Source organism: Rhodococcus sp. 05-2255-1e (assembly GCF_002259025.1).
Taxonomy (GTDB): Bacteria; Actinomycetota; Actinomycetes; order Mycobacteriales; family Mycobacteriaceae; genus Rhodococcoides; species Rhodococcoides fascians.
This window is the reverse complement of record NZ_NOZE01000023.1, coordinates 115,344-346,029: the sequence shown is the minus strand read 5'-3', so window position 1 is coordinate 346,029 and position 230,686 is coordinate 115,344. Positions and strand designations below refer to the sequence as shown.

Genomic DNA, 230,686 nt, shown 5'->3' with positions numbered 1-230,686 from the left:
ACGACGCGGTCCTCGCTGCGATGCGTCCCGGATCCAGGGTGATCAACGTCGGTCGCGGCGAGCTACTCGACACCGATGCCCTGCTCACCCATCTCGATTCGGGACACCTCGCCGGGGCTGCGCTCGACGTCTTCGAGACCGAGCCACTCCCGGCCGATCACCCGCTGTGGGCGGCCGAGAACGTGGTCGTCACTCCGCACATGAGCGGCGACGCGTCAGGGTGGAAGAGTCGTCTCGCCGACGTCTTCGTCGACAACGCGCAGCGATACTTCCGCGGCGAACAGCTGCGCAACGTCGTCGACAAGAAGCTCGGTTTCGTGGTGTGACCGGTCTCGTGATGTGACTGTCAGTAGGCCCGCTCGTACTGCGGTGCCACTGCCGGTGTCATCTCCACTCCGAATTCGCGGGCCGCGCGCCGTGGCCAGTACGGATCGCGCAGCAGCTCACGGGCGAGAAGCACCGCAGTTGCCTCGCCGAGCGAAACGATGTCCTCGGCCTGTTTCGGTTCGGTGATCATCCCCACCGCTGCGGCCGGCATCGTGGTCTCGTTCTGGATACGCCGTGCGAACGGCACCTGGTAACCGGGTTCGACCGGAATCTCGGCGCGTACGTTCCCGCCGGTGGACGTATCGACGAGATCCACGCCGTGCTCGGTAAGTATCTGCGCCAGCGCGACAGTCTGATCAGAGGTCCAACTCGGAGCCTCCAAGTCGGCTGCAGCATCGGACTTCTCGGGTTCGTCGAGCCAGTCCGTTGCCGACAGACGGACGAAAACCGGAAGCTCGGCAGGCCACACCTCACGGACCGCGTCGACCACCTCGATCAGCAGGCGAGTCCGTCCCGCGAAGTCGCCGCCGTAGGCGTCGGTGCGGGTATTGCTGGCAGGCGAGAGGAATTGGTGCAGGAGGTATCCGTGCGCGCCGTGTATCTCGGCCACCTGGAACCCGGCCTTCAGTGCGCGCCGCGCAGCGTTACGAAAATCGTCGACGATCTTCGCGATGTCGTCGGCTGTCGCCTCCCGTGGTGTCGCGTAGCGACCGAACGGTACGGCGCTCGGGCCCACGGTCTCCCAGCTCCGGGGATCCTCGGCGGGCAGTGATGTGCCACCGAGCCAGGGAGCCGCCGTCGAGCCCTTCCGGCCCGCATGCGCCAGCTGGATGCCCGGGACGGTACCGAAGGACGAGATCTCGGTGACGATCTCGGCCAGTGCGTCGGCCTGTGTGTCGTTCCAGATGCCCAGGTCCGACGGGCTGATTCGGCCCTCGGGGCTGACCGCTGTGGCCTCGGTGATGATCAGGCCGGCTCCGCCGATCGCGCGGCTCACCAGGTGGGTGCGATGCCAGTCGCCCGCGACGCCGACGTTCTCGCCCGTCTCGTCGGCCGAGTACTGGCACATCGGTGCCATCCATACCCGGTTGGGAAAGGTGAGCTCGCGCAATGTCAGGGGCTCGAACAGGGCACTCACAGGTGGTTCCTCCGGTCTGTCGGTCTCGACGTCGGTGACGTCGGCGATGTCCACGCTGTGCTGCAACGACGTGGAGATGCAGCTTCATTCCCCGGCCCTATTAGTGTGTAGTGCATGACTGCTTCCGTCTCGGCCGCTTCGGTGCCGTCCTCTGCCGACGAGCGCGAGAACGTGCACTCGGCTGCTCGCCGAGCCCGCGTCGCTTCACGTGCACTGGCGTTGCTGACCACTGCGGAAAAGGATTCGCTGCTGCATGCCGCGGCCGACGCCGTGCTGGCCGCAGCGGAGCCGGTACTCGCAGCCAACGCCGCCGACATCGAGATCGCCCGCGCTGCGGGAACGGACGAGGGTCTGCTCGATCGGCTGCGGTTGACGGCACCGCGCATCGACGGTATTGCCGCCGGGCTGCGGCAGGTGGCGGGCCTACCCGATCCGATCGGCGAGGTCATCCGCGGATCGACGCTCCCCAACGGGCTCGAGATCAGGCAGATGCGGGTACCGCTGGGCGTCGTGGGCATGGTCTACGAGGCGCGCCCCAACGTGACCGTCGACGCGTTCGGTCTGGCGTTCAAATCCGGGAACGCAGTGCTGCTGCGGGGATCCTCGTCCGCGGCGCAGTCGAACGCAGCCCTGGTCGAGGCGCTGCAGGGTGCGCTCACGAGCCACGGGCTGCCGGAATCGGCCGTACAACTGCTCGGCAGTGCTGATCGGTCGACGGTCACCCACCTCATTCAGGCCCGCGGGCTGGTCGATGTCGTGATCCCGCGTGGGGGAGCGGGTCTGATCGCCGCGGTCGTGCGTGATGCCACGGTTCCCACCATCGAGACCGGGGTGGGTAACTGCCACGTCTATCTGCATTCCTCCGCCGACGCGGAGACGGCCGAGAAGATCGTGCTCAACGCCAAGACCCGCCGTGTGAGCGTGTGCAATGCCGCCGAAACGGTGCTGGTCGATGCCGCGATCGCCGAGACCATGGTGCCGAGGTTGTTGCAGGCGTTCCAGATGCACAGCGTCACGGTGCACGGTGATCTGCCGGGGTTGGTTCCTGCAGGCGACGACGATTGGTCGCAGGAATACCTCTCGCTCGACATCGCGCTGAAGGTGGTCGACGGCATCGACGAGGCAATCGACCACATCGACCGATACGGCACCGGCCATACCGAGGCGATCGTCGCGTCGGACATCGGTGCTGCGCGCGAATTCACCCGACGAGTCGACGCGGCTGCCGTGATGGTCAACGCCTCCACCGCGTTCACCGACGGCGAGCAGTTCGGCTTCGGTGCCGAGATCGGCATCTCCACCCAGAAGCTGCACGCCCGCGGCCCCATGGGCCTGCCCGAGCTGACCTCGACCAAATGGACGGTGTGGGGCGACGGGCACGTCAGACCCGTCTGACCGGCCTGCAGCCACTCGACCCGCCAGACCCGATCTTCCAGGAGTTGTGACGTGGACCGTGCCCTACCGACGACACCACCGTTGTTCGCGAGCGTGAACGATGTTCAGGCCCGTCTGGCCGAGACGGGGTATCTGGCCGACAAGGCCACGGCCACATCGGTCTTTCTCGCCGATCGCCTCGGCAAGCCGCTGTTGATCGAGGGTCCCGCCGGAGTCGGCAAGACCGAATTGGCGCGCGCGGTCGCGCAGTCGACCGGAGCCGAACTGGTGCGACTGCAGTGCTACGAGGGCGTCGACGAGGCGAGGGCTCTGTACGAGTGGAACCACGCCAAACAGATCCTGCGTATCCAATCCGGCTCGAGTGCCGACTGGGACTCGACGAAGCTCGACGTGTTCTCCGAGGAGTTTCTGCTGGCTCGGCCACTGCTGCAGGCCATTCGCCGAACCGAGCCGACCGTGCTCCTGATCGACGAGACCGACAAGGCAGATGTCGAGATCGAGGGCTTGCTGCTCGAGGTGCTCAGCGACTTCGCGATCACCATTCCCGAGCTGGGCACGATCACGGCGGAGCGCACCCCGTTCGTCGTGTTGACCTCCAATGCCACGCGTGAACTGTCGGAAGCTCTCAAGCGCCGCTGCCTGTTCCTGCACCTCGACTTCCCCGACGCGGACCTCGAGCGTCGAATCCTGGCCAGCCGCGTTCCCGAACTGCCCGAGGCGATCGCGGAGCAGATGATCAAGACCGTCCGCGTGCTCCGCGGGATGCAGCTCAAGAAGTTGCCGTCGGTGGCCGAGACGATCGACTGGGGTCGCACACTCCTGGCCCTCGGCATGGACACCCTCGACGACGACGCGGTCCGGTCGACGCTCGGAGTCGTGCTCAAGCATCAGTCCGATCAGGTGCGCGCCGCCGCCGAACTGCGGCTGAACTGACATGCTCGCCCCACACGGAATTCCCGGGCATCTCGTCGGCTTCGTCGAGGCGTTGCGTAAGCGTGGGATCTCGGTGGGGCCGTCGGAGACCGTGGATGCCGGACGCGTCCTGTCGGTGTTGGATCTGTTGGACAGAGAAGCGGTCCGCGAAGGGCTGGCCTGCGCGCTGCTGAGACGTCCGACGCACCGCGGGGTGTTCGACGCGTTGTTCGACCTGTGGTTTCCGGTGGCATCGGGTACCAGGGATTCGGGGCAGATCGACACCGCGCTGCCTCGCACCGAGACAGGCGAGGTCGATATCGATGCGTTGCGTGAACTGATCGTCGAACTGCTCTCGGACGACTCGGCGGAGGCGGCCGAACTGACCCAGATGCTGGCGGCCCAGATGGTCGAAGAGCTCGGTCAGTACAAGTCATCGAACGGGCCGTCGTTCTCGGCCTATCAGGCGTTGCGTGATGTCGCTCCCGACACGCTGCTCCGCAAGATCCTCGACGGCCTGCTGGGCCGAAGTGACGATACGCCGGATCGGCCCACCGACGACTACGAGTCGGAGGTGGCCAAACGGACTGCAGCGCAACGCATTGCCGACCTACGCAAGATGGTCGAGAGCGAGACGAGGCGACGGTCGGCCGAGAAACTGGGCCGCGACCGGGTAGCGAGCTACGGCGTGCCGAAACTGGCGGAGGAAGTCGATTTCCTGCGTGCCTCGGACACGGAGATGGTTGCATTGCGGCGTAACGTCGCACCGCTGGCGCGGTTGCTGGCCTCGCGACTTGCGGTGCGCCGCAGTCGAAGCAGGCACGGCTCCATCGATCTGCGACGCACGCTGCGCAAATCCATGTCGACCGGCGGTATTCCCATCGACCTGGTGGAGCGTAAGCCGCGTCGGGCCCGGCCGGAACTGGTTGTGCTGTGCGATGTCTCGGGGTCGGTGGCCGGATTCAGCAACTTCACCCTGCTGCTGGTGCACGCTCTTCGTGAACAGTTCTCCCGGGTACGAATCTTTGCGTTCGTCGACTCCACCGACGAGGTGACTCGGTTCTTCGATTCCGGGGCAGACCTCGGGGCCGCCATGAGCCGGATCGTGCGTGAAGCGGACCTGGTGACCTACGACGGCCATTCCGATTACGGGCATGCCCTGACGACATTCGACGAGAAGTACGCGCAGGTCATCACCAGCCGCAGTTCGGTTCTCGTTCTGGGCGATGCCCGGACGAACTATCGAGAACCGAAGCTGCCGGCGTTAGCCCGAATCGTCTCGGTGGCCAAGCACGCCTACTGGCTCAACCCCGAGCCCAAATCTCAGTGGGGATCCGGTGATTCGGCGGCCAAGGTGTATGCGGACGTGATTGCGATGCACGAGTGTCGGTCGGCCCAACAGCTCGCGACGGTGGTCTCACGACTGTTGCCGGTATGAGGCGTGTAACCGGCGTCGCTGTCACGGACGTAGAATCGACGGTTGTGCAGCACGAATCCGGCCCCGGTGAGGACACGAACACCACGCCGACTCTCCGGTTGGGGGTCATGGGCGGCACTTTCGATCCCATTCACCACGGTCACCTCGTGGCTGCGAGCGAGGTGGCTGCCACGTTCGGTCTGGACGAGGTCATCTTCGTTCCCACCGGGACCCCGTGGCAGAAGGAGGGCCGGTCGGTCAGCCCGGCCGAGGATCGCTACTTGATGACGGTCATCGCCACCGCGTCGAATCCTCGGTTCTCGGTGAGCCGGGTCGACGTCGACCGGGAGAAGTCGACGTACACCGTCGACACCCTGAGGGATCTTCGAGCGCAGCACCCCGATGCCGAGTTGTATTTCATCACCGGTGCCGATGCGCTCGAGTCCATCCTGACGTGGCAGAACTGGGAGGAGCTCTTCGAGCTCGCGAAGTTCGTCGGAGTGACGCGGCCGGGGTTCGAGCTCGGCGTCGATCATCTGGCCAACCATCTACGATCGTTGCCCGCCGACACTCTCACATTGATGGAAATCCCGGCACTCGCGATATCGTCGACGGACTGCCGACGTCGTGCCGGTGAAAATCGGCCGGTCTGGTACCTCGTCCCGGACGGCGTCGTGCAATACATCTCGAAGAGGAACCTCTATCGACCACGGGGCGCGCAGCGCCTCGACGGATCCGTCACCATGTCGGAACCGGCGCCACAGAAGAAGCAACCGGCCGGGTCGGTCACCAGCGCAGTGACCGCGAACCCGAGCCATACGAGTGGGAGTACACCGAAGTGACTGCAACAGCCGAAGCCGCCGAGATGGCGCGTATCGCCGCGCTCGCAGCCGACGACAAACTGGCCAGCGACGTGGTGATCCTCGACGTCTCCGACCAGCTCTACATCACCGATTGCTTCGTGATCGCCTCCGCGCCCAACGAGCGTCAGGTCAACTCGATCGTCGAGAACATCGAGGACCAGCTTCGTGAGGCCGGACACAAGCCGGTGCGTCGCGAGGGCACCAGAGAGGGCCGCTGGGCGCTGCTGGACTACTCCGACATCGTGGTGCACGTCCAGCACAACGAGGAGCGCAACTTCTACGCGCTCGAGCGGCTGTGGAAGGACTGCCCGACGATCGAGGTTCCGGGCCTCGGTCAGCATCCGGCACCGGAACCGGAGCAATGATCCGGCGGCTCATCCTGCTTCGCCACGGTCAGACTGACTACAACGCCACCGACCGTATGCAGGGCCAGCTCGATACCGATCTGTCCGAGCTGGGCCGCAGTCAGGCGAAGACGGCTGCGGCCGAACTGGCTGTCCGCGCGCCCATCCGCATCGTCTCGTCCGATCTCAAGCGCGCTCTCGACACTGCGGAAGCTCTCGGGGATGCGGCTGGAGTCGCGGTGTCCACGGACGAGCGGCTGCGGGAGACACATCTCGGCGACTGGCAGGGACTCACCCACACCGAAGTGGACGACATCGCCCCCGGTGCGCGTCCGGCCTGGCGTGCCGACGCAACCGTCGCCCCGCCCGGTGGGGAAAGTCGCATCGACGTTGCGAACCGCAGCGTGCCGCTGGTGCGTGAGCTCCTCGGCGGCGTCCCCGAGTGGGGTGCCGACGGCGACCAGCGACCACTGGTGCTCGTGGCGCACGGCGGGTTGATCGCTGCCCTGACCGCAGCGTTGCTCGCACTGCCGACCGATCGCTGGCCAGTGCTCGGCGGCCTCGCCAACACCAGCTGGGTACAGCTCGGTGCGCACGGACCCGGTGACAACCCGTCCTGGCGGCTCGACGTCTGGAACGCCTCGGCGCGGGTGGCCAGTGACGTCCTCTGAGGAGGCCGCCGCGCGCCCCGTGCTGCTCGTGCTGGCGGACTCGCTGAGCTATTACGGACCCGAGGGCGGGCTGCCGGTCGACGATCCTCGACTATGGCCCAATATCGTTGCTGCAGAGCTGGATTGGGATGTCGAGCTGGTAGCCCGCATCGGCTGGACGAGCCGCGATGCGTGGTGGGCTCTGACCCAGGATCCGCGAGTGTGGGCGGTGATACCGCGGGCCGGTGCCGTCGTACTCGGAATCGGCGGCATGGACTCGTTGCCGTCGCCGCTACCGACCGCGTTGCGTGAGCAGATCCGCTACATCCGTCCGCCCGCACTTCGGCGGGTCGTTCGCGCGGGTTATCAAGCGGTGCAGCCGGTTCTGTCGCATCTCGGTTGGCCGGTGGCGCTTCCGCCGCGATTGAGTGTCGACTACCTCGAACAGACCCGCGCCGCATTGGCCTACGTGCGGCCGGAATTGCCCGTCGTCGGTACCTATCCGTCGGTGCATCGGTGCGACGCCTACGGGCAGGTGCATTCGGGGCGCGAGCCCGCGGTGCGAGCGCTGCGTGCCTGGAGCGACGAACGTAGTGTTCCCATGGTCGATCTCGCGGAGGCAGTTCGTCCGAACATCGACTCCGAGAACGCCAACCCCGACGGAATCCACTGGGGTTGGGACGCACACGTGGCTGTGGCCGACGCAATGCTGACGGTGTTGCGACCGGTGGCAGCGGCGGCAGCGATCCGGCACCCATGACCGTCGCCGTCGTCACCGATTCGTCGTCCTGCCTGCCCGTGTCCGTAGCCGCCGAGTGCGGTATCACGGTGGCACCGCTGCATGTGTTGGTGGACGGCGTCGACCATCGTGAGGGTATCGACGAGATTCCCGAACGATCGACCGACGGAAAGCCGGTGACGACCGCGGGGGCGTCTCCGGGCGAGCTGACCGAGGTCTATGCCGCAGCTCTCGAACGCAGTCGCGGGGCGGGCGTCGTCGCACTGCACATCTCCCGGGGCCTGTCGAGCACCTGGGAGGCTGCGCGGCAGGCCGCCGAGCAGATCGGATCGTTGGTGAAGGTTGTCGATTCCGGTTCTGCCGGAATGGGATTGGGCTACCCGGCGCTGGCAGCAGCGTATGCCGCAGCGGGTGGAGCCGGACTCGACGAGGTCTACGACGATGCTGTGCGCAGGTCTGCGTCGTCGAGATGTTTCATCGTCGTCGATCGATTGGATCACCTGCGCCGCGGCGGCCGTATCGGCACTGCCGCAGCCCTGCTCGGTACGGCCCTGGCGATGAAGCCGGTGCTGCACATCAGCGATGGTGCGCTGGTGTTGCGCGAGAAGACGCGAACCTCCTCGAAGGCACTGAGCAAGCTGGTGGACGCGGCAGCTGCCGCGGCGGCCGACATCGGTACGGATTCCGGGGTTGTCGTGGCGGTGCATCATATGCAGTGCGCCGAGCGAGCCGAGGACGTCTCTGCCCTGCTGATGGCGCGTATCCCGGGCCTGACCAGCGTCGACGTGCTGCCGTTCGGTGCGGTGCTCGGTGCACACGTCGGTCCCGGTGCCGTCGGCGTAGTCGTCGCTCCTGGTCATCGGTAGAGCGTATCGAGCCGCGTCATCCACAGACTCTCGGTTGTGCACAGGGCAGTTCGTGACCACCGTTCGCCCCGGTCGGGTCCGTCCGGAAGGCGCTAGCGTCCTGAGACATGGGCGGCGACGACGATCGGGCACACACGGTGGCACGATTGAATTCCGTGCGGAGGCAGAGTGATTCCGCGCGCGCCGAGCCGCGCCGAGTCGACGAATTCGATGGCCCCCAGGGCGAGGCGCCGATCGGGCAACCACAGGACGGCGTCGTGCGTCCCGATCCGGAGTGGCTGCTTCCTGCCGCGCAGCGTCCCGAATCACCATGGTCGTCGTTGTTACCGCAGCGGTGGCGATTCGCGCGGATGGATCCCGGCCGACCCGGTGTGAAGGCGTTGGCGGCGGCGGGTGTGTTCGTGGTCCTCGTCGCCGGCTTCGCGGTGTTTCGAGATGCGCCGACGCCTGCGCCCGCACCACCTCTGGCGGTGGTCTCCACCGACGCCGCCGATACCCGCGCGCCGGACTCGGCGATGTCCGAATCCGGGTCGGTGGGCCGGTCGCCGGACAAGACGGCCGGCACGGCACCGGTTGTCGAAACAGAACTTGTCGTCAGTGTCGTCGGACTCGTCGCGCATCCCGGTCTCGTTCGGCTGCAACCAGGCTCGCGCATCGCCGACGCCTTGGCCGCAGCGGGAGGGGCTGTGGAGGGTGCCGATCTGTTGGCGCTGAACTTGGCAGCTCGGGTGTCGGACGGCGATCAGATCGTCGTGGGGCTCGTGCCGGCCCCGGCGGCCCCTCCGGTCAGCGGCACCACGTCGGGTCAGGGCCCTGGACCCGACAGTGGTGCCGGTTCGACCACGGACCAGGCGGGCCCTGCCGCCGGCGGCGCGGTGGACCTCAATACGGCCACGGTCGCAGAATTGGATGCGCTGCCCGGTGTGGGACCGGTGACGGCAACGTCGATCGTGAGCTGGCGAGACACGAACGGCCGCTTCGTATCGGTCGATCAGCTCGCCGAGGTCGACGGTATCGGCCCGGGCCGGCTCACCAAGATTCGCGATCTGGTCCGAGTCTCGTGACCGGGGTGCCGTCGTCGACGGACTCGGAGGAACCAGTTCCTTTCGACATCCGCCTCATTCCGGCGGCGGCGGCATCCTGGTCGATCACTGCGGCCGGTATTCTCGCCGGTCCGAGCGCGGCGGTGAAGGCCACGGTGGTGACGTGCGCGATCATGGTGCTGGGAGCCGTTGTGCTGCAAAGGATCTCCGAGGGTCGAGTGGACGCCGTGAGGCACGTGTGGTCCGGGGCGGCCGCGGTGATCGTCGTGGCGCTGTGCTTCGGCGGTGCGATCTGGCTTCAGATGCGCTCGGTGGCGGAGCATCCAGTGGCTGCGGCCGCGCAGAATCGGGCATGGATCACGGCAGTGGTCGATCTCGAAGAAGATCCGCGACGCCTACCCGCGCCCGGGCCGCCGATGGTGATGTTGCAGGCGGAGATGACCCGCGTCGATGTCGGCGGCGAGGCGCTCTACGCCGGCGGCCGGGTATCGATCGTGGCGCCGGAGTCGACATGGTCGGCACTACTTCCGGGCCAGCAGATCACGGTCCGAGGCCGGCTCGGGGTGCCCACCAGGTCCGATATGACCGTGGCCGTCATCCGAACGACCGGTCCGCCGGTGGCAGTAGGTGAGCCCGGACCGGTCTCGTCGGCGGCGGGCTCGTTTCGCTCGAATCTGGCAGACGTGGCGCAGAATTCGCTCCCGTCGGACCGGGCAGGTCTACTGCCGGGCCTCGTCGTGGGCGATGTCTCACGATTGGACGAGCAGGTAGTCGAGAACTTCCGAGCCGCGGGCTTGACGCATCTGACGGCGGTGTCGGGTGCGAACTTCTCGATCCTGATCGGTGCCGTGCTGTTGGTGTTGCGCGGCATAGGGATAGGGCCTCGCGCCACCGTCACGATTGCCTTCGTCGTTCTGATCGCCTTCGTCGTCGTGGCCAGACCGTCCCCGAGCGTGTTGCGCGCCGCGGTGATGGGGTCGATCGGTTTGCTGGCCTTGGTGACCGGCAGACGGAAGCAAGCGGTCCCGGCCTTGTGCGGCGCGGTGTTGGCACTACTCGGGTGGTGGCCGCGGCTCGCCGTGGACGTCGGATTCGTGCTGTCGGTGTTCGCCACCGCGGGGCTGGTGCTGGTGGCGCCGATCTGGGTGGACTGGCTGCGGGCCCGAGGATGGCCCCGGGCAGCTGCGGAGGTGGTGGCGGTCGCCGCGGCGGCCCACGTGGTGACGGCGCCCGTCGTCGCGGCAATGGCGGGAACCTTCAGCGTGGTGGGTGTGATTGCGAACGTACTGGTCTCGCCGGTCGTCGCCCCCATCACCGTGGTAGGCACTGTGACTGCGGTGTTGGCTGTGGTCAGTACCTCGCTCGCCGACATGACGGTGCAACTGGCGTCGGCACCGTTGTGGTGGTTGATCACGGTGGCCGAGCGTGCCGCGTCGGTGCCGGCAGCATCGGTCGTCGTTCCGGAGGGTGTCCGAGGAATCGCGGCGGCGACCGTCGGCACAGTCGTGCTCCTGGGCGCGCTGCGATGGGCGTTGTTCCGCTGGGTGTCGGCCACGTTCGCGATTGCACTTCTGGCGCTGTGGACGGCCCACGTCGTGTGGTGAGTGACGGTCCGAAGCGGATGTCCGTGGTGTCGGCGGCGCATGGCACGATCATGGTCGTGACTTCGAGTGTGGCTCCTCTGCATCTGGTACTCGGCGACGAGGAACTACTGATGGATCGTGCGGTGGCCGCGATCGTGACGCAGGTGCGCGCGAATGCGGCGATCCCGGGGGAGGACCTGCCGGTGACCCGGCTGCGGACCGGTGACGCAAGTGCTCCCGAGCTCGCCGAACTGCTGAGTCCGTCGCTGTTCGCCGAAGACCGTGTCGTCGTACTCGAGGCGGCGGCCGAGGCCGGTAAGGATGCAGTCGCTCTGGTGCTCGACGCGGCTACCGATCCACCGGAGGGCGCCGTCGTGGTGGTCATGCATTCCGGCGGCGGCCGCGCCAAAGCGATGGTCGGTGCCCTCCAGAAATGCGGGGCTCAGGTCCACGAATGCGTCAAGCTCACCAAACCGGCCGAGCGGATCGATTTCGTTCGAGGCGAGTTTCGCGCGGCGGACGTCCGCGTCAGCGGCGAGGTGATCGAGGCTGTCGTCGAGTCCGTCGGTAACGAACTCCGCGAATTGGCCTCGGCGTGTTCACAGTTGGTCTCCGATACCGGAGGCAAAGTCGATCTGGCCGCCGTGCGTCGGTACTACTCGGGCAAAGCGGAGGTATCGGGATTCGACGTCGCGGACAAGGCCGTCATCGGTGATCGAGCCGGCGCTCTCGAAGCCTTGCGGTGGGCGATGCACCGGGGAGTGGCCCACGTTCTTCTCGCGGATGCGCTCGCCGATGCCGTGCGCACCATCGCGCTCGTCGGCTCGGCCGGTCGCGGTGACCCGTTCCGGATGGCAGGCGAACTGGGAATGCCACCCTGGAAGATCAAGAAGGCGCAGGGCCAAGCGCGCGGCTGGAACGGCCGCTCGATAGCGCAGGCCCTGCGTGTGGTGGCGCAGCTGAACGCCGACGTCAAAGGTCAAGCAGCGGACGCGGACTACGCGGTGGAGCGAGCTGTCGCCGAGGTCGCCTCGTTGGGTGACCGCTAGCGGCGTGCCCGGCGCACGGCAAAGCCCGCTGCGTCCTTGTCGGATGCAGCGGGCTCGGTCGAGCTCAGTACGAGATCAGAGCTTGTTGACTGCGAGAGCCAGTGCCGACTTCTTGTTCGCGGCCTGGTTCTTGTGGATGACGCCCTTGCTGGCAGCCTTGTCGAGCTTGCGGCCGGCATCGAGGAGAATCTCGGAAGCCTTGTCCTTGTCGCCCGCAGCCTGTGCCTCGCGGAACGAGCGGATGACGGTGCGAAGGGAGGACTTCACCGACTGGTTGCGCAGGCGTGCACGCTCGTTGGTGAGAATCCGCTTCTTCTGGGACTTGATATTGGCCACGCGTAAAATCCTTGTCGTCTTCGTCGGTATTCCGGTCAGGGCGATCCATGCTGGAATGCCCGAAGTCTGCTGCTGAGCGTTGAGCCCTGCGCCGAAGATCGAGAATACCAGCACAGGACGGCAGAACCCAATCCGGCGTCGCCCTCCACAGCCGTTTCAAGAATTTAACGCTTCTACCGCGCCTAACTCCTGTCTCTGTAGCAACATTGCCAGGATGAGTCCGCGATCGGCAACGCATGCCGCCTCCAAGGCCAAAGCGACCAGAACGAAGTCAGCGGATCGTGTCGAACCCGATGCAGACGGGGTGTTCGGGGGGTACTCCGACGTCGGAAAGTACAGCCTCGCCTTCGACGAGATGTTCGACTCGGACGGTCGTACTCGAACGCCGTACAAAGGAATCCACACGGCGCTCGCCCCGGCGAACGCCGTGGACCTGGACGCCAGATCGGATGCGCTCGGACGCGCGTTCGTCGACCAGGGCATCACGTTCTCGCTGTCCGGCCAAGAACGCCCGTTCCCGCTCGACCAGGTGCCCCGCGTCATCGCAGCAGGGGAGTGGTCGCGTCTGGAACGCGGCATCAAGCAACGCGTCAAGGCTCTCGAGATGTTTCTCGCCGACATCTACGGAGACCAGGAAATCCTGCGAGACGGCGTCGTTCCGAAACGGCTGATCACGTCGTGCGAGCACTTCCACCGTGAGGCCGTCGGCATCACCCCGCCCAACGGCGTACGTATCCACGTCGCCGGAATCGACCTCGTGCGCGACGCGCAGGGCACGTTCCGTGTCCTCGAAGACAACCTGCGTTCACCCTCGGGCGTCTCCTACGTCATGGAGAACCGCCGGACCATGGCCCGGGTGTTCCCGGACCTGTTCGCCAGTCACCGCGTGCGTGCCGTCGGCGACTACGCCTCGCACCTGCTGCGGGCACTGCGCGCATCGGCCGCCCTCAACGAGGCCGACCCGACCGTGGTGGTTCTCACTCCCGGCGTGGCGAACTCGGCGTACTTCGAGCACTCGCTGCTCGCTCGGCTGATGGGCGTCGAGCTCGTCGAAGGTCGAGACCTGTTCTGCCGAGACAACATCGTCTACATGCGCACCACCGAGGGTGAGCGTCAGGTCGACGTCATCTACCGACGCATCGACGACGACTATCTCGACCCCATGCAGTTCCGTCCCGACTCGGTGCTGGGAGTAGCAGGTCTGGTCAACGCCGCCCGCGCAGGCAACGTCGTCATCTCGAGTGCCGTCGGAAACGGCGTCGGCGACGACAAGCTCGTCTACACCTACGTTCCCACCATCATCGACTACTACATGGGCGAGAAGCCGCTGCTGGCCAACGTCGACACGTTCCGGTGCTGGCTCGACGACGAGTGCGAGGAAGTCCTCGACCGCATCGACGAACTGGTCATCAAGCCAGTGGAAGGTTCTGGCGGCTACGGCATCGTCTTCGGACCCGACGCCTCGCCGAAGGAACTCGCCACCATCAGCAAGAAGGTCCGCGCGGATCCGCGCGGCTGGATCGCCCAGCCCGTCGTACAGCTCTCGACGGTGCCGACGAAGATCGGCGATCGCTTGGTACCCCGCCACGTCGACCTGCGGCCGTTCGCGGTCAACGACGGCGACGACGTCTGGGTGTTGCCCGGCGGTCTGACCCGGGTGGCGTTGCCGGAGGGGTCCCTGGTGGTGAACTCCAGCCAGGGCGGTGGCAGCAAGGACACCTGGGTGCTCGCCACTCGGACCTCTCAGGAGGAGCAGGAACTTACCGGCGACGAGATCGTCAGCGTTCCGCCGGAGTCACCGATGGCCGAACAAGGCCCGGAGCTGACGATGGACCAACAAATGAATCAGCAGCAGCAACAGCAACAGCAGCAGGCAACGAACTCGGACTCGAACGGCGGTGGACAGTAAATGCTCGCGCGCAACGCAGAGTCGCTCTACTGGATCGGGCGGTATGTGGAGAGAGCGGACGACACGGCCCGCATTCTCGATGTCACCGTCCACCAGCTTCTCGAAGACGCCACAGTCGATCCCGACCACACTTCGCGAGTGTTGTTGCGAGTGCTCGGTTTCCAGCACGAGCCGGACGTCTCGCTCGACGTGTGGTCGCTTACCGAGGTCGTCGCCTTCAGCCGCGACGGATTGGGTTCGATCGTGGACTCACTGTCGAGTGCGCGCGAGAACGCCCGAGGTGCGCGTGAAGTCACGTCCAGTGAGATGTGGGAGTGCTTGAACACCACGTACAACGGATTGAACGAGCGCATCAGGGCGTCCAAGCGCACCGGCCCGGCCGAGTTCTTCAGCTACATCGAGGAGCGCGCCGCGATGTTCGCCGGTCTCGCGGACTCCACCCTCAGCCACGACGACGGCTATCGCTTTCTCCTGCTCGGTCGCTCGGTCGAGCGCATCGACATGATCGTTCGGTTGTTGCTCTCGCGAGCCGGTGACCGGCCGTCGTCGCCGGCGTGGGTCACTGTGCTTCGCTCGGCCGGTGCCCACGACACCTACCTGCGCACCTACCGCGGCGCGCTCGATGCCCAGCGAGTACTGGAATTCATGTTGTTGGACAGGCTCTTTCCGCGTTCGGTGTTCTACGCACTCAACGAGGCGGAACGATCACTCGATCAGCTCGACCATCAGCCCAACAGTCGAGTCGGTGCGCGCGCAGAGGCGCAGCGTCTACTCGGTCGCGCTCGCAGCGAACTCGAATTCCTGCGTCCCGGTGAAATTCTCGACGATCTGCAGGAGCGCCTGCTCTCCCTGCAGGAAACCTGCCGTGAGCTCGGTGATGCGATCTCCAAGCAGTATTTCCACGCCGCTCCGTGGGTGGCGTGGACGGACGCCGGCTCGGGAACATTCGAAGATCAATTGGAAGGTGAACTGTGAGCTGGCGTATGCGTGTCGTGCACACCACGGGCTATCAGTACGACGCACCGGTGACGTCGTCGTACAACGAGGCTCGACTGACGCCGCGAAGTGACAATCGGCAGAACGTGATTCTCAACCGAGTCGAGACCAACCCGGTGACGCGTTCCTACCGCTACACCGACTACTGGGGGACAGCGGTGACGGCGTTCGACCTGCACGCACCGCACACCGAGCTCGAGGTCACCGGATCGTCGGTGGTCGAGACCGATCCCTTCGTCTACCCGGATGAGAGTGCCTCCTGGGAGGAACTCGCGAGCGACCAGGTGATCGACCGCTTCAACGAGGTGCTCGACAACACCGAGTACGTGCCGAAGAACCGGCAACTCGCGTCGGTCGCGAAGAAGCTGTCCAAGGGTCTGCCGCCGCAGGAATCGGTCGTCGAGATCTCCAACTGGGTCAACCAGGAGATGTCGTACGTTCCCGGTACCACCGGTGTGCACACCTCGGCGGTGGAGGCCTGGTCGGAGAAGAAGGGTGTCTGTCAGGACTACGCCCACCTGACGCTGTTGATGCTGCGCAGCGTCGGCATCCCCAGTCGGTACGTCTCGGGCTACCTGCATCCGAAGAAGCAGGCCGCGATCGGTGCGACGGTCGAGGGCCAGAGCCACGCCTGGATCGAGGCCTGGACCGGTGCGTGGTGGGGCTACGACCCGACCAACGCCATCGCCGTCAACGAGCAGCACGTGTCGGTCGGACTCGGCCGTGATTACGCCGACGTCCCGCCGCTCAAGGGCATCTTCTCCGGCGGCGGTTCGACGGCTCTCGACGTGGTCGTGGAGATCACGCGACTGGCCTAGCGTCGTGCGCGTTTTGCGTACCCAGGGATACGCAAAACGCGCACGAGGTCAGTTCCAGCCGTAGTCCCGACGCAACCGATCTGCCACGGACTCGAACTGAGCTCTACCGAGGATTGCGCCTTCGCGACGAATGCCGTCCTCGGGCACATCGAGAACTCGGTCCAGACGAATCCAGCTCGGTCGCCCCTCGGCGTCCCACGCGCCGGATCCGATCGACTGCCAGTCGCGGTCGCCGTCGCGGCTGCTCTGGCTCGACAGCATCAGACCGAGCAGATCGTTGCCCTCGCGCCCGATGACCAGCACCGGGCGGTCCTTGCCCTGAGTGGCGTCTTCCTCGTAGGTGACCCAGGTCCAGACGATCTCACCCGGATCGGCCTTACCGTCCAGATCGGGGGAGTACTCGACGGTCCGCGCCCGTTGGGCGGTCGGCCTGGTCTGCGATGCCACCGGACGGCCGGGGCGAGGTGCAGGAGCCGGTGTGCGCGACGCGCTTCCGGAGATCGCGTCCTTGCCCTTCTGTAGCGCACCGGAGTTCTGTAGTTGACGCAGTAGCCGCGGGCCCTCGCGCATCGCGATCTTGCCCAGTTCCTTGCCGAATCTGCTCCAGTTGCCAGCCATGCGGCGAGTGTAGCCACGGCGGCAGCGCTACAAACCGCCCTGACTCACCGGGGGACCAGCCACGACGGACAGCCGGGGACGGCGCACCGTTCCGCTCGTGGGACGATAGGGAAACCCGTTCGCTCATTTCGAACACGCCAGCCGAAGGATACGAGTGCCCAGCTTCGCCGACACGACGTTCACCGATCCGTCCAGGATCAGGAACTTCTGCATCATCGCCCACATCGACCACGGAAAGTCGACGCTGGCAGACCGAATGTTGCAGCTCACCGGCGTCGTCGACGACCGGTCGATGCGTGCGCAGTATCTGGACCGGATGGACATCGAGCGCGAACGCGGCATCACCATCAAGGCGCAGAACGTGCGTCTGCCCTGGGTCGTCGACGGCGAAGAATTCGTTCTGCACCTCATCGACACACCCGGCCACGTCGACTTCACGTACGAGGTGTCCCGCGCGCTCGAAGCGTGTGAAGGTGCTGTCTTGCTCGTCGACGCTGCTCAAGGCATCGAGGCGCAGACGCTGGCGAACCTCTACCTGGCTCTCGACAAAGAGCTCACCATCATCCCCGTGCTCAACAAGATCGACCTGCCTGCTGCCGACCCGGATCGTTACGCCGCCGAAATCGCGCACATCATCGGATGCGAGGCCGACGACGTGCTGCGGGTGTCCGGCAAGACCGGAGTAGGCGTCGAGGAACTGCTCAACGAGGTCGTCAAGCTGGTGCCGGCTCCGGTCGGCAACCCGGACGGGCCTGCCCGCGCGATGATCTTCGACTCGGTCTACGACACCTACCGAGGCGTCGTCACCTACGTCCGAGTGGTCGACGGCGCACTCAACCCTCGTGAGAAGGTCACGATGATGTCGACCGGCTCGACGCACGAGTTGCTCGAAGTCGGCATCGTGTCGCCGGACCCGAAGGCCACGAAGGGCCTGGGCGTCGGCGAGGTGGGGTACCTGATCACCGGCGTCAAGGACGTCCGTCAGTCCAAGGTCGGCGATACCGTCACCACGTTCCGCAAGGGTGCTACCGAGCCGCTGACCGGTTACCGCGAGCCACGGCCGATGGTCTACTCGGGCCTTTACCCACTCGACGGCTCCGACTACCCGGACCTGCGCGACGCCCTCGAAAAGCTTCAGCTCAACGACGCGGCCCTGACCTACGAGCCGGAGACCTCCGTGGCTCTCGGATTCGGCTTCCGCTGCGGCTTCCTGGGGTTGCTGCACATGGAGATCACCCGCGAGCGGCTCGAGCGTGAATTCAACCTCGACTTGATCTCGACCTCGCCGAACGTCGTCTACCGCGTCGAGATGGAAGACGGTGCCGAGCACATCGTCACCAACCCGTCGTACTGGCCCGAGGGCAAAGCGCGGGAAGTGTTCGAGCCCATGGTCAAGTGCACCATCATTTCGCCGAGCGAGTTCATCGGTTCCATCATGGAGCTGTGTCAGGGACGACGAGGCGAGCTCGGCGGTATGGACTACCTGTCGGAGACTCGTGTCGAACTGCGCTACACGATTCCGATGGCCGAGATCATCTTCGACTTCTTCGACATCCTGAAGTCTCGTACTCGTGGATACGCCAGCCTCGACTACGAGGAGATCGGCGAGCAGAGCGGAGCGCTGGTGAAGGTCGACATCCTGCTGCAGGGCGAGGCCGTCGACGCCTTCAGCGCGATCGTCCACAAGGACGCCGCTGCGGCCTACGGCAACAAGATGACGACCAAGCTGAAGGAACTGATTCCGCGGCAGCAGTTCGAGGTGCCGATTCAGGCTGCTATCGGATCTCGCATCATTGCCCGCGAGAACATCCGCGCCATCCGTAAGGACGTGCTTGCCAAGTGCTACGGCGGCGACATCAGCCGTAAGCGCAAGCTGCTCGAGAAGCAGAAGGAGGGCAAGAAGCGAATGAAGACCATCGGACGGGTCGAAGTTCCGCAGGAAGCCTTCGTGGCGGCACTGTCCTCGGAGTCCTCGTCGGACAAGCCGAAGAAGTAGGGACGGGACTTCCGCTCTCCGAAATCGTTGTAACGCAACCTTTCCGGCCCCGCACCGTGTTCTCGGTGCGGGGCTGGTGTTTGCGCGGGGCTGGTGCGTTCGAGGGTCAGGCGATGTGGGGGCCTGCTCGGGCGTGGGATTGTCGGGGTTGTCGGTAGGGGTCGACGGTGGCCGGCGGTACGAACCAAGGGTGGTTGTCGGTGCCGATGAATACTTCCCAGTCGCTGTGGTGGACGAGGCGGTGGTGGAATCCGCACAGGAGGACGAGGTTGTCCATGTCGGTGGGGCCACCGTCGGTCCAGTGCCAGATGTGGTGACCTTCGGTCCAGGCGGCGGGTTTGCCGCAGCCGGGGAACGCACAGCCGTGATCGCGGGCAGTCAAGGCGCGTTTCTGTTTCGCGGTGACGGTACGGGCGGTGCGGGCGAGGTTGAGTGGGTTGCCGTTCTCGTCCATGACGATGGCGGTGAGGAGGCAATCGCAGGCGAGTTGGCGAGAGGTGTTGCGGGAGAGGGGTCCCATCCAGGGCAGCCACCCGACCGACGTGCCGTCACCGAACAAGTCGCGATACGCGCCGCGGTCGGCGGCGACTGGATCTGTGTCGGATTCTGTTGCTGCGCGTGAGGTTTCGTCGTCTGTTATGTCGTCGGCACTGTCGCGGAGGTCGGTAAGGTCCTGCAACCGGATGTGCAGGTTCAGGTGCGGGCGTTCACCGCCTTCGATGGGGCGGTCACTGGTGGCGAGGTATTGGTCGAGGATGTGCCCGAAGGCGTCGGCTCGTCTCTTGGCGGGGCTGCGGTCGTCTGGGGTGCCGTCGGCTGCGGGGTGGGGTTCGGTCAACGGGGAAAGTGCGGTGAGCAGCTTTTCTCCGGTGATCGCGTCGAAATCCATCTTCGCCACGAGACGTCCGTTGAGGGTTTTCGAGGCGAAGAGTTCGTTGCGGTCGGTGTCCTCGGCGGCCGGCTTCTTGCCGCCGAAGGTGTCCTGCAACTTGGTGATGGCTGCGCGGATGCGGTCGGTGCGGGCTTCGGGCCCGGTGGCGGCGGCGATCAGAGCTTTACGTGCGGCATCGCGGCCCTCTTGGGGGAGGTTCTTCGGGGGTGTTTCGGCGAAGGTGAGGATCAGGGCGGCGTGGTCGATGGTCATGACGCCGGTGTTGACGGCGTCGGCGATGTCGGGGAAGTTCTTCATGCCGCGGGCGAGGGCGACGATCTTGGTGGCTTTGGATGGTGAGAGCAGGGTGGTGGAGGTCAGCCAGCCGGCGGGTCCGGGGAACCCGAGCTTCTCTCGGCTCACGCGGGTGTCGATGTCGGCGACGAGAGCGATGCGCCGTGCTTCGAGCAGTTGGATCTTGTGGGAGACATCAGCAGCGTCGGCGAGGAGTTCTGTCTCGCTCAGTTGCCAGATCTCCGTTGCCATGGACCAAGTGTATCGAACAAGTGTTCGACTGGCAACCATAGTGCAATCGAAAACTATTGCTGTGCACAAGGTTTCGGGAAGAGGAAGGTGTCGGTGGTCCGTGATATCGCTCGGAGAGTACATTTCGAATCTGTGACGACACCGATCCTGAAGAAATTGCGTGTTCCCGTTGTCGGTGCGCCCATGGCGGGCGGTCCGAGTACTCCCGAGCTCGCCCGGGCTGTGTCCGAGGCCGGCGGACTCGGAATGATTGCCGGCGCGTTGCTGACGCCGGATGCCCTTGCTGCGCAGGTGGATTCGATGCGTGGCCTGGTGTTCGGCGTCAATCTTTTTCTACCCGAGGAGCCGTCGGGCGCGGATGTCGACTCCTACGCCCAGCATCTGGCATCGTGGTTCGAGCGATTCGACGCCGAACCCGGCGTGCTCAAACGCCGCGATGATTACTACCCGGAGAAATTCGCCTGGCTGCTTGCCCATCCGGTGCCGGTGGTGTCGAGTACTTTCGCCACCTTCGATGCCGACGAGGTTGCCCAGCTGCATTCGGTGGGAACCGAAGTGTGGGCAACGGTGGCAACCGCCTCCGACGCGTCCATCGCCACCGCGAACGGTGTGGACGCGCTGGTGGTGCAGGGGCCCGAGGCGGGCGGACACCGAGGCACGTTCGACGGGTCGGCTCCGGAAGAGCCGTTGACGGAGTTGCTGGTCGCAGTGCGCGAGATATCGGATCTGCCCCGAATCGCGGCCGGCGGGCTCATGGACGGCAACGACATTGCGCCGCTGCTGGATTCGAGTGCTGCGCATGCAGCCCAGCTGGGTACCGCGTTTCTGAACACTCCCGAGGCAGGAACGAAGCCCGTGCACCGCGAGCAGCTGGCCAGTGCGTCGGGTACCGCCGTGACGAAGGCGTTTTCGGGCCGTCCTGCGCGGGGCTTGGTGAACGAGTTCATGCGCGAGAACTCCGACGCCGCCCCGCTGGCGTATCCCGATCTGCACTATCTGACCGCGCCGTTGCGCGCGAAGGCCGCAGCTGCGGGTGACCCATCGGGACTGTCGATGTGGGCCGGGACCGGCTATCGCCGCGTTCAGGCGAAACCGGCGGCCGAGCTGGTCGCCGAATGGGCGAGACAACTCGGCCGCTGAACCGGACAGCTCAGGGGTTGGCGTGGGCGGGCTGGAAGTGTCCCGATGCCTGCGCTTCCTCTGCTCGGATGACGTGCACCACGGCGTTGATCAACGCCAAGTGCGTGAATGCTTGCGGAAAGTTGCCGAGGTGTCGGCCGGTGCGATGGTCGATCTCTTCGGCGTAGAGCTTGAGCGGGCTCGCGTAGGCAAGCAGTCGTTCGCACAGGTGCTTGGCGCGCGGGAGTTCGTCGATCTCCACCAGAGCGGACACGAGCCAGAAAGAGCAGATCGTGAACGTGCCTTCCTCGCCGGACAAACCGTCGTCGGTGGTGTCGGTTCGATAGCGCAGAACCAGGCCGTCCTCGGTCAACTCGTCGGCGATGGCGAGCACGGTTGCACGAATACGCTCGTCGTCGGCCGGCAGAAACCGCAGGAGCGGTGCGAGTAGCAACGACGCGTCCAGAGAGGGATCTCCGTACCGCTGCGTCAGCACGCCGCGCGAGTCCACGCCGTTGTCCAGGATGTCGGCCTTGATCTCGTCGGCGATTTCGTTCCACTTGGTCGAGTAGTCCTTCTCGCCGTGGATATCGGCGAGCTTCGCACCGCGATCGAGCGCAACCCAACACATCAGCTTCGAGGACGTGAAGTGCTGGGGCTCACCGCGTACCTCCCAGATGCCACGGTCGGGTTTGCGCCAGTTCGCGATCGCTTCCTCGACCTGCCGTTTGAGCAGAGGCCACAGGAACTCCGGGACGTGTTCACGCGACTTGACATGCAGGTACACAGAGTCGAGCATGGTGCCCCAGATGTCGTGCTGCTCTTGGTCGTAGGCACCATTGCCGATACGTACCGGCCGGGCGCCGTCGTACCCGGACAAGTGCGGCAGCTCGGCCTCGTCGAGGGTCTTCTCACCGCCGATGCCGTACATCACCTGAAGCGGGTTGACCTCGCCGTCTGCACTGGTGGCTACATCGGACATGAAGGCGAAGAAGTCGTTGGCCTCACGGTCGAGCCCGAGCGTGTACAGACCCCACAGAGCGAATGTCGAGTCGCGGACCCAGGTGTAGCGATAGTCCCAATTACGTTCCCCACCAGGTGTTTCGGGTAGCGACGTGGTCGACGCGGCGAGCAGTGCTCCCGTGGGTGCGTAGGTCAGTCCTTTGAGGGTCAGAGCGCTGCGCTGGAGGTAGCCGCGCCACGGATGATCGGGGAATCGGCCGATGGTGATCCACTGCCGCCAGCATTCGGAGGTCTGCCACATCTTGCTGGCCGCTTCCTCGAACGTCTGCGGTGCGGGAAGATCGGACCACGACAGCGCGACGAAGATGTTGTCGCCTTCCGTCATTCGGGTTCGCGCGCGTGCTTCGCGGCCCTCGATGCCGATCCGAAGATTGGTGGTCAATTTCAGGGTGGGCTGGTCGCCGTCGGCGCTCGCCTCGCAGGTCGCGGTGGTCTCCTCGTACACCTTGCCGGTGTACTCCCATGTCGCGGGTGCCCGATGGTAGTCGAAGGCGGGCTCGCAGCTCATCTCCAATTCGACTGTGCCGCTGACACATTTGATGGTCCGAAGCAAGATGTGCTCGGCATCCCAGTCGCTCGGTGCGCGCTTGTGAGTTCGAGAACGCTGGTCGGTGTTGTGCCAGGGGCCCATCACCAACGCGTCACGCACGATGAGCCACCCGGTCTCGGTCTGCCAGGTCGTCTCCACGATGAGGCCGCCGGGCAGGTATCGACGAGCGGCGGGTACCGACTGTCCGTACGGCCCGACGCGGAAGTGGCCCGCGCTTCGATCGAGGACGGCACCGAAAATACTGGGGGAGTCGGGCCGCGGTACACACATCCATTCGACGGAGCCGTTTCGGGCGATGAGGCACGTCGTCTCGCAGTCCGAGAGAAATGCGTAGTCGTCGATGGGCGGAAACGCGCTGCGGTAGGAGACCAACGTGGACACCGGCGCATCGGTGCTGCCCAACGCACCTTGGACTTCCGTTCCGCCCAGGCCTGGATGTCCTGAGCCCATGGCCGGCTCCTCGGCGACCGGGGGCACGGGCGAAACCTCATCGAATGCCGTCATGGCGTAATCATCGACCGATCCGTGGCAGCCGTCCACTGAGAGGCCGTACTCGGCGTGGCGCGGCTCAGGTGGAGCCCTGGTTTAAGCTGCGAGGATGGAATCGTTCGCGCGGTGGTGGGACGGCGTCGAGCTGTGGGTGACGGGCCTTCCGTTCGTTCCGCAGTCGGTGGTCGTCCTCGCAGTGCTCGTTCCGGTTGCGTTCGTCTCGGCTCGGGTGTTCGATCGCGTGCTGGCAGTGATCCTGCGCGTGTTGGGCCGTGACGCCAGCGCAGCACGCGAGGCCGAGCTCTCGGCCTCGACGTCTACGACGAAGGATGGACTGTAATGCCGCGGTCTCGGGTGACATGGGCTCTGATCGCGCTGCTGGCGTTGGTCGTCATCGCGTGGTTGATCACTCGCTGACACGCGCCCGTCGTGCACATGCACGACTCCTCTGATTAGAGTCGGTCCGGAACCTCTGCTAGATTCCTGACCGTGTCTTCTGCCGCCGAGTACCGCGTCCGCCACCAGTTGGCGTTGATTGCTGTCGGCATGCTGGCAGTCGCCGATATCGACTGTTGTTGATTCTTTCCTTCGCGAATCGGTTTCGTCGATCCACTGTCGCCGCGTAGCGCAGTGTGTCCGCACGACGGACCGGAGTCCGTGCCGCCAGTTCGCTGCTTCGCCGGCCGGGTCCTGACTGCTACGGCGCTCAGCGCGAATCTCCTTGCGTGTCTTGTGTTCTTTCCTCATCGTCACACCACCATGAAAGGCCTTTCGCAATGAGGCATCGTTCTCGTTATCTGCTCACCACGTTCGCAGCTGTGGGAACTCTTCTGGTCACCGCCTGCGGCGGCGGTTCCAGCGATGTCGTCGGGGGCGGGTCGGACACTGCCAGTGGCCCGGCTCTGACACTCGTCGGCTACGCAGTGCCGAAGAACGGCTGGGACGCAATCGGTCCGGCGTTCGCAGCCACCGAGGATGGAGAGGGTACGGCGATCAACGCCGACTACGGCGCATCCGGAAACCAGTCGCGCAAGGTCGCCGACGGCGCGCCTGCGGACATCGTCAACTTCTCCGTCGAGCCGGATGTCACTCGACTTGTCAAGGCGGGCAAGGTCGACGAGGACTGGAACCAGAACGCGTACGGCGGGGTGCCGTTCGGCTCGGTGGTGACCATCGTCGTCCGCGAGGGCAATCCGAAGAACATCCAGACGTGGGACGACCTGATCAAGCCCGACGTTCAGGTCATCAGCCCGAGCCCCCTCAGCTCCGGATCGGCGAAGTGGAACCTGCTCGCGCCGTACGCCGCCAAGAGCAACGGTGGCCAGGACAAGCAGGCCGGTCTCGACTTCGTTCGTACGCTCGTCGCCGATCACTTCCCTGTGCAGCCCGAATCCGGCCGCGCCGCAACCGAAGCGTTCCTGCAGGGGCAGGGCGACGCGTTACTGAGCTACGAGAACGAGGCACTGCTCATCGAAGAGCAGGGACAGAAGGTGGAGCACGTGGATGTTCCCGTCACCTTCCGCATCGACAACCCGGTGGCAGTGATCAACAGCAGTGCGAACCTCGAGCGTGCCAACGCACTCAACGATTTCGTCTACTCCGACGAAGGCCAGAAGATCTGGGCCGAGGCGGGTTTCCGGCCGACCAATCCGGAGATCGCCTCCGAATACTCGGACAAGTTCTTCACGCCCGAGAAGCTCTACACCATCGATGATCTCGGCGGCTGGACTCAGGTCGACGCCGACCTGTTCGGAGACAACGGCGCAATTGCGACGATCTACCAGGAAAGTACTCGGTAGATGTCGTCGCTGACCGGTGAACCCGCGGCCCCGGGTTCGATCGTCCCGCCCAGTGCGACACCTCGGTTTCGTGCTGGGCGGGAAGGTCGCAAGTTCCGGGGCCCCGGTTCGGTGGGTCCGCTGGGCCTCGGTGTCGCCGTTCTGTGGCTCAGTGTCATCGTGCTGCTGCCGTTGGCGGCGTTGACGGTTCAGTCGTTCGACGGCGGCCTCGGTGGTTTCTGGGATGCGGTCACCGAGACACGTGCCATCGCCACGTTCAAGGTGACTCTGCTGGTGTCCGTGGCTGCCGCCGTGATCAACCTCTTTCTCGGCACTCTGATCGCGTGGGTTCTGGTACGCGACGAGTTTCCCGGCAAGCGTTTCGTCAATACCCTGATCGACCTGCCGTTCGCACTACCGACCATCGTGGCGAGCTTGGTGTTGCTGTCGCTGTACGGACCGTCGAGTCCGATCGGCATCGTCTTCAACGCCACCAAGCCTGCGGTCATCGTGGCGCTGCTGTTCGTCACGCTCCCGTTCGTGGTGCGTGCGGTGCAGCCGGTGCTGATAGAACTCGACAAGGATGTCGAAGAGGCGGCCGCATCGCTGGGTGCGAACAACTGGACCATCTTTCGGCGCATCGTGTTGCCGGTACTGCTTCCGGCTGTGCTCTCGGGCGGTGGGCTCGCGTTCGCCCGTGCCATCGGCGAATTCGGGTCGGTGGTGTTGATCGGCGGCAACATCCCCAACGACACGCAGGTCGCTTCGCAGTACATCCGTGAACTCATCGAGTACGACCGGCCGATCGACGCAGCCGCAATCTCCGTGGTGCTGTTGGCAATCGCCTTCGCTGTGCTGTTCGTGCTCCGCATCATCGGCAACAGGTTGGCCAGACGAGAAGAGCAGATCTCGTGAAAATCGGTCTCCCGATCAAACTGTCCCTGCGTGCCGTCGCACTGATCTATCTCGCTGTGCTCGTGCTGTTCCCCCTCGGTGCCATCCTGTTTCGCACGTTCGAGGACGGGGTGGTGGCGTTCTGGGAGCAGATCACCACTCCCGCCGCGCAATCCGCTCTCCAACTGTCGCTGTTGATCGTGGCGATCGTCGTTCCCATCAACGTCGTGTTCGGAATCGTCACGGCGTTGGCTTTGGTACGCGGACGGTTCCGCGGCAAGGGGATACTCGAAGCGATCGTGGACCTGCCGTTCGCGGTGTCGCCGATCATCACCGGCGTCGCGCTCATCCTGCTGTGGGGTGCCAACGGATGGTTCGGTGGCATCGAAAGCCTCGGTTTCAAGGTCATCTTCGCGCTACCCGGCATGGTCATCGCGACGATATTCGTCACCTTGCCGTTCGTCGTTCGCGAAGTGGAACCGGTCCTGTACGAGATCGGTGAGGAGCAGGAAGAGGCTGCCTCGACCCTGGGTGCGAGCACCTGGCAGACGTTCTGGCGAATCACGTTGCCTGCCATCCGATGGGGACTGACCTACGGCGTGGTGCTCACCGTCGCACGTTCGCTCGGAGAATTCGGCGCGGTCATCATGGTCTCCACCAACCTGCCCGGCATTTCCCAGACGCTCACACTGCTGGTCAATTCACGGTACGAGGACTTCAATCAGCAGGGCGCATATGCGGCGTCCACGTTGCTCATGGCGATCGCCGTCATCGTGCTGCTGCTGATGACGGTTCTCGACAAGAAGAGGACGAAGTAATGACCGAGACATCTTCCGAGATCGAGATCTCCGTGGTCGGCGCGAACAAGCGCTACGGCGATTTCGCCGCCCTCGACGACGTCAGCATCGACATTCCGAAGGGCTCGTTGACGGCGCTGCTCGGACCCAGTGGCTCGGGCAAGTCCACGCTGCTTCGATCCATCGCAGGCCTCGAGCAGCTCGATACGGGCCGAGTGGTGCTGGCAGGCCAGGACGTCACCTGGGTGAGCCCGCAGCGTCGCGAGATCGGGTTCGTGTTTCAGCACTACGCCGCGTTCAAACACCTGACGGTGCGCGACAACGTGGCATTCGGCTTACAGATCCGCAAGCGGCCCAAGGCCGAAATTGCCAAGAAGGTCGACGAACTGCTCGAGATCGTCGGTCTGGCCGGTTTCCAAGGCCGCTACCCGGCGCAGCTCTCCGGAGGACAGCGTCAACGCATGGCGCTGGCACGTGCACTCGCCGTCGACCCGCAGGTTCTCCTCCTCGACGAGCCCTTCGGGGCCCTCGATGCCAAGGTGCGCGCAGATCTACGGACGTGGCTGCGCCGATTGCACGACGAGGTGCACGTCACCACCGTGTTGGTGACTCACGACCAGGAAGAAGCGCTCGACGTCGCCGATCGAATCGCGGTGCTGAACAAGGGCAGAATCGAACAGGTCGGCACCCCGGAGGATCTCTACGATCGCCCTGCCAACAACTTCGTGATGTCGTTCCTCGGTCAGGTGGCCAGGCTGAACGGACTTCTGGTGCGCCCGCACGACATTCGTGTCGGACGCGACCCGTCGTTGGCACAGGCGCAGGCGAGTGGCACGGCAGAATCTGCCGGGGTGACGCGGGCCGTCGTCGAACGGGTCGTACGCCTCGGCTTCGAGGTGAAGGTCGAGCTCAAGAACGCGGCCACCGGCGAGTTGTTCGCGGCGCAGATCACGCGCGGCGACAGCGAGGCGCTGGGGCTGCACGAGGGCGAAACCGTCTACGTCCGCGCGACTCGGGTTCCGACGATCACGGATACGACCGAATCGGCTCCGGTGCACTGATCGGACGAGCAGTACCGTTCGTGCTATGCGATCGAGCGATCGTGCGCGAGAGCTGCGTCGTACCGCCGGGAGGCGAGCTCGGCCACTGCCGGATGAGGGCCCAGGACATCGGCGTACGTCACGTTCGGGACGCCGTCCAGCACCTGTGAGATGCGGTCGGTGAGCCTCCCGGGTGCCAGGAACCAGGGAGCCACCACGATCCGGGTGGCTCCCAGCGCCTGCAACTGCGCGACCGCGTCCAGTGGAGACGGATCGACGGACGTGGCGAAACAGGTGACAACTCCCGCCCAGCCGGTGCCGGACACCACTTCGTTCGCAACTCGACGGCTACGGTCGTTCGCCGAGGAATCGCTCGATCCGACGGCAGCCAAGGCGACTCCGACGGTCGAATCGCCGAGCACCGCACCGGCGTCGACAACACGATCACGAACGGCGTCGACGAGAAGTGGGTCGTCGCCCAGCACCTCGGACTGACCGATCGATACGCGCGGACGCCGCACCCGTGCTGCAGCCAACAGCGCGGGCAGGTCCACCTTCGCGTGAAAAGCTTTGCCCAACAACAGCGGAACCGCGACGATGCGGGCATGCCCGGCATCGGCCAGCTCATCGAGTACCTGCTCGACGCTGGGCTCACTCAGGTCGAGAAACGCGACGCGCACATCGAGATCCGGACGCCGTCGACGCAGGACGTCGACGGCGCGGTGGATCGTCTCGCTCGAGCGGGGATCGCGGCTGCCGTGCGCTACCGCGAGCAGAGCCGTCACGCCGGAACTGCCGACCCCAGCTCGACGGCGGCCAGTGCGTTGCCCACCAGACCGGCTGCCAATGTGTTGCCACCGGCCGGATCGATCAGCAAGAAGCTGCCGGTGTGCCTGTTGACGGCGTAGTCGTCGGCCACGATCGGCTCGGCAACGCGAACAGAAATGCGTCCGATCTCGTTGAGCTCCAACGATTCCGGGCCCTCGTGTGCAGTGAGGTCCTGTTCGTCGAATCGCTCGACGAGCGCCCCGACGATGGCCTGGGTGGTACGAGTGCCGTGCTTGAGCAGCAGACGAGCGCCCGGGCGAAGCGGCTTCTCGGCCAGCCAGCACACCGTGGCCTCGAAGTCGCCGATCGGTTCCGGTGCGTCCTGCGGGGAGGCGATGGTGTCGCCGCGCGAGACGTCGACATCGTCGGCGAGGACGAGGGTGACGCTGCGGCCGGCATGCGCGGTACGCAGCTCGCCGTCCGCGGTGTCGATGCGCTCCACTGTTGTTCTGGTGCCCGAGGGCAGGATGACGACCTCGTCGCCGACGTCGACGGAGCCCGCTGCGACCTGGCCGGCATATCCGCGGTAGTCCGGGAATTCCGCTGTGCGCGGCCGGATCACGTACTGCACGGGGAATCGCAGACCGACCCGGTGAGGTTCGGCGTCCACCGGGACCGACTCGAGGTGCTCGATGAGGGTGGGCCCGTCGTAGTACGGGGTCTTGTCGGACTTCACTGCCACGTTGTCGCCGTGCAACGCCGAGACGGGGATTTCGATGACGTCCTCGCTGGACCATCCGAGCGAGGAGGTCAGGGAGTTGAATTCCGCCGAGATGTCGGCGAATACCGTCGCGGGGTCCTCGACCAGGTCGATCTTGTTGACGGCGAGCACCAGGCGCGGAACACCGAGCAGAGCCAGAACGGCGGCGTGCCTGCGGGTCTGGGTGATCACGCCTTTACGGGCATCGACGAGCAGGATGACGAGCTGAGCCGTCGACGCACCGGAGACGGTATTGCGGGTGTACTGCACGTGCCCGGGGGTATCGGCCAGCACGAACGAGCGGTGCGGTGTCGCGAAGTAGCGGTAGGCGACATCGATCGTGATGCCCTGTTCGCGCTCGGCGCGCAGGCCGTCGACGAGGAGGGACAGGTCCGGTGTGGCCAGACCCTTGTCCACGGACGCGCGCGTGACGGCGTCGATCTGGTCTGCGAGAACGGATTTGGTGTCGTACAACAGGCGTCCGACAAGAGTGGACTTGCCGTCGTCGACGCTGCCCGCGGTGGCGAGGCGAAGAAGCTGAGTTCCGCGAGTGGAGCCTGCGGAATGACCATTGGATATGCCCGTGCTGCTCATCAGAAGTATCCTTCTCGTTTGCGATCTTCCATGGCAGCCTCGGACACGCGGTCGTCGCCGCGAGTGGCTCCGCGTTCGGTCAGCCTGGACGCCGCGACCTCGGCGAGGATCGCTTGATTGTCGGCAGCCTCGGACAGGACGGCACCGGTGGTGGATCCGTCGCCGACAGTGCGGTAGCGCACCGACAGTGTCTGCAACTCTTCACCTTCGGCCGGTCCGCCCCAGACGCCCGGCGTCATCCACATGCCGTCGCGCTGATACACCGGGCGCTGGTGGGCGTAGTAGATGCTGGCCAACTCCACGTCGTCGCGAGCGATGTAGCGCCAGATGTCGAGTTCGGTGAAGTTGCTGAGCGGGAACACGCGCACCTGCTCGCCGGGGGAGTGCTTGCCGTTGTACAGGTTCCACAGTTCCGGACGCTGCTTCTTCGGCTCCCACTGCCCGAATGCGTTGCGCAGCGAGAAGATTCGCTCTTTGGCGCGGGCGCGTTCCTCGTCGCGTCGGGCACCGCCGAACACGGCGTCGAACCGGTTCTCGGAGATCGCGTCGAGGAGAGGAACGGTCTGCAGAGGGTTGCGGATGCCGTCGGGGCGCTCGGTGAGACGTCCGTCGGCGAGGTACTCCTCGACGCTGGCCACGTGCAGGCGCAGGTTGTACTTCGCAACCACGTGGTCGCGGAAATCCAGCACCTCCTGCAGGTTGTGCCCGGTGTCGACGTGCAGCAGTGCGAACGGCAGGGGAGCGGGCCAGAACGCCTTGATGGCCAGGTGCAGCAGAACGGTGGAGTCCTTGCCACCCGAGAACAGGATGACGGGGCGCTCGAATTCGCCGGCCACCTCTCGGAAGATGTGGATGGCTTCGGACTCGAGTGCGTCGAGGGTGTCGAACCGATCTGCATCGAGATGGGTGCGTCCGACGGTCGCCGTCGTGAGGTCGAGTGTCATGAGGCGTGCAACCCACATTCGGTCTTGGCCTTGCCGGCCCAACGACCGCTGCGCGGGTCGGCTCCGGGGGCAGGTTTGACGGTGCACGGTGCGCACCCGATGGACGGATATCCCTCGTCGACGAGAGGGTTGACCAGGATCGAATGTTCGTCGATGTAGGCCTGCATCTGCTCGTCCGACCACGGTGCGATCGGGTTGATCTTCACGAGGCCGAAGGCGTCGTCGAACGAGATCAACGGAGCGTTGGCGCGCGTCGGGGCCTCGACTCGCCGGATGCCGGTGACCCACGCGCTGTAGTTCGCCAGTTCCTTCTTCAGCGGCGCCACTTTGCGCATCGCGCAGCAGCGGTTCGGTTCGCGGGCGAACAGGTCCTTGCCGTCGATCGCATCCTGTTCTGCGACAGTCTTCTCGGCGCGGGCGTTGACGACGTGCACGCCGTAGACGGCCTCGACGGCATCGCGCGTTCCGATGGTCTCGGCAAAGTGGTAGCCGGTGTCGAGGAACAGGACGTCCACTCCGGGGTGAACCTGTGCGGCGAGGTGAACGAGAACCCCGTCCTGCATGTTGGAGGCGACGATGAAATCGCTACCGAAGGTGTCCTCGGTCCATTGCAACAACTCGAGCGGGCTTGCGCCGTCGAGTTCGCGGGCACCGCGCTCGGCGATGTCCTTCAGCTGGTCGACCGTCAAATTCAGTCTGGTACTCATCGCAAATCCGCCTCGTCTGCTCGCACGGCCCATTGAGCGAACCGTTCGCCGTCTTCGCGGTGCTTGTCGAAATTGCGCACCACTCTGTCGATGTAATCTCCCAGCTCGGAGCTGTTGACCTTGTGCTGACGCAACTTTCGGCCGAACGCACTGTCCAGGCCGAGGCTGCCTCCGAGGTGAACCTGGAAACCCTCGATCTGATTCCCGTCCCCGTCGTCGACCAACTGTCCCTTGAACCCGATGTCGGCGATCTGCGACCGCGCGCACGAGTTGGGGCAACCGTTGATGTTGATCGTGATCGGAACGTCGAGTCGACTGTTGATGTCGGACAAGCGCTCTTCGAGCTCGGGGACGAGAACCTGTGAGCGCTTGCGGGTTTCGGCGAACGAGAGCTTGCAGAACTCGATGCCACTGCACGCCATCAGATTCTTGCGCCAATGCGAGGGGCGAGCCGGTAGGCCCAGCGCATCGAGGTCCGAGATCAGCTGCTCGAGCGTCTCGTCCGGAACATCCAGCACGATCAGCTTCTGATACGGCGTGAATCGGACGCGATCCGACCCGGCTTTCTCGGCGGCGTCGGCGACGGCCGCGAGGATGGTGCCGGACACGCGACCCGCGATGGGCGCGACACCGACGGCGTTGAGCCCGTTCTTGAGCTTCTGGATCCCGACATGATCACGGGGCCGAGCGGGCTTCTCGGGAGCCGGGCCGTCGATGAGCTTGCGGTGCAGGTACTCGTCCTCGAGAACCTGGCGGAACTTCTCGATGCCCCAGTCCTTGATGAGGAACTTCAGGCGCGCCTTGGTGCGAAGCCGGCGGTAGCCGTAGTCACGGAAGATCGAGACGACGCCTTCCCACACATCGGGAACGTCCGCGAGCGGAACCCAGACTCCGACGCGCTGCGCGAGCATCGGGTTGGTGGACAGGCCGCCGCCGACCCACAGGTCGAGTCCTGGTCCGTGCTCGGGGTGGTTCACACCGATGAAGGCGACGTCGTTGATCTCGTGCACTACGTCCTGCAGACCCGAGATCGCGGTCTTGAACTTGCGTGGCAGGTTCGAGTACTCGGGCTTGCCGATGTAGCGCTCGACGATCTCGTCGATGGCCGACGTCGGGTCGAGAATCTCGTCGACCGCTTCACCTGCCAGCGGGGAACCGAGCACCACACGGGGGCAGTCTCCGCACGCCTCGGTCGTCTTCAGGCCGACTGCCTCGATCCGACGCCAGATCTCGGGGACGTTCTCGACCTCGATCCAGTGGAACTGGACGTTCTCGCGATCGGAGAGGTCTGCGGTGTCGCGACCGAACTCCTTCGAGATCTGAGCCAGAGTGCGCAGCTGCTCCAGATTCAATGCACCGGCATCGCACCGGATGCGCATCATGAAGTACTTCGCCTCGAGCAGGTCGATGTTGTCGTCACCGGTGAAGGTGCCGTCGTAGCCCTGTTCACGCTGGGTGTAGAGACCCCACCAGCGGAACCGGCCGCGCAGATCGCCCTTGTCGATGCTGTCGAAACCCTGCTTCGAGTAGATGTTCTCGATGCGGGCGCGCACGTTGAGCGGGTTGTCGTCCTTCTTGGACTGCTCGTTGGCGTTGAGCGGCTCTCGATAGCCCAGAGCCCACTGGCCTTCGGCGCGACGCTTGGTCGGCCGCGGCGCTCGCTCTCGCGGTGTGGCGGAGGCAGCGTCGGTGGTCGCGTCGCTGGTCGACGACATGCAATGCTCCTGCATCTTCGGTGCGGGCCGGCTCCGATCGTTGCGCAGAAGAGCGCTCACGAGATGGTGCGGAACCGGTGGATCGAATGGACGTGCTCCAAGGAGGGCTGGGTCAGCAGCCGGTCGTGTGTCGACACGACGCGCTGCAGACACGGCCGAGATCGACGTGGCGGCGCGCCACGAGTCGAATTCCTGAGTCGGTCACGGGTGCCATTGTGCCACGTCATCGACCGGGTGCCGACCGCGGCGGCCTATTTACCCCGAAATTCCGGTAAATAGGCTGGCAGGATGCGAGTCGTGCGTGGACAGCGCCCTGGGCGGCGCGTGGATCGGGCCGCCGGTGAACTCTGGGACACTGGAGTCCGTGAATACCGTCGTCGATACCTCCTCAGTCTTCGAGCTGCCGTCCGGCGCATTCGACGGAGTGGGGGAACGTGCGTTCGGGATCTACGTGCATGTGCCCTTCTGCGCCACGCGATGCGGGTACTGCGACTTCAATACGTATACGGCCGGGGAGCTGGGCACATCGGCGTCGCCGCAGTCCTGGTTGGAGGGTCTGCGCAGAGAACTCGACGCTGCGGCGAACCTGATCGGAACGGGCACGGGTCGAGTACCGACGGCCGACACAGTCTTCGTCGGAGGTGGGACGCCGTCGTTGCTCGGAGGCGACGGCCTCGCGGACGTATTGGGCGCGGTCCGGTCGAGCTTCGGGCTGTCCGACGGTGCGGAAGTGACCACGGAATCGAACCCGGAATCGACGTCGCCTGCATTCTTCGAGCGGCTGCGCGACGCCGGGTTCACGCGGGTGTCGTTGGGCATGCAGTCCGCGGCACCGCACGTTCTGGCGGTTCTGGATCGCACCCACACTCCGGGACGAGCGGTGGCCGCGGCGAAGGAAGCGTCCGCAGCCGGCTTCGAGCACGTGAACCTCGACCTCATCTACGGAACGCCGGGCGAGCGAGACAGCGATCTCGATCAGTCCCTCGCTGCGGTGCTCGACGCGGGTGTCGACCATGTCTCCGCGTACGCACTGATCGTCGAGGACGGCACCGCCATGGCGCGAAAGGTGCGCCGAGGTGAGTTGCCGGCACCCGACGACGACGTGTTGGCGAGCCGATACGAGCGCATCGACACGGCCATGAACGCGGCAGGCCTGTCCTGGTACGAGGTATCGAACTGGGCCGCCGATGCAGATGCGCGGTGCCGGCACAACATCGGCTACTGGGACGGCGGCGATTGGTGGGGTGCCGGGCCTGGAGCGCACAGCCACATCGGCGGCACGCGATTCTGGAACGTCAAACACCCGGCCACCTACGCCGATCGGCTCGCCGCGGGCGAGCTGCCGGTGCAGGGCAGTGAGCTGCTCACCGCGCAGGATCGTCATCTCGAAGAACTGATGCTGACCGTGCGTCTGCGCTCAGGAGTGCCGATGAGTCTGCTGGGGCCGACCGAGCTCGCAGCCGCCGAGCAGACCGTGGCGGACGGGTTGATGGTGCAGCGAGGCGATCACCTCGTGCTGACCGACCGCGGCCGGTTGCTCGCCGACGCCGTGGTGCGCACCATCGCCGCGGCCTGAGCGATCTGTTTCAGGCTGCAGTGTTCTCGGGCCCTCGAACCCTCAGGCTCCCAGGGCGTCGTAGTCGAACACTCTGGCGTGCAACACCGTTCGACTGCGCAGCGCCGCCCGGACAGCGCGGTGCAGGCCGTCCTCGAGGTAGATGACGCCTCGGAACTGCACAGCATGGGGGAACAGGTCGCCGTAGAAGGTGGAGTCCTCGGACAACAACCGGTCGAGTTCGAGCACCTTGGTGGTGGTGACGATCTCGTCCAAACGCAGTTGGCGTGGAGGAATTCTCGACCAGTCCCTGATGGACAGGCCGTGCTCCGGGTAGGGCTTTCCGTCTCGTACACCCTTGAAGATCATCGCGAGCCTCGAACCGCTGGACCGAATCGAAAGACAGTTTCCACTCGGACCACAGTAAGGCCTTGCACGAGCATGCGTTCCTCGGCTACTAGACTCGAGCGACGATTGGCAACGAGAACGGAGGTGGGCACCGATGTCGAGCACCGACGACAGGCGGTTCGAGGTTCTGCGAGCGATCGTGGCGGACTACGTGTCCACCCAGGAGCCCGTCGGATCGCGTGCTCTTGTCGAGCGTCACAACTTGGGTGTGTCGAGTGCGACCGTGCGCAACGACATGGCGGTCCTCGAGGCCGAGGGCTACATCGCCCAACCGCACACCAGCTCCGGGCGGGTGCCGACCGACAAGGGCTACCGCCAGTTCGTGGACCGGATCGCCGACGTCAAACCGTTGTCAGCGGCCGAGCGCCGCGCCATTCTGGAGTTTCTCGAGAACGGCGTCGACCTGGACGATGTGCTGCGCCGCGGTGTTCGACTGCTCGCTCAGCTGACCCGGCAGGTAGCCGTGGTTCAGTACCCGACGCTGTCGGCGTCCTCGGTTCGGCATCTGGAGGTCGTCGCTCTCACACCGGCTCGGCTGCTGTTGGTGCTCATCACCGACTCCGGCCGGGTCGATCAGCGCATCGTCGAACTCGGTGACGTCATCGACGACGAGAACTTGGCCCAGTTGCGGCGGTTGCTCGGCGGCGCACTGGAAGGCAAGCGGCTGGCGGCGGCGTCCGCAGCCGTGGCCGAGCTGGCCGAGAATGCACCTCCCGCCCTGCGTGACGCGATGATTCGTTCGGCCACGGTGCTGGTGGAATCGCTCGTCGAACATCCCGAGGAGCGGCTGGTTCTCGGCGGAACGGCCAACCTGACGCGCAACGCGGCGGACTTCGCGGGCGACGCAGGGTTTCCGGGATCGCTCCGAGCGGTACTCGAAGCGCTGGAAGAGCAAGTGGTGGTACTCAAGCTGCTCGCCGTGACGCAGGACACCCGCACCGTCACCGTGCGTATCGGCGAGGAAACGCAGGTCGAGGAGATGCGCGGAACATCGGTGATTTCCACCGGATACGGCTCTGCTGGCATGGTCCTGGGAGGGATGGGCGTTCTCGGCCCCACCCGAATGGACTATCCAGGAACAATCGCGTCGGTCGCGGCGGTTGCCAGGTACATCGGCGAGGTCCTGGCCGAGCGCTGACACGAGCCGACGACCCATCGTCGGCCGCGGGGGGCACAGCGACCGCGACACAGCATCAACGAACGAGATTCATCTTCTAGGACGAAAGAGACGACGTGGCACGGGATTATTACGGGACTTTGGGCGTCGGCCAGCAGGCGACGGACCAGGAGATCAAACGCGCTTACCGCAAATTGGCGCGAGAGTTGCACCCGGACGTGAACCCGGACGAGGCCGCACAGGCCAGGTTCAAGGACATTTCCACCGCATACGAGGTGCTCTCCGATCCGGAGAAGCGTCGGGTCGTCGACCTCGGCGGCGATCCTTTGCAGCAAGGCGGCGGCGGTGGTGGCGGCGGATTCGGTGGTGCCGGATTCGGCGGCGGCCTCGGCGACGTCTTCGAAGCGTTCTTCGGCGGTGGCGCAGGCGGTGGACAGCGCGGGCCCAAGGGACGCGTACAACCCGGAGCCGATTCGCTGCTGCGAACCAAACTCACCCTCGACGAATGCGCCACCGGCGTCACCAAGCACATCACCGTCGACACGGCGATCCTGTGCGACCTGTGCACCGGCTCGGGCACCAACGGCGATTCCAAGCCCGTTCGGTGCGAGACCTGTGGCGGTGCCGGCGAAGTGCAGTCGGTGCAGCGCTCGTTCCTCGGCCAGGTCATGACCAGCCGTCCGTGCCCCACCTGCCGCGGTGCAGGCGAGACCATCCCGGACCCCTGCCGCAAGTGCGGCGGCGACGGCCGGGTGCGTTCGCGTCGGGACATCTCGGTGAAGGTCCCGGTCGGCGTCAGCAACGGCATGCGCATCAGGTTGGCCTCGCAGGGCGAGGTCGGGCCGGGTGGCGGCCCCGCAGGCGATCTCTACGTGGAAATCGTGGAGCAGCAGCACGAGGTGTTCGTCCGTGACGGCGACGATCTGCACTGCACCGTTCGCGTCCCGATGGTCGACGCGGCACTCGGTACGTCGGTGACGGTCGACGCCATCATCGACGGCCCGACCGAGATCTCGATCGAGCAAGGGACACAACCGAACTCGACGACGGTGCTGCGCGGGCACGGGATGCCCAAGCTCCGTTCCGGTATCCGCGGTGACCTGCACGCCCACCTCGAGGTCATCGTGCCGACCAAGCTGGACAGCAAGCAGACCCACCTGCTCGAACAGCTCAAGACCATGCGCGACCGCGATTCGGCGGAGGTCGTCACCACCGGTTCGGCGCACAGCGGTGGCCTGTTCTCGCGGTTGCGGGAAGCCTTCAGCGGGCGCTGATTCATGGCCCCCACGGTCTTCTATCTCACGCCGCTGCCGGCCGTGGGAGAGCTCGCCGTGCTCGACGGCAAAGAAGGTCATCACGCCGCGACCGTGCGGCGGATCCGAGTCGGCGAGCGGCTGCTGCTCAGTGACGGTGCCGGCGGACTGGCCGACACGGTCGTCGTCGGTGCCGAGAAGAACCGACTCGAACTGACGGTGCAGTCGCGCACGGACATGCCGCGAGCCACTCCCACGGTGACGCTGGTTCAGGCACTGCCGAAGGCGGACCGCTCCGAACTGGCGATCGAGCTGGCCACCGAGGCCGGGATCGACGCAGTGGTGCCATGGCAGTCGGCGCGATGCGTCGCTCGCTGGGAAGGGCCCAAGGCGACCAAGGGGGTCGCGCGCTGGCGCAGCACCGCCGCCGAGGCGGCCAAGCAATCGCGTCGCGCATACATCCCCGAGGTCTCCGAGTTGCACGATTCACGCTCGGTGTACGCCTTCGTGCACCGGATCGTGGCGGGCGGCGGCATCGTCGCCGTGCTGCACGAAGCGGCCACCTCGGCATTTCGCGACCTGCCGTTCGATTCGGTGCCCGAGGTCGCGATCGTCGTGGGACCCGAGGGTGGCCTCGACGACAGAGAGATCGCGGCTCTGACCGAGGCAGGCGCGACCCCGGTGGTGCTGGGGCCGACGGTGCTGCGAACCTCGACGGCCGGAGCTGTTGCGTTGGGAGCTCTCGGCGTTCTGACGACGCGGTGGGCGCAACTTCCGCCCGATTTCCCGAACGCATGAGCGTTCGCATCAAGATCGCGTACGGCGAGCATCCGGAACAGTTCGGTCACCTCTATCTGCCGTCCACGCCGGTCACACCCGCGACACCGGTGGTCGTGATCGTGCACGGTGGCTTCTGGAGTGGGCAGTACGCGTCGAATCTGGGCACCCAGTTCGCCCGAGCTGTCGCCGGAGCCGGTGCGGTGGCCTGGAACATCGAGTACCGACGCGTCGGTGCGGGCGGGCACTGGCCGGAGATGCAAGCCGACGTGCGCGCCGCACTCGACGCTTTGGCCGGGGTGGTACAGCACCACGCCCCGGTCGGTGTCGACGATGTCCGCGTCATCGGGCACTCGGCGGGCGGCCACCTGGCAGTGTGGCTCGGCGGCGAAACCGACACGACGGTCCGGCCGTCGCGCATCGTCTCGCAGGCGGGTGTCCTCGATCTGGAGCCGCGCGGGGCGTCGGGACGTACCAATCCGGCGGTCGAGGCCCTGCTGCAGGCCCGCTACGAAGACGAGCCCCAGCTGTACCGGTCGGCCTCACCCCTGGCCCGACTACCCATCGGCATCCCGACGATCTGCCTGCACGGATCCGATGACCTTCAGGTCCCGGCTTCGCAGAGCTCGAGGTACGTCGAGGCCGCACGAGCCGCGGGCGACGACGCGGAGCCGGCGATCGTGCCGGGCGAGGACCACTTCGCCTTCCTGAACCCGGATTCGCGGTGCTGGGCGCTCTCGCTCGAGGCCGTCCTGGGCGAGCGCCGTGGGTAATAGGAATGCGCATCGATCCTGCGGCGTTAAACTTGGTTCGAGCACGACACTCCGGACGTGTTCTACAACATCAGCTTTACCGGTCGAAACAAGAGAGCAGGCCATAGCCACCACGTGAGTGAACACAGCGAATTTCCCGCCGAGCGCGACGTTCGGTCCACCTTGGAGCTCGCCCCCGAAGCAGTGATGCCGCTGCTGGGACAGTCCGACGAGAACCTCCGGGCGCTCGAGCAGATGCTGACGGCCGACATCCACGTACGAGGAAACGCCGTGACGCTCACCGGGAAGGTGCCCGATGTGGCGTTGGCCGAGCGGGTGATCACCGAATTGGCGGCATTGGCCAAACGTGCTCAGCCACTGACTCCCGACGCAGTGCGCCGGTCGATCGCCATGCTCACCGAGGGGGTGTCGGATTCTCCCGCCGAGGTGCTGAGCCTGGACATTCTGTCGCGTCGAGGCAAGACCATTCGGCCCAAGACGTTGAACCAGAAGCGCTACGTCGACGCGATCGATGCCAACACGATCGTGTTCGGAATCGGTCCTGCCGGAACGGGCAAGACCTACCTGGCCATGGCCAAGGCAGTGCAGGCATTGCAGACCAAGCAGGTCAGCCGCATCATCCTGACGCGGCCTGCGGTGGAGGCAGGTGAGCGTCTGGGCTTTCTGCCCGGAACCTTGCACGAGAAGATCGACCCGTATCTGCGTCCACTGCACGACGCCTTGCACGACATGATGGACGACGAGGCCATCCCCAAGCTGATGCAGGCCGGCGTCATCGAGGTCGCGCCGCTCGCCTACATGCGTGGCCGTACGCTCAACGACGCGTTCATCATTCTCGACGAGGCGCAGAACACCACGGCCGAACAGATGAAGATGTTCCTCACGCGTCTCGGATTCGGATCGAAGATCGTCGTCACCGGAGACGTGACGCAGGTCGACCTACCCGGAGGTGCCCGGTCGGGCCTTCGTGCGGCGTCTGAGATTCTCACCGACGTGGACGACATCCACTTCGCGCAACTGACCAGTAGTGACGTGGTGCGTCACCGGCTCGTCTCGGAAATCGTCGACGCCTACGAGCGCTTCGAGTCCGCATCGGAAGGCGTCATCGCGAACCGCGCGCAACGCCGTGCCGGTGGGCCGCGTTCGGCGAGAAGATGATTCAGGCGTACGGAAACGGTAATGCAGGCAACGAGAGCGTGGGTAGTGGCTAGATGAGTATCGAAGTGTCCAACGAGTCGGGGATGGACATCTCCGAGCCCGAACTGGTCTCGGTCGCACGGTTCGCGATCGCCGGCATGGACGTGCACCCCGCTGCGGAATTGTCCATGGTGCTGGTGGATTCGGCAACCATGGCAGATCTGCACATGCGCTGGATGGATCTGCCCGGCCCCACCGACGTGATGTCGTTTCCTATGGACGAGCTCGAACCGGGCGGTCGTCCCGATGCTCCCGAGCCCGGACCGGCGATGCTCGGAGACATCGTGCTGTGCCCGTCCTTCGCGGCGGATCAGGCCGCGGCAGCAGGACATTCGCTCGAACACGAGCTCGCGCTGCTCACCGTGCACGGCGTGCTGCACCTGCTCGGCTACGACCACGCCGAGCCGGACGAAGAGAAGGAAATGTTCGAGCTGCAGAACCGTCTGCTGGCCGAATGGTACGAGGACGCCAGGCGGGCGGAGCAGGCAGCCGAACAGGCCGTTCGAGACGCTCGGCTGCTCGGCAAGGCCGGCTTCGTCGACGGTCTCGACCGATGATGTGCGTGTTCGGACCAGCGGGAGTGCGGGGTCCTAGCGCGTGAGCAGTGCTGCCGCACTCATCGTCTTCGCCGTTCTGCTGGTTCCTCTCGGCGGCTTGTTCGCCGCAGTCGATTCGGCCCTGAACACCGTCTCGCGGGCGCGAATCGAAGACATGGTCAAGGACGAGCGACCGGGTGCCACCGGCCTCGTCGTCGTGGTTGCCGACCGCCCGCGGTACGTCAATCTCATGGTGCTGCTTCGTATTCTGTGCGAAATCGGCGGCACGGTGCTGCTCGCAGGCGGCCTGACCCAATTGATCGACTCGACCACCGCGCTCGTGATCACCGCTGTGGCAATGGTTTTGGTCAGTTACGTCGTGATCGGCGTCGGTCCGAGAACGCTGGGTAGGCAGAACGCGTACTCGATCGCGCTCGCCGCAGCGTTGCCGTTGCGCGCCCTCGGCTGGCTCCTCGGGCCGATCAGCAGGCTGCTCATCCTCATCGGTAACGCGATCACCCCGGGCAAGGGATTTCGCAACGGCCCGTTCGCATCCGAGATCGAGCTACGTGAGCTCGTCGACATGGCTCGCGAGCGCGGAGTCGTGGCCGACGACGAACGCCGAATGATTCAATCGGTGTTCGAGCTGGGCGATACCTCGGCCCGCGAGGTCATGGTGCCGCGGCCCGAGATGGTGTGGATCGAATCCGACAAGTCGGCGGGGCAGGCGACGTCGCTGGCCGTGCGCAGTGGGCACTCTCGCATCCCGGTGATCGGCGAGAACGTGGACGATATCGTCGGCGTGGTGTACCTCAAAGACCTTGTGCAGCAGACGTATTACTCCACCGACGGTGGGCGAGGCGTACAGGTCTCCGAACTGATGCGTCCGGCGGTGTTCGTGCCGGACTCCAAGCCGCTCGACAGTCTTCTCGCCGAGATGCAGCGAGACCGAAACCATATGGCGTTGTTGGTCGACGAGTACGGCGGCATCGCGGGCCTGGTGACCATCGAGGACGTCATCGAGGAGATCGTCGGCGAAATCGCCGACGAATACGACTCGGACGAGGTAGCACCCATCGAGCAACTCGAAGACGGACGGTTCCGGGTGTCCTCGCGGGTACCGCTCGAGGATCTGGGCGAAATCTTCGGTATCGACATCGAATCCGAGGAGGTCGATACCGTCGGCGGACTCCTCGGCTACGAGCTCGGCCGAGTGCCGCTGCCCGGTTCCGAAGTGACCACTCACGGATTGTTGCTGCGCGGCGAGGGCGGAGCCGACCCCAAGGGCCGCGTCCGCATCACCACCGTGCTGGTCGAAAAGCTCGAACCCGACGAAGAATCCACCGAGGACGACGACTCGTCGGACGTCACTCACCAACACTGAAATCTGGAGGTGCTCGATGTCCGAGCAACACACCGAAGAGTTCCGATCCGGATTCGTCTGTTTCGTAGGCCGGCCCAACACCGGCAAGTCGACCCTGACCAATGCACTGGTGGGGTCGAAGATCGCCATCACGTCCTCGCGGCCCCAGACCACGCGCCACACGATCCGCGGCATCGTGCACCGCGACCACGCGCAACTGATCCTTGTCGACACCCCGGGGCTGCACCGACCGAGAACGCTTCTGGGCCAACGCCTCAACGACCTGGTGCAGGACACCTACTCCGAGGTCGACGTCATCGGACTGTGCATCCCCGCCGACGAGAAGATCGGACCGGGCGACCGATGGATCCTCGAACAAGTGCGGCACATCGCGCCGAAGACCACCCTGATCGGCATCGTGACCAAGATCGACAAGGTCAAGAAGGAACGCGTCGTACAGCAGTTGATGTCGTTGTCGAAGCTGTTGGGCGAGAATTCGCACGTGATCCCGGTATCGGCCGAATCCGGTGAGCAGATCGAGAAGCTCGTCGACCTCCTGGCCTCCGAATTGCCGCCGGGTCCCGCCTTCTATCCCGACGGGGAACTGACGGACGAGCCGGAGGAAATCCTCATGGCCGAGCTGATCCGCGAGGCAGCGCTCGAAGGTGTCCGCGACGAGCTCCCGCACTCGCTGGCAGTGGTCATCGAGGAGGTCGTGCCGCGCGAGGGCCACGACAACATGCTCGATGTGCACGCGATCCTGTACGTCGAACGGTCCAGCCAGAAGGCCATCATCATCGGCAAGGGTGGTTCGCGACTCAAAGAGGTCGGCACCGCGTCGCGACTGCAGATCGAGAAACTGCTCGGTACCCGCATCTACCTGGATCTGCACGTCAAGATCGCCAAGGACTGGCAGACCGACCCCAAGCAGATGGGCAAGCTCGGTTTCTGACGTGCCCTGACGAGCAGGCTACGAGGTGCAGCTCACCTGGGTCCACCACGGCTCGGGGCGTCGGCGATGCCACTGCAGTACGTTCTCGAGTTGAGCGGCCACCGACACCAGCAGAGGTTCCGTGGATTCGTGGCCCATCAGCTGCAGACCGATCGGTAGACCGGCTTTCGTCAGTCCCGCGGGGACGTTGACGCTCGGCCAACCGAGGACGTTCCACGGCCACGTGTACGGGCAGTGTTCGGTGATCACACGGTCGGTGTCGGCGTTGGAGATGCCGTCGATGGCGTCGACCCGCGGAGGCGGCGTGGCCGTCGTCGGGGCGAGCACGATGTCGTAGTCGTCGAAGAACTGGCCGATGCGGCGGGCTATCCGTGGCTCTGCCGCGCGGGCCGCCCGCAGTGGTGCGCCGGCGAGGGCTCGTCCGCTCCGGGCGTTGGCTCGGGTGCGGGGGTCGGCCAGAGACGGGTCGGGCAGGCGGTCGAGCCAGGCCGCGACTCCGGCCAACGACCGCGGTAAGAAGTTGAGCCCCAACAACATTCCGTACGCAGGATCGTCGACGACCACGCGGTGACCGAGCAACCGCAGCACGGCAGCCATCTCGTACGCCGCAGCCGTGATCTCGGGATCCAGTGCCGCGGGTGTCGGAATGAACGGCTTGCGCAGACTCAACGCGATGCGCAGGGAACCGGGGTCGCGGCCGACAGCGTCCGAGACGGTCAGCGGAGTGGGCCGGTGCAGATCGCCGTCGTGCCCACCGGAGACCACGTCGAGAAGCAGGGCTGCGTCGGCCACCGTTCGGGCGAGCGGACCGATGACGGTGATGCCGTTGAACGCCTCGGCATCGGGCCAGGTGGAAATTCGGCCGCGCTGCGGCTTGATGCCGACGAGGTTGGTCCACGACGCCGGGATGCGCACTGAGCCGGCACCGTCGGAACCCAAAGCGGCGGAAACCAATTCGGCTGCTACCGCGGCAGAACTACCACCGGAGGAGCCGCCCGGAGTCCGGTCTCGATGCCACGGATTTCTCGTGTGGCCGAACGATCCGCCCGTGAACGGCCATTGCCCGAGTTCGGGACTGTTGGTCTTTCCCACGATGATCGCCCCTGCAGCACGCAGTCGGCGGACCACCTCGGAGTCCTCGGTGGCCAGCGGAAACCGGCCAGCGCAGCCGAATGCGGTCGGTTCGCCGACGATGTCGACGTCGTCCTTGACTGCGATCGGAACGCCGAGCAGGGGAGCGGACGAGCCCGCAGCGATCAGCCGATCGGCCTCGGCGGCTTCGGTGAGGGCGGCATCGCGTCGCACGATCCGGAACGCGTTGAGGGTGGGTTGACTGCGTTCTATGCGATCCAGTGCAGCGGTGACCACCTCGACCGAGGTGACGCGTCTCGACGCGAGTTCGGCAGCCTGAGCAACGAGTGTCGACCGATGGAAATCCACGTGTGCACAGTATCGACTCACCGTCAGCGCGGGAACGATCTTCGTCGACGCCCACGTGGGACACTGGAGTGCGTGAGGCCATACCGTGACAACGCAGTCGTCCTGCGCCAGCACAAGCTGGGTGAGGCCGATCGCATCGTCACGTTGCTGACCAGGGAGAACGGCATCGTCCGTGCGGTGGCCAAGGGGGTGCGCCGCACCAAGTCCAAGTTCGGCGCACGGCTGGAGCCGTTTGCGCACATCGACGTCCTGCTCTATCCGGGACGCAACCTCGACATCGTCACCCAGGTGCACACGGTGGACGCGTTCGGCGGGGACATCGTTGCCGATTACGGCCGCTACACCACCGGCTGCGCAGTCCTCGAAACCGCCGAGCGTCTGGCCGGCGAAGAACACGCCCCCGCGCAGCGCCTGCATCAGCTGACCGTCGGCGCGCTGCGTGCCCTCGCGCAGCACGTGCGGCCGCCCGAGTTGGTACTCGACGCGTATCTGCTGCGTGCGATGGGTTTCGCCGGATGGGCTCCCGCACTGACGGACTGCGCTCGATGCGCTGCGGTGGGGCCGCATCGTGCGTTCCACGTCGCCGCAGGTGGCGCTGTGTGCGTGCATTGCCGACCGCCGGGATCTGCGACGCCATCGAGCGGTGTTCTGGATTTGATGGTGGCCCTCGAACGAGGGGAGTGGGACTACACCGTCACCACCTCCGATGCGGTCCGAAAGCAGGCCAGTGGCCTGGTGGCGGCTCATCTGCAGTGGCATCTCGAACGCCAGCTCCGCACACTTCCGCTCATCGAGCGCTCGCACCCACACCAGGTGCCGCTGGCCCAACCTGACTCCGTGTTCGCCGACACCGTCGGGCAGGATGGGGACCGTGATTCGACGACGCGAGCCGCAACACCGGCCTGACGAACGGCCGGCGGTTCGCCCGCCGGACCCGCACCCCTCGGGTGCGCGGCCGCCGATCTTGCAGCCGGAGCTGATTCCTCGTCACGTCGCTCTGGTCATGGACGGTAACGGCCGGTGGGCTCAGGATCGTGGATTGCCGCGAACCGCAGGGCACGAGCAGGGTGAAGCAGTATTGATGGATGCCGTCTGTGGCTGCATCGAAATCGGCGTGCAGTGGTTGTCTGCGTACGCTTTCTCCACGGAGAACTGGAAGCGCAGTCCCGACGAGGTCAAGTTCTTGATGGGCTTCAATCGCGACGTGATCCGGCGTCGACGAGACGAGATGAACGAGATGGGTGTGCGGGTGCGCTGGGCAGGTCGGCGACCGCGACTGTGGGGCAGCGTCATCAAAGAACTCGAAGTGGCCGAGGAGCTGACGAAGCACAACACGGTGATGACGCTGACCATGTGCGTCAACTACGGCGGGCGAGCCGAGATTGCCGATGCCGCAAGGGAAATCGCGCGTCAGGTTGCCGCCGGAAAGATCAACCCGGAAAAGATCACCGAGGCGACCGTCGCGAAGTACCTCGACGAGGCGGACATGCCCGACGTCGACCTGTTCCTGCGTCCCTCGGGGGAGCAGAGAACCTCCAATTTTCTGCTGTGGCAGTCGGCCTACGCGGAGTTCGTGTTCCAGAAGAAACTGTTCCCCGATTTCGATCGTCGAGATCTGTGGGAGGCCTGCATCGAATTCGCGTCGCGGGACCGACGATTCGGTGGAGTGAAGTATGAGTGACGATGTACCGGGCCTGACCTTGCAGACGCGGGCTCAGTTGGCGCTGGCGCAGTTCGCCACTGTCACTGTGGGGGAGGAAGGCTCTCTGGGGTTCGACTATGCGGGTGCGCTGTGCTCACTACGCGCGGTGCAGCTCTCGCCGGAGCTCGAGGTGCTCTCGCTCACCGCGGTTTTGGCCTGGGATCGACCGCTCAAGCCCGCACTGCACAAGAAGGTAGCCGACCGCAACGCCGATTCGCAGTTCGGCGCGATTTCGGTCAACACCCACGACAAGCTCGCAGATGTGTTGTTGCGCTATACCTTTCCGGCCAACGGGTTGGACGACGAAGCGATGTTGACGATGTTGATTCTGGTGCTCGCCGGGGTCGAGAAGGCCCGCGAGGGTTTGCTGCCCTGAACGGTCGTCTAAGGTAAGCCTTACTTACTCACGTGAAGGCGGTTGCAATGGCGGTACGTGTATCCAGAATGCTGACGGCAGTGGTGGCGGTGATGGCCATCGGCGCGTCCGCAACTGCCTGCTCCACAGCAGAACCCGACAACAGCGCGGCCCAGTCTGCGGACGGTGTTTTCCCGGTGGTCATCGACCACATCTACGGCAGCACGACCATTCCGGAGAAGCCCACCCGCATAGTCACGCTCGGGGTGTCCGACGCCGATGCCGTCATCGCGCTCGGAACCGTCCCGGTCGGAAACACCGGATACACCTTCTACGAGACCGGACTCGGTCCGTGGACCGACGAGTTGGTGGGCGACGCACCACTGACGCTGCTGGGCTCGGAGTCCGAACCGAACTTCGAGCTGATCGCCTCTCTACAACCGGACCTGATCACCGGACTGAACGCCGGCTTCGACGAGGCCACCTACGCGCAACTCAGTGACATTGCCCCGACCGTCGCTCGACCGGCCGGATCGGCGGCATACGCCGTCGATCGCGAGGTGGCAACCGACACCATCGCCCGGGCGATGGGCGAATCCGATCGTGGCAAGGAGCTGAACGCCCAGACCACGGCTGCACTCGAACAGGTTCGAGCCGCACATCCGGAGTTCGCGGGTAAGACTGCCGCCGTGGTACTTCCGTACGACGGTCAGTTCGGCGCATATCTGCCGGGGGACGCGCGGGGGACGTTCGTCACGTCATTGGGCTTCGGGATTCCGGACCCGATCCTGGCCGAGGACAACGGCACCAACTTCTTCGTTCCGGTCTCGGCCGAGAACATTTCCACGCTCGACGCCGATGTGGTGCTCTATCTCGGCACCGGCGACGACATCGACGTCGTGGCCGAGAACCCGATCTTCGGAACACTGACAGCCGCCCGCAACGACGCGATCGTTCCGTTGTCCACCGATCAGCGTGGGGCGATCACGTACAACTCGGTGCTGTCCATTCCGTTCGCCATCGATTCGGTAGTGCCTCGCCTGGCGGGTGCGGTGGGGTGAGAGCTGGTCAGTGACCGGCCGTGCTGCACTGACTGCAGGTGCCGAATATTTCGATCGTGTGGCTCACGTCGCTGAAGCCGTTGGACTCGGCGACACTCTGTGACCACTTCTCGACGGTGGGACCCTCGACCTCGACGGTGAATCCGCATGCTCGGCACACCAGGTGGTGATGATGGCCCGAGGAGCAACGCCGGTAGACCGACTCGCCGTTGTCGGTACGCAGGACGTCGACCGTTCCTGCGTCGGCAAGCGTCTGCAGTGTGCGGTACACGGTGGTCAGGCCGATACCCTCGCCGCGCTTGCGAAGCTCGTCGTGCAGATCCTGCGCGGACTTGAACTCCTCGATGGTGTCGAGCAGATCCGAGATCGCACTGCGTTGTTTGGTGGCGCGCACTCCGACCACGACGGGTCGTCTCGGAGTGGCGGTATCGGTCGTCTTCTCGGTCACAGGTTTCGGCCTTCCTCGGCGTGAGCCACGGCGTCGACGACGATGTGGGAGAGATGGTCGTCGACCAGTCGGTACAGGACCTCGCGGCCGTTGCGTTCTCCGCGCACCACGCCGGCGGCCTTGAGGACCCGCAGATGCTGGCTGATCAAGGGCTGCGTCACACCGAGGGCGACGACGAGTTCGTGAACGCAGCGCTCGGATTCTCGGAGCTGCAGGACGATCGCAATCCGAACCGGTGCGGCCAGTGCACGCAGGATGTCGCCGGCCGCGGCCAAGGTCTCCTTCGGCGGAAGTAACGCCGGGGGAGTGGCGGCGAACGGGTCGTCGTGCACCGGGCGTTCCGGATCCTGCAGATGCGCCGCCGTCTCCATGGACGAGTCGGTTCTGTGGGTGTGCACCGTGGACATGGCTGCGGCTCCTTCGGTCACCGGTCGGTTGTCGAATTCTCCCTGCACGGTCGACGTCATGAACTCAGGCTAGTGCAGTCATCGTTATTGCAAATCATATTCATTGTGATATGCACAGGTGCGCATGTCAATTTCGGTGCCCGACCGCTGTTCGGAATCGACGACCGAGCCAGATAGTCTGATCAGGGCGAAAACCGCCCACGTCACCTCTTACACGATGTAACCGAAGATGGAGAGCTCCGCCAGTGGCACCCAAGTCCAAGGTCGAAACCGTCGCCAACCTCGCCAAGCGCAGAGGTCTCGTCTACCCCTGCGGCGAAATCTACGGCGGTACGAAGTCGGCCTGGGACTACGGTCCGCTCGGCGTCGAGCTCAAGGAGAACATCAAGAAGCAGTGGTGGCGCAACATGGTCACCAGCCGCGACGACACCGTCGGGCTCGACTCGTCGGTGATTCTGCCGCGCCAGGTGTGGGAGGCCTCCGGCCACGTCGAGACGTTCTCCGATCCGCTCGTCGAGTCGCTGCACACCCACAAGCGCTACCGTGCCGATCACCTCATCGAGGCCTACGAGGAGAAGCACGGCCACCCGCCCGAGAACGGACTCGCCGATATCCGCGACCCGGAGACCGGTGAGCCCGGTTCGTGGACCGAGCCACGCGCATTCTCCGGCCTGCTCAAGACCTTCCTCGGCCCGGTCGACAACGAAGAGGGGCTGCATTACCTTCGCCCCGAGACCGCCCAGGGCATCTTCGTCAACTTCGCCAACGTGCTGACGACCTCACGCAAGAAGCCGCCGTTCGGCATCGGCCAGATCGGCAAGAGCTTCCGCAACGAGATCACGCCGGGAAACTTCATCTTCCGCACTCGCGAGTTCGAGCAGATGGAGATGGAGTTCTTCGTCAAGCCCGGCGAGGACGACGAGTGGCATCAGTACTGGATCGACTACCGCATGAAGTGGTACACCGATCTCGGCATCGATCCGGAGAACCTGCGGCTGTACGAGCACGCCAAGGAAAAGCTGTCGCACTACTCCAAGCGCACCGTCGACATCGAGTACCGCTTCGGCTTCCAGGGCAGCGCCTGGGGTGAGCTCGAGGGCGTCGCGAACCGCACCGATTACGACCTGACGGTGCATTCGAAGGCGTCGGGCCAGGACCTGAGCTACTACGAGCAGGCCACCGACACCCGGTACACCCCGTACGTCATCGAGCCGGCGGCAGGTCTGACGCGCTCGCTGATGGCGTTCCTCGTCGACGCGTACACAGAGGACGAGGCACCCAACGCCAAGGGCGGCGTCGACAAGCGTGTCGTGCTCAAGCTCGATCGTCGTCTTGCCCCGGTGAAGGTCGCGGTGCTTCCGCTCTCGCGTAACGCCGACCTGACGCCGAAGGCGAAAGATCTTGCGCAGCAACTGCGTCAGTACTGGAACGTCGAATTCGACGACGCCGGAGCCATCGGCCGTCGCTACCGTCGCCAGGACGAGATCGGTACCCCGTTCTGCATCACCGTCGACTTCGACACCCTCGACGACCACGCCGTCACCATTCGTGAGCGCGACACGATGGCACAGGAGCGCGTGGCTCTCGATCAGGTCGAGGGCTACATCGCCGCCCGTCTGATCGGCGCGTAGGGCTGTAGGCAATACACAGGGCCCGATCTCTCGGTGAGAGATCGGGCCCTGTCGCATGTCTGGGTCGAATCAGAAGCGGCCGCCGCCGCCACCGAAGCCGCCGCCTCCGCCTCCACCGCCGCCGAAGCCCCCGCCGCCGCCGAATCCACCACCGAATCCGCCTCCGCCGCCGCGCAGCACGCTGTTGATCAGGATTCCGCCGAGCACGGCGCCTGCTACGTTGCCGCCGCTACTGCCGCCGCGTGGACCGTGCCGATTTTCCCAGTTCTGCACATCGGACTGGGCGATCTGCGATGCGCGCGAAGCCAATTGGCTGGCGGCATGCGCGTGCTTGAGAGCCTCGTCGGGATTGTCCGGCTCGAGCTGACGAGCTGCACCGAGATGCCGTTCGGCTTCGGACAAACGCGTTCGAGCATCGGCACCCACGCCGCCGCGGCGCGTCGAGATGTAGTCCGCAGCAGCAGTGATCTGCGCCTGAGCAGCCGCAATATCGCGTTCCAGACGCGCCCGCAGCTGATCCTCGGCGGCCTTCTCGGCCGATGCTTCGTCGACGATCTTCTCGAGTTCGGAATCTGCTGCGGCAAGGGCGGTGTAGCTACCGAGCGGATCGCTCGACTGTGCCGTCTCCGCATTCTTCAATGCCGTCTGTGCCGCGGCCATCGCCGCCTGCAGTTCGGTACCGCCGTGTTCGGTCAGTCCGCGAGCCTGCTCGATGTCCCGGCGGACGTCCGCGATGGCGTCGGGCAGGGTGGCTATTGCGTGCCGTATGTCGTCGCGGGCATGGTCGACTCCGTCGAGCAACGACTTCGCCTGATCGACAGCTCGCTCCGCGGTCCGAATCGCGGTCACGGCCGGGCCCTGCTTTCCGGGTGGAAGTGCTGCGGCCTTGCGGCCGGCTTCGATGTTCTCCTCGGCCAGGGAAACTCGATCCTTGGCCATCGTGACGTTGTCGGCAATCGATTTCAGTGCGGTCTCGGAGAATTCCGAATGCAGCTGAGCGAGTACGGCTTCGGACTGCGGAATGCGCACCGTCAAGCCGATGATGGCTTGGGTGAGCTCGTCGAGATGCGAGCCGGCGTTCATGACGAGGTCGCGGAATCCGTCGAATTCCTCGACCCGAGAGTCGAGTTCGCGATCTGCCTGGCCGCACGAGGAGATGATCTCGACGAGCATCGCCCGTCGCTGATCGGGGGTTTCGGGAATGGCGTCGTCGAGCCGCTGACGGATCTCGAAAGCAGAGGCCAGAGCTTTCTTTGCGTTGTCGTACGCAGTGATGAACGGAGCGGCTGCCGAATCGCCGAATTCGCCTCGGGCCAGGGTCAATTCCTCCTCGCTGGCTCGCACGGCGTTGTCGGTTTCGATCAGAATTTCCTTGGCGCGGGTGTCGAGAACGTCGATCGGGAATTGGGCCAATGCTGCTGGGTCACTCGGGTCGATCTTCGCCACCGCTTCCACCTCGGCGGCCACTCGAGCCTTCTTGCGCCGTGAGGAGTAGACAACAGCTCCGCCGCCTGCGACGGCCAACACCCCGACACCGATCAGCAGCGGTGCCGACGACCCACCTCCACCGCTCGACGCATAGGCCTCGCCGAGAGCGCCGGCCGCAGCTATGGCCGCTCCCGACCAATCCTCTTCGCCCAGTGCAGGTTCGACGTCGTTGACACGAATGTCGTCCTGCTCCGCCGTGGTGATCTGCGAGAGCCCGGTGTTGACGCCGAGGTAGTACGACCGATCGACGGTGGCTACTGCGAGCAGGACGTCACGCTGACCGAGATCGCTCCGTTGGTATGTCTGCTCGGCCCAGTTCGCCGCCGACATGTTGTCGAAATCCGCAACGTAGGTGACCCACAGCCTGACCTGGCTGCCGCCGTACAGGTCGTCGATGGCGGTCTGCACCTCGGCCAGCGAGTCCGGATCGAGTGCCTGCACGTTGTCGGTGATCTGGGTGGCGAGGCGCGACGGTGCCTCGGCGGAGGCGACGCCGGGGGCGAGGAGAACCGCAGCGAACAAGGTCAGAGCACCTGTTGCGGTGAGGCGACGGAATCGATGGACCGACCTACGGACTGTGGCGCTGGAATGCCGCCGGTGCTGGACTGCCATGCGCTGAAATCTACCGGCTCCAGCGTGTCCGAATCGAGCAGGTCGATCCATGACAGTTGTCATCGTGCAATCGTGACGCTCGGTCGAGGTGGTCAGGCTCGGATCGCAGCAGAGTAGCTGTCATGACCACAACGAAGGCAGTCGAACTGCGAGGCGTCACCAAGACATACGGATCGGTCCGTGCGGTGGACGGAATCGACCTGTCCATCGAGCCGGGCGAGGTAGTCGCTTTTCTCGGACCGAACGGTGCCGGCAAGACCACGACCATCGACATGATGCTCGGCCTGGCCACACCCACCACCGGGACGGTCTCGGTGTTCGGAGGAACGCCCGCCGACGCCATCGCTCAGGGGCGCATCTCGGCGGTGATGCAGACCGGCGGACTTCTTCGCGACCTGACCGTCCGCGAAACCGTCGAACTGACCGCGGCCCTGTTCGCCCGAACTCGGTCGGTGAAGGAAGTCCTGACTCGGGCCGGCATCGCCGACATCGGCGACCGGCGAGTGGCCAAGTGCTCCGGCGGCCAGCAACAGCGACTGCGATTCGCACTTGCACTGTTGCCCGACCCGGATCTGCTGGTGTTGGACGAGCCGACCACCGGCATGGACGTCGAGGGTCGACGTGACTTCTGGAACGCCATTCGCCAGGACGCGAGTACCGGCAGAACGGTGCTGTTCGCAACGCACTACCTCGACGAGGCCGATGCCTACGCCGACCGGATCGTCCTGGTGCGGCACGGCAAGATCGTCGCCGACGGCAGCGCCGCCGAGGTCAAGAATCTCGCGGCGGGACGCACGGTCACCGCCACCCTGCCCGGTGTCGACCGGTCCACGTTGCTCGCTCTTCCCGGAGTCGACCGGGTCGAGACGCGCGGCGACCGGGTGATCGTGCACGGACGCGACTCCGACTGCGTTGCCCGCTACCTGCTCAACGATGCACATGCGACCGATCTCGAAATCGTCTCGCGCAACCTCGAGGACGCCTTCCTCGCCCTGACCACCGATGCCGACACCGAACTCGCCGGGAGTATCCGATGACCACGACCTCGCCCCGCCCCACCGCTGCCAGAGCCGTTGCGTACGGCGGATTTTCGCCCACGTTCCTCGGACTCGAAATCCGTCGCCTGTTCCGGAACAAGCGCACGTTGGTCTTCACGTTGGTCATGCCCCCGGTGTTCTTCGTCATCTTCGGTACGCAGTCGGACTACCGGACCAACTACCCTTTCGCGCACGGCAACGTCACGGGCTACATCGCCATCAGCATGGCCGTCTACGGAGCGATGCTGGCCACCACGAGTGGGGGAGCGATGGTCTCCGTCGAACGCGCTCAGGGCTGGAGCAGGCAGCTGCGACTGACTCCGCTCAAACCTGTCGCTTACATCGTCACCAAGATGCTCGTCGCCATGACGATGGGTGCTGCAGCGATCGTCGTGGTGTTCGTCGTCGCGGCATTCTTCGGAGCCGACATGCCGATTTGGGTGTGGCTCGCCTGCGGAGTGATCGCGTGGCTCGGATCTGCGGTGTTCGCCGCATTCGGGTTGTTCATGGGGTACCTGCTGCCCTCGGAGAACGTCATGCAGATCCTCGGACCGGTACTGGCCTTCCTCGCCCTGGCCGGCGGATTGTTCGTCCCGCTCGGTGACAGCGGCTGGTTCCCGATGCTGGCGAAGTTCACCCCGTTGTACGGTCTGGCGACTGTGGCCCGGGCTCCGTTCACCTCGGCCGACGCAGGAATCCTCGCCGTCGCAGTGGTCAACCTGGTGGTGTGGGCGGTGGTGTTCATCGCAGGAGCGGCGCTGCTGTTCCGGAAAGACACCAAGCGTGCCTGACGCGGAAACCACCGATCGTGTCGCCCACGGAGATACCGTGGGCGACATGACCACGTTCACTGCCGACCTCCCCGAGGGCAGGGTCTGGCGGTACGGCTGGATGTTCGGAGCCATCTGGCTGATCTACCTGATCTATCCGTTGAACGAGATTCTGTCGTTGGAATCTGTGGCGGCACGGGTCCTCGGTATTGCCGCGATCGTCGGGTTCGGAGTCGTGTTCACAGCCACCTTCTGGCGCTTTCGCAACGGTCACCGCCGCGGACACCCGCTGCCGGTACGGCAGGCCTGGATCGCGCTCGCGGCAATGCTGGCCCTGACCGCGGCGATGAGCGCGCTGATCGGAACCACCGGATTCGGCGCAACGATCTACATTGCGGTCCTGGCGATGATGACGCTGCCGGTTCGGCAGGCGTGGACGTTGGTCGCGGTGATGATGGTGGCCATCGAAGTGGCACCGCGGGTCGTCCCGTCCTGGGAGCCCGACAACTTTTTCGCGTTTCAGTTGCTGATCAGCTCGGCCGCTGCGTGGGGTATCACTCAGGTCTTCCAGCGCAACCACGAATTGGCCGTGGCGAGGCAGCAATTGGCGGATCTGGCAATCGTCGCCGAACGTGAGCGGATGAGCCGAGACGTGCACGACATTCTCGGGCATTCCCTGACCGTCATCACTGTCAAGAGCGAACTGGCCGGCAGATTGCTCGAGATCGATGCTGCCCGAGCAGCTGTCGAGATCGCCGAGGTGGAAACCCTTGCAAGGCAAGCACTGGCCGACGTCCGCAGCACCGTCGGCGGCATGCGGCAAATCGACATCGGCACCGAACTGGCAAGCGCACGAACAGCTCTGGTGGCCGCCGCCATCGACGTCGAGCTGCCCGCGGATGCCGACGTCGTTCCACTGCGACACCGCGAACTGTTCGGCTGGGTCCTGCGCGAAGCGGTGACCAACGTGGTGCGACACTCCCACGCACGGCACTGCCGAGTGATGCTGACGCCGTCGAGCATTTCCATCGTCGACGACGGATGCGGGCCGGCCGAGGAAAACTGTGGAGGAAACGGGCTCCGCGGGTTGGGTGAACGCGTGAGCGCTGCCGGTGGTTCACTGACGGTCGCCCGGGTTCCGACCGGCGGATTCAAGGTGGAGGTCTCGGCACCATGAGTATCAGACTGTTGCTGGCCGACGACCAAGCGCTGGTGCGTGGTGCTCTCGCGGCATTGCTGGGACTCGAACACGACCTCGACATCGTCGCCGAGGTGGGACGAGGCGACGAAGTGGTGGGGGCGGTTCTCGAACACCGACCCGACGTCGTGCTGCTCGACGTGGAAATGCCGGGCAAGAACGGCATCGACGTCACCGCCGAGCTGGCTCAGGTGGTACCGGAGTCGAGAGTGCTGATCGTCACGACGTTCGGCCGGCCCGGATATCTACGCCGTGCGATCGATGCCGGAGCCTCCGGATTCGTCGTCAAGGACACTCCAGCCAAACAGTTGGCCGACGCCGTACGACGGGTCCACATGGGACTGCGCGTCGTCGATCCCGCCCTCGCCACCGAGACTCTCACCGAGGGCGTCTCCCCGCTGACAGCCCGTGAGCAGGAAGTTCTTCGCGCAGCGTCGAAGGGTGGAACGGCCGGTGCCATCGCGGCGCAGGTGCACCTGTCGGAAGGGACAGTGCGCAACCATCTCTCTTCGGCGATCGGAAAAACCGGCACCAGCACCCGGGCCGAAGCGGTCCGAGTCGCCGAGGACCGCGGGTGGCTCTGACCTCCCGAGGCGCGCCGTGACCGCCGAAGATGCGCGGGCCTGGCAAACTCGAGGGGTGAATCCAACTCTCGACCGAGATTCGTACGGCGACCCGTACGACGACCGGTATGCCCCGGACCCCGGTCCCGAGCGGCTGGGCTTCTTCGGAACGCTCGGACGCTGGACGGGTCGGTTGGTCGCGGGAGTGATACTGATGGCCCTCGTTCTGGTGGCAGGCACCGCGGTGCGCGTGTGGCAGGTGGCTCGGATCGACGACCATACTGCGGCGGACGCCATCGTCGTACTCGGTGCCGCGCAGTACAGCGGTACGCCCTCGACGGTGTTCGAGGCACGCTTGGCGCAGGCCGCGTCGTTGTACGAGCAGGGCATCGCTCCCGAGATCGTCACCGTCGGCGGCAAGCAGGAAGGTGACCTGTTCACCGAGGCGGCGTCGGGTCGCAATTACCTGATAGATCAGGGCGTGCCTGCCGACGCGATCGTGGCCGTCGAAACCGGATCGGACACCCTCGAAAGCATCGAAGCTGTCAGCGCCACGCTACGAGATCAGGGCAAGACATCGGTGGTACTGGTCAGCGATCCGTGGCACTCGCTGCGCACCCGAACCATGGCGCGCGACGCCGATCTCGATGCGTGGACCTCGCCCACCCGCACCGGGCCTGCCGTCTACACCCGCGAGTCGCAGGCGCACGGAATAGCCAGGGAGACAGGCGCTCTGCTGTGGTACCAGTTGACGCACTTCACCGCTGATTTCTCCTACACGGCAGGCCAGTAGATGACCGGCACATACTCCGAGCACGACGTCGAACGATTCGTTCCCGAACCGCCCAAGACCGCTGGGCTTCGATCCGGGGCGGACAACGCCTCGCATCGGAGTGCGTTCGCGCGAGATCGGGCGCGGGTCTTGCACTGTGCTGCCCTGCGTCGTCTGGCGGACAAGACCCAGGTGACCGGGCCCCGCGACGGCGACACCCCGCGCACCCGGTTGACGCATTCGCTCGAGGTCGCGCAGATCGGGCGCAGCATCGCGGAGGGGCTCGGCAGCGACCCCGATCTGGTCGATCTGGCGGGCTTGGCACACGACATCGGTCATCCTCCCTACGGACACAACGGCGAGCGGGCCCTCGACGAGGTGGCCCAGGATTGCGGCGGATTCGAGGGCAACGCGCAGAACCTGCGCATCCTGACCGGCCTCGAGCCCAAGATCCTCGACTCCGACGGCAACAGCGCGGGACTCAACCTCACCCGCGCCGCCCTCGACGCCGCGATGAAGTATCCGTGGACCAGGCCCGCGCCGGGTGCGAAATTCGGTGCCTACGACGACGACTCGGCCATTCTCGGCTGGGTACGCGACGGTGCACCGGACAAGCGCAAGTGCCTCGAAGCGCAGACCATGGATTGGTCCGACGACGTCGCCTACTCGGTACACGACGTCGAGGACGGCGTCATCGACGCCAGAATCGACCTGCGCGCACTATCCGATCCGATCGAGCAGCGGGCACTGGCCGAACTCGGTGTCTCGGAGTTCCGCGGACTCGACGTCGACGAGTTGATCGAAGCGGCGAGCCGGTTGTCCAAGATGGACGTCGTCGTCGCGGTCGGCAGATACGACGGCACCCTCACCGCATCCGTGGCGCTCAAGCACATGACGAGCGAGCTGGTCGGGCGATTCGCCACGGCTGCCATCGACGGAACCCGCCAGAAGTACGGCACGGCAGCGTTGACGCGGTACGACGCAGACCTCGTAGTGCCGTCGATCGTCGCGTCCGAAGTGGCTCTGCTCAAGACCATGGCACTGCGGTACGTCATGTCCGACGCTGGGCACAAGATTCGGCAGGAACGTCAACGTGACCGGATCCATCGCGTCGCCGAGTGGTTGATGCGCTCGGCACCGGGCGAACTCGATCCCATCCTGGTGCCCGCGTGGCAACGCGCGAACAGCGACGCCGAACGGACTCGCGTCGTCGTGGATCAGATCGCGTCGTACACCGAGAGTCGACTCGAACTGGTGGACAAGCGGTCGCTCGGGGCTCAGGCCAGCTGGGGTTGATCGACGGGTGTCGGGCGTCTTGTTCGACGCTAGACTCCAGTCGTGGCCGGCCGAATTCCTGAACGTGACATTGCCGCCATTCGCGAACGCACACGGATCGAAGACATAGTCGGCGACTACGTCTCGCTCAAGCGCGCGGGCGGCGACTCCATGAAGGGGTTGTGTCCCTTCCACGACGAGAAGTCTCCGTCGTTCCATGTTCGGCCCAATCACGGCCACTATCACTGCTTCGGCTGCGGCGAAGGTGGTGATGCCTACTCCTTCCTCCAGAAGATCGAGCACATTTCGTTCGTCGAGGCCGTCGAGCAACTCGCCGATCGGCTGAACTACTCGATCTCCTACGAGGGCGGAGGGCCATCGGTCCAACGTGACCGCGGGACCCGAGCGCGCTTGATCGCCGCGAACGCGGCGGCTCAGGAGTTCTACGCCGGTCGGCTCAGCGGGCCCGATGCCCAGGCCGCCCGGGACTACCTGACCGAACGCAACTTCGACGGCCACGCCGCGCTGGCCTACGGCTGTGGATACGCACCCGACGGCTGGGACACCCTCACCAAACATCTGCTGGGCAAGGGCTTCGAAGCCAAGGAGATAGTCGACGCCGGCCTGGCAACCCCGGGCAAGCGCGGCACACCCATCGACCGATTCCGGCGCCGATTGGTGTGGCCCATTCGCAGTCAGAGCGGCGACGTTATCGGATTCGGCGCACGCAAACTGTTCGACGACGACACGATGCCCGGAAAGTACATCAACACTCCGGAAACGATGCTGTACAAGAAGTCTCAGGTGTTGTTCGGGCTGGATCTCGCGCGCAAGGAGATCGCGAAGTCGCATCAGGCCGTCATCGTCGAGGGCTACACCGACGTCATGGCGATGCACCTCGCCGGCGTCAAGACCGCGGTGGCGTCCTGTGGCACCGCGTTCGGCGAAGACCACCTCGCGATGCTGCGCCGACTGATGATGGACGACAGCTACTTTCGCGGTGAGGTGATCTACACCTTCGACGGTGACGACGCCGGCCAGGCCGCGGCCATGAAGGCGTTCGAGGGGGATCAGAAGATCGCCGGGCAGACCTTCGTCGCCGTCGCACCCGACGGCATGGACCCGTGCGACCTGCGCCTGAAATCCGGTGACAACGCTGTTCGCGATCTCGTGGCCCGGCGGACCCCGATGTTTGCCTTCGTCGTCAAATCGCTGCTCCGAGAGCATGATCTGGACACGCCCGAGGGGCGCGTCGAAGCGCTCAAGCGCACTGTTCCGGTGGTCGCGCGAATCAAGGACGCCTCACTGCGGGACGAGTACGCCAGGCAGCTCGCCGGGTGGACCGGCTGGGACGACACTGCGATGGTGCTCGCCCGCGTGCGCGACGAGGCGAAGAAGGGTGCCCGAGGCGACACGAGCGGTAAACGCGTGCCCTTCGAGAAGCGTCAGGCAGCGCCGACGGAAGCCCCCACCGGGCCGCCGCGTCCGAACCCCACCGATCCGACGCTGTGGCCGCAACGAGAGGCCCTCAAGGCGGTGCTGCAGATGCCCGCGGTCGCCGGCACCGTCTTCGATTCGCTGCCACCCGAAAGCTTTCATCATCCGGCGTACGCCGCGGTGCGTGATGCCGTGGCCGCGGCCGGCGGCACTGCCGCGGGCCTGGGCGGTGGGGAGTGGGTCGACGCAGTGGCCAAGCAGGCCAAGGACGCCGTGGTGGTGTCGTTGGTGACGGAGTTGGCCGTCGATCCGATGCGCGTGGCCGACGACGCTCTCACGCGCTACATCTCCGGTGTGCTCGCCCGGCTTCAAGAGGTGTGGGTGGGCCAACAGGTCGCCGAACTGAAGTCCAAGCTGCAGCGCATGTCGCCTGCGGAGAAGCCGGACGACTACAACGCCCTGTTCGGTGATCTCATCGCCCTCGAGCAGTACCGCCGCAGCCTGCTCGAACTCGCCGTGGGAAGCGTCGCCGAGGTCGGTTAGCGCCGCAGCTGATCGCGCGGGACGAAAACCTGGTCTTCGTCGTCGACCGGCTTCATCGGCTCGAGTCTCGGCTGCGTGTTCAGAGAGTCGGACAACTTCTGACGGCCGACCTCGATGGCCTTCTTGGTGGCCGGGCTCGACGCGACGGCGCTGGCCGTCTTGCGAATCTGCTCGTAGCGGCCCCGTCCGGCCTTGGCTCCCAGTACATATGCAGCTCCAGCCGCCAGTACCAAACGAATCATCAGTGGGTCCTTCCGTAGAGCGTGCGGCCGTTCTTCCATCTTGCCCGACGAACCTCGAGCAGGGCGATTCGGTACACAGCGGAAGCTGTTCCGGCGCTCTCGTGGGCCCGATTTGGTACTCACAAGGGGGTGTGCGCTATTGTTTCCAACGGCTCGCACGAGAGTGTGACGCCGCAAGGTAATCCCCCATAGCTCAATTGGCAGAGCATTCGACTGTTAATCGAAGGGTTCCTGGTTCGAGTCCAGGTGGGGGAGCGCAGTCCCCGTCCGGCTTGTCCGGGCGGGGATTTTTGCTGTCCGGGGTCGCTCGCCCGTGACCGGATCGGTCGGCGAGAACGTACCGCACATGTGGTACCGAGAGTCCCGGACAGCTATCAGATCGTGACCGAATCTTCTGTATATCGATCGAATGAATAAGGCCGTCCGATGCCAGTTTTGTCGGTGTCTCGCGACATACTGTTCGTGCGATCCGGGACGCTCGGAAGTGCTGGAAAAAGCCGGATCGGTCGGGTTCTAAGGGGCTTTGAAGTGAGTTTGAGTTACGCATCCACCGTTCCACGCCAGCTCGTGCATCGACGCTCTCCGGCGGACGTGCTGTTGACCGACTACGAGACGGTCGACGGTACGCATCGTGCGGCGGTACAGCTGCCGACGTCGCATCGCATGTTCGTACCCGTACGTCGCACCCACGATTCGTTGATGATCGCCGAGGCGCTACGGCAGGCAGTGAGCCTGTTCTGTCACGTCGAACACGACGTCCCGCTCGACCACGTGGTCTACATCGAGCACTTCCGGTTCGACATTCTCGACCTGCTGTCGGTCGACAACATCGACGATTCGCTTGTCGCCGAGTCGATCACGACCGATCGCACATTCGAGGACGAGTCGCTGGACAACCTGAAGCTGTCGGCTCGACTGCTCAACCGCGGTCAGGTCGTCGCCTCCGGAACGGCGTCCGTGCGTCCCATCGGACCGGACGTCTACTCCAAGGTCCGCAAGCCGACCATGGCCGACCCTCACTTCCGGTACCTTCCCGCGGGAACCGAGGTGGTGGAACCGGCCGGTGTCGGCCGTCTCGACCCCTCCGATGTAGTACTGGCTCGTCATACCTCGGACGGGACGCTCGTGGTGGCTCCGGATCCGCGGAACCTGGCGATGTTCGATCATTCGGTGGAATACCTACCGGGCGTCACCATGCTCGAAGCCGCCCGTCAGGCGTTGCGTTTGGCCACCGGTTGCATGGGACTGGATTTCACGTCCCTCGAGGTCAGGTTCTTGGGGTTCGCCGAATGGGCCAACCCGTGCACGGTCATCGTCGACAGCGACACGACCGACGGCATTCACCGCATTCAGTTCGAGCACGACGGGGTCGTGCTCTCGGCGATGTCCGTCACGGCGACACCCGAACCGTGGCTACCGCTCAGCGATCGTTCCAGTCGATGAGCGGTGCATCGGCTACCGCTCGTATCCGGGCCAGTCGCCGGCGAGGGGCGATCGACGGTAGCAACAGGTGCCACATCTCGGTCATCCGAAGCTGGAGGTCGGCGCGTCCGGTGAGCATCTCCGAGACGGTCTGAACTCCCGTGAACGATGCGACGATCATCCTGGCGAGTGCGGCCGTGTCCACGTCGTCGACGATGTCGCCTTCGGTCCGGGCGCGCTCAGTCAACTTCGCGATCATTCCGATCCAGTCGTCGAACGATTGCGCATTCGGATTCTGAGCCGTCGTCGATTCCAACGTCAACCGCATGCCGCCACGTGCGATGGGGTCGGTCTGCAGCTGACGCGCCAACTCCTTGGTGATCAGGATCAGGGCATCGATCGCCTTCGGTGTGCTCTCGATGATGGTGACGGTGGCAGCGGTGGCAAGAGCCATCTGTGCCTCGATCACGGCCTGCGCCAGATCTTCCTTCGACGAGAAGTGGAAGTACATCGCACCCTTGCTGACGCCGGCGTTGGCGATGATGGTGCTCAGACTGGCTGTGCCGTAGCCGAACTTGTCGAAGCTCGATGCGGCTCCCACGAGTACGGCCTGCCTGGTCGATTCTGCGCGCTCTTGCATCGGTAGACAATAGCTGGTACCCGCTTTCGCGGCACTCTCCGAGTCAAAAGACGGCAATTCACCGAAAATCGGTGTCGATGCCCAAGGGGCGAACCGTGCGGGCCTGCTCGATGCGGCCAACGAGATAGTCATCTATCCAGTCGAACGACGTCGAACCCAGCGGCAGTCGAAGAGGGGGCTCGTCCGACGAAATCGCTTCGATTACAGCGTCGACGCCGCGGCGTGGGTCGCCGGGCTGGGATCCGTGCGTCGATTCGAAGGCGACTCGCGCCGGCCCGATCAATTCGGCGTAATCGTCGAGTGGGTTGCCCCACTTCAATGATCGACCGCTCGCATCGGTGCGAAAAGGTCCGGGTTCTACGATTGTGACGCCGATACCCAGGTGGCGTACCTCTGCGGCCAGAGCTTCGGAGAAACCTTCGAGTGCAAACTTGGCTGCTGCATACGCTGTCCCGCCGGGGCCAGGGACCACGCCTATTACCGAGGACATCTGCACGATGTGACCGCTTTGCCGTGCCCGCATCGAGGGTAGAACGGCTCGAGTAACCGCGCAGGGACCGAAGAAGTTGACGTCGATGTTTTCTCGGAAGCGGTCTTCGTCGATCTCCTCGAACGCTCCCAGTAGACCGTAGCCGGCGTTGTTGACGAGAACGTCGATGCGTCCGAACTGATCGATGGCCGCACCCACCGACGAATCTATCGACTGCTGGTCTGTGACATCGAGACGTGTCCGAAGCAGGCGATCGTTGGCGGGTTCGCGTATATCGGCAACTCTGCGGGCGGTGGCCACCACACGATCGCCGCCATCGAGTGCAGCGCGAACGAACTGTCGGCCGAACCCTGAGCTTGCTCCGGTGATCAACCACACTCTGTCGGTATCGATCGCGTTCATGTTGTCGTGCCCTTCGCATCGAGGTCGTGAGCCGCGATAACGGTAATGATGCGGGATGACGGTGAGCAACCGAATTGATGGCACGCTCATCACATGGTCAACAAGAGCGCGGGCATTCTGCTGTTTCGGGTGAACGCCGACGTGGTGGAGGTTCTTATCGCCCATCCCGGCGGCCCGTTCTGGGCGCGGAAGGACGACGGTGCGTGGTCGATAGTTAAGGGGGAGTTCACCGAGGCCGAAGACCCGTGGGCGGCGGCTCAGCGCGAGTTCCGAGAGGAAGTCGGCATCGAGGTGCCTGCGGGCAACCCCATCGAGCTCGGCACCGTCACGCAGCGCGGCGGGAAGATCGTCACCGCGTTCGGGATCGAGTCCGACCTCGAAGTCTCCACTGCGATGAGCAACACATTCGAGATCGAGTGGCCGCCGAAATCCGGAAAGATGCAATCGTTTCCCGAGGTAGACCGCATCGAATGGTTTCCGGTGCCGCTGGCGAGGACAAAGCTGCTGACCGCGCAGCACCCATTTCTCGACGCAGTGGAGGCCATTGTGGAGTCGCGCTAGTTTCGGCGTCGAATCCAGGGGTATCCGGCGGCCGGAAACGACGGCCGCGGATGCAGGGTGGGAAGTGGAACATGACACCGATGGAGACGACCGACGCCGACACGGCTCGCGTGGAAACGGCTCTGCTGGAAGGTCAGTGGGCAGGTCGAATCGTGGCCTCGGGGTTCGTGGCTCTGGCCACCGGCCTGTCCTGGATGTTCGCCGCGTCCGCAATGATCGGCTAGCAATACCAGACCGTTCGGTCGATACTGCTCAGCGACTACTACGAAGGGCAGTGCAGTGACCGACGGTATTGCGTCAGCGACCCCACCGGCGATCGAGGTACCCAAGCGCGCCTGGCAAGCCCTGGTGGTTCTGTTGCTCGGCATGTTCATGGCCCTGCTCGACACCACCATCGTCAACGTCGCATTGCCGACGATCAGCACGACGCTGGAGGCATCGGAATCCGTTCTGTCGTGGATCATCTCGGGCTACGCGCTCGCGTTCGGTCTCGCCCTGATTCCGGCGGGCAAGGTCGGGGATCGGATCGGGCACAAGTGGGTGTTCTTCACCGGTCTCGCTCTGTTCACGGTGGCCAGCTTTGCCTGCGGACTCGCTCAGGACGATCTGCAGTTGGTGGTTGCCCGAGTGGTTCAGGGTCTGGCAGGCGGAATGTTCGTGCCCGCTGTCACAGCGTTCATTCAACTGCTGTTTCCAGGTCCTGTGCGCGGCAAGGCATTTGCGATCATGGGTGCGGTCATCGGAGTGTCGACTGCGTTGGGGCCGATCGTCGGCGGGTTGATCATCCAGGCTTTCGGTGAGGAGAACGGCTGGCGGTTGGTCTTCTGGGTCAACCTGCCGATCGGCATCGTCGGTCTGATCGCGGCGGCGGTTCTGCTGCCGAAGAAGGATGAATCCGAGCCGACTGCAAGGCCGGGCATCGACTGGCTCGGGTTGGTGCTGATCTCCGCCGGCCTCATCGCGCTGCTCGTACCGCTGATCGAAGGCCAGGAGCTCGGGTGGCCGTTGTGGACCTACGTGACCATTGCTGCAGGCGTGGGCCTGATTGCAGTGTTCGGCTGGTGGGAGGTGATCCACAGCGGTCGTGGACACAATCCGCTCGTGCCGCCGCGACTGTTCACCCGACCGGCATTCACCGGCGGTGTGATTCTCGCGCTGGTGTACTTCGCAGCGTTCACCAGCATCTTCTTCACCATCTCGTTGTTGTGGCAGACCGGGCTCGGCAATACGGCCCTCTCGTCCGGGTTGGTCTCGATACCGTTCGCGATCGGCAGCATCATCGCGTCCTCGCAGAGCAACAAGCTCACGATCCGACTCGGCCGCACCGTACTGATCCTCGGCGCATCGCTGGTGTCGATCGGCTTGATCTGGCTGTGGATCATCTTGGCGACCAGTTCCGCCGACACCATCTCCCATTGGACTCTGCTGGTCCCGCTGTTCATCGCGGGCTTGGGCAACGGCGCGTTCATCGCTCCCAACGCGCAGTTCATCGTCGCAACCGTCGACCGCGACGACGCAGGGGCCGCGAGCGGCGTCATCTCGACGATGCAGCGCGTCGGCTCCGCAATCGGTATCGCAGTCATCGGTAGTGTGCTGTTCGGCTCACTCACCATCACCGGCCCCGATACCGTGGGATCCGGCTTCCTGCACGGTGCCGCAATGGCCATGGCCGTCAGTGCCGCGTTCAGCGTCGTTGCGTTGGCGTTGGTGTTCGCTCTACCGAAGAAGGTGCAGAGCGGTCACTGATCTCGGCTCGTTCAGCTCGACAGGCCCTTGCCGTGCCGCTGGACGACCGTCGATGCGAGATCGGCGATCTTGACGTTCAGATCCTGCGACGATTTGCGGAGCAGTGCGAACGCTTCTTCGTCGGATACTTTGTGCAGCGCCATGATGAGGCCGATCGCCTTGCCGATCTCACGGTTACTCTCGAGGCCGTCGCGCAAGGTCGATGCCTCTTGGCCGTTCAGCATCGCCCCTACCGTCACAGAAGTGAATGCAGTCAGGATGACGGCTTTGTCGGCGGTGTCGGCATCGAAGGCACCCGCGGTGTCGGTGAACAGGTTGAGAGCACCCACCTTCTGCTCGTCGACCTTGAGGCGGAACCCCATCGCTCCCCGGACCGGCGTGCGGTTCAGGACACCCCGAGCCATTGCGGGCCACTGGGTGGGGCTGCTGAAATCCGGCTCGAGTTGGACGGCCTCGGTGGTCAGCGCATCCAGGCACGGTCCCTGACCTGTGGCGCGTTCGATGTCGTCGACGACGCGTGCCACGTCATCCGAGGCCGCGACGGTGACGGCCTTTCCGTGGCGCAACAACATGAGACTCGCGTGATCGCAGTGAGGGACAACCATCGTCGCGGCGTTGCAGATAGCGGTGTAGACCTCTTCTGCGCTACTGCCGCGATACACGATGTCGGCCAGAGCGGCGAATACAGTTGCCGGGTCGGTCGACGGAGCGTCGAACTGTTCGTCGTCGGTCATTGCTTCTCCCGTCGTGTGGCGCATGCCGGGCAAACCGGTTGCGCAGCACATCAACCGTACCGCCCTGCGCCGGGGTCCCTGCACCAACGGGCTGGCAGTAGCCTCATGTCGTGAGCAATGCGCAGGAATCTACGGGATTCGAGTACGGCCACGACGGCCCGAAGTCCATCGTGGTGGGCGTCGACGGCTCGGATTCGTCCTGGCGGGCCGCCGCATACGCCGGAGGACTGGCCCGAAGGCAACAATCGCTTCTGGTGCTGGTCTACGTGCAGCCCATCGTCACCGCGTCGTGGGGCCAGGCGGGGATCTCGATGGTGGAAACGGGCCGACAGATCGCCGACGAACTCCTCGACTACATCAGAACCTCGGTGGCCCGCTTCGGGGAGCGAGAGCAGGTTCGCTGGGAATTCCGCACTGCGCAGGGTGATCCTTACAACGGACTCGTCGCGGTTGCCGATGGACTCCGCACCGACGCCGTCGTGGTGGGGGCCTCCGAACGCGCCGGGCACCGATTGGCGGGATCTGTGGCAGTGCGACTGGTCAAGGCGGGCCGCTGGCCGGTCACAGTGGTGCCATGAAGGCTCGAATTCCAACCAGTCGGCGGTTTTCCCTGTAAAAATAGGCAGTCACCTCGTCGGATGCGAGGCGCATGTGGTGCGGTTCTCGGATTCGGGGAGTTCCATGGCTGGTCTGTCGCGTCGTCAATTCGTCACTCGGGTGGGCACCCTCGCCGCGGCATGGGGAATCGCACCGCAGGTTCTGGGCCACGCCCTTGTCGCTCGGGCGCAGCCGGCTTCAGGAGAGGCAGATGTCGGCGGAACGCTGGCGCAGACCATCCTGAGATCGTCGACCGGCCCCGGTCGGTACCGGGTGCTTGCTGCGGGGCCGGGTGAGCCCTACGTCCCTCGCCTCGACATCCTCGGGCGGGCACCCAGCGCGTCTCGGGTGCAGGCCAGGCGGTCGTTGCTCTACCTGGGGCACCTGTCGGACATGCATGTCATCGATGCGCAATCGCCCGGTCGGATCGAGCCCATGATCGTCTCCGACCATGCGGCGTGGGGCTCGGCCTTCCACCCGCAGGACCCGCTGACCGTGCACGTCACGGCAGCGATGGTGAAGGCATTTGCGGATGCACGAATCAGTTCGGTCACCGGCGCTCCCATGGGGGCCGCGGTTGTCACCGGTGACAGCGCCGACATGCATTCTCATCTCGAACTTCGTTGGTACATAGACGTTCTCGACGGCGTCGCGGTCCGGCCTACGAGTGGCGCATCCGACGTCTTCGAGGGCGTGCAAGCGTGGCCCGAGGCGCAGTGGGCGTATCGGCCGGGCGATCCGTCGGGAGGGTCGTTCGGGGACTACGGATTTCCGACGCTTCCCGATCTGTTGACGCAGGCGATGTCGGGGACCGTCGAATCGGTGGGGCTACCCGTCCCGTGGTATTCCGTCTACGGCAATCACGACACGTTGTTGCTCGGCACGTTCGATCTCTCCTCTCAGCTGCATGCCCTCGCGGTCGGCGGACGCAAGGCGTACACACTCGAAGCGACGGCCACCTCGGCATTGGCCGGGTACGCATCGACAGGTAGTCCGCTGCAGAGGATGGTCGATGCGCTCGGGGTCGGATCCGGTGCCCGGCCCGGGTTTCGAGCAGTGTCGGCAGATCCGGCTCGGTACCTCTTCGAGCAGCGTGAGTTCATGCAGGAGCACTTCGAGACGACTCCCACCCCAGGGCCGATCGGGCACGGTTTCACCCAGCACAACCTCGACTCGGGTGAAACCTGGTGGGCGGCGGACCCGACTCCCAACGTTCGCACGTTCGGACTCGACACCTGCAACGCCGTCGCCGGCCCCGACGGGGCGGTGCCCGAGGAGCAGTTCGATTGGCTCACTCAGCAATTGGAGAAGGCGCAGGCCGAGCGCAAGCTCGTCCTGATCTACACCCACCACAACAGCCTGACCCTGGAGAACCGTGCACAGCGGCCGGGACAGTCGGTGAAGCTGTACGGCGCAGACGAATTCATCGACCTGCTTCTGAAATATCCAGTGGTGATCGGTTGGCTCAACGGACACACCCACCAGAATCAAATCGTGGCGCATTCGCGAGATGGACGAGGGTTCTGGGAGATCACCACCGCGTCGTGCATCGACTTTCCGCAGCAACAGCAGGTGGTGGAGATCGTCGACAACAGAGACGAGACATTGTCGCTGTTCACCACGGTGCTCGATCACGCGTCGCCGATCACGCCCGGGAACAGCGGCAGCTACCTGGACCTCGCCTCGCGTAGTCGTGAGCTGGCTGCGAACGACTGGGCCGAGAATCCGCTGATGCGACGGGGTTCGCGCCTCGACCGCAACACCGAACTCCTCCTGCCCGCCCCGTTCGACCTGAGCACCATCACCGACGCTGCTCTGGAACAGCAACACCTCGACCAGCACGCCAGACTGATTGCGTACGAGACGAGGCAGGGGCGATGAACGGTGTTCGTAGGCAGCTCTTCACGGTGGTGATGGTGCTGGCCTGCGCGGGGTGCTCGCAGACCGCTGCGCTCGCCCCGGTCGGGGGAGCCGAACTCGGGAATCTCCGCTACGCGGTGAACGACGTTCTGTTCGAGCAAGGAATCGAGATCCTGGTTGCGCCCGTGTGCTCGGGCACCGGGGCGGACATCGAATGTGCCGGGACGACAACCGGTAACGAGGCGATCACCGGTACGGCCACGTCCGACGATGCCAGTACCGTCGAAGTGAAGGTCGGCGCAACCGTTCTCTACTCGGGTTCGGTGCAGGACGTACTCGACCGCAATTCGACGGTCGGTGCGCCGTGAAAGGGGTGCTGCTGCTCGCATCGGTGGCGATCGTCTCGGCTCTGATTCAGGCGCTGACCGTGGTGGGGGATCCGGCTCCGACGTCGTCCCTCGGATTCGCTGCGCTGGTCGTCGTTTCCGCCGCAACGGTGGTGTGTGCGCTGTGGTTCACCGCCTCGACGGCACTCGATGTGGTGGACGGCAACGCGTCGGGTGCACTGAGCCGGACGTGGCGACGACCGCGGGTACTGGCGTGGTGCGTGGTGCTGACCGGGGCGGCCGTTGCGCTCGCAATTCTCTTCCCCCTGCTCCCGGCTGTCGTCATAGTCATTGCGCTGCTGATACTTCCAGCGGCAGTGGACGGTCGCCGAAACCCTCTGCGCGCTGCACTACACACCGTGAAGCAATCCCCGTGGCGCTGTACCGCCGCGGCGGTCACCACGATCCTCGCCTACCTACTCGGCTGGGTGGTGGCACTCGTGCTGGGATTCTTCGTCACCGGCGTGGTGGCGGCATTCCTGACGTGGCTGTGGTTCGGGGCCAATGCTGCTGCACTGCTGGTGTATTGGTCGGCTTTGTATCGCAAGGTGGTAGGGACTTGATCGGCGCTCGCGAAACGGCTCCAGTCAGCCGCGGGCACGTCGACCGATCGCGGCGTCGGCCACGATCTGATCTATTCGACCTGCACGAGTGTCGTCTCGAACGGCGCTGACAATCCACCACAGCATCTGTTTACGGGCGCTGGGAGGGAAGTCGTCCCAGTTGTTACGAGCGTCTGGGTCACGGTCGAGTGCCGTCTTCAACTCGAGCGGTTCTTCGAGGTTCTCGACCGGATCGGAGATTGTCCACCACCCGTTCGACTGCGCGGCAGCAATGGCGTGGCGACCTGCGTCGGTCATGAGGCCGCGTTCTTCCATATCGGCTGCGCGTTCTCGGTTGAGTTTGGTCCAGGGGCTCTTGGGTCTGCGCGGTGTGAACAGCTGCAGGCCGCGGGCCTCGTCGAGAATGCTGCTGGTGGAGTCGATCCAACCGAAACAGATGGCTTCCTCGACAGCCGCGGGATATGGGCAACGGGGTCGGTCGGTGCCGGTCCGCCATGAACAGAGCCAGACGCCTCGGGTCGAGCTGTGATTGTGCGACAACCAGGATCGCCACTGCGCCCGCGTTTCGGCATGGATGATCGGGTAGTCGAACTTCCACGTCGGGGGATGGGCTGACGCGGGCGACGGCGATTCCGACGCAGTCATGCGCTCGCGCGATCGACTCGACCCGGTAATGCCTCGCTCTGGTTCCACATCGCTTCAGTGTCCCCACAATCGAGGACAACCGCTGTCCTTGATGGCTCGCACATTTCGACGGCCGGCTCGTGGTGGGGCGGGCGGGGCTCGAACCCGCGACCAATGGATTATGAGTCCACGGCTCTAACCGACTGAGCTACCGCCCCAATCCCGTACCAGGTACGAGCCAGCAGAATCGTACAGAATCACGCCGTCTCGTGGTTCCATCGGGGGCGCTACTTGGCCTTCACCTGCACCGGAACGCCGTTGAGAATCGCGTTCGCCGATACCGCGTCGACTCGGGCGGGGTCGGTGATGTCGTTGACGCTCGGTCCGGTGACAGTGGTGGCGACCGAGAGCTGCACGCCGGGGCGCTGATGACCGAATCCGTGCGGCATGCTCACCACCCCGGGCATCATCTTTTCGGACGCCGCAACCTCGATGTCGACGGTACCGGCCGCGGAGGTGACCGACACCATCGAACCGTCCTCGATCCCGCGCTGGAAGAGATCGTTCGGGTGGGCCAGAAGCTGATGTCGCGCTTTGCCTTTGGTGAGTCGAGCGGTGTTGTGCATCCACGAGTTGTTGCTACGTAGATGTCGTCGACCGATCAGCAGGAGCTCGTCGTCCTTGGGAACCGCGCTCGAGTGCATCAGGTCCACCAGGGCAGGCAGTTCACCGACCACGACGTCCTGGATCAATTGAACGCGCTTGTCCTTGGTCTTCAGCTTCTGGGGAAAGCCCGGACGCAGCGGTCCCAGATCGATGCCGTGCGGGTTGGCTCGAAGCTTCCTCAGCGACAACCCTTTTCGTCGGCTACGGAGCAGGATATCCAGCGTGCGAGCAGGGGACAGGCGCAGACGGGCCTCGCCGATGACGCTCTTCGGAGTCAGTCGTGCCTTCAGGCGATCGACGGTGGAGCCTGCCATGCGGTTCTTGTAGCGCAGTGACAGGTCTCGGAAGATCTCCCAATCATGCTTGGCGTCAGCCTGTTTGGGTAGGACTGCGGGCATGTACTTGGCAGTGTTGTGTACCGCGAAAGAACTGAAGATCAGATCGTAGTGATCGCGTTCGAGGGACATCGTCGGCGGCAGAATTACGTGTGCGTGCCGCGAGGTCTCGTTGATGTAGAAGTCGAACGACACCATGAAATCGAGTCCCGCGAACGCGTCGTTCAGGGTAGTGCCGCCGGGCATCGACAGCACCGGATTGCCGGACAGGACGGCCATGGCACGAATCTGGTCCTTGCCCTCGGTGGTGATTTCGTCGACGAGCGTCGAACAGGGATACTCGCCGGCGAACTCGGGGAGATCGCGAACGCGGCTGCGCCACTTGTCGAAATGTCCGCGGCCGACGATGCCCTGCGAGATCAGATCGATCGCCGGATCGGTCACCATCGCACCGCCCGGGCGGTCGAGATTGCCCGTGATGATGTTGAGTACCTGGATCGCCCACTGGCACACCGTGCCGAACTGCTGCGTCGACACCCCCATCCTGCCGTACGCCACTGCAGACTCCGCCGCAGCGAAGTCCCGTGCGAGAGAGGAGATGTCGTCTGCCGACATGCCGACGATCGGTGCCACCGCCGTCGGCGTGAATTCGGCGACGAGATCGGCAAGTCGATCGGCACCATCGACGTAGTCGGCGACACGGACGGAGCCGGCGGCGACAATCGTGTGAATCATCGCCAGCAACAGCAGCGCGTCGCTGCCGGGACGAACGAAGAAGTGGGTGTCGGCAATATCCGCCGTTTCGGTCTTACGTGGATCGACCACGACCAGTCGGCCACCTCGCTTACGGAGTGCGCGTGCTCTTTTGGCGAAGTCGGGCACCGTCATCATGCTGCCGTTGGAGGCCATCGGATTGCCGCCGAGGACGAGGAAGAAATCGGTTCGATCGATATCCGGGATGGGCAGCAGGAGCTGGTGGCCGTAGAGCAGATGGTCGACGAGCTGGTGCGGCAACTGATCCAAGGACGTCGCCGAGTACCGATTGCGGGTGCGCAGCAGCGCCGTGAACGGAATGCCGTGGGTCATCGCACCCATCGAGTGCACGTTGGGATTGCCCTGATAGAGCCCGACAGCGTTGGATCCGTACTTCTTCCGCGTCGAGACGAGGCCGTCGACGACGAGGTCGTACGCCTCATCCCAGCCGATCTTCTCCCACTTCTCACCCACCCGCTTGACCGGTGTGGTGAGCCGATCGGTGTCGGCATGAAGGTCGATCAACGACAGAGCCTTCGGGCAGATGTGGCCCCGGGAGAGTGGGTCCTTCTCGTCGCCGCGGATCGAGACCACCGCGTTGTTCTCCACCGTGAATTCGAGACCACAGATCGCCTCGCACAGATTGCACGATCCATACACAACCGACATCGCATTTCTCCCATTCCTGTCGTCCGAGACTAGCCCGGCGGGGGACCGATCCACCGGCATCGACGGACAATTAGGCTTTGGGGTCGTGACTACCCTCGATCTCACTGCCTCGTGGCCCGTCGACCATGTCAGTGCTGCCGTCGTCACCGACGCCGGAGTGCGGGAGGAGGTGGGGGACACCGCGCGCGTCTTCGAGCTGGCGTCGGTCACCAAATTGCTCGCCGCCTACGCGGTGCTCGTTGCGGTCGAGGAAGGTGCCGTCGAGCTCGATCAGCCCGCAGGGCCGGAGGGGTCGACTGTGCGGCATCTGCTGGCGCATGCCTCGGGACTGGCGTTCGGCGAGCGGAAGGTGCAGGCTCCTGCCGGCACAAAGAGGATCTACTCGAGCGCGGGATTCGAGGTCTTGGCCGAGCTCATCGAAGCAGAGTCGGGAATTACCTTTCCCGACTACCTGGATGAGGCCGTCTGCGGTCCGCTCGGGATGGTCGACACGTCGCTGCCCGGGTCGGCCGGTCACGGTGCCCGTTCGTCCGTTGCAGACCTGACCAAGTTCGCCGCGGAGCTGTTGGAACCGACTCTCCTCGCGTCGCAGACACTGTCTTCGGCCGTCGACGTGCAGTTTCCCGGCCTGAACGGAATCGTGCCCGGGTACGGATCGCACAAGCCTTGCGATTGGGGTCTGGGGTTCGAGCTGCGCGATGACAAGACCCCGCACTGGACTGGGAGTAACAACTCGAGGGCTACGTTCGGCCACTTCGGACAGGCCGGGACGTTCCTGTGGGTGGACCCGTCGGTGAGGATCGCGTGTGTGGTGCTGACCGATCGGAACTTCGGAGATTGGGCCAAACCGCTCTGGCCCGAGCTCTCCGACGCCGTCCTGGCCGGGTGAAACACCACCGTTCACAGATTGCACTGGCGCAACAGGGGCAACTCGGGGCACACTAGTACACACACGCGTTGAATCGCTGCAACCAGTTCGAGCATGTCGAGGTCGTTGGGGAAGACGTCCCTCGTCGAAGCTGGAGGTAGTGGAATGCGTGGATCGAACCAATTCGCAGATGCGACGTCGGGTGTTGTGTACATCCACTCGTCGCCCGCTGCGCTGTGCCCGCATGTCGAATGGGCGTTGTCCGACGCCCTCGATTGCCGTGCCAATTTGAAGTGGTCCGCGCAGCCGGCTTCCGACGGTCAGCTGCGTGCCACCACGGACTGGATCGGGCCCGTGGGCACCGGGGCGAAGCTCGCCGGCATCCTGCGCTCCTGGCAGATGCTGCGCTACGAGGTGACCGAGGATGCCAGCGAAGGTGTCGACGGCGAACGGTTCTCGCACGTACCCGGCCTGGGTCTCTGGCGCGGATCGACGAGTGCCAACGGGGACGTGGTGCTCGGCGAGATGCGACTGCGCGCGCTGATGGAGAACAACCAAGGCAACCTCGCCGCCGCCGTGGAGCACGCGCTCGGCTCGGATTGGGATGCCGCACTCGAGCCGTTCCGCACCGGAGGCGCAGGAGCAGAAGTGACCTGGCTCAGCCGCAACGTCGGTTAGCAGCGGTTGCCGAGGATTCGTCACGGCGGTAGTTTCGCGTTCGTGCCTGGGGTAGGCATGTGGGAACGACCGTGGAGTGGTGAGTTCGATGTTGTCGACCGGAAGAGTCATTCGATTCGACGAGTTCAAGGGGTACGGATTCGTAGCGCCGGACGAGGGCGGCGAGGACGTGTTCATCCACGTCAACGATCTGGACTTCGACAAACGACTGTTGGCACCGGGAGTACGCGTCGAATACGTTGCCGTAGACGGTGACCGTGGTCTGAAGGCCACCGAGGTCCAGATCATCGACGGGCCGACGTCGACCGCTCTGGTTACCCGGCACAAACCCGACGTCCCATTTCACAACACCGCACCCGTCAGTGGTCACCAGCGCCACGACGCAGGCGCGGACGTCCTGTCCGAGGCGGACTTCACCACCGAGCTGACCGAGCAACTACTGACGTCGAACGGCACGCTGACGGCTGCGCAGATACTCGACGTGCGATCGGCCGTCGTTCGACTGGCCCACGATCACCGATGGATCCAGGGCTGACCGGCCTCGATTGCCCTCGTTTGCCCGTCCTTTGACCTCGTTCGCCCGTCCCCGGTGTGAATCAATGTGGCTTTCTTGCACATGGAGTGCCTGAAAGGCGCATTGATCCCAACCGGGGTGGGTTCCCAACCGGGGTGGGTTCTCGGGGCAGGGCTGACGGACCGCAGTAGGTAGCGGTCGACGTCGATCAGAGTGGGATGTTCTTGTGATTTCCGCGAGCCGCCGGTGCCGCGGCGAGAGCTTTGGCAACCGTGCTTCGGGTCTTGCTGGGCTCGATGACCTCGTCGACGACGCCGATGGCAACTGCGCGATCGACACCGCCTGCGATGCTCTCGTGCTCGACGGTGAGGCGGTCGTGCAGTGCCTCACGCTCTTCTTCCGGTGCGGCGGCGAGCGCCTTCTTGTGCAGGATGCCGACGGCCGCCTTCGCGCCCATCACGGCGACCTCGGAGCCGGGCCAGGCGTAGACCGCGGTGGCACCGAGTGCGCGGGCATTCATGGCGATGTACGCGCCGCCGTAGATCTTGCGCGTGACCAGCGTGACGCGGGGAACGGTGGCCTCGGCGAACGCGTGCAGCAACTTCGCTCCGCGGCGAACGACGCCTTCCCATTCCATGCTGACGCCCGGCAGGTAGCCCGGCACGTCGACGACCACGATGAGCGGAATACCGAAGGCATCGCACAGACGAACGAAACGCGCTGCCTTCTCGGCACTTTCGGAGTTCAGGCAGCCGCCGAGTCGGATGGGGTTGTTGGCGATCACGCCGACGGTGCGGCCACTGATGCGGCCGAGACCGATGACGATGCTGCGAGCCCAGCCTCCCTGGAACTCCTCGAACGTCGATTCGCCTTCGACGTTGTCGAGCAGTTCGTGAATGATCGGGTGCACGTCGTAGGCACGACGGTTGGATTCGGGCATCAGTGCGCGTAGATCGGTGTCGCCGTGTTCTGCGGCGGCGATGTCGAACACGCCCTGCTCGCAGAACATCGACACCAGACGGCGGGCGCGGGTGAACGCGTCCATCTCGCTGTCGGCGACGATGTGGCAGACCCCGGACTTCTTGTGGTGCGTGTCGGGGCCCCCGAGCGACTCCATATCGACCTGTTCGCCGGTGACGCTGCGAACGACGTCGGGTCCGGTGACGAATACGCGTCCCTCGGGAGCCATGATGACGACGTCGGTCAAGGCGGGACCGTACGCTGCACCACCGGCTGCGAAACCGAGGACGACGGAAATCTGTGGGACGAGGCCGGACGCTCGCACCATGGCCTCGAAGACGAGTCCGACGGCATGGAGAGCCTCGACGCCCTCGGCGAGGCGAGCACCACCCGAGTGCCAGACGCCGACGATCGGGGCGCGCTGTTCGATGGCGGTGTCGATCGCGGCAACGATGTGCTTGCAGCCGTCCACCCCCATGGCACCGCCCATGACGGTGGCGTCGGAGCAGTAGGCGATGGTGTGGACGCCGTCGATTTCGCCCGATGCGGCCAGAATTCCCGACTTGTCCCGATCATGCAGGGGGACAGTGGTTCCGGCGTCGAAGAGCTTTTCGAGGCGGGTCAGGGGGTCGCGCGGATCGGTAGAGGTGCCGGATCGTGTGACAGGGGCCAGAATGGTCATCGCGTTGTCCTTCTTCAGGGCCCCTGGCGGGGGCGAGGCCCGAGCCGGGACCGTCCGTCGAAAGAACGGCCCCAGCTCGGATCATGCACTGCGAGAGCGGGATTCGCTGAGTCGAGAAGTCGACTCAGTGGATCACGCCTTACCGAAGGCGAGCGCTACGTTGTGCCCACCGAATCCGAACGAGTTGTTGATCGCGTAGTCGATCTGTCCGACGCGGGGCTCGCCCTTGACGACATCGAGATCGATTTCGGGATCCTGGTTCTCCAAATTCAGTGTGGGAGGGATGATTCCCTCTCGCACTGCCAGCACCGTCAGTACCGACTCGAGGGCGCCGACGGCACCGATCGAGTGGCCCAGAGCGGATTTCGGTGCGTACACCGCTGCGTGATTTCCGACTGCCTTGTTGATCGCCAGCGCTTCGGCGGTGTCTCCGATGGGAGTTGCCGTTGCGTGTGCGTTCACGTGGGTGATGTCGGACTTCTGCAGGCCTGCGGTCTCGATGGCGCGCTGCATCGCACGCGCGGCACCCTTGCCCTCGGGGTCGGGGGCCACGAGGTGGAACCCGTCCGAGGTGATTCCGGCACCGAGCAGGCGGGCGTGGATCGTTGCGCCGCGTGCTTTGGCGTGCTCCTCGGTCTCGATGACCATGAGCGCACCCGCTTCACCGAAGACGAAGCCGTCACGATCCTTGTCGAACGGACGTGACGCACCCTTCGGGTTGTCGTTGTTGGTGCTCATCGCCCGCATCATGGAGAAGCTGGCGATCGGAACCGCGTCGATGTATCCCTCGACGCCGCCGGTGACGACCATGTCCGCGTCGCCCATCACGATCATCCGCCATGCATGCGCAATGGCTTCCGATCCCGAGGAGCAGGCGGAGACGGGCGTGATGACGCCGGCTTGTGCTTTGAGCTCGAGCCCGACGACCGCTGCTGGGCCGTTCGGCATGACCATCTGAACGGCGAGCGGGGACACCTTGCGGTAACCGCCGGCCTTCATCTTGTCGTTGGCGTCGATGAGAGAATCGCCGCCACCGAGTCCGGTACCGATCGACACGCCGAGGCGAAGGGGATCGACGTCGGGCGAGCCGGCGTTCTTCCAGACCTCACGACCGAGCACCGTGGACAACTGCTCCACGTAGCTCAGGCGACGGATCTCGACCCGCGAGAGCAGACTCTGCGGGTTCACCGCGAGGTGTCCGCCGATCCGCACGGGCAGGTCGTACTCGGTGACGAAATCGTCTTCCAGAGTGCCGATTCCGCTTTCGCCGTTCAGCAGACCCTTCCACGTGGCATCGACGTCACCCGCGAGTGACGTGGTCGCAGCAAGGCTGGTGACGACGACACTGGGGAAGCGTCCGTTGGCGGTGGATGGGTTGGTCATGGGTCGTGTCACTCGCTCGCGGAGTCGTCGAGCTTGGCCTTGATAGCTTCTGCGGCTTCGGGGTTCTCCGCTTCGAGCTTCTGGATGTAGTTGACGGCGTCGCCGACGGTGCGCAGACCTGCGAGGTCTTCGTCGGGGATCTTCACGCCGTACTTGTCCTCGGTCTGCACTGCGATCTCGACCATGGAGAGCGAGTCGATATCGAGGTCGTCCACGAAGGACTTCTCGATGGTCACCTCGGACGGTTCGATGCCCGTGACCTCCTCGATGATCTCTGCAAGTCCGGCGATGAGGTCTTCCTGGCTGGCCACTGTTGTGGCTCCCTTCTCTTCTGTGTCGAACGCCGAAGTCATGTGCTTCGAGACGCGGTTGTGCATTTCTGCCACTCGGGGAGTGGAAGTCGATCCGCAGTACCGAGACTGCGGTGTGAAGGTGACCGAGCTATCCGAGCTCGGCCAATGCGGCGATGTCCGCCGGTGTCTTCAGGCCGAGGTTGGGCACGCCGCGCAGTTCACGCTTGGCGATACCGACCAGTGCGCCTGCCGGGGGCAGCTCCGCAAGTCCGGTGACCTGCGCGGTACGCAGGTACGCGCTGCACAGGTCCCACCGCACGGGGCGTGTGACCTGGGCAGCGAGTTTGGTGAGCGCATCGGCACCCGATGCGACCGGCTGACCGTCCGAGTTGGACAGCAAGGTGTGCGTCGGCTCGGACGGAGTGATGGCGGCTGCGGCCGCGGCGACGGTGTCGCCTGCCGATGCCATGTACTTGGTGTGGAAGGCACCTGCGACCGGAAGTGCTCGGACCCGCGCCTTCTCGGGTGCGCTCTCGGCCAGTTCCGCCAACTTGGTCAGCAGACCTGCAGCAACGATCTGGCCGGCTGCGTTGACGTTGGCCGGGGCGAGATCGAGTTCTTCCAGCCGGGCCAGAACTGCAGCTTCGTCGCCGCCGAGCACGGCGGACATGCCGGTCGGTTCGAGGGCGCAGGCCTTGGCCATCGCAGCACCGCGCACCGCCGCCAGAGATACCGCGTCGTCGGAGGAGATCACGCCGGCAATGGCAGCAGCCGCCAGCTCGCCGACCGAGTGGCCGGCCACGATGGCGTCGTCGGGGAACAGTCCACGCGAGGCGATTTCCTCGAAGGCCAGTAGGGCCGACGCCACGACCAGTGGCTGAGTCACCGCAGTGTCGGTGATTTCTTCAGCGGTGGCGGTGGTGCCGAGTCGCACGAGATCCAGGCCGGAGGCCTTGGACCACAGCGCCAACCGATCGGCCGCGCCCGGGATTTCGAGCCAAGGCAGCAGCATGCCGGGAGTCTGGGAGCCCTGACCGGGCGCAAGCAACGCAATCACAGGGTTAAGAGAACACTGTCGGGCCCCTCATCAGTGATGTCGCGCTCGATGAACTCTCGACAAGCAATTTGTGGGAACCCTACAAATTGCCTCGTGGAGACCCGCTATCGCCGGAAGGCGGTTCGGCGTTACGTAACCACTTCTCCAAATGTGACCTGTGTGACATATGGGGCTGGATATGTCGGTTCGTGATGCGTTCGAGCCAACCTACCTACCGTTGCCGCGACCCGAAGGACGTACGCATCGCGTGGGTGAGTGGGATCACGTCCGGTCACCTCGGCGATGCGCTTGAGCCGATACCGGACGGTATTTGGATGAACAAACAGCTGCCGAGCGCAGGTTTCCACGGCACCGCCGCAGTCGAGGTACGCGTCGAGTGTGTCGGCCAAACCCGAACCTGCCGCGGCCAACGGCACGACGACGTGATCGTTGAGAGCCGAGATAGCTGCCCCGTCGTTCAGCAACGCTCGTTCGGGCAGCAACTCGCCGGCGTGAACCGGCCGCGGTGCGCCCCGCCAGCCCGCCACGGCCTGCATGCCGGCAAAGGCCTCCACCGCGCTCGAGTGCGCTGCGCCCAAGGTGCGGGTGGTGGGACCGATGACGACAGGGCCGTCGGAGAAGTTCTGCAACATGTCGTCGATGAACGCGTGATGCGCCGCGGTGTCGTCGAGCTGGCCACTGACCACCATCACCAGTCGGGTCCCCTGAACCACCGCCAACGCAGCTCGACCGTGCTTCTGAGCGACGGAGTGCACGGTGCCCACGACGGATACGCCGCGATCGTCCGGGGGAGTGCCCACCAATACCGTCGCGGGTGCAGTGGCGTCCCAGTTCAACGTGGCAGCACGGGAGAGCATGTCCGATCCGGTATCGCCCCGGACGACGGCGTCGACGACGAGGGCTTCGAGGCGGGTGTCCCACGCCCCTCGTGACTCGGCTGCACTGGCGTACACGGACGCCGCTGCGAACCCCAGCTCGCGGCCGTACCGCAGCACGGCCTCGGTCAGCGCGACCAACTGCTGGTCGTTGCGGGCGAGCGCAGGGAGCCACTGCTCGAAGAACTCCATCGCCACCCGAACCATGTCGACGGTCTGACGCAGCGTGAGGCGTCGGGCAAGGTCTTGTGGGATCACCTGGAAGGCGTCGAGGCTGAATCGAATGTCGCTGTTCGGATTCTTGAGCCATTCGAGAAAGTTGTCGACGGCCGTCTGGATCAGCAGCTGAACGCTGGCCCGCTGGGCGGCGTCGAGGTCGCCGAAGAACGGCAACTGGCCCTGCATCGTGGTCACTGCCTCGGTCGAGAGGCGGCCGGAGAACTGTTTGACGCGTCGCAACAGGGCGTCGGGCAAAGGGTCGCGCTTCTGGCGCGAAGGGGCCAACGAGTTGACCGGAAGGTGGACCTCGTTGTCGGTCGTGAGCGAATCACGGGTGGGGGAGTCACGGGCCGGGGAGTCACGAGCCAACGACTCACGCAACGCCTCACGGTAAGCGTCGCGCCGGGAGACATCACGCGCGGACGAACTGTCCGGTGAATCGGGTTTCGCATCGGACATAAGGAGAACCTACGCCCGACCCCCGCCCACCTCGCGCTGGACTCTCGTCGCGAGGTGGAACGGGGGTCGGCCGATCACGGCAAAGACCTACGCCGAGCCGGTATCGGCGTACGACGTCGGAGCTGCGGTGACGTCGTCGATCTTGTACTTCTCGGCAGCCTCGACGGCCTTGGACTTGTCGATCTCGCCCGATGCCGCGAGAGCGGACAGTGTGGCGACGACGATGGACTCGGCATCGACGTTGAACACCCGTCGTGCAGCCGGGCGGGTGTCGGAGAAGCCGAAGCCGTCGGTTCCGAGGGTGACGTAATCGCCCGGAACCCACTGGCGGATCTGATCCGGCACGGCGCGCATCCAGTCGGAGGACGCGATGACCGGGCCGTTGGCATCGGCCAGGGCCGAGGTGACGAACGGAACGCGCTTGTCGGCACCCGGGTTGCGCAGCGACTCCTTCTCGGCTTCGACGCCGTCGCGGCGCAGTTCGCCCCACGAGGTGACCGACCACACGGCCGAACGAACGCCCCACTCCTCGAACAGCAATTCACGTGCCTTGCGGGCCGAGACAATGCCGACGCCGGACGCGAGCAGCTGTGCCTCGGGTCCGTCGCCCTCCTGCGGTTCTGCGAACCGGTAGATGCCCTTGAGCAGTCCCTCGACGTCGAGGTTCTCGGGCTCGGCCGGCTGTACGTACGGCTCGTTGTACAGGGTGATGTAGTAGAAGATGTTCTCGCCGCCGAAGCCCTCGACACCTTCGGTTCCGCCGTACATGCGACGCAGACCGTCCTTGACGATGTGCGCGATCTCGTAGGAGAACGCCGGGTCGTAGGCCACCGCCGCGGGGTTGGTCGACGCCAGCAGCAGCGAGTGACCGTCGGCGTGCTGGAGACCCTCACCGGTCAGGGTGGTGCGACCTGCCGTGGCACCGAGCACGAACCCGCGGGCCATCTGATCCGCGGCAGCCCAGAGACCGTCGCCGGTGCGCTGGAAGCCGAACATCGAGTAGAAGATGTACAGCGGGATCATGACCTCGCCGTGCGTCGCGTACGAGGTACCCACCGCGGTGAACGACGACGTGGAGCCTGCCTCGTTGATGCCCTCGTGCAGGATCTGACCGACCGAGCTCTCCTTGTAGGCGAGCATCAGTTCCGAGTCGACCGAGGTGTACAGCTGGCCGTTGCGGTTGTAGATCTTCAGCGACGGGAACCACGAGTCCATACCGAACGTGCGGGCCTCGTCGGGAATGATCGGCACGATTCGGTGGCCGATCTCCTTGTCTCGCAACAGCTCCTTCATGACGCGCACGAGCGCCATGGTGGTGGCGACTTCCTGCTTGCCCGAGCCCTTGCGAAGCGTCTTGTAGGTGTCGTCGCCGGGCTGCGGCAGTGGCTTGACGTCGACGCGGCGCTCGGGGACGAATCCGCCGAGCTTGCTACGACGATCGAGCATGTACTGGATCTCGGGAGCGTCCGCACCGGGGTGGTAGTACGGCGGCATGTACGGATCCTTCTCGAGCTCCTCGTCGGAGATCGGGATGTGCTGGAGATCGCGGAACGTCTTGAGATCGTCGAGCGTCAGCTTCTTCATCTGGTGCGTGGCATTACGGCCCTCGAAGTGCTTGCCCAGGGTGTAGCCCTTGATGGTGTGCGCCAGGATGACCGTCGGCTGGCCCTTGTGCGACATCGCAGCCGCGTAGGCAGCGTGCACCTTGCGGTAGTCGTGGCCGCCGCGCTTGAGGTTCCAGATCTCGTCGTCCGAGAGATCCTTGACGAGCTCCTTCGTTCGCGGGTCGCGGCCGAAGAAGTGATCGCGGACGTAGCTGCCGTCGTTGGCCTTGTAGGTCTGGAAGTCGCCGTCGGGCGTGGTGTTCATGAGGTTCACCAGTGCGCCGTCGCGGTCCTTGTGCAGCAGCGAGTCCCACTCGCGGCCCCACACGACCTTGATGACGTTCCAGCCGGCACCGCGGAAGAACGACTCCAGTTCCTGGATGATCTTGCCGTTACCGCGCACCGGGCCGTCGAGACGCTGCAGGTTGCAGTTGACGACGAACGTGAGGTTGTCGAGGCCTTCGGTCGCAGCCACGTGTGCGAGTCCACGCGATTCCGGCTCGTCCATCTCGCCGTCGCCGAGGTACGCCCAGACGTGCTGATCGGAGGTGTCCTTGATGCCGCGGTCGTTCAAGTAGTGGTTGAAGCGCGCCTGGTAGATGGCGTTCATCGGACCGAGGCCCATCGACACCGTCGGGAACTCCCAAAAGTCCTGCATCAGCCGTGGGTGCGGGTACGACGGCAGTCCGCCGCCCTCGTTCACGTGGCTCGCTTCCTGGCGGAAGCCGTCCATGCGCTCGGCCGGGATGCGGCCTTCGAGGAACGCGCGGGCGTAGATGCCGGGGGAGGCGTGGCCCTGAATGAAGATGTGGTCGCCGCCGCCCGGGTGATCCTTGCCGCGGAAGAAGTGGTTGAAGCCGACCTCGTACAGCGCAGCCGACGACGCGTAGGTCGAGATGTGGCCACCGACGCCGACGCCCGGACGCTGTGCGCGGTGCACCATGATCGCGGCGTTCCAGCGGATCCAGGCGCGGTAGCGGCGTTCCATCGACTCGTCGCCGGGGAACCACGGCTCGTTCTCGGTGGGAATCGTGTTGACGTAGTCCGTCGATGTCAGCGACGGGAGCGCGACGCGGCGCTCACCGGCGCGCTCGAGCAACCTGAGCATCAGGTAGCGAGCGCGGTTGGGTCCGGACCTCTCCAACAAGCCGTCGAACGACTCGATCCATTCGTTGGTCTCGTCGTTGTCGATATCGGGCAGGTACGACGCGACACCCTCACGGATGACGCGGACCCGGCCGTCCGAGCCCTTCTTGCCTGCAGACGATGTGTTCTGCCGTTCGCCGCTGTTCACTTCGGACAACGTGTGCACTCCTCAATGTGGCGGACGCTCGGTGTGGCGCCCGGTCCGGTAGCTCGCCCCTGTGACGGCGATCTACATTCCTCGTTCTCGTGATTCCTCCCCAATCCTGCCGCATCTCGTCGGTTCTGGTAGTACAGAGGTCCGATACCCACCAGTAGAAATTTATGTACGCAATTTCGGCGCGGTCAGCTTGCGCGAACGGCTTCGACCCTGTTCGCTTTGTCTACTGCACCCACAATTCAAGGAGGTCACCACCGTGGTCGCCGCGGCGGACGCTCAGAACTACGCTCAGAAACTTGGCATCACTCGCGACATGGTCGTTCAAGAGCTGGGCTGGGACGAGGACACCGACGATGATCTGCGCGCCGACGTAGAAGATGCGATCGGTGGCGAGACCCTCGACGAGGATTCCGACGAGGTGATCGATGTCGTACTGCTGTGGTGGCGCGACGGAGACGGTGACCTGGTCGATGCACTCATGGATGCCATCGGTCCGCTCTCGGATGATGGAATCGTGTGGGTCCTCAGCCCCAAGACCGGCATGTCCGGTCATGTGGAGCCCAGCGAGATTGCCGAGTCCGCTCCGACAGCCGGATTGACGCAGACCTCTGCGGCCAATCTCGGTGACTGGATCGGAAGTCGATTGGTTCAGCCCAAGACCCCTGCCAGCAAGCGGTAGGCCCATGCTCGACACAGGAAGACGGTTCTAGATGCCGATCGAGGTTGGCGCTGTTGCGCCCGACTTCACCCTCAAAGACCAGAACAACCAATTGGTCACCTTGTCGTCGTACCGGGACGTGAAGAACGTTCTGCTCGTGTTCTATCCACTGGCCTTCACCGGCACGTGTCAGGGCGAGCTGTGCCGAGTGCGCGACGAGCTACCGACATTCGAAAACGACGACACCGCGATCCTGGCGATCTCGGTGGGTCCGCCTCCGACCCACAAGATCTGGGCAGCAGAGCAGGGTTACACCTTTCCGCTGCTGTCCGACTTCTGGCCACACGGTGAAGTGGCTCAGGCGTACGGCGTGTTCAACGACAGCGCAGGATTCGCCAATCGTGGAACGTTCGTGGTCGACAAGTCCGGAATCATCAGATTCGCCGAAATGAACGGCCCCGGGGAAGCCCGAGACAGTTCATCGTGGGCCGAGGCACTCGCACAGGTGAGCTGACCTGCGGAATTGTAGTTAGACAGCAGACACGATAAATTTCTCCAAGCGTTCCGGTGGCCCGGGGTTGTACCCAGGCCGCCGGTACTCGGGCGTATAGCTCAGCGGTAGAGCTCTGGTTTTACACACCAGCGGTCGGGGGTTCGAACCCCTCTGCGCCCACGGAAAACAGATGGCCTCACTCGTAGAAGCGAGTGAGGCCATCTGTCATTTTTGAGTCTCTTGATTTTCAGTTGCCGACGGAGGCGGCTTCCCGCCTCTCGGCTCTCGAACCTGAGTATGTCTTGGTGCGGATGGTGGCCACGGTGACCAATCCAACGATGCAAGAGCCGACGACGAAATACGCCGGAGACACCGAGTTGCCGGTGCGATCGATGAGCCACGTCGCGATGTAAGCAGCTGTACCGCCGGTAGCGATGGTTGCGACGTTGAAGCCGAGAGCGACACCCGTCAGCCGTACCCGGGCGTCAAACAGCGACGGAAACAGGGGAGCGGTAGCGGTCTGGATCAGCGGGGTGCCGAACGCGAAGAACGCGAAAGCTATTGCTGCGACGAACAGTCCGTGATCCCCCATCATCACCATCGCGGGGTAGGCGAGAATTGCGGATGCGAGTAGCCCGGTGATCAGTACGCGGATGCTGCCGAACTTGTCGACGAACAATCCCGCGATCGGCATCGACAGTGCCACGAGAACGATGACGAGTGCAGCTGTCCACGTGACCGCTGTCTGACTGTAGCCGCCCTCGCGGACGAGATGAATTCCTATGTAGGTGAGCACCATGTACCCGGTTGCGTTCTGCGCGACTCCGAGGCCAAAGACCTGAAGCACCTGCTTGGGGTGCGTACGCAGCAGATCTCCCAGCGGCGCTTTGGCGAGCTTGTTGTCGTTCGCTGCCCTCTCGAACTCGGGAGTGTCCTCGATACGACTACGCGTCCACAAGCAGAACAGGACGAGGGGAACTCCGAGTAGGAACGGAATCCTCCACCCCCAGTTCGTCATCTGAGCATCGGAAGTGAACGCAGACGTTGTTGCCACGGCGATAGCCGCCAGAGCGAAGCCGCTGTTGCTGCCTAGCGCAACGAACGAGGCACCCAGGCCTTTTCGTTTCTCCCCAACGGTCTCGTAGACGTAGGTCAGTGCGCCGCCCAGCTCTCCGCCGGCCGAAAAGCCCTGCACCAGACGCGCAATCACCAACAGAATGGGCGCAAGGACTCCTGCGCTCTCGTAGGTTGGGAGAAACGCCATCAACGCGCTGCCGACACCCATCAGAAGAACCGAAATCAACAGGGCGCGCTTGCGTCCGTGCCGATCTCCGAGACGTCCGAAGAAGATTCCGCCGATCGGGCGCATGAGGTAGGCCGAAGCGAATACGGCCAAGCTTTTGAGCAGCGACGCCGTGGGATCGTCCCCGGGGAAGAATAGCGGGCTGACCACGACGGCGAGATAGGCGTACACGGTCAGGTCGTAATACTCGACTATGGTGCCGACGGCTGCAGCGATTACGCCGCGGCGTCGGGTCTGCTCGAGTGTGCGAGATGTGGCCACGATCGGCTCCGGTTCTGTGTGAGTGGCGTAGAGCGCACCGTCGTCGCCGTGGATATTGCGGCCCTTGGAGTGTGCGCGATCACACCCTAACTCCAAACATGTCAAATGTGAACAGGTTTTGACGGGCCGTGGATTTCAAAGCTGCCAATGAACCGGACGAGAAATAATTGAGGCCAACCGCTTTCGGTAGTAGAGCGCAGTGTCATGGACGAAGACGCTCATGGCCGCAGATGCGCCGTCGGCATCGTGAAGCCGAAGGGCGTCCAGAATCTTCTGCTGCGCCGCGATGGCAGCCTTCCTGGTTGCCATCGGATGTTCGGACGGTTCGGCGTCGCGCACGAGCAGCCACAGAGCTTCCATGACGATCCGAAATGCGGGGTTCCCCGCCGCCCTGTAGATCGTGGTCTGAAACGTCGCATTGTTGCTCTGGAAGTTCGCGTAGTCGCTTGGATCGGCGCGCATGCTGTCGAGCGCTGACTGCATCGTGTCCAGTTGATCGTCGGTGACGCTGGCTGCGGCCTGTGCTGCCACGATGGGTTCCAAAGTCAGGCGAACGTCGATGACATCGCTGATATTTGCGCCTTCGAGCTGAAGAAACAGTTTCATCGTGTTGCCGAGGGATGCGTACTGCGGGCGGCACGCCACTGGACCGCCGCCGATGCCGGCTTTGATGGTCACCAGTCCTCGGCTCTCCAATAGGCGGAGTGCCTCGCGGACGGTAGTTCGAGCTACTCCGTATTCCGCGACCATCTCCTTTTCGGTGGGCAGCCTTTGGCCGGCGACGATGCCACCGCCGAGAATGTCGTCCGCGATCACGTTCGCGACCTTTTCGGACATCTTCTGGGGGCGGCCGAGTCGGGGTCTGTGCTGTTCTTCGCTCATGGGCGTCCTAACGGATTCGGCGTCGACGGAATCTCACCTTATCGAGCGACCGAAAATGTGACGCGCGACAAATCTGTACATAGTTGTCACATTTGGCTACGATGGATCGGATGCAATTCACTGCTCCATGTTCCGGAGGTCTCAATGTTTCCGACCCGATTGCCCATTCCGGCTGTAGCGCAGTCGTTTCGCGCTGACGGCCATTGGCAGGACAAGCCGGTCGGCTATTTCTTGACCCGGGCTGCACGCAGATTTCCGAACGCGCTCGCTGTTGTCGACGGACACCGAAGGCTTACGTTCACGGACGTTGAACAACAGGTGAACGTGTTGGCGAGCGCATTGAGAGGCCGGGGGATCGGGGCAGACAGTGTCGTGTCGTTTCAGTTGCCCAACTGCGCCGAGGCCGTGATCGTTTTTCAGGCACTCATGAAGTTGGGAGCCGTCGCCAACCCGATCGTGCCCATCTATCGTGGCCGGGAAGTTCGCTTCATTCTCGGCCAAGCCCGCAGCGCTATGGTCTTCGTGCCGTCGACCTACCGAGGATTCGACTACGAGGCCATGTATCGAGACCTGGGTATCGACGTCGAGGTGGTCGTCGTAGGCGGTGAATCGTGGGCAGCTCTGCTGGACGAGGCAACACCTGACGGCTTGGCCGGCAACGCTGAACCCGACGCGGACAGCGTGTGCCTGCTTCTCTATACCTCGGGCACCACAGCCGATCCGAAAGGTGTACTGCACAGCCACAATACACTCGTCTACGAGAACCAATCCATCATCGATTGGTTCGGTCTCAACGAACGTGACGTGGTGTTCAATCCATCCCCGGTGACCCATGTAACCGGGGTGAACTGTGCTCTCACCCTGCCGTTTCTGCTCGGGGCTCCTGTCGTCCTCCAGGAGATCTGGGATCCTTCTGTCGCGATGGAGCGCATCGTTTCCGAGGGTGCGAGTTTCATGATCTTCTCGACGCCGTTCCTTCGGGGGCTACTCGACGCGGCGGATGCTTCGGCTGTTTCGACGCCGTCGATCCGCTACATCGTCTGCGGAGGCGCCGACATCCCCGATGCTCTCACCGCGGCCGCGACGACTCGACTGGGCACAGTGGTGCGTATGTTCGGTGCTACGGAGGGCCCGTCGGTGTCGTGTACCGACCGATGGGACACCGATCGGCTGCGAATGCAGTCCGACGGGCGACCGATGACACCGACCGAGGTGATCGTCTCCGTCGACGGTGCAGGTATCGCGGAGCCCGGTGTCGTCGGTGAAGTGCTTTGGCGTGGACCGGATACCTTCCTTGGATATTTGGACAGTTCACTCAACGACGCAGCTTTTACCCCCGACGGCTTCTTCCGTTCTGGTGATCTCGCCACCACCGACAGCGAGGGCGGGTTGCATATCGTGGGGCGGATCAAGGACATCATCAACCGTTCCGGTGAAAAGATAAGTACCTACGACGTGGAGAACTTGCTGAGCGAGCATCCCGACGTACTGGAAGTGGCTGTGGTTGCAGGTCCGGATCCGCGAACGGGTGAGCGTGGATGTGCCTTTGTCGTGACCCGGGACGAACACGAGCTCAGCCTGCGACAGGTGTACGACTTCCTTTCGGGCCGTGAGGTCGCGATCCAGAAAATCCCCGAAAGCGTGTTCGTCGTCGATTCGCTCCCCAAGACCGCCAGCGGAAAGATCCAGAAGTTCGCGCTTCGGGATTGGACGCGTGACAGGTCCGTGATCCCGCCGCCTATGGCCGAGATGACTGTCACGGCGAGTGACGAAAAGTGAGGAACGTAGTGCTCGAGGGAATTGCGGTCACCGTACCCGAGCCAGGCATCGCGGTGGTCGAGCTCGCGCGGGGCAAGGTGAACGCACTCGACTCGTCGATGTACGAGCAGATCGCATCGGTGTTCGACGCCCTGTCCGACGACGCCGACATCAAGGTGGCCGTTCTGACCGGCCGTGGCCGGACCTTCTGCGCTGGAAACGATCTGAACGAATTCCGTACGATGGACGCCACCAGCGGCGAGGTCCAGATGCGCGGCGTCAGGCGGGCGATTTTCAACGTGATCGACTGCTCGGTACCGGTCATCGGTGCCATCAACGGTCCCGCGCTGGGAAGCGGTTTCGGGTTGACGGCGGCATGCGACCTCGTCGTCGCATCCGAAAAGGCGACATTCGGGCTTCCCGAAATGAACGTGGGAGTCCTCGGCGGCGGCCGCTTCACGGCGAGAATGCTGCCGCAGCAGGCGATGCGTCGGATGTTTTTCACGGCCGAGGCCGTCGATGCTGCCACGCTCCAGTCCTGGGGCGCTCCGATCGAAGTGGTGCCGCACGAGAGCCTCATCGACTTCGCATTCGCGCGGGCGCGGTCGATCGCCGCGAAGAGTAGGTACGCCATCATGCTGGCGAAGCAATCTCTCAACGGTTGCGAGGGCCTCGACCTCAAGCGTGGCTACGAGTTGGAACAGACCTTCACAGTTCGGCTATCCGAACACCCCGATTCCAAGACCGCGATCGAAAAGACAGTGGCAGATATGGCAGCGAAGGCGGACAAGTGAGCACGAACCTCGACACAACCGTCGGATTGGACGAGTTCGACGCGGCCGCCTCAGCCTGGTTGGAAAGCCATCTCGGCACCGCGGCGGGTGACAATGCACCCGAACCGAGCTATGCGGTTTTCCACAACCGCAGCGAGGACGAGGAACGCGCGCTGATCGAAGCCGCCAAGGCATGGCAGTCCACCCGAGTGGATGCAGGTTACGGTGCCATCACGTGGTCCCCAGAATGGGGCGGCGCTGGACTGTCGGCGAGCCACGAACGGGTGTACGTATCACGCGAGCGTGCATTCCGCGCGCCCGAGCGTCACGAAAACGTTTTGGTAACAGTCGAACTGGTAGCACCGACGATCCATCTTCTCGGAACCGAGGATCAACGCGCAAAGTTCATCACCCCGTTTCTAAGGGCCACACAACTGTGCTGCCAGTTGTTCTCCGAACCTGGCGCAGGCTCCGATCTGGCCGGCCTGTCGACGAAGGCCGTCAGACACGGAGATAACTGGACGATCAATGGGCAAAAGGTGTGGAGCTCGGGTGCTCAGTTCTCCGAGTGGGGACTTCTGATCGCGCGCAGTGACAGTGCCGCAGCGAAGCATCGCGGAATGACCGCGTTCATGGTGCCGATGAATGCTCCGGGCGTCGAGATCCGCCCGATTCGACAGATGTCCGGAGGGTCGACCTTCAACGAAGTGTTTTTGACCGACGTACAACTCGACGATTCGATGCGACTCGGAGACGAGGGCCAGGGGTGGAACGTCGCCTTGACCACTCTCGGGTTCGAACGAAGCTCGAGTGCAGGCATCGTCAGCGCGGGAGGCAGCGGAACAGATCTGCTCAGGTTGGCTCGTCGCCTGAGCGTCCACGACGAGCCGTTGGTACGGCAGAGGCTCGCCAATGTGGCAGTCTACGAGCGGGCGTCGGCACTGATGGTGGCGCGCTACGCGGAACGTGAACAAGCCGGCCACATACCGGGTGTCGAAGGGTCCATCGGAAAGCTGGTGTGGACACAGAGCCTGAAGCGCATCGGCGACGCCGCGGCGAGCCTACTTGGGCGTTCGATTCTGGCCGACACCGGTGAATCCGACACGTTTGCGTGGACGGAACATCTGCTGGGCGCTCCTGGATACCGAATCGCAGGCGGGTCCGACGAGATACAACGCAACATCATTGGCGAGCGCGGGCTTGGTTTGCCCAGAGAACCGCGGTAGGGGCACAGCACATGGCACTCGAACTGACATCCGAGCAGAAGGAACTGCGGGACAGTCTTCGCGGACTGCTGACCAAGCGCACCGATACCCTCTGGCCGGCACTCGTCTCGCTCGGAGTCTGCGAGATCCCGTTCCCAGAACGATGGGGCGGTGCCGGATACGGAGCCAAGGAACTCATGGTGGTGATGACCGAACTCGGTCGATCACTTGCAGGCGTTCCGTACCTTTCCTCGGTCGCGGCGGCCGGTTCGGTACTGATCGAGGGAGCTACCGATTCCGTGTGCGCACAGCATGTTCCAGGCATGGCGAGCGGATCTGTGACGGCCGCACTCGTGGCAGGCTACCCGTTGACGACGAGCGGAATCTCGGCACTCGCCGACGGTGACGACCTCGTTCTGTCGGGCCGACAGGACTTCGTGATCGACGGCACCACCGCGGACCTTCTTGTCATTGTCGCTAGTGGCCCAGACGGCCTCGAGCTCGCCGTCGTGTCCGGTGACGCGCCCGGTGTCTCACGAACCCCATTGGAGGCGTTGGACTTCACCCGGGAACTTGCCCGCGTCGAGCTCGACGGCGTCCGTGCACGCCGTGCGGGAGGAAAGAACTTGCTGTTCGGATTGGCGCGTGCGCAGACGCTCCTGCTGGCTAGCGTTGCGGCCGAACAAGTGGGCGCAGCTCGTGCATGCCTCGAAATGTCGGTCGAGTACGCCAAGACTCGACAGCAGTTCGGTCGGGCCATCGGATCGTTCCAATCGATCAAGCACAGACTCGCGGACATGCTGATCGCGATCGAGTTGGCCGAGGCTGCTGTTCTGGACGCCGCCGACGCTGCCGAGGACCGCGGACAAGACGAGTTCGTGAACGCGGTAGCCACTGCGCGGGTCCTCGCGAGTAGGGCGTCAGTGTTCGCTGCGGAGGAGTCCATCCAAGTGCACGGTGGCATCGGGTTCACGTGGGAACACCCCTTGCACAGGTACTTCCGCCGCGCGAAGAGCAACGAGCTGATGTTCGGTTCGATCGAGTCGCACCTCGAGGTCTTGGCGACGTCGCTGTAGCTGCTCTGGTTTTTGCTCTCGACGAGGTCACCTCCGGCCTGAATCCGAATCCATCGTTCGTCACACACGAGACAAATGTTGTACTGCGAGCCGCTGATTCGGTGGACCGACTCGATCACGGACGGATCGCCGAATTTGGTCGGATGGCCGACCGACCACACGTCGCGCTCGGTCAGCGATGGCGAGGTGGCTGTGCACATAGAGCACAGGGTCTATGGGTACTCGAGCGAGCGGGTCTCATCACCCTCGACCCGGCGGTGGACAAGTCGACAGCCACCCAGAAGGACATCGTCGGAAACCCGAAGAACCTGAAGTTCACGTTGCTGGACTCTGCCGCGCAATCGCGGGCATTGCCGGATCTCTATGCAGCAGTGGGCTATACGGAGTACTACCTCGCGGCCGGCATCCCCGTCGAGAAGCAGATCTTCGCACCACCAGCACCGGACGAGTTCGCCGGCCAGCCTCACGATCGGTAGCCGGTGGGCGGACAGCGACAACATCAAGAACCTCGTCGCCGCGTTCAAGGACCCTGCGGTCCAGGAGTTCCTCGCCACCGGCCCGCGGGTGAAGGACATCCTCCTGCCACTTCAGTAAGGGCCTCGCACCCGACGGTCCGACAGCGGACCGTCGGGCGCGGCGGTGGTGCTACGTTCGGTCGGAAGACGACACGATGTGAGGCGGACGACGTGACCCGGTACGAAGCATTGACCGAACTGCTCGACGAGCGGTACTCATGCCGGCAATTCCTGCCGAAGCAGGTATCACGGGACGTGCTCGAACAGTTGTTGGCGGCCGCCCAGCGCACTCCATCGTGGTCGAACACCCAGTCGTGGCAAATAATCGTGACCGAGGGCGATGCCACGCGAAAGTTCTCCGAGGCCTTGGTGGAACATGTGGCGTCCGGTGTGCCGCAACCGGATTTTCCGTTTCCGGCCAACTACGACGCCTTGCACCGGGCACGTCGTCGTGAGTGTGGCGGTGCGCTCTACGAGAGCATCGGCGTGGTCAAGTCCGACACCGAGGCGACGACGCGTCAGTTCATTCGCAATTTCGAGCTGTTCGACGCCCCGCACGCGGCAATCATCACCACCGATGCGGACCTGGGTGTCTACGGTGCCGTCGACTGCGGGCTGTATCTGCAGACGTTCCTGCTGGGCGCGCAGAGTCTCGGGCTCGGCGCGATAGCGCAGGCCGCGCTCGCCGCGTACTCGCCGTTCGTCCACGAATGGTTCGATATCCCGGATACCCGCAGGGTGGTAGCCGGCATCTCGTTCGGCTACCCCGACGAGAGCCACCCGATCAACGGATTCCGCACCAGCCGTGCACCGTTGAGTGAGACGGTGACCTTCATCAGCTGAGGTGTGACGGCGTCAGCTCTGGAGCCGACCAACCAGTTCCGTACCCAGATCCGTGCCCGATCGCCATGCGCTTTCCACCCTGGGCGCGCCGGATTCACACCATTGATCGCCTGCGAATCCGACGAGCCGCCCGTCCCGCAGCTCGAGCGCAAAGGTGGAATCATGTTGCGCCGCAGGCTTTGCGAACGTCCAGCGATGGGCATGCGTCCAGTTGGGTGCCTTGGAAATTACCGACAGTTCGCGTAGCGCGTCGAGGACCGGGGCGATCACTGCGTCGGGATCGGCGAGGTGCTGCTGTGCCCGCTCGGGGGTCGTGTGAACCACCAGCACGGGCGCACCGTCACCCCGCCGGGCACCGTCGTCGACGACGAACGCGATATCGGGATGATCGTTGACGAAGGCCGCGTCGCGGAACGGCACATCCAACCCGTCGAATCCACATGCCACCGCGATGACCGGTTCGTAATCGACGGCGTCGGGGACTGTGGTCAGTCGAGTCGCCTGAGGATCGGGCATCGCAACCACGACGTGGCCGTCGGGTAGGCCGCTCAACTCGGTGGATCCTTCGATATCGAAGTCTGCCAGCAAGTCTCGCACCAGAGAACGAAGCCCGTGTGGTGTCGCCCAACGGACCGGCCCGGTGGTGGTGCACGGTTCGGTGTCGGGTTTGAGGATGCCGAAGGTGTTGGCCCACTGGCGCGCAAGGCCCCTCGACTCCCAGTCCGACACCACCGTCGCGAAATCTTGATCGCGGACGGTGAAGTAACCGGCACCCAAATCCACACGACGCCCGTGAAGCTCGGGGGAGGACATCCGTCCGCCCGGGGCACGTCCTCGATCGACGATGCGGAACGGGACGCCCGCCGCGCGCAGTACTCGGGCACAGGCGGCACCCGCGATACCCGAGCCGACAATGGTGATCGAGTCCGTGGTGCGCCCAACATCGACAGTCATGTCGTCAGTATGCCCGGCGGACCGAGTAAGTAAGCCCGCCTTATGTACTGCGCATTGTCTGGACAATTCGGTCACCCGCTGCGGAGGGCCCGACCTTGTGCTGAACTGTTGAAATGGCAATTACGGATAAGCCAGATACCGGAGAGCACGGACTGGGAACCAGTCTCAAACCGCGGCACGTGACGATGATCTCGATAGCCGGAGTGATCGGTGCCGGACTGTTCGTCGGCTCTGCCAACGCCATCGCCACCGCAGGACCTGCGGTGTTGTTGGCCTACTTCTTCGCCGGACTCCTCGTCATCTTGGTGATGCGCATGCTCGGGGAAATGGCCACCGCCAACCCCGACACAGGTTCGTTCTCGACGTATGCGACCCGGGCACTGGGACATTGGGCCGGCTTCTCCGTCGGTTGGTTGTACTGGTGGTTCTGGGTATTGGTGATCCCCGTCGAGGCGACCGCCGCTGCCGCCATCCTCACCAACTGGCTGGGCGGTGCCCAATGGATGTGGGCCCTGATCATCGTCGTCGCGCTCACCGCCACCAACTTGATCAGCGTCGGCAACTACGGCGAGTTCGAGTTCTGGTTCGCGTTGGTCAAGGTAGTGGCCATCGTCGCGTTCATCGGCCTCGGCATCGCCGCCATCCTGGGCTGGCTGCCGAACTCCGAAGTCAGTGGCGTGGACCAACTGTGGGCCTCCGGCGGCTTCATGCCGCTCGGCTTCGGCGCGGTGATCGCAGCCATGCTGACGACGATGTTCTCGTTCATGGGATCCGAGATCGTCACCATCGCTGCAGCCGAATCCAAGGACCCCGCAAAGGGGATCACCCGCGCCACCAACTCGGTGATCTGGCGTATCTCGATCTTCTACTTCGGATCGATCTTCGTCATCGTCGCGCTCGTCCCCTGGAACGAATTGGACCCGGCAACCGGCTCCTACCAGTATGTGTTGTCCAAGATGGGAATTCCTCACGCGGAGACCATCATGGACATCGTCATTCTGACCGCCGTGGCGTCGTGCCTGAATTCGGCGCTCTACACCGCGTCGCGCATGCTCTACTCGCTCGGTGATCGCGGCGATGCGCCGCGCTCAGTCAAAAAGATCACCGCCAACGGAGTGCCGTGGGTTGCCGTCATCGCCTCGATGGTTCTCGGCTTCCTCGCCGTCGTCGGAAACTACATTCTTCCCGAGAAGCTCTTCACCTACTTGCTCGCGACCACCGGTGCCGTAGCTCTGTTCGTCTACCTGGCCATCGCCAGCAGTCAACTGGTGCTGCGTCGCCAACTCGATCGCGACGGCGAGCGCCCGGCCGTTCTGATGTGGCTCTATCCGTGGCTCACCTATTTGGCCATCGGATTCATCGTCTTCGTCTTGGTGATGATGGTGGTGCGGCCGGAGCAACGATCGTCGATCCTCCTCTCGGCGGTGCTGGCGGCGGTGACGGTGATCGGCGGAATCATCGTTCAACGCCGAAACACGCGGCGCGACAAGGTTGCCGCCCGCGTGTCCGGTGACTTGGCCTAGATCCCGGCGTAGACCTGGCGGTACAGATCGACGATCTGCTCAGCCGTCGGAACGACCGGATTGTTACCGGGGCTGCCGGACGCGAGAGCCTGCTCGGCCATCAGCGGCAACAGGTCGTCCCACGTCGACTTGTCGATGCCGAACGTCTCGGGTGTGGGAACTTCGACCTCACGGCACAGCGTGACGATGGCGTCCTGCAACTTGCCACCGGCAACCGCGTCCGAATCGGCTTCCGAAGCAGCACCGAGGGCCCGGGCGCAGTCGGCATAGCGGGCCTGGGCTCCGTCGATGGAAAAGGCTGTGACAGCGGGCAACAGCATCGCGTTGGACAGTCCGTGTGCGACGTGGAAATGCGCGCCGATCGGTCGACTCATCCCGTGGACCAGACAGACGCTGGCGTTGGAGAACGCCATTCCCGCCTGGGTGGACGCATGCATCATGGCCTCGCGTGCCTGCCGGTCGTCACCGTCTCGATACGCCCGAAGCAGCGACGTTCCGATGGTGCGAATCGCGCTGAGCGCCAAGCCGTCGGAGATGGGGTTGGCTTTCTTGCTGACATACGCCTCGATGGCGTGAGTCAGAGCGTCGACGCCGGTATCGGCAGTCAGACGTGCCGGCATCGACATCGTCAGCTCGAAGTCGATGATCGATGCTATCGGCAGAAAGGACAGCCCGGGGCACAGCATCTTCTCGTCCGAGGCCACGTCGGTGATGATAGTGAACTGCGTTGCCTCCGAACCACTTCCCGCCGTAGTAGGGATCGCGACGATCGGAAGCGCCGGACCGGTGGAGAGCACCGGAGCCTTGAAGTCCCGCATCGTCCCGCCCTGCACAGCGAGGATTGCCAGCGCCTTGGCCGTGTCCATCGGACTGCCGCCGCCGAACCCGATGATCGAATCGGCCGAATGCTGCTGCACCGCTTCGAGACCGGCGATCAACGAATCCGTCGTCGGGTCGGGCACGGTGCCGGAGAACAGAGCAGGCGACTTACCGGCCTCGGTCATGATCGTCATCAGTCGATCGGCCGAGCCGTTGCCGGCCATGAACGCATCGGTGACGAGCAACGGCCGTGATACGTCGAGGTCGGTGAGTACCGTACCCAGCTCCTCGACGGCACCGCCGCCGAGTTTGAGGAAGCGTGGAAAAGAAATATTGGCAACCATGGAGTGCTCCTTCGCGGTATCTCCATGTGCGTGGAACTTCGTAGTGGGCTACGAGTTTCCACGCACATGGGCTTTGTAGAACTCAGTTGTTTGCAGGAAAGCCGAGATCGATACCGCCGTGGCTGGGATCGAGCCAGCGACTGGTGACGGCTTTACCCCGCGTGAAGAAGTGCACTCCTTCGGTTCCATGAGCATGGCTGTCGCCGAACAGACTGCTCTTCCAGCCACCGAAACTGTAGTACGCCATGGGAACAGGGATCGGCACATTGACACCGACCATGCCGACCTCGACCTCGTTCTGGAAACGCCGCGCCGCCCCGCCGTCGTTGGTGAAGATCGCCGTGCCGTTGCCGTACGGATTGTCGTTGATCAGGGTGAGGGCTTCGTCGTAGGTCTCCACACGCACGACCGAGAGCACAGGACCGAAGATTTCGTCGGTGTAGATGCTCATGTCCGGTGTCACATGGTCGATGAGCGTGGGGCCGAGCCAAAATCCGTTCTCTCCGCCATCAGCCTTCACTCCGCGGCCGTCGACGACGATCGTGGCACCGGACGCCTCGCCTGCGTCGACATAGGACGCAACCTTGTCGCGGTGTACCTGGGTGACGAGCGGGCCCATGTCGGCGCCGCGGGTGCCGTCGCCGGTGACCAGTGGCGTAGTGCGTTCGGCGATCTTGGCGACGAGCTCGTCGGCGATCTTCCCGACGGCCACGAGAGCCGAGATGGCCATGCATCGCTCACCCGCCGAGCCGAAGCCGGCGTTGACCATGGCGTCCGCGGCCAGGTCGAGATCTGCATCGGGGAGGACGACGGCATGGTTCTTGGCACCGCCGAGGGCCTGAACACGCTTGCCGTTGGCGGTGCCTGTCGAGTAGACGTACTGAGCGATGGGCGTCGATCCGACGAAGGAGACCGACTTGATCTTCTTGTTCTCGAGCAACTCGTCGACGGCCTCCTTGTCTCCCTGCAGCACGTTGAACACGCCGTCGGGCAGGCCTGCTTCGGCCCAGAGCCGCGCGAGCCAGATGCTGGCACTCGGGTCCTTCTCCGATGGCTTGAGCACGACGGTGTTACCGGCGGCGATGGCGATGGGGAAGAACCACATCGGCACCATGGCAGGGAAATTGAAGGGGGAGATGATGGCCACCGGCCCGAGCGGCTGACGAATGGAATAGACGTCCACTCCGGTGGACGCATTCTCGGTGTAGCTGCCCTTCAGTAGATGGGCTATGCCACAGGCGAATTCGACCACTTCCTGGCCGCGAGAAATCTCGCCGAGGGCGTCCGAGAGCACCTTGCCGTGCTCGGCCGTGATGATCTCGGCCAGCTCGTTCTTCTTCGCGTTGAGCAGTTCTCGGAAGGAGAAGAGGATCGAGGTGCGCTTGGCCAGGGAGGTGTCGCGCCACGCGGGAAAGGCAGCTGCGGCGGCGTCGATGACGGCGCGGGCATCGCTCCGATCGGCGAGCGTGAGCGTGCCGGTGACCTCCCCGGTGGCGGGGTTGGTGACCGGCGACGTCCGATCGGAAGATCCGGAAAAAGTCTTACCATCGAGCCAGTGTGAGATGACGTCGGTCAACGTTCGTTCCTTCCATCGGTGTGTCTCGAGTCTCATTCGAATCGATGCACATGTCAAAGGCCAAAATCGCAGATTGTCGTGCAGAAATGCACAGGGGGATAGGCTGGACGAGTGTTCAACCCAGACCACCTTCGCTATTTCCTCGAAGTGTCGAGAACGGGACGTCTGACCGACGCGTCTCGAACACTCGGCGTGGACCACACCACGGTCGGTCGGCGTATCACGGCACTCGAAAAGTCCGCAGGACAGCGACTTTTCGACCGAACCCCGACGGGTTGGCGATTGACCGAGGCGGGGCGAAGGCTGGTCGGGTACGCCGAAACCGTCGAGTCCACGCTGATCGCCGCCTTCGAGGATCAGACATCCGATACCGGATCGCTGCGAGGGACGGTACGCATCGCTGCCCCGGACGGGTTCGGTGCCTTCGTTCTCACGCCGAAGTTGGGTGCGCTTCGCGACAAGCATCCCGATCTGGATATCGAACTCGTCACCGCCACCGAGCACAACTCGTTGGCCACCAGGGAATTCGACATTGCCATCACGTTGGAACGGCCGTCGCCCAGGTTGGTGGTTGCGCGGCAATTGGCGACCTACACCCTGGCGCTCTATGCCGCCGAGCGATACCTGGCTGCGCAGCCGACGATCGACTCGGTCGACGGTTTGCGTGGGCACACCCTGATCTCCTACGTGGATGCGCTGCTCGACGTTGCGCCGCTGCGCATCCTGGATTCGATTGTGCCCGACGGTCGGGCGCAGATTCAGACCAACAACATCACCGGCCAGTGGATCGCGGCGCGGTCCGGCGTGGGAATTGCGCCGTTGCCCAGCTACATCGGCGAACCGGACGACACGTTGATTCCGGTGCTGCCGGGCCTCGTCTCGGTCGAACGCACCTACTGGACGGTGATTCCGCGGGAGTTGACGGGGTTGGCGCGGGTGAAGGTGGTGGACGACTTCATCGGATCGGTCGTGGCCGAGGAGCCCCACATGCGTGCGGTGCCCGGCGGTCGATAGTCGCGGTCACTAAATGCACGAGATCGTCGGTGGCCGTTGAATTTTGGACGTTCGATGTGTCCGGCGTCTCGTGACGACAGACACACGTGACGCCGACCTCAAAGCGGTGGGAATCGCCCTACCGGCGGGTAACAATCTGTTACGGAACACGTCGGCCACGGCACCGCCGCGGCAGGCCCACAACGATTCTTGGGGGAATCATGACCATGTTCGTAGTAGCAGCAATCGGTTTCGTCGGTATGGCCATCGCCTTGCTCAACGACGGAAGCGACATCGACTTCAGGAGCCGTCAGCTCTCCGGCGCGTACAACCGGCGCTGGGCCTGACCCGTACCGATTCCGCACACCGGATGGCCGGTGGATAGATTCGTGCGATGTGGACACACCCCCGAGCGATCGGATTGCTGGTCGGATACGGCCTGGATCGAGTGTTCACAGACCCACAGCGCTGGCATCCGGTAGCAGGATTCGGAACGGCTGCCCTTCGCGTCGAGGCTCGGCTCTACCGCGACAACAGGATTGCGGGTGTCATCCATACCGCCGTACTGGTCGGAGGCGTCACCGCACTCGGAATCGCGTCCACGCGAGCAGTGTCGCGTCTCGGCCCACCGGCCGAGGCCGCTCTGGTGGCTACCGCGACGTGGGCCGCGCTGGGCGGAACATCGCTGTCGGTAGTAGGTCGCTCGATGGCCGATCACCTCGGCCGAGACGACCTGCCGGGCGCACGCGCATTGCTCCCGTCACTGTGCGGACGTGACCCGGCATTCCTCGACTCCGACGGGCTGGCACGCGCGGCACTCGAATCCATCGCCGAGAACACATCCGACGCAACAGTCGGTGTCGTGGTGTGGGGAGCCCTGGCCGGCGTACCGGGGATCCTGGCATACCGAGCCAGCAACACACTCGATGCAATGGTGGGATACCGGTCTCCGAAATACCTACGGTTCGGATGGGCCGCCGCACGCCTCGACGACGCGCTGAACCTGTTGCCGGCACGAGTCACGGGTGCGGCGACCGTTCTCGCGGCACCGCTGGTGCAGGGTTCTGCTGCCCACGCGCTACAGGTGTGGCGACGAGACGCATCCCGCCATCCCAGCCCCAATGCCGGGGTGCCGGAAGCCGCGTCGGCGGGTGCGCTCGGACTACAACTCGGTGGGCGCACTCAATACCGGCACGGCGTGGAGATCAGGCCCACACTCGGCGACGGGCGAGCGCCCACGGCACGGGACCTTCGGCGAGCAGTCGTGCTGTCGACGCGGGTGCAAGAGTTCGCGACGGCTGCGTCAGCGGTTCTTGCCGTATCGATCCGCCAGGCGAGGATCCGTCGGCGTTCTCGCCTGTGACGCCGCGCGGGCCCTGGCCCGCTTCTCGCGTCGGGTCGGAAGAGTGAATTCTTCTTCGTCGTCCGGCGCGGAATCGTCGTCGGACGTGGGGTCGGACTCATCGGACATCGAGTCGGCCATCTCGGTTCTAGACATGCGTCGCTCCCGCAGCTCGGCGCGGACGAAATACGCAAGACCCAACGGTGCCATGATGCCGAACGCCAGCCACTGCAGCCCGTAGGACAGATAGGGGCCCGCGTCGGTCTGCGGGAGCTCGATGAGGCCGAGGCCACCGGGCTGACCGTCGTCGAGCTGCAGGTACCCGTCGATCGCGTCGACACCGACCGCTGCGCCGATCTGCTCCGGGTTGATGTTGTACACCTGCAGGCGGCCGTCCTCCTGGATCGGCTCACGTGATGTTCCTTCGGCCTGACGAACGCGGGCATCGAGAGTGACCGGGCCGGTCGGAGCTGCTGCGAACTCGGGCGGTCGCGTTCCCTCCACCGGGAGCACGTATCCGCGGTTGACGAGAACAGTAGGGCCATCGTCGATGACGAACGGAGTGATGACCTCGTACGCGGGCTGCTCACGAATGCTGCGCAGCCGCACCAGGGCGTCGGAATTCTCCACGTAGCTGCCCTGCGCAATCACCCGCCGCCATTCGTCGTCGGCCGCGAATCCGTTTCCGGTGAGAACGTCGGTGATCGACACCGGATCTGCCCCGACCGATCGGGTGATCAAGTCGTTGCGCGCTGAAGTCGAGGTGTTCTTGCCCAGCTGCCACGGAGCGAGCACGCTGAAGCACAAGAATGCGAACGCCAGCGCGACGGCGGCCAGCACCAACCACTTCGGACGCAGCAAGAACCGTAACTTCTCCACCCCACCACGGTAGCCGGGTCAGGCAGTCAGCCGAGACCGCGCCCAATCGATCAAGCCGGGCACGGCATCCTCGATCTGTTCTCGCACCTCGGTGAACGCAGAATCCGACGAGTAGTAGGGATCTGCGACCGACGCATCGTCGGCGTCGGGATCGAACGAACGCAGCAGCTGCACCCGATCGGCCGGTGCACCCAACTGCAGTAGAGATCGAGCGTGGCCGGTGTCGAGAGCAACGATCAGATCGGCGGCGAGGTGGTCCGGTCCCACCTGGTTCGCTTCGTGCTCGCTCTCGTAGCCGTGCGCATCGAGTTCGGCGACCGTCCGCGGGTCTGCGCCGTCGCCGACATGCCACCCGTCGATTCCCGCGCTCGACACGCGGACGGCATCACTTAGGCCCGCCTCGCTCAGGTGCGCGGCGAACACCTTCTCGGCCATCGGTGATCGACAGATGTTTCCGGTGCACACGAATGTCACGTGCAGTGGCTCGCTCATCGTGACGCCTGCGTGTTCTGCTCGAGCACGGCGGCCAGTTCGTCCATGTCCGACGCGGTGAACGCCGCGTCGTCGCTCTCACCGTCGATGCCGTAGCCCCATTCCACGTAGACCGCCGGAATTCCGAACCGAGCCGCGCCGTGCACATCGTGGTCGCGGTCGCCGATCATGATCACCCCTGCGGTGCCGCCGTCCGAGGATTCGACGGGATCGATGCCGAGATTGGTCAGCGAGTGCGCGATGACGTCGGATTTCGCTCGCCGCGACCCGTCGTTGCTGGCACCGCCGATGAAGTCGAAGTACCGGGACAAGCCGAAGTGGTCGAGAATCCGGATGGCGAAGCGCTCCGACTTGGACGTCGCCACGCCCAGCCGAACACCGCGATCCTGCAATCGCGTCAGCACTGTCTCGATGCCGTCGAACGCGGTGTTCTCGGCCCAACCCCGCTCGTCGTAGCGGTCGAAATAGGCGGCGAGCGCGCGCTGAGCTGCCTCCTCGTCCAGGCCCATCGAGCGCAGCGTGTCGATCAGCGGTGGACCGACGACGAGAGAGAGTTGCTGTTCGGTCGGCTCGGGAGCGCCGACCGAGGCCAGCGCGTGGCGAAATCCTGCGTGAATTCCCGGTGCGGAATCGGTCAACGTTCCGTCGAGATCGAACAGGGCAACGGATGCGGGCAGAGCGGCAGACATGGCCTGAGCCTATCGGTGCACGTGACGGCTAGGCTCGTCGCGATGTCCGATACAGCGTCCGGCCCCGATGCACTTCTCCGTCATCACGGAGATCTCGAGGTCGGCTCGGGCCTCGTCGACTTCGCTGTCAACGTGCGCGGTGACGGCCCGCCCCCGTGGCTTCGTGATCGGCTCGCTGCAGCCCTGAACTCGCTCGGTTCGTATCCATCGGGGGCAGCCGAGCGGGCGGCTCGGGAGCAGGTCGCCGCACACCACGGACGCTCGCCGGACGAGGTACTGCTGCTCGGTGGCGGAGCCGAAGGATTCGCGATGCTGCCGCGGCTCGAGCCGGCCCTCGTGGCAACCGTGCACCCGTCGTTCACCGAGCCCGACTGGGTGCTCGAGCAGGCCGGCATTCCCGTGCATCGGGTGTTACTCCAGCCGCCGTTTCTGCTCGATCCGGGCCTGGTGCCCGAGGCCGCCGACATGGTGATCGTCGGCAATCCCACCAATCCGACGTCGGTGCTGCATCCCCGAGAAGAAGTACTCGGTCTGCGTAGGCCCGGCCGCACGGTCGTGGTCGACGAAGCATTCGCCGACGCAGTGACGGGAGCAGGAGAGTCGGTCTCCTCGGACAGCGTCGCGGACGTGCTGGTACTCCGAAGCCTGACGAAGACGTGGGCATTGGCGGGGTTGCGGTGCGGCTACGCTCTGGCCCATCCCGACGTACTCGAACGAATGCAGCGGGGCCGTGCGCACTGGCCGCTCGGCACTCTGCAACTCGAAGCAATCCGTGCCTGTACCGAGCCGTTCGCGGTCGAGCAGGCCCGAGCCGACGCCCTGCGGATCGACGCCGAACGTGACGCCATGATCGCGAGACTGACCGCACTCGGTCTCGACATTGCCGGACCGGCGCGAGCGCCGTTTCTTCTGGCGCGGGTCGATGACGCCGACGGGATCCGAGAACGTTTGCGCACGAAGGGAATTGCGGTTCGGCGCGGCGACACGTTTCCCGGACTGGATCGCAACTACCTACGCGTCGCCGTACGGGACTCGGCACACGTCGACATACTGGTGCATGCGTTGAACACCGTTCTGTGAGGAGAGCAATCGACATGGCAGTGACTCTGGCGAACGTCATCGAGGTTCTCGACAAGGCATACCCGCCTCGATTAGCCGAGAGCTGGGACTCGGTGGGATTGGTATGCGGAGATCCGGATTCCATTGTGCGACAGGTGCTCTACGCCGTCGACGTCACCCCGGCCGTCGTGGACGAGGCCATCTCCTGGGGTGCCGACCTCATCGTCGCCCATCACCCTCTGCTGCTCAAAGGAGTCGATTCGGTTGCGGCCGACACCGCCAAAGGCTCGGTGATCCACCGCCTGATCAAGGCCGACTGCGCGCTGTTCACCGCCCATACCAACGCCGACTCGGCCGATCCCGGTGTCTCCGACGCACTCGCGTCGGCCCTCGGTGTGATCGACACCAGGCCACTCGATCCCATTCCTGCTCCGGCGCACGACAAATGGGTCGTATTCGTGCCGTCCGCCGACACTGCGGCGGTGCGCCAAGCGCTGTTCGACGCCGGAGCCGGTGAGATCGGCGACTACAGCGAAGCGAGTTGGCACACCGAGGGGCTCGGCCAGTTCCGGCCGCAGCCCGGTGCTCATCCGACGCTCGGCGTCGTCGGCGAAGTCCACACCGAGACCGAGGACCGAATCGAGGTGGTGGCATCCCGGGCAGACCGCGCGCGGATGCAGTCCGCGCTCAGGCGTGCGCACCCGTACGAGGAGCCCGCGTTCGATGTCTTCGAGTCCGCGGCCCTACCGTCGTGCACCGGTCTGGGGCGGATCGGACGGTTGCCTGATCCGATGACCCTCGCCGAGTTCACCGATGTCGTCCGAGACGCTCTGCCGGCCACCAGCTGGGGAGTGCGAGCAGCGGGCGATCCGGACGCCACAGTGTCGATCGTCGCCCTGTGCGGGGGAGCAGGGGACTCATTCCTTGCAACCGTCGCGCGGACCGACGCCGACGTCTATGTCACGTCCGATCTCAGACATCATCCCGTCGACGAGCACCTGAGGGCGGGTGGGCCCGCGGTGATCGACACGGCCCACTGGGCCTCGGAGTTCCCGTGGTGTGCTCAGGCGAGGGGCATCGTGGACGCCGAATTCGGCAACACGGAGGGCTGGAGCAGCAGGGTCAGCGATGTCCGTACCGACCCGTGGACGCTGTGACCGACGAACCCCGCGACCGGGGGAGTGCACGGATCCGGCTCGGTACGTTCTGCGCAGCCGGTAGGGTAATCGGAATCAACTTCCATAGTCGCAGGAGTCATCAAGCGTGAACGTCGATCCCAAAGTCCAGGCCTCGCTACTCGAATTGGCCGGTGTGGATACCGAACTCTCGCAGATCGCCCATCGCCGAAAGACCCTCCCCGAGCAGCAGGAGGTCGACAAACTCGAGGCCGAGCGCATCACCCGCAAGGATGCTGCCGTCACGGTGCAGATCTCGATGGACGACCTCGATCGCGACATCCGCAAGCTCGAGGGCGAAGTCGATGCCGTTCGCCAGCGCGAGGCGCGCGACAAGAAGATGCTCGAGAGCGGCACGATTGCGCCCAAGCAGATGACCGAGCTGCAGCACGAGCTCGGCAGTCTCGAACGGCGGCAGAGCATCCTCGAGGAAGAACTGCTCGAAGTCATGGAACAGCGCGAGGCCAGCGAGCGCGATTACGAGCACGCCGGGGCGCAGTTGACGCAGATCGAGGACGAAATGGTCGACGCCGGTCGTCGCCGCGACGACGCTGTCGCAGACCTGGACGTCGCGGAGAAGCGGAGCGCCGAGCGTCGCGAGGCATTGATCTCGGGTATGCCGGCCGATCTGCTGGCGCTGTACGAGAAGCAACGCGCACTGACCGGTCGAGGCGCAGCGTTGCTGCAGGCCCGCCGGTGCGGCGCATGCCGAATAGAGCTCGATCGCAACGAAATTGCGAGCATCGCCAACAAACCTGCCGACGCTCTGGTTCGTTGCTCGGAATGCAACGCAATCCTGGTGCGCACCAAGGAGTCCGGAATTTGAGTGCCGCGCAACGGGTCGTCGTCGAAGCCGACGGCGGCTCCCGCGGCAACCCGGGTCCCGCCGGGTACGGAGCCGTGGTGTTCTCAGCAGATCGCAGCGAGGTGTTGGCCGAACGCCGGGAGGCGCTGGGAATCGCAACGAACAACGTGGCCGAGTACAGGGGCCTCATCGCTGCGTTGACGGCGGCCGCGGACGTCGGTGCCCGTGAGGTCGACGTTCGGATGGACTCCAAACTCGTCGTCGAACAGATGTCGGGACGCTGGAAGGTGAAGCATCCCGACATGATTCCGCTCAATCGCCGAGCGGCGGAGCTTGTTCGGACGTTCGATCACGTCACCTTCCAATGGATTCCGCGGGAGCAGAACTCACACGCCGACGGTCTGGCGAACGAGGCGATGGATGCCGCGGCCAAGGGGATCGACCTTCCTGATCTGCCCGATACCGAACCGGCCGCGAAGCAACCCGCGGCGGCCCCCGGGTGGACCGGTGCTATCGGCGACCCCACCCGAATGTTGTTGTTGCGCCACGGCCAGACCGCGCTGTCGGTCGACCGGCGATACTCGGGTCGCGGAAATCCGGAACTGACCGAGCTGGGGGTTCGACAGGCCACCGCTGCAGCGGCACGGCTCGGCGGACACGACGACATCGCAGCGATCGTCTCGTCCCCCCTCGGCCGCGCCCGACAGACCGCCGACGCCGCGGCAGGTGCACTCGGACTCGACGTGACCACCGTCGACGATCTGACCGAAACGGACTTCGGCGACTGGGAAGGTCTGACCTTCGCGGAGGCGAAAGACCGCTATCCCGAACAACATCGGGCCTGGCTGGGTGACACCTCGGTGGCCCCGCCCAATGGTGAGAGTTTCGACGCAGTGCGCACTCGAATCGAAGCGGCACGCGATCGATTGATCGGAGAGTACGCGGGCAAGACGATCGTCGTCGTGACACACGTGACGCCGATCAAAACACTGCTGCAACTGGCACTGGACGTCGGACCGTCTCTGCTCTACCGAATGCACCTGGACCTCGCGTCGCTGAGCATCGCGGAGTTCTACCCCGACGGTGGGGCATCGGTGAAATTGGTCAACGACACGTCTCACCTGACCTGATCCTGTGGAGGTGCGGGTCTCAGATCTGCAGCGCAAGCCACAAGCCTGCCACTGCACCGACGATGGTCAGGGGAGTCGTGATGACGCCGAGAATGGTGAACGTTTTCAGATCCGCCGGCTCGTCGTTGGCCGATGCGACGCGTCGCCACAACATGATCGCCAGTGAACCGACGTAGGTGAGGTTGGGGCCGAGGTTGACCCCGATCACCATGGCCAGCAACAACGCCGGGGGAGCGTCCGCGCCGAAGGCCGCCAGGAGCAGCAACGTTGCGGGCAGGTTGTTGACGATGTTCGACGCCACCGCCGCGATGGCTGCGGCTGCCAACAGGGACGCGAAGGTGGTGTCCGACGGCAGAATTCGCGCCAGCCAGTCGCCGATCGGGCCCGTCGTCACGCCGAGCACGACGATGCCGAGAAGGAAGACGAAGCCACAGAAGGGCAGATCGGCACCGCGCAGGATCGCGCGAGGCGTGGTGTGGCGAGCTCGAAGTGCCGGGATCGCGAGCGCAATCGACCCCACGGCAGCCACCCAGAACGGTTCGATATCGAACAGTCCCGCGACGGCAAATCCGACGAGGGTCGCGCCCAGGATGGCGAGCGTGCTGCGCGGTGCTGGGACGTCGTCAGTGCTGTGTTCGGTCGCGGAGTCCGTCGGTGTCGCAGTGCGGGTCAGATCCTCGCGGAAGAAGATCAGGAACACCGCCAGTTCGATGGCGACCGCGAAAATCCACGGCAGTGCCATCAGTGCGGTGAAGTGCAGGAAGGTCAGGCCCGTCGCAGCGAAGGCCAGCAGGTTGGTCAGATTCGACACCGGCAGCAAGGTCGACGCCGAATTGGACAGGTGCGCAGTGGCGTAACTGTGTGGACGTGGCGACATCCCCAGGATCCGAGCGGCACCGATGATGGCCGGTGTCAGCAGAACCACGGTGGCGTCGAGGCTCAGTACGGCTGTGGTGGCCGCGGCAGCGGCGAACACGAGGGTCAGCAGTCTGCGGGGGCTGCCCTTGGATCCGCGGCGTAGCTTCGCCGCGATCCAGGTGAACACACCGAGGGCATCCGACAGATGCGCCAGGATCAGGATGAACGCCAGAAAGACGACGGTGGGTGCGAGTTCGAGTACCTGCTCACGGGCGGCGTCGAGGCTGACGAGGCCGACGAGAAGAACAACTGCGGCCGCTGGAAGTGCAGCAACGATCTCCGGAAGACCGCGCGGGCGAACGATGGCGAAGACGAGAACGGCGGCGACCAATGCCGCAGCGAGAAGGGTCACGCGAGAATCTTCACGAGAGTGCGGACGTTCCGCGTGGTGGTCGTGGCCTTGTACTTCGCCTTCGCCGTGGCTTTTCCGAACGTACTGTCGGTGGTGTTGCCCTTGCGCACCTCCCAGTAGAGCACGTTGTTCCCCTCGGCAATCCTCTCGAGATCGGGGTCGAGTTCCACTGCAAGAGCGGACAATTCGGTCAAATGGCTATCGTCGTTACCGAACACCACATAAGGATGCCAGCCCTCCCGTTCGGCGTCGAACGGGTAGGACTCCACTATCGCCCTCAGTGTCGGGACGTCGAGTACGACAACCCAGGCTCGGTAGCCGAACGCCTCGGCGAGCGTGCTCTCCACCTGTGCTTTCAGGGCGGCGGCCGCCAGCGGAGACTGCAGCAGTACGTTGCCGGTCGCCAGAATCGTGCGGACATTCGTGAAGCCGGCCGAGGCCAGAGCTGCGCGGAGGTCGACCATCTTGATGTTGATGCCGCCGACGTTGATGCCGCGCAGCAGCACAACCCATTCACTCATGGAAGGAACTGTAGTGAAGCGCACGAGAACAACCCTTGAAGTCAGTAGTTAGTAACCAGTAACTTGGCGGTATGGCGCAGAGAGGACGGATGACAGGCCCGGAACGGCGGCAGCAAATACTGCGGATAGCGGCAGACGAATTTGCATCGTCCGGACTGCACGGCGGTTCGACCGACAGGATCGCCCGCGAAGCAGGGATCACCCAGGCCTACATCTTTCGAATATTCGGAACCAAGAAGGCACTCTTCTCCGAGCTGGTGGTCGCCTCGTTCGACCGTGTGGCGGATGGGATGCGCGAGGCGGCAGGTACTGCCACCGGTCAGCAAGCCTTGGCCTCGATGGGGGAGTGCTATTACGCCATGCTCGAGGATCGAACCTCACTCTTGCTGCAGCTGCAAGGGATCGCCGCGTGCGGCGACGAAGAGGTGCGCGACGCCGTTCGAGAGGCGTTCGGCCGGATGTGGAACACCGTCGTAGAGGTCACCGGTCTCGATGCGGTGACCGTCAAAGCGTTTCTGGCGTTCGGCATGCTGCTCAACAGTGGCGCGGCCCTGCAGATTCATGACGTCGACCAACCCTGGGCGAACGGAGTGGGCACTCGTATCCACGCCGGATTGTTCGACCACATCACGAGCGAGACGAACCGTTGATCTCCGGCTCCGAGCACGACGAATCACGAATGCTCGTGCCTTCTCTGTTGTTCGTCGGAGTCGTCGTCGCCGCTGTCGGTAGTCTCGGTGCCCCGCTGATCACCAGCGTCGCAACAACTTTCGACGTCTCCCTCTCCAGCGCACAATGGACGTTGACGCTGGCTTTGTTGACCGGTGCCGTCACGACACCGGTTCTGGGCCGCCTCGGATCGGGTCCGCATCGACGGGCAGCAATCCTCGGGACACTGGGCGTCGTCTCGGCCGGAGGCATTCTGACCGCACTGCCGCTGTCCTTCTCCTGGCTGCTCCTCGGCCGCGCAGCCCAGGGAGTGGGACTGGCCCTGACTTCGATGCTGATGGGTGTGGTGCGAGATCATCTGTCCGACAAGCGGTCCGGATCGACCATTTCTTTGTTGTCGGTCGCGTCTACTGCGGGTGTCGGTGTGGGCTATCCCTTGTCGGGGTTTCTGGCCGAGCACGGCGGTCTCCGGCTCGCATACGGATTCGGTGCTGCGATGACGGTCATGGCGTTTGCCGTTGCTCTGCGAGTTGTTCCTGTCTCGACGCGCAAGCGCGCGACCCGGATCGACGTTCCGGGTGCGGTGCTGCTAGCGCTCCCTCTCACCCTGGTGCTCGTTCTCATCAGTGAGACCGCGCTGTGGAGGAGCCGCCCTTGGACGGCGGGGGTGCTGGTTGCAATCGCGGTCGTCGCTGCGGGCATATGGGTACGCGTCGAACTGAGAAGCTCGGCGCCGCTCGTCGATCTTCGGTTGTTTCGTCACAGGGCCGTGGTCGGAGCGAACGGCGCAATGTTTCTCGGCGGCATCGGAATGTATCTGCTGCTGACCCTCGCTACGCGCTACGCGCAGACGCCTTCCGGTGCCGGATACGGTTTCGGCCTCGACGTGTTCGCGGCGGGCCTCGTCCTGGTTCCGTTCTCGGTGTTCGGATTTCTCGCCGGCAAGCTGGTACCCAGAGCGCTGCCTCGGGTGGGGGCAGCCAGCGCGCTGACGGTCAGCGCACTGATCGTTCTGGTGGCTCTCGCCTTGTTCGCCGGTACCCGCGCCGGCGTCGTTGAACTCTGTGCGGTGATGGCGATTCTGGGTTTCGGAGTCGGAAGCTTTTCGGCCGTGCTGCCGGCCGTCGTGCTGCCGGTGGTGCCCTCCGCGGAGACCTCGAGCGTCATGAGTATCAACCAGGTGGTGCGCAGTGTCGGATTCTCTTTCGGAAGCGCGGTCGGTGGTCTGGTACTCGCCGCCGGAACGAGTCCGGGCTCCACCTTCCCCGGAGAGGATGCCTACACGTCCGCCGCCTGGGTGGGGGTGGTCGTCACCGCTGCCGCGGCCATCGTGAGTGCCTCTGTTCTTCATGGCCGGGCAATCGCCGGGCATCCGACGTGAGGCGGGTAGAGTACGCAATCGCGAACGAGTTGGCCGGACGGCTGCGGCTCGAAGTACCGACGGACAGGTTCCGTTCCGCTTCGGGCCGAGGAAAGTCCGGACTCCACAGAGCAGGGTGGTTGTTAACGGCAACCCGAGGTGACTCGCGGGACAGTGCCACAGAAAACAGACCGCCTGCGGTTCGGTTCTTAGGAAACGAAACGCAGGTCAGGGTGAAACGGTGCGGTAAGAGCGCACCAGCATCCCAGGTGACTGGGGTGGCTAGGTAAACCCCGCCCGGAGCAAGGTCGAAGGCTGCACCGCGCAAGGGGTGCAGCTGCGCAGGTGCTCGAGGGCTGCTCGCCCGAGCCTGCGGGTGGACTGCTCGAGGTACCCGGCAACGGTGTGCCCAGATGGATGGTCGTCTATTCGATCTCGCGAGAGCGGATCGATGCACAGGATCCGGCTTACAGGCCGACTCGTTCGCACTCCAATTTCTCGCGCGGTACACCTGCGGCGTGGCTGTATGGGGCACACTGGAAGTCATGACCGACGACGACAGCTCCTGGTACTACGACATCAGCACCAAGCAGGTTGTGCAGGGCAAGGAGACCAATGCCCTCGACCGCATGGGTCCGTATCCGGACAAGGCCACCGCAGAGGAGGCGCTGAAGATCGCAGCCGCCCGCAACAAGGCCGCCGACTCCGACGACGACTGGAACAACTGACGGTGCTGCTCACCCGGCTGAGGGCTCCGAACTTCGATTTCGAGTCCATCAGATCCGAGTTCGGTCTGTCCGATGTCTTCGACGCAGACGTGATGCGCGACGCGATCGAAGCCCGAGACCTGCACGCCGACAGCAGAATCGACCGCACCGACATTCCTTTCGTCACCATCGACCCACTCGGCTCGAAGGATCTCGATCAAGCGGTGCACATCGAGAAGACGGCCAACGGCTTGGTGGTGCACTACGCGATCGCCGACGTGGGTGCGCTGGTGATGCCGGGGGGAGCGCTCGACGTGGAAACCCGCCGACGCGGCCAGACGTACTATCTCCCCGACGGATCTGTTCCGTTGCACCCGCGTGAGTTGTCGGAGGGCTCGGGAAGCCTGTTGGAGGGACAGACTCGCTGCGCTGCGCTGTGGACCATCGAACTCGACGACGTCGGTGAAGCCGCGGCGTGGACCGTCACCCGGGCGCTCGTGCGTTCGACCGCGCGTCTCGATTACGCGGGAGTGCAAGCCGACTTCGACGCCGGCACACCGCACCCGTCGATCGCTGCCCTTGCCGAATTCGGACACCTACGGGCGGAGGCAGCGAGGCGTCGAGGAGCCATCGACATCACGCTCCCCGAGCAGGAAGTGGTTCCGGATGGGCACGGTTGGCGAATCGTTCTGCAACCGCGAACAGCAGTCGACGGCTGGAACGCCGAGGTGTCCTTGCTGACGGGCATGTGCGCAGCCAGAATCATGCTCGACGCCGGAATCGGCATCGTACGCACGCTTCCGCCCGCACCGCCCGAGGCCGTCGAGACCCTGAAGAAGACCGCGAACGCACTCGGAATCGAGTGGCCCGCCGGCGCGTCCGCCGGCGCGGTACTCGCCGGCCTGCCCACCGACGAACCGTCGACTCTGGCGATGATGACTCAGGCCACGGGATTGCTTCGGGGAGCCGACTATTCGGCGTTCGACAGTCGAACTCCGAACTCGACCATCGATGCACCCGGCACCGACGATTCCGTCGAACACTCGGGTATCGGAGCGCCGTACGCCCATGTGACGGCCCCGTTGCGACGGCTGTCGGATCGGTTCGCCACCGAGGTGTGTCTGGCCGTGGTCGCCGGTGTGCCCGTCCCCGAGTGGGCGGCGCAGGCGCTACCGGAGCTACCGGCAATCATGCGTGGATCGGATTCTGCAGCATCGAAAGTGGACCGAGCCTGCATCGATCTGACCGAAGCGCACGTGCTCGAAGATCGCGTAGGTCATACGTTCGACGCAGTGGTGCTGCGCGGTGCCGAGGGCAAGCGTGACGCCGAGGTGCTCGTGTCCGAACCGATCGTCATGGGCAAGTGCGACGGCGAGCCGCCTGCGGGGGAGTCGGTGAAGGTCCGATTGACTCGGGCCGACACCGACTCGCGCACAGTCCGATTCGACTATCCGTCTGTTACGGCCTGAATCGGTCGGTCGCCTCGACCAGGTGGTGGACGATGCCCGGCTCGGCCGCAGAATGGCCGGCATCGTCGACGATCACCAGATCTGCACTCGGCCAGGCCTTGTGCAGTGCCCACGCGCTCGTGGCCGGGCACACCACGTCGTAGCGGCCCTGCACGATCACACCAGGAATACCGTCGAGCAGGTGCGCGTCGCGTAGCAACTGGTTCTCTTCGAGGAAGCACCCGTTGCGGAAATAGTGGTTCTCGATTCCGGCGAAGGCGCGAGCGAAACGCGCATCCGAATTATGCTGTACAGCATCGGGTTTCGGGAGCAGGTAACTCGTCGCTGCCTCCCACGACGACCACGCCACCGCCGCCCGGGTCGCGGCAGCGTCGTCCTCGGACATCAACTGTCGGTGATATGCCTCGACCAGATCCCCGTCTCGTTCGCCTTCCGGAATGGGGGCGAGAAACTCCTCCCACAGGTCCGGGAAGATGTGTCCGGCACCGCCGCGGTAGTACCAGTCGATCTCCGACGGCCGGACGAGGAAGATTCCTCGTAGCACGAGTCCTCGTACCCTCTCGCGATGCGTCTGTGCGTAGGCCAACGACAACGTGGAGCCCCAGGATCCGCCGAACACCAACCAGGTGTCGATGTGCAGGTGCTCGCGGAGTTTCTCCATGTCGGAGATCAAGCGATCGGTGGTGTTGACCGACAGATCTGCCCCGTCGGCAATATGTGGCGTCGACAGCCCGCAGCCTCGCTGATCGAACAACACGATGCGGTAGACCTGCGGATCGAAGTAGCGACGCTGCAGTGGATTGGTGGCACCGCCGGGACCGCCGTGCACGAACACCACCGGTTCGCCGTCGGGGTTGCCGGAGATCTCCCAGTAGATCCGCTGCCCTTCGCCGACGTCGAGGTGACCGGTCTCCACGGGCTCGATCTCCGGGTACAGGGTGCGCATCCTAGAAACCGACCAGACCGGAGGCCAGATCCGGGATGTCGAGGGAGCGGATGGCCTCGTCCCGCACGTCCGAGCACGTTTCCTTCGTGATGTCGTCGACGAGCGCGCGATTCTGCACCACCTGGAGATTGATGACGCCGCTCTGCGCAGCCCAGGTCTGCACCAGAATGTTCAGACCGCCGCGGCCGAGAGTGGGGCCCTGCACGCGCCAATTCGACAGCTGCGCCTCGAGATCGGTGCACAGCTGCTGCTTCTGGGCATCGGTGACAGCTGCTCCCGCAGGAGTCGTCGTCGCCACCGTCGTGCTCGGAGCGGTCGTTGTGGTCGACGACGAACCGGTATTGGTCGTGTCGGTGCTGCATGCCCCCACTACGGCGAGAAGCGCAGCCGCACCGACCAGTGCGACTGCGCTTCGTCCTGCAATGGACGTCGTACCCCGTCTGATTGTCATGGCCCGAGTGTGCCATCCGAACCGGGATCAGACGACGACGGTCAGTAGCTGTGTTCGGGTCCGGGGAAGACTCCCGAGCGCACCTCGGACATGTACGTGGTGGCTGCGGTGCGCAGCGAATCGCCCACGTCGGCGAACTTCTTGACGAACTTGGCGGTCTTGCCGTTGGTGTATCCGGCCATGTCCTGCCACACGAGAACCTGAGCGTCGCATTCGTTGCCCGCTCCGATTCCGACCGTCGGGATCGTGAGCTTGCGGGTGACCTGGCCGGCGATGTCGGCGGGGACCATCTCCATGACGACGGCGAAGGCACCTGCCTCCTGTACGGCGATGGCGTCGGCGACGAGTTGTTCGGACGCGTCACCGCGACCCTGAACGCGGAATCCGCCGAGAGTGTTGACGCTCTGCGGGGTGAATCCCACATGAGCCATGACGGGGATGCCGGCAGCGGTGATGGCAGCGATCTGCGGTGCGACCCGCTCGCCGCCCTCGAGCTTCACAGCGCCGGCGAGGCCTTCCTTCATGAAACGAACAGCGGTTTCGAGTGCCTGCTGCGGTGAGGCTTCGTAGGTACCGAAGGGCAGATCGGCGACGACGAGGGCGTGCGGTGCGCCGCGTACCACCCCGCGTACGAGAGGAAGTAACTCGTCGATGGTGATCGGCACGGTGGTGTCGTAGCCGTACACGACGTTGGCCGCGGAGTCACCGACGAGAAGCACAGGGACGCCGGCTTCCTCGAAGATGCGGGCGCTGGAGTAGTCGTACGCCGTCAGCATTCCCCAACGCTCACCCTCTGCTTTCATCTGCAGCAGATGGTGGGTACGGGTCTTGCGGGTCAGCGCGGTCGCCGGAGATTCGGTGGACGAACCGCCGTACACAGCATTTTCGGACATCTTTGTCCCTTTCTGGTCCTCGAGGCCCGCTCGGCGGGTCCCCGGGATGGGGTGTGATGACGTGACCAGTCTGCCACCGCCCTTCCGTCACAGGAATGCTGGTGATGAGTGCAATTTGTCACAGTCGCGGTACCGGCTGATCGTCACTTCGCGGGCTCGTGCGCGCCCCTCCCGACCGTGATCGGCATCCGGCGATCGCGCCCGAACGCCCGCGAGGTGACCTTGGTGCCGATCGGATACTGCCGCCGCTTGTATTCCGCTGTGTCCACCTTGCGCACGATGTCCGCCACGATGGACGCGTCGAAACCCGCCGCGACGATGTCTGCGACGCCCTGATCGTGGTCGACGTACCGAAACAGGATGGCGTCGAGGGTGTCGTAGTCGGGCAGAGAATCGGTGTCGAGCTGACCCGGCCGAAGCTCGGCCGAGGGCGGCTTGTCGATGCTCGATTCGGGGATCGGCGGGACGTCTCCGTGGTCGATCGCGGACTCGTTGCGCCAGCGCGCCAATCCCCAGACCAGCGTCTTGGGCACGTCCTTGATCGGTGCGAAGCCGCCGACCGCGTCGCCGTAGATCGTCGAATAACCCACCGCCAGTTCGGACTTGTTCCCGGTGGCAAGGACCAGATGACCGAAGGTGTTGGACAGCGCCATCAACACGATTCCCCGGCATCTCGCCTGGACGTTCTCCTCGGCCACGCCGGTCAGGTGCAGCTGTTCGACGAAGCCGGCGACCAGCTGGGAAATCGGTTCGGTTCGAAAGTGAATGCCCGTGCGCGCGGCGAGATCCTCGGCATCGATGCGTGAATGCTCCGAGGAGAACTCCGAGGGCATCGACACTGCGTACACCGCGTCAGCGCCGAGGGCATCGACGGCGATGGCGGCGACGACCGCCGAATCGATCCCACCGGACAGACCGAGGGTGACCGAACGAAAGCCGTTCTTGTGCACGTAATCTCGTAACCCGGTCACCAACGCGCCCCACGCCTGCTCCTCGGCGTCGAGGGGCTGAGCCAGGGACGGCTCGGTGCGCTGCCAGCTGCTGATCGCGACGTCGGGCAGAGCGACGCGATCGATCGTCCAGCCCGCCACCGCGGGGGAGTCCGCGACCGGATCCGCGGGGGCATCCACGTCGACGATCAACAGGTGCTCGACGAATTGCGGAGACCGGCCCCACGTCGAGCCGTCGGGACCGAGCACGAGACTTCCCCCGTCGAACACCAGCTCGTCCTGACCGCCGACCGCGTTCACGTACGCGATGGGGGTCCCGATCTCGGTGGCTCGGCGCTGGACGACAGAGTGACGAATCGTGTCCTTCCCCTGCTCGAAGGGGCTCGCGTTGAGGCACAGCAGTAGATCGACTCCGGCCGAGGCGTAGGCGGCAACGGATCCACCGGGTTGCCAGATGTCCTCGCACACAACGAGTCCGAGTCGCATGCCGTTGACCGTCACGATGCTCAAACGGGAGCCGGGCGCGAAATAACGTGCCTCGTCGAACACCCGGTAGGTGGGCAATGAATGCTTGTCGTACCGAGCTGCGACCCGGCCGTCGACGATCACCGCCGCGCTGTTTCTCGAGCCCTCGACATCGCGGTCGAGATACCCGACCACGACGATGCGATCGCCGCACCCCGCGCGGTCCAGGGACTCCGCCAGCCCCGTCAGTGCCCGCGCCGATGCCGCGGCGAACGACGGATTCAACGCCAGATCCTCGACCGGATACCCGGTCAGGGCCATCTCCGGAAACACGACCACGTTGGCACCGTCATGGGCGGCACGGACGGTCCATTCGACGATCGCCGCCGCATTCGCTTCGAGATCGCCGACGACGGGATTGATCTGGGCGAGGGCGAGTCTGAGGGCCTGCACCGTGTAGACGCTAGTGCTCGACGGCCGTCCCTGCCGGGCAGCGAGAATGGAGTGTGGCCGGAAAGACCTGGCACGATCGACTCATGAGAACGCGCACCACGACGTCGGTCGTGGCACTGTCCGCAGTCGCCCTCGTCCTCGCCGGCTGCTCCGCGCCCGGGCCCGGTGCCGACCCCGATCCGTCCACCGCGTCCGACTCCACGTTCTCGTCTCCCGCCGGTCCTGTTCCTGCGGGGCTCGAGGCGTTCTACACCCAGAATCTGCAGTGGGAATCGTGCGAGTCCTACAACACGGACGGGTCCGAACTCGGCGATGCAGTCCAATGCGCCCGAGTGATCGTGCCACTCGACTACGCCGATCCGGGCGGCAAGACCATCGACATCGCGATCTCTCGCACTCAGGCGACGGGGGAGAAGATCGGGTCGATCCTAATGAACCCGGGCGGTCCGGGATCGTCGGGGCTCTATCTCGCCGAGCAAGCCGACGGCACCCCGATCGCCGACCGGTTCGACCGCATCGGATTCGACCCACGTGGGATCGCGGCCTCCGAACCCGAAGTGCGCTGCCTGACGTCCGAGGGAGTCGACGAAGAGCGTCGGGAACCGGACGTCGACGTCAGCCCGGAAGGGATCGCCGCCACCGAAGCCGATCATCGTGACTACGCGGCGCAATGTGTCGAACGCACCGGGGCCGACGTGCTCGAACACGTCGGCACCCGCGAAGTCGTCCGCGACATGGATGTCATCCGCGCAGTGCTCGGCGACGAGAAGCTCACGTACGTCGGGTACTCGCACGGGACACGCATCGGTACCGCCTACGCCGAGGCGTTCCCGTCGAACGTCCGGGCCATGGTGCTCGACGGAGCACTCGATCCCGACCAATCGCCCGTCGACGAGGCCGTCGCCCAGGGTGCGGCGTTCCAGACCGCGTTCGACCAGTTCGCTGCGGACTGCACGCAGACGGATACCTGTCCGCTCGGCACCGATCCGTCCCAGGCCGTGGCGCAGTTCCGGACCTTGGTCGACCCCCTGGTCGACACGCCCGCCGACACCACCGATCCGCGCGGACTGAGCTACGACGACGCGATCACCGGAGCGCAACAGGCGCTGTACTCACCGCAGCTCTGGCGCTTGCTGCGAGCCGGACTGAGCGAACTGCGAGAGGGAAGGGGAGACACACTGCTGCGCCTCGCCGACACCTACTCCGGACGGCTCGAGGACGGTAGCTACACCAACATCGACGACGCGTTCAACGCCGTGCGATGCGTCGACGGCCCGCCGACCACCGACCGGGGGGAGGCCGACGAGGCCGACGCCAGGTTCCGAGCGGCAGCGCCGTACCTCGACGACGGCCGCTCCACCGGGAACGCGCCGCTGGATCTGTGTGCCTTCTGGCCGGTGCCGAACACCAGTGAGCCCCACATCGTGGAGGTGGAGGGGCTGCCCACGCTGGTGGTGGTCTCGACGACGAACGATCCGGCGACGCCCTACCAAGCGGGCGTGGAACTGGCCGACCAGCTGCGCGGCGACCTGGTCACCTACAACGGCACGCAACACACGGTGGCGTTCTCGGGAGTGGAGTGCATCGACGATCCGCTGACGAACTACCTGGTTGACCTCGTCCCACCAGGCGAAGGACTGGTCTGCTGACACCTACCTCACCGGGCGCGCGGTGAGCGGAGAGTTCCACGAAGTGAGACTGAATTCACGATGTAACACAGATTTAACTCCGTTTGCTTACTCTCGCGTTCATGGATCGTCAAAAGGAATTCGTGCTCCGGACTCTCGAAGAGCGCGACATTCGTTTCGTCCGCCTCTGGTTCACCGACGTCCTCGGGTACCTCAAATCGGTGGCCATCGCGCCCGCTGAACTCGAAGGTGCATTCGACGAGGGAATCGGCTTCGACGGCAGCGCCATCGAAGGATTCGCCCGCGTCTCCGAGGCCGACACCGTCGCCAAGCCGGATCCGTCGACGTTCCAGATTCTGCCGTGGTCGACCAGCAAGGGTCACCAGCACTCTGCCCGCATGTTCTGCGACATCGCCATGCCCGACGGCTCGCCGTCCTGGGCCGATTCGCGCCACGTGCTGCGTCGCCAGCTGAGCAAGGCTGCCGACCTCGGATTCAGCTGCTACGTGCACCCCGAGATCGAATTCTTCCTGCTCAAAGACGCTCCCCAGGACGGCTCACCGCCGACCCCGGCAGACAACGGCGGCTACTTCGACCAGGCCGTGCACGACTCGGCTCCGAACTTCCGCAGGCATGCCATCGACGCGCTCGAGTCGATGGGCATCTCGGTCGAGTTCAGCCACCACGAGGCAGCGCCGGGCCAGCAGGAGATCGATCTGCGGTACGCGGACGCACTGTCCATGGCCGACAACATCATGACCTTCCGCTACGTGGTCAAGGAAGTCGCCATCGAAGAGGGCGTGCGCGCGACGTTCATGCCCAAACCGTTCAGCGACCAGGCCGGCTCGGCGATGCACACACACATGAGTTTGTTCGAGGGCGACGCCAACGCCTTCCACAACCCGGACGATCCAATGCAGCTGTCCGAAACCGGCAAGTCCTTCATCGCCGGCATCCTCGAGCACGCCAACGAGATCAGTGCCGTGACCAACCAGTGGGTCAACTCGTACAAGCGTCTCGTGCGTGGTGGCGAAGCCCCGACCGCTGCATCCTGGGGACCGGCCAACCGGTCGGCATTGATTCGTGTGCCCATGTACACCCCGAACAAGGCGTCGTCGCGACGCGTCGAGATTCGTAGCCCCGATTCGGCCTGCAACCCGTATCTCGCGTTCGCGGTGCTGCTCGCGGCAGGCCTGCGCGGAATCGAGAAGGGGTACACCCTTCCTCCCGAGGCCGAGGAAGACGTGTGGGCATTGACCTCCGCGGAGCGTCGCGCCATGGGCTACAAGGAACTGCCGGGCAACCTCGACCAAGCGCTCAACGCGATGGAGGGTTCCGAGCTGGTCGCAGAAGCACTGGGCGAGCACGTGTTCGACTTCTTCTTGCGCAACAAGCGTCGCGAGTGGGAGGAATACCGCAGCCACGTCACGCCGTACGAGCTGAGGGCGTACCTCGGTTTGTAGAGCAGCGGGGTCTGTAACAACCCACCGCTGCCATGGGCTACGTTCTAGTCGATCCCGAATGTAGGTTCGATGCCGGCGTGGGCACCCTCGCGTCGCATTACTGACGACGAGGTATATCTGTGGCACCCCGAGGTGGATTCTGATGGTGCGTCCTCCCACTTCCAGGTCGGTCGTACCCGGACCTGGCCGCCTCGGTCTCGTCGAGGAGACTGCGCCGTCCGATCTGCGCACCCTGGGCTGGACGGGCGAAGAGAGTCTGGAGCTGCTGTGGTCGCTCTCGCGTGCCCCCAACGCCGATCTCGCACTGCGCACGCTGGTGCGCATGTACGAGATGCTCGGCAGTGGCTGGGCCGAATTCGACACCGCACTGCGTAACGACAAGGGATTCCGCGGCCGCCTCCTGGGACTCGTCGGCGCGTCCAGTGCGCTCGCCGACCACCTCGTTGCCGACGACACCACCTGGCGGTTGTTACTGACCGCGGAAGGTCAGAGCAGCGGTGTCTCGGCGAAGATCCAGTTGCCCAGCAAGGCAACGCTGGTCGCGGAACTGCTCGAGGCCGTCGGGGCCGAGCCGGAGACCGGGCCCAATGCCGCACCCGATCTGTACCGGGCGTCCGTCACCGGCCCGCCCGCCGTGATCGCCCTGCGCAAGAAGTACCGCGACCAGATCATGGTGTTGGCCGCCTACGACCTCGCCGCGACCGTCGAGAACGAACCGGTCCTGCCGTACACGGTGGTGGGAGCCCAACTGTCCGACATGGCGGATGCGGCGCTCACTGCGGCTCTGGCGGTGGCGGTGGCGACCGTGTGTCCCGATGCCCCGTGTCCGACGCGGCTGGCCGTCATTGCCATGGGCAAATGCGGTGCGCGCGAACTCAATTACGTCTCGGACGTCGATGTCGTGTTCGTCGCCGAGCCGGCGGACTCACAGGCGAGTCGGATCGCCGGCGAGATGATGCGCATCGGGTCCTCGGCGTTCTTCGAGGTCGACGCTGCGCTTCGCCCCGAAGGTAAGCGCGGCGAGCTGGTTCGCACGCTCGACTCGCACGTGGCCTACTACAAGCGCTGGGCCAAGACCTGGGAGTTCCAGGCCCTGCTCAAGGCTCGGCCGATGACCGGCGATATCGCCCTCGGCAACGATTACGTCGATGCCGTCAATCCGATGGTGTGGCTGGCCAGTCAGCGCGAGGACTTCGTGCCCGAGGTCCGCGCGATGCGGCGACGGGTCGAGGAGATGGTGCCGACCGAGCTGCGCGAACGGGAGATCAAACTCGGACGCGGCAGTCTGCGCGACGTCGAATTCGCCGTCCAGCTCCTGCAATTGGTGCACGGCCGCACCGACGAGTCGTTGCGCGTACTGGGCACGACCGATGCCCTGACGGCTCTGACCGAGGGCGGGTACGTCGGCCGCGACGACGCCGCGAATCTGACCGCGTCCTACGAATTCCTGCGACTCATCGAGCATCGCCTGCAGATGCAGAGAATGCGGAGAACACACACCCTGCCTCCACCGGACGACGAGGAAGGTCTGCGGTGGCTCGCGCGTTCCGCGCACATGCGCCCCGACGGTAACCGTGATGCGCTCGGTGTGCTGAACGCCGAGATCAAGCGCAACGCGCAGCGCATCCGTCGGCTGCACGCGAAGCTCTTCTACCGGCCGTTGCTCGACTCGGTGGTCAAGTTCGACTCGGAGACAGTGCGTTTGACCCCCGACGCGGCGACGCGTCAGCTTGCCGCGCTGGGATATGCGACGCCGCAGAATGCGTTGGGCCACCTGCGAGCGCTGGTCGGTTCCGGTACTCGCCGCGGTCAAATTCAGGCCGTGCTGCTGCCGACCCTGCTCGAATGGCTCGCAGACACCCCCGACCCAGATGCGGGACTGCTCAATTACCGCCGGCTCTCGGAGTCGGCAGGGGAGCAGACGTGGTTCCTGCGGGTACTTCGCGACGAAGGCGCAGTGGCGCAACGGCTGATGATCGTGCTCGGATCCTCGGCCTATGTGCCGGATCTGCTGATCAAGGCCCCCGAGGTCATTCGCTTGTTCGCCGACGGCCCCACCGGCCCGCGTCTACTCGACGTCGAGCCGGAGGAGACCTACCGCGCCATCCTGTCGTCCTCGGCTCGGTACGAGGATCCGGTGCGAGCGATCAACGCGGCGAGGGCGCTGCGGCGTCACGAGCTGGCACGGGTGGCGTCGGCAGACATCCTCGGCATGCTCGACGTACCTCAGGTGTGTCGGGCGCTGTCGTCGGTGTGGGCCGCCGTGATCAATGCCGCTCTGGCCGCTGCCATCAGAGCCAGCGAAACCGAGCGCGGCGAACCGGCACCGGCAACCTTGGCCGTCATCGGTATGGGACGCCTGGGCGGCGGCGAACTCGGCTACGGAAGCGACGCCGACGTGCTGTTCGTCTGCGAACCGGTGGACGGCGTCGACGAGACCGTTGCGGTCAAGTGGGCCAACACCATTGCCGATCGCATCCGCAAACTGCTCGGCGCGCCGAGCACGGACCCTCCGCTCGAAGTCGACACCGGCCTGCGCCCGGAAGGTCGCAACGGCCCGGTGGTGCGCACGCTGTCGTCCTACGCCGCGTACTACGCCCAGTGGGCTCAGGCCTGGGAGGTACAAGCTCTGCTGCGTGCGCATCAGGTGGCGGGAGATCAGGACCTGGGCATCCGCTTCCTGCTGATGGCCGACAAGGTTCGCTACCCCGAGGGTGGAGTGTCGGCCGACGCCGTCCGTGAAATTCGGCGTATCAAGGCGCGGATCGACTCCGAGCGTCTCCCCAAGGGAGCCGACCCGGCCACTCACACCAAGCTCGGACGTGGGGGACTGGCGGACATCGAGTGGACCGTACAGCTCATCCAGCTCCGTTACGCACACAAGGTCCAGTCACTGCACAACACCTCGACGCTGCAATCCCTCGACGCGATCGGCGCAGCCGAGCTGATGAGTGAGACCGACATCGAGCTGCTGCGCGAAGCGTGGATCCTGGCGACGAAAGCGCGCAACGCCCTCGTCCTGGTTCGCGGTAAGCCGACCGACCAACTGCCGAGACCGGGCGCCGTCCTGTCCGCCGTCGCACAGGTGGCGGGGTGGGAGAACGGCGACGCCGGGGCGTTCCTCGACAATTACCTGCGCGTCACGCGTCGAGCGAAGGCGGTCGTGGAGAGGACGTTCGGCGGGCTCTAGTCGCTGCCCGCGGTGACGAAGCCCTGCTCGACCATCCAGTCACGAGCTACGTCCGCGGGTTCCCGGCCGTCGATGTCGACCTGCTTGTTCAACTCCGAGATCGCTTCGTTGGTGAGCGCAGCGGAAATGGGCGCGGTGACCTCGGCTATCTCCGGATAGCGATCGGCGATCTCCTGCCGCACGACGACAGTCGCGTTGTATCGCGGGAAGAACGCCTTGTCGTCCTCGACCACGGTCAGGTTCAGGCCCTTGATTCGGCCGTCGGTGGTGAACACCTCACCGAATCGGCACTGCGAACCGTCCGCGGTTGCCTGGTAGATGACGCCGGTCTGCAGAATCTGCACCGAGATGGCGTTGGCATCGAAACCGTAGGTGGCGGCGAGGCCGGGGAGTCCGTCCTGGCGACTGTTGAACTCGGTCTCGACGCACAGCGATGCGGCGGCAGGATCTCGGTTCACCAGAGCGGCGTAGTCCGACAGCGTGCGCACACCGGTCTCCTGCGCAACCTGCTGATTCATGGCCAGCGCGTAGGTGTTGTCCATCGGCGCGGGATTGACCCAGTCGATGCCGTTGGCCTTGTCGGCGTCGCGCACTGCCTCGAATTGTTCCGTGGCATCGGGAATGGGCTTCTCGTTGCCCAGGTAGTTGATCCATCCGGTTCCGGTGTATTCGTAGGCGAGGTCCACCTGGCCGTTCTGCATCGCGAGTCGAACGCTCTGCGAGCCGACGATGTTGGTGAGGTCTCGAACGTCGGCACCGGCTGCGCTCAGCGCGAATTCGAGGATGTAGCCGAGGATGATCTGCTCGGTGAAGTCCTTCGATCCGACGGTGAACTCGGCACCTTCGAGCCCCTCGAGCGGAGTGATGCTGCCGGCCTCGACCGACAACGGCATCGCGCCGCCGGACTGCAATCCGCACCCCGTCAGCGCGAGAACGGTGGTGGCGCACAGCGCTGCGAGTCGTCGGGTGGTGCGCCGCATCAGCGGAGTCCTTTCGGTCCGAGGTAGGCCTCGGCGAGTGCGCCCAGCCAATCCACCAGCAGCGCGAGTGCCACCGCGAGAACGGCACCCACGACGAGAATGAGTGGTTGGTTGAGCTTGTAGCCGGTGTCGATCAGCACGCCGAGCCCGCCTGCTCCGACGAGAAAGCTCAGAGTTGCGGTGCCGACGGCGAGCACGAGCGAGGTGCGCAGACCCGCCAGGATGAACGGCACCGCGAGCGGAAATTCGATGCGGCGCAGAATGCCCATGTTCGACATGCCCTGTCCGCGAGCGGCATCGATGTAGTTCGGCTCGACTGTCTGAAAGCCCAACATGGTGTTGCGCAGAACGGGGAGCAACGAATAGAACGCGATCGGGAGAACGCCGGTCCAGAAACCCGTTGCGCCCGTCCACAGGAACAACAACACCAGCAAGCCGACGGCCGGTGCGGCCTGCCCGATGTTCGCGATACCGATGAACAGTGGTGCAGCCTTGCGATACCCGTTGCGAGTCAACAGAATTCCCAGAGGCACGGCGATGACGAGCACCAACGCGGTGACGACGAAGGTGATCAGCACATGTTCGAGAACCCTGGTGGAGATCGTGCTGATGTTGATCGTCTCGGCCTGCGTCGCGGTGAGGTCTCTGGTCAACGCGTAGACCAACAGAATCGCCACGATCACCAGCACCAGGGCCGGCTGGATGAGAAGACGAATTCGCTCGGCGCGCTTGGCAGTACGCGCGGCGTCCTTGGTCTCGTCGCCGGTATCGGCGAGTGTCGTCACGACGGAGTCCCAGCAGCTTCGCGCGGCTCGTCGTGATCGTTCGCGTGTTGCGACCGCAACGACTTGATGGTGTCGATCAGCACGTCGATGGTCACGGTGCCGACGTACTCGCCGCGATTGCCGGTGACGGTCGCCGTCGCATTGCCCTCGGACAGTAGAGCTTCCAGAGCATCCTGCAGGGTCGACTGGGTCGACACCAGTTCTCCCATCGGCACCCCGACGTCACGGAGGCTCCCCACACCCGCGAGGTGGCGTCGATCCGTCCACCGAATCGGGCGTCTACGGGAATCGACGATGATTCCCCAGGCTTCGGGATCCGATCCCAGCGCGGAGTTCATCGACTCCACCGAGTCGTCCTCGCCGAACACCGGCACGTCGGACAGCTCGATGTCGCGTACTCGCATCAACGTCAGCTGCTTCAACGCGGCTCCGGCTCCGACGAACCCGGCCACGGTGTCGTCGGCCGGGTTGGCGAGCACCGCCTCGGGGGTGTCGTACTGGAGGATCGTGGACTGGTTACCGAGCACGGCGATGCGGTCACCGAGCTTGACCGCCTCGTCGAAATCGTGCGTGACGAAAACGATGGTCTTGCCCAATTCTGCTTGCAGACGCATCAATTCGTCCTGCAGCAACCCGCGGGTGATGGGGTCGACGGCACCGAACGGTTCGTCCATCAACAGCACCGGGGGATCGGCGGCAAGAGCGCGTGCGACTCCGACGCGTTGCTGCTGACCGCCGGAGAGCTGCCGCGGATAACGCTGGCGATAGACCGCCGGATCGAGGCCGACGAGGTCCAGCATCTCGTCCGTGCGGTCGTCGATTCGCTTCTTGTTCCACCCGATGAGACCCGGCACCATCCCGACGTTCTGCGCAATCGTCATGTGCGGGAACAGGCCTGCCTGCTGAATGGAATAACCGATGGTGCGGCGCAACTCGTTCGGATCGATCGACAGTGCGTCCTTGCCACCGATCGTGATGCGGCCCGATGTCGGCTCGATCAGACGGTTGATCATGCGCATCGTCGTCGTCTTGCCGCAACCGGACGGCCCGACGAGTACGACGACCTCGCCCGCGGGGATGGTCATCGACACGTTGTCGACGGCAGCGAGCTTCTGCCCCGGGTAGCTCTTGGTCACGTTCTCGAGCACGATTTCCGCGCCGGAGACATTCGATGTACGGGTCGAGTCACTCACGGATACCCCTCGAGGTGGTCAGTTTGCCGATCAACACGTAGATCCCATCGAGGATCAACGCCAGCAGGACGATCAGGACAGTGCCGGTCAGAGCCTGCGGTAGAGCTGTGGGGCTACCCACGCGGGCGAGGCCCGAGAAGAGGAGGTTGCCGAGTCCGGGACCCTTGGCGTACGCGGCGATGGCGAGAATGCCCATGGCCATCTGCGTACTGACGCGCATGCCGGTGAGGATCGACGGCCACGCGAGTGGGATCTCGATGCGGCGCAACACCAGAGCGCGGCTCATTCCGATTCCGCGAGCCGCGTCGGCAACGGCCGGATCGACGGCTGCCAAGCCCACCACGGTGTTGCGGATGATGGGGAGAAGCGAGTACAGAACAAGTGCTGTCACAGTGGGTTTGACGCCCAGACCCAGCACCGGAATGAGAACTCCGAGCAGTGCGAACGACGGGATGGTGAGAACCGTACTCGCCAGGGCCGTCGCGACTGCGGAGCCCGCAGGGCTTCGGTACACGAGCACACCGATCGCCACCCCGATGACGGTTGCAACGACGACACATTGAATGACGGCCGACACGTGGAGATACGAATCGATCGCCAACTGCCTTCGCCGCCCGACAATGAAGTCCCACAGAGCGTCCATGCAGTTGTAGTCCTCTGTTCGGCTGAGCGCGGATGCTTTTCTGTACCCCGTCGTTACCCATTCAAACGTCAGGTGAACCCTTTTGCAGCGAAACGACGAAATGGCTTCGGCGACAAGCCCATTCGAACCGCGAACGCCCGACCGGGTCAGCCCGGTCGGGCGTTCGTGGACTATCGACGGGTCACCGACGAAAGATGACCCGAGAACTCACACGTCGTAGTAGAGCGAGAACTCGTACGGGTGCGGACGCAGGTTGACCGGAGCGATCTCCTGCTCACGCTTGAGCGAGATCCACGTCTCGATGAGGTCGGTGGTGAAGACGCCACCCTCGGTGAGGTAGTCGTGGTCGGCCTCGAGACGGTCGATGACCGCGTTGAGCGAGGTGGGTGCCTGAGGAATGTTCTTGGCTTCCTCGGGCGGCAACTCGTAGAGGTCCTTGTCGACCGGAGCCATCGGCTCGATCTTGTTCTTGATTCCGTCCAGGCCCGCCATCATCTGAGCGGCGAAGTTCAGGTACGGGTTGCCCGAGGAGTCCGGCGCGCGGAACTCGAGGCGCTTGGCCTTCGGGTTGTTACCGGTGATCGGGATACGCACTGCCGCAGAGCGGTTTCGCTGGCTGTAGACCAGGTTGATGGGGGCTTCGTAGCCCGGCACCAGGCGGTGGTACGAGTTGATCGTCGGGTTCGTGAAGGCCAACAGCGACGGAGCGTGGTGCAGAATGCCGCCGATGTAGTGACGTGCCAGATCGGACAGTCCGGCGTATCCGGCCTCGTCGTGGAAGAGGGGCTTACCGTCCTTCCACAGCGACTGGTGCACGTGCATGCCCGAGCCGTTGTCGCCGAACAGTGGCTTCGGCATGAAGGTTGCCGACTTGCCGTTCTGCCAGGCGGTGTTCTTGACGATGTACTTGAACAGCTGCAGATCGTCCGCCGCGCGGAGCAGCGTGTTGAACTTGTAGTTGATCTCCTGCTGACCGCCGGTGCCGACCTCGTGGTGGGCACGCTCGAGCTCGAAGCCTGCGTTCTGCAGGTTGGTCGAGATCTGGTCGCGCAGGTCTACGTAGTGGTCGTACGGCGCGACGGGGAAGTAGCCGCCCTTGAAGCGAACCTTGTAGCCGAGGTTGGGGCTGCCATCGGCCTCGGTCTCGGCTCCGGTGTTCCACCAACCCGAGGACGAGTCGACCTCGTAGAACGCACCGTTGGCCTGTGAATCGAAGCGAACCGAATCGAAGATGTAGAACTCGGCCTCGGCACCGAAGTACGCGGTGTCGGCGATGCCGGTGCTGGCCAAGTACTCCTCGGCCTTACGAGCAACGTTGCGCGGATCGCGGCTGTAGGCCTCACGCGTGAACGGGTCGTGGACGAAGAAGTCGATGTTCAGCGTCTTGGCGTTGCGGAACGGGTCGACCTGAGCGGTGGCGTAGTCCGGCAGCAGGATCATGTCGGACTCGTGGATCGACTGGAAGCCGCGGACGGACGAGCCGTCGAACGCGAGGCCGTCTTCCAGGGTGTCGGCCGTGAACGCCTTGGCAGCAATGGAGAAGTGCTGCTGCGCACCCGGCAGATCGGTGAACCGGATGTCGACGTATTCGATTCCTTCATCTGCGATGAACTTGATGACCTCTTGGGCCGTGGAAAACGCCACGCTTTTGCTCCTTAGTTGAGTCCGTCGAACTGACGGTATGGACTCGGTGTTGCCCGCCCGTCAAGCTCGTGTTTCGCCCGTGTTACACGTCGTGGTTCACGGTTGGCACGAACAACAGTACGTCCACCCGTTTTTCCGCGTGCCCGACCGCGCCTATCCTGGGAATCATGGCACGAATGACAGGGTCCTGGTTGTCCGGACCGGCGGCCGCGAACCCACGACCGCCGCAGAACTTCCGTGGGGAACAACTCGGTCTGCCCGCGCAGGGCGTCGGCGCACTCGCCGGAACCGGTCGTAGAGTCCTGGCGTTGCTGCTGGACTGGACGATGGCCACCGGCGTTGCGTCGCTGATTCTCGGCGGTTACACCACCAGCGGACTGATCTCGACGATCGTGCTGGCCGTGTGGTTCGTCGTAGGAATCGCGAGCGTCTCGCTGTTCTCGTTCACCCCGGGGCAGTTCATCGTGGGAGTGCAGGTGGGACGCATCGACGCCCATGCACGAGTCGGCTTCGTCCGGGCATTGGTGCGGCAGCTCATTCTGCTGTTCGTCGTCCCGGCCGTGATCACCGACATGGACGGCCGGGGAATGCACGACCGCGCAACGGGAACAGCCCTGCTGCGGACCCGCTGAGGGGTCGACGCACCAGGGCTGTCGGTCGAAATACGGTCAGCGACGCTTCATGGTCCGCTGAACGCCCTTCATCTTGGCCCCACCGGGAATCGGTCCCTTGGGCATTGCCGGGCCACCCTTGGTGCCCAACGCGGCCAGCCGGGACTCGATGGTGTCCATCCGCTTGCCGTCGATGTTCTTCGGCAGCTTCGACAGGTACTTCTGCAGACCCGACAGTGGAATCTGGTTCTCCCCGTTGCCGACGATGATGTCGTAGATCGGAGTATCGCCCACCAGCCGGGCGGTCTTCTTCTTCTCCTGGGCCAGCAGGGTCTTCACACGCTGCGGGGCACCCTCGGCAACGAGAATCACTCCGGGCTTCCCGATCACCCGGTGCACTGCGTCGAGATGAGTGGTGCCTGCGATGGCATTGGTGACACGCCACGATCCCTGAAGATTATCCAGGGCCCACGCCGCAGCACCGGCCTGACCGTCGGCCTTCTTGTACACGGACTTCTGAACCCGCCGGCCGAAGATGATGAACGCGACCAGCACGCCCAGCAGGAGACCGATGGGGAGAAGGAACCACTGGAAGCCGAAGGCCAGACCGATCAGGAAGCCGATCAGCCCGAGACCGACCACCGCTCCGATCATCAGCGGAAGGAGAGCCTTGTCGTCCTTACGCTGCATCTGGAACGCCTGCCACAACTGGCTGCGCCGTTCCTTCGATGCCTGCTTGCGGGCTGCCTTGGCAGCCGCCTTTGCTTCCTTGCTGGGCTTTGCCGCTTTGCCAGCTTTACTGCCGTTCGCCATACCTCACAGGATACGGCCTGTGCCGACGCTCACGTGCATCGCGCCGCGTCGAGTGGATCGATCAGCGAGGAGCCAGCCGAGCCATCAACGAGCTGGCCTCCTGAGAAGCTTCGCCGCCGTCGGTGAGGTGGCTCATGCTCTCGGGCAGTTCGCGACCGTGGTGTGCCATGGCCTGCGCGTAGAGGCGTCCAGCGCGGTACGAGGAGCGGACCAACGGGCCGGCCAGCACGCCGGCGAACCCGACCTCGGTGGCGTAGTCGGAGTGCTCGACGAACTCCTCCGGCTTGACCCACCGCTCGACGGGGTGGTGCCGCGGTGACGGTCGCAAGTACTGGGTGATCGTCAGAATGTCGCAGCCCGCCTCGTGCAGGTCGCGAATCGCTTCCTGGACTTCCTCGGGAGTCTCGCCCATGCCGAGAATGAGATTCGACTTGGTGACCAGACCGTCGTCACGCGCTGCGGTGATGACGTCCATCGACCGCTGGTACCGGAATGCGGGACGGATCCGCTTGAAGATGCGCGGCACGGTCTCGACGTTGTGGGCCAACACCTCCGGGCGGGAGGAGAACACCTCGGCCAGCTGATCGGGCTTGGCGTTGAAGTCGGGGATCAGCAGCTCGACGCCGGTGTTGGGGTTGAGCTTCTTGATGTACCGGACGGTCTCTGCGTAGAGCCACGCACCACCGTCTTCGAGGTCGTCGCGGGCGACTCCGGTGATCGTGGAGTAGCGAAGGCCCATGGCCTGCACACTCTCCGCCACGCGGCGAGGCTCGTCGCGATCGAGATCCTCGGGCTTGCCGGTATCGATCTGGCAGAAATCGCATCGACGGGTGCATTGTTCGCCGCCGATGAGGAAGGTCGCCTCGCGATCTTCCCAGCATTCGTAGATATTCGGGCAGCCGGCTTCCTCGCACACCGTGTGCAGACCCTCACGCTTCACAAGACCTTTGAGCTCGGTGTATTCCGGGCCCATCTTGGCTTTGGTCTTGATCCAGCTGGGTTTGCGTTCGATGGGGGTCTCCGCGTTTCGGATCTCGAGGCGGAGCAGCTTGCGTCCTTCTGGGGCCACAGTCACGCCAGCAATGCTACGCGCCGAACCGAACCGTCGTGAATTGCGGGTTCACCGTCGCGGTGGTGATCTCCGGGTGCTCGAGCTCGTGCTCTCTGACCGGCATCGATCCGTCCAACGCGGCCAGAACTGCCGTCGTGACCGACTCGAGTACCTCGGCGACCGGGACGTCTCGCCCCAGCTCGAGCGACAGCGACGTCACACCGGCGTCGGCGATTCCGCACGGCACGATCGCGTCGAAACCCGTCATCGCCGAATTGCAGTTGAGGGAGAAGCCGTGCAGGGTCACGCCGCGCTGAACTCGCACGCCGATGGCCGCGATCTTGCGTTCGGGTAGAAGCACGCCGTCGCGAACCTCGGACGCGAGCCACACCCCGGACCTGCCGTCCACCCGCCCGCACGCGATGCCGTGATCGGACACCACGGAAATCAGCGCTTCCTCGATCCGGCGGACGTACTTGACGACGTCGATGGGCTGTGCAAGCGCGACGATGGGGTAGCCGACCAGTTGACCCGGCCCGTGCCAGGTGATCTTGCCGCCGCGGTCCACCTCGACCACAGGGGTACCGTCGCGCGGCATGTCTTCTTCCGAGGTGCGCCGCCCCGCGGTGTACACGGAAGGGTGCTCGAGCAACAGCAACGTATCCGGGCCCCGATTGTCGGCGCGGGCGTCGGCCAGTTCCCGCTGGAGAGCCCACGCCTGGGTGTACTCGACGGTGCCCAGCTCTCGTACGACGACCGGTTCGCTGCTGGCCCGGGCCGAGTCGGTGCCGGTGGCCGGAATCGACGGGGCGTTCACGTCACTCATGAACCGAGACGCTACGCCGGGTCATGAGCCGACAGCCACCCGCAGTGCTTCGCCCACAGTGTTGTGCTCGAAGGTGTAGCCGGCGTCCTCGAGTGCCTTGGGAATGGCTCGCGGCCCGGTCAGGATCGCCTCCTCGGCAAATTCACCGATGACCGCTTTCAGGGCGAATCCTGGCACCACCCACGGGGCCGGACGATGCACCGCTCGGGACATCGCGCTGTTGAACTGGGCGTTGGTCACCGGAGTCGGCCCCACCATGTTGACCGGTCCGCGCAGCGAGTCGTTCTCGATACCGTGCACGATGGCGCCGATTTCGTCTTCCAACGAAATCCACGGGAAGTACTGTCGGCCACTGCCCAATCGACCACCGAGCGCGAACAGGTACAGCGGGCGCAGCTTGCCCAGCATGCCGCCGCGCTGCGACAGCACCACACCGCTGCGCAACAGAATCGTGCGAACACCGGCCTCCGACGCCGCAGCCGTGGCGTTCTCCCAATCGCGGCACACCTCGGCCAGAAATCCGTCTCCTACCGGAGCGGTCTCGTCGACCACGCGGTCGCCGGTGTCACCGTAGAAATTGACGCCGCTGGCATTGATCAGGGTGGGGACACCCGCGTCGGCCGCAGCCGACGCGATCACCTCGGTGGGCGCTATGCGACTGTCGCGGACCAGTTGTTTGTACGCACCGGACCATCTTTTGTCGCCGATACCGACACCACACAGGTTGACGACTGCATCGGCACCGGCGAGCACAGCGGGGTCGATATTGCCGTGCGACGGGTCCCACTGCGACTCGTCCGGTCCCGCCGGTGAACGTCTGACCAGTCTGGTGACGTCGTGGCTGCGGCCGCGCAGAGCTGCAACGAGAGCTGTGCCGATCAAGCCTGATGAACCTGCAATGACTACGCGCATGTGAACGAAAGCCTCCTTGACGCACTCCGGGGCACCATTCGCGAACGAATGATGCCCCGGATGCTCTGTCCGTGCCCCTGGTGAACGAGACCCCGATGCGAATGTTTCGCGCTACTACGAGAATACGTGGCGCGACACTCGCCGGTTGTCTACAGACCCAGATCGGCCTCGAACGATGCCACTTCGAGACGCTGCTTGATCGTCGTCAGGAAGCGTCCTGCGTCGGCTCCGTCCACCAACCGGTGGTCGTAGGTGAGCGGCAGGTAGCACATCGAGCGAACACCGATCGACTCGTTGCCCGAGTCGTCCTTGACGACGACGGGACGCTTGACGATCGCACCCGTACCCAGCATGGCCGCCTGCGGCGGAACCAGGATCGGGGTGTCGAACAGCGCGCCCTGGCTGCCGATGTTGGTGATCGTGAACGTGCCACCGGACAGCTCGTCGGGCTTGAGTCCACCCGAACGTGCGCGGGTGGCGATGTCGTTGATCGCCCGCGCGAGTCCGGCCAGCGACAGGTCGCCGGCGTTGTGGATGACGGGGGAGAGCAGGCCCTGCTCGGTGTCCACGGCGATGCCGAGGTGGACATCGGCGTGGTACGTGATCTCCTTGGCGTCCTCGTTGATGCTGGCGTTGACGTTCGGGTGAGCCTTGAGCGCTTCCACGACCGCCTTCGCGAAGAACGGCAGGTACGTCAGGTTGACGCCCTCGTTCTCGGCGAACTTCGCCTTCGCCTTGGTACGCAGGCCGGCGATCTTCGTCACGTCGACCTCGAAGGTCTGCGTCAGCTGAGCAGAAGTCTGCAGCGACTCACGCGTCTTCTTCGCGGTGATCTGACGAATTCGGTTGATCTTCTGCGTGGTGCCGCGCAGGTGTGCGAGCTCGGGACGAACTCCCGCGGTCGCCGGTGCTGCGGGCTTCGACGCTGCGGCGGGTGCCGCGGCCTCGGCCGGAGCAGCGGGAGCCTTCTTGGCCTCGGCTGCAGCGAGAACGTCCTGCTTGCGGATGCGTCCACCCACGCCGGTGCCCTTGACGGACGACAGATCGACGTCGTTGTCCGACGCCAACTTGCGTACCAGAGGAGTGACGTACGGGCTCGAATCGCCCGACGGTGCCGATTCCTTGGCGGGAGCGGCCTTGGGAGCCTCCTGCTTCGGTTCGGGCTTCGGCTCGGCCTTGGGAGCTTCCTTCTTGGGGGCTTCCTGCTTCGGCTCGGGCTTCGGCTCTTCCTTGGGCTCTTCGGCCTTCGGGGCCTCGGGCTCCGGAGTTGTCTCGGGCTCGGGGGCCTTCTCGGCGGGCGAGCCGGAGCCGATGACTGCGAGCTGGCCGCCGACGGCCACGGTGTCGTCTTCCTCGGCGGAGATCTCGAGCAGGGTGCCTGCGACCGGAGACGGAATCTCGGTGTCGACCTTGTCCGTGGACACCTCGAGAAGCGGCTCGTCCACTGCAACCTCGTCGCCGACGGCCTTGAGCCAGCGCGTCACGGTGCCCTCGGTGACGGACTCACCCAACTCGGGCATCGTCACCGGGGTGCCGGATCCGGACGAGTCGGAGGAGCTGGAAGAGGCACTTGCTGCGGGAGCTTCCTGCTCGGCCTGCGGCTCGGGCTCGGCTGCGGGAGTGGGCTCCTCGGCAGGCTCCTCCGGTGCCGACTCCTCGGCGGGAGCGGCGTCCTCGGCCGGCGCGTCGGACGAGGAAGACTCGTCCGCGTCACCGATCTGAGCGAGCTCGCCACCGATCTCGACGGTGTCGTCTTCCTGAGCGACGATCTTGGTGAGAACACCGGCAGCAGGCGACGGGATCTCGGTATCGACCTTGTCCGTGGAGACTTCGAGCAATGGCTCGTCGACTTCGACGGTGTCGCCTTCTTGTTTGAGCCACCTCGTGACAGTTCCCTCGGTGACACTCTCACCGAGAGCTGGCATCTGGACGGAGAAGGCCATGTCTGTTGACTCCTCGACAGTTGTATGCGGGTGATGTAGTTCTTACGACTTGTGGTCGCAGACCATTGTGCTGGCGGAACAGGGTTCATGGACGAGAGTTGGGTGATTCGGTTCGACGGAGGCACCGGTGCGATCGACACTCACCGAGCACGTTCGGCTCGATCCAGCGCCCACGTCGACACTCCCTCTCGGCAACTCACTTACTCACTTCACGAGCCTTGGTTCACAATCATGAGAGCTGAACCCTCTAATGTCATCCTTCCATTGATGTCGCCTCGCCGTTCCCCTAGGGCGTGCAACACGCCTGTCGAACTGGTGGGTAACAAAGATCCGGCACCGAAACTCGGACTTCGCCGGCCGTACGAAAGAGGAGTTCGCGTGGGATTGTTCGATCGATTCAAGTCGAGCGGTGGGGGCGCGAAACGGGCACCCGAGGGCTCGGTTGCCCAGTACCTGGCCGATTGGACCTCGGCGCGAATCGGCGTCGAGGCCTACGTGGAACCGAAAACGACGGTCACGCCGCTGACGGTGGTTCTGGTCGCGAACGACGGTGAGTGGACGCGTCGACCGCTCGATGAAAAATATGTACGAAAGATCGGATCGGACCTGAAGATTCCGGTGTACGACGTCCGCAAGACGGGCTATCCGCAGCGGATGCGTGATCACGACGCTCGGCAGAAGATCGTTCGGCAGCGCGAACAACAGCAGCGCGACAGCTGACACCGTCCGTGCGCGAGGGCATGGGCCTCGCGCACGGACGGGAGACGATCAACCGTTGTCGGCGATGTCCTCGAGAACCGCGAACATGGTTCGGACCGGAACCCCGGTGCCGCCCTTGCCGGTGTAGCCGAACGGACCACCGGTGTTGTAGGCCGGGCCGGCAACGTCGATGTGAGCCCATTCCACGCCGTCGGCGACGAATTCCTTCAAGAACAGAGCAGCGGCGAGCATGCCACCTGCTCGACCGTTGGTGACGTTCGCGAGATCTGCGATCTTGGAGTCGAGTTCGCGGCGAATCTCCTTCGGCAACGGCATGGCCCATCCGTTCTCGCCGATCGCCTGCGAGATTGCTGCGACGCGGTCGCGGAAGTCGTCGGTACCCATCACGCCGGGAGTCCTGTTGCCGAGTGCGACGACCTGAGCGCCCGTCAGCGTCGCGGTGTCGATCAGGTAGTCCGGATCGTCCTCGCAGGCCCGCACGATCGCGTCGGCGAGTACCAAGCGGCCCTCGGCGTCGGTGTTGATCACCTCGACGGTGATGCCGCCGTACTGGGTGAGCACATCGCCGGGGCGCTGGGCGGTGCCCGACGGCATGTTCTCCGCCATCGGGACGGTGGCGATGACGTCGAGCGGCAGACCGACCTTGGCGGCGAGCACCACCGTGGCGATGACCGCTGCCGCACCGCCCATGTCCGAGGTCATGTTCTCCATGCCGGCAGCAGGCTTGATGGAGATGCCGCCGGTGTCGAACGTGATTCCCTTACCGACGAGGGCTACCTTCTTCGCGCCGCGTTTGCCTCCCGAGTGCGTCAGGCGCACGAGCCGAGGCAGTCGGGACGATCCCTTGCCCACTCCGTGAATGCCGCCGTAGCCACCCTTCTCGAGGGCTTTGTCGTCGAGAATCTCGACCTCGAGGCCGGCCGCCTTGCCCAGCGCCTTGGCCTGAGCCGCGAACTCCTCCGGGTAGAGATGGCTGGGCGGAGTGTTGACGAAATCCCTTGCGACAGCCACCGATTCGGCAATCGCGATCGACCTCTCCAATTCTCGCTTGGCATCCTTGGAACGAGTGTCGGGCACCAACAACTCGATGCGAGTCACCGGAAGCGCAGACGGCTTCGGTGCCGAGAGAGCCGACTTGAACTCGGCGAACTGGTACGCGCCGAGGAAGAAGCCCTCGGCAGCCGCACCCAGATCGAGCGCCGAGAGCGTCGTGGCCGCCGTCTCGACACCGGACAGCGCGCGAGCCGCGGTGCCGGCCGAATGACGAATGCGTTCACTGTCGATGTCGGCGGCGTTGCCCAGGCCCACGGCCAACACACTCGCCACGGCCAGGCCGGCCGGAGCCGGAATACGCACTACTTCGTCGGCCTTGCCGGTGGCACCGACGGCTTCGAACGCGTCGAGCAATTCGGTGGCGATCGCATCGTCGGAAATGTCGTCGGTGATGGAGAGTTCGAGGCCGTCGTCACTCGTGCTCAATGCGACGACGAGTACGTCGACTTTCTTACCGAGCTTGCCCGCGAGAACCAGGTCGGGTCCGAGAGCGCGGGTGAGCGTCGAGGGGGAAGGCACGTGGCTGCTCCTGTAGGGGTTGACGTGTATGTCCCTCGATCCTAATGACGGTCGGCAGCGTCGACGATCGAGGGACGCACCGGGGCGACCGACCTGAGACGCTCCGCGAGGTGAGCTAGCGTGGCCGCCATGACCGACACCGAGTTGATCGAAGGACCACTCCACGCCGTGCACACCGAACTCGGCGCGACGTTCGCACCGTTCGGTGGATGGACCATGCCGGTCTCGTACGCCGGCGTCGTCGTCGAGCACACGGCAGTGCGTGAAACGGTGGGTCTGTTCGACGTCGGCCACCTCGGCAAGGCGTCGGTGACCGGCCCCGGGGCCGCCGCATTCGTGAACTCCGTCCTCACCAACGACCTGACCAGAATCGAACCGGGCAAAGCGCAATACACGCTGTGCTGCACCGAGTCCGGTGGCGTCGTCGACGACCTGATCGCCTACTTCGTCTCCGACGAGGACGTGTTTCTGGTACCCAATGCTGCGAACACGGCAGCTGTGGTCGAGGCGATGGCTGCCGCCGCCCCCGCCGGGGTCTCGGTGGTGAACCGGCACCGCGAGTTCGGAGTGCTGGCCGTGCAGGGGCCGAAGGCGTCCGAGGTTCTGCAGGAACTGGGTCTACCGACCGATATGGACTACATGGCATTCGAGGACGCCACCGGGAACTCTCTGCCTGTCCGGGTCTGCCGCACGGGTTACACCGGCGAACAGGGCTACGAGCTGATCCCGTCTGCCGACGACGTGAAACCGTTGTTCCTGGCGCTGCTGGCTGCGGTGCGGTCTCGGGACGGTCAGGTGTGCGGACTCGGAGCGCGCGACACGCTGCGCACCGAAATGGGGTACCCGCTGCACGGACACGAACTGGCGCAGGACATCTCGCCCCTCGAAGCACGATGCGGCTGGGCGATCGGGTGGAACAAGGACTCGTTCTGGGGCAAGGACGCATTGACCGCCCAGAAGGCAGACGGTCCGGCACGGATTCTGCGCGGGCTCAAAGCTCTCGATCGCGGCGTTCTACGCCCCGGTCTCACGGTGCGCGCGTCGGGACGCGATCTCGGAACGACGACTTCCGGCACTTTCTCGCCCACTCTCAAGGTCGGTATCGCCCTTGCACTCCTCGACGCGCAGGCCGCTCCCGCGGTGGGTTCGGAGGTCGAGGTCGACGTTCGAGGCCGCGCCCTGCGCTGCGAAGTGGTCGCACCGCCGTTCGTCGTCGCCAAGACCAGGTGACCGCGTGAGACCGCCACGAACCCCACGATAGGATTCCCGGCATGACAGGTGTTTCCGAATTCACGTACGTGCAGCATCCTTCGCCCGCAACCTCCGCGGCGCGTGACGCGGTACTTGCTGCGCCCGGATTCGGAAAGCACTTCACCGACCACATGGTCAGCATCGACTACACCCGCGACGGCGGATGGCACGACGCGAGGATCACCCCGTACGGTCCGATCGAGCTCGACCCCGCGGCGATGGTCCTGCACTACGGCCAAGCGATCTTCGAGGGCCTGAAGGTCTACCGCCAGCCCAACGGCGATCTGTCCACCTTCCGGGTGCAGTCCAACGCCGAACGATTCCGTACCTCGGCGAAGCGGCTCGCCATGCCCGAGATGCCGGACGAATTGTTCATCGGCTCGATCGAGAAGCTGCTCGAGCTCGATCACGAGTGGGTCCCCGCAGCGGGCGGCGAGGACGCGCTGTACCTGCGTCCTTACATGTTCTCCACCGAAGCCGGTCTGGGTGTGCGCCCCGCCGACGCATATCGCTACATGCTGATCGCCTCACCCGCAGGCGCGTACTTCCCACGTGGCGTCAAACCGGTGAGCGTGTGGTTGTCCACCGAATACGTCCGGGCAGCACCGGGCGGCACCGGTGCCGCGAAGTTCGCAGGCAACTACGCCGCCTCCCTCCTTGCGCAGGCGCAGGCCAGCGACGAGGGCTGCGATCAGGTGGTCTGGCTCGACGCCACCGAGCGCCGCTACGTCGAGGAGATGGGCGGCATGAACCTGTTCTTCGTCTTCGGCTCGGGTTCCGACGCTCGGCTGGTGACGCCCTCGCTGTCCGGATCGCTGCTTCCCGGAATCACGCGCGACTCGCTGTTGGCCTTGGCGACGGACTCCGGCATCCCCGTCGAAGAACGACGGATCTCCACCGACGAGTGGCGCAAGGGTGCCGAAGCGGGCGAGATCACCGAGGTGTTCGCTTGTGGCACAGCAGCTGTCATCACCCCGGTGGGCAGCGTCAAATCCACCGACGGTTCTTTTGAGATCGCAGGCGGAGAACCCGGCGAGATCACGCTCGCACTGCGAGACACCCTCACCGGCATCCAGCGCGGCACCTTCGCCGATACCCACGGCTGGATGACCAAGCTCCGCTGATCAGCTGCCGATCAACAGGCCCACCGCGGCCGACGCCGTGGTGGTCTCGATTGCGGCACCGAGAACATCGCCCGAGAGGCCGCCGAAGCGTCGGACGCAGTGTCGAACGGCAAACACCGACAGTGTCAGGACCGCGACGACGACCAGCGGCCCTTGCCAGGGTCGATCGGGTTGCGCGAAGACCGACGCTGCTGCTGCCGCAATGACCCACAGCGTCAGGACGGCGTTGGACTGCGTTCCGGCCACGAGCGCGCCGAAGCCGCCCGACGTCGATGCGTCGATTCCCTTGCGGCAGGCCAGGACTGCCGCCACCCGGGCAGTCACCGCAACCACGACGACAGCCCACCACAGTCGCTCCTGCGCGAGTTGACCCAGACTCGCGGCCTGAATCGCCGACGTCAGAGCGATGGCCGCCACCCCGAACGGTCCGGCACTACCGGACTTCATGACCTCGCGCGCACGTTCGGGCGGGCCGTAACAGCCGAGCCCATCGGCGGTGTCGGCCAACCCGTCGATGTGCATCCCGCGCGTCAGCAGCGCGGCGGCGGCAACGGCGATGAGGCCGCACAGGATTGCCGACAGCCCGGCAACCGTCGTCGCCCACAGCAGTGCCGAACACACGCACCCGAGGACGAGACCGACCAGGGGAGCGTGCGCTATCGCGCGACCGGCGCGGACCCTGTCGACCTGCGACGGGCCACGCACGGGCAGCACCGTCAACCACGAGAACGCGAGCACCAGACCCTCGGCCCGCAACCTCACGGTCAGCGGACTTCGGGGTCGCCGGTGCTGACGCCGGCGTCGGCGAACGTTGCCATCGAATTCAACGTGTCGACTCCCGCACGAACGAGCGGCAAGGCCGTCAACGCGCCGGAGCCTTCACCGAGTCGCATCGACAGCTCCACCAACGGCTCGAGTCGCAAGTGCCGCAAGGCAAGTGAATGGGCGGGCTCGGCCGAACGATGCCCGGCGACCCACCAGGCGCTGGCACCGGCCGCACCGTCCTCCGCCACCAGTGCTGCTGCTGTGACGACGAGACCGTCCAGGATCACCGGGGTACGCCGATGCGCCGCCTGCGCGAGGAAGCCGGCGAGGGCAGCGATGTCGGCACCACCGGCCACCCGCAGCAGGTCGGTGGGATTCTTGGCGACCGGCCGAGCCCGCCGCATCGCGTCCCGGATTGCAGCGGTCTTCCTGATCCACCCGGCGTCGTCGATTCCGGTGCCGCGGCCGACGGCAGCGACCGGTTCGGTATCGGTGAGGGTGGCGATCAATACGGTTGCGGGCGTGGTGTTTCCGATGCCCATGTCGCCTGCGACGAGAAGGTCGGCACCGGCGTCGACCTCCTCGTCCGCGATGGCAGCGCCGGCGGCGACGGCGGCGCGCACCTCGTCCTCGCTCAGTGCGTCCTCGCGGTCGATGGAACCACTCGAGCGCCGAATCTTGAAGGCGGACACCGATGGATCGGTGTCGGCGTCGACAGCGATGTCGACCACCCGAACAGTGGCCCCGGCGATGGTCGCGAGGACGTTGACCGCAGCACCGCCCGCGCGAATGTTCTCGACCATCTGCGCCGTGACCTCGGGCGGGTACGCGGACACTCCATGAGCGGCGACGCCGTGGTCCCCGGCGAAGACGACGACACGGACGCGCTCGAAGGACTTCGGCGGACTGACATCTTGGCAGGCGGCGATCCACTCGCCGAGCGTCTCGAGACGGCCGAGGCTACCGGCCGGCTTGGTCAACCGGCCTTGCCGCTCGGCAGCTTCGTACCGCGCGGAATCGGACGGCGAAGGCACCGGTCGAAACGGTGAGGGTGCCGGAATCTCGTCCACAGGAGTTGTCACACTGGGCCTTTCGCGGTCAGGGAATCCGCCGGTGGTTCTTTGAGGGTCAGCGCGAGACCCGCGACGACCAGCAGAACCCTGTCACACACGTGCGCGAGACGCGCATTGAGGACACCGAGCTCGTCACGGAACAGTCGACCCGACCGCGACTCGGGAACCACGGACATGCCGACCTCGGGGCTGACGATCACGAGACTCGACCTGCAGTCCGAGACCGCCGCGACCAAGTCGTTCACGGCCGGAGCAATCGTCCCGCGAGGCAGGTCCCAGGCCGCTGCGTCGTCGAGCATTCCCGTCAGCCAGGTGCCCAGATCGTCGACCATCGTGGTGCCGCCCCAGGGCTGAGCCACCACCGTCGCCAGCCCGGTGACGGTTTCGACCGTGGTCCACTCGGGCGGACGAGACGCACGATGGAGTTCGATGCGCTCCTGCCAGTCTTCGTCGGACGCATCGCGCTGTCCGGTCGCTACGTAACGGACCGGGGGGGTCGTGACCAACGATTCTGCGTGCGCGGACTTACCGGATCTGGCTCCGCCGAGGACGAGCGTTCGAGACGGCACGGCCACCGACGTCAGACGGCCTCGCCGGCGCTCACTCGCGGCTTGGGGGCACGCATCTTCCGAATCTGCGACGCCCGTACGAAGGCGTACCAGCCGATCTTGAAGCCGCCGTCGGGAGTGTCGGGGAACCGGACACGAATGCGGTTGTTGATCATCTTGCCGAGGTAGATGCCCTCGCCGACCATGAACAGCATCATCACGAACATGCCGAGAGTGACGTACTGCTGTACCTGCGGCTGCAGAAACAGCGCAAAGATGAGAATGAGAGCGAGCGGCATGAACAAGCCGACAAGATTGCGCCGCGCATCGACGATGTCGCGAACGTAGGCACGCACCGGGCCCTTGTCGCGAGGCAGCAGATACTTGTCGTCGCCCGCAAGCATGCGCGCCCGACGCTCTGCAGCTGCTGCACGCCGTTCGTTCGAGGCAGCCTTACGGTCTTCCTTGCTGCCCTTGTTCGCCTTACGGCGCTCTCGTGCCTCTTTGCTCGTCAGGGGAGCCGGAGCGACCGGCCCGCGGCGGCGGGCCTCGGCGTCACGGCGCTTGGGGGTCGGTCGGCCTTTGCCGAGAGACACCGGCGAGGTCGCCTCGCCGGCGGACACAGTCGACTCGGGCTCGTTCGAGTCCTGTCCGTCCGAATTGTCAGAGTTTCCACGGCGTAGCAGCTTCACGCAACCAGAGTATGGGATGAGCGGAGGCACTCGAACACCGGCCAGGTCAGCGGCGCAGCACCGGATGCTGTTCGGGTACCGCGGTCCTACACTTCCGAGAATGCGAGTGATGATTGCGCCGGACTCCTTCGGGGACACCCTGACTGCCGCAGATGCAGCCGCCGCCATTGCCAGAGGATGGGCGGGCGTCCGGAGCGGTGACGAGCTGGAACTGGCACCCCAATCCGACGGTGGACCGGGGTTCGTCGAGGTACTGGCCTCGCGCATCGGCACAGTCCACGTCGCCGACGTGGACGGACCGCTCGGGACGCCGGTGCAGGCCCGCTGGCTGCTCGACGGCGCGGTGGCGTACATCGAATCTGCTCAGGCCTGCGGGTTGCACCTCGTCGACGGTCCACTGACTCCGCAGTCGGCATTGAAGGCGAACAGCTACGGCGTCGGACAGCTGCTGAGCGAGGCGTTGAACAGTGGCGCCACGTCGATCGTCGTCGGACTCGGCGGGAGCAGTTGCACCGACGGTGGACGAGCGATGATCCGCGCGCTCGGCGGGCTGGGGTCGGCAATCGAACGGTTCTCGGGAATCGACCTCGTCGCCGCGTCGGACGTGGAGAACCCCATGCTCGGCGATGCCGGTGCTGCTCGGGTGTTCGGGCCGCAGAAGGGCGCCGACACCGAGACGGTCGAGCGACTCGAAGAACTGAACGCCGACTGGGCTGCCGTTCTGTCGGCTGCGGGCCACGATGTGGCAGACCGTCCCGGTGCGGGTGCCGCGGGCGGGATGGGGGCGGCCCTGTTCGCGCTCGGTGGCAGGCAGGTGCCGGGTGCTGCCGTCGTGGCGGAACGAACCGGTCAGCGGGAACTCCTGGACTCCGTCGATCTGGTGCTGACCGGCGAGGGAAAGTTCGATTCGCAGTCGCTGCGAGGCAAGTTGGTGACCAGAATCGCCGCTGCAGGCGGTGCCACCGGAATCGAGACCGTGGTGCTCGCCGGCCAGGTGACGTTGAGTAAGGACGACTTGGCGTCGGCCGGTATCTCGGCCGCTCACTCGATCAGCGAGTTCGCCGGGTCTGTGGAGGTGGCCATGACCGATGCGGCCAATCAGCTCGAAAAGCTGGCCGCGCACGTGGCGAGCAGTGCTGTTGCCGGGCCCTCGAACAGGGGCGGCGCGCGCAAGGAATAGAGCAACCCGGAGTACGGTTGAGTTTGTTCACGGGTTTGGTACGACTGATAGGGAGAGCCCATGACCGTTTCGAATGAGACCACAACGACCGAAACCACGGCGCACAAGGTCACCATGACGGAGACCGCTTCGGCCAAGGCCAAGGCGTTGCTGGATCAAGAGGGCCGCGACGACCTCGCGCTGCGCATTGCTGTACAGCCCGGTGGGTGTGCAGGACTTCGCTATCAGCTCTTCTTCGACGATCGAAGCCTCGACGGCGACCTCGCGGTCGACTTCGGTGGCGTCACCCTCGCAGTCGACCGGATGAGCGCTCCCTACGTGGAGGGTGCATCCATCGACTTCGTGGACACGATCGAGAAGCAGGGCTTCACGATCGACAACCCGAACGCGACCGGATCGTGCGCGTGCGGCGACTCGTTCAACTGAGCTGACTCGCTCTCGACTGTGACCGATACACGTATTCGTGTATCGGTCACAGTCGTGTCTGCTCGTCGGTCATCCAGAACTTCACTCCGAAAGGCCCTTCTTCGTGACTCTCGCGGTATCCGGCTCGATTGCAACCGACCATCTGATGCGATTCCCCGGTCGGTTCGCCGAGCAGATCGTCGCCGATCAGCTCGCGAACATTTCGCTGAGCTTCCTGGTGGACGACCTGGTCATCCGTAAAGGGGGAGTGGGCGGAAACATCGCCTACGCACTCGGGGTCCTCGGCGGCTCTCCTCTCCTCGTCGGAGCCGTGGGGCCGGACTTCGCCGAGTATCGGACCTGGCTCGAAGAGCACGGAGTCGACTGCAGTGGCGTCAGTGTGTCTGCCACCGCGCACACAGCACGCTTCGTCTGCACCACCGACGAGGACATGGCGCAGATCGCGTCGTTCTATCCCGGTGCCATGAGCGAAGCCCGCGACATCTCCATCGACGCGCTGGCCGCGCAGCACGAGCTCGATCTCGTACTGATCGGGGCCAACGATCCGGAGGCGATGACCGCCCACACGGACCAGTGCCGCGCAGCAGGTGTTCCCTTTGCCGCCGACCCGTCCCAGCAACTCGCGCGACTCGACGCCGCACAGGCCACCGACCTGATCGACGGGGCGGCCTACCTGTTCACCAACGAATACGAATGGGCACTGCTCAAACAGAAGACCGGGATGTCCGATGCCGATATCGCGGACAAGGTGGACCTGCGGGTCACCACGCTGGGCAAGCGGGGCGTGGACATCGTCGAAAAGGGCGGGAAGCACACCCACATCGGTGTCGTGCCCGAGACGAGCAAGGTCGATCCCACCGGAGTGGGCGACGGGTTCCGTGCCGGGTTCCTCACCGGCCACCTCGCCGGAGCGAGCATCGAACGAGCTGCTCAACTCGGTTCTCTGGTTGCCGTGCTGGTCCTCGAGACCACCGGAACGCAGGAGTGGAGCCTGAACCGCGACGACGCGATCAAGCGCCTGAGCGCGGCGTACGGTGCCGACGCCGGCGAGGAGATCGGCGCGTTGCTGCCCGCCTGAGTCTCAGGCTTACCGTGCCCGTCTCACCCATCCGCAGAGGATGGGTGAGACGGGCACGGTCGCTTCACGTCAGATGTTGACCGGGTACTCCGGTTCGGCGATCTGCGGCACGATGCGCTTCTCCACGAAGATCCCGTGCCACACCATGAAGATGAGCAGCGTCCACAGGCGACGGCTGTGATCCGATTTGCCTGCCCGATGGTCGTCGAGCATGGCGACGATGGCTGCCTTGTTCAGAAGGTGATCGGTCTGTGACTCGGCGATCTGCTGGTGAGCCCAGTCGAAGAGTTCGGTACCGCGCAGCCAGTGGCGCAGTGGCACCGGAAAACCGAGCTTGGCGCGGTGCAGCACATGACCGGGAACGATGCCTTCCAGCGCCTGGCGCAGCGCGTATTTGGTAGTGCTCTTGGTGATCTTCTGCTCCAACGGCAACTTCTCTGCCACGCGATAGACCTCGGAATCGAGGAACGGGACGCGCAGCTCGAGCGAGTTCGCCATGGTGATCTTGTCGGCCTTGACCAGAATGTCGCCGCGAAGCCAGGTGAACAGATCCAGATGCTGCATACGAGCCACGGGATCCCACCCCTGCGACTGCGCGTAGATGGGCGCGGTGACGTCCTGATGCGTCCACTCCGAACGGAACTCACGCAGCACCGATCGCAACTGCGCGTCGTTGAAGCTGCGTGCGTTGCCGTAGTAGCGCTCCTCGAGGGTCATCGATCCTCGGTGCAGCAAGCTCTTGCCGCGCGTGCCTTCGGGAATGCGCTCGCTCAACGATCCGGCTGCGCGGCGTAGAAATGCGGGTAGAGACTCGAACGGCTTCAACGACAGCGGCTCGCGGTAGATGGTGTAGCCGCCGAACAGTTCGTCCGCGCCCTCTCCGGACAGCACGACCTTGACGTGTTTGCGAGCTTCTTTGGCGACGAAGTAGAGCGGTACGAGCGCCGGATCGGCCACCGGGTCGTCCAGGTACCAGACGATCTCGGGAATGGACGCCGCGAACTCTTCAGGTCCGACCACTTTCACGATGTGCCGAGCACCTATCGCGGCTGCCGACTCCGCTGCAACGTCGACCTCGGAGTAACCCTCGCGCTCGAAGCCGGTCGTGAAGGTGATCAAGTTCGGATTGTGTCGAATCGCCAGTGCCGCGATGGCCGTGGAATCGATGCCGCCCGAGAGGAAGGAACCGACGGTCACGTCGGCACGCATGTGCTTGGCGACCGAATCTTCGAGCGCCTCGGCAATCTCTTGGTAGCGAGCCTTCTCGCTGCCGGGAGCGAAAGGCTTCACCGGGAACGTCGGTGTGAAGTATCGGGTGATGTTCGGCGGCGTACCGGGGGAGAGGGTGGCGTAGCAACCCGACTCGAGCCGCCTGATCCCCGCGTGCAGCGTCTCCGGTTCGGGGACGTACTGAAGCACGGTGTAGTGCTCGATGGCCCGCGGGTCGAGGTCGAGATCGACGCCCAGCAGCTCCATCAGTTCGAGAACGCTCTTCTTCTCACTGCCGAACGCGGTTCCACCCGGGCCCGTGGCGTAGAACAACGGCTTGATGCCGAAGGGATCGCGCGCGATGAACATCTCGCGCGTCTCGGTGTCCCAGATGGCGAAGGCGAACATTCCTCGCAGACGCTGCACGGCGGCAGCGCCCCAGTAGTGAAATGCCGCGACGATCGACTCGCTGTCACCTTCGGTGGCGAATTCTGCACCGTGATCGCGCGCGAGCTCAGCACGCAACTCGAGGTAGTTGTAGATCTCGCCGTTGAACACCAACGCGTACCGGTCGGGTGAACCCGGAGGTCCCCACCGCATCGGCTGATGCGAGTGTTCGATGTCGATGAACGAGAGTCGATTGAAGCCGTACACGACGTCGTCGTCGTGCCAGGTGCCACCGGGCTCGTCCGGGCCTCGATGGCGCATGCAGTGAGTCGCCGAGCTCACCAGCTCGACGCCGGCGGCGGTCGTTCCGTGAGATGTCAGTACTCCGAGCAGTCCACACACAGCGTCTGCTACCTCTTCTCGCAGTTGGGGACAATGCCGGGGGCCGGATCTCCGCGTGTCGTCAGCGGGACGGTCGATCAGCAACCGAGTATGCCGCAGACACGCTCGAACCTAGGTAACGACCCAAGGGTGGCTCCGCGTCAGCTTTGGTCTACGCTGCGTAGTACTCGGGCATCTCCATGTGGAAGCCCTTATTCTTCAGTGGTGGGCAATCAGGAAGGCGTGAACGTGGCGCATAGTCGGATCCTTCGGCGAGCGGGGCTGACAGCATTTCTCGGTGTAGCCGCGTTGATGCTGTCGGGCTGTTCCATCAGCAGTGACAACGTACTCAATTTCGGTTTCGCCTCGGGCGTCACTCCGCAGGGACGACGCATCGGCGACCTGTGGACCTGGTCGGTCATCGCCGCCCTGGTCATGGGCATCGTCGTGTGGGTCTTGATCTTCTGGGTGGTGCTCTTCCACCGTAAGAAGAAGAGCTCCCCGGAGTTCCCGCGTCAGACCGCGTACAACGTTCCGCTCGAGCTGTTCTACACGGCGGTTCCGTTCGTGATCATCGCCGTGCTCTTCTACTTCACCGTCGTGGTGCAGAACTACGTCGACGAGAAGCAGGCAGATCCCGACGTCCAGGTCGACGTGACCGCATACCAGTGGAATTGGAAGTTCGGATACCGGACGATCGACCTCAAGGACGGTGCCGCCAAGTACGAGGGCACCGACGAAGAGGAGCAGGCCGCCGCAGAAGCCGCCGCAACTCCCGGCGAAGGCGCCGAGGGTAGCGAGGACGGCGAGTTCGTGCCCGGCGCGATCCACGGTGCCATTCCCCAGGATCTGTCCTACCTGCACTACAACAAGATCGAAACGGTCGGTTCCAGCGCCGAGATTCCGGTGCTCGTCCTTCCCACCGGAAAGCGCATCGAATTCGTGCTGGCATCCTCGGACGTCATCCACGGCTTCTGGGTTCCGGAGTTCTTGTTCAAGCGTGACGTTCTCCCCAACCCCGAGGAGAACCATTCCGACAACGTGTTCCAGATCAGCGAAATCGAGCGCGAAGGTTCGTTCGTCGGTCGATGCACGGAGATGTGCGGCACGTTCCACTCGATGATGAACTTCGAGGTTCGCGCCGTGTCCCCGGACAAGTTCGAGCAGTACATCGAGCTGCGCAAGCCGTTGTCCGAGGGTGGCGAAGCGCTGACCAACGCGCAGGCACTGGAAGCCATCGGCGAGAGCCCGCTCGCGACCAGCACCTCGCCGTTCGAGACCGATCGCACCGTCCGTACCGCCACCGTCGCCGAAGGCAACTGACCAAGGAAGCATGCTGATATGAAAATCGAAGCGAAGATCTTCGAGATCCTCACGGTCTTCTTCCTCCTGGTCGGCATCGTGTATGCGCTGTTCACAGGATTGAGCCGAACCGGCGTCGAGTGGGCAGGCGTCACGGCGATCTTCCTGTCGGTCGGCCTGACGCTGATCGTCGGAACGTACTTCCGATTCGTCGCGCGACGGCTCGACACTCGGCCCGAAGACTTCGACGACGCCGAGGTAAGTGACGGCGCAGGCGACCTGGGCTTTTTCAGCCCCGGCAGCTTCTGGCCGTTCGTGCTGGCCGTGGCGGCGTCGATCACCGCTCTGGGCTTTGCCTTCTTCCAGCCCTGGTTGATTGCTCTGGGCGTCGTGTGCGTCATCGCCTCGGCCGCTGGATTGGTCTTCGAGTACCACATCGGTGCCGAACGCCACTGACCTGTAGACACCCGAAAAGGGCCCCGATCGTTCACGAGAGCGATCGGAGCCCTTTTCTGTGCTGGGAACGTGCACACCGGGGACATCGCTCGAGTGCAGGGGCATTCCGACCGGGTCAGCCGGCGGGGGTCGAGTGCTTTTCGGCCAGAACTGTGGCGAGCTGACCGATGCGTTCGCGAGCTGCGGCTGGTGTGAGTACTTCGATGTGATCGCCGAATTGAAGTAGTTGACGTACCGACTCGATATCGGGATAGCGGACGACGACGGTGCACCAGCCGTCTTTCGCGGCGGAGACCTCGTGGATGCGACCGGCGAGTACCCGTCGAGCCAGGTCGAGGCCTTTCTCCGGCAGGCGGACGGTGACGCTCACGTGACCTCGTCTCTCGGTGCGACCTTTCAACGCTGCCCATTTCGTGCGGAGGGTTTCTCCGGGTTGAACAGCAGCTGGTGCGGCGAGTTGTTCGTAGGTCGAGAGCCGTTCCAGCGCGAACAGTCGACCGTCTCCCTGGTCGTCGGCGACGAGATACCAGCGACCTGATTTCGCTACGATCCCGTACGGGTCGACCACCCGCGTCGAGGCCTGATTCTCGGCGCTCCGCCGGTACTGGATTTGCAGTCGTCGTCGGCGTCGAAGTGTCGAGGCCAGGTCCGATACGTCGATCGCTGTTTCCGAGTCGGCGAACCATGCGGTGCTGTCGACCAGTACCAGGTCCGCCAGACCCAGCATGCCCGGTATATCCGGTGCCGCAGCCTGCCGGGCGGCGATCTTGCGCGCGGCCGACTCCCATACCGCAGACAGCCCCAAACGTTCGAGCTGCGCGCTGTCCAAACCGGCTATGGAGAGGGCCTCGAGTTCTGGTGGATCCAGATGGGATGCGTTGAGTCGTGCATTGGGGAGCAAGACAATCCCGCCGTTCCGTCCGCGTTCGGCATAGACGGGCACACCAGCGGCCGAGAGCGCCTCGACATCTCGCAGCACAGTCCGCCGAGACACTTCCAGACGGTCGGAGAGCTCGGTAGTTGTCATGCGCTGACGGGTCTGTAGGAGCAGCAAGATATGCAGCAGCCTCGAAGCCTTCATGCGGACCGATGTTGGCAGACAAAGGTGACAGGTTCTGTCGCGATGAGGCGATCGGATGGTTCGGTACCGATACGACATCCACTCGAGGAGCCCTCCATGCCTGCACCGAACCTGTTCTTGATCGGCGTCCGGGAGACCCAGGCCGCAACCGCCTTCTACAGCGACCTGTTCGAGATCGAACCGACCTTCACGAGTCCCCACTATGTTGCTTTCGACGTTGCCCCCGGTGTACTGCTCGCGTTGTGGACGGGCTACGCCGAGCACTCTGTACCGAGCACACCCCGCATGAGCGAGATCGGACTCATGGTGCCCGGCCCCTCGGAGGCAGTCGACGACATATTCACCGATTGGGTCGCGAAAGGAGTTGCCGTAGTGCAGAAGCCACACGACGCCGCCTTCGGCCGCACTTTCGTGATCGCGGACCCCGACGGCAACCTCATCAGGGTCTCGCCGATCGACTGAGAAGCACCACGCCTACCTACTGCGGGTCGGTGAGAGACCGGCCGCACCCCAAGGGCCGGTCTTTCATCATGGACTGGAACGCATGAACGTCCCGGCAGACCACGGCGCGGATCCGAACCAGTCAGGACGCGTCTGCCTCCCGCAGGGTCGACGACGCATCCGTCGTGGATTCCAGCAATGCATCGAGTGAGATCTCCAACGCAGTGCACAGTGCGGCGACGGTAAAGAATGCCGGGGTTGCGATACGCCCGGTCTCGATTTTTCTGAGTGTTTCGACGGAAATGCCGGCGGCGTCGGAAACCTCGGTCATGGTCCGGCTGCCCCGGAAACGGCGCAAAGCTGTGCCCAAGCGAGCACCACGCGCGAGTTCACCGGGACTGAGTGGGATACGGACCATACACCGATACTAATACCGGTCGAGACCGACCGGGCCGATGCTCGTCACCGATGGGTCTGCAGACTACCGGCAGGTGAGTGCCGACTCCGACTCGAGCATTACCGCGCTCTGAATCGGCAGTCCTCGGGCGGGGGAGGGGAGTGGAGCCTGTGAGAGTTGCGGCCTCCGTTCACAGGACTCCCGCGGACCGATGGAGATCCAGCCGGATCGTCTCCGGACATATGTCGAGCGGGTAGCACCGCCACCACACGAAAAAGGGCGGCACCGTTGCCGGTGCCGCCCTTCAGCGGAATGCGTTGTCAGGACTCAGTGATCGCGATCGCTGTCCTGACGACCCGAAGAAATCGAGGTGTCTTCGTGCCCGTTGGCATGGCCGTTGCCGTTGGCGTGGCCATTGGAATGACCGTTGCCGTTGGCGTGACCGTTGCCGTTCGTATGGCCGTTGCCGTTGGTATGGCCGTTGCCGTTCGAGTGGCCATTGCCCAGAATGCCCGCCTGGTAGTTGCGAAGCATTGCCAGCTGCTCGTGCTCGCCCTTGTGGAGTGCATCCTCGAGGGCCTTGCTCTGCGCAACGGGGTCCGGGGTGAACAGTGAACCCGAGCCGGGCTTGCCGGCAGAACCGAGCTTGTTCATCTTCTTGGGGACCGCTGCACCCTGGTAATCGAGCGGGATCGGGTGACCGTGATCATCGACCGGTCCGAGCGGCTGGTGGATTTCCACGTACTGGCCGTGCGGGAGTCGCTTGATGATTCCGGTTTCGATGCCGTGCTCGAGAACTGCCCGGTCGCTGCGCTGTAGGCCGATGCAGAACCGGTACGCGACGAAGTATGCGATCGGCGGAGCAATGAGCACTCCGATTCGACCGATCCACGTCATCGCATTGAGCGAGATGTCGAACTTGTACGCGATCAGGTCGTTGACGCACGAGAGCGTCAGAACGACGTAGAAGGCGATGGACATTGCGCCGATCGCAGTACGGACCGGCACGTCGCGGGGACGCTGCAGCAGGTTGTGGTGTGCGTTGTCACCGGTGAGACGCTTCTCGATCCATGGGTAGGCAATCATCACGGTGAAGACGAGGCCCATGATCACGGCCACCCAGAAGACTGCAGGAATCGTGTAGCGACCAGCGATGTAGATGTCCCATGCCGGCCACAGACGCGCCAGGCCGTCGGTCCACATCATGTAGAAGTCGGGCTGCGAACCTGCGGAGACCTGAGACGGGTTGTACGGTCCGAGCGCCCAGATCGGGTTGATCTGCAGCAATCCGCCCATGGCAGCGATCACGCCGAACGTCACGGCGAAGAACGCGCCGGACTTGACGGCGAAGACCGGGAGGATACGGACGCCGACGACGTTGGTTTCCGTACGACCGGGTCCGGGGAACTGTGTGTGCTTCTGGTACCAGACCAAAGCCAGGTGAGCTGCGATCAGCGCCAGGATGATGGCCGGTAGCAGTAGCACGTGCGCCACGTACAGGCGAGGAATGATGATCGTGCCGGGGAAGTCCCCGTCGAAGATCAACCAGTGCATCCAGGTGCCGACGATCGGGATGCTCATCGTGATTCCGGAGAACGCGGCGCGGAGGCCGGTGCCCGAGAGCAGATCGTCGGGGAGCGAGTATCCGAAGAAGCCCTCGAACATCGCCAGGATCAGCAGCAGGCAGCCGATGACCCAGTTGGCCTCACGGGGACGACGGAACGCACCGGTGAAGAAGATGCGCATCATGTGCACGATGATCGACGCGGCGAACATCAGTGCTGCCCAGTGGTGGATCTGGCGCATGAACAGGCCGCCGCGCACCTCGAACGAGATGTCGAGTGCTGTCGCGTAGGCACGCGACATGGTCACGCCGTTCAGCGGGGTGTACGCGCCCTGATAGACGACCTCGCTGAGCGAAGGATCGAAAAACAGGGTGAGGAAGACGCCGGAGATCAGCAGGATCACGAAGCTGTACAGCGCGATCTCACCGAGCAGGAACGACCAGTGGGTGGGGAACACCTTGTTGATCTGGCGGCGCAAACCTGGTGCCAAGTGGTAACGACTGTCTACGTCGTCCGCCTGCTTGGCGGCGAGGGTTTGCAGTGAAGGACTCATGAATCACGCTCCGGTCGACGTTCCCAGAAGGCGGGACCCAGTGCTTCGTGGAAGTCGTGCTGTGCCACTAGGTAACCCTCCTCGTTGACTGTGATGGGAAGCTGAGGCAGCGCGCGCGCAGCCGGTCCGAAGATCGGCTTGCCGTACTCGAGCGCGTTGAACTGCGACTGATGGCAAGGGCAGAGAATGCGGTTGGTTTGCTGCTCGAACAACGATGTCGGGCAACCCAGGTGCGTGCAGATCTTGGAGTAGGCGTAGTAATCGCCGTAGTTGTAGCTCTCCTGGCCCTTGCGCTTGATGACCGTGCTTGCGTCGTCGGGACGCAAACGGATGAGCATGACTGCGTTACGGATACCGCGGAGTGACATGAGCAGGTCGTGCTCGCTCTCGCGGTCCGCCTCGCGGAACGGGAAGACAGTTTCCATGGCACCAGCGTCCAAGTCCTCGGGCCGTACGAGAACAACATCTTCCGGTCGCCCGGTGTCTCGTCGGAGGTAGATCGTCTCTCCATCGTAGCGAGGCGTCCAGCCGGATACCCACAACGGAGAATCTTCGCCCTTGGCCCACGGATTCTTGATGAGGCCGCCGAGGGGGAGCAGTGCCATGACGCCGAGAGCGCCGCCGCCGAACAGAAGCGAACGCTTGATGACCTTGCGTCGTCCGATGGTCGAGGTGTCGAGCGAATCGCCCAGCTCGGCGACCAGCGTCTTGCGGTCCGTTTCCGACGAACTTCCGTCGTGGCGGTCCTGGATGGAGACCTCTTCGGGGATGAACTTCTTGGTGAACTGCACGGCACCGACGCCGACGGCGAGGATCGCAAGACCCATCGTTCCGCCGATCAGCGGCGTGTACAGCGAGTACAGGTTGTAGTTGTCGTCACCGATGCCTGCGTACTGCCAAGGCCAGAAGAGGTAGACGCCGATGAACGCGACTGCCGACAGGCCGGCGATGGCAAACCAGATCGCCACGCTGCGCTCTGCGCGCTTCTCGGCGCGAGTACCTTCCACAGCCCAGCGATTGCGACGGAATGCGACATCCACACCGTCGAGATTGGTGCCGAGTTCGACCAACTCGTCCCGGCTGAGCGCTGCCAACTCCTCGTCGGTGTACTTCTTGTCGGGATTCACACCGTCGGCATTGGTGCCGTCGGTGTTGTCGGCGTCCTTACGGCCGGAATCGCCGTCGCTCATGATCTAGCTCCGATCCACAATGTTGCGCCGACGACAGCGGCGATTCCGACAACCCACAGGGCGATCATCTCGGTACCGGGACCGAAGCCACCGAGACCCCAGCCGCCTGCGGCCTTGGTTTCCTGGGCCGACTTGACGTAGGCGATGATGTCCGACTTCTCCTCGATCGTCAGCTGACGGTCGGAGAACTTGGGCATGTTCTGCGGACCGGTGACCATCGCGGTGTAGATCTCCTGCTCGTTGGCAGGCCCGAGGTCGGGCGCGAACTTGCCCGACGACAGTGCGCCGCCCTGGCCGGTGAAGTTGTGGCAGGACGCGCAGTTCAAGCGGAACAGCTCGCTGCCTCGGGCGATGTCGTCGCCGCGAAGCGACTCCTGCGCCACCTCACCGTTCTCGTCGAGAATGACCGTCGGGCCGCCGCCGTTGGCCTGGATGTAAGCACCGAGCGCGTCGATCTGCTTGTCGTCGAACTTCGGCGGCTTGCGCAGTGCCTGCGCCTCGTTGCGAACAGCCGGCATACGGCCACTCGACACCTGGAAATAGACGGCAGCTTCACCGACACCGATGAGACTCGGTCCGCGATCCTGAACACCCTGCAAATTGGCACCGTGGCACGTCACGCACGACGTGTCGTAGAGCTGCTTGCCTTCGCGGATCAGCGCCGCCGAATCGGTATCGGCTGTTGCAACCTGGGGTGTAGGCGTCAGGGCCGACGCGAGGAAACCCGCGCTCAGAAGGCCCATCATCAGAACGAGTGCACCGGTGACGCGTCGACGCGTCTTACGCTTGCGTCGCGCCTTCGAGGCCGAAGTGTCGTCGGTTGCTGCTGGGGGAGATGTACTCATCTTCTATCCCTTGTCGTGTCGGGACGGGCCGAACGTCGGGGGCTGAATCCGTTCGCTCGATATCTGTGGCTTGCTGACTGTCACTAGCGGATGAAGTAGATCGTCGCGAAGAGGGCAATCCAGACGATGTCGACGAAGTGCCAGTAATACGAAACGACGATGGCGGCGGTGGCCTGCGCGGGCGTGAACTTGCTGACCAGGGTTCTGGTGATCAGGAAGACGAAGGCGATGAGTCCGCCGATCACGTGCAAACCGTGGAAGCCGGTCGTGATGTAGAAGACCGAGCCGTACACGCTGCTCGAGAGCGTCGTGCCCTCGTGGACCAGGTGGTAGTACTCGTATCCCTGACCGGCGACGAAGAACGCGCCCATGGCCAGGGTGACGATGTACCACCGACGAAGCCCGAACACGTCGCCACGCTCGGCAGCGAACACGCCCAGCTGGCAGGTGAACGAAGAAGCGATCAGCACGGCCGTCACCGGAACAGCCAACCCGAGGTTCAGCTCGGTCGGCTCCGGCGGCCAGTTTCCATTCGCCTGCGCGCGTGCGACGAAGTACATCGCAAACAGCCCGGCGAAGAACATGAGTTCACTCGACAGCCACACGATCGTGCCGACGCTGACCATATTGGGACGGTTCAGCGAGTGCACGCGTTGGGTGATTGCCGATCCTTGAGTCCCTACAGCGCTCGTCACAGAAAGAAGTATGACCCGTCGTAGTACGGAAGGCATATCCGGGTCCGGTCTTGGCGCGTCGCGGAGGAACGATTCCGAGCGCGCCGTTGTTCCCGCGCTGGTGGAGGGGCCTGTACGGGCCGGTAGGGTCCAGTCGTGCAAGGCTGGCCTCATGGCAAAGAGCAGTGCAGGTGGGTGGTTTCGGCGGTTGTTCTCGCGGTCGACCGCGGAACGTCTGGACCCCACGCGCGAAGATCTGGTGGTAGTGGCGAGCTGCTTCGACGACGCGCGGGCGTGCTCCGCCGTTCTCGACGAGGCGGCGAACACAGAACCCACGTGGATCGAGTCCTCCGAGGTGCTGTTGCGGCATCACCTCGTGCTGCCCGCGCACGAAGTCGACGATGCGGCAGCCGTCGCGGCGCAGGATGCGTACGAGGTCGGTCCGCAGGTCGAACTACCGGACGACACCGGGTATCGGCCGCAAGTCGATGACGGTGTCGCTCTGGTCCTGCAGCGGGTACAGGTGCTCGACGCGTTGCACTGTTCGCAGGAGAGGTCTCGCATGGCGGGTCTCGCGCAACGGCGTGGGGGAGCGGTACTGGGGTGGGATGCGCTGCAGCCCGCCGCACCCGCCGACACGTCTGACTAAGCTTCCACCGCACCGCGCGCATCGACAGCAGAAGGGCACGGCACATCCACCATGACCGCAGGGACCAGTGACGAGCAGCCGCGAACGTGGCGTCGAATCCTCGGAGCGTTGACCATGCACGCCGACCTGTCGAGCGCCGATACCGGCTGGGTGATGGACGAGATCATGTCCGACAACGCCACAGCCGCTCAGATCGCTGCCTTCGGGGTGGCACTGAAGATGAAGGGCCCCACTCCCGCGGAACTGGAGGGTCTCGCCGACTCCATGCTCGCGCACGCATTTCTGGTCGAGACCGACCGTGACGCGGTGGACGTCGTCGGAACCGGCGGCGATGGTGCGGACACGGTGAACATCTCCACGATGGCCGCGATCGTCGTCGCTGCCAGCGGAATACGCGTCGTCAAACACGGTAACCGTGCAGCGTCGTCCAAGAGTGGTACGACCGATGTGCTCGAGGCGCTGGGCGTGCGGGTCACCCTGGGGCCCGCCGGGGTGGCGTCGAGCGTCGAGCAGGTTGGGATCGGGTTCTGCTTCGCGCCGATCCACCACCCCGCACTTCGGTTCTCCGGTCCGGCGCGCAAGGAGATCGGCATTCCGACGATCTTCAATGTGCTGGGCCCCCTGACCAACCCGGGCCGCCCACGCGCCGGACTGATCGGCTGCGCATTCGAGAATCTGGTGCCCGTCGTCGCCGGCGTGTTCGCTCGACGCGGTAGTTCGGTTCTCGTCGTCCGTGGTGACGACGGGCTCGACGAAATCACCCTGTCCACCACGACCACCGTGCACGTGGTGTCCGACGGGACCGTCACCGTCGACTCGATCGACCCGGCCGATTACGGAATCGCTCGGGCACCCATCGAGGCCCTCCGAGGCGGGGACGCGAAATTCAATGCAGCAGTGGCACATCGCGTGTTCGCAGGCGAACACGGACCCGTCCGTGACGCCGTGCTACTCAACGCCGCCGCGGCCATGGCCGCGCATCGAGGAGTCTCGGGAAACCTGCACGAGCAAATCGAAGCCGGATTGGCAACTGCGGCAACGGTTGTCGACAACGGTTCCGCGGCCCGCCTGCTTGCCGACTGGGCACGCTGCACAACCGCGCTGGCCGACTGAATCACACCTAACTACTCGCCGATCGAAAATCCTGCATCGACGTCGGCACTCGAATACGACTGAAACGCAATGTGAGTCGTCGTACTGCGAACACCACGAACACGATTGATGTGCTTCGTGATGACCTCGGCTATCGACGCATGATCACGCACCTTGACGATGGCAATCAGATCGACGTCGCCGGCGCACGAATACACCTCCGACACACCGTCCACATCGGCAACGGCCTGCGCCGTCTCCGGAATCAGATCGGCCTCGGCGTCGATCAAGACGATGGCATTGATCATCTGTGCTCCTCACGCATCTCCGGGCTCACACACGACGCGAGCTCGACCCAACCGAGACAACACTAGTTGCTCGGCCGACTCCACTCTCGCCTCATCGGTCGTTCCGCGGGCTCCACTCCTGCCTCATCGGTCGTTCCGCGGGCTCCACTCCTGCCTCATCGGTCGTTCCGCGGGCTCCACTCCTGCCGCGTTGCTTCTCGGGCCGTTCGACACCACTCCTCCCACGAACCCGCAGACCGAGCAGGGCTGCAGTAGCCACTGCTGGTGCGAACGATGCGCACTCCGTCCGTATGGAGCCACGACGCGATCAGGCCCACCTCTTCCGGCGGCGCACCGCGAAGTGGCGTCGCATCGGGCATCACCGTCTCGGCCGACGCCGTGATCGCATCGACGACGGGCATCGGGTGCACCCCTCTCGGCGCGACGGCCGCCCCGGCCAAGCGGCCGAAGCGCACCACCATCAGCTCCCAGCCACCGTCGGCCGTCCGCCTGGCCGCCACGAGCTCGGCGATGGCCGCAACGGCGGCTGCTCGGTGCATCCTGCGGAGCACGTTCACCGTCACCGCGATTCGATCGCGGAGACGCGCGGCTGTCTCGAACAGTTCACGCTCCGCGAGTTCGGCGACGCGGCGTCGCATCGCGAACAGCAGCTCGTCGTCGTGTCCACACACGAACGCCAGAAATTTCGCCGGGGCACCTGAGTACTCCTCGGCCGTCAGGGGCCCGGAGAACGCCGCTGGGCAGCCACCGACGTCCGTCGCGGTGCACTCGTCACCGTGTCGAACTGCGCGGCCCAACCGGCGGGTGCATGTACGAAGTCGACAGAATTCTGCGGCGAGGGCGGAGGCCTCCGCCGCGTCCGCCCGAACAGCGAACGGTCCGAGGCTGTTGGGTGCGGGAGTGCGCACGATCGACAGACGCGGAAACGCTTCGTCGGTGAGGGTGACCCACCACCCTTTGCGGGGAAACTTCGATCGGCGGTTGTAAGGCGGGACGTGAGCCGAGAGCAGCCGTAATTCGCGGACTCCTGCCTCGAGTGCGTGCGCACATTCGACGTGGTCCACGCGAGTAGCGAGCGAGACCATCTCCTTCATTCGCCCACGTGTCTCGGAACCGGTGAAGTAGTTGCGCACCCGACGCTTGAGGTTGTTCGAGGTGCCTACGTACAGGACCTCGTCCGACGGTCCTCGGAAGAGGTAGACGCCGGGTGTATCGGGCAGGTGTGCGGCCAGGCCGCGTTTGGCTCGTTGCCCCGCCGACACCGCAGGGAGGTAGTCGACCAGTTCCGCGTAACTGTGTACGCCCTGGTTGCCCACTCGTTCGATCAGGCCGTGCAACACGTCCACCGTGGCACGCGCGTCGTCCAATGCTCGGTGAGTCGGCCGAGTGCTGGATCTGAACAACGTCGACAGGGCGGACAGTTTCACCGAGGGTGCCTCGTCGCGCGTGAGCACTCGCCGGGCGAGTTTGACCGTGCAGAGCACCTGGAAGCGGGGCCAGGCGATGTCGAGTCGACTCGCTGCAGCTTTGAGAAATCCCGTGTCGAACCCGGCGTTGTGTGCCACCAGTACCGATCCGCGAGCGAACTCGAGAAAGCCGGGGAGAACGCGTTCGATGCGGGGAGCCCCGATCAGCATCGCCGTCGTGATGCCGGTCAACTCGACGATGTAGGGCGGGATCGATCTGCCCGGGTCGACGAGGGTAGCGAATTCGCCGATGATCTCGCCGCCTCTGACCTTGACTGCCCCGATTTCGGTGATCGCCTCCGTGTCAGCGCTGCCACCAGTGGTTTCGAGGTCGACGACGACGAACGTGGTGGCGTGAAGCGGGGTGTCGAGTTCGTCGAACGTCAGCTGGATCGGCAGGCTCACTGCGACGACGTTAGGGCCGACCTCCGACAAGAACGCCGAACACGGCGTCGGAGGGCATCGTGTCGGTCGGTGCCGATTGTCGAGTCGCGGAACCTGTCGGTGGCTGGCGCTACCTTTCGTTCGATCGGCCGATTACACCGTCCGACGCGACAAAGAGACAAGGATCACAATGATCATCGACTGCAGTGACTGCCTGGTTCGTGACATCGCCTGCGCCGACTGCGTTGTGACGGTGCTTCTGGGGGCTCCCGGGATGCCCGCGAGATCGGATGGGCAATGGGTCGGTTCACCGTCTCGTATCACCCTCGAGCAGGAAGAACTCGGTGCCATGGGAGTGCTCGCCGACGTCGGTATGGTGCCCGCGCTCAAGCTCGTCGTGAACGACGACGGCACCGCGGATGTTCCCCTGTTATCGACTCGTGACACACCGGGCGATCAACGCGCCGGGTAGCGAGAATACGGCCCAATTCGGTCCGTTCGGCGCGTTGGGGTCGACACAGGGGTATGCCATTTCGTAACCTTCCTGAGACCTTGCGGAGTCTTGCCAGTCCAAACCGGAGTGGCGTCGCAAGTCACCGCCTAATCGATCACTCGCGAGAGTGTTCGTACCGGGAACCCGATATTTACTGGGGTGAATCCCGCCGAGTCACCGATGGTGGCCGGTGGGTAGGGCTGCTCTTCCCAGCCCGAACCCGTCAGCTAACTCGGTCGGCGGACGAGTGGAAGAAACGGAGCACCATCTTTCGTGGCGTCACAACTTTCCAACCGAACATTGCGGCGAGCTCTCGTAGCCGGAGCGCTCACGGCAGGCGTGGTGATTCTCCCCGCTGCACCGGCAATGGCGGCCCCAGTCACCATCCCCGGCGTCGGAACCTTCGAGATTCCTGACATCCCGGGTCTCCCTCCCCTCAACATTCCGGGCATGCCCGCTCCGGGTGCGCCCCTTGCCCCGCAGGTCACCCCGGCTGCCAAGGCCGTCCAGGCGGCGGAGTCCAAGATCGGCGCTCCGTACGTGTACGGCGCATCGGGTCCGGATTCGTTCGACTGCTCGGGCCTGATCCAGTGGGCCTACAAGCAGGCCGGCGTCAGCCTGCCCCGTACGAGCTACGACCAGGCAGCCGCGGGCACTCCGGTCTCGCGTGACAGCCTGATGCCCGGCGACGTCGTCTCGTTCTACGGCGGCTCGCACTCGGGTATGTACATCGGCGACGGCAACGTCGTGCACGCATCCACGTCCGGCGTGCCGGTCAAGGTTGCTCCTGTGGACTCCATGCCGTTCGACGGTGCTCGACGCTACTGAGCCGAGTGCTCCGACCGGAGTTGTGTACCGACCGACAGGGTCGATCCGTTTCGACGGTTCGGCCCTGTTGTCGTTTCCGGGGACGGTTTCCGGGCGACACGCCGGTACGGTGGACAGCAGAGCGTCCAGTTCGTAATCTGATCGAGACCTCTCCGACGTTTGGTTTGTGATCTGTCACGTGCAGACTGCGTCGATTTCGGACCGTGTTCACGTCCGCGCCCCACTCAGCATGGGTATCGTTCGGTTCCGGTCACTTTTTCCAACCGCCACTCCAGCTGGAATGGCATATATCAGGACGGAGAGTCGCTTTCCGTGGCGATATCGAGAACCACCCGAGTTCTACGGCTAGTAGGTAGCTCGGTGACCACAGCCGTTGCGGCCGCGTGCATCATGGTGGTGCCGATCACGACGGCGACCGCCGATCCGGGCTTCGGCTCGGCTTCCGACGCGCAGGCGAAGCTGGCGGAGCTGTCCAGGGAGTCGGAACAGACCAACGAGTCGCTGCACAACGCGCAGATCGATCTCGACGCTCGGGCTCGCGAGCAGCTCGATGCGCAGACCGCCGTCGATGCCAGTCGGGCGGCCCTCGACGCCGCCCAGTCGCAGCTGGCGCAGCTCAAACCCGCCATGGACAAGGTGGCCAATGTCAACTACCAGGGCGCTCGCACCAACCGGTTGTTCGCGGTCATGGTCAGCGACTCCCCGCAACAGTTGCTCGACCAAATGTCGGCCCTCGATGTCATCTCCGCCGAGACAGCCGGTCAGGTAGCTCGGTTCCAACAGGCCAGCGCGGATGCATCCGCGGCAGAGCAGGCCGCCGCGATCGCCGCAGAACAGGCCAGAGTCGCCGCCGAGCAGGCCAAAGCGGTCAGCGACGATCTGCAGGCGAAGCAGAGTGAACTTCAGGGCCAGATCGCCGAAGTCATGGCCGCGTACAGCGCGCTTTCCTCGTCCGAGCAGCTGGCCCTCGCGGGATCGGCGCTTCCTGAAGGTTTCGACCCCTCCACGATTCTGAAGAACTTGACGCCGGGCTCCGGTTCCAGCGCGTTGCAAGCCGGTCTCACACAGATCGGCAAGCCGTACGTCTGGGGAGCGACCGGCCCCGACGGTTTCGACTGCTCCGGGTTGGTCGTCTGGGCCTACAAGCAGGTCGGAAAGACGTTGCCGCGGTCGAGTCAGGCTCAGGCTGCCGGCGGAACTCCCGTCGATCAGAAGGATCTGCAGCCGGGAGACGTCGTTCTGTTCTACCCGGACGCATCACACGTCGGTATCTACGCCGGTAACGGCAACGTTCTGCATGCCTCCACCTTCGGGGTACCGGTGAAGGTCCAGTCGATGGCGTCGTTCCCGTTCTACGGGGCCCGTCGATACTGACTGTGCCGCGAACGACGACTGACGCCTGAATGAGCGGTACGGAACGGCCGTCCGTTGTCCACGCGCTCACCGCGTCGGGGCGGGCGCGATGGGCGGCAGTCCTGGTCGTTCTGGCAGTGGCGTCGACGCTGCTGTTGGTTCATCGTCACGACGGTCCTGCATCGGGATTGGCGACATCGAGCGCATCGACTTCGTCCGATCCGTCGGCCTCGCAGAATCCGCCGACCTACGACGAGCAGCGCCGCGCCGAAGTGACCGAGCTGCTCGAGCGCTGGGCGGCTGCCCTCCGTTCCGGCGACGAATCGGCGCTGCGTGGGTTGCTCGACCCCCTCGCGGATCCGACGTTCGTGGATGCGCAGGTTCGCCGGGCGACTGTCGTTCCGACGGTTCCTTTCTCGGACTTCGACTACGAGATCGGTGACGAACCCGAGACCCCCGTGCCGTCGTCGATTGCCGAGCAGCTGGATGCCACCGATGTGTGGGCTCCACCGGTGTACCTGCGATATGCCGTGCAGGGCCCGGATGCCTCGCCGACCCGCCGGCCGGTTTCGCTGGTGGTCGCCGAACGCGACGGCCAGTGGCGACTGGTCGACGACGCCGACTTGCCGACCTACCGTCGCCACACCTGGCGCGGGCCGTGGGATTTCGGGCCCGTGACGGTGCGCTCGGTCGCCACTGCATCCGGCACGTCGGTGGTGTTGGGACATCCCGACCTTGAGCAGTTCGTGGCAGATGTGGCCGCCGAGCTGCCCGCGGCGACCGCTGCGGTCACCGACTTCTGGGGAGCCGACTGGGCCCGCGACGGACTGGTGTTCGTCAGTTCGACGGCCGAGGAGTTCGACGAATCGACGGGGTCCTCGCCCTCGACGGACGTGGCCGCAGTGACCGTGTCCGACGCCGTGGCCGGCGGGTCGCGTCCGACGGGTCAGCGCGTGGTGTTCGGTCCCGATGCCGCGTCGCGGCTGACTCCGTTCACTCTTCGTTCGGTGCTTCGGCACGAGTTGACGCATGTGGCGGCGCGGGCGAAGACGGCGGAAGGCACCGCGTTGTGGGTGGCGGAGGGTTTCGCCGACTACTCCGGGTATCGCAGTTCCGGTGCCGACTTCCGGCAGCTGGCACCTACTCTGGCATCGATCGTGGCTGCCGGTGGCCCTCCGACCGTGTTGCCGAAAGACGAGGATTTCGGTGCAGGCGGCACCCGCTCCAACGTGGCCTACGAGTCCGCCTGGTCGGTCTTCGCGTTCGTGGCCGACCGGTACGGCGAGTCCACGTTGCGCAGGTTCTACGAGGCGCTGGCGTCCGGACCCGGGTCGGACGGAGTCGTCGACGCAGCGATCACCTCGGTCCTGAGTCTGAGCCGAACCCGGTTCGTCGCGGAGTGGGGCAACTGGGTGGCCGCTCGGTCACGCTGACCCGGACGTGCGCGTCGTCGACACGAGCTGTCCGATCGGGAGCGCTACGGTTGTCGTCATGCGTCGGACTCTTCTGGTGACGAACGACTTTCCGCCCCGGCCGGGCGGAATCCAGTCCTACTTGCACAGCTTCGCCTCGCAGTTGCCCGCCGACGAGCTCGTGGTCTACGCCCCGCGGTGGCGTGGTGATTCGCACGTGAAGTTCGATGCGAAACAACCCTTCGAGGTCATCAGGCATCCGACCACGTTGATGCTGCCGACTCCGTTGGTGGCTCGCCGCGCAGCGCGCATCGTGAAGACCCGAGGGTGCGACTCGGTGTGGTTCGGTGCCGCGGCCCCGTTGGCGGTGATGTCGTCACACCTGCGCAAAGCCGGGGCGGATCGCATCGTGGCGAGCACACATGGCCACGAGGTGGGGTGGTCGATGGTGCCCGGTGGTCGCGCGACGCTGCGCACCATCGGGGAGAACACCGATGTGGTGACCTACGTGAGCAAGTACACGCGGAGCCGATTCAGCTCGGCGTTCGGGGCGTCGGCGGCACTCGAGCATCTGCCGCCGGGGGTCGACACCGATCGCTTCGTGCCCGACGATGCCGCGAGGACGGAGTTACGTGCTCGGTACGGCCTCGGTGACCGACCGACGGTTCTGTGTCTGTCGCGGCTGGTGCCGCGCAAGGGCCAGGACTTCCTGATCCGGGCGCTACCTGAGATCCGGCGCGCGGTGGACGGGGCGGTTCTGGTGATCGTCGGCGGCGGTCCGTACGAGAACACGTTGCGCGAACTGGTTCGCTCCACCGGGATGGAGCAGCACGTGGTGTTCACCGGGACAGTACCGTCGGCGGAACTGGCTGCCCATCACACGATTGCCGACGTGTTCGCGATGCCGAGCCGCACCCGAGGCGCGGGCCTCGACGTCGAGGGGCTCGGAATCGTCTACCTCGAGGCGTCGGCCTGTGGCGTTCCGGTGGTTGCAGGGATGTCGGGAGGCGCTCCGGAAGCTGTGCAGCACAACAAGACCGGGCTCGTCGTCGACGGGACTTCGGTGTCGTCCATCGCCGACGCGATCGTGACGATCCTGTCCGATCGAACACTGGCGACGCAGATGGGCAACGCCGGTCGGGCATGGGTCGACGCGGAATGGCGCTGGGACGTGCTGACGGAGAAACTGCGGTCGCTGATCTGACCGGGCGGTCCGCTCGCACCACGGCTCACGCCACGCGTGTCACCTCGCGTAGATCGCCTCGATCTCATCGGCGTACGCCTTGGTGATGACATTGCGCTTGAGCTTCATCGTCGGCGTCAGTTCGCCGCTCTCCTCCGAGAAGTCGTGGGGGAGCAGGCGGTACTTCTTGATGGATTCCGCGTGCGAGACCGACTTGTTGGCATCGGCGACGGCGGCGTCGATCTCGGCGACGAGATCGGGGTCGGCCTGCAGATCCGCTGCGGTGGCGTCGGAGTCCTTGCCGTGTGCGGACTTCCACTTGTCGAACGCATCCGGATCCAGGGTGATGAGGGCACCGATGAACGGCTTCTGGTCACCGACCACCACGGCCTGACTGATCAGTGCTCCGGCACGAAGGTGATCTTCGAGGCCCGCGGGGGAGACGTTCTTGCCGCCGGCGGTGACGATCAGTTCCTTCTTGCGGCCGGAGATCGTGATGTATCCCTCCTCGTCGACGGATCCGAGATCGCCGGTGCGGAACCACCCGTCGTCGAGGGATTCCGCGGTCGCCTTCTCGTTTCGCCAATATCCGTCGAACACAACGGGTCCGCGTAGTTGGATCTCACCGTCGCCGGCGATGCGGACGGTGTTCCCGGGTAGCGGGCGTCCGACGCTGCCCACACGTTGGAATCCGATGGTGTTCACCGCGAACGCCGCAGTGGTTTCGGTCAGGCCGTAGCCCTCGTAGATGGTCACGCCGATGCCGCGGTAGAAGTGGCCGAGTCGCGCACCCAGTGGTGCGCCGCCCGAGATGGCGAGTTCGCACTTGCCGCCGAGAGCGGTCCGCAGCTTCGAGTAGACCAGCTTGTCGAACACGAAATGCTTGGCGCGCAAGATGATCGATGGGCCACCGGAATCCTGCGCCTGGCTCCACGCCACTGCGCACTCGGTCGCGAGATCGAAGATCTTGCCCTTGCCGTCGCTGTGTGCCTTCTGCTTCGCAGTGTTGAAGACCTTCTCGAACACGCGCGGCACGGACAGAATGAAGTCCGGTCGAAATGTCCCGAAGGTCGCGACCAGGTTGGGAATGTCGTTGGTGTGGCCGAGGGTGACTCCGGCATCGAACGACGCGATACTCACCGCGCGAGCGAGGACGTGCGCCATCGGAAGGAACATCAACGTACTGCGGCCCTGTGTCAGAAGAGCTTTCAACGACGTCTGGCGAATGCCGCGAGATTCCGCAAGGAGGTTCGCATGCGTCAATTGCACACCTTTGGGGCGGCCGGTAGTGCCCGAGGTGTAGATCAACGTGGCCGGATCGGACGAGCGAAGTGTCGAGACTCGTTCGTGCACAACGTCTTCGGAGACGTCCGCGCCGTTGTCGATCAGAGCCTGCACTGCGCCCGTGCCGGAAGCGTTGTCGATCACGAACGTTCGACGTACCGACGGCGCCGCAGCTACGACGGCTTCCGTCTCCCGTACGTGCGCGTCGTTCTCGAGGACCAACAGAACCGGCTCGGCGTCTTCGAGAATCCACTCGACCTGGCCCGCCGACGACGTCTCGTAGATCGGCACGGTCACTCCGCCCGCGGCCCAGATCGCGTAGTCGATGACCGACCACTCGAATCGCGTGGACGACATGAGCGCGACGCGATCGCCCTGCTCGATACCTGCCGCGACGAGGCCCCTGGCCACGTCGACGACCAGTCGCTCGAATTCTGCGGCACCGACATCGGTCCATCGGACGTCGTCGAGCCGACGGAACACCACGGCATCCGGCGACGTCCGAGCGCGGGCGAAGACGCTGTCGACAGCCGAGTCGGTGTCCGCGATGTCGTACTCGGCGGAAACAGTGAACTCGCGCACGGGATTACCTCCGGATCGAACGGGTTGGAGAAAGTCGATAGCTCGGCTTCACAGATACTCTAGACCCGGGGCGCGCGGTCCCGAATGTGCCTCGGCGGTCCTGGTCTCGGACCCGATATGTGAAGCTCTGACGATGAGCAGTATTCAAGTTGCGGATCAGACATTCGTGGCAGCGCCCGGTGCGGCGGTGGCGCAGGCGTTCGTCTCGCCGGAGCGGTGGCGGCGGTGGTGGCCGGACCTGTCGCTGACCGTGACCGAGGATCGCGGCGAGAAGGGCATTCGGTGGTCGGTCCGCGGCGGCGTCGTCGGAACGATGGAGCTGTGGCTCGAGCCCGTACTCGACGGCGTGATCGTCCACTACTTCCTGCACGCCGAGCCGGCCTCACCAAGTGAGTCGGCCACCGATCAGCATGCGCGTCGGGTGGCCGGCCGCGCCATGACCTTCGAGCTGAAGCGGGAGCTCGAGGCCGGGAGGTCAGCGGGCGAGGCACCCCACCACGTAGCGTCGAGTTCAGCTCCCGAATGAACCGCGCGGTACGGTCGGCCGGTTCGCGTTGTGCGTCGGCGGTTCGATCGTGTGAGATAGGCCTGCCGCGGGTTACACAGCAGGCAGCGAACGAAGCGGATCGAAGTACCCGAGAGGAAGCGGACCAGTAGTCATGGCGGAGAAAACCCAGAGGTCGATCGTCGTCGAAGCCCCACCGAGTCGGGTCATGGACGTCATCGCCGATTTCGACGCGTATCCCACGTGGGTGTCCGCCGCGAAGTCCGTCGAGGTCCTCGAAGTCGGTGCGGACGGACGGGGAAAGCGGGTCAAGTTCGTGCTCGACGCCGGAATGGTGAAAGACACGTACGAACTCGAGTACGACTGGGCCGCGGACGGCAATTCGGTGTCGTGGAATCTCGTCTCGGGCGAAATGCAGAAATCTCAGAACGGGTCGTACTCGCTGCGTGAGACCGGCAACGGCACCGACGTGACGTACGAGCTCACTGTCGATCTGAACATTCCGATGATCGGCCTGTTCAAGCGCAAAGCAGAGAAGGTCATCACCGACACTGCGCTCAAGGAATTGAAGAAGCGGGTCGAAGGCTGACCGACGCTCGCCCCGAACCCCGCACCACGGTATCGCTGTTCATCGGCAAAGGTGGCGCGGGGAAGACCACCCTGGCGTCTGCGTCGGGTCTTGCGCTCGCGGCCTCGGGCCAAGAGGTGCTGATCGCCTCCCTCGACCAGGCGCACTCGCTCCGCGACGCCCTCGGCGCAGAAGGTGACACCGACGAGGACTCGGGCATCGGAGCGGTTGCTCCGAACCTGGACGTCGTCGAGATCGATACCTCGCGGCTGCTCGAAGAGCGGTACCGCGGTTTGGGTTCGATGCTGTCGGTGGCCTCGGCAGGCCACGAACACGGCGTGAGTTTCGGCGCGATCGAGCCGGAGGAGCTGATGGGGTTCCCGGGTATCGAGGAGCTGTTGGGATTGCACAAGGTGTCCCGGCTCGTCGACGAAGGTCGTTGGGACACAGTGATAGTCGATCTTCCGGCATCGGGGGATGCGCTGCGAACACTGCAGCTGCCCGACACCGTCTCGTCCTATTTCGAGCGCGTGTGGCCGCGCCACGATCGCATGGTCGCCGGCACCGGAACCGACGTGCGGCTCACGCTCGTGGTGGCCATGATCGAGCGGATCCTCGGACAGATCGAATCGGTCCGGGCGCTGATCACCGATCCCGACCGGACAGGGGCAACCGTGGTCCTGACCCCCGAGCACCTGTCCATCGTCGACGCCGAACGCACGCTCTCCGCAGCGGCTCTGTTCGGCGTTCGCGTCGACCGACTGCTGGTGAACCGGATGCTCCCGGCCCTCAATTCCTCGTCGATCGGTCTGGTCGGAGCTCATCCTGCGGTGTTCTGGTTCGAGCGATGGCGGGCCGCGCAGCTCGACGCCGTGGCCGAACTCCGACGACGCGTCGGCTCGGTTCCGATCGTGGAGGTGGAGCACTGTGAAGTGGAACCGGTAGGGTTGGGCCCCTTGCAGGATGTGGCCGAGCACCTGGCACCGCACTCCCTCGAACGACGTGCGTCGAGCCCGGCCGGTCGACCGTCGGTCGAACTCGAGTCGGGGAGCGGACTCGAATCCGTGTACGCGATGAGAATGCTTCTGCCGGTAGTCGATTCGACCACCTTGGGTCTGGGGCGAGTGGAGGACGACTTGATAGTGAGTGCCGACGGTAGGCGGCGACGCGTCACGTTGGCGTCGGTGTTGCGTCGGTGTATCGCCGATTCTGCGGAACTCGACGGCCCGTTCCTGGTGGTGCGTTTCCGACCCGACCCCGATGTGTGGCCGCTGTGAGCGGCCGAGCCATGACCGTAAGAGCTGTGAGCGGAGAGACGCTGTGACGGCCGGGCATTCGGAGTTGGGCGCGGACCTGCTGGCGTTGGCCGACACCGTCCTGACACGTCTCGAGCCCATCCTGCGCCGAGTTGCCGAGACACAGCAGGACCGCGATCAGCAGGGCTGCAGCTGGTGCCCGGTGTGTGCGCTCGCGGCGTTGGTGCGCGGTGAACGGCACGATCTCCTCGAACTCGTTGCCTCGGAAGGGGCCGTCGTCGTCGCACTGCTGCGTCAGTTGTTGATCGACCACACCGCGCCGGGCACCGAACACGCCGCTGGGGGTAGTAGCGAGTCCAGCACCGAGTCGACAGCGTCCGCTGCCGACCGGGGCGACGCCGCCGCGGACGTGTCGGAGGACACCTCTGCGCCGTCCGTTCGTCGACCGGCGTTCGTACCGATTACCGTTCGGGTCAAGGAGTGACCATCGCCGTGGGGGGACGGCCGAGGAAGGCATGAACGAATGAAGCGTCATCATCAGCGATTGACGGTCGGGATCGACGTGGGCGGCACGAGCCTGCGCGCCTCGGTTGTCGACGCGGACGGTCAGGTGCTCGACTCGACCGCAGCACCCACGCCCCACACTGCTCGTGCACTCGAGCGTGGTCTCGACCGCGCCGTGCAGGAGCTGGCCGGCCGACACGACATCGCTGCCGTCGGTCTGGCCGTGGCGGGTTTCATCGATTCCGACCGCACGACGGTCCGGTTCGCCCCGCACCTGCCGTGGGTCGACACGCCGGTCGCAACCGAGATGAGCGAACGCATCGGACTACCGGTGTTGCTCGAACACGACGCCAACTCCGCGGCGTGGGCGGAATACCGTTTCGGAGCGGCTTCGGGTGGCCGCAACGTGGTGATGGTGGCGATCGGAACGGGAATCGGTGCGGCGCTGCTGATCGACGGCCGAATCTATCGAGGGAGTCACGGGGTGGCTCCCGAACTCGGTCACATTCAGGTGGTGCCCGACGGACGAGCGTGTCCCTGCGGCAAACGCGGGTGCTGGGAACGGTATTGCAGCGGTACCGCACTGGTGGATACGGCGGTGGAGTTTTTGGCCGCAGACCCGTCGTCCTCGACGAGGTTGGCGCGCGAGGTCTTCCTCGATCCCGGCTCGTTGACCGGGCGTCGGATCGCGAGCGCCGCGCACGACGGCGACTCGATCGGCCGACGCACCATGGAGGATTTCGCACACTGGCTCGGCGTCGGACTCTCGATGGTCAGCGATGTGTACGACCCCGACCTGATCGTGTTGGCCGGCGGTGTGGCCACTTCGTCGAGCCAATTCCTCGCTCGTGCCACGGACAAGTACGCCGAGCTCGTCACCGGCGCGGGGCATCGCCCGCTGGCACGAATTCGCAGCACCGAACTGGGTGAGGCCGCGGGGATGATCGGTGCGGCCGAGCTCGCGCGAGCACAGTTCGTCACCACCGCACGATGACGGTCCGGACCGACGCCGTGTGATGTCGCACGACGACTGCTCGTCGATGTGGCTGGTGTCATAAACCCTGGGTACAGTTCACTACGCGGCACGGTTCGAGAACGCACGGCCGCAGTCGGTTCGCCCCGCGCGAGCCGGCACACCAACGATTGCCGACCATGATCAGGGAGCACGTCAATGTGGTACTGGCTGTTCAAATACATCATCGTGGGGCCCCTGCTCATTGCCCTGGGTCGGCCCACGATCGAGGGTGCGGAGAACATTCCGACGCACGGCCCGGTGATCCTGGCCAGCAACCACAAAGCGGTTCTCGATTCGTTCTATCTTCCGCTCAAGACCCCGCGGCGCATCACCTTCCTCGCCAAGAGTGAGTACTTCACCGGCTCGGGTCTCAAGGGTGCGTTCCAGAAGTGGTTCTTCACCGCGGTGGGTCAGGTGCCCATCGACCGCACCGGAGCCGACGCGGCACAGGACGCACTGAACGCCGGTGCCCGCGTGATCGAAGCCGGCAAGGTGCTCGGTATCTACCCCGAAGGCACCCGGTCGCCCGACGGCCGGCTCTACAAGGGCAAGACCGGAATGGCGCGCCTGGCATTGCAGACCGGCGTTCAGGTGGTGCCGGTCGCCATGATCGGCACCGAGAAGATGAACCCGATCGGTTCGCGCGTGTGGCGTCCGGCAAAGGTCACCATTCGCGTCGGCAAGCCCATCGACTTCTCCCGGTTCGAGGGAATGGCAGGTAACCGATTCGTCGAGCGCGCCGTCACCGACGAGGTGATGTACGACCTGATGCTGCTCTCGGGCCAGGAATACGTCGACGTGTACGCGGCCTCGCTGAAGAAGGTTGCGACACCCGGAGATTCGGCTCCGTCCGCGCGCCGTATCCCCGACTCGAAGGCCAGCTGACGACGGCGGTCAGTGAACCGCGGTGTCGGTTTCCTTCGGGGTGACCCGAGGGGAGAGTTTCACGGCCGCGACGGCGACCACAGAGGCCAGAGCCCACCACACGTAGGCGGATGCGGCGAACTGATCGACCAACGGCCAGTCGAGTCCACTCCATCGACCTTCACCGAGTTTCCAGTGCGGTGCGTACACCATGATCGCCAGTCCGACGGCAACCAGAGCGAGTAGCAGTGCGCTTCGACGGCGGTATCCGACGGTGGCCAGCACCAACGCGAACGGTACTGCCCACACCCAGTGGTGTGACCAGGAGACCGGCGAGACCAACAGGCCGAACATCGCGTTCACGGTCAGCGCCAGGGCGACCTCACCGGCGGCGAACGCTTTGCGCATCGCAATTCCCGCCACGAGCAGTACCCCTACCGACAGCGCGATCCACAGAATCGAACGGGGGAGCTCGTCCATTCCGAGGCGGGCCAGCACACCTGTGATGGACTGATTCGCCGGGTACGCCGGTCCGCCGATCCGATCGGAATCGATGATCGTCTCGGTCCAGTACTTCACCGAGTCCGACCACGTGAGCGCAAACCCGATCGCCGTGAACACCGCGAAGCTCAGTGCCGATACCACCGCAGCGCGAAAGTCCTTGCGCAGCAAGAAGAACAAGACGAAAACTGCGGGAGTGAGTTTGACGGCGGCGACCAGACCGATCAGCACACCCCGAGGCCACGGAGTCTTCTTCGGCAAGCAGTCGAGCGCGACGAACATCATCAGAACGATGTTGATCTGCCCGTAGTTCAACGTGGACGTGACCGGCTCCAGTACGAGGACGGACACCGCGAACACCGCGCCTGCACTCCACCACACGAGCGTGCGAGGGCGAACCCCCAACGAGATCAGCGTGAGCACAACGGTCGCCAGCAATGCGAGCATGGACAACGACGTCACCGTCATCGATGCGGCGTACAGCGAGACCTTCGAGAGCGGGCTGAACAGAGCGGCAGCAATCGGGGGATACGTGAACGGCAACGTGGTACCGGTCGCGATGGGAGGAAGCTGGCCGTACAGATCCCCGCCCCGAGCGAACACCTCGCCGCCGAGCCGATAGACATCGAGATCCAGTCGATAATGCTCACCCAACGTTCGCAGCCCGGGAAACCCGTTGAGATGGAAGAGCACACCGACCGCCGCGGCGACGACAACGACGACCCTGCTCGACGCCACCGCCCAACGCGGCCACCGGCGTCGCGTCGGGCCGGCAGGCTCCGACGCTTCGGCGACCGGACGGTTGGTGTCGGACGAAGTCACAACGTTCCCTTTCAGGGCTTGTTCGGCTCGGTTCTGCGGTGTGTGGGGGACGTGCCGGGGCACGCGCTAGGGTGAGCCGCGTGCGCTACTTCTACGACACAGAGTTCATCGAGGATGGTCGCACAATCGAGTTGGTCTCGATCGGTGTGGTGTCGGAGGACGGTCGCGAGTTCTATGCGGTGTCCTCCGAGTTCGACCCCGAGCGGGCGGGCCGGTGGGTCCGGCGCAACGTCTTACCCAAGCTGCCACCGTACTCGTCGCCGTTGTGGATGAGCCGATCCCGAATTCGCGACGAACTGCTCGAATTTCTCGTTCCGCACTACGGTGCCGAGGTCGAATTGTGGGCATGGGTGGCGGCGTACGACCACGTGGCGCTCTGCCAGCTGTGGGGATCGATGACCGAGTTGCCGCGTTCCCTGCCTCGATTCACCCGTGAGCTCCGTCAGCACTGGGAGGATCGCGGCAGTCCCGAGCTTCCCGCGGTGCCCGACGACGCCCACGATGCCCTGGCCGACGCGCGCCACAATCTGGCCAAGTTCCAGGCGATCGAGGAGTACTCGTACCGCGGTTGAACACCCGTTGTCCTGCGGCGACGGCGGTACGAATATCCTGTAGCGGTGAACTGGACTGTCGACGTACCCATCGATCGCTTGCCCGACCTGCCGCCGCTGTCTCCGACACTGCGCACTCGATTGGACGACGCGTTGGCCAAGCCGGCTGCGCAGCAGCCGCAGTGGGATCCCGAGCAGGCCGGCGAGATGCGCAAGGTGCTCGAGAGCGTTCCGCCGATCACTGTCGCAGGTGAGGTCGAGGCGCTGTCGGACAAGCTCGCTGCCGTCGCCCGCGGCGAGGCGTTCCTGCTTCAGGGTGGCGACTGCGCCGAGACGTTCGTCGACAACACCGAACCGCACATCAAGGGCAACATTCGCACGCTGCTGCAGATGGCCGTCGTACTCACGTACGGGGCGAGCATGCCGGTGGTCAAGGTCGCGCGCATCGCCGGCCAGTACGCCAAGCCTCGCTCGTCGAACATCGATGCGCTCGGCCTGCAGTCCTACCGCGGCGACATGATCAACTCGCTGGTGGCCGACGAGAGCGTGCGCGGCCACGATCCGTCACGGCTGGTGCGCGCTTACGCCAACGCGAGTGCGGCGATGAACCTGGTTCGGGCACTGACCGGAGCCGGGATGGCCGACCTGCACAAGGTGCACGACTGGAACCGTGAATTCGTCGCGCAGTCACCCGCCGGAGCCCGCTACGAGGCGCTGGCCGGGGAGATCGACCGCGGCCTGCGGTTCATGGATGCCTGTGGCGTCTCCGACCCCAATCTGCACACCGCCCAGATCTTCGCGAGCCACGAAGCACTCGTACTCGACTACGAGCGCGCGATGCTGCGGCTCGACAACACCGACGATCACCCCAAGCTCTACGATCTGTCGGCTCACTTCCTGTGGATCGGCGACCGCACTCGCCAGCTCGACGGCGCGCACATTGCGCTCGCCGAACTGATCTCGAACCCGATCGGGCTGAAGATCGGACCCACCACGACCCCCGAGATGGCCGTCGAATACGTCGAGCGCCTCGACCCGACCAACAAGCCGGGCCGCCTGACGCTGATCTCGCGCATGGGCAACGGAAAGGTTCGCGACATCCTGCCCGCCATCATCGAGAAGGTGCAGGCCACCGGACACCAGGTGATCTGGCAGTGCGACCCGATGCACGGCAACACGCACGAGGCGTCCACCGGATACAAGACCCGGCATTTCGACCGCATCGTCGACGAGGTGCAGGGCTTCTTCGAGGTGCACAACGGCCTCGGCACCCATCCGGGCGGAATCCACGTCGAACTGACCGGTGACGACGTCACCGAATGCCTCGGCGGAGCCCAGGACATCTCTGATCTCGACCTGGCCGGGCGCTACGAAACTGCCTGCGACCCGAGACTGAACACTCAGCAGAGCATCGAGCTGGCATTCCTCGTCGCCGAGATGCTTCGCGGCTGATCGCCTGCACCGCCCTGGCGGGTCAGGGCACCCGGTAGTCAGGGCCGCCGGGTCAGGGCAGTGAGACGACCATGACCTCGGAGTCCGGTTCCACCCGTGAACCGGCTCCGGGGCTCTGGGAGATGACCAACGAGCCGTCCGTGTCGACCACCTGACGAACATCGATCGTCAGTCCCAGCGAATCCAGAGTCGTGCGTGCGGATCCCACCGAACGGCCGAGGAGCGACGGCACGGTGACCGCGGTAGACACGTCGAGGACGGCGGTGGTGCCGGACTTGACGGTTTGGCCGGCCTTCGGGTTCGTGCCGATCGCTTTTCCGCCGTCGGTGTCCTCGTCGAACGTCTCGCGGACCTCGTCGACGGTGATGCCGACCGATTCGAGAGTCGTCCGTGCCTGATCGACGCTCTGTCCGCGGACGTCGGGAACCTGCACCGGCGGTGCACCTTTGCTGCGCAGCACGGTGACTGCGGCACCGGTGTTCAACACCGTTCCAGGCGGGGGATCGAGCGCCGCGACGCCGCCGATCGGTGCGGTGGTGCTGAATGCCTCGCCGCCGTCGACCGGGGTGAAGGTTCTGTCGCGCAATTGCTGCTGCATGTCTTCGACGGAGGCGTCGGAGTCGATGGAGGGGACGGTCGGGCTGCCCAGTGAGACGAGCAGGAACACGGTGTCGCCCTTGGCGATTCGGGAACCACCGACGGGGTCGGTGCCGATGAGCAGATCGGTCGAGACGGTGTCGGAGTACGTTCCCCGAACCGTTGCTTCCAAGCCCGACGCTTCGATCGCGCTCGTGGCACCGGTGGTGTCGAGACCGTCGACCATCGGAACTGCGGTGTATCGGCCCGAGCCCATCCACCAGCCGCCGAAACCGACCAACACGGCCAACAGTGCAACGACCACCAACCAGACGACGATGGCCCGCCGGGACCGTTGGCGATCGGCGGCGAAATCGGGAAATTCGTAGTGTCGCCGGCCCAGGGGTGCCGCCGGCTGCGGGTCGTCCGGTTGCGGTTCGTACTCGATTTCGCGGGATGTCGGTGACGTGACCACTCGGGTGTGGTGCACGCCGTCGGGCGGCGGTACCGGGGTAGCGCTCTGCACCACCTGGGTGCGGGTGGGCGGCTGTCGATCGCCGGCGACTGTCGTCGGTGCGCCCGCAGCCGCCGAGCTCAGGTGCTGTGCCGAACGCTGGGGAGCGGGCACCCGGTACGCGGGAAGCGCCAGCGCCGACGCGGCAGTGCGCAGCGCGCGGGCCATGTCGTCGGCGTTGCGGTATCGGTGTTCCGGGTCGCGGACGGTGGCGTGTTGAACCACGTCGTCGAACTGTGGTGGCACGCCTGCGATGAGGGTCGAGGGGAGCGGAACGTCGTTGTCGATGCGCTGGTAGGCGATGGACAGGGATGTGTCGCCGGTGAACGGGGTGCGTCCGGTGAGCAGCTCGAACAGTACGACTCCGACGCCGTAGACGTCGCTGCTCGCGGACGCGGAGCCGGTGGTGACCTGTTCGGGAGACAGATACGCGGCCGTGCCCAGAATCACACTGCTCGAGGTGACGGTGGAGGCGGCGACGGCTCGGACCAGCCCGAAGTCGGCGATCTTGACGTCTCCGTCGTCGCTGATCAGGATGTTCTCCGGTTTGATGTCTCGGTGCACCAGACCGGCGCGGTGTGCGACGGCGAGAGCTTCGAGCACGGGGCGAACCACGGCGACTGCGGCGTGCGGCGGCATGGGCCCGCGCTCCCGCAGCAGCTCGCGCAGCGTTCCGCCCTCGACGAGCTCCATGACCAGGAATGCGTGATCGCCGTCCCGCCCGTGGTCGTACACGGCCACCAGACCGGGGTGGCTCAGCCTGGCCACCGCGCGTGCCTCGAACTCGAATCGCTGAACGAACTGCGGGTCCTCGGCGAACTTCGGATCCATGATCTTCACCGCGACAGGTCGATCGAGTCTGGTGTCGAGTCCGCGGTAGACCGTCGACATTCCGCCCCGTGCGATCGGTGCGTCTATTCGATATCGACGATCGAGCATCGAACCCGGTATCACCGAACCTCCCCTCGTCGTCCTCGATGTGTCCGCTCGAAATCCGGACGCCTGACGACGATGGTATCGGCGCCGTGGGTGCTCACCGACGATCGTGGTTCGTGTCTTCGGTCTCCGTGGCGGGCCGCGTCACTTTTGAAGTCTGGACGCCGGACCCGTTAACGTTACCCGCGTGAGTGCCATTCCCTACGCCGACGACGTGCTCGATCCGTCGGTTTCTCTGCTGCAGTTCGCCGATGTCGCCAAGATCCTCGACGTCCCCAAGACGCGCGTCGAGCAGCTCGTGCGGGATCGTCAGCTGTTGGCTCTCAAGCGTTCCCGCGTCCCCGGCGTGCCCGAGCAGTTCTTCGACACGACCAAGGGCGAAATCGTCAAGGGCCTGCCCGGCCTGCTGGCGGTGCTGCACGACGGCGGCTACGAGGACGAAGAAATTCTGCGGTGGTTGTTCACCGAGGACGACAGTCTGCCCGGTACCCCGGTCGCAGCGTTGCACGGTGACCTGATGCGCGAAGTGATCAGACGCGCTCAGGCAATGGCCTTCTAGCAGCTGGAACAGCGGTCGTCAGCGGACCGTGGCGCGCTTCCAGCCGGTGACGGCGAACTGCGGTAGCGCGACGCGTGCGCGAGTCCACTGCGGCACGGTCGCGCGCTGGGAGAGCACCCGGTAGCCCTGCGCCTCGACCTCGTCGAGAATGCGGCCGTACAGAATGGACGCCGTTCGCATGGACGGACGCACTCGCGGATCCAACATGTCGATCCCGGCGTCCGATGTCCGGTAGATCGACCGGGTGACGGCGATCGAGTGGGCGAGGGCGCGGGTGACTCTGGCATCGACCGAGCCGGTGGTCCGGCACCACCGCAACAGATCCTCGTCGACCCCGAAGGCCGCCAGTTCGTCGGTCGGGAGATAGATGCGGTCGCGGTCGAGGTCCTCACCCATGTCGCGGATGAAGTTGGTCAGCTGAAACGCCTCGCCCAACGCCGCAGCCGAGGGCTCGGCCTCGGCTCGCGGCACCACCGTTCCGAGGATCGGCAACATCTGCAGTCCGATGACTGCGGCCGATCCGTACATGTACTCGTTCAACTGCTCCATCGTTCGGTACCGCGAGACGAACATCGCGCTGCCCGGGATGTCCATGCGCATCGAATGCATGAACGCGAAGAAGTAATCGTGGGGAATCTCGTACCGAGCGACCGTGTCGCACAATGCGCTCAACACCTGATCGGATGTGCTGTCGGACAGAGGTTTTCCGGCCAAGGCGTCGCGCACCCGGGATTCGATGATATCGAGTTCGACGATTCTGCGAGCGTTCAGTTCGTCCGAACCGACCGCGATGTCGGTGCCTTCGAGGTCGACGATGTCGTCGACCATCCGAGCGAAACCGTACAGAGCGTGCACGGCTGCGCGCTTGTCGACGGGCAACAGCCTGGTTGCCAGAAAATAGGTCTTGCCGTGCTGGGCGTTCAGTTCGCGGCAGATGCGATACGCCTCGTGCAGAGCAGGATCGATGTCGGTCAGTTCTCTCGATACGCGGGCACTCATGGCGCGGGACCTCACGGTGTGGCGTCGTCTTCGGTGGAGACGGGCGCGGTCTTGGGGGCGTTGGGTACGGCACGGTGTTCCCGGGAGCGGTCCGATCGCAAACGCAACGGGTCGACTCGGGTCAGCGCCAGCGCGGCAACGACTGCAGCGAAAACTGCGAGGGCCACGTGCACGAACGTGTACAGGCCGATGGATCCGTCGGGTTGGAACACCAGCATCAGCCAGGTCGACAGTCCGGTGAGAACCATCAGCGTTCGGCGGGACAACGCAAATCCGGCCGCGATCGCCAACGGCCACGAGTAGTACCAGGGCAGCGCGGCGGGGGAGAGAACGACAGTGGCGACGAGAGCGATCAGGATGCCCTTGACCGCGTCCCGTTCGGATCGGCGGCCCAACCACCACGCCCCGGCCAGGATGACCACCAAGGCGATCGCGCACAGCAACCGGGTGACGTCGAGAACCGGTCCGAGACGCAGATCGAGGAACCACGAGGTGCTGACGGTCACCAGATGCGCGAGGATCGTCGGCAGCGACAGCCAGTTGATGATCTTCGCCGAGCCGGACAACGCCGTGAGCCAGCCGATGCCGACTCCGGCGATCACAGACGCGACGGCGAACACCGCGACGAAGACGGCCGCTCCGATGCCCGCGGTCTTCGTGAACGCCAGAATCGGTGCAGGCGGTGTGCGGCCTTCCTCGCGCGCCTTGTCTCGGAGGTGCAGCATCCAGATCCACACCAGGAACGGCAGAGCGAGACCGGCAGTTGCCTTGATGGCCACAGCGATCGCCACCAGCGCGATGCCGGCCACGTGGCGACGCTCGAGCGCGAGCACGATGCCCGCGGTCATCAGGCCGACCATGAGCAACTCGTTGTGCACTCCGCCGATGAGGTGGATCAGCACCAGGGGATTGAGCACGGCGAGCCACACCGCCGTCGTGGCGCGCCCGCCCAGATGGGTGGCCAGTCGCGGGACGGCCCACATCATCAGAGCGAGCCCGGGGAGCATGGTCAGGCGAAGCAGCATGGTTCCGGCGATCACATTGTCGCCGGTCAGGCTCGTGATGCCGCGACCGAGGAGCAGGAACAGGGGCCCGTACGGGGCAGTGGTCGTGGTCCACACGTTGCTGACGTTGTCGAGCAGGATTCCCGGATTGGCAACGGGCCCAACGGCATACGGGTCGAAGCCGTCCCGTAGCAACGCACCTTGAGCGAGGTACGAATAGGCGTCGCGGCTGAACATCGGCACCGACAGCAGCAGCGGTGCCGTCCATGCGGGCACGATCCACCGGAGCTCGCCCACCGTGGTGCGGCCGTGCAGCGTGGCTCGGCCGAGCCTGACCCAGGCGGTGATCATCAACAGCACACCGGCCCAGACGATGACGGTCGACAGCACGAAGCCGTGGCCGAATCGCAGCCACGACAGATGCATCTCTTCGAGCAGAGGGTCACGACGGCGCACGCTGCCCGCGCCGAATCCACCGAACATGATGCAGACCGCACCGAGAACCCCGAGGATCGCTGCTTTGCCCTCGGGACTTCGCAGGAAGTTTCCGGTGGTCGTCAGTCTCGACGGATGCCGCGCAGGCACCGGTGCAGACCCGTCCGACGAGCGCCCCTCGGAGGTGGAGTGCGACGAAACCGAAGACATTGCCGCCTGCTCCTCCTCTGCTGCGAGTCGTGTGTGTCGAGATGTGGCTCCGCGCCGACGCGTTCTCGCTGTCGGCCGAAGGATCATGGTCGCAGCAAAGATCGCGACCGGCAAACGATCGCGCTCAGCTTAGTTGGTCGACGCAGTCGATCGGACGAACCTACCGCCCTCGCGGCCCTGTCACTCGTTCTGCCGCCAGCTTGCCCGAGACCAAGACGGTCGGCACGCCCACACCGGGAGTGGTTCCGGAGCCGGCGAGAACCACGTTGTCGAGGCCGGCGACCATGTTCTTTCTCCGGAACGGCCCGGTCTGCCGGAAGACGTGCGCGGACGAGAACGGCGAGCCCGACAACATGCCTTTGTCCGCCCACGTCTGCGGTGTGTCGATGTGATCGAGCACGAAAGCGTCGGCGAGTCCGGTGTATCCGCGGCTCTCCAGCGTCGCCAGAATCTCTCGGAGGTACGGCTGAGCCAGTTCGGCCCAGGCGAGGGGAGCGCTGTCGAGGTTGGGGCACGGGGCAAGGATCGAGACCGGCTCGCTGCGGACCCCGTCGCGCACGACCTCGAGGCCCGAATCGCTCACCGACGGCCGCGTGATCAGCAGAGACGGATCGGCCATCAGAGATCCTTTGCCGGAGCGGGCGGTGATCCGGCGGAAGGTCTCGGCCCATTCGTCGCCGAAGTCGATGGTGTGGTGCGCCCGCGCAGGCCACGACGCCGTGAGTTCGACCGGAACCGTTCCGTGGGCCACGACGGCGGACGGCGACACGACGCCGTACCCGTTGCGCCTGCCTTTCTTCGACACCGAGGCGCGATCGAGCAGGCGATCGACGACGGGCAAGTCGGCAGTGAGAATCAATGCGTCGCAAGCGATTCGACGTCCATCGGCAGTGAGGGCGGCATCGGCACGGCCGCGGTCGACGGTGATGTCGACGATGTCGGTGCCCAGTTCGAGCGTGCCGCCCGCCGTCACGAACGCGTCGGCCATGGCCCGGCCGATAGCCGCCATGCCTCCCTCGGGGAAGAACACCCCGAGGGAGGTGTCCATGTGTGCGATCGCACCGTAGACGGCCAGCGCCTTCTGCGGTGCCATGCCGGCGTAGAGGGCCTGGAACGTGAACACTCGGCGCAGACGGGTGTCCTTCAGGAAACGATCGACCCGTGGCCCGAGGCGACCGAAGCCGCCCAGCTTCGTCAGCGTTGCGGTATCGGTGATCGCGGCCTTGGATCCCACGAGGTCCAGCGGCGAATCGAAGTTCGAGTCGATGAAGCGGTCGAATTCGGCATCGAAGATGTCGGCGAGCCAGCGCCGGAGATCGCGGTAGCCCTGCGCCTCGGCCGTACCGCAGGTCCGCTCGACCTCGGCGGCCATTGCCTCCGGGTCCGAGTAGACGTCGATGGACGTGCCGTCGGCGTACCGCGTGTGGTACGACGGCGACAGGGACGTCAGCCGGATCGGCGGCGTCGTGGACTCGAAGTCGGCACCCACGGCGGCCAACGCTTCGAGCACCAGGTTCGGCATCGTGAGTACGCTCGCACCGTTGTCGATGTCGTAGAGATGCGTTCCGTCGGAGTCGGTCACCGGATACACCCCCACGCGGCCGCCTACGGTGTCGTCGCGCTCGACGATCGTGACCTTCTTGCCTGCGCCCAGTAGGTGGAGCCCCGCGGCCAGGCCGGCCAATCCAGCTCCCACGACGACGACCGAGTCGGTGCGGCCGGGAACGGTTCGGATCGTAGACATGACGCTCTCTTTCAGTACTGCCGTTGGATGGCGGCGGTGGCCATGGCACGAAGGTGTTCGGCGGCGATCGGATCGATGGAACTGTCGTCCAGCGCGGCAACGGCCCGGGTGCCCAGTTCGTCGATCTGCCGTTCGACGGCGTCGACGGCGCCCAGTTCGGTGAGTATCGATCGGATGTCGGCGACCTCGCTCTCGCTGAGCTCGGTACCGAGACTGGCTCGAATCTTCGCCGCGTGATCGGGACGGCTCGCATCCGCTTGCTGCAAGGCGACGGCGATGAGCACCGTGCGCTTGCCCTCTGTGATGTCGTCACCCGACGGTTTGCCGGTGATCTCCGGGTCGCCGAACACGCCGAGCAGGTCGTCGCGCAGCTGGAAGGCAATGCCGATGTCGGCACCGAAGCTGCGGTACGCCGCAGTCAGCGGTTCGCCGGCCCCGGCAAGAACGGCCCCGAGGTGCAGCGGGCGTTCGACCGTGTAGGCGGCGGTCTTGTACCGGTTGACGCGCATGGCTGCCGCGACGCTCTCGTCGGTCCCGGCTTCGGCCTCGATGTCGAGGAGTTGACCGCCGAGCACCTCGGTACGCATCGCGGACCACACGGGCTGCGCCCGCCGCGCCGCGTCCGTGTCGATACCCGACTCGCGCAGCATGTCGTCGGCCCAGCACAGCGCCAGGTCGCCGACGAGAACGGCAGCGGAGACCCCGAAGTGATCCGCCGAGCCCGACCACCCCGCATCGCGATGTCGCTGAGCGAAGCCGACATGCACGGTCGGGAAGCCCCGGCGGGTGCGGGACGAGTCGATGATGTCGTCGTGGATCAATGCGCAGGCCTGGATCAACTCGAGGGCCGAGCACGCACGCAGTACTGCGTCGGCGCGGTCCCCGCGTGGCTCACCGCCCGCGCCGAGCCACGCGGTCCACGCGAATGCCGGGCGCATGCGCTTGCCGCCGCGTAGTACGAACGCCTCGAGGTCGGCCACTGCGGCCGGGTAGCCACCGCCGACGCTGTCGACGACCGCACGACGCGAGGCGAAGAACTCCGCGAGCTTCGCATCGACGGAATCCCGTAGCGACGTCGCATTCACGGACACAGAGTTGGTGGGCGCGGACAGGTCTCCGGACAGGACGATCCTCCAAGGTCTTCGTGGGAAAGACGCGTTACAGTCCCACAGTAATAGGCACCCGAACCCGGCACCGACGAGCAGCGAACTACGCCGTCGGGGGATGCCCAGCGGGCCGGCGGCGCAGCGCAACCTATGATCTTCGGGTGAGCGAAGATTCCGTCAGGGGGCGGTCGAGCCGAGGATTCGTGACGAGGACGCCGTCGATCGTCGACCGATTGCGGACCGAACCCGAAGCGAGGATCCCGTTCTCGGTGGAGTTCTCGCCCCCGCGCGACGAGGCTGCCGAGGCCAGGTTGTGGCGAGCAGTGCGAGAGTTCGAGCAACTCCAGCCCGCGTTCGTGTCGATGACGTACGGCGCAGGTGGTTCCACCCGCGATCGAACGGTGCGCGTCACCGGTCAGATCGCCGAGGAGACGACTCTGCTGCCAGTGGCGCATCTCACTGCCGTGTCGCACAGTGTCGCCGAGTTGCGCTCGATGGTCGGGTCGTACGCCGACCGCGGCATCACCAACATCCTCGTTCTTCGCGGTGACCCCCCGGGAGATCCACTCGGCGAGTGGGAGAAGCATCCCGAGGGAGTCGAGTACGCGGAAGAGCTGGTGCGTATGGTCCGCGAACTGGGCGACTTTCACGTCGGAGTGGCGTCGTTCCCGGAAGGCCATCACCGCGCCGACGATCTCGAGCAGGACACCAGGTGCCTCGTCGGTAAGCTGCGTGCGGGAGCGGAGTATTCGATCACGCAGATGTTCTTCGACGTGGACGACTACCTGCGGCTGCGTGATCGCGTCAGCGCATACGACCCCGAGCAGGGTGCCAAGCCGATCATCCCCGAGATCATGCCCATCACCTCGCTGCGTTCGGTGCGCCGGATGCTCGAGCTCTCGGGCACGACATTGCCGTCGCATCTGGACGAGAAGCTCACTCGCGCAGCAGGATCCGGAGCCGAGGAAGACAAGGCCGCGGTTCGAGAGGTGGGTATCGAGCTCGCCACGAACATCGGCGAGCGGCTCATCGCGGAAGGTGCGCCCGGGCTGCACTTCATCACGTTGAATTTCGCGCGCGCGACACGTGAGGTCCTGAGCAACCTGGGGCTGGCAGCCGCGCGCGTCTGACTTGCGATCGGCGTTACGACGTCGGCATCGGACGCGACTTCCAGCTCAGCGCGCCGCGGCGTCGTCGCACGTGGGATTCCGCAACGAGCCCCACGAAGGCGAGAATCGACAGCGGGTGCACCGCGGCGTCGACGACGTCGCGAGCGCCGAATCGGGGTCCCGACTCGCGCCGACGAGATGCCACGCGCGAGATGGTCCCGGCGAGGTAACCGACGACACCCAGTCGCCGCGTCGAACCGGAACCGAAGACCGCCGCGACCGGCGGCAACAGGTAGACCGTACTCAGCGCAAGGGCAGCCGTGGCCGAACCGACGGGCCCACCGAACTCGTTCCACAGCCACCGGCTGTAACCCGCCCGAACATCGGCGGCCGAGCGGTACATCCGGCACCGTACGAACCCGGCACCGGAGGCAACCGACGTCGAGAACCCGCGTCGACGCAGGACACGCGCGATGTCCAGATCCTCGGTGGCACTCGACGCGACGCAGCTGTGGCCGCCGACGACGCGATACGCGGCGGCATCGAACGCCATGAACTGCCCACAGGCGACGGCCATCGACGGCAGCAGCGTCGCATTGCCGACCGGCACGGGCAGCGTCGACATCCACGACCACGCGAGCAGCGGTTGAACGAGGCGTTCGGCGAGACCACCCGCCACCTGCTCGGGCCAGGGGCACATCAGAGCGTCGCCGCGGCGGCGCAACCTCCTCGCCGCGGCGGCGACGGCCTCGGGTTCGAGCCGGACATCCGCGTCGACGAACATGACGATCGTCGTATCCACGTCGACCGAGTCGGCCAGTTCGGCGCACGCGGCGGCTTTACCCGTCCATCCGGGCGGCGGCGACGCGTGGGAGGTCACGACGCGGAATCGCGGATCGCCGTTCGCCGCGGTGACGGCAGCGGCTGCCGTTCCGTCGGTCGAATCGTCGTCGAGGACGACGACCTGCAGGTCGGTGCAGAATCGTTGACGCGTGAGATCGCCGATCAACGCAGGCAGCGTGTCGACTTCGTTGCGCGCGGGGATGCACACTGCGACCCGTTCGGTGACGTCACGGCTCGGTCGACGCAAACCCGGCACGAACAGCGCATTGAACACCGCGACGGCAGCGGAGGTGGAGGCGAGAACGGCAGTCGCCCGAGTCGCCCGGGTCAGGACCGTCATTCGGCGAGATCTGTCGTGCGGGACGAGATGGGGGCGATCACACCGACGTTCGGTCGTTCGACTCGCCCGTCTCGGCAGCGCGCTTACGACGGTTGCCCAACGGTGGGTTCCGCGACACCCAGGCCATGGCACCGACGATAGCGGCCACTCCGACGGTCACGCCGCCCACGATGCCCGCCCAGCCGGCGAAGCTACGAGTGTTGGGGTCCGGGTAGTTGACCTCAGCACGCACCGAGGTGACTTCGCCTGCCGGCAGCTTCCACGAGATCGAGTTGTCGCTCTCGCGAGTGCCGTTGGTGGTCCCGATACGGGCGGGAAATGCAATAGTGAACTGCACGTCGGACCCCTGGACCGGTACCGACGACAGGTCGGCGTTACCGGCGAGCGTCACGGTGTCGCCCGAACGCTGCAGGGTCAGCTGAAACGATCCGGCCGCGTTCTGGAAGATCGAACCGAGTGTCTGAACATCACCGAACGAGAGGTCGTCGAAGATGGCCTGCGACCCGACGTACCCGTCCTGGTTGTACGGCTCGACGCGGACCTTGTCCTCGATCGAGGAGGGCACCACGAGTTCGGGGCCGGTGTCGGTGTCGGAGGTGGGGACCGTCGCCGCGACGATCTGACCCGCCACCCGGTCGTTGGCCGACACACCCATCGTGACCTGGACCCGCAAGCAGCCGGCCAGCATCGGCGCGACCAGCAGCGTCAGGGCGAGCACCGAGAGAACTCGGCGTCGGCGGGTTCGAGCGGATGTTCGTGATGTCGACTGCACAGCGACATCGTGCCAGGGCGTCGCGTCGGTGTCAGTCGGCAGGGGTTGCCATCGGTGCGTGTCGGCTACGTAGAGATCCGCGGCGACGTGCGATCCACAGCAACGGGATTCCGACACTACCCATGACGACGAATCCGTAGACGGCCGAGAATCGTAGTTCGGGGCCGTCGAGGAACACCGCGTGCGCGAGCGCCGAACCCAGCCACGTCCACAGGAACAGCCCGATGGGAACGACGTCGTCGGACGCGCGCGGGGCCACCACGCGGTTCACCGCTTCCATGACTGCGGCCATCAATGTCGCCACCAACAGCCAACCCGCGTAGTTGGTCAACGGGATCGACGACACACCCGGCAGTCCGACGGCACCGGACGTCCAGGTCCACTGGCCGTCGGTGACCATCTGAGGATCGAGATACAGGTCCCAGCCCACCATTCCGACGGCGACTGCGGCGATTCGGAATGCAGACGCTCCGAGCCGTGTCGCACCGAGATGGCCGACGATGAACGTGACCGCGCACCAGATCGGATAGAACCCCGCCGTCCAGGCGAGTGGAACCACCACGGGGACCTCGAACAGGCTGGGTCCGAGTCGATTCTGCGCGTAGAAGTACTCGCCGAAGGGAAATCCGGTGGCCGTGCCGACGAGTTCTGACACGAATCCCGTTCCTGCAGTCAGGATCACGAGAGCCGCCGCCCACAGCTTTCCGCGGTACAGCACGGCGTGCGCGATCGACGCCAGCGCGAGTAGCGCGACCACCGCGATGGTCACCGCGTCCCGCGTCGAACCCGATACGAGCGGGTAGCAGATCTGGGCTGCGACGGCACCGATCGCGAAGACCGTCGGGGCAATCTTCATGCTCGTCTCCTGCTGAAGAATGCGCGACGACGCCCCGCGCGTGCGTCCGCGAGTGCGATTCTCGCCGCCGAACGGCCGCTGGCCGCTGTGACGCCGCCTCCCGGGTGAGTCGACGCGCCGGTGAGATAGAGACCGTCTGCTCCGGGAACGCGGTGGCCGGCCAGTTGGGGATGAGGACGCCACATCATCATCTGGTCCAGTGACATGTCCAGGTGCATGATGTTGCCTCCGATCAGTCCGAGTTCCTGCTCGATGTCCGGCGGCGACTGTACGTACCGATCGAGGACCGACGCGGCGAATCCAGGGGCGTAGCGATCGAGCTCGGCGACGATTCGATCACCCTCGACCTCGGCCAAAGAACGTTGCCCCGGTACGTTCGAGCGCCACCGGCGGCCATCGGCGAGAGTGTGCGGATGCCACTGCGACCACAGGGAGATCTGATGCTGACCCGGCGGCGCGATCGTCGGATCGAGGGCGCTGAACGACATGCCGAGAACAGCGGGTTTCGGCGGCAGCTCCCCGGCGAGAGCGTGCCCGTGAGCCAACCGCAATTGCGCGCGGTCGCGGACGAGCAGCGCGAGACCGTGGGTACCGTCCTCGATGCAGTCGGCGCTCGGGTACTGCGGCAGCGCGTCGGTGGCCAACCGAACCGCGGTACCGATCCCCGGACCCACCCGAATGGTGGAGCGCCACCGGGCCAGCTGCGCCGCGTCGTGTCCGCCCTCCGCCAGCAGGTCGAGCGTGGTCAGGATGTGACACCCGGCCACGACGACCGTGCTGTCGATCTCCCGTCCCGACGCGGTCCTCGTCGTCCAGCCATGCGCGCGACGCGTCAGCGATACGGCGGCATCGCCGAGCGTCAGCGCTGCCCCGTCCCGGTGCAGCCGGGCGATCATCGCCTCGGTCAGTGCGCCGCTACCGCCGACGGCGCGGCCCGGTGGGAGCGTGTGCATCAGAGCCGCGAACCCGACCATCGGGGCGGTGCCGGGCTCGGACATCGGCGGGCCGGACTGCGCTCCGAACCATGCCAGCGCAGCCTTGAGTCGCTCGCTCGTGAACATTTCGTCCAGCAGGGAATCGCCGGTGGCAAGAAACTCGCGCGAGAGCGCGCTGCCGCCGTCGGGCGCACCGAGTCCCCAGAAGGATCGGAGCAGTTTGGACCCGGTGGGCGGCCCACCGAATGCGCGCATGGTGCGTTCGCTGCGCGGACCCCACACCGAGACGAAGGAACGGTAGGCGCGCGCATCGGCGGGCCCGCAGGCGGCAGCGATGGACTCGCACGTTCGATCGAGGCTGCGATGGAAGACGATGGCGCGTTCGGCGGTGTCGACGTCGCCCGGGGCGAATGCCCACGGATCGCAGTCGATGTAGCGCAGCCCGAACTCCTCGAGTCCGAGCTCTTCGACGATCCCGGTGTGCCTGATCATGATGTGCGCGGACGAGCCGCGGTCGACTCGATGGCCGGGGAAGCGCTCCACCGTCGACACCGCACCGCCCGCGACGGTGTCGCGTTCGACGATCTCCACCGACATTCCGGCATCGGTCAGGTAGCAGGCAGAAGTCAGGGCATTGTGGCCGGAGCCCACCACCACAGCATCGATCACACCTTCAGGCTACGGGCCCGTCGAGCGGCAACCGGCGGCCCAGCACCGCGAAGGGGCGCCGGTCGCCGGCGAACGTGAAGTGCCGCAGTACGTCCTCGAAGCCGAGCCGTCGATACAACCGCCAGGCGCGGTTGTCCTCCTGCGCGACCTCGGGTGTGGACAACATCACAGAGTGCGCTCGAACACCGTCGAGCAGCCTGCGACAGAGACGCCCGCCGAGTCCGTGTCCTTGCGCGCTCGGTAGTACGTGCAATTCGGTCAGTTCGAAGTAGTCGCCGAGGGTGGCGTCGACGTGCTGTGTCGAGTGTCCGGCGCGGCGCAATCCGTCGCGGACCTGCTGATGCCACCACTGATGGTGCGCGCCGTGATACCCGTACGCAACGGCGACCAGCGTGTCCGGCTGCGTCTTGTCGGGATTGGGCACCATGGCTCCCACCGCTCGCCAGCCCGGCCGGTGCAGATGCTCCGTCCACATCGGTGCGCGGCTGTGCTCGGTTCCGCGGGGATATCCCATGGCCTCGACGTAGATCGCCAGAGCTTCGAACAAGCGCCGACGGAATTCCTGGGGCGTCAGATCGACCACGTAGGGGGTTGTCTGCGCATCGGTGACGACGGTTCTCACCCTTTCTTCGGCAACTTGTCGGTGGGCACAGCTATATTGAATGTGTCGAACGGGTGTTCGATGATCGGGGCCGAGCGCGCCGGTGGATCACCTCGACGAACGAGGCGGATTCTCCCGGAGTTCGACTGTAAGGCTTCATCACGGTTCCAGGCGTGTCGGTAGCGCGCCCGGAGATTCGAACTGGAGGTGTTCGAGTATGACGATGACGAAGACATTCGATGTCGGCGTGCGGTCGCCGGTGTCGCGTCAGGCGCAGGTCCTGCTCGGTCGAGCCGATGCGTTGCTGTCCGAATCCATCGGTGAGCGCGATGCGGGGGACCGCTTCCTCGGAAGCTACATCGCCGCACTCAAGGGTGCTGCCGCAGTCCTGGCATCGCTGCCCAATTCGATCGGCTCGCGGCCACGTTCACGCAACGCCTGGGTTCTGATGGCGAAGGCTGCGCCGGATCTGGCGATCTGGTCCGAGTACTTCTCGTCCTTCTCCGCAACCCGCGCGGCAGTCGAGGCGGGTGCCTCGTCCGCTGTCGGAGACGTCGACGCCGACGACTTCTATCGACACGTCAGTCGTTTTCTGAACGCGGTCGAGGACCGGTTGGGCGGTCAGTCGAGGTTCCAGCCCGTCGATCCGATAGCGGCACCGCTGTCCGCATAGCCCGCCGCGTCGATTCCTCGAGTCCGAACGGACGTGAACGGCCACGTCACACGGTGTTCGACAAGTGTTTCCGAGACGTCCGTCTCGAAAACTTGGTCGTTTCTCAGGAACACATAGTGCGAGTAGGTGGTAAGCGGCCGATTCAGCTCGTATCATCGTCAGTAGGTAGCCGCCAAGGTCAGCTTCCCGTCGCTTCTGAACCGAAACGACTCTCATTATCTGTGCAGGGGGAGGTACCGTGCCACTCTCCGAGCACGAGCAGCGCATGCTCGATCAAATCGAGAGCGCTCTCTACGCCGAGGATCCCAAATTCGCGTCCCATGTGAGGGGCGGTCGCGTTCGCGCGGCGTCGAGCAAGAGGCGTTTTCAGGCTGCCGCGTTGTTCGTCGTGGGACTCGTGTTGCTCGTCGCCGGTGTAGCACTGTCGACGAACAGTCTGGGTTTTCTCGTCGTCAGCCTCATCGGCTTTCTCTTCATGTTCGGTGCCGGGGCACTGTTCTTGTTCGGCGGCTCCAAGAAGGGAGCTGCCGCGACCGGCGAAGAAGGTAGCGCAAGCGACCGAGCCGGCACGCAAGGTCGTAGTGCTCAGCCGAAATCGAGTGGTGGCCGCAAGGGCGGCAGCTTCACCTCTCGAATGGAAGACCGTTTTCGTAAGCGGTTCGATCAGGAGTGATCTGACTCCGCCGTCCGGATCTCCCTGGGCCTGACGGTCACCCACCACAACTTCACCGATTCGACAGCAGCACCTCACCCTCGGGTGAGGTGCTGCTGTCGTTCCACGGCTCTTCGATACGGCGAGCCTTCCGTGGCCCCTGTCGCGCGGCGTGCCCGATCAAGTCCGCCCCAGCGACGACGCGGGGCGATCGTTTCCGTGCGGTGGTTCCGGGGCGGTGGTTCCGGGGTGAACTCCCCACTTCCCCCCACAGCCGGCAATCGCCCCCACTTCTCCCCACTCGGACCCCACTTCGAGGGTCCAGCTGCGCTTGTCAGGCGGGTTGTCGCACAAAATGCCTGCTCGCGACGCCGCGCGCCCCGGGGGATTGCGTCGGCCAGATCAGGGCCGACGTCGAACGCGGCAACCTGAACGGGCAATCTTCTTGCGCCTGAGCTGCGGATATGTGGTTGTCCACAAAGTTTTCGGGCTGTGAATGGTTCGAAGTGGGGGAGAGTGGGGTAAAGTGGTCCGCAGCGGAGAGTCGAGGCTGGAGGTGGCGAGTGTTTCTCGGTACCTACACGCCGAAGCTCGACGACAAGGGTCGACTCACGTTGCCGGCCAAGTTTCGGGACGCGCTTGCGGGAGGTGTCATGGTGAGCAAGGGGCAGGATTTCAGCCTTGCTGTCTACACCGCGGCAGACTTCGCAGAGCGTTCTCGAAAGTTGACGGCGGCCTCTCGTGCCAACCCCAAAGCCCGTGCCTATGTGCGCCAGTTCTTTTCGGGAACCGACGAACAGCGGCCGGACGGACAGGGCCGTATCACCATCAGTCCCGAGCATCGTCGGTATGCGGGACTCGAACGCAACTGCGTGGTGATCGGATCGATGGACTTCATCGAGATCTGGAACGACGAAGCCTGGGCCCGCTACTCCGCCGAGAACGAGCAAGATTTCTCCGACGCGTTCGACGAATCCCTCGGAGGGATCTTGTAGACCACCGAGGCCGTCTGCGAGTGCAGCGAGGCCTCTGCCCGATCAGAACCCTGACGTTCTTCCCCAACGCCAGGTTTCGCAGATCAGGACCCTGACGTTCTTCCCCAACGCCAGGTTCCCTATCGGACAGGGACCTCGAAGCATTCGCACCGGCCGCAATGGACGACCCGCAGGGCCCGGACCCGGGCGAGAAGTACGTATACGCAACCGGGAGGGACCATGACGGAGGGAGCCGGGCCGGACGAGAACGACGCGTCCGCCGACCGCACTCACCGTCGCTCCGGCGGCCCGATCCACGTCCCCGTTCGACTCGAGCGTGCCGACGAGCTTCTCGGGCCCGCAGTGGAATCGGCGGACGACCCCGACACGACTCGCGTCATGATCGACGCCACGCTCGGACTCGGCGGTCACGCCGAACACTTTCTACGAAAGTATCCCGGTCTGCACCTCATCGGACTCGATCGCGATCCTGACGCGCTCGACAAGGCGGGTGCCAGACTGGCCCCGTTCTCGGATCGAACGACTTTGGTGCACACCACATACGAGGGCATCGCCGCCGCCCTCGACGAGGCCGGGCTTCCCGCGACCTATTCCGTTCACGCCATCCTGTTCGACCTCGGAGTGTCGTCGATGCAGCTGGACGAGTCGGACCGCGGCTTCGCGTATTCCGTCGATGCACCGCTGGACATGCGGATGAATCCGACGCAGGGCATCACGGCAGCCGACGTGCTCAATACGTACTCGCACGGCGATATCGCTCGCGTGCTCAGCACCTACGGAGAAGAGCGGTTCGCAGGCAAGATCGCGTCCGCAATTCTGCGGCGACGGGAGCACACGCCGTTCACCACGAGCGGCCCGTTGGTCGAATTGCTGTATGCCGCAATACCGGCCGCGACTCGCCGCACCGGTGGGCATCCGGCAAAGCGAACTTTCCAGGCGCTGCGTATCGAGGTCAACGGGGAGCTCGATTCGCTCAAAGCTGCGGTGCCGGCCGGACTCGACGCCTTGGCCGTCGGCGGCCGCGTCGTCTTCATGTCGTATCAGTCGCTCGAAGATCGAGTTGTCAAGCAGGAGTTGGCCCCTCGGATCAAGTCTCGAAGTCCCGAGGGGTTGCCGGTCGAACTTCCCGGGATGGGTCCGGAATTTCGGCTGTTGACCAGAGGTGCGGAACGCGCCTCGGACGAGGAAATCGAAGTCAACCCACGCTCGGCCCCGGTGAGGTTGCGCGCCGCCGAACGGATTGCAAGGAGAGTGGAATGACGGTTCCAGGCACAACTGTTGGAACACAACGCCATCGGGTTCCGGCTACTCGACCCGAGCGGGCCGGCCGCGGTGGTCGGTCCGGAGCCGCATTGCGCGCCTACGAGCGCAGGCAGCAGCGTGCCTCGATACATACGTCGGATTCTGCTCGCGGTTCGGCGGCCTCACTTCGCCCGACGCTCAACGGCAGCGCCATTGCGGCTCGAATCCCGTTCGTAGCCTTGGTCATCGGTCTGCTTGCCCTCGGGCTCGGCTTGACGTTGTTGTTGACGACGCGCTCGGCGGGGGACTCCTACGACCTCAGTGCCGCCAAGGCCGTCAACGCCGAGCTCGCACAACAGCGTGCCTCCTTGCAGCGTGACGTCGAGCTCGCGGAATCTGCGCCCGAGCTCGCGCGCAAAGCCGCCGCGATCGGAATGGTCCCCGCCAAGAACCCCGCCCGCCTCGTCGTAGCCCCCGAGGGCGGTGTGCAGGTCGTCGGCACGCCCGCTCCCGCCGACGGTGCGCCGGTTGCACCCCTCGATCCGCCTCCCGCCACCGGCTCGGGGGAGGGCTCGGTTCCGAGTGCGTCGACACAGAATCCCGCACAACAGTCGGCGCAGTCGCAGACTCCGAGAAGTGCGTCGCAGCCCACCGGGCCGACGGGCACAGGTGACACCCGTGCCGCCACGCCGAGTGCGCCCAATGGTGCCGGAACTGCCGCGCTTGCTGAACAATTGGTTCCCATGAGCACCCCCTCGGCTCCCGCCCCCGGCGAATCCTCCGGTGACGAGCAGTGACCAGGCCGTCGCCTGCGTCACGTCCCCGGCCCGCAGATCGAGCGCGGCCGGGACGAAAGCGTTTGGACTCGTCCACATTTCGTTTTCGGCACGGTACGGGCCGCATCTTGATGTACGTGGCCTTGGCGGTCGTCGCGGCACAGTTGCTGTGGATTCAAGGATTCGATGCGCCGACACTGTCGGCCGAGTCCGCCTCGCAGCGCACCACCACCCTCGTCGATCCGGCGATGCGCGGCTCGATCCTCGATCGCAACGGAAACCCGATCGCTTTCACCATGGAAGCGAAAGCGCTGACGTTCCAGCCGGTCCGGGTTCGTAGAGAACTCGACGAGGCACGCGCGAAGGATCCGACGAAGCCGGAAACCGACAAGTACCTCGACGACATCGCCGAGCGGATCCACAGCGATCTCGGTGACGTCGTCAGCAAGAAGGATCTGCTCGCGAAACTGAAGAGCAACGACGAATTCACCTATCTGGCACGGGGTGTGGACGCCACCGTGGCGTCGAACATCAGCAAGGAATTCAAGCAGGTCGGGCTCGAACGTCAGGACATCCGCGAGTACCCGGGTGGCTCGCTCGCCGCGAACATCGTCGGGGCCACCGGGTGGGACGGACACGGCCTGCTCGGGCTCGAGGATTCGCTCGACGCCACGCTCGCCGGTACCGACGGATCGCAGACCTACGATCGCGGCTCCGACGGGGCCGTCATTCCCGGCAGCTGGCGCGACAAGCAGCCCGCGGTCAACGGCTCGAACGTGGAACTGACCATCGACGCGGACCTGCAGTACTACGTACAGCAGCAGGTGCAGCTGGCGAAAGATCTGTCCGGGGCCAAGAATGCGTCTGCCTACGTTCAGGATTCGCACACCGGCGAAGTGCTGGCCATGTCGAACGACAACACGTTCAACCCCGGAATCGGCGTCGGAAACAACGAACGGACCAAGGAGATGGGCAATCTGCCCGTCACGACGCCGTTCGAGCCCGGTTCGGTCAACAAGATCATCACTGCTGCAGCCGCTATCGAGTACGGGCTCACCACACCCGACGAGGTGCTGCAGGTACCGGGCAACATCTTCATGTCCGGTGTCTCGGTCCGGGACGCCTGGGAACACGGAGTTGCGCCGTACACCTCCACCGGAGTGTTCGGTAAGTCCTCCAACGTGGGGACTCTGATGCTGGCCCAACGTGTCGGCGAGGATCGGTATGCCGACATGCTGAACAAGTTCGGCCTGGGCCAGCGCAGCGACGTCGGCCTCCCCAATGAGAGCGCAGGCAGCGTGCCCAGCCGCGATCAGTGGTCGGGCGGTACCTTCGCCAACCTGCCGATCGGGCAGGGTCTGTCGATGACGCTCCTGCAGATGACCGGGATGTACCAGGCGATCGCCAACGACGGTGTGCGCATCCCGCCTCGGATCGTCGCGGCAACGGTGGACGCCAACGGCGAACGAACCGAGACACCGCGACCCGACGGGGTGTACGTGGTCAGTCCCGATACCGCGAAGACGGTCCGCAACATGTTCCGGTCGGTCACCCAGGACGACAACGGAAATCAGCGCGGTACCGGAGTCGCCGCTGGTGTCGAGGGCTACCAGATCAGTGGTAAGACCGGCACGGCCCAGCAGGTCGATCCCGAGTGCAAGTGCTACTCGAACTCGAAGTACTGGATCACGTTCGCGGGTATCGCTCCGGCCGACGATCCTCGCTACGTGATCGGGATCATGCTGGACGCGCCGTCCCGCAGTGCCGACGGCTCGGGAGGGCAGTCGGCCGCACCGCTGTTCCACAACATCGCCAGCTGGCTGTTGCAGCGCGACAGTGTTCCGATGTCCGCAGACCCGGGCCCCAAGTTGGTTCTTCAGGCCGACTGAGGCTCGAATCTGTCGGTCCGGGAATCGGGGCGGCAGCATGCCGATCACGGTCGCCGGTAATCTGACACATCGGCTCGAGGCGTGTTCGTCGATCAGCCACCGCAGCGTGTTCGAGCTGACGCAGTGTGCGGTGGAAGTACAGAGGAAGGGAGCAGGAGTGACTGTGTCATCGGATTCACAACCCGCTCCGGGGTCTCGGCCGGCGAATCCGCCGCACACCGACGTATCCGACGTGGCGTCCGCTGTCGGTGCAACGATCGAGTGGGGACACCTCGACGGAGTGCAGGTCACCGGAATCGATCTGCGAGCGCAGTCCGTTCGTCCCGGCGATCTCTTCGCCGCGCTACCCGGATCCGCTCGGCACGGAGCCGAGTTCACCGCCGACGCGATCGAGCGGGGTGCAGCGGCGGTCTTCACCGACCCATCCGGTGCCGACATCGTCCGCGGCGTCCTCGCCACCGCCGATCGCCAGGTTCCCGTCCTCGTGCACGACCGACCACGCCAGGTGCTCGGAACCGTGTCCGCTCTCGTGTACGGCAATCCGTCGTCGAAGATGACGGTCGTCGGAATCACCGGCACGTCGGGCAAGACGACGACCGCGTACCTCGTGGAGGCCGGCCTGACAACCGCCGGCCGCCGCTGCGGACTGATCGGCACGATCGAGACCCGCGTAGTGGGCCGGCACGTACCGAGCGCTCTCACCACCCCCGAGGCTCCGCAGTTGCATGCGCTCTTCGCCGTCATGGTCGAGGCCGGAGTCGACACCGTGGTGATGGAAGTGTCCTCCCATGCGTTGTCCCTCGGCCGAGTCGACGGCACCGACTTCGCGGTCGGCGCGTTCACCAACCTGTCCCAGGATCATCTCGACTTCCACGACTCGCTCGAGGACTACTTTCTGGCCAAGAGCCGGCTGTTCGGGGTCGATTCGCCGGTCCGGGCAGACACAGCTGTCGTGTGCGTCGACGATGCCTGGGGAGTGCGGATGGCCGATATCGCCCGGTCGGCAGGATCCACGGTCGTCACGGTGTCCACCGGTGCCGACTCGCAGTGGACCGTCTCCGAGTGGGCCAAGCACGACGACGGAACGCAGTCGTTCACCGTTGCCGATCCGAATGGAACGTCGTTGCCGGTGTCGGTGCGTCTGCCGGGTCGCTACAACGTCGCCAACGCCGTGCTCGCGCTCGCGACCTGCGAAGCGGCAGGCGTGGATGCCGCGACGGCGGCGCCCGGAATCGCGACCGTCGACGTGCCCGGTCGAGTGCAACGAATCGATCGTGGCCAGGACTTCCTCGCGGTGGTCGACTACGCCCACAAGCCCGCTGCGGTCGAAGCGGTGCTGGCGACTCTGCGAGAGTCGTCCCGTGGACGTATCGCCGTCGTGTTGGGTGCCGGCGGGGATCGAGACACCGCCAAGCGCCCTCTGATGGGCGCGGCCGGAGCGCGCGGTGCCGACCTGCTCGTGGTGACCGACGACAATCCGCGCAGTGAGGATCCGGCAGCGATACGGCATGCCGTCGAAGACGGTGCACTGTCGGTGCCCGACGACGCTCGTGGCGAAGTACGAAATGTCGAAGGCCGCGCAGCGGCGATAGAACAAGCCGTGGCGTGGGCACGTGAGGGGGACGTTGTGTTGATCGCAGGTAAAGGACACGAGACGGGCCAGGAGGTGGCGGGGGTGAAGTATCCGTTCGACGACCGAGTGGTACTCGCATCGGCCATAGATGCACGACTGGTCACCACGAGCGCAGGCGCACGGTGATACCGCTCTCGATCGCTCGCATCGCCGAGATCGTCGGCGGCGAACTGCACGACGTAGCGGACCCGACGGTGCTGGTCGCCGGGCCGGTGGAGTTCGACTCACGCAAGGTCACACCCGGCAGTGTCTTTCTCGCCCTGCCCGGTGCCAAGGTGGACGGCCACGAGCACGCGGCCGACGCCGTGGCCGCAGGCGCTGCTGTCGTTCTCGCGGCGCGTCCGGTGGGCGTCCCGGCTGTCGTCGTTCGGCCGGCGCCGCACTCGAGCCGTGCGATGGCACTCGAGCACGACCCGGAGGGGGCCGGCGCTGCGGTGCTGACCGCGCTCGGTGCGTTGGCCCGGGAATCGGTGCTCGAACTGACCGCGCACCACGACCTGACCGTGGTGGGCGTGACGGGATCGTCGGGCAAGACGTCGACGAAGGATCTCATCTCGGCGGTGCTGCGTCCGCTCGGATCCGTGGTGGCCCCACCCGGATCGTTCAACAACGAACTCGGGCATCCATGGACTGCTCTGCGGGCCGACGCCGACACCGACTTCCTCGCCCTCGAGCTGTCCGCCCGGGGAATCGGTCACATCGCCGAGCTCGCCAGGCTTGCGCCGCCGCGGATCGGGGTGGTCCTCAACGTCGGAACCGCGCACCTGGGCGAGTTCGGTTCACGTGCCGCCATTGCGCTGGCCAAGGGTGAACTGGTCGAGGCACTGCCCGCTGCTGCGGACGGCGGCGTGGCGATCCTCAACATCGACGATCGTCTGGTCGCCGAGATGGCGACACGCACGAAGGCGGCCGTCGTCACCGTCGGACTCAACGCGGACGCCGACGTCCGGGCTGTCGACGTCGTGGTCGACACCGATGCGCGGGCGTCGTTCACGCTCGTGTGTGCGGCAGGCACGGCGCACATCACCCTGGCGGTGCACGGTGAACATCAGGTGGGCAACGCCCTGGCTGCCGCGGCCGTCGCGCTCGAGTGCGGGGCCGGCGTGGCCCAGGTTGCCGAAGCGCTCTCGACCGCGGTACCCACCTCGATCCGTCGGATGGATGTACGCACCCGCGCGGACGGCGTCACCGTCATCAACGACTCGTACAACGCGAATCCCGATTCGATGCGGGCCGCCCTCAAGGCGCTGGTGTCGATGTCGCGGCGAGACGACGGGCCCAAGCGGCGCAGTTGGGCGGTGCTGGGGGAGATGGCCGAGCTCGGCGGCGAATCGGTGGTGGAGCACGATGCGATCGGTCGGCTCGCCGTCCGCCTGGACGTCGATCGGTTGATCATCGTCGATTCGGGTCGGCCCACACGTGCGCTGCATCAGGGTGCCGTCATGGAAGGGTCCTGGGGCGAGGAATCGATGCTCGTACCCGACCGCGAGACAGCCATCGCCGTGCTCGAGGACGAGGTTCGCGCCGGCGACATCGTTCTGGTCAAGGCCTCGCAGTCGGGCGCGATGTGGACCGTTGCCGAGGCCTTGTTGGCCGAACCGTCGGCCGACGCCCTGTTGGCCGAACCGTCGGCCGACGCCCTGTTGGCCGATTCGTCGGAGGGCGAGCAGTGAGACAGATCCTGTTCGCCGGAGGGATCGCACTTGCAGTCGCAATTCTGCTGACTCCGGTGCTCATCAAGACCTTCTCGAAACAGGGCTTCGGCCAGGAGATCCGGGTCGAGGGCCCGGCGAGCCATCAGTCCAAGCGCGGTACTCCCACCATGGGCGGCGTGGCGATCCTGGTCGGGATCTGGGCGGGCTACTGGGGCTCGCACCTGATCGGCATCGGATACGACGCCGAGGGGCCGTCGGCCTCGGCTCTACTCGTACTCGGCCTGACCACCGTGCTCGGCCTCGTCGGCTTTCTCGACGACTTCATCAAGATTCGTAAGCAGCGGAACCTCGGTCTGAACGCCACCGGCAAATACGTCGGCCAGATCACCGCGGCGGTGCTGTTCGCCATCCTGGTCCTGCAATTTCGCAGCGACGACGGATTGACTCCGGGCAGCACTCAACTGTCGTATGTGCGCGACATCGCAACGTGGTCGATGTCGGCTGCTGTTTTCGTGTTCTTCGTCTGTCTGCTGGTGATCGCGTGGTCCAATTCGGTCAATCTCACCGACGGCCTCGACGGCCTGGCTGCCGGGTCCATGACATTGGTCCTCGGGGCGTACACCGTCATCACCTTCTGGCAGTACCGGCAGGCGTGTGCAGGACCGGCCGGTCCTGCGCCGGGTTGCTACGACGTACGCGACCCTCTCGACCTGGCCCTGGTGTGCGCGTCGGCGGCCGGTGCGTGCATCGGTTTCCTGTGGTGGAACGCCGCGCCCGCCAAGATCTTCATGGGCGATACCGGATCCCTCGCTCTGGGCGGTCTGATCGCAGGACTGTCCGTGGTCACCAAGACCGAACTGATCATGGTGGTCATCGGCGCGTTGTTCGTCGCCGAAGCAGCGTCGGTCGTCATCCAGGTCGCAGTGTTCCGGTCGAGTCGGAGACGCGTGTTCCGAATGGCCCCGTTCCATCACCACTTCGAGTTGGCCGGTTGGGCCGAGACGACGGTCATCATCAGGTTCTGGTTGCTCGCCGCGATCGCGTCGGCCGTCGGCTTGGCACTGTTCTACAGCGAATACCTCGCGGCTGTGGGCGGTTAGGCAATGACCGAAGCCTCGACCCATCTGTCCTGGTTGCGCGATAGTTCGGTGCTGGTCACCGGTGCGCGCATCTCCGGGCTGGCCGTCGTACGCCCACTGCTGGACCTCGGCGCACTCGTGACCGTCACCGACTCGAACCGAGCTGCGCTCGACGAGGCGTCGGCGCTCGGTGCTGCCGTGGTGGTTCAGGACGATCTGCTCGCCGATCCGGACGCGATCGCGGCCTTTGCGCTCGTCGTCACCAGTCCCGGGTTCCGGCCGGACTCTCCGGTGCTGGCTGCGGCCGCCGACCACGCCGTCCCGGTGTGGGGCGACGTGGAGTTCTCGTGGCATCTCGACCGCGCCGAGGTGTACGGCCCGCGCGCTCGTTGGCTGGTTGTCACCGGTACGAACGGTAAGACGACCACCACCTCGATGCTCGCGTCGATCCTCGACGCTGCCGGAATCGACTCCGTCGCCTGCGGAAACATCGGCCTCCCCATCGCCGACGCGTTGCGCGGTGCCCGGCATCCCCGTGTCCTCGCGGTCGAGCTGTCGTCCTTCCAGCTGTTCTGGGCACCGTCGGTTCGTCCCGCGGCGGGGGTGGTGCTCAACATCGCCGAGGATCATCTGGACTGGCACGGGGGCATGGACGGTTACGTCGAGGCCAAGGCTCGCGCGTTGAGCGGGGACGTCGGGGTCGTCGGACTCGACGACGCGGTGGCGGCCGGTCTGCGGGCGGGGGCACCGGCTGAGACGGTCGTCGGTTTCCGCCTGGACGAACCCGCCGCGGGCGAGCTGGGAGTGCGGGCGGGAATGCTCGTCGATCGTGCGTTCGGGGACAACGTCGAGTTGCTCCGGGCCGACGAGGTGGAACCGAGTGGCCCGTCCGGTGTGCTCGACGCGTTGGCCGCGGCTGCGTTGGCGCGATCGATCGGTGTCGACGCCGAGGCCGTCCGAAACGGTTTGCGGACGTACCGGGTGGGACCGCATCGGGCCGCAGTGGTGCGTGAACTCGGTGGGGTGACGTTCGTCGACGATTCCAAGGCGACGAATCCGCATGCCGCGCGCTCGTCGATCCTCGCGCACGATCGGGTCGTGTGGATCGCGGGCGGGTTGTTGAAGGGTGCGGTGATCGACGATCTGGTCGTCGAGATCGCCGATCGGCTCGTGGCTGCGGTGGTGTTGGGCCGCGATGGGATGCAGATCGCAGAGGCTTTGGCGCGACACGCCCCCGATGTTCCGGTCGTCAGGCTCCCTTCGGGAGACGATGCTGGTGTGACTCATGAGGCTGAAGATGCAGATGCGGTGATGCGAGCGGCCGTCGACCACGCTGCGGGGTTCGCCGCCTCCGGCGATACCGTCCTGCTGGCCCCCGCGGCTGCGTCGTTGGACATGTTCGTCGATTACGGTCACCGCGGCCGAAGCTTCGCCGAGTCCGTCGAGCGCCTCGACATCGCCGCCCTCGGATCGCCGCGATCGTGACCACCGCAGCTCGACCGGCGCGTCCACCTCGTCGCACTACCACGCCGCGCACCCGAATCGGGCTGTGGTTCGGTCGGCCGCTGGCGTCGTTCCACCTCATCGTCACGATCGCGGTGCTGCTCACCGTGCTCGGACTGGTGATGGTGCTGTCCGCGTCGTCGGCCGAATCGTTCGCAGCCGACGAGTCCGGCTACGCGCTGTTCACACAACAGCTGATCGGTGTCGCACTGGGTGTGGTCGCGTTCTATGCGGCGCTTCGGCTGCCGGTGCGATACCTGCGCAAATTGTCGTTCCCGCTCTTCCTGGTCTCGATCACGATGTTGATGCTGGTGTTGATCCCCGGTATCGGTGCCGAGCGTCAGGGCGCACGGCGTTGGTTCGACTTCGGTGTCGTCTCGTTCCAGCCGTCCGAGCTGGCGAAGGTCGCGTTGGTTCTGTGGGGAGCGCACCTGCTGGCCTCCCGTCGCAGTGAGCACGGCAACATCAAGTCGCTGCTGGTGCCGTTGCTGCCTGCGGGCCTGCTCATGTGTCTGCTCGTCGTGCTCCAGCCCAACCTCAGTACCGCGATCGCCCTGGGCATCATTCTCGTCGCACTGCTGTGGTTCGCCGGCCTCAACGCCCGGCTGTTCGGAGCAGTCCTGGTGACCGGTTTGGCTCTGGCGACCGTGCTCGCGTTCACCGCCGGCTACCGCTCGAACCGCGTCAAGGCCTGGCTCAACCCGGGGGAGGACACCCAGGGTCTGTCGTATCAGTCCACCCAGGCCAAGTACTCCTTGGCCGACGGCGGACTGTTCGGTCGCGGATTGGGACAGAGTCGCGCGAAATGGAGCTATCTCCCCAACGCGCACAACGACTTCATCTTCGCGATCATCGGCGAGGAGCTCGGCATGATCGGCTGCCTCGCCGTCATCGGATTGTTCGGTCTCTTCGTCTACACCGGCCTGCGCATCGCGATGCGGTCGGTCGATCCGTTCCTGCGTCTGTTGACTGCAGGCGCAACGTGCTGGGTGTTCGGTCAGGCCATGATCAACATCGGTTATGTGGTCGGGCTGCTGCCGGTGACCGGTCTGCAGCTGCCGCTGGTGTCCTACGGCGGTACGTCCACGGCCATCACGCTGTTGATGTTCGGGATCATCGCCAGTGCGGCCCGACACGAACCGGAAGCCATCGCCGCGCTGCACGCCGGGCAAGAGGGTCGTATCGCCCGAGCTCTGAGATTGCCGCTGCCTGCTGTCTTCTCGCCGAAGCGGGCCGCGATGGCACGCTCCAAATCCACCCGTCCCACGTTGGCGGCGCAGGATCGCACACGTCTCGAGTCCCGCAAGAACAAGGACGGCCGCGGGGCACGGTCACCCGAGCCCGGACGTACCCGGGTGTCGAGTTCACGGGTGGACACGGCCGGCCCCAACGGGTCGGCCAGGAACGCCCCCCGTGGCCACGCCCGCCGTGCCGAGCCCCAACGCCGAGACACCGGCAGCGGGTACGCCGCCGGACCTCGGTCGCCGTATCGGCCGCGTCCGGAACCGCAACCCGGTCGTCCGCCGGTCCGCTCGGGTGAGCGAGGATATCGACGGTGAAGCAGACATCGAGGCCGATATCCGTGGTGGTGGCCGGAGGCGGAACCGCCGGACACATCGAGCCCGCGCTCGCCGTGGCCGACGCCCTACGCGAGCTCGACCCCACCGTCACCGTCACCGCCCTCGGCAGCAGCCGGGGGCTCGAAACGACACTGGTACCTGCCCGCGGCTACGCGCTGGAACTGATACCGCCCGTGCCGCTGCCTCGCAAGCCCACTCTCGACCTGGTGAAGTTACCGGTTCGGGTCGCACGGTCGGTGCGTCGAACCCGGGAGATCTTCGCTGCGGTCGAGGCCGATGTACTGGTCGGATTCGGCGGCTACGTCGCGCTGCCTGCGTATCTCGCTGCCCGCGGTCGACTTCTCGGTCGCGGCGGCCGTATTCCGGTGATCATTCACGAGGCCAATGCCCGCGCCGGCATCGCGAACAAGGTCGGTGCACGCAGCGCCGAACGAGTCCTTGCCGCCGTCGCCGGATCTGGTATCTCTGCATCGGGGTCCGTGGATGCAGAAGTGATCGGAATTCCGGTGCGGCCCACCATCACCGGTCTCGATCGCGCAGCGATGCGGTCGCAGGCTCGCGCTCATTTCGGTCTGCCCGAACACGGGCCGGTGCTGCTGGTGTTCGGCGGTTCACAGGGCGCGCGTTCACTCAACGACGCAGTGTCCGGTGCCGCGGCCGCCCTTGCCGCCGCCGGCATCTCGGTTCTGCACGCACACGGTCCCAAGAACACACTCGACGTGGAGCAGAGCAATCCGGATGCTCCGTACGTCGCAGTGCCCTACATCGACCGGATGGACCTGGCCTACGCGGCGGCCGGCCTCGCGATCTGCCGGTCCGGTGCCATGACGGTCGCCGAAGTCTCCGCGACCGGGCTTCCTGCCGTGTACGTGCCTCTACCGCACGGCAACGGTGAGCAGGAGCTCAATGCCCGTCCCGTCGTCGACGCCGGAGGTGGCATCCTGGTAGCCGACGCGACGCTGAGCGCGCAGTACGTGACCGACACGGTCGTGGCTTTGGTGGCCGACACCGAGCGCATCGCCGCGATGTCCCGTGCTGCGGCAGGAGCCGGTCACAAGGGTGCTGCGGCTGCTGTCGCGCAGATCGTGCTCGATACCGCGCACGCGGCGCGGCGCTGAACCGGGCGGCGGCGAGAATGCCACAGAACGAGGGAGACGTCCGCGTGACAACTGAGGGTGCGGCGATGTCGGAGTTGCCGGCAGAGCTCGAACGGGTGCACATGGTGGGAATCGGCGGTGCCGGGATGTCCGGCATCGCACGCATTCTGCTGGCGCGCGGTGGTCAGGTGTCCGGATCGGATGCCAAGGAATCGCGCGGGGTGTTGGCGCTGCGAGCCCGCGGTGCGCTGGTGCGAATCGGGCACGATGCAAGCGCACTGGACATGATCGACGGCGGCCCCACCGTGGTCGTGACGACCCACGCGGCCATACCCAAGACCAACCCCGAACTCGTCGAAGCTCGCGATCGCGGGATTCCGGTGGTGTTGCGGCCCGCCGTCCTCGCGTCGTTGATGGAGGGATACCGCACCCTGCTGGTGTCGGGCACGCACGGGAAGACGTCGACCACATCGATGTTGGTCGTCGCACTGCAGCACTGTGGGTTCGACCCGTCGTTCGCGGTCGGCGGTGAGCTCAACGAGGCCGGAACCAACGCGCATCACGGCAGTGGCGACGTCTTCGTCGCCGAGGCGGACGAGAGTGACGGTTCGCTGTTGCAGTACTCGGCGAACGTGATCATCGTGACGAACATCGAGGCCGATCATCTCGATTTCTTCGGTACGACCGAGGCCTACGTGAAGGTGTTCGACGATTTCGCCGCGCTGCTGCACCCGGGCGGTGTGCTGGTTGCATGCATGGACGATCCGGGTTCGGCAGCTCTGGCCCGCCGCGTGGTCGAGAAGAATCTTCCCGGAGTGACGGTGCTCGGCTACGGGTCGTCCGACGTCGACGCCGGACCGGTGGAGATGGCCGTTCGTCTGTTGGCCTGGGAGCCCGAGGACATCGGGGGCGTCGCGCAGTTGCAGATCGCCGGTGAGGACTCTGCCCGCACGGTTCGGCTGGGAGTACCGGGACGGCACACCGCCCTCAACGCCCTGGCGGCGTTCGTGGCTGCCCGCCAGGTGGGCGCGGGGGTCGAGGAGTTGCTGGCCGGGCTGACCGGATTCGGGGGAGTGCACCGGCGGTTCCAGTTCACCGGACGCGAGCACGGAGTCCGAGTGTTCGACGACTACGCCCATCACCCCACCGAGGTGCGGGCTGTGCTGACCGCTGCGCAGGCGTTGGTCGCGGGTCAGGCCCTCGAGGGTGGCGAGCGGGGGCGGGTCGTGGTGGTGTTCCAACCGCATCTGTACTCGCGCACTGCGACGTTCGCCGAGGAATTCGGTACCGCACTGTCGTTGGCCGACGAGATCGTGGTGCTCGATGTCTACGGCGCTCGCGAGGAACCCCTGCCCGGTGTGACCGGTGCCTTGGTCGCAGCGTCGGTGACCAAACCGGTGAACTATCAACCGGATCTGTCGTTGGTCGCCAAGCAGGTGGCCAATCTCAGTCGTCCCGGCGACGTGGTGATCACGATGGGTGCGGGCGACGTGACCATGCTCGGCGGGCCCATTCTCGACGCCCTTCGTTCCAAGACCGATTTCGGTGCCACGACCGGCCGCGCGGTACCGAAGGATCGGCCGTCGACGTGACTCGTCGGTCCGATCGAGACCGCGCTTCCAGATCGGAACCCGTTGCCGGGCAGGGTGATTCGACGTCGTCGGTCACAGACAGGCAAGCTCGCGCGCAGGCCAGGGAAGAAGAGCGCGCTCGCGTGAAACGGTCACGCCGTCGCGCGGTGCTTGCCGTCGTGGCGGTTGTCGCAGTGATCGTCGGGTCGGCAGTACTGGTCTACTTCACGCCGCTGCTGTCGGTTCGGACGATTTCGGTCGTGGGAGCCTCGTCGGTGTCCGAACAGGAGATCCTCGACCGACTCGAGGTGCCGACCGGCCTGCCGCTGGTCCGGGTAGACGCCGCGGCCGCGGCCCAGCGTGTTGCGTCGATACCGGAGCTGGCATCGGTTCGGGTGCAACGGAAATACCCGTCCACCGTGCAGGTCACCGTCGAAGAACGTGTCCCGGTGGCGTTCGTCGATTCTCCCGACGGCACTCACTTGCTCGATGCAACCGGCGTGGACTTCGCCGTCGCACCGCCTCCGCCCGGGGTGGTCCGACTGGTGACCGACAATCCTGTCTTCGGCGATCCGGTGACGAAAGATGCACTGGCTGTGCTCGATTCGCTGCCGCCGCTGATTCGAGGTCAGGTCGGCGAAGTGCGCGCGAGCACGCTGTCCGACATCTCGATCCTCCTGTTGGACGGGCGTACCGTCGTGTGGGGGAACAAGGACAACTCCGAGCGCAAGGGGGCGGTGGCCATCGCGTTGCTGTCGCAACCGGGTCAGATTTTCGACGTGTCCAGCCCCGATCTTCCGACCACGAAGTAGCGACGGGCCCTAAAGGCTCATATTTTCGGCGCGGCATCGGCGCGCCTAATGGCGATCGTGGCCGTCGGTGAATAGCGTTCCGATCAGTCGAGTACTTGACATAACTCTAAGCCTGTGGTTTAGGTTGAGGGTTTTCCACATTTTTCGAGCAACAATCCACGGAAGGCGAGAGCCCATGACGCCCCCGCACAACTACCTCGCCGTAATCAAGGTCGTCGGCATCGGCGGCGGCGGCGTGAACGCGGTCAACCGGATGATCGAACAGGGACTCAAGGGAGTCGAGTTCATCGCCGTCAACACCGACGCTCAGGCCTTGCTGATGAGTGACGCCGACGTCAAGCTCGACGTCGGCCGTGAGCTGACTCGCGGACTCGGTGCCGGTGCCGACCCCGAGGTGGGTCGCCGCGCAGCGGACGACCACAAGGACGAGATCGAAGAGGTCCTCAAGGGTGCCGACATGGTCTTCGTCACCGCAGGTGAGGGCGGCGGAACCGGTACCGGTGGCGCTCCCGTCGTCGCCAACATCGCGCGCAAGCTCGGCGCGCTGACCGTCGGCGTCGTGACGCGCCCGTTCTCTTTCGAGGGCAAGCGCCGTGGTGGCCAGGCCGACACCGGTATCCAGCAGCTGCGTGAATCCTGCGACACGCTCATCGTCATTCCCAACGATCGTCTGCTTCAGCTCGGCGACGCGGCCGTCAGCCTCATGGATGCGTTCCGCAGTGCCGACGAGGTCTTGCTCAACGGTGTTCAGGGCATCACCGATCTGATCACCACCCCCGGGCTGATCAACGTCGACTTCGCCGACGTCAAGGGCGTCATGTCCGGCGCAGGCAGTGCGCTGATGGGCATCGGTTCCTCCCGCGGTGAAGGCCGCGCGATCAAGGCCGCGGAATCCGCGATCAACTCGCCGCTGCTGGAAGCGTCCATGGAAGGTGCCCGCGGAGTGCTGCTCTCCATCGCGGGTGGCTCGGATCTCGGCCTGTTCGAGATCAACGAGGCCGCCTCGCTGGTCCAGGAAGCTGCGCACATCGACGCCAACATCATCTTCGGAACCGTCATCGACGACTCTCTCGGTGACGAGGTTCGTGTCACCGTCATCGCCGCCGGGTTCGACGGAGGAACGCCCACGCGTCGTCCGGTCGAGGCAGCGGCATCCACCCGTGGCCCGATCGGATCGGCGCGCTCGGGGGAGGTCTCCTCACGCTCCAACGACAGCTCCGAGGGCGCTGTGTTCCGCGACCCGGTCGGCGCACCCAGCGGATCGAGCCTGCCCCCGCTGAACTCGTCCAGCTCGTCGAACCGCGAATCGTCCAGTCGCGAGTCCGCAGCCGGTCACGGCCGGGATTCCGGTGGTCAGGGCCGCGAGTCGGTCGGATCCGGACGCCGCGTTCCCGTCGCCGAGGACGACGGCGAAGACGAGGTCGACGTACCGTCCTTCATGCGGCGGTGAGTGACTCCTTTCGGGTCAGGCGGGTGTCGACGACGCGAGCAGGCGGCGTGTCGGCCCCGCCGTTCGACACCTTCAATCTCGGTGACCACGTAGGCGACGACCCGGCTGCTGTCGAGGCCAACCGTCGACGCCTCGGTGACCGGTTGGGTATGGGCATCGAACGCTTGGTGTTCATGGAACAGGTCCACGGCCGCACCGTCACGGTGGTGGACGGGCCGGTGTCCGAGCCCGTTCCCATGACCGATGCGTTGGTGACGACGCAGCGCGATCTCGCGCTCGTGGTGTTGACGGCCGACTGTGTTCCGGTATTGCTGTCCGACGAAGAGGCGGGCGTGATCGCCGCGGTACACGCCGGCCGCGTCGGTGCCCGCATCGGCATCATTCCTCGAGTACTTGCGTCGATGGTCGAGCTGGGCGCGGTCCCGGAGAGGATCGGGGCCTTCCTCGGCCCGGCGGCCAGTGGGCGTCAGTACGAGGTACCCGCCCACATGCGCGCCGACGTCGACAAGCATCTTCCCGGAAGCGCGACGACGACGGTTCGGAACACCCCCGGTCTCGATATCCCGGCAGGTGTGCGCGCGCAGCTGATCGCCGCAGGACTGCACGGAGTGGCTCAGGATCCCCGGTGCACCATCGAGGATCGCACCCTGTTCAGCCATCGCCGGGAGGGTTCGACCGGCCGTATCGCGAGCGTCGTGTGGATGGATTCCGCATCCGCGGACGAGGTTCCCGACTCCGGCCAGGAGAGGATGTCGTGAGCGAGCCCACCGACCGAGCTGCCGAGATCGCCGCCGCGTTGGCGTCGGTACGCGAACGACTGGCGCGAGCATGTGCGGACGCAGGTCGAGAAGACTCGACCGTGACTCTGCTGCCGGTGACGAAGTTCTTCCCCGCGTCCGACGTTCGGATCCTGTACGAGCTGGGCTGCCGTGAGTTCGGCGAGTCCAGAGAGCAGGATGCGTCGCCCAAGGTGGCCGAGACCGCCGAAGAGTTCCGCGGTGATCCGCCGCGGTGGCACATGATCGGGCATCTCCAGCGAAACAAGGCGAAGTCCATCGCTGCGTGGGCGCACTCCATTCACTCGGTGGACAGTGCTCGATTGGTCACCGCGCTGTCCAAGGCCACCGAGACAGCACTCGACGACGGCGCTCGGACGACGCCGCTCGACGTCCTCGTTCAGGTCAGTCTCGATGGCGATGTCCACCGCGGCGGCGTCGAACGCGGGGACCTGTACGAGTTGACCGACGCGGTGTCGACCGCACCCGGCTTGCGTCTGGCGGGACTGATGGCCGTACCTCCGTTGGACGCCGATGCGGACGCTGCGTTCGGTGATCTCGAGGTGCTGCATCAGCGACTTCTGCGTGATCATCCCGATGCCCGCGAGTTGTCGGCCGGTATGACGGGGGACCTGGAAGCTGCTGTGCGACACGGATCGACGTGCGTGCGTGTCGGTACCGCAATACTCGGTGCGCGGCCGATAGCCTCCCAATAACAGTCCACGGATCACATCAGTCACAACAGACACTTGCGAACCTGGAGATGGACAGTAGACACGGCCACGGAAGGCAGAACGATGAGCACCCTGCACAAGTTCAAGGCGTACTTCGGCATGGTTCCGCTCGCGGACTACGAGGACGACTACCTCGACGATCCGGACACCCGCCGCAGTCCCCGTGGTGGCCGTGACGGTTACGACGACCTCGACGATCGTGACTTCGTCAAGCCGTCGTTCGGTGGCTCGCGGCACGCGCAGGCCGACGACGACTACGACGATTACGAGGCTCCTCGCCCCGCTGCCACGCTCGCTCCGATCGGTGGACGCGCACGCGGCACAGCAGGACCGTCGACCCGAGGCGCTGCCACCCGTGGCGCGCTGGCGATGGACACCCGCATGGACGTGCGGGCCGAGACGCGACGCAGCCCGATCGTCGACGACGGCGGCCCACTGTCGAAGATCACCACCCTGCGCCCGAGGGACTACAGCGAGGCGCGCACCATCGGTGAGCGTTTCCGTGACGGCACTCCGGTCATCATGGATCTCGTCGAAATGAGCAACGCCGACGCCAAGCGACTCGTCGACTTCGCTGCCGGATTGGCCTTCGCGCTCCGTGGATCGTTCGACAAGGTGGCCACGAAGGTGTTCCTGCTATCGCCGGCCGATGTCGATGTATCCCCGCAGGAGCGCAGGCGAATCGCGGAAACCGGCTTCTACAGTCAGCAGTGATCGTTTCTCCCCTTGGGGCGGCAAGTCGGAGCTGTGACCAGCGCACTTTGCTCAGCCCGGCGAAGTCAGGCAGAGTATAGCCGTGATCGTGTTCACGGTGATCAACATCGTATTGTTTCTTTTTTGGCTCCTTCTCATCGGTCGAATCATCGTCGAGTTCATCAGGACTTTCGCGAGAGATTGGCAACCGACCGGGCTGGTCGTCATCCTTCTGGAGGCGATCTTCACGGTCACCGACCCGCCCGTGAAGTTCCTGCGCAGGATAATTCCGCCGCTCAACCTCGGTGGTGTGCGCTTGGACCTGTCGATCATGGTCTTGCTGTTCGTCGTGTTCATTCTGTGGAATGTGACCAGCAGCCTCGCGGCCTGAGGCCGAAGATGGAATGTTAGAACTCGGGACCCAGCGCAAGCTGCGTGTCCCGTGTGACAGAATGGACGCCAGTTACAGTTTGATTGTTCTGCACTCGCGCGGAATGGCATATAACTGAATGCTTGCTCTACCGCCCCAAGACGCGTGAAGGGATCCTTCCATGCCGCTGACTCCAGCTGATGTGCACAACGTTGCGTTCAGCAAGCCGCCCATCGGTAAGCGCGGTTACAACGAAGACGAGGTCGACGCATTTCTCGACCTCGTCGAGCAAGAGTTGTCCCGACTGATCGAAGAGAACGCCGACCTGCGCCAGCGCGTCGGTGAGCTCGACCAGGAGCTTGCGGACGCCAAGAACTCTGCGCGCCAGAGCCCACAGTCGGCTCCGGTCGCCGCACCGAAAGCCGAGCCGCAGCGGCCGGTCGATCCCCCCAAGCCGCCACCGGTGGTTCAGCAGCCCGCGCCGGTCGCTCCCGTGGCCGCAGCACCGCAGCAGAGCGGCGACTCGAACATGCAGGCCGCGAAGATTCTCGGTCTCGCGCAGGAGATGGCGGACCGCCTCACCGGCGATGCGAAGACCGAGTCCGAGCAGCTGCTCGGTAATGCGCGCACCAACGCCGAACGGCTGGTGTCGGATGCCCGCGCTCGCTCGGAGTCGATGATGTCCGAAGCGCGGCAGAAGTCCGAGTCGCTGCTCACCGATGCACAGACTCGCTCCGAGACCCAGCTTCGCCAGGCCAAGGAGAAGGCCGACGCATTGCAGGCCGACGCCGAGCGCAAGCACACCGAGATCATGGCGACGATCAACCAGCAGCGGTCCGTGCTGGAAGGTCGCATCGAGCAGCTCAAGACGTTCGAGCGCGAATACCGGGTGCGCCTCAAGTCGTACCTCGAATCGCAGCTCGAAGAGCTCGAGAACCGTTCCTCGGCGCTGCCGGTGGACAACGGCCAGGACAACTTCAACCAGGACAACCAGACGTCCGGCTACAGCCAGTCGTACGCCAAGGGCAACAACTGACGCGATCGTTCTCCGACGCTGCCTCTCGGGGCAGCGTCGGGTTCGGTTGTAGCGTCGAGTGGTGAGCGAGGAATCCTGTGCTGATTCTGACTCTCGGCGCGGCGGCTGTCGGGTTCGGGTTCCTGGTGTTGGCCCTGATGACCGGATCGGTTGTCTGGGCCTGGGCCTGCATCGTGATCTGCATAGTCGGGGCGGTGCTGCTCCTGGTCGGGGCTTTGCTCGGGCGACGGCCACCGCCCGAGATCGACAGGTAGCATCTACGCGGTAGTGCATCAGGCGGCAGTACACCAGGCGGTAGTGCATCAGTTCGACGGTTGTCAGACGAAAGAACAATCAGGCGTCGATCCGGCCATCACCGGGGAGCCTTCGGAAGAACGACAGTGACGTTTCGGTCTGCAACGACCGAAATGGGCTGTTCAGTAGAACCGAACGGGTGAGCCCGTTACAGCTCGTGTGGAGAGGCTCGGTCCGACGGGTTCCATCGGTCCGAGCAAGCGGGGTGGTACCGCGGTACTCGGCGTCCCCATCGCCGAATGTCGTCCCCGTGCCAATCGATGTCGCGTCCTGTACGCGTCCGGCACGGAGGAGACAGATATGACAGATTCGAGCGCACGCACCGAGAACGCGTCGTACCCGCTGGTGGATCTGGCCGAAGGTCGATCGGGAAGCGTTCCGTTTCCCGATCTCGAGCGCATCGTGCTGCACGAATGGGCCGAGGACGTCACGTTCCGCGCCAGCATCGACAACCGCGCCGATGCCGAGGAATTCGTTTTCTACGACGGACCTCCGTTCGCCAACGGCTTGCCGCACTACGGCCATCTGCTCACCGGGTACGTCAAGGATCTCGTGCCCCGGTTCCAGACCATGCGCGGCAAGAAGGTCGAGCGTCGTTTCGGGTGGGACTGCCACGGCCTTCCCGCCGAATTGGAAGCGGAGAAGCAACTCGGGATCAAGGACAAGTCCGAGATCGACGAGATGGGCCTGGCGAAGTTCAACGCCTACTGCAAGCAATCGGTGTTGCAGTACACCGACGAGTGGCGGGATTACGTCACTCGGCAGGCGCGGTGGGTCGACTTCGACAACGACTACAAGACCCTCGACGTCGACTTCATGGAGTCCGTCATGTGGGCGTTCAAGACGCTCCACGACAAGGGCCTGATCTACCAGGGCTACCGAGTGCTGCCGTACAGCTGGTACGAGCAGACGCCGCTGTCCAACCAGGAGACCCGGCTCGACGACGCCTACAAGATGCGTCAGGACCCCGCGGTCACCGTCACCATGCCCTTGACGGCACCGGGCACACCCCTGGACGGCGCGAACGCACTGATCTGGACCACCACTCCGTGGACTCTGCCGTCGAACCTCGCGATCGCGGTGCATCCGGAGGTGCACTACATTCAGGTCCGCGGTGCCGACGGTGAGCGTTACGTGCTCGCCTCTGCCCGACTCGCGCACTATGCGAAGGAACTGGGGGAGGAGCCGGAGGTGCTCTCGGAGCACACCGGCGCGGAGTTGGTCGGCCTCGCCTACGCACCGCCCTACGACTTCTTCCTCGGCCACGAGAATGCGCATCGCGTTCTTAAGGCCGATTACGTCACCACCGACTCCGGCACCGGAATCGTCCATCTCGCACCGGCATTCGGTGAGGAGGACATGGACGTCGCCACCGCGAACGGGATCGAGGTCGTGCAACCGCTCGATGCGGGCGGCAAATTCACGTCGTTGGTGCCGCCCTACGAGGGCCTGATGGTGTTCGACGCCAATCCGGTGATCATCAAGGATCTCAAGGCCTCGGGCCGCTTGCTGCGGCACGAGACCATCGAGCACTCGTACCCGCACAGTTGGCGTAGTGGTCAGCCGCTGATCTACATGGCGGTTCCGTCGTGGTTCGTCGCGGTCACCAAGTTCCGCGATCGGATGGTCGAGCTCAACCAGGAGATCACCTGGGTGCCCGAGCACATCAAGGACGGTCAGTTCGGCAAGTGGCTCGAAGGTGCCCGCGACTGGAACATCAGCCGAAACCGGTACTGGGGCAGCCCGATCCCGGCCTGGACGTCCGACGACCCCGCCTACCCTCGTCTCGACGTGTACGGCAGCCTGGACGAGCTCGAGCGTGACTTCGGTGTGCGTCCCACCGATCTGCATCGGCCGTACATCGACGACCTGACGCGTCCCAACCCGGACGACCCGACCGGCAAGTCGACGATGCGTCGCGTTCCCGAGGTGCTGGACTGCTGGTTCGAATCGGGCTCGATGCCGTATGCACAGGTGCACTTCCCGTTCGAGAACGAGGAGTGGTTCCAGACGCACAACCCGGGCGACTTCATCGTCGAATACAACGGTCAGACGCGCGGCTGGTTCTACACCCTGCACGTGCTCGCGACTGCACTGTTCGACCGGCCTGCCTTCAAAACCGTTGCTGCCCATGGCATCGTGCTCGGTGACGACGGTCTGAAGATGAGTAAGTCGAAGGGGAACTACCCGGACGTCAAGGAGGTCTTCGACCGCGACGGCTCGGATGCCATGCGGTGGTTCCTGATGTCGTCGCCGATCCTGCGCGGTGGCAACCTGATCGTCACCGAGCAGGGCATCCGCGAGGGAGTGCGGCAGGCGCTGTTGCCGATCTGGAACGCGTGGAGCTTTTTGCAGCTCTACGCGTCGACGCCGGGGCAGTGGCGGACCGATTCTCCGCATGTGCTCGATCGATACGTGCTGGCCAAACTGTCCGCCACGCGGGATGCGATCACCGACGCGCTCGAAGGGAACGACATCGCCGGGGCGTGCGACGAACTGCGTACGTTCTGTGACGCACTGACCAATTGGTATGTGCGACGGTCACGTTCACGCTTCTGGGGCGAGGAGGCCGACGCGATCGACACCCTGCACACCGTGCTCGAAGTGCTCACCCGCATCGCCGCTCCGTTGTTGCCGTTGATCAGCGAGGTGGTCTGGCGCGGATTGACCGGTGGCCGATCGGTGCACCTGACGGATTGGCCGACGGCCGACGAGTTGCCGTCCGACCCGGAGCTGGTCGACAGCATGGACGAGGTTCGTACCGTGTGCTCCACGGTGCTCGGTCTGCGTAAGGCACAGAATCTGCGCGTGCGGCTGCCGCTGCCCGAGGTGACCGTCGCGGCCGCCGACGCCGAGCGGCTGCGTCCGTTCCTCGACATCATCGCCGACGAGGTCAACGTCAAGAAGGTGGATCTGACCGAAGACGTTGCCGTGCACGGCAAATTCGAGCTCGTCGTGAACGCACGCGCTGCCGGTCCGCGGATCGGTAAGGATGTCCAGAAGGTCATCAAGGCAGTCAAGGCCGGTGACTGGTCGGAAGATGCCGACGGTGTCGTGAGCGCCGCAGGCATCGCGTTGCTGCCCGAGGAGTACACCCGCAGACTCGTTGCCGCGGAGCCGGAATCGACGGCACCGCTGCCCGGGAACGCAGGACTCGTGGTGCTCGATTCGGCGGTCACCGAAGAGCTGGAGGCCGAGGGTTGGGCCAAGGACCGCATCCGTGAGCTGCAGGATGCGCGTCGTAGCCACGGACTCGATGTGTCCGACCGTATCGACATCGTCATCGAGGTACCCGAACATCGACGGGCGTGGCTGGACGCTCATCGGGATCTGATCGCGCGCGAAGTACTCGCGTTGTCGCTGGTCGACGGCTCGGTCGGCGATGACGGCAGCGATCTCGGTGAGGGAGTTCGGGCAGCGATCACGAAGTCGTCGTGACCGAGGGCATATGAGCGAGGGGCACCGGGTCGTCGTGACCGAGGAGGAGGTGGTCGATGCCGTGCACGAGCGTCTCTCCGAGGCTCGCGCCGGCGTCGTTCCCATCGTCGCCGCCGGCCATCCGGTGCTGCGTGCCCCGGCGCTGCGCTACACCGGTCAGCTCGAGCGTGATGTGTTGACGGAGTTGATCGAGGTGATGCGCGCGACGATGCACGACGCGCCCGGTGTCGGCCTTGCTGCACCGCAGATCGGAATTCCGTTGCAGATCGCGGTGATCGAGGATCTCTTCGATGTTGCGGAGGGCGTCGCCCTCGTCCGGGAGCGCACCCCGTTGTCGTTCCGAGCGTTGATCAATCCTCGGTACACCCCGGTAGGACGACGCACGGCCTCGTTCTACGAGGGCTGCCTCAGTGTGCCGGGGTATCAGGCCGTCGTCACCCGCGCCGCGGAAGTCCGGCTTCTGTGCACCGACGAGACCGGCCGAGAGATCGACGAGGTGGTGCGTGGCTGGCCCGCACGGATGGTGGCCCACGAGAGCGATCACCTCGCCGGCACGCTGTACATCGATCGTGCGCACACACGGTCGCTGACCACGACGGAGCAGTACTCCGCACTGTGGTCCGATCCCGGACCGGAGCGGGCCGCACGTGTGCTCGGCTTCGGTGCCGACGCCCCGTCCGAGCCGCCCGACGGCCGTCGTTGACCATGCCCGACAGTGTCGATCGGACTCTGCGGAGCCGGCGTTGGGTGTTGCATCTGGACATGGACGCGTTCTTCGCGTCTGCCGAGCAGCTGACTCGGCCGACGCTGCGGGGTCGGCCGGTGTTGGTCGGCGGTGCAGGCGGCAGAGGCGTGGTGGCCGGGTGCAGCTACCAGGCCCGGGCGTTCGGGGCTCGTTCGGCGATGCCGATGCATCAGGCCCGTCGACTCGTCGGTGCGAGCGCAGTGGTCCTGCCGCCGCGGTTCCCGCTGTACTCGGAGCTGAGCAGACGTGCCTTCGAGGCGCTTCGGGTGCGCATGCCCGTGCTGGAACAGCTCTCGATCGACGAGGCCTTCGGCGAGCCGCTCGAGCTGGCGGGCGCGACGGTGGCCGAGGTCGAGCGCTTCTGTGCCGATCTGCGGGCGCTGGTACTGGCAGAGACCGGGCTCGTCGCCTCCATCGGTGCCGGGTCCGGGAAACAGATCGCCAAGATTGCGTCGGGTCTGGCCAAACCCGATGGAATCACGGTGGTAGCGCCCGGCATCCAGGCCGAGTTGATGGCCGATCTGCCGGTGCGCAAGTTGTGGGGGATCGGCCCTGTTGCCGGAGAACGGTTGCATCGCTTGGGGATCGACACCATCGGTAAGTTCGTGGCTACGCCCGAGTCGGAGGTGGCGTCGATTCTCGGTGCGACCATGGGGCCGAGCCTGCATCAGCTGGCGCGCGGCATCGACAACCGGGTGGTGGCCGAGCGGGCCGAGGCCAAGCAGGTCAGTGCCGAGACGACGTTCGCGAACGACCTGACGACTCTCGCTCAACTGCGCCCGGCGATCGAGTCCATCGTCGAGTCGACTCATCGCCGGTTGCTGAAGGACGGCCGGGGGGCCCGCACGGTCGTGCTCAAGTTGCGTAAGTCCGACATGAGCATCATCACCAGATCGGCGACATTGCCCTACGCGACGGTGGACAAGCAGACGATCGTGGCCACTGCTCAGCGGTTGGCGGTCGATCCGGTGGATGTCGGACCGATCCGGCTCGTCGGTGTAGGCCTCGCCGGTCTGTCCGCGGTTCGGCAAGGATCGTTGTTCCCCGAACTCGAGTACGAGCCGGTTGCTCCGGTCCCGGACGAGCCTTTACCCGCGACTGAGGAGGCCGCGAATCTCGCCGTGGTCGAGGACGGTCCGCGGTGGCAACCGGGTATGGACGTTCGGCATGTTCGGTACGGTCACGGGTGGGTGCAGGGCGCGGGACACTCGGTGGTGACGGTCCGTTTCGAGACACGGACCACCGGTCCGGGAACGGCCCGCACTTTTGCAGAATCGGACACCGACCTGGTCGTGGCCGATGTTCTGGACAGCTTGGCGTGAGTTGTGGCGCGGCTGAGGAAACTCTGTGAGGTTTCACAGGTATGGCCTTCGCGTTGTGACTCGGGCGAGTCGAGCTGACATAGTGGACTCGGTCCGAGACGACCCCCATACAGACGACCGACGAGTCACAGAACGATCGATACGTGACTCAGAGTGAAAAGGACAAGCACTTGAAGCTTCGCAACACCCGACGGGCCATGGTTGCCGGTATCGCCATCGCCGGTGCATTGACCATGTCTGCCTGCAGCTCGGAAGACGGCGGCACGACGGCCACGACCACGACGGTTGCCACCACCACCGCGAGTGCTGCACCCGCGGGCGGGGACTACCCGCCGGTGCCCACCGTCGAGCAGCTCAACACCGAGCTCAACCGCGGACTCGATCCCAACGTTCCGGTCGAGGAGAAGGCTGCTCTGATCCAGGGTGCGTCCGAGGATCCGGGTCTGATCAACCAGGTTGCCGCCGCTGCTGTGGCCAACAACGCACAGATCGAGATCACCAGCATCGACGATCTGGGCACCGGTGAACTCAACGCGGGTATCACCATCACTCTCAACGGCCAGGCCAACCCCGGCACGTTCAAGTTCGTCCCCGAGGACGGTGTGTGGAAGCTCTCCAAGGAGAACGCCTGCGGCATCGTTTCTCTCGCGCAGCTGACCAGCCCGGCGTGCCCCGCACCCTGAGTCCTGCCGATCGTCTCTGACCAACCGCGAACTGCCGGTGACACCTTCTTTCGAGAGGGCGTCACCGGCAGTTTGTTTTGCGTAGGGACGGCGGTCAGGCGCTGGGCACGGCCGATCGAATGCGATCCGCGGCCGACCCCGCGACGGCGGTGACGGTCTCCGGTTCGAGTCCGCTCTGGTCGGAGACGACGATCTGCACCACGGTCGAGTCGACCACCGCCACCACGACGTCGGAGACCAGCGTGAAGCCCTCGCTCGTGGTGGTCAGTCGAATCGATGCGGACGCGTCGCCGACGGTCGCTTGGTCACGCCCCGCCACCGAGTAGTCGACGCCGATACCGTCCGCGTCGGTTCCGGTGAACGTCGAGCACTCGGCCCACGCTCGCTGAATGTTCGCGAAAGCCTCGGCGGCTCCCGGCACGGGATAGCTCGCCGAGTCCTCGTCGATCGACGAGAAATTCGGACCGGAGAAGCGGACCACCGCGCTCGACGCGGCTCCGGCCTGCTGTTGCGATACCGGCGCGAGGACGGCGGCGCACTCGGCGGGGTCGGTGCTCGAGCGGTCCGGCGAGTCGTACTCCGGTGCCGGATCCAACCCCAGATCACGAACCGGATCGGGGATCGATGAGAAGCCGTCCGGCAGGTCTGCGAGCCCCAGCATCGCTGCAGTCAGCGCCGCCGGGTCGGTGATGGGCGGACCGCGCAGCGGGTCGGGAGCCGCGACGGTGGTGACAGCAGGCGTGACCGTCTCGTTCGGCTCGTTAGTGCTGCATCCGGTGGCGACAGCGATCCCGAAAATCGACAACGTCGCCAATACCCGGGTGTTACCGCGCGTCATCGGGCAGTCCAGGTGATCGAATCGCCGACGGTTTGCCGAAGCACCGTGGTGCTGTCGGGGTCGGTGTACATCTGCTCGCCGCCCGCGGTGATCGAACCTCCGACCGGAAGTGGTCGGGAGAGATCGACGTCGAGTGTTCCCGCGCCCGTGAAGGTGTACGACGCGATGTTGAGAGTGCCCGCATTGTCGGGCAGATTCCATACCGACGACTCGGGCGTCTGGGTGATGGCCACGTCGAGGGTCGCGCGGTCGCCGTCGAGTGCACGCAAGGTGACCGTGGTGCGCTGATTCAGCGTGATGCCGCTGAGCACTTGCTGATCGACGGTCCAGACCGCGCCGACCCCTACCTCCGCGTCGGGAAAGTCGATGGATCGGTACACGGCCGCGTTCAAGGAGCGTTCGATCGCGGCGCGGGCGGTATCGAGGGCATCGTCGGCCGGCGTGATGTGCAGAGCGGTGATCGCTCCGGAATCGGTCCTGGCCAATCGTGCAGTCGATCCATCGGATGCGGAGAGTGCGTCGGTCAGTCCAGCGTCCGGTGATGTCGCGGCCCCGATGGTCAGCTCGACGGAGGTGGTGGCCCCGCTCGACGCGTCCTCGTCCGGGACGGTGTCGGACGCCGAGGCAGTCAGCGGCACGGTCAGTTCCGGACTGGAGAAGTCCTGCGGCGCAGCAGCATTGATCTGTTGCTGCACGGTCGAGGTGGTGGTGAGGTCGACGCTCTGGTTCTGCGCGTCCGCGTCGGAGCTGTCGAAGGTGAGCGCGCGCCGTGGCTCGCTACCGGGATCGACGACGGTGGTGGTCGTGGGCGTCACCGCGATCGTGACCTCGTTCGAAGACGGGGTCTGCTCGGGTGCGGGATCCGAATCACCGCTCGAGCATCCGGCCAGTAGAGCCACTGCGCAGGAGGCGGCCACGAAGCCGGAGCGGACGGTGCGGGTGCGATCGGTCGACTTCACGGGCACCAGGCTACTGATGACACCGGGTGCGCAGACCGCTACCACGCGGCTCGGATGCGGACCGACGGTTGTCGATGCGCCATGATGGACGGGTGAGTGACGACCGACCCGACGATCCGACCACCGAGACCAGTGCAACCCCCGACCCCCACGAGGGTGCAGACGAGCAGGTGTCCGGTGCCGACAGTGCTGCGGTTCGGCCCGCCGCACCTCTGCGTACCCGACTCCTGGTGGCGATCGCGGCAGTGATTCTGCTGTTCGACCTGATCACGAAGATCGTGGTGGTGCACTACGTGAAGCCTGGAAACCCGATCGAGATCATCGGCGACGTCGTGACTCTGCGGCTGGTGCGCAATCCCGGTGCGGCGTTCTCCATGGCCACCGGAATGACGTGGTTGCTGACGCTGGTCGCCGTGGCCGTGGTGATCGGGGTCGTGAAGATCGGTCGAACGCTGCGTTCGCCGTGGTGGGCGCTGGGGCTGGGTCTGGTTCTCGGCGGCGCTCTGGGCAACCTGATCGACCGGTTCTTCCGCGCACCGGGCCCGTTCCAGGGTCATGTGGTCGATTTCGTATCGGTGGGATGGTGGCCGGTGTTCAACGTCGCCGACTCGTCCATCGTGTGCGGGGCCATCCTGCTCGTCGCGCTCAGCCTGTTCGGTTTCGAGCCCAACGGCGAACGGGTGACCAAGTCCACGTCCGATGCCCCGCAGAAGGCCGACTCGTGAGGGAATCGCGTTCCATGCCGGTGCCCGACGGTTTGGACGGCATGCGCGTCGACGCCGGCCTGGCGCGACTTCTCGGGCTCTCGCGCACGGTCGCCGCAGCCTTGGCCGAAGAGGGCTCGGTGCTGGTCGATCACAGTGCCGTCGGGAAGTCCGATCGCCTCTCGGGTGGGTCGTGGCTCGAAGTGACTCTGCCCGAACCTGCACGTGAGCTGACGATCGAGGCCGAGCCGGTCGAAGGTATGGAGATTCTCTACGCCGACGACGACGTCGTGGCCGTGGACAAGCCCGTGGGCGTCGCCGCGCACGCCAGTGTGGGCTGGACCGGGCCGACCGTCATCGGCGGCCTCGCGGCCGCCGGTTTCCGAATCTCCACGTCCGGCGCGCACGAGCGTCAGGGCATCGTGCACCGACTCGATGTGGGAACGTCCGGGGTGATGGTGGTCGCGACGTCCGAACGGGCATACACCGTGCTCAAGCGGGCGTTCAAGGCTCGTACGATCGACAAGCGTTATCACGCCCTGGTGCAGGGACATCCGGATCCGAGCAGTGGAACCATCGATGCTCCGATCGGACGGCACGGCAGCAACGACTGGAAGTTCGCCGTCCGCGCGGACGGCAAGCCCAGCGTCACCCACTACGACACGGTCGAGGCCTTCCAGGCCGCGAGCCTGCTGGACGTCCACCTGGAAACCGGACGCACGCACCAGATCCGCGTGCACTTCTCGGCGCTGCGGCACCCGTGTTGCGGCGACCTGACCTATGGGGCGGACCCGCGGTTGGCCGAACGGTTGGGACTGGAACGTCAGTGGCTGCACGCGCGTTCGCTCGGCTTCGCGCATCCGTCCGACGGCCGTTGGGTCGAGATCGAAAGCAAGTATCCGGCAGACCTCGAACATGCTCTCGAGGTGCTTCGGAAGGCGTGATGCGCGGATTCTCGGGTGTGGTTGGTGCCGTCGTCACGATCGCTCTGGTGGTCGGTGGCCTGGCTGTCGTCGGCCATCTGAACCCGCAACGGCAACTGCGTGTGGGCACGGACCGGCTCGGCCCGGACAGCGGCGAGCAGGTGACCGACTACCTGGCTCGCGCCGAGGCGAGCCTGCTCGGCGACGATGCCGAACCTCGCTGGGGATCGGTGTCGTTCGATCGCGAACTCACCGCCGAACAGGCCTACGCCGCCGCGAACGGCGTGCGCATCTCGATGGTGCTCTTTCGAGTACCGCTCGATCGCGTGCAAACTCCGATCCTCACGGTCGGTGTTCCAGGCAGTGAACGGTCGGTACTGAATGCGACCGCGCGCGCTGCCGGCCAGATCCAGGAATCGTTCGGCGTGGAGGACCGGCAGGCGCAGATAGACGCGGTGTCGCAGCGCCGGTTGCTGAGCGGATGCGCATGCGTGGTGACGGTGGTCGTGCGGGGCACCGCGGCCGAGTTGAGCGAGGTGGCAGGCCGCGACGGGGTGCGGGCGGTGGAGGCACTTCCGCCCGACGCGGTGTCCGGGAAGTTCGCCGTCGAGCCGTTGCTTCCGGAGTACATCGACGTCGTCGGGCCGCTGCCGGACGACGGGCCGGTTCCCGCCGAATGAGGCAACTTCAGTCTCGTTCGTCACACCCGTCACGTCCTCCCAGGACACACCGTCGGCCTGAAAAATCTGTCGGTTCCACCGCCTAGAGTGGGTGCATTCGCGGCTCGTATTTTCGAAAACGCACGACCTTCAGGAGAGAACCTTCGTGGCCGATTCGTTCGTTCATCTGCACAACCACACCGAATATTCGATGCTCGACGGTGCCGCCAAGATCGGGGCCATGTTCGCCGAGGCGGCGCGGTTGGAGATGACGGCGGTCGGCATGACCGACCACGGCAACATGTACGGAGCCAGCGAGTTCTACAACGAGGCCAAGAAGGCCGGCATCAAGCCGATCATCGGTATCGAGGCCTACATCGCGCCCGAATCCCGATTCAACAAGAAGCGCGTGCTGTGGGGCGATCGAAGCCAGAAGTCCGACGACGTCTCCGGTAGCGGTGCGTACACGCACATGACGATGGTGGCGGAGAACGCGACCGGCGTGCGCAATCTGTTCAAGCTGTCCTCGCTGGCGTCCATCGAGGGTCAGCTCGGCAAGTGGGCCCGCATGGACGAGGAGATCATCGCTCAGCACGCCGAGGGCATCATCGCCACCACCGGCTGCCCGTCCGGTGAGGTTCAGACGCGCCTCCGTCTGGGCCAGGACCGCGAAGCACTCGAGGCCGCGGCCAAGTGGCAGGAGATCTGGGGCCCGGACAACTTCTTCCTCGAGTTGATGGACCACGGTCTGTCCATCGAGCGACGAGTCCGAGAGGGCCTGCTCGACATCGGCAAGAAGCTGTCCATTCCGCCGTTGGCCACCAACGACTGCCACTACGTCACCAAGGACGCCGCCGAGAACCACGAGGCTCTGCTGTGCATCCAGACCGGTAAGACGCTCAGCGATCCCACTCGCTTCAAGTTCGACGGCGACGGCTACTACCTCAAGTCCGCTGCCGAGATGCGTGCTCTCTGGGACGACGAGGTACCCGGTGCCTGCGACAGCACGCTCCTCATCGCCGAGCGAGTCCAGCCCTACGACGAGGTGTGGGCGCACCGCGACCGGATGCCCATCTTCCCGGTTCCCGAGGGATACACGCAGGGAACGTGGCTGCGGCACGAGGTCATGACCGGACTCGAACGTCGGTTCCCCGACGGTCCGGCCGAGGATTACCTCGCGCGAGCGGAGTACGAGATCAAGGTGATCCTGGAGATGGGCTTCCCGGCCTACTTCCTCGTGGTCGGCGACCTCATCAACCACGCGAAAGCGGTCGGCATCCGCGTCGGACCGGGCCGTGGTTCCGCCGCCGGATCCCTGGTTGCCTACGCCATGGGCATCACCAACATCGATCCGCTCCCGCACGGGCTGCTCTTCGAGCGATTCCTCAACCCCGAGCGCGTGTCGATGCCCGATATCGATATCGACTTCGACGATCGTCGTCGCGGTGAGATGGTGCGCTACGCCACGGAGAAGTGGGGTAGCGACCGGGTTGCGCAGGTCATCACCTTCGGCACCATCAAGACCAAGGCTGCCATCAAGGACTCCGCACGTGTGCAGTTCGGCCAGCCCGGTTTCGGCATCGCCGATCAGATCACCAAGGCCCTGCCGCCGCCCATCATGGCCAAGGACATCTCGGTGGCCGGCATCACCGATCCGTCGCACGAGCGCTACAAGGAGGCCGTCGAGGTCCGAGCGCTCATCGACTCCAACCCCGACGTGGCCACGATCTACAAGACGGCCAAGGGCCTCGAAGGCCTGATCCGCAACGCGGGCGTACACGCCTGCGCGGTCATCATGTCTTCGGAGCCGCTCACCGACGCCATCCCGGTGTGGAAGCGCGCCCAGGACGGCGCGATCATCACCGGCTGGGACTATCCGTCGTGCGAGGCCATCGGCCTGCTGAAGATGGACTTCCTCGGTCTGCGAAACCTCACGGTCATCGGCGACGCGATCGACAACATCAAGGCCAATCGCGGCATCGACATCGATCTCGACGCGTTGCCGCTCGACGATCCGGCGACCTTCGAATTGCTTTCTCGCGGAGACACTCTCGGTGTTTTCCAGCTCGACGGCAGCGCGATGCGAGACCTGCTGCGCCGCATGCAGCCCACCGGTTTCGAGGACATCGTCGCCGTGCTCGCGCTGTACCGCCCGGGTCCGATGGGCATGAACTCGCACAACGACTACGCCGACCGCAAGAACGGGCGGCAGGAGGTCAAGCCGATTCACCCCGAGCTCGAAGAGCCGCTCAAGGTGATTCTCGGCGAGACGTACGGCCTGGTGGTCTACCAGGAGCAGATCATGCAGCTCGCGCAGAAGGTCGCCGGGTACACCCTGGGCCAAGCCGACCTGCTGCGTCGTGCCATGGGAAAGAAGAAGCTCTCCGAGCTCGAGAAGGCCTACGCCGGATTCCGGCAGGGCATGTTGGACAACGGCTTCTCCGAGGCCGCGATCAAGGCGCTGTGGGACACCGTGCTCCCGTTCGCCGGCTACGCGTTCAACAAATCGCACTCGGCCGGCTACGGCCTGGTCTCGTACTGGACGGCGTACCTCAAGGCCAACTACCCGGCCGAGTACATGGCCGGCCTGCTCACCAGTGTCGGTGACGACAAGGACAAGGCCGCGATCTACCTGGCCGACTGCCGCAAGCTTGGCATCACGGTGCTGCCACCGGACGTCAACGAATCCGAGCTCAACTTCGCATCGGTGGGCAAGGACATCCGATTCGGTCTCGGCGCGGTGCGCAACGTCGGCACGAACGTGGTCGCATCGATCATCAGAGCGCGGTCGGAGAAGTCCAAATACACGGATTTCTCGGACTACCTGGGCAAGATCGACGCGATCGCGTGCAGCAAGAAGGTCACCGAATCTCTCATCAAGGCAGGCGCTTTCGACTCTCTCGATCATCCGCGCAAGGGTCTGATGTTGATCCATGCCGACGCGATCGATGCGGTGATGGGCACCAAGAAGGCCGAGGCGATCGGACAGTTCGATCTGTTCGGCGGTGAGGACGCCGACGAGTCCATTTCCTCGGTGTTCAACGTGCGCGTGCCGGACGAGGAATGGGAGTCCAAGCACCGTCTGGCCCTCGAGCGCGAGATGCTCGGTCTCTACGTGTCGGGTCACCCGCTGCTCGGTGTCGAGCACATGTTGGCCGCGAAGTCCGACTGCAACATCCCGACGATCCTCGAAGGGGACATCAAGGACGGCACTCAGGTCACCGTCGGCGGAATTCTGGCCTCGGTGAACCGGCGGATCAACAAGAACGGTCTGACGTGGGCGTCGGCTCAGCTCGAGGACCTCGCCGGCGGCATCGAGGTGCTGTTCTTCCCGCAGGCCTACTCGGTGTTCGGTGCCGATGTCACCGAGGACTCGGTGGTGCTCGTCAAGGGTCGCGTGTCGGTGCGTGACGACCGGGTGTCGTTGATCGCGAACGATCTTGCGGTGCCGGATCTTTCGGCGATCGGTATCGACAAGCCGCTCGCGGTGAGTTTGCCGACGCGACTGTGCACGGCAGACAAGGTCGGCGCGCTCAAGCGGGTGTTGATCAGCCACCCAGGGACCTCGGACGTCCATCTACGTTTGGTCAGTGGCGACAAGATCACCACGATGAAGCTCGACGACAGTCTGCGGGTGACGCCGACGTCGGCGCTGATGGGAGACCTGAAGGCGCTACTGGGGCCCGGCTGCCTGACGGGGTGAGCCGGTCCGGGCGGGGTGGACCTCGGTCAATCGGAGAGTCCACCACGCGGCGACTGCGACTGCTGCGCCGCCCAGAACGGCTGCCTGCAGCGATCCGACCAGGGCGAGCGTGGCGACGAACACGACGAGCCCGATGGCCACGGCCTCGAGCTTGTACAGAGGCCATTCGACTCCGGCGACATCGACCGTGCGCAGGACGGGGACAGTTCGACGGCTCACCTGGTTGCTCGTGTAGGTCATCGCGTCCTCCTCGGGTACGCCCGTCCGGTTCGATGATTCGGGTGTCCGGCGGGTGAAGTTCAGACTATACCCACGCAAAGATTCGGTCCACCGAACTCACGGTTCCGACCTGCGACGACCGAGATTCGGTGGCGTCCCGGCGGCCGTGGGTGTTGACTGAAACCATGCCATTGACAGGAGAATACGAACCGAGTTCATCCGACTGGGCCCGCAAGCAGGCCGAGCTGTACGAGAACTCCGGCGGAACCGAAGGCACGACGATGAACGGGATGCCGGTCGTGCTGCTGACCACCAAGGGAAACAAGAGCGGAAAGCTGCGCAAGTCGCCGTTGATGCGGGTGGAACACGATGGGGAGTACGCCATCGTGGCCTCCCTCGGTGGTGCGCCGAAGCATCCCGTCTGGTACTTCAACGTCAAGGCCGAGCCGCTGGTGGAGCTGCAGGACGGACCCGAAAAGCACGATTACGTCGCTCGGGAGGTAACCGGCGACGAGAAAGCCGTGTGGTGGGAGCGCTCGGTCGCGGTCTACCCCGATTACGCGGATTACCAGAAGAAGACCGACCGGGAGATCCCGGTGTTCGTCCTCGCGCGCGCCTGAGCACGATCGGCCTGCCCGTGGAACGGTCCCGAGTGGGTGACAGTTCCACGCTGGTGGCAGCATGTGCTGGTGTCTTCATCACCTGAGCTCGCCTCCCAGCACACCTCGTCGGTAGCCGTCACCGCGGCCGACATCGATGCAGCTGCGATGCGAATTTCCTCGGTGGTCGCCGCGACACCCCTGCAGTTGTGCGAGCGCCTCTCGGCAGAGACCGGAGCGACGGTCTACCTCAAACGGGAAGACCTGCAGATCGTCCGCTCGTACAAGATCCGCGGTGCCTACAACCTGATGGATCAGTTGACCGAGGCCGAGCGCAGCGTCGGCGTGGTCACGGCGAGTGCCGGTAACCACGCGCAGGGGGTGGCATTCGCCTGTCGGTCCATGCAGGTGCGAGGTCGGATCTACGTGCCGGCCAACACCCCCAAGCAGAAGCGTGACCGAATCAGGGTCCATGGAGGCGACTTCGTGGAGCTCATCGTCATCGGCGACACGTTCGACGCCGCAGCTGCCGCGGCTGCCGCGGACGTGGCCCGTACCGGTGCCACCATGGTCCCGCCGTTCGACGATCCACGAACGGTGGCGGGCCAAGGGACGATCGCCAAGGAAATCGTCGATCAGCTCGGCGGCGCACCCGATGTGGTGGTGATGCCCGTCGGCGGGGGCGGCTGCATCGCGGGTATCTCCAGTTATCTGCGTGAGCGCGCTCCGCAGACATCGTTGGTCGGCGTCGAACCATCCGGTGCTGCGTCGATGACAGCTGCGTTGATTGCTGGTGGGCCGGTGACGCTGTCGGATATCGATCCGTTCGTCGACGGGGCGGCGGTCCGGCGCATCGGCGATGTTCCGTACTCGGCGCTGCAGTCGTTGGGCGCGACGGTGGTGTCCCATGCATCGTTGCCCCTGATCACCGCGCCGGTGTTCGAAAGCTCCGGCCCCGGTGCGTTCCTGATCACCCAGATCGACGAGGGCGCGGTCTGTACCGCAATGCTCGAGCTGTACCAGAACGAAGGGGTCATCGCCGAGCCCGCAGGCGCATTGGCGGTCGCCGCGCTCGAGCATCTCGACATCGCACCGGGAAGTACCGTCGTGTGCCTGGTGTCCGGGGGAAACAACGACGTCTCACGGTACGGCGAGATTCTCGAACGATCGCTCGTCCACCTCGGCCTCAAGCACTACTTCCTCGTGGACTTTCCGCAGGAGCCCGGCGCACTGCGTCGGTTTCTCGACGAGGTACTCGGGCCCGAGGACGACATCACCCTGTTCGAGTACGTCAAGCGAAACAACCGGGAGACCGGTGCCGCGCTCGTCGGCATCCAACTCGGTGCGGCGCACGGCCTTTCGGCCCTCCTCGAACGTATGCGGTCCTCGCACCTTCAGGTGGAGCAGCTGGAGCCGGGTTCGCCGGTCTACCGCTACTTGACCTGAGTCACCGACCCAGCAGGCGGTCGACCACCCGCTTGTGCAGTTCGGGGTCGACGGCGGGCAGGTCGAGGACGGCTCCGAGGTATATCCCGTCGCCGACGAGTCGGATGATCTCGGCCTGCACCGGATCGTCGATCTCGGTACGTAAGCCCTCGTCCCACTGCTGCATCATGTCTGTGACGGCGTCTTGCACCTCACCGGAGTTTCCGTCGACGCTGCGCAGTGCGGCCAGCGTGGAGCGGTAGAGCGCGATTTCCTTCTCCGAAATGCAATCGGGTGGTTGCAGATACCACTCCGCCACGGAGGTGCCACCTGCGCCGGCGTCGGCTCGCTGCTGATCGGCCTGAACGGCGAGCCGCCGGACCATGGCAGCGACCAGAGCGTCCTTGGTCTTGAAGTGGTACAGCAAGCCGCCCTTCGATACCCCGGCGGCGGCGGCGACGCTGTCCAGGGTCACTTTGGTCATGCCGTGTTCGAGAAGCAATGTCTCGAGCGAATCCAGAATTCGGTCGCGTGTGTCAGATGACATGAAACTCACTTTACCGGCTGGACGGTTCGAGGTAGTCTTCGGAGCTGTACCGGCTGGACGGTTGGTATCGAGAATGTGCCCGGTCGCGGACCGGGCGGGCGAAATGGAGTCATGGTGAGCGACGTGCGGACCGGTGCGGTGCACGAGATCGACGGCGGATCGGCCTCCAGGGCCACCGCGCGCGACTGGCTCGGGTTGGTGGTGCTCGCGTTTGCCGTCCTTCTCATCGCGGTCGATGGAACCGTGCTCGATCTCGCCCTGCCGTTCATCAGCGCCGATCTGGCCCCGTCGAGCAATCAGCTGCTGTGGATCATCGACGTGTACTCGTTCGTACTGGCCGGCTTGCTCATCACGATGGGCACGCTCGGTGACCGGATCGGTCGGCGTCGCCTACTGCTGATCGGAGCAGCGGGCTTCGGAATTGCCTCTCTCGTTGCCGCTGTCTCGACCAGCCCGGAGATGCTCATCGCGGCGCGAGTTTTGCAGGGTATCTCCGGCGCGACCTTGATGCCCGCCACTCTCGGCTTGATTCGCACGATCTTCCTCGATCCGCGCCAACGGGTGACCGCTATCGGCGTCTGGGGCGCAATGGCGGGCGGCGGCGCGGCCGCCGGTCCGCTCGTGGGCGGCTGGTTGCTCGAGCACTTCTGGTGGGGCTCGGTGTTTCTCATCAACATTCCCGTCATGATCGCGCTGATCGCGCTGGGGCCGTTGGTGATTCCCGAGTCCAAGGATCCGAACCCGGGCCGTTTCGACCTCCCCAGCTCGGCGTTGTCGATGCTCGCTATCGTTCCGATCGTGTTCGCGGTCAAGGAGATCGCAGCGCACGGCCTTCACCCGGCCTACGTGGTCTCCGCCGTCGTCGGCATGATCGCCGGTGTGGTGTTCGTGCGGCGACAGCGAATTCTGGACGCCCCGATGATCGACATCCGGCTGTTCGCCAACCGTGCCTTCTCGACGGGTGTGGCGACGAACTTCCTGTCCGTGTTCGCACTCGCCGGCGTGCTGTTCTTCGGTTCGCAGTACCTGCAGCTCGTCCTGGGCAACAGCCCGCTCGAAGCCGGACTGCTGTTGCTGCCGGGCACGGCCGCCAGCATCGTGACCTCATTGCTCGCGGCGGTTCTGGTTCGGTACTTCACCGCAGGCACGGTCCTCGGCGCAGGCATGATCGCTGCCGCTGCGGGCGCGGGCATCCTGGTCGGTCTCGGTACCGACACCAGCCCGGCGTTGTTCATCGCCGGATTCGTCCTGGTGGGTGCCGGCGTCGGCTTCGCGCTCACTCTGACGTCCGACCTGGTGGTCAGCGCCGTCGAACCCGAACGAGCCGGGGCTGCGTCCGCGGTGTCGGAAACCGCGTACGAGCTGGGCATCGCGCTGGGAGTGGCGATCCTCGGCACGGTCGTCATGGCCATCTTCCGACGCGGGATCGACACCTCGCAGCTCACACCCGAGCTCGGTGCCAGAGCAGCCGAAACGCTCGGCGGCGCAGACGCGGTGGCCCGTGAGCTACCGGACTCGGTGGCGACGGTCCTCCTGGACTCCGCGCATGCCGCGTTCGTCTCGGGCATGCACGTTGCGGCCGTCGCCACCGCGGTGGTCCTTGCGGTCACCGCCGTGTTCGTGCTGGTGAACCTACGGGTTCGTCAGGATTCGAGCACCGCGAAGGAGTGACCGGGAACCGTGGTGGCAGACCCGGTGTCGTTCGAGGTCGTCGGCTCCCACTCGAGCAGTGTGGAGCCGCCGACCGGCACCGTCACCGCGGACTCGGACAGATTGCACACCACGCTGACGCGGCCGCGGCGAATTGCGATCCACTGGGCGTCCTCGTCGTACTCGACCTTCACGTGATCGAGCCACGGGTCGGTCAGTTCGGTCCGCTCGCGGCGCAGGGCCAGTAGGTCTCGATAGACGGCCAACAGTCGGGCATGGTCGCCGTCGCCCAGTTCCGACCAATTCAATTTCGATCGTGTGAACGTCTCGGGATCCTGTG

At 65.0% G+C, this 230,686-nt stretch carries 218 protein-coding genes, 3 tRNA genes, 1 other RNA gene, 1 pseudogene and 1 riboswitch (2 of these 224 only partly in view); of the genes and pseudogenes, 140 read left to right on the top strand and 83 right to left on the bottom strand.

The window, feature by feature from the left end; genetic code table 11:
- Window positions 1-326 carry the final stretch of a D-2-hydroxyacid dehydrogenase gene (locus tag CH262_RS16300; protein ID WP_094717939.1) on the top strand. It extends 631 nt beyond the left edge of the window, so only the last 326 of its 957 coding nucleotides appear in the window; its start codon lies beyond the left edge, outside the window; its stop codon occupies window positions 324-326.
- A gap of 20 nt (window positions 327-346) precedes the next feature.
- Here CH262_RS16300 and CH262_RS16295 read toward each other — a convergent pair whose 3' ends face one another.
- Window positions 347-1,465: an NADH:flavin oxidoreductase/NADH oxidase gene (locus CH262_RS16295; protein ID WP_179275026.1), complete on the bottom strand. Its 1,119-nt coding sequence runs from the start codon at window positions 1,463-1,465 to the stop codon at window positions 347-349.
- Between the two features lie 114 nt (window positions 1,466-1,579).
- Between CH262_RS16295 and CH262_RS16290 the strand changes: the two genes are divergently transcribed.
- The 11 genes from CH262_RS16290 (at window position 1,580) to holA (ending at window position 12,326) form a co-directional block, all read left to right on the top strand.
- Window positions 1,580-2,860 (top strand): glutamate-5-semialdehyde dehydrogenase, encoded by a 1,281-nt coding sequence (locus CH262_RS16290; protein WP_027497533.1) that lies wholly within the window; start codon window positions 1,580-1,582, stop codon window positions 2,858-2,860.
- 51 nt (window positions 2,861-2,911) lie between these two features.
- Window positions 2,912-3,793: an AAA family ATPase gene (locus CH262_RS16285; RefSeq protein ID WP_027497532.1), complete on the top strand. Its 882-nt coding sequence runs from the start codon at window positions 2,912-2,914 to the stop codon at window positions 3,791-3,793.
- Window position 3,794: 1 nt separating this feature from the next.
- Window positions 3,795-5,210 carry a vWA domain-containing protein gene (locus tag CH262_RS16280; RefSeq protein ID WP_032384541.1) on the top strand — a complete coding sequence of 472 codons (1,416 nt, stop codon included), beginning with the start codon at window positions 3,795-3,797 and terminating at the stop codon, window positions 5,208-5,210.
- A 107-nt stretch (window positions 5,211-5,317) separates the two neighbouring features.
- On the top strand, window positions 5,318-6,031 hold the full coding sequence (gene nadD, locus CH262_RS16275) for a nicotinate-nucleotide adenylyltransferase (protein WP_027497530.1): 714 nt from the start codon (window positions 5,318-5,320) through the stop codon (window positions 6,029-6,031).
- Window positions 6,028-6,417 carry a ribosome silencing factor gene (gene rsfS / locus CH262_RS16270; RefSeq protein ID WP_027497529.1) on the top strand — a complete coding sequence of 130 codons (390 nt, stop codon included), beginning with the start codon at window positions 6,028-6,030 and terminating at the stop codon, window positions 6,415-6,417. Before nadD ends, rsfS begins: the two co-directional genes overlap by 4 nt.
- Complete coding sequence (locus tag CH262_RS16265; protein ID WP_032384542.1) at window positions 6,414-7,067, top strand: histidine phosphatase family protein; 654 nt, start codon at window positions 6,414-6,416, stop codon at window positions 7,065-7,067. Before rsfS ends, CH262_RS16265 begins: the two co-directional genes overlap by 4 nt.
- Window positions 7,054-7,806, top strand: coding sequence for a diglucosylglycerate octanoyltransferase (gene octT / locus CH262_RS16260; protein ID WP_032384543.1), 753 nt, complete (start codon window positions 7,054-7,056; stop codon window positions 7,804-7,806). Before CH262_RS16265 ends, octT begins: the two co-directional genes overlap by 14 nt.
- Window positions 7,803-8,651 (top strand): DegV family protein, encoded by an 849-nt coding sequence (locus CH262_RS16255; protein WP_032384544.1) that lies wholly within the window; start codon window positions 7,803-7,805, stop codon window positions 8,649-8,651. The genes octT and CH262_RS16255 overlap by 4 nt, the downstream gene beginning before the upstream one ends.
- 107 nt (window positions 8,652-8,758) lie before the next feature.
- A complete protein-coding gene (locus tag CH262_RS16250; RefSeq protein ID WP_080731722.1) occupies window positions 8,759-9,715 on the top strand; it encodes a ComEA family DNA-binding protein in 957 nt (318 codons plus the stop codon).
- Window positions 9,712-11,298 (top strand): ComEC/Rec2 family competence protein, encoded by a 1,587-nt coding sequence (locus CH262_RS16245; protein ID WP_094717938.1) that lies wholly within the window; start codon window positions 9,712-9,714, stop codon window positions 11,296-11,298. Before CH262_RS16250 ends, CH262_RS16245 begins: the two co-directional genes overlap by 4 nt.
- 56 nt (window positions 11,299-11,354) lie before the next feature.
- Window positions 11,355-12,326 carry a DNA polymerase III subunit delta gene (gene holA, locus CH262_RS16240; RefSeq protein ID WP_027497523.1) on the top strand — a complete coding sequence of 324 codons (972 nt, stop codon included), beginning with the start codon at window positions 11,355-11,357 and terminating at the stop codon, window positions 12,324-12,326.
- A 75-nt stretch (window positions 12,327-12,401) separates the two neighbouring features.
- Here holA and rpsT read toward each other — a convergent pair whose 3' ends face one another.
- Window positions 12,402-12,662, bottom strand: coding sequence for a 30S ribosomal protein S20 (gene rpsT, locus CH262_RS16235; protein ID WP_027497522.1), 261 nt, complete (start codon window positions 12,660-12,662; stop codon window positions 12,402-12,404).
- A gap of 355 nt (window positions 12,663-13,017) precedes the next feature.
- Here rpsT and CH262_RS16230 point away from each other — a divergent pair, with 355 nt between their 5' ends.
- From CH262_RS16230 to CH262_RS16220, 3 genes are read left to right on the top strand one after another with little or no spacing between them, the layout of a single operon-like run.
- Window positions 13,018-14,571, top strand: coding sequence for a circularly permuted type 2 ATP-grasp protein (locus CH262_RS16230; RefSeq protein WP_228139415.1), 1,554 nt, complete (start codon window positions 13,018-13,020; stop codon window positions 14,569-14,571).
- Complete coding sequence (locus CH262_RS16225) at window positions 14,572-15,546, top strand: alpha-E domain-containing protein (protein WP_027497520.1); 975 nt, start codon at window positions 14,572-14,574, stop codon at window positions 15,544-15,546.
- A gap of 8 nt (window positions 15,547-15,554) precedes the next feature.
- Window positions 15,555-16,385 (top strand): transglutaminase family protein, encoded by an 831-nt coding sequence (locus tag CH262_RS16220; protein ID WP_048318613.1) that lies wholly within the window; start codon window positions 15,555-15,557, stop codon window positions 16,383-16,385.
- 48 nt (window positions 16,386-16,433) lie between these two features.
- On the opposite strand, the gene CH262_RS16215 is transcribed toward CH262_RS16220, so the two are convergent.
- Window positions 16,434-17,003, bottom strand: coding sequence for a type II toxin-antitoxin system PemK/MazF family toxin (locus tag CH262_RS16215; protein WP_048318614.1), 570 nt, complete (start codon window positions 17,001-17,003; stop codon window positions 16,434-16,436).
- A 148-nt stretch (window positions 17,004-17,151) separates the two neighbouring features.
- Between CH262_RS16215 and lepA the strand changes: the two genes are divergently transcribed.
- Window positions 17,152-18,999: a translation elongation factor 4 gene (gene lepA, locus CH262_RS16210; protein WP_045194648.1), complete on the top strand. Its 1,848-nt coding sequence runs from the start codon at window positions 17,152-17,154 to the stop codon at window positions 18,997-18,999.
- Window positions 19,000-19,105: 106 nt separating this feature from the next.
- Here the strand turns inward: lepA and CH262_RS16205 are convergent, their stop codons facing one another.
- Window positions 19,106-20,416: an HNH endonuclease signature motif containing protein gene (locus tag CH262_RS16205; RefSeq protein ID WP_094717937.1), complete on the bottom strand. Its 1,311-nt coding sequence runs from the start codon at window positions 20,414-20,416 to the stop codon at window positions 19,106-19,108.
- Between the two features lie 132 nt (window positions 20,417-20,548).
- Between CH262_RS16205 and CH262_RS16200 the strand changes: the two genes are divergently transcribed.
- Window positions 20,549-21,556: an NAD(P)H-dependent flavin oxidoreductase gene (locus CH262_RS16200; protein ID WP_032384545.1), complete on the top strand. Its 1,008-nt coding sequence runs from the start codon at window positions 20,549-20,551 to the stop codon at window positions 21,554-21,556.
- Window positions 21,557-21,566: 10 nt separating this feature from the next.
- Here CH262_RS16200 and CH262_RS16195 read toward each other — a convergent pair whose 3' ends face one another.
- Window positions 21,567-23,612 (bottom strand): glycoside hydrolase family 15 protein, encoded by a 2,046-nt coding sequence (locus CH262_RS16195; protein ID WP_027497515.1) that lies wholly within the window; start codon window positions 23,610-23,612, stop codon window positions 21,567-21,569.
- Between the two features lie 94 nt (window positions 23,613-23,706).
- Here CH262_RS16195 and CH262_RS16190 point away from each other — a divergent pair, with 94 nt between their 5' ends.
- The 6 genes from CH262_RS16190 (at window position 23,707) to CH262_RS16170 (ending at window position 28,127) form a co-directional block, all read left to right on the top strand.
- Window positions 23,707-23,937 carry a hypothetical protein gene (locus CH262_RS16190; protein WP_027497514.1) on the top strand — a complete coding sequence of 77 codons (231 nt, stop codon included), beginning with the start codon at window positions 23,707-23,709 and terminating at the stop codon, window positions 23,935-23,937.
- A gap of 149 nt (window positions 23,938-24,086) precedes the next feature.
- On the top strand, window positions 24,087-24,176 hold the full coding sequence (locus CH262_RS28440) for an Ms4533A family Cys-rich leader peptide (protein WP_310180897.1): 90 nt from the start codon (window positions 24,087-24,089) through the stop codon (window positions 24,174-24,176).
- A 197-nt stretch (window positions 24,177-24,373) separates the two neighbouring features.
- The gene (locus tag CH262_RS16185; protein ID WP_032368180.1) at window positions 24,374-25,396 is read left to right on the top strand and encodes a sulfate ABC transporter substrate-binding protein; all 1,023 of its coding nucleotides are present in this window, start codon (window positions 24,374-24,376) and stop codon (window positions 25,394-25,396) included.
- The gene (cysT, locus tag CH262_RS16180) at window positions 25,397-26,290 is read left to right on the top strand and encodes a sulfate ABC transporter permease subunit CysT (protein WP_032384546.1); all 894 of its coding nucleotides are present in this window, start codon (window positions 25,397-25,399) and stop codon (window positions 26,288-26,290) included. It begins immediately after the preceding gene.
- Complete coding sequence (gene cysW, locus CH262_RS16175; RefSeq protein ID WP_027497511.1) at window positions 26,287-27,087, top strand: sulfate ABC transporter permease subunit CysW; 801 nt, start codon at window positions 26,287-26,289, stop codon at window positions 27,085-27,087. Before cysT ends, cysW begins: the two co-directional genes overlap by 4 nt.
- Window positions 27,087-28,127, top strand: coding sequence for a sulfate/molybdate ABC transporter ATP-binding protein (locus tag CH262_RS16170; RefSeq protein WP_032368179.1), 1,041 nt, complete (start codon window positions 27,087-27,089; stop codon window positions 28,125-28,127). The genes cysW and CH262_RS16170 overlap by 1 nt, the downstream gene beginning before the upstream one ends.
- A 23-nt stretch (window positions 28,128-28,150) precedes the next feature.
- On the opposite strand, the gene CH262_RS16165 is transcribed toward CH262_RS16170, so the two are convergent.
- From CH262_RS16165 to CH262_RS16145, 5 genes are read right to left on the bottom strand one after another with little or no spacing between them, the layout of a single operon-like run.
- On the bottom strand, window positions 28,151-28,891 hold the full coding sequence (locus CH262_RS16165; protein ID WP_032384547.1) for a sirohydrochlorin chelatase: 741 nt from the start codon (window positions 28,889-28,891) through the stop codon (window positions 28,151-28,153).
- Complete coding sequence (locus CH262_RS16160; protein ID WP_052056313.1) at window positions 28,888-30,228, bottom strand: sulfate adenylyltransferase subunit 1; 1,341 nt, start codon at window positions 30,226-30,228, stop codon at window positions 28,888-28,890. The genes CH262_RS16165 and CH262_RS16160 overlap by 4 nt, the downstream gene beginning before the upstream one ends.
- Entirely contained in the window at window positions 30,228-31,172 is a 945-nt protein-coding gene (gene cysD / locus CH262_RS16155) for a sulfate adenylyltransferase subunit CysD (RefSeq protein WP_027497507.1), read from the bottom strand. Before cysD ends, CH262_RS16160 begins: the two co-directional genes overlap by 1 nt.
- Window positions 31,169-31,879, bottom strand: a complete 711-nt coding sequence (locus CH262_RS16150; protein ID WP_032384592.1) for a phosphoadenylyl-sulfate reductase — start codon at window positions 31,877-31,879, stop codon at window positions 31,169-31,171. The genes cysD and CH262_RS16150 overlap by 4 nt, the downstream gene beginning before the upstream one ends.
- On the bottom strand, window positions 31,876-33,594 hold the full coding sequence (locus tag CH262_RS16145; protein ID WP_032374560.1) for a nitrite/sulfite reductase: 1,719 nt from the start codon (window positions 33,592-33,594) through the stop codon (window positions 31,876-31,878). Before CH262_RS16145 ends, CH262_RS16150 begins: the two co-directional genes overlap by 4 nt.
- A gap of 364 nt (window positions 33,595-33,958) precedes the next feature.
- Between CH262_RS16145 and hemW the strand changes: the two genes are divergently transcribed.
- Window positions 33,959-35,170, top strand: coding sequence for a radical SAM family heme chaperone HemW (gene hemW / locus CH262_RS16140; protein WP_032384593.1), 1,212 nt, complete (start codon window positions 33,959-33,961; stop codon window positions 35,168-35,170).
- 42 nt (window positions 35,171-35,212) lie between these two features.
- Here the strand turns inward: hemW and CH262_RS16135 are convergent, their stop codons facing one another.
- Complete coding sequence (locus CH262_RS16135; protein ID WP_027497503.1) at window positions 35,213-35,518, bottom strand: type II toxin-antitoxin system VapB family antitoxin; 306 nt, start codon at window positions 35,516-35,518, stop codon at window positions 35,213-35,215.
- Window positions 35,519-35,651: 133 nt separating this feature from the next.
- Between CH262_RS16135 and hrcA the strand changes: the two genes are divergently transcribed.
- The 8 genes from hrcA (at window position 35,652) to era (ending at window position 43,525) form a co-directional block, all read left to right on the top strand.
- Complete coding sequence (hrcA, locus tag CH262_RS16130) at window positions 35,652-36,695, top strand: heat-inducible transcriptional repressor HrcA (protein ID WP_027497502.1); 1,044 nt, start codon at window positions 35,652-35,654, stop codon at window positions 36,693-36,695.
- Between the two features lie 95 nt (window positions 36,696-36,790).
- Window positions 36,791-37,948, top strand: a complete 1,158-nt coding sequence (dnaJ, locus tag CH262_RS16125; protein ID WP_032384548.1) for a molecular chaperone DnaJ — start codon at window positions 36,791-36,793, stop codon at window positions 37,946-37,948.
- Between the two features lie 3 nt (window positions 37,949-37,951).
- Window positions 37,952-38,725, top strand: coding sequence for a 16S rRNA (uracil(1498)-N(3))-methyltransferase (locus CH262_RS16120; RefSeq protein ID WP_032384549.1), 774 nt, complete (start codon window positions 37,952-37,954; stop codon window positions 38,723-38,725).
- Entirely contained in the window at window positions 38,722-39,477 is a 756-nt protein-coding gene (locus tag CH262_RS16115; protein WP_032384550.1) for an alpha/beta hydrolase family protein, read from the top strand. The genes CH262_RS16120 and CH262_RS16115 overlap by 4 nt, the downstream gene beginning before the upstream one ends.
- Window positions 39,478-39,591: 114 nt before the next feature.
- Entirely contained in the window at window positions 39,592-40,635 is a 1,044-nt protein-coding gene (locus CH262_RS16110) for a PhoH family protein (protein ID WP_027497498.1), read from the top strand.
- A 53-nt stretch (window positions 40,636-40,688) separates the two neighbouring features.
- Entirely contained in the window at window positions 40,689-41,231 is a 543-nt protein-coding gene (ybeY, locus tag CH262_RS16105; protein WP_032368173.1) for an rRNA maturation RNase YbeY, read from the top strand.
- A 40-nt stretch (window positions 41,232-41,271) separates the two neighbouring features.
- On the top strand, window positions 41,272-42,594 hold the full coding sequence (locus CH262_RS16100) for a hemolysin family protein (protein ID WP_027497496.1): 1,323 nt from the start codon (window positions 41,272-41,274) through the stop codon (window positions 42,592-42,594).
- A 16-nt stretch (window positions 42,595-42,610) separates the two neighbouring features.
- A complete protein-coding gene (gene era, locus CH262_RS16095) occupies window positions 42,611-43,525 on the top strand; it encodes a GTPase Era (RefSeq protein ID WP_027497495.1) in 915 nt (304 codons plus the stop codon).
- Between the two features lie 18 nt (window positions 43,526-43,543).
- Here the strand turns inward: era and CH262_RS16090 are convergent, their stop codons facing one another.
- The gene (locus CH262_RS16090; protein ID WP_032384551.1) at window positions 43,544-44,965 is read right to left on the bottom strand and encodes an amidase; all 1,422 of its coding nucleotides are present in this window, start codon (window positions 44,963-44,965) and stop codon (window positions 43,544-43,546) included.
- A gap of 72 nt (window positions 44,966-45,037) precedes the next feature.
- Here CH262_RS16090 and recO point away from each other — a divergent pair, with 72 nt between their 5' ends.
- From recO to CH262_RS16070, 4 genes are read left to right on the top strand one after another with little or no spacing between them, the layout of a single operon-like run.
- Window positions 45,038-45,871: a DNA repair protein RecO gene (recO, locus tag CH262_RS16085; protein ID WP_032368171.1), complete on the top strand. Its 834-nt coding sequence runs from the start codon at window positions 45,038-45,040 to the stop codon at window positions 45,869-45,871.
- Window positions 45,837-46,646, top strand: coding sequence for an isoprenyl transferase (locus tag CH262_RS16080; RefSeq protein ID WP_032384594.1), 810 nt, complete (start codon window positions 45,837-45,839; stop codon window positions 46,644-46,646). Before recO ends, CH262_RS16080 begins: the two co-directional genes overlap by 35 nt.
- Complete coding sequence (locus CH262_RS16075; RefSeq protein ID WP_032384552.1) at window positions 46,639-47,043, top strand: hypothetical protein; 405 nt, start codon at window positions 46,639-46,641, stop codon at window positions 47,041-47,043. The genes CH262_RS16080 and CH262_RS16075 overlap by 8 nt, the downstream gene beginning before the upstream one ends.
- A 47-nt stretch (window positions 47,044-47,090) precedes the next feature.
- Window positions 47,091-48,083: an iron-siderophore ABC transporter substrate-binding protein gene (locus CH262_RS16070; protein ID WP_032384595.1), complete on the top strand. Its 993-nt coding sequence runs from the start codon at window positions 47,091-47,093 to the stop codon at window positions 48,081-48,083.
- A 7-nt stretch (window positions 48,084-48,090) separates the two neighbouring features.
- On the opposite strand, the gene CH262_RS16065 is transcribed toward CH262_RS16070, so the two are convergent.
- Together CH262_RS16065 and CH262_RS16060 are read right to left on the bottom strand one after the other, a co-directional pair.
- Window positions 48,091-48,531, bottom strand: a complete 441-nt coding sequence (locus tag CH262_RS16065; protein ID WP_027497490.1) for a Fur family transcriptional regulator — start codon at window positions 48,529-48,531, stop codon at window positions 48,091-48,093.
- Window positions 48,528-48,938, bottom strand: a complete 411-nt coding sequence (locus CH262_RS16060) for a metalloregulator ArsR/SmtB family transcription factor (protein WP_032384596.1) — start codon at window positions 48,936-48,938, stop codon at window positions 48,528-48,530. Before CH262_RS16060 ends, CH262_RS16065 begins: the two co-directional genes overlap by 4 nt.
- A 245-nt stretch (window positions 48,939-49,183) precedes the next feature.
- Between CH262_RS16060 and CH262_RS16055 the strand changes: the two genes are divergently transcribed.
- Window positions 49,184-50,569, top strand: a complete 1,386-nt coding sequence (locus CH262_RS16055) for a glycine--tRNA ligase (RefSeq protein WP_032368169.1) — start codon at window positions 49,184-49,186, stop codon at window positions 50,567-50,569.
- A gap of 69 nt (window positions 50,570-50,638) precedes the next feature.
- On the opposite strand, the gene CH262_RS16050 is transcribed toward CH262_RS16055, so the two are convergent.
- The gene (locus CH262_RS16050; RefSeq protein ID WP_032384553.1) at window positions 50,639-52,669 is read right to left on the bottom strand and encodes a TPM domain-containing protein; all 2,031 of its coding nucleotides are present in this window, start codon (window positions 52,667-52,669) and stop codon (window positions 50,639-50,641) included.
- A 122-nt stretch (window positions 52,670-52,791) separates the two neighbouring features.
- Between CH262_RS16050 and CH262_RS16045 the strand changes: the two genes are divergently transcribed.
- From CH262_RS16045 to dnaG, 7 genes are read left to right on the top strand one after another with little or no spacing between them, the layout of a single operon-like run.
- The gene (locus CH262_RS16045; RefSeq protein WP_027497486.1) at window positions 52,792-53,706 is read left to right on the top strand and encodes an ABC transporter ATP-binding protein; all 915 of its coding nucleotides are present in this window, start codon (window positions 52,792-52,794) and stop codon (window positions 53,704-53,706) included.
- Entirely contained in the window at window positions 53,703-54,497 is a 795-nt protein-coding gene (locus CH262_RS16040; protein WP_027497485.1) for an ABC transporter permease, read from the top strand. Before CH262_RS16045 ends, CH262_RS16040 begins: the two co-directional genes overlap by 4 nt.
- A gap of 46 nt (window positions 54,498-54,543) precedes the next feature.
- The gene (locus CH262_RS16035) at window positions 54,544-55,653 is read left to right on the top strand and encodes a sensor histidine kinase (protein WP_032384597.1); all 1,110 of its coding nucleotides are present in this window, start codon (window positions 54,544-54,546) and stop codon (window positions 55,651-55,653) included.
- Window positions 55,650-56,258: a response regulator transcription factor gene (locus tag CH262_RS16030; protein WP_094717936.1), complete on the top strand. Its 609-nt coding sequence runs from the start codon at window positions 55,650-55,652 to the stop codon at window positions 56,256-56,258. The genes CH262_RS16035 and CH262_RS16030 overlap by 4 nt, the downstream gene beginning before the upstream one ends.
- Before the next feature lie 55 nt (window positions 56,259-56,313).
- Complete coding sequence (locus CH262_RS16025) at window positions 56,314-57,030, top strand: YdcF family protein (RefSeq protein ID WP_027497482.1); 717 nt, start codon at window positions 56,314-56,316, stop codon at window positions 57,028-57,030.
- Window positions 57,031-58,305: a deoxyguanosinetriphosphate triphosphohydrolase gene (locus CH262_RS16020; RefSeq protein WP_032384554.1), complete on the top strand. Its 1,275-nt coding sequence runs from the start codon at window positions 57,031-57,033 to the stop codon at window positions 58,303-58,305.
- A 42-nt stretch (window positions 58,306-58,347) separates the two neighbouring features.
- Window positions 58,348-60,264: a DNA primase gene (dnaG, locus tag CH262_RS16015; RefSeq protein ID WP_032384555.1), complete on the top strand. Its 1,917-nt coding sequence runs from the start codon at window positions 58,348-58,350 to the stop codon at window positions 60,262-60,264.
- Here dnaG and CH262_RS16010 read toward each other — a convergent pair.
- On the bottom strand, window positions 60,261-60,506 hold the full coding sequence (locus CH262_RS16010; RefSeq protein WP_027497479.1) for a hypothetical protein: 246 nt from the start codon (window positions 60,504-60,506) through the stop codon (window positions 60,261-60,263). The two genes, dnaG and CH262_RS16010, sit on opposite strands and share 4 nt — an antisense overlap.
- Before the next feature lie 182 nt (window positions 60,507-60,688).
- Here CH262_RS16010 and CH262_RS16005 point away from each other — a divergent pair.
- Window positions 60,689-60,761 (top strand) — tRNA-Asn (locus tag CH262_RS16005).
- Window positions 60,762-61,034: 273 nt separating this feature from the next.
- Window positions 61,035-61,949: an AfsA-related hotdog domain-containing protein gene (locus CH262_RS16000; RefSeq protein WP_179275019.1), complete on the top strand. Its 915-nt coding sequence runs from the start codon at window positions 61,035-61,037 to the stop codon at window positions 61,947-61,949.
- Here CH262_RS16000 and CH262_RS15995 read toward each other — a convergent pair.
- Window positions 61,927-62,568 carry a ScbR family autoregulator-binding transcription factor gene (locus CH262_RS15995; protein ID WP_027497477.1) on the bottom strand — a complete coding sequence of 214 codons (642 nt, stop codon included), beginning with the start codon at window positions 62,566-62,568 and terminating at the stop codon, window positions 61,927-61,929. The genes CH262_RS16000 and CH262_RS15995 overlap by 23 nt on opposite strands.
- Before the next feature lie 58 nt (window positions 62,569-62,626).
- On the bottom strand, window positions 62,627-63,460 hold the full coding sequence (locus CH262_RS15990) for an oxidoreductase (RefSeq protein WP_032384557.1): 834 nt from the start codon (window positions 63,458-63,460) through the stop codon (window positions 62,627-62,629).
- A gap of 93 nt (window positions 63,461-63,553) precedes the next feature.
- Between CH262_RS15990 and CH262_RS15985 the strand changes: the two genes are divergently transcribed.
- The 3 genes from CH262_RS15985 to CH262_RS15980 all read left to right on the top strand — a co-directional run bounded on the left by CH262_RS15985 (window position 63,554) and on the right by CH262_RS15980 (window position 65,767).
- Complete coding sequence (locus CH262_RS15985; RefSeq protein WP_032384558.1) at window positions 63,554-64,021, top strand: NUDIX domain-containing protein; 468 nt, start codon at window positions 63,554-63,556, stop codon at window positions 64,019-64,021.
- 71 nt (window positions 64,022-64,092) lie between these two features.
- Window positions 64,093-64,245: a hypothetical protein gene (locus CH262_RS27690; protein WP_155288446.1), complete on the top strand. Its 153-nt coding sequence runs from the start codon at window positions 64,093-64,095 to the stop codon at window positions 64,243-64,245.
- Between the two features lie 55 nt (window positions 64,246-64,300).
- Window positions 64,301-65,767: an MFS transporter gene (locus CH262_RS15980; RefSeq protein WP_027497475.1), complete on the top strand. Its 1,467-nt coding sequence runs from the start codon at window positions 64,301-64,303 to the stop codon at window positions 65,765-65,767.
- A gap of 11 nt (window positions 65,768-65,778) precedes the next feature.
- Here CH262_RS15980 and CH262_RS15975 read toward each other — a convergent pair whose 3' ends face one another.
- Window positions 65,779-66,501, bottom strand: coding sequence for a GAF and ANTAR domain-containing protein (locus CH262_RS15975; protein WP_027497474.1), 723 nt, complete (start codon window positions 66,499-66,501; stop codon window positions 65,779-65,781).
- Between the two features lie 110 nt (window positions 66,502-66,611).
- On the opposite strand from CH262_RS15975, the gene CH262_RS15970 reads away from it, so the two are divergent.
- From CH262_RS15970 to CH262_RS15955, 4 genes are all read left to right on the top strand, one after another.
- Entirely contained in the window at window positions 66,612-67,079 is a 468-nt protein-coding gene (locus tag CH262_RS15970) for a universal stress protein (RefSeq protein ID WP_032384559.1), read from the top strand.
- A 103-nt stretch (window positions 67,080-67,182) separates the two neighbouring features.
- Entirely contained in the window at window positions 67,183-68,979 is a 1,797-nt protein-coding gene (locus CH262_RS15965; protein ID WP_032384598.1) for a TIGR03767 family metallophosphoesterase, read from the top strand.
- Window positions 68,976-69,326 (top strand): hypothetical protein, encoded by a 351-nt coding sequence (locus tag CH262_RS15960; RefSeq protein WP_032384560.1) that lies wholly within the window; start codon window positions 68,976-68,978, stop codon window positions 69,324-69,326. The genes CH262_RS15965 and CH262_RS15960 overlap by 4 nt, the downstream gene beginning before the upstream one ends.
- Window positions 69,323-69,907, top strand: coding sequence for an EI24 domain-containing protein (locus CH262_RS15955; protein ID WP_032384561.1), 585 nt, complete (start codon window positions 69,323-69,325; stop codon window positions 69,905-69,907). Before CH262_RS15960 ends, CH262_RS15955 begins: the two co-directional genes overlap by 4 nt.
- Window positions 69,908-69,931: 24 nt before the next feature.
- Here the strand turns inward: CH262_RS15955 and CH262_RS15950 are convergent, their stop codons facing one another.
- The 3 genes from CH262_RS15950 to CH262_RS15940 all read right to left on the bottom strand — a co-directional run bounded on the left by CH262_RS15950 (window position 69,932) and on the right by CH262_RS15940 (window position 72,954).
- On the bottom strand, window positions 69,932-70,552 hold the full coding sequence (locus CH262_RS15950; protein WP_027497470.1) for a YdeI/OmpD-associated family protein: 621 nt from the start codon (window positions 70,550-70,552) through the stop codon (window positions 69,932-69,934).
- Window positions 70,553-70,672: 120 nt separating this feature from the next.
- Window positions 70,673-70,749 (bottom strand) — tRNA-Ile (locus CH262_RS15945).
- A gap of 69 nt (window positions 70,750-70,818) precedes the next feature.
- A complete protein-coding gene (locus CH262_RS15940) occupies window positions 70,819-72,954 on the bottom strand; it encodes a molybdopterin-dependent oxidoreductase (RefSeq protein WP_094717935.1) in 2,136 nt (711 codons plus the stop codon).
- An 85-nt stretch (window positions 72,955-73,039) separates the two neighbouring features.
- Here CH262_RS15940 and CH262_RS15935 point away from each other — a divergent pair, with 85 nt between their 5' ends.
- The 3 genes from CH262_RS15935 (at window position 73,040) to CH262_RS15925 (ending at window position 75,035) form a co-directional block, all read left to right on the top strand.
- The gene (locus CH262_RS15935) at window positions 73,040-73,843 is read left to right on the top strand and encodes a serine hydrolase domain-containing protein (protein WP_027497453.1); all 804 of its coding nucleotides are present in this window, start codon (window positions 73,040-73,042) and stop codon (window positions 73,841-73,843) included.
- Window positions 73,844-73,987: 144 nt separating this feature from the next.
- The gene (locus CH262_RS15930) at window positions 73,988-74,500 is read left to right on the top strand and encodes a DUF3145 domain-containing protein (RefSeq protein WP_032368158.1); all 513 of its coding nucleotides are present in this window, start codon (window positions 73,988-73,990) and stop codon (window positions 74,498-74,500) included.
- Between the two features lie 88 nt (window positions 74,501-74,588).
- Window positions 74,589-75,035, top strand: a complete 447-nt coding sequence (locus tag CH262_RS15925) for a cold-shock protein (protein ID WP_094717934.1) — start codon at window positions 74,589-74,591, stop codon at window positions 75,033-75,035.
- Window positions 75,036-75,222: 187 nt separating this feature from the next.
- On the opposite strand, the gene CH262_RS15920 is transcribed toward CH262_RS15925, so the two are convergent.
- The 6 genes from CH262_RS15920 to aceE all read right to left on the bottom strand — a co-directional run bounded on the left by CH262_RS15920 (window position 75,223) and on the right by aceE (window position 83,849).
- On the bottom strand, window positions 75,223-76,656 hold the full coding sequence (locus tag CH262_RS15920) for an acyl-CoA carboxylase subunit beta (protein ID WP_032368156.1): 1,434 nt from the start codon (window positions 76,654-76,656) through the stop codon (window positions 75,223-75,225).
- 132 nt (window positions 76,657-76,788) lie between these two features.
- Entirely contained in the window at window positions 76,789-78,039 is a 1,251-nt protein-coding gene (locus tag CH262_RS15915) for a KasA/KasB family beta-ketoacyl-ACP synthase (protein ID WP_027497449.1), read from the bottom strand.
- Window positions 78,040-78,047: 8 nt separating this feature from the next.
- Window positions 78,048-78,392: a meromycolate extension acyl carrier protein AcpM gene (acpM, locus tag CH262_RS15910; RefSeq protein WP_045841363.1), complete on the bottom strand. Its 345-nt coding sequence runs from the start codon at window positions 78,390-78,392 to the stop codon at window positions 78,048-78,050.
- Between the two features lie 88 nt (window positions 78,393-78,480).
- A complete protein-coding gene (locus tag CH262_RS15905; RefSeq protein WP_032370259.1) occupies window positions 78,481-79,389 on the bottom strand; it encodes an ACP S-malonyltransferase in 909 nt (302 codons plus the stop codon).
- 128 nt (window positions 79,390-79,517) lie between these two features.
- Window positions 79,518-80,942, bottom strand: a complete 1,425-nt coding sequence (locus tag CH262_RS15900) for a PucR family transcriptional regulator (RefSeq protein WP_256988820.1) — start codon at window positions 80,940-80,942, stop codon at window positions 79,518-79,520.
- Between the two features lie 87 nt (window positions 80,943-81,029).
- Window positions 81,030-83,849, bottom strand: a complete 2,820-nt coding sequence (gene aceE / locus CH262_RS15895) for a pyruvate dehydrogenase (acetyl-transferring), homodimeric type (RefSeq protein WP_027497445.1) — start codon at window positions 83,847-83,849, stop codon at window positions 81,030-81,032.
- A 256-nt stretch (window positions 83,850-84,105) separates the two neighbouring features.
- Here aceE and CH262_RS15890 point away from each other — a divergent pair, with 256 nt between their 5' ends.
- The 3 genes from CH262_RS15890 (at window position 84,106) to CH262_RS15880 (ending at window position 85,180) form a co-directional block, all read left to right on the top strand.
- Window positions 84,106-84,528 carry a DUF3052 domain-containing protein gene (locus CH262_RS15890; protein WP_027497444.1) on the top strand — a complete coding sequence of 141 codons (423 nt, stop codon included), beginning with the start codon at window positions 84,106-84,108 and terminating at the stop codon, window positions 84,526-84,528.
- A 31-nt stretch (window positions 84,529-84,559) separates the two neighbouring features.
- Window positions 84,560-85,021 carry a peroxiredoxin gene (locus CH262_RS15885; protein ID WP_027497443.1) on the top strand — a complete coding sequence of 154 codons (462 nt, stop codon included), beginning with the start codon at window positions 84,560-84,562 and terminating at the stop codon, window positions 85,019-85,021.
- An 87-nt stretch (window positions 85,022-85,108) separates the two neighbouring features.
- A tRNA-Val gene (locus CH262_RS15880) sits at window positions 85,109-85,180 on the top strand.
- Window positions 85,181-85,247: 67 nt separating this feature from the next.
- On the opposite strand, the gene CH262_RS15875 is transcribed toward CH262_RS15880, so the two are convergent.
- Window positions 85,248-86,564: an MFS transporter gene (locus tag CH262_RS15875; RefSeq protein WP_230590995.1), complete on the bottom strand. Its 1,317-nt coding sequence runs from the start codon at window positions 86,562-86,564 to the stop codon at window positions 85,248-85,250.
- 135 nt (window positions 86,565-86,699) lie between these two features.
- Window positions 86,700-87,446, bottom strand: coding sequence for a FadR/GntR family transcriptional regulator (locus CH262_RS15870; protein WP_094717933.1), 747 nt, complete (start codon window positions 87,444-87,446; stop codon window positions 86,700-86,702).
- 144 nt (window positions 87,447-87,590) lie between these two features.
- Here CH262_RS15870 and CH262_RS15865 point away from each other — a divergent pair, with 144 nt between their 5' ends.
- From CH262_RS15865 to CH262_RS15840, 6 genes and pseudogenes are all read left to right on the top strand, one after another.
- Window positions 87,591-89,225: an AMP-binding protein gene (locus CH262_RS15865; protein ID WP_094717932.1), complete on the top strand. Its 1,635-nt coding sequence runs from the start codon at window positions 87,591-87,593 to the stop codon at window positions 89,223-89,225.
- The gene (locus CH262_RS15860) at window positions 89,222-89,998 is read left to right on the top strand and encodes an enoyl-CoA hydratase-related protein (RefSeq protein WP_256988819.1); all 777 of its coding nucleotides are present in this window, start codon (window positions 89,222-89,224) and stop codon (window positions 89,996-89,998) included. Before CH262_RS15865 ends, CH262_RS15860 begins: the two co-directional genes overlap by 4 nt.
- The gene (locus tag CH262_RS15855) at window positions 89,995-91,203 is read left to right on the top strand and encodes an acyl-CoA dehydrogenase family protein (RefSeq protein WP_094717930.1); all 1,209 of its coding nucleotides are present in this window, start codon (window positions 89,995-89,997) and stop codon (window positions 91,201-91,203) included. The genes CH262_RS15860 and CH262_RS15855 overlap by 4 nt, the downstream gene beginning before the upstream one ends.
- A gap of 11 nt (window positions 91,204-91,214) precedes the next feature.
- A complete protein-coding gene (locus CH262_RS15850) occupies window positions 91,215-92,258 on the top strand; it encodes an acyl-CoA dehydrogenase family protein (RefSeq protein ID WP_094717929.1) in 1,044 nt (347 codons plus the stop codon).
- A 194-nt stretch (window positions 92,259-92,452) separates the two neighbouring features.
- A pseudogene (locus tag CH262_RS15845) lies at window positions 92,453-92,852 on the top strand (MetQ/NlpA family ABC transporter substrate-binding protein); the annotation flags it as partial.
- A gap of 92 nt (window positions 92,853-92,944) precedes the next feature.
- A complete protein-coding gene (locus CH262_RS15840; RefSeq protein ID WP_094717928.1) occupies window positions 92,945-93,616 on the top strand; it encodes a nitroreductase in 672 nt (223 codons plus the stop codon).
- 12 nt (window positions 93,617-93,628) lie between these two features.
- Here the strand turns inward: CH262_RS15840 and CH262_RS15835 are convergent, their stop codons facing one another.
- A complete protein-coding gene (locus CH262_RS15835) occupies window positions 93,629-94,570 on the bottom strand; it encodes an NAD(P)/FAD-dependent oxidoreductase (RefSeq protein ID WP_094717927.1) in 942 nt (313 codons plus the stop codon).
- Between the two features lie 113 nt (window positions 94,571-94,683).
- Between CH262_RS15835 and CH262_RS15830 the strand changes: the two genes are divergently transcribed.
- Window positions 94,684-96,093 carry an amino acid permease gene (locus tag CH262_RS15830; RefSeq protein ID WP_094717926.1) on the top strand — a complete coding sequence of 470 codons (1,410 nt, stop codon included), beginning with the start codon at window positions 94,684-94,686 and terminating at the stop codon, window positions 96,091-96,093.
- Here the strand turns inward: CH262_RS15830 and CH262_RS15825 are convergent.
- Both CH262_RS15825 and CH262_RS15820 read right to left on the bottom strand, forming a co-directional pair.
- Window positions 96,090-97,256 (bottom strand): iron-containing alcohol dehydrogenase, encoded by a 1,167-nt coding sequence (locus CH262_RS15825; RefSeq protein ID WP_094717925.1) that lies wholly within the window; start codon window positions 97,254-97,256, stop codon window positions 96,090-96,092. The genes CH262_RS15830 and CH262_RS15825 overlap by 4 nt on opposite strands.
- Window positions 97,257-97,338: 82 nt before the next feature.
- Window positions 97,339-98,868: a CoA-acylating methylmalonate-semialdehyde dehydrogenase gene (locus tag CH262_RS15820; protein WP_179275018.1), complete on the bottom strand. Its 1,530-nt coding sequence runs from the start codon at window positions 98,866-98,868 to the stop codon at window positions 97,339-97,341.
- A 75-nt stretch (window positions 98,869-98,943) separates the two neighbouring features.
- Between CH262_RS15820 and CH262_RS15815 the strand changes: the two genes are divergently transcribed.
- The 3 genes from CH262_RS15815 (at window position 98,944) to CH262_RS15810 (ending at window position 101,188) form a co-directional block, all read left to right on the top strand.
- Window positions 98,944-99,846 carry a LysR family transcriptional regulator gene (locus tag CH262_RS15815; RefSeq protein WP_027497432.1) on the top strand — a complete coding sequence of 301 codons (903 nt, stop codon included), beginning with the start codon at window positions 98,944-98,946 and terminating at the stop codon, window positions 99,844-99,846.
- A 200-nt stretch (window positions 99,847-100,046) separates the two neighbouring features.
- Entirely contained in the window at window positions 100,047-100,172 is a 126-nt protein-coding gene (locus tag CH262_RS28160; protein ID WP_255032530.1) for a hypothetical protein, read from the top strand.
- A 47-nt stretch (window positions 100,173-100,219) separates the two neighbouring features.
- Window positions 100,220-101,188 carry a cobalamin biosynthesis protein gene (locus tag CH262_RS15810; protein ID WP_094717924.1) on the top strand — a complete coding sequence of 323 codons (969 nt, stop codon included), beginning with the start codon at window positions 100,220-100,222 and terminating at the stop codon, window positions 101,186-101,188.
- On the opposite strand, the gene CH262_RS15805 is transcribed toward CH262_RS15810, so the two are convergent.
- Genes CH262_RS15805 through CH262_RS15795 form a run of 3 tightly spaced genes read right to left on the bottom strand, consistent with a single transcriptional unit; the run spans window position 101,129 to window position 103,227 of the window.
- Window positions 101,129-102,046, bottom strand: a complete 918-nt coding sequence (locus tag CH262_RS15805) for an SURF1 family cytochrome oxidase biogenesis protein (RefSeq protein WP_094717923.1) — start codon at window positions 102,044-102,046, stop codon at window positions 101,129-101,131. The two genes, CH262_RS15810 and CH262_RS15805, sit on opposite strands and share 60 nt — an antisense overlap.
- 18 nt (window positions 102,047-102,064) lie before the next feature.
- Entirely contained in the window at window positions 102,065-102,538 is a 474-nt protein-coding gene (locus tag CH262_RS15800; protein WP_176457143.1) for a low molecular weight protein-tyrosine-phosphatase, read from the bottom strand.
- Entirely contained in the window at window positions 102,535-103,227 is a 693-nt protein-coding gene (locus CH262_RS15795; RefSeq protein ID WP_094717922.1) for an HAD-IA family hydrolase, read from the bottom strand. Before CH262_RS15795 ends, CH262_RS15800 begins: the two co-directional genes overlap by 4 nt.
- Window positions 103,228-103,269: 42 nt before the next feature.
- On the opposite strand from CH262_RS15795, the gene cobC reads away from it, so the two are divergent.
- From cobC to CH262_RS15775, 4 genes are all read left to right on the top strand, one after another.
- Window positions 103,270-104,307 (top strand): Rv2231c family pyridoxal phosphate-dependent protein CobC, encoded by a 1,038-nt coding sequence (gene cobC, locus CH262_RS15790; protein ID WP_032384615.1) that lies wholly within the window; start codon window positions 103,270-103,272, stop codon window positions 104,305-104,307.
- 14 nt (window positions 104,308-104,321) lie between these two features.
- Window positions 104,322-105,443, top strand: coding sequence for a Nif3-like dinuclear metal center hexameric protein (locus CH262_RS15785; protein WP_094717921.1), 1,122 nt, complete (start codon window positions 104,322-104,324; stop codon window positions 105,441-105,443).
- A gap of 106 nt (window positions 105,444-105,549) precedes the next feature.
- Window positions 105,550-106,287, top strand: coding sequence for a zinc ribbon domain-containing protein (locus CH262_RS15780; protein WP_027497425.1), 738 nt, complete (start codon window positions 105,550-105,552; stop codon window positions 106,285-106,287).
- Window positions 106,284-107,396, top strand: coding sequence for a bifunctional RNase H/acid phosphatase (locus CH262_RS15775; RefSeq protein WP_256988818.1), 1,113 nt, complete (start codon window positions 106,284-106,286; stop codon window positions 107,394-107,396). The genes CH262_RS15780 and CH262_RS15775 overlap by 4 nt, the downstream gene beginning before the upstream one ends.
- A 19-nt stretch (window positions 107,397-107,415) precedes the next feature.
- Here the strand turns inward: CH262_RS15775 and CH262_RS15770 are convergent, their stop codons facing one another.
- Together CH262_RS15770 and CH262_RS15765 are read right to left on the bottom strand one after the other, a co-directional pair.
- The gene (locus CH262_RS15770; protein WP_094717919.1) at window positions 107,416-108,666 is read right to left on the bottom strand and encodes an SLC13 family permease; all 1,251 of its coding nucleotides are present in this window, start codon (window positions 108,664-108,666) and stop codon (window positions 107,416-107,418) included.
- The gene (locus CH262_RS15765) at window positions 108,663-109,187 is read right to left on the bottom strand and encodes a DUF1697 domain-containing protein (RefSeq protein WP_094717918.1); all 525 of its coding nucleotides are present in this window, start codon (window positions 109,185-109,187) and stop codon (window positions 108,663-108,665) included. The genes CH262_RS15770 and CH262_RS15765 overlap by 4 nt, the downstream gene beginning before the upstream one ends.
- Before the next feature lie 89 nt (window positions 109,188-109,276).
- Between CH262_RS15765 and CH262_RS15760 the strand changes: the two genes are divergently transcribed.
- The 5 genes from CH262_RS15760 (at window position 109,277) to CH262_RS15740 (ending at window position 113,392) form a co-directional block, all read left to right on the top strand.
- The gene (locus CH262_RS15760; protein ID WP_027497421.1) at window positions 109,277-109,837 is read left to right on the top strand and encodes a TetR/AcrR family transcriptional regulator; all 561 of its coding nucleotides are present in this window, start codon (window positions 109,277-109,279) and stop codon (window positions 109,835-109,837) included.
- A 29-nt stretch (window positions 109,838-109,866) separates the two neighbouring features.
- Window positions 109,867-111,237: an MFS transporter gene (locus tag CH262_RS15755; protein WP_094718017.1), complete on the top strand. Its 1,371-nt coding sequence runs from the start codon at window positions 109,867-109,869 to the stop codon at window positions 111,235-111,237.
- A 25-nt stretch (window positions 111,238-111,262) separates the two neighbouring features.
- An RNA gene (gene rnpB / locus CH262_RS15750) (RNase P RNA component class A) lies at window positions 111,263-111,702 on the top strand.
- Window positions 111,703-111,761: 59 nt separating this feature from the next.
- Entirely contained in the window at window positions 111,762-111,944 is a 183-nt protein-coding gene (locus CH262_RS15745; protein WP_094718016.1) for a hypothetical protein, read from the top strand.
- A gap of 2 nt (window positions 111,945-111,946) precedes the next feature.
- The gene (locus tag CH262_RS15740; RefSeq protein WP_094717917.1) at window positions 111,947-113,392 is read left to right on the top strand and encodes an RNB domain-containing ribonuclease; all 1,446 of its coding nucleotides are present in this window, start codon (window positions 111,947-111,949) and stop codon (window positions 113,390-113,392) included.
- Here CH262_RS15740 and pip read toward each other — a convergent pair.
- From pip to CH262_RS15720, 4 genes are all read right to left on the bottom strand, one after another.
- Window positions 113,382-114,338: a prolyl aminopeptidase gene (gene pip / locus CH262_RS15735; RefSeq protein WP_032399959.1), complete on the bottom strand. Its 957-nt coding sequence runs from the start codon at window positions 114,336-114,338 to the stop codon at window positions 113,382-113,384. The two genes, CH262_RS15740 and pip, sit on opposite strands and share 11 nt — an antisense overlap.
- A gap of 1 nt (window position 114,339) precedes the next feature.
- A complete protein-coding gene (locus tag CH262_RS15730; protein ID WP_045841259.1) occupies window positions 114,340-114,789 on the bottom strand; it encodes a hypothetical protein in 450 nt (149 codons plus the stop codon).
- A 41-nt stretch (window positions 114,790-114,830) separates the two neighbouring features.
- Window positions 114,831-115,682, bottom strand: a complete 852-nt coding sequence (panB, locus tag CH262_RS15725) for a 3-methyl-2-oxobutanoate hydroxymethyltransferase (RefSeq protein ID WP_094717916.1) — start codon at window positions 115,680-115,682, stop codon at window positions 114,831-114,833.
- A gap of 143 nt (window positions 115,683-115,825) precedes the next feature.
- Complete coding sequence (locus CH262_RS15720) at window positions 115,826-117,550, bottom strand: NAD+ synthase (protein ID WP_094717915.1); 1,725 nt, start codon at window positions 117,548-117,550, stop codon at window positions 115,826-115,828.
- 83 nt (window positions 117,551-117,633) lie between these two features.
- Here CH262_RS15720 and CH262_RS15715 point away from each other — a divergent pair, with 83 nt between their 5' ends.
- The 3 genes from CH262_RS15715 (at window position 117,634) to CH262_RS15705 (ending at window position 123,831) form a co-directional block, all read left to right on the top strand.
- A complete protein-coding gene (locus CH262_RS15715; RefSeq protein WP_094718015.1) occupies window positions 117,634-119,199 on the top strand; it encodes an alpha/beta hydrolase in 1,566 nt (521 codons plus the stop codon).
- A 101-nt stretch (window positions 119,200-119,300) separates the two neighbouring features.
- Window positions 119,301-120,641, top strand: a complete 1,341-nt coding sequence (gene glnA / locus CH262_RS15710; protein WP_027497412.1) for a type I glutamate--ammonia ligase — start codon at window positions 119,301-119,303, stop codon at window positions 120,639-120,641.
- Between the two features lie 142 nt (window positions 120,642-120,783).
- Window positions 120,784-123,831 (top strand): bifunctional [glutamine synthetase] adenylyltransferase/[glutamine synthetase]-adenylyl-L-tyrosine phosphorylase, encoded by a 3,048-nt coding sequence (locus CH262_RS15705; RefSeq protein ID WP_032384623.1) that lies wholly within the window; start codon window positions 120,784-120,786, stop codon window positions 123,829-123,831.
- Here the strand turns inward: CH262_RS15705 and CH262_RS15700 are convergent.
- From CH262_RS15700 to glnA (CH262_RS15680), 5 genes are all read right to left on the bottom strand, one after another.
- Complete coding sequence (locus CH262_RS15700) at window positions 123,828-124,811, bottom strand: glycine betaine ABC transporter substrate-binding protein (RefSeq protein WP_027497410.1); 984 nt, start codon at window positions 124,809-124,811, stop codon at window positions 123,828-123,830. The two genes, CH262_RS15705 and CH262_RS15700, sit on opposite strands and share 4 nt — an antisense overlap.
- Complete coding sequence (locus tag CH262_RS15695; RefSeq protein WP_027497409.1) at window positions 124,811-125,596, bottom strand: ABC transporter permease; 786 nt, start codon at window positions 125,594-125,596, stop codon at window positions 124,811-124,813. The genes CH262_RS15700 and CH262_RS15695 overlap by 1 nt, the downstream gene beginning before the upstream one ends.
- On the bottom strand, window positions 125,593-126,789 hold the full coding sequence (locus CH262_RS15690) for an ABC transporter ATP-binding protein (RefSeq protein ID WP_027497408.1): 1,197 nt from the start codon (window positions 126,787-126,789) through the stop codon (window positions 125,593-125,595). Before CH262_RS15690 ends, CH262_RS15695 begins: the two co-directional genes overlap by 4 nt.
- Window positions 126,782-127,432, bottom strand: coding sequence for an ABC transporter permease (locus tag CH262_RS15685; protein WP_032384624.1), 651 nt, complete (start codon window positions 127,430-127,432; stop codon window positions 126,782-126,784). The genes CH262_RS15690 and CH262_RS15685 overlap by 8 nt, the downstream gene beginning before the upstream one ends.
- A 207-nt stretch (window positions 127,433-127,639) precedes the next feature.
- Window positions 127,640-129,076, bottom strand: a complete 1,437-nt coding sequence (gene glnA / locus CH262_RS15680) for a type I glutamate--ammonia ligase (RefSeq protein ID WP_032368128.1) — start codon at window positions 129,074-129,076, stop codon at window positions 127,640-127,642.
- A 167-nt stretch (window positions 129,077-129,243) separates the two neighbouring features.
- Here glnA (CH262_RS15680) and CH262_RS15675 point away from each other — a divergent pair, with 167 nt between their 5' ends.
- Entirely contained in the window at window positions 129,244-129,708 is a 465-nt protein-coding gene (locus CH262_RS15675; RefSeq protein WP_032368127.1) for an RDD family protein, read from the top strand.
- Between the two features lie 36 nt (window positions 129,709-129,744).
- Here CH262_RS15675 and CH262_RS15670 read toward each other — a convergent pair whose 3' ends face one another.
- The 5 genes from CH262_RS15670 to sucB form a co-directional block, all read right to left on the bottom strand.
- The gene (locus CH262_RS15670) at window positions 129,745-130,500 is read right to left on the bottom strand and encodes a DUF4191 domain-containing protein (protein WP_027497404.1); all 756 of its coding nucleotides are present in this window, start codon (window positions 130,498-130,500) and stop codon (window positions 129,745-129,747) included.
- Between the two features lie 61 nt (window positions 130,501-130,561).
- Window positions 130,562-131,575 (bottom strand): lipoyl synthase, encoded by a 1,014-nt coding sequence (gene lipA / locus CH262_RS15665; protein WP_176457962.1) that lies wholly within the window; start codon window positions 131,573-131,575, stop codon window positions 130,562-130,564.
- Window positions 131,576-131,585: 10 nt separating this feature from the next.
- Window positions 131,586-132,377, bottom strand: a complete 792-nt coding sequence (gene lipB, locus CH262_RS15660; RefSeq protein ID WP_032370282.1) for a lipoyl(octanoyl) transferase LipB — start codon at window positions 132,375-132,377, stop codon at window positions 131,586-131,588.
- A 21-nt stretch (window positions 132,378-132,398) separates the two neighbouring features.
- The gene (locus tag CH262_RS15655) at window positions 132,399-133,289 is read right to left on the bottom strand and encodes a TIGR01777 family oxidoreductase (protein WP_032384625.1); all 891 of its coding nucleotides are present in this window, start codon (window positions 133,287-133,289) and stop codon (window positions 132,399-132,401) included.
- A gap of 149 nt (window positions 133,290-133,438) precedes the next feature.
- Complete coding sequence (gene sucB, locus CH262_RS15650) at window positions 133,439-135,232, bottom strand: 2-oxoglutarate dehydrogenase, E2 component, dihydrolipoamide succinyltransferase (protein ID WP_032384626.1); 1,794 nt, start codon at window positions 135,230-135,232, stop codon at window positions 133,439-133,441.
- A gap of 378 nt (window positions 135,233-135,610) precedes the next feature.
- On the opposite strand from sucB, the gene CH262_RS15645 reads away from it, so the two are divergent.
- The gene (locus tag CH262_RS15645) at window positions 135,611-135,952 is read left to right on the top strand and encodes a hypothetical protein (protein WP_032368429.1); all 342 of its coding nucleotides are present in this window, start codon (window positions 135,611-135,613) and stop codon (window positions 135,950-135,952) included.
- A gap of 48 nt (window positions 135,953-136,000) precedes the next feature.
- On the opposite strand, the gene CH262_RS15640 is transcribed toward CH262_RS15645, so the two are convergent.
- Window positions 136,001-137,524 (bottom strand): leucyl aminopeptidase, encoded by a 1,524-nt coding sequence (locus tag CH262_RS15640; protein ID WP_032384627.1) that lies wholly within the window; start codon window positions 137,522-137,524, stop codon window positions 136,001-136,003.
- 129 nt (window positions 137,525-137,653) lie between these two features.
- On the opposite strand from CH262_RS15640, the gene gcvT reads away from it, so the two are divergent.
- Window positions 137,654-138,754, top strand: a complete 1,101-nt coding sequence (gene gcvT, locus CH262_RS15635; RefSeq protein WP_032384649.1) for a glycine cleavage system aminomethyltransferase GcvT — start codon at window positions 137,654-137,656, stop codon at window positions 138,752-138,754.
- Window positions 138,755-138,795: 41 nt separating this feature from the next.
- Window positions 138,796-139,899, top strand: coding sequence for a branched-chain amino acid aminotransferase (locus CH262_RS15630; RefSeq protein WP_027497396.1), 1,104 nt, complete (start codon window positions 138,796-138,798; stop codon window positions 139,897-139,899).
- Here the strand turns inward: CH262_RS15630 and CH262_RS15625 are convergent, their stop codons facing one another.
- From CH262_RS15625 to CH262_RS15610, 4 genes are read right to left on the bottom strand one after another with little or no spacing between them, the layout of a single operon-like run.
- A complete protein-coding gene (locus tag CH262_RS15625) occupies window positions 139,900-140,661 on the bottom strand; it encodes an adenosylcobinamide-GDP ribazoletransferase (protein WP_048318652.1) in 762 nt (253 codons plus the stop codon).
- A gap of 2 nt (window positions 140,662-140,663) precedes the next feature.
- Window positions 140,664-141,698: a nicotinate-nucleotide--dimethylbenzimidazole phosphoribosyltransferase gene (cobT, locus tag CH262_RS15620; protein ID WP_256991805.1), complete on the bottom strand. Its 1,035-nt coding sequence runs from the start codon at window positions 141,696-141,698 to the stop codon at window positions 140,664-140,666.
- A 44-nt stretch (window positions 141,699-141,742) separates the two neighbouring features.
- Window positions 141,743-142,312 carry a bifunctional adenosylcobinamide kinase/adenosylcobinamide-phosphate guanylyltransferase gene (gene cobU / locus CH262_RS15615; protein ID WP_032384629.1) on the bottom strand — a complete coding sequence of 190 codons (570 nt, stop codon included), beginning with the start codon at window positions 142,310-142,312 and terminating at the stop codon, window positions 141,743-141,745.
- A 5-nt stretch (window positions 142,313-142,317) separates the two neighbouring features.
- The gene (locus CH262_RS15610) at window positions 142,318-142,977 is read right to left on the bottom strand and encodes a DUF3043 domain-containing protein (RefSeq protein WP_027497392.1); all 660 of its coding nucleotides are present in this window, start codon (window positions 142,975-142,977) and stop codon (window positions 142,318-142,320) included.
- 100 nt (window positions 142,978-143,077) lie between these two features.
- On the opposite strand from CH262_RS15610, the gene CH262_RS15605 reads away from it, so the two are divergent.
- From CH262_RS15605 to CH262_RS15595, 3 genes are all read left to right on the top strand, one after another.
- A complete protein-coding gene (locus CH262_RS15605) occupies window positions 143,078-144,157 on the top strand; it encodes a glycerate kinase family protein (RefSeq protein ID WP_094718014.1) in 1,080 nt (359 codons plus the stop codon).
- Window positions 144,158-144,217: 60 nt separating this feature from the next.
- Window positions 144,218-144,583 carry a HesB/IscA family protein gene (locus tag CH262_RS15600; RefSeq protein WP_027497390.1) on the top strand — a complete coding sequence of 122 codons (366 nt, stop codon included), beginning with the start codon at window positions 144,218-144,220 and terminating at the stop codon, window positions 144,581-144,583.
- 103 nt (window positions 144,584-144,686) lie between these two features.
- Entirely contained in the window at window positions 144,687-145,661 is a 975-nt protein-coding gene (locus CH262_RS15595; protein WP_032384630.1) for a carbohydrate kinase family protein, read from the top strand.
- 69 nt (window positions 145,662-145,730) lie between these two features.
- Here the strand turns inward: CH262_RS15595 and asnB are convergent, their stop codons facing one another.
- Window positions 145,731-147,659, bottom strand: coding sequence for an asparagine synthase (glutamine-hydrolyzing) (gene asnB, locus CH262_RS15590; protein ID WP_032384631.1), 1,929 nt, complete (start codon window positions 147,657-147,659; stop codon window positions 145,731-145,733).
- Between the two features lie 222 nt (window positions 147,660-147,881).
- On the opposite strand from asnB, the gene ctaC reads away from it, so the two are divergent.
- Together ctaC and CH262_RS15580 are read left to right on the top strand one after the other, a co-directional pair.
- Complete coding sequence (gene ctaC, locus CH262_RS15585; protein WP_027497387.1) at window positions 147,882-148,961, top strand: aa3-type cytochrome oxidase subunit II; 1,080 nt, start codon at window positions 147,882-147,884, stop codon at window positions 148,959-148,961.
- 18 nt (window positions 148,962-148,979) lie between these two features.
- A complete protein-coding gene (locus CH262_RS15580; protein ID WP_027497386.1) occupies window positions 148,980-149,396 on the top strand; it encodes a cytochrome c oxidase subunit 4 in 417 nt (138 codons plus the stop codon).
- A gap of 115 nt (window positions 149,397-149,511) precedes the next feature.
- Here the strand turns inward: CH262_RS15580 and CH262_RS15575 are convergent, their stop codons facing one another.
- On the bottom strand, window positions 149,512-150,477 hold the full coding sequence (locus tag CH262_RS15575; protein ID WP_032384632.1) for a helix-turn-helix transcriptional regulator: 966 nt from the start codon (window positions 150,475-150,477) through the stop codon (window positions 149,512-149,514).
- 96 nt (window positions 150,478-150,573) lie between these two features.
- Between CH262_RS15575 and CH262_RS15570 the strand changes: the two genes are divergently transcribed.
- Entirely contained in the window at window positions 150,574-150,939 is a 366-nt protein-coding gene (locus CH262_RS15570) for a VOC family protein (RefSeq protein WP_032384633.1), read from the top strand.
- A gap of 121 nt (window positions 150,940-151,060) precedes the next feature.
- On the opposite strand, the gene CH262_RS15565 is transcribed toward CH262_RS15570, so the two are convergent.
- From CH262_RS15565 to ctaE, 5 genes are all read right to left on the bottom strand, one after another.
- A complete protein-coding gene (locus CH262_RS15565; RefSeq protein ID WP_032384634.1) occupies window positions 151,061-151,336 on the bottom strand; it encodes a helix-turn-helix domain-containing protein in 276 nt (91 codons plus the stop codon).
- Window positions 151,337-151,642: 306 nt separating this feature from the next.
- The gene (gene qcrB / locus CH262_RS15560; RefSeq protein WP_032384635.1) at window positions 151,643-153,433 is read right to left on the bottom strand and encodes a cytochrome bc1 complex cytochrome b subunit; all 1,791 of its coding nucleotides are present in this window, start codon (window positions 153,431-153,433) and stop codon (window positions 151,643-151,645) included.
- On the bottom strand, window positions 153,430-154,623 hold the full coding sequence (gene qcrA, locus CH262_RS15555) for a cytochrome bc1 complex Rieske iron-sulfur subunit (protein WP_230590997.1): 1,194 nt from the start codon (window positions 154,621-154,623) through the stop codon (window positions 153,430-153,432). The genes qcrB and qcrA overlap by 4 nt, the downstream gene beginning before the upstream one ends.
- A complete protein-coding gene (gene qcrC, locus CH262_RS15550) occupies window positions 154,620-155,468 on the bottom strand; it encodes a cytochrome bc1 complex diheme cytochrome c subunit (protein ID WP_027497381.1) in 849 nt (282 codons plus the stop codon). The genes qcrA and qcrC overlap by 4 nt, the downstream gene beginning before the upstream one ends.
- An 83-nt stretch (window positions 155,469-155,551) precedes the next feature.
- The gene (gene ctaE, locus CH262_RS15545) at window positions 155,552-156,163 is read right to left on the bottom strand and encodes an aa3-type cytochrome oxidase subunit III (RefSeq protein WP_027497380.1); all 612 of its coding nucleotides are present in this window, start codon (window positions 156,161-156,163) and stop codon (window positions 155,552-155,554) included.
- A gap of 151 nt (window positions 156,164-156,314) precedes the next feature.
- Here ctaE and CH262_RS15540 point away from each other — a divergent pair, with 151 nt between their 5' ends.
- Window positions 156,315-156,791 (top strand): hypothetical protein, encoded by a 477-nt coding sequence (locus CH262_RS15540; protein ID WP_032384636.1) that lies wholly within the window; start codon window positions 156,315-156,317, stop codon window positions 156,789-156,791.
- 51 nt (window positions 156,792-156,842) lie between these two features.
- Complete coding sequence (gene trpD, locus CH262_RS15535; protein WP_032384637.1) at window positions 156,843-157,904, top strand: anthranilate phosphoribosyltransferase; 1,062 nt, start codon at window positions 156,843-156,845, stop codon at window positions 157,902-157,904.
- An 11-nt stretch (window positions 157,905-157,915) separates the two neighbouring features.
- Here the strand turns inward: trpD and CH262_RS15530 are convergent, their stop codons facing one another.
- A complete protein-coding gene (locus CH262_RS15530; RefSeq protein WP_032370294.1) occupies window positions 157,916-158,191 on the bottom strand; it encodes an Lrp/AsnC family transcriptional regulator in 276 nt (91 codons plus the stop codon).
- Window positions 158,192-158,346: 155 nt separating this feature from the next.
- The gene (locus tag CH262_RS15525) at window positions 158,347-160,062 is read right to left on the bottom strand and encodes a DEDD exonuclease domain-containing protein (protein WP_032384638.1); all 1,716 of its coding nucleotides are present in this window, start codon (window positions 160,060-160,062) and stop codon (window positions 158,347-158,349) included.
- A 169-nt stretch (window positions 160,063-160,231) separates the two neighbouring features.
- Here CH262_RS15525 and CH262_RS15520 point away from each other — a divergent pair, with 169 nt between their 5' ends.
- From CH262_RS15520 to CH262_RS15500, 5 genes are all read left to right on the top strand, one after another.
- On the top strand, window positions 160,232-160,513 hold the full coding sequence (locus CH262_RS15520; RefSeq protein WP_032384652.1) for a hypothetical protein: 282 nt from the start codon (window positions 160,232-160,234) through the stop codon (window positions 160,511-160,513).
- A 115-nt stretch (window positions 160,514-160,628) separates the two neighbouring features.
- Window positions 160,629-160,791: riboswitch (cyclic di-AMP (ydaO/yuaA leader) on the top strand.
- A 16-nt stretch (window positions 160,792-160,807) separates the two neighbouring features.
- On the top strand, window positions 160,808-161,362 hold the full coding sequence (locus CH262_RS15515; protein WP_027497375.1) for a C40 family peptidase: 555 nt from the start codon (window positions 160,808-160,810) through the stop codon (window positions 161,360-161,362).
- A gap of 390 nt (window positions 161,363-161,752) precedes the next feature.
- Entirely contained in the window at window positions 161,753-162,736 is a 984-nt protein-coding gene (locus tag CH262_RS15510) for a C40 family peptidase (protein ID WP_081371364.1), read from the top strand.
- Window positions 162,737-162,765: 29 nt separating this feature from the next.
- Window positions 162,766-164,148: a hypothetical protein gene (locus CH262_RS15505; RefSeq protein WP_094717914.1), complete on the top strand. Its 1,383-nt coding sequence runs from the start codon at window positions 162,766-162,768 to the stop codon at window positions 164,146-164,148.
- 58 nt (window positions 164,149-164,206) lie between these two features.
- Window positions 164,207-165,331, top strand: a complete 1,125-nt coding sequence (locus CH262_RS15500) for a glycosyltransferase family 4 protein (RefSeq protein ID WP_027497373.1) — start codon at window positions 164,207-164,209, stop codon at window positions 165,329-165,331.
- Window positions 165,332-165,370: 39 nt separating this feature from the next.
- Here the strand turns inward: CH262_RS15500 and CH262_RS15495 are convergent, their stop codons facing one another.
- Window positions 165,371-167,176, bottom strand: a complete 1,806-nt coding sequence (locus CH262_RS15495; RefSeq protein WP_094717913.1) for an AMP-dependent synthetase/ligase — start codon at window positions 167,174-167,176, stop codon at window positions 165,371-165,373.
- Between the two features lie 133 nt (window positions 167,177-167,309).
- On the opposite strand from CH262_RS15495, the gene CH262_RS15490 reads away from it, so the two are divergent.
- The 6 genes from CH262_RS15490 to CH262_RS15465 all read left to right on the top strand — a co-directional run bounded on the left by CH262_RS15490 (window position 167,310) and on the right by CH262_RS15465 (window position 171,909).
- The gene (locus CH262_RS15490; RefSeq protein ID WP_032384641.1) at window positions 167,310-167,702 is read left to right on the top strand and encodes a hypothetical protein; all 393 of its coding nucleotides are present in this window, start codon (window positions 167,310-167,312) and stop codon (window positions 167,700-167,702) included.
- Between the two features lie 133 nt (window positions 167,703-167,835).
- Complete coding sequence (locus CH262_RS15485; RefSeq protein WP_027497370.1) at window positions 167,836-168,270, top strand: SRPBCC family protein; 435 nt, start codon at window positions 167,836-167,838, stop codon at window positions 168,268-168,270.
- Window positions 168,246-169,526: an ArsA family ATPase gene (locus CH262_RS15480; protein ID WP_306436786.1), complete on the top strand. Its 1,281-nt coding sequence runs from the start codon at window positions 168,246-168,248 to the stop codon at window positions 169,524-169,526. The genes CH262_RS15485 and CH262_RS15480 overlap by 25 nt, the downstream gene beginning before the upstream one ends.
- A 43-nt stretch (window positions 169,527-169,569) precedes the next feature.
- Entirely contained in the window at window positions 169,570-169,989 is a 420-nt protein-coding gene (locus CH262_RS15475; RefSeq protein WP_094717911.1) for a hypothetical protein, read from the top strand.
- Window positions 169,990-170,028: 39 nt separating this feature from the next.
- Window positions 170,029-171,003: an ROK family protein gene (locus CH262_RS15470; RefSeq protein WP_094717910.1), complete on the top strand. Its 975-nt coding sequence runs from the start codon at window positions 170,029-170,031 to the stop codon at window positions 171,001-171,003.
- Between the two features lie 177 nt (window positions 171,004-171,180).
- The gene (locus tag CH262_RS15465; RefSeq protein WP_094717909.1) at window positions 171,181-171,909 is read left to right on the top strand and encodes a lysophospholipid acyltransferase family protein; all 729 of its coding nucleotides are present in this window, start codon (window positions 171,181-171,183) and stop codon (window positions 171,907-171,909) included.
- A 9-nt stretch (window positions 171,910-171,918) separates the two neighbouring features.
- Here the strand turns inward: CH262_RS15465 and CH262_RS15460 are convergent, their stop codons facing one another.
- On the bottom strand, window positions 171,919-173,127 hold the full coding sequence (locus CH262_RS15460) for a glycosyltransferase 87 family protein (protein WP_256988849.1): 1,209 nt from the start codon (window positions 173,125-173,127) through the stop codon (window positions 171,919-171,921).
- 164 nt (window positions 173,128-173,291) lie between these two features.
- On the opposite strand from CH262_RS15460, the gene CH262_RS15455 reads away from it, so the two are divergent.
- Both CH262_RS15455 and CH262_RS15450 read left to right on the top strand, forming a co-directional pair.
- Window positions 173,292-173,783 carry a polyadenylate-specific 3'-exoribonuclease AS gene (locus tag CH262_RS15455; protein WP_032370301.1) on the top strand — a complete coding sequence of 164 codons (492 nt, stop codon included), beginning with the start codon at window positions 173,292-173,294 and terminating at the stop codon, window positions 173,781-173,783.
- A gap of 45 nt (window positions 173,784-173,828) precedes the next feature.
- Window positions 173,829-175,214 carry a class II 3-deoxy-7-phosphoheptulonate synthase gene (locus tag CH262_RS15450; RefSeq protein ID WP_027497364.1) on the top strand — a complete coding sequence of 462 codons (1,386 nt, stop codon included), beginning with the start codon at window positions 173,829-173,831 and terminating at the stop codon, window positions 175,212-175,214.
- Window positions 175,215-175,266: 52 nt separating this feature from the next.
- Here CH262_RS15450 and pknB read toward each other — a convergent pair whose 3' ends face one another.
- Window positions 175,267-177,243 (bottom strand): Stk1 family PASTA domain-containing Ser/Thr kinase, encoded by a 1,977-nt coding sequence (pknB, locus tag CH262_RS15445; RefSeq protein WP_094717907.1) that lies wholly within the window; start codon window positions 177,241-177,243, stop codon window positions 175,267-175,269.
- Between the two features lie 184 nt (window positions 177,244-177,427).
- Here pknB and CH262_RS15440 point away from each other — a divergent pair, with 184 nt between their 5' ends.
- On the top strand, window positions 177,428-177,799 hold the full coding sequence (locus CH262_RS15440) for an Rv2175c family DNA-binding protein (protein WP_032384644.1): 372 nt from the start codon (window positions 177,428-177,430) through the stop codon (window positions 177,797-177,799).
- An 18-nt stretch (window positions 177,800-177,817) separates the two neighbouring features.
- On the opposite strand, the gene CH262_RS15435 is transcribed toward CH262_RS15440, so the two are convergent.
- The 4 genes from CH262_RS15435 to CH262_RS15420 all read right to left on the bottom strand — a co-directional run bounded on the left by CH262_RS15435 (window position 177,818) and on the right by CH262_RS15420 (window position 183,315).
- The gene (locus CH262_RS15435; protein WP_032368109.1) at window positions 177,818-178,798 is read right to left on the bottom strand and encodes a phytoene/squalene synthase family protein; all 981 of its coding nucleotides are present in this window, start codon (window positions 178,796-178,798) and stop codon (window positions 177,818-177,820) included.
- 11 nt (window positions 178,799-178,809) lie between these two features.
- The gene (locus CH262_RS15430; protein WP_032374357.1) at window positions 178,810-180,447 is read right to left on the bottom strand and encodes an alpha-(1->6)-mannopyranosyltransferase A; all 1,638 of its coding nucleotides are present in this window, start codon (window positions 180,445-180,447) and stop codon (window positions 178,810-178,812) included.
- A 160-nt stretch (window positions 180,448-180,607) separates the two neighbouring features.
- Window positions 180,608-182,191: a phytoene desaturase family protein gene (crtI, locus tag CH262_RS15425; RefSeq protein WP_179275017.1), complete on the bottom strand. Its 1,584-nt coding sequence runs from the start codon at window positions 182,189-182,191 to the stop codon at window positions 180,608-180,610.
- Between the two features lie 11 nt (window positions 182,192-182,202).
- Window positions 182,203-183,315, bottom strand: coding sequence for a polyprenyl synthetase family protein (locus CH262_RS15420; protein ID WP_441344383.1), 1,113 nt, complete (start codon window positions 183,313-183,315; stop codon window positions 182,203-182,205).
- A gap of 185 nt (window positions 183,316-183,500) precedes the next feature.
- Between CH262_RS15420 and metF the strand changes: the two genes are divergently transcribed.
- Window positions 183,501-184,427, top strand: coding sequence for a methylenetetrahydrofolate reductase [NAD(P)H] (gene metF / locus CH262_RS15415; RefSeq protein ID WP_179275016.1), 927 nt, complete (start codon window positions 183,501-183,503; stop codon window positions 184,425-184,427).
- A 13-nt stretch (window positions 184,428-184,440) separates the two neighbouring features.
- Here metF and CH262_RS15410 read toward each other — a convergent pair whose 3' ends face one another.
- Genes CH262_RS15410 through CH262_RS15390 form a run of 5 tightly spaced genes read right to left on the bottom strand, consistent with a single transcriptional unit; the run spans window position 184,441 to window position 189,443 of the window.
- Complete coding sequence (locus CH262_RS15410; RefSeq protein WP_094717905.1) at window positions 184,441-185,589, bottom strand: glycosyltransferase; 1,149 nt, start codon at window positions 185,587-185,589, stop codon at window positions 184,441-184,443.
- Window positions 185,590-185,626: 37 nt separating this feature from the next.
- Window positions 185,627-186,361: an LppM family (lipo)protein gene (locus tag CH262_RS15405; RefSeq protein ID WP_045841254.1), complete on the bottom strand. Its 735-nt coding sequence runs from the start codon at window positions 186,359-186,361 to the stop codon at window positions 185,627-185,629.
- Window positions 186,362-186,392: 31 nt separating this feature from the next.
- On the bottom strand, window positions 186,393-187,217 hold the full coding sequence (locus tag CH262_RS15400) for a carotenoid biosynthesis protein (protein WP_032386952.1): 825 nt from the start codon (window positions 187,215-187,217) through the stop codon (window positions 186,393-186,395).
- Window positions 187,214-188,821, bottom strand: coding sequence for a phytoene desaturase family protein (locus tag CH262_RS15395; protein ID WP_080732000.1), 1,608 nt, complete (start codon window positions 188,819-188,821; stop codon window positions 187,214-187,216). Before CH262_RS15395 ends, CH262_RS15400 begins: the two co-directional genes overlap by 4 nt.
- Before the next feature lie 4 nt (window positions 188,822-188,825).
- Window positions 188,826-189,443, bottom strand: coding sequence for a GNAT family N-acetyltransferase (locus tag CH262_RS15390; protein ID WP_027497355.1), 618 nt, complete (start codon window positions 189,441-189,443; stop codon window positions 188,826-188,828).
- 202 nt (window positions 189,444-189,645) lie between these two features.
- Here CH262_RS15390 and CH262_RS15385 point away from each other — a divergent pair, with 202 nt between their 5' ends.
- From CH262_RS15385 to CH262_RS15270, 25 genes are all read left to right on the top strand, one after another.
- On the top strand, window positions 189,646-190,095 hold the full coding sequence (locus CH262_RS15385) for an SAV_6107 family HEPN domain-containing protein (RefSeq protein ID WP_230591179.1): 450 nt from the start codon (window positions 189,646-189,648) through the stop codon (window positions 190,093-190,095).
- 238 nt (window positions 190,096-190,333) lie between these two features.
- Complete coding sequence (locus tag CH262_RS15380; protein ID WP_027497353.1) at window positions 190,334-190,768, top strand: DUF3040 domain-containing protein; 435 nt, start codon at window positions 190,334-190,336, stop codon at window positions 190,766-190,768.
- Between the two features lie 542 nt (window positions 190,769-191,310).
- Window positions 191,311-191,742 carry a division/cell wall cluster transcriptional repressor MraZ gene (gene mraZ, locus CH262_RS15375; protein ID WP_027497352.1) on the top strand — a complete coding sequence of 144 codons (432 nt, stop codon included), beginning with the start codon at window positions 191,311-191,313 and terminating at the stop codon, window positions 191,740-191,742.
- A gap of 219 nt (window positions 191,743-191,961) precedes the next feature.
- Window positions 191,962-193,002 (top strand): 16S rRNA (cytosine(1402)-N(4))-methyltransferase RsmH, encoded by a 1,041-nt coding sequence (rsmH, locus tag CH262_RS15370; RefSeq protein ID WP_032386951.1) that lies wholly within the window; start codon window positions 191,962-191,964, stop codon window positions 193,000-193,002.
- Entirely contained in the window at window positions 192,999-193,781 is a 783-nt protein-coding gene (locus CH262_RS15365; RefSeq protein ID WP_256988815.1) for a hypothetical protein, read from the top strand. The genes rsmH and CH262_RS15365 overlap by 4 nt, the downstream gene beginning before the upstream one ends.
- Window positions 193,778-195,649 (top strand): peptidoglycan D,D-transpeptidase FtsI family protein, encoded by a 1,872-nt coding sequence (locus CH262_RS15360; protein WP_027497349.1) that lies wholly within the window; start codon window positions 193,778-193,780, stop codon window positions 195,647-195,649. The genes CH262_RS15365 and CH262_RS15360 overlap by 4 nt, the downstream gene beginning before the upstream one ends.
- 157 nt (window positions 195,650-195,806) lie before the next feature.
- Complete coding sequence (locus tag CH262_RS15355) at window positions 195,807-197,408, top strand: UDP-N-acetylmuramoyl-L-alanyl-D-glutamate--2,6-diaminopimelate ligase (RefSeq protein ID WP_032386975.1); 1,602 nt, start codon at window positions 195,807-195,809, stop codon at window positions 197,406-197,408.
- Window positions 197,405-198,955 (top strand): UDP-N-acetylmuramoyl-tripeptide--D-alanyl-D-alanine ligase, encoded by a 1,551-nt coding sequence (locus CH262_RS15350; RefSeq protein ID WP_032386949.1) that lies wholly within the window; start codon window positions 197,405-197,407, stop codon window positions 198,953-198,955. The genes CH262_RS15355 and CH262_RS15350 overlap by 4 nt, the downstream gene beginning before the upstream one ends.
- On the top strand, window positions 198,952-200,037 hold the full coding sequence (mraY, locus tag CH262_RS15345; RefSeq protein WP_032374350.1) for a phospho-N-acetylmuramoyl-pentapeptide-transferase: 1,086 nt from the start codon (window positions 198,952-198,954) through the stop codon (window positions 200,035-200,037). The genes CH262_RS15350 and mraY overlap by 4 nt, the downstream gene beginning before the upstream one ends.
- Window positions 200,038-200,040: 3 nt before the next feature.
- Window positions 200,041-201,501 carry a UDP-N-acetylmuramoyl-L-alanine--D-glutamate ligase gene (murD, locus tag CH262_RS15340; RefSeq protein WP_032386948.1) on the top strand — a complete coding sequence of 487 codons (1,461 nt, stop codon included), beginning with the start codon at window positions 200,041-200,043 and terminating at the stop codon, window positions 201,499-201,501.
- Complete coding sequence (gene ftsW / locus CH262_RS15335; RefSeq protein WP_027497345.1) at window positions 201,498-203,078, top strand: putative lipid II flippase FtsW; 1,581 nt, start codon at window positions 201,498-201,500, stop codon at window positions 203,076-203,078. Before murD ends, ftsW begins: the two co-directional genes overlap by 4 nt.
- The gene (murG, locus tag CH262_RS15330) at window positions 203,075-204,217 is read left to right on the top strand and encodes an undecaprenyldiphospho-muramoylpentapeptide beta-N-acetylglucosaminyltransferase (protein ID WP_218829305.1); all 1,143 of its coding nucleotides are present in this window, start codon (window positions 203,075-203,077) and stop codon (window positions 204,215-204,217) included. Before ftsW ends, murG begins: the two co-directional genes overlap by 4 nt.
- Window positions 204,218-204,282: 65 nt before the next feature.
- A complete protein-coding gene (gene murC, locus CH262_RS15325; protein WP_048318676.1) occupies window positions 204,283-205,788 on the top strand; it encodes a UDP-N-acetylmuramate--L-alanine ligase in 1,506 nt (501 codons plus the stop codon).
- A gap of 122 nt (window positions 205,789-205,910) precedes the next feature.
- Window positions 205,911-206,579, top strand: a complete 669-nt coding sequence (locus CH262_RS15320) for a cell division protein FtsQ/DivIB (protein WP_230593424.1) — start codon at window positions 205,911-205,913, stop codon at window positions 206,577-206,579.
- A gap of 175 nt (window positions 206,580-206,754) precedes the next feature.
- Window positions 206,755-208,029, top strand: a complete 1,275-nt coding sequence (gene ftsZ / locus CH262_RS15315) for a cell division protein FtsZ (RefSeq protein WP_027497341.1) — start codon at window positions 206,755-206,757, stop codon at window positions 208,027-208,029.
- Window positions 208,026-208,787: a peptidoglycan editing factor PgeF gene (gene pgeF, locus CH262_RS15310; RefSeq protein WP_052057179.1), complete on the top strand. Its 762-nt coding sequence runs from the start codon at window positions 208,026-208,028 to the stop codon at window positions 208,785-208,787. Before ftsZ ends, pgeF begins: the two co-directional genes overlap by 4 nt.
- Window positions 208,784-209,521 (top strand): YggS family pyridoxal phosphate-dependent enzyme, encoded by a 738-nt coding sequence (locus CH262_RS15305; RefSeq protein WP_032386946.1) that lies wholly within the window; start codon window positions 208,784-208,786, stop codon window positions 209,519-209,521. Before pgeF ends, CH262_RS15305 begins: the two co-directional genes overlap by 4 nt.
- A gap of 81 nt (window positions 209,522-209,602) precedes the next feature.
- Complete coding sequence (locus CH262_RS15300) at window positions 209,603-210,253, top strand: cell division protein SepF (RefSeq protein WP_032386945.1); 651 nt, start codon at window positions 209,603-209,605, stop codon at window positions 210,251-210,253.
- A gap of 82 nt (window positions 210,254-210,335) precedes the next feature.
- Window positions 210,336-210,623 carry a YggT family protein gene (locus CH262_RS15295; RefSeq protein WP_027497338.1) on the top strand — a complete coding sequence of 96 codons (288 nt, stop codon included), beginning with the start codon at window positions 210,336-210,338 and terminating at the stop codon, window positions 210,621-210,623.
- Between the two features lie 160 nt (window positions 210,624-210,783).
- Window positions 210,784-211,638, top strand: a complete 855-nt coding sequence (gene wag31 / locus CH262_RS15290; RefSeq protein WP_027497337.1) for a DivIVA-like cell division protein Wag31 — start codon at window positions 210,784-210,786, stop codon at window positions 211,636-211,638.
- Window positions 211,639-211,715: 77 nt separating this feature from the next.
- Window positions 211,716-211,892, top strand: a complete 177-nt coding sequence (locus tag CH262_RS27685; protein ID WP_027497336.1) for a hypothetical protein — start codon at window positions 211,716-211,718, stop codon at window positions 211,890-211,892.
- 340 nt (window positions 211,893-212,232) lie between these two features.
- The gene (gene ileS / locus CH262_RS15285) at window positions 212,233-215,370 is read left to right on the top strand and encodes an isoleucine--tRNA ligase (protein WP_094718011.1); all 3,138 of its coding nucleotides are present in this window, start codon (window positions 212,233-212,235) and stop codon (window positions 215,368-215,370) included.
- A 10-nt stretch (window positions 215,371-215,380) separates the two neighbouring features.
- Window positions 215,381-216,073, top strand: coding sequence for a peptide deformylase (locus CH262_RS15280; RefSeq protein ID WP_179275015.1), 693 nt, complete (start codon window positions 215,381-215,383; stop codon window positions 216,071-216,073).
- A 2-nt stretch (window positions 216,074-216,075) separates the two neighbouring features.
- Entirely contained in the window at window positions 216,076-217,437 is a 1,362-nt protein-coding gene (locus CH262_RS15275; protein ID WP_051365163.1) for a DNA polymerase IV, read from the top strand.
- Between the two features lie 197 nt (window positions 217,438-217,634).
- On the top strand, window positions 217,635-218,120 hold the full coding sequence (locus CH262_RS15270) for a hypothetical protein (protein WP_230591182.1): 486 nt from the start codon (window positions 217,635-217,637) through the stop codon (window positions 218,118-218,120).
- 94 nt (window positions 218,121-218,214) lie between these two features.
- On the opposite strand, the gene CH262_RS15265 is transcribed toward CH262_RS15270, so the two are convergent.
- Entirely contained in the window at window positions 218,215-218,958 is a 744-nt protein-coding gene (locus CH262_RS15265; protein ID WP_032386944.1) for a hypothetical protein, read from the bottom strand.
- The gene (locus CH262_RS15260) at window positions 218,955-219,917 is read right to left on the bottom strand and encodes a hypothetical protein (RefSeq protein ID WP_230591176.1); all 963 of its coding nucleotides are present in this window, start codon (window positions 219,915-219,917) and stop codon (window positions 218,955-218,957) included. Before CH262_RS15260 ends, CH262_RS15265 begins: the two co-directional genes overlap by 4 nt.
- 74 nt (window positions 219,918-219,991) lie before the next feature.
- Between CH262_RS15260 and lspA the strand changes: the two genes are divergently transcribed.
- The 4 genes from lspA (at window position 219,992) to dnaE (ending at window position 225,906) form a co-directional block, all read left to right on the top strand.
- Window positions 219,992-220,642: a signal peptidase II gene (lspA, locus tag CH262_RS15255; protein WP_080731997.1), complete on the top strand. Its 651-nt coding sequence runs from the start codon at window positions 219,992-219,994 to the stop codon at window positions 220,640-220,642.
- A complete protein-coding gene (locus CH262_RS15250; RefSeq protein ID WP_027497328.1) occupies window positions 220,639-221,565 on the top strand; it encodes an RluA family pseudouridine synthase in 927 nt (308 codons plus the stop codon). The genes lspA and CH262_RS15250 overlap by 4 nt, the downstream gene beginning before the upstream one ends.
- Complete coding sequence (locus CH262_RS15245) at window positions 221,565-222,224, top strand: hypothetical protein (RefSeq protein WP_032386943.1); 660 nt, start codon at window positions 221,565-221,567, stop codon at window positions 222,222-222,224. Before CH262_RS15250 ends, CH262_RS15245 begins: the two co-directional genes overlap by 1 nt.
- A gap of 145 nt (window positions 222,225-222,369) precedes the next feature.
- A complete protein-coding gene (gene dnaE, locus CH262_RS15240; RefSeq protein WP_027497326.1) occupies window positions 222,370-225,906 on the top strand; it encodes a DNA polymerase III subunit alpha in 3,537 nt (1,178 codons plus the stop codon).
- On the opposite strand, the gene CH262_RS15235 is transcribed toward dnaE, so the two are convergent.
- Complete coding sequence (locus CH262_RS15235) at window positions 225,877-226,146, bottom strand: hypothetical protein (protein ID WP_045841248.1); 270 nt, start codon at window positions 226,144-226,146, stop codon at window positions 225,877-225,879. The two genes, dnaE and CH262_RS15235, sit on opposite strands and share 30 nt — an antisense overlap.
- Before the next feature lie 164 nt (window positions 226,147-226,310).
- On the opposite strand from CH262_RS15235, the gene CH262_RS15230 reads away from it, so the two are divergent.
- Both CH262_RS15230 and ilvA read left to right on the top strand, forming a co-directional pair.
- Window positions 226,311-226,745, top strand: coding sequence for a nitroreductase family deazaflavin-dependent oxidoreductase (locus CH262_RS15230; RefSeq protein ID WP_027497325.1), 435 nt, complete (start codon window positions 226,311-226,313; stop codon window positions 226,743-226,745).
- 69 nt (window positions 226,746-226,814) lie between these two features.
- Window positions 226,815-228,170, top strand: a complete 1,356-nt coding sequence (ilvA, locus tag CH262_RS15225; RefSeq protein WP_032374530.1) for a threonine ammonia-lyase IlvA — start codon at window positions 226,815-226,817, stop codon at window positions 228,168-228,170.
- 1 nt (window position 228,171) lies between these two features.
- Here the strand turns inward: ilvA and CH262_RS15220 are convergent, their stop codons facing one another.
- Window positions 228,172-228,696 carry a TetR/AcrR family transcriptional regulator gene (locus CH262_RS15220; RefSeq protein WP_027497323.1) on the bottom strand — a complete coding sequence of 175 codons (525 nt, stop codon included), beginning with the start codon at window positions 228,694-228,696 and terminating at the stop codon, window positions 228,172-228,174.
- Window positions 228,697-228,810: 114 nt separating this feature from the next.
- Here CH262_RS15220 and CH262_RS15215 point away from each other — a divergent pair, with 114 nt between their 5' ends.
- Complete coding sequence (locus CH262_RS15215; protein ID WP_256988814.1) at window positions 228,811-230,367, top strand: MFS transporter; 1,557 nt, start codon at window positions 228,811-228,813, stop codon at window positions 230,365-230,367.
- Here CH262_RS15215 and treZ read toward each other — a convergent pair.
- Window positions 230,340-230,686, bottom strand: the 3' end of a protein-coding gene (treZ, locus tag CH262_RS15210) for a malto-oligosyltrehalose trehalohydrolase (protein WP_080731996.1). 1,429 nt of this gene lie beyond the right edge of the window; the window shows 347 of its 1,776 coding nt (coding positions 1,430-1,776); its start codon lies off the right edge, out of view; it ends in the stop codon at window positions 230,340-230,342. The genes CH262_RS15215 and treZ overlap by 28 nt on opposite strands.

Bases quoted from the DNA above. Each gene is read 5' to 3' on its own strand.
- CH262_RS16290 (WP_027497533.1), top strand. From the start codon at position 1,580: ATGACTGCTTCCGTCTCGGCCGCTTCGGTGCCGTCCTCTGCCGACGAG.
- CH262_RS16280 (WP_032384541.1), top strand. From the start codon at position 3,795: ATGCTCGCCCCACACGGAATTCCCGGGCATCTCGTCGGCTTCGTCGAG.
- nadD (WP_027497530.1), top strand. From the start codon at position 5,318: ATGGGCGGCACTTTCGATCCCATTCACCACGGTCACCTCGTGGCTGCG.
- CH262_RS16265 (WP_032384542.1), top strand. From the start codon at position 6,414: ATGATCCGGCGGCTCATCCTGCTTCGCCACGGTCAGACTGACTACAAC.
- CH262_RS16255 (WP_032384544.1), top strand. From the start codon at position 7,803: ATGACCGTCGCCGTCGTCACCGATTCGTCGTCCTGCCTGCCCGTGTCC.
- CH262_RS16250 (WP_080731722.1), top strand. From the start codon at position 8,759: ATGGGCGGCGACGACGATCGGGCACACACGGTGGCACGATTGAATTCC.
- CH262_RS16230 (WP_228139415.1), top strand. From the start codon at position 13,018: ATGTTCGACTCGGACGGTCGTACTCGAACGCCGTACAAAGGAATCCAC.
- CH262_RS16225 (WP_027497520.1), top strand. From the start codon at position 14,572: ATGCTCGCGCGCAACGCAGAGTCGCTCTACTGGATCGGGCGGTATGTG.
- CH262_RS16220 (WP_048318613.1), top strand. From the start codon at position 15,555: ATGCGTGTCGTGCACACCACGGGCTATCAGTACGACGCACCGGTGACG.
- CH262_RS16215 (WP_048318614.1), bottom strand. From the start codon at position 17,003: ATGGCTGGCAACTGGAGCAGATTCGGCAAGGAACTGGGCAAGATCGCG.
- CH262_RS16205 (WP_094717937.1), bottom strand. From the start codon at position 20,416: ATGGCAACGGAGATCTGGCAACTGAGCGAGACAGAACTCCTCGCCGAC.
- CH262_RS16195 (WP_027497515.1), bottom strand. From the start codon at position 23,612: ATGACGGCATTCGATGAGGTTTCGCCCGTGCCCCCGGTCGCCGAGGAG.
- CH262_RS16190 (WP_027497514.1), top strand. From the start codon at position 23,707: ATGGAATCGTTCGCGCGGTGGTGGGACGGCGTCGAGCTGTGGGTGACG.
- CH262_RS16185 (WP_032368180.1), top strand. From the start codon at position 24,374: ATGAGGCATCGTTCTCGTTATCTGCTCACCACGTTCGCAGCTGTGGGA.
- cysT (WP_032384546.1), top strand. From the start codon at position 25,397: ATGTCGTCGCTGACCGGTGAACCCGCGGCCCCGGGTTCGATCGTCCCG.
- CH262_RS16170 (WP_032368179.1), top strand. From the start codon at position 27,087: ATGACCGAGACATCTTCCGAGATCGAGATCTCCGTGGTCGGCGCGAAC.
- CH262_RS16160 (WP_052056313.1), bottom strand. From the start codon at position 30,228: ATGAGCAGCACGGGCATATCCAATGGTCATTCCGCAGGCTCCACTCGC.
- cysD (WP_027497507.1), bottom strand. From the start codon at position 31,172: ATGACACTCGACCTCACGACGGCGACCGTCGGACGCACCCATCTCGAT.
- CH262_RS16150 (WP_032384592.1), bottom strand. From the start codon at position 31,879: ATGAGTACCAGACTGAATTTGACGGTCGACCAGCTGAAGGACATCGCC.
- CH262_RS16145 (WP_032374560.1), bottom strand. From the start codon at position 33,594: ATGTCGTCGACCAGCGACGCGACCACCGACGCTGCCTCCGCCACACCG.
- CH262_RS16135 (WP_027497503.1), bottom strand. From the start codon at position 35,518: ATGATCTTCAAGGGTGTACGAGACGGAAAGCCCTACCCGGAGCACGGC.
- hrcA (WP_027497502.1), top strand. From the start codon at position 35,652: ATGTCGAGCACCGACGACAGGCGGTTCGAGGTTCTGCGAGCGATCGTG.
- CH262_RS16120 (WP_032384549.1), top strand. From the start codon at position 37,952: ATGGCCCCCACGGTCTTCTATCTCACGCCGCTGCCGGCCGTGGGAGAG.
- CH262_RS16115 (WP_032384550.1), top strand. From the start codon at position 38,722: ATGAGCGTTCGCATCAAGATCGCGTACGGCGAGCATCCGGAACAGTTC.
- ybeY (WP_032368173.1), top strand. From the start codon at position 40,689: ATGAGTATCGAAGTGTCCAACGAGTCGGGGATGGACATCTCCGAGCCC.
- era (WP_027497495.1), top strand. From the start codon at position 42,611: ATGTCCGAGCAACACACCGAAGAGTTCCGATCCGGATTCGTCTGTTTC.
- CH262_RS16075 (WP_032384552.1), top strand. From the start codon at position 46,639: ATGAGTGACGATGTACCGGGCCTGACCTTGCAGACGCGGGCTCAGTTG.
- CH262_RS16070 (WP_032384595.1), top strand. From the start codon at position 47,091: ATGGCGGTACGTGTATCCAGAATGCTGACGGCAGTGGTGGCGGTGATG.
- CH262_RS16060 (WP_032384596.1), bottom strand. From the start codon at position 48,938: ATGTCCACGGTGCACACCCACAGAACCGACTCGTCCATGGAGACGGCG.
- CH262_RS16050 (WP_032384553.1), bottom strand. From the start codon at position 52,669: ATGGCAGTCCAGCACCGGCGGCATTCCAGCGCCACAGTCCGTAGGTCG.
- CH262_RS16045 (WP_027497486.1), top strand. From the start codon at position 52,792: ATGACCACAACGAAGGCAGTCGAACTGCGAGGCGTCACCAAGACATAC.
- CH262_RS16040 (WP_027497485.1), top strand. From the start codon at position 53,703: ATGACCACGACCTCGCCCCGCCCCACCGCTGCCAGAGCCGTTGCGTAC.
- CH262_RS16035 (WP_032384597.1), top strand. From the start codon at position 54,544: ATGACCACGTTCACTGCCGACCTCCCCGAGGGCAGGGTCTGGCGGTAC.
- CH262_RS16030 (WP_094717936.1), top strand. From the start codon at position 55,650: ATGAGTATCAGACTGTTGCTGGCCGACGACCAAGCGCTGGTGCGTGGT.
- CH262_RS16020 (WP_032384554.1), top strand. From the start codon at position 57,031: ATGACCGGCACATACTCCGAGCACGACGTCGAACGATTCGTTCCCGAA.
- CH262_RS16010 (WP_027497479.1), bottom strand. From the start codon at position 60,506: ATGATTCGTTTGGTACTGGCGGCTGGAGCTGCATATGTACTGGGAGCC.
- CH262_RS15995 (WP_027497477.1), bottom strand. From the start codon at position 62,568: ATGCAAGAGCGCGCAGAATCGACCAGGCAGGCCGTACTCGTGGGAGCC.
- CH262_RS15990 (WP_032384557.1), bottom strand. From the start codon at position 63,460: ATGAACGCGATCGATACCGACAGAGTGTGGTTGATCACCGGAGCAAGC.
- CH262_RS15985 (WP_032384558.1), top strand. From the start codon at position 63,554: ATGGTCAACAAGAGCGCGGGCATTCTGCTGTTTCGGGTGAACGCCGAC.
- CH262_RS27690 (WP_155288446.1), top strand. From the start codon at position 64,093: ATGACACCGATGGAGACGACCGACGCCGACACGGCTCGCGTGGAAACG.
- CH262_RS15975 (WP_027497474.1), bottom strand. From the start codon at position 66,501: ATGACCGACGACGAACAGTTCGACGCTCCGTCGACCGACCCGGCAACT.
- CH262_RS15965 (WP_032384598.1), top strand. From the start codon at position 67,183: ATGGCTGGTCTGTCGCGTCGTCAATTCGTCACTCGGGTGGGCACCCTC.
- CH262_RS15960 (WP_032384560.1), top strand. From the start codon at position 68,976: ATGAACGGTGTTCGTAGGCAGCTCTTCACGGTGGTGATGGTGCTGGCC.
- CH262_RS15950 (WP_027497470.1), bottom strand. From the start codon at position 70,552: ATGACTGCGTCGGAATCGCCGTCGCCCGCGTCAGCCCATCCCCCGACG.
- CH262_RS15940 (WP_094717935.1), bottom strand. From the start codon at position 72,954: ATGTCGGTTGTGTATGGATCGTGCAATCTGTGCGAGGCGATCTGTGGT.
- CH262_RS15930 (WP_032368158.1), top strand. From the start codon at position 73,988: ATGCGTGGATCGAACCAATTCGCAGATGCGACGTCGGGTGTTGTGTAC.
- CH262_RS15925 (WP_094717934.1), top strand. From the start codon at position 74,589: ATGTTGTCGACCGGAAGAGTCATTCGATTCGACGAGTTCAAGGGGTAC.
- CH262_RS15920 (WP_032368156.1), bottom strand. From the start codon at position 76,656: ATGACCATTCTGGCCCCTGTCACACGATCCGGCACCTCTACCGATCCG.
- CH262_RS15915 (WP_027497449.1), bottom strand. From the start codon at position 78,039: ATGACCAACCCATCCACCGCCAACGGACGCTTCCCCAGTGTCGTCGTC.
- acpM (WP_045841363.1), bottom strand. From the start codon at position 78,392: ATGACTTCGGCGTTCGACACAGAAGAGAAGGGAGCCACAACAGTGGCC.
- CH262_RS15900 (WP_256988820.1), bottom strand. From the start codon at position 80,942: ATGTCCGATGCGAAACCCGATTCACCGGACAGTTCGTCCGCGCGTGAT.
- CH262_RS15885 (WP_027497443.1), top strand. From the start codon at position 84,560: ATGCCGATCGAGGTTGGCGCTGTTGCGCCCGACTTCACCCTCAAAGAC.
- CH262_RS15870 (WP_094717933.1), bottom strand. From the start codon at position 87,446: ATGAGCGAAGAACAGCACAGACCCCGACTCGGCCGCCCCCAGAAGATG.
- CH262_RS15865 (WP_094717932.1), top strand. From the start codon at position 87,591: ATGTTTCCGACCCGATTGCCCATTCCGGCTGTAGCGCAGTCGTTTCGC.
- CH262_RS15850 (WP_094717929.1), top strand. From the start codon at position 91,215: ATGGCACTCGAACTGACATCCGAGCAGAAGGAACTGCGGGACAGTCTT.
- CH262_RS15835 (WP_094717927.1), bottom strand. From the start codon at position 94,570: ATGACTGTCGATGTTGGGCGCACCACGGACTCGATCACCATTGTCGGC.
- CH262_RS15830 (WP_094717926.1), top strand. From the start codon at position 94,684: ATGGCAATTACGGATAAGCCAGATACCGGAGAGCACGGACTGGGAACC.
- CH262_RS15825 (WP_094717925.1), bottom strand. From the start codon at position 97,256: ATGGTTGCCAATATTTCTTTTCCACGCTTCCTCAAACTCGGCGGCGGT.
- CH262_RS15820 (WP_179275018.1), bottom strand. From the start codon at position 98,868: ATGAGACTCGAGACACACCGATGGAAGGAACGAACGTTGACCGACGTC.
- CH262_RS28160 (WP_255032530.1), top strand. From the start codon at position 100,047: ATGACCATGTTCGTAGTAGCAGCAATCGGTTTCGTCGGTATGGCCATC.
- CH262_RS15810 (WP_094717924.1), top strand. From the start codon at position 100,220: ATGTGGACACACCCCCGAGCGATCGGATTGCTGGTCGGATACGGCCTG.
- CH262_RS15800 (WP_176457143.1), bottom strand. From the start codon at position 102,538: ATGAGCGAGCCACTGCACGTGACATTCGTGTGCACCGGAAACATCTGT.
- CH262_RS15795 (WP_094717922.1), bottom strand. From the start codon at position 103,227: ATGTCTGCCGCTCTGCCCGCATCCGTTGCCCTGTTCGATCTCGACGGA.
- cobC (WP_032384615.1), top strand. From the start codon at position 103,270: ATGTCCGATACAGCGTCCGGCCCCGATGCACTTCTCCGTCATCACGGA.
- CH262_RS15785 (WP_094717921.1), top strand. From the start codon at position 104,322: ATGGCAGTGACTCTGGCGAACGTCATCGAGGTTCTCGACAAGGCATAC.
- CH262_RS15765 (WP_094717918.1), bottom strand. From the start codon at position 109,187: ATGAGTGAATGGGTTGTGCTGCTGCGCGGCATCAACGTCGGCGGCATC.
- CH262_RS15760 (WP_027497421.1), top strand. From the start codon at position 109,277: ATGACAGGCCCGGAACGGCGGCAGCAAATACTGCGGATAGCGGCAGAC.
- CH262_RS15755 (WP_094718017.1), top strand. From the start codon at position 109,867: ATGCTCGTGCCTTCTCTGTTGTTCGTCGGAGTCGTCGTCGCCGCTGTC.
- CH262_RS15745 (WP_094718016.1), top strand. From the start codon at position 111,762: ATGACCGACGACGACAGCTCCTGGTACTACGACATCAGCACCAAGCAG.
- pip (WP_032399959.1), bottom strand. From the start codon at position 114,338: ATGCGCACCCTGTACCCGGAGATCGAGCCCGTGGAGACCGGTCACCTC.
- CH262_RS15730 (WP_045841259.1), bottom strand. From the start codon at position 114,789: ATGACAATCAGACGGGGTACGACGTCCATTGCAGGACGAAGCGCAGTC.
- panB (WP_094717916.1), bottom strand. From the start codon at position 115,682: ATGTCCGAAAATGCTGTGTACGGCGGTTCGTCCACCGAATCTCCGGCG.
- CH262_RS15715 (WP_094718015.1), top strand. From the start codon at position 117,634: ATGAGAACGCGCACCACGACGTCGGTCGTGGCACTGTCCGCAGTCGCC.
- glnA (WP_027497412.1), top strand. From the start codon at position 119,301: ATGGATCGTCAAAAGGAATTCGTGCTCCGGACTCTCGAAGAGCGCGAC.
- CH262_RS15705 (WP_032384623.1), top strand. From the start codon at position 120,784: ATGGTGCGTCCTCCCACTTCCAGGTCGGTCGTACCCGGACCTGGCCGC.
- CH262_RS15700 (WP_027497410.1), bottom strand. From the start codon at position 124,811: ATGCGGCGCACCACCCGACGACTCGCAGCGCTGTGCGCCACCACCGTT.
- CH262_RS15685 (WP_032384624.1), bottom strand. From the start codon at position 127,432: ATGGACGCTCTGTGGGACTTCATTGTCGGGCGGCGAAGGCAGTTGGCG.
- CH262_RS15675 (WP_032368127.1), top strand. From the start codon at position 129,244: ATGGCACGAATGACAGGGTCCTGGTTGTCCGGACCGGCGGCCGCGAAC.
- CH262_RS15670 (WP_027497404.1), bottom strand. From the start codon at position 130,500: ATGGCGAACGGCAGTAAAGCTGGCAAAGCGGCAAAGCCCAGCAAGGAA.
- lipB (WP_032370282.1), bottom strand. From the start codon at position 132,377: ATGAGTGACGTGAACGCCCCGTCGATTCCGGCCACCGGCACCGACTCG.
- CH262_RS15655 (WP_032384625.1), bottom strand. From the start codon at position 133,289: ATGCGCGTAGTCATTGCAGGTTCATCAGGCTTGATCGGCACAGCTCTC.
- sucB (WP_032384626.1), bottom strand. From the start codon at position 135,232: ATGGCCTTCTCCGTCCAGATGCCAGCTCTCGGTGAGAGTGTCACCGAG.
- gcvT (WP_032384649.1), top strand. From the start codon at position 137,654: ATGACCGACACCGAGTTGATCGAAGGACCACTCCACGCCGTGCACACC.
- CH262_RS15630 (WP_027497396.1), top strand. From the start codon at position 138,796: ATGACAGGTGTTTCCGAATTCACGTACGTGCAGCATCCTTCGCCCGCA.
- CH262_RS15605 (WP_094718014.1), top strand. From the start codon at position 143,078: ATGCGAGTGATGATTGCGCCGGACTCCTTCGGGGACACCCTGACTGCC.
- CH262_RS15600 (WP_027497390.1), top strand. From the start codon at position 144,218: ATGACCGTTTCGAATGAGACCACAACGACCGAAACCACGGCGCACAAG.
- CH262_RS15580 (WP_027497386.1), top strand. From the start codon at position 148,980: ATGAAAATCGAAGCGAAGATCTTCGAGATCCTCACGGTCTTCTTCCTC.
- CH262_RS15575 (WP_032384632.1), bottom strand. From the start codon at position 150,477: ATGAAGGCTTCGAGGCTGCTGCATATCTTGCTGCTCCTACAGACCCGT.
- CH262_RS15570 (WP_032384633.1), top strand. From the start codon at position 150,574: ATGCCTGCACCGAACCTGTTCTTGATCGGCGTCCGGGAGACCCAGGCC.
- CH262_RS15565 (WP_032384634.1), bottom strand. From the start codon at position 151,336: ATGGTCCGTATCCCACTCAGTCCCGGTGAACTCGCGCGTGGTGCTCGC.
- qcrB (WP_032384635.1), bottom strand. From the start codon at position 153,433: ATGAGTCCTTCACTGCAAACCCTCGCCGCCAAGCAGGCGGACGACGTA.
- qcrA (WP_230590997.1), bottom strand. From the start codon at position 154,623: ATGAGCGACGGCGATTCCGGCCGTAAGGACGCCGACAACACCGACGGC.
- qcrC (WP_027497381.1), bottom strand. From the start codon at position 155,468: ATGAGTACATCTCCCCCAGCAGCAACCGACGACACTTCGGCCTCGAAG.
- CH262_RS15540 (WP_032384636.1), top strand. From the start codon at position 156,315: ATGGCAAAGAGCAGTGCAGGTGGGTGGTTTCGGCGGTTGTTCTCGCGG.
- trpD (WP_032384637.1), top strand. From the start codon at position 156,843: ATGACCGCAGGGACCAGTGACGAGCAGCCGCGAACGTGGCGTCGAATC.
- CH262_RS15530 (WP_032370294.1), bottom strand. From the start codon at position 158,191: ATGATCAATGCCATCGTCTTGATCGACGCCGAGGCCGATCTGATTCCG.
- CH262_RS15520 (WP_032384652.1), top strand. From the start codon at position 160,232: ATGATCATCGACTGCAGTGACTGCCTGGTTCGTGACATCGCCTGCGCC.
- CH262_RS15510 (WP_081371364.1), top strand. From the start codon at position 161,753: ATGGTGGTGCCGATCACGACGGCGACCGCCGATCCGGGCTTCGGCTCG.
- CH262_RS15505 (WP_094717914.1), top strand. From the start codon at position 162,766: ATGAGCGGTACGGAACGGCCGTCCGTTGTCCACGCGCTCACCGCGTCG.
- CH262_RS15500 (WP_027497373.1), top strand. From the start codon at position 164,207: ATGCGTCGGACTCTTCTGGTGACGAACGACTTTCCGCCCCGGCCGGGC.
- CH262_RS15490 (WP_032384641.1), top strand. From the start codon at position 167,310: ATGAGCAGTATTCAAGTTGCGGATCAGACATTCGTGGCAGCGCCCGGT.
- CH262_RS15485 (WP_027497370.1), top strand. From the start codon at position 167,836: ATGGCGGAGAAAACCCAGAGGTCGATCGTCGTCGAAGCCCCACCGAGT.
- CH262_RS15470 (WP_094717910.1), top strand. From the start codon at position 170,029: ATGAAGCGTCATCATCAGCGATTGACGGTCGGGATCGACGTGGGCGGC.
- CH262_RS15465 (WP_094717909.1), top strand. From the start codon at position 171,181: ATGTGGTACTGGCTGTTCAAATACATCATCGTGGGGCCCCTGCTCATT.
- pknB (WP_094717907.1), bottom strand. From the start codon at position 177,243: ATGCTCGATCGTCGATATCGAATAGACGCACCGATCGCACGGGGCGGA.
- CH262_RS15435 (WP_032368109.1), bottom strand. From the start codon at position 178,798: ATGAGTGCCCGCGTATCGAGAGAACTGACCGACATCGATCCTGCTCTG.
- CH262_RS15430 (WP_032374357.1), bottom strand. From the start codon at position 180,447: ATGTCTTCGGTTTCGTCGCACTCCACCTCCGAGGGGCGCTCGTCGGAC.
- crtI (WP_179275017.1), bottom strand. From the start codon at position 182,191: ATGTCTACGATCCGAACCGTTCCCGGCCGCACCGACTCGGTCGTCGTC.
- CH262_RS15410 (WP_094717905.1), bottom strand. From the start codon at position 185,589: ATGACGGTCCTGACCCGGGCGACTCGGGCGACTGCCGTTCTCGCCTCC.
- CH262_RS15400 (WP_032386952.1), bottom strand. From the start codon at position 187,217: ATGAAGATTGCCCCGACGGTCTTCGCGATCGGTGCCGTCGCAGCCCAG.
- CH262_RS15385 (WP_230591179.1), top strand. From the start codon at position 189,646: ATGACGAAGACATTCGATGTCGGCGTGCGGTCGCCGGTGTCGCGTCAG.
- rsmH (WP_032386951.1), top strand. From the start codon at position 191,962: ATGACGGAGGGAGCCGGGCCGGACGAGAACGACGCGTCCGCCGACCGC.
- CH262_RS15365 (WP_256988815.1), top strand. From the start codon at position 192,999: ATGACGGTTCCAGGCACAACTGTTGGAACACAACGCCATCGGGTTCCG.
- murD (WP_032386948.1), top strand. From the start codon at position 200,041: ATGACCGAAGCCTCGACCCATCTGTCCTGGTTGCGCGATAGTTCGGTG.
- murC (WP_048318676.1), top strand. From the start codon at position 204,283: ATGTCGGAGTTGCCGGCAGAGCTCGAACGGGTGCACATGGTGGGAATC.
- ftsZ (WP_027497341.1), top strand. From the start codon at position 206,755: ATGACGCCCCCGCACAACTACCTCGCCGTAATCAAGGTCGTCGGCATC.
- CH262_RS15300 (WP_032386945.1), top strand. From the start codon at position 209,603: ATGAGCACCCTGCACAAGTTCAAGGCGTACTTCGGCATGGTTCCGCTC.
- wag31 (WP_027497337.1), top strand. From the start codon at position 210,784: ATGCCGCTGACTCCAGCTGATGTGCACAACGTTGCGTTCAGCAAGCCG.
- ileS (WP_094718011.1), top strand. From the start codon at position 212,233: ATGACAGATTCGAGCGCACGCACCGAGAACGCGTCGTACCCGCTGGTG.
- CH262_RS15280 (WP_179275015.1), top strand. From the start codon at position 215,381: ATGAGCGAGGGGCACCGGGTCGTCGTGACCGAGGAGGAGGTGGTCGAT.
- CH262_RS15275 (WP_051365163.1), top strand. From the start codon at position 216,076: ATGCCCGACAGTGTCGATCGGACTCTGCGGAGCCGGCGTTGGGTGTTG.
- CH262_RS15270 (WP_230591182.1), top strand. From the start codon at position 217,635: ATGGTTGCCGGTATCGCCATCGCCGGTGCATTGACCATGTCTGCCTGC.
- CH262_RS15265 (WP_032386944.1), bottom strand. From the start codon at position 218,958: ATGACGCGCGGTAACACCCGGGTATTGGCGACGTTGTCGATTTTCGGG.
- lspA (WP_080731997.1), top strand. From the start codon at position 219,992: ATGCGCCATGATGGACGGGTGAGTGACGACCGACCCGACGATCCGACC.
- CH262_RS15245 (WP_032386943.1), top strand. From the start codon at position 221,565: ATGCGCGGATTCTCGGGTGTGGTTGGTGCCGTCGTCACGATCGCTCTG.
- CH262_RS15235 (WP_045841248.1), bottom strand. From the start codon at position 226,146: ATGACCTACACGAGCAACCAGGTGAGCCGTCGAACTGTCCCCGTCCTG.
- CH262_RS15230 (WP_027497325.1), top strand. From the start codon at position 226,311: ATGCCATTGACAGGAGAATACGAACCGAGTTCATCCGACTGGGCCCGC.
- CH262_RS15220 (WP_027497323.1), bottom strand. From the start codon at position 228,696: ATGTCATCTGACACACGCGACCGAATTCTGGATTCGCTCGAGACATTG.